General features: G+C 71.1%; 171 protein-coding genes and 4 pseudogenes (2 of these 175 running past the window's edge). 98 read left to right on the top strand and 77 right to left on the bottom strand.

The features are described 5' to 3' along the window. Positions 1-181: the 5' portion of an FKBP-type peptidyl-prolyl cis-trans isomerase gene (locus WMF44_RS40465; protein WP_437295383.1), read on the bottom strand. Its footprint begins 758 nt before the window's first position; 181 of the gene's 939 nt are visible here — the first part of the coding sequence; it begins with the start codon at positions 179-181; its stop codon lies beyond the left edge, outside the window. Between the two features lie 190 nt (positions 182-371). Between WMF44_RS40465 and ppdK the strand changes: the two genes are divergently transcribed. The 7 genes from ppdK to WMF44_RS40430 all read left to right on the top strand — a co-directional run bounded on the left by ppdK (position 372) and on the right by WMF44_RS40430 (position 12976). After that, complete coding sequence (ppdK, locus tag WMF44_RS40460) at positions 372-3140, top strand: pyruvate, phosphate dikinase (RefSeq protein ID WP_437295382.1); 2769 nt, start codon at positions 372-374, stop codon at positions 3138-3140. 202 nt (positions 3141-3342) lie between these two features. Then, positions 3343-4887 carry a hypothetical protein gene (locus tag WMF44_RS40455; protein ID WP_437295381.1) on the top strand — a complete coding sequence of 515 codons (1545 nt, stop codon included), beginning with the start codon at positions 3343-3345 and terminating at the stop codon, positions 4885-4887. An 89-nt stretch (positions 4888-4976) separates the two neighbouring features. Next, positions 4977-5708: a PspA/IM30 family protein gene (locus tag WMF44_RS40450; RefSeq protein ID WP_437295380.1), complete on the top strand. Its 732-nt coding sequence runs from the start codon at positions 4977-4979 to the stop codon at positions 5706-5708. A gap of 292 nt (positions 5709-6000) precedes the next feature. Further along, positions 6001-6735 carry a hypothetical protein gene (locus WMF44_RS40445; RefSeq protein WP_437295379.1) on the top strand — a complete coding sequence of 245 codons (735 nt, stop codon included), beginning with the start codon at positions 6001-6003 and terminating at the stop codon, positions 6733-6735. A 468-nt stretch (positions 6736-7203) separates the two neighbouring features. Next, positions 7204-7494 carry an immunity 53 family protein gene (locus WMF44_RS40440; RefSeq protein WP_437295378.1) on the top strand — a complete coding sequence of 97 codons (291 nt, stop codon included), beginning with the start codon at positions 7204-7206 and terminating at the stop codon, positions 7492-7494. 411 nt (positions 7495-7905) lie between these two features. Further along, positions 7906-10620: a DEAD/DEAH box helicase gene (locus WMF44_RS40435; RefSeq protein ID WP_437295377.1), complete on the top strand. Its 2715-nt coding sequence runs from the start codon at positions 7906-7908 to the stop codon at positions 10618-10620. Positions 10621-11446: 826 nt separating this feature from the next. Continuing rightward, positions 11447-12976, top strand: coding sequence for a hypothetical protein (locus WMF44_RS40430; protein ID WP_437295376.1), 1530 nt, complete (start codon positions 11447-11449; stop codon positions 12974-12976). A 25-nt stretch (positions 12977-13001) separates the two neighbouring features. On the opposite strand, the gene WMF44_RS40425 is transcribed toward WMF44_RS40430, so the two are convergent. Further along, positions 13002-15494, bottom strand: coding sequence for a hypothetical protein (locus WMF44_RS40425; RefSeq protein WP_437295375.1), 2493 nt, complete (start codon positions 15492-15494; stop codon positions 13002-13004). Between the two features lie 506 nt (positions 15495-16000). Here WMF44_RS40425 and WMF44_RS40420 point away from each other — a divergent pair. From WMF44_RS40420 to WMF44_RS40410, 3 genes are all read left to right on the top strand, one after another. Continuing rightward, positions 16001-17758 carry a S53 family peptidase gene (locus WMF44_RS40420; RefSeq protein ID WP_437295374.1) on the top strand — a complete coding sequence of 586 codons (1758 nt, stop codon included), beginning with the start codon at positions 16001-16003 and terminating at the stop codon, positions 17756-17758. Positions 17759-17828: 70 nt separating this feature from the next. Beyond that, positions 17829-21278 carry a poly-gamma-glutamate biosynthesis protein PgsC/CapC gene (locus tag WMF44_RS40415; RefSeq protein ID WP_437295373.1) on the top strand — a complete coding sequence of 1150 codons (3450 nt, stop codon included), beginning with the start codon at positions 17829-17831 and terminating at the stop codon, positions 21276-21278. Continuing rightward, positions 21275-24016: a hypothetical protein gene (locus WMF44_RS40410; RefSeq protein ID WP_437295372.1), complete on the top strand. Its 2742-nt coding sequence runs from the start codon at positions 21275-21277 to the stop codon at positions 24014-24016. Before WMF44_RS40415 ends, WMF44_RS40410 begins: the two co-directional genes overlap by 4 nt. 151 nt (positions 24017-24167) lie before the next feature. On the opposite strand, the gene WMF44_RS40405 is transcribed toward WMF44_RS40410, so the two are convergent. From WMF44_RS40405 to WMF44_RS40395, 3 genes are read right to left on the bottom strand one after another with little or no spacing between them, the layout of a single operon-like run. Next, entirely contained in the window at positions 24168-24695 is a 528-nt protein-coding gene (locus tag WMF44_RS40405; RefSeq protein WP_437295371.1) for a hypothetical protein, read from the bottom strand. A gap of 2 nt (positions 24696-24697) precedes the next feature. Next, positions 24698-25417, bottom strand: a complete 720-nt coding sequence (locus tag WMF44_RS40400; protein WP_437295370.1) for a hypothetical protein — start codon at positions 25415-25417, stop codon at positions 24698-24700. Then, the gene (locus WMF44_RS40395) at positions 25414-26658 is read right to left on the bottom strand and encodes a hypothetical protein (protein WP_437295369.1); all 1245 of its coding nucleotides are present in this window, start codon (positions 26656-26658) and stop codon (positions 25414-25416) included. Before WMF44_RS40395 ends, WMF44_RS40400 begins: the two co-directional genes overlap by 4 nt. A 677-nt stretch (positions 26659-27335) precedes the next feature. Between WMF44_RS40395 and WMF44_RS40390 the strand changes: the two genes are divergently transcribed. Next, positions 27336-28421 (top strand): PEGA domain-containing protein, encoded by a 1086-nt coding sequence (locus WMF44_RS40390; RefSeq protein WP_437295368.1) that lies wholly within the window; start codon positions 27336-27338, stop codon positions 28419-28421. Positions 28422-28444: 23 nt separating this feature from the next. Beyond that, positions 28445-29293 (top strand): formylglycine-generating enzyme family protein, encoded by an 849-nt coding sequence (locus WMF44_RS40385; protein WP_437295367.1) that lies wholly within the window; start codon positions 28445-28447, stop codon positions 29291-29293. Between the two features lie 91 nt (positions 29294-29384). On the opposite strand, the gene WMF44_RS40380 is transcribed toward WMF44_RS40385, so the two are convergent. Further along, complete coding sequence (locus WMF44_RS40380; RefSeq protein ID WP_437295366.1) at positions 29385-29885, bottom strand: AAA family ATPase; 501 nt, start codon at positions 29883-29885, stop codon at positions 29385-29387. A gap of 1153 nt (positions 29886-31038) precedes the next feature. Between WMF44_RS40380 and WMF44_RS40375 the strand changes: the two genes are divergently transcribed. Together WMF44_RS40375 and WMF44_RS40370 are read left to right on the top strand one after the other, a co-directional pair. After that, entirely contained in the window at positions 31039-36462 is a 5424-nt protein-coding gene (locus WMF44_RS40375) for a hypothetical protein (RefSeq protein ID WP_437295365.1), read from the top strand. Positions 36463-36668: 206 nt separating this feature from the next. Continuing rightward, positions 36669-37844: a serine hydrolase domain-containing protein gene (locus WMF44_RS40370; protein WP_437295364.1), complete on the top strand. Its 1176-nt coding sequence runs from the start codon at positions 36669-36671 to the stop codon at positions 37842-37844. A gap of 8 nt (positions 37845-37852) precedes the next feature. Here WMF44_RS40370 and WMF44_RS40365 read toward each other — a convergent pair whose 3' ends face one another. From WMF44_RS40365 to WMF44_RS40340, 6 genes are all read right to left on the bottom strand, one after another. Further along, complete coding sequence (locus WMF44_RS40365) at positions 37853-38311, bottom strand: nuclear transport factor 2 family protein (protein WP_437295363.1); 459 nt, start codon at positions 38309-38311, stop codon at positions 37853-37855. Between the two features lie 264 nt (positions 38312-38575). After that, positions 38576-40486 (bottom strand): aldo/keto reductase, encoded by a 1911-nt coding sequence (locus WMF44_RS40360; RefSeq protein WP_437295362.1) that lies wholly within the window; start codon positions 40484-40486, stop codon positions 38576-38578. 63 nt (positions 40487-40549) lie between these two features. Next, a complete protein-coding gene (locus WMF44_RS40355) occupies positions 40550-41725 on the bottom strand; it encodes a WD40/YVTN/BNR-like repeat-containing protein (RefSeq protein ID WP_437295361.1) in 1176 nt (391 codons plus the stop codon). Between the two features lies 1 nt (position 41726). Continuing rightward, positions 41727-42005: a MoaD/ThiS family protein gene (locus WMF44_RS40350; RefSeq protein WP_044966815.1), complete on the bottom strand. Its 279-nt coding sequence runs from the start codon at positions 42003-42005 to the stop codon at positions 41727-41729. A gap of 182 nt (positions 42006-42187) precedes the next feature. Then, positions 42188-43417 (bottom strand): flavin-dependent oxidoreductase, encoded by a 1230-nt coding sequence (locus WMF44_RS40345; protein ID WP_437295360.1) that lies wholly within the window; start codon positions 43415-43417, stop codon positions 42188-42190. Positions 43418-43689: 272 nt separating this feature from the next. Beyond that, positions 43690-44931: a prolyl oligopeptidase family serine peptidase gene (locus WMF44_RS40340; protein WP_437295359.1), complete on the bottom strand. Its 1242-nt coding sequence runs from the start codon at positions 44929-44931 to the stop codon at positions 43690-43692. A 700-nt stretch (positions 44932-45631) separates the two neighbouring features. Between WMF44_RS40340 and WMF44_RS40335 the strand changes: the two genes are divergently transcribed. Then, entirely contained in the window at positions 45632-45895 is a 264-nt protein-coding gene (locus tag WMF44_RS40335; RefSeq protein WP_437295358.1) for a hypothetical protein, read from the top strand. A gap of 15 nt (positions 45896-45910) precedes the next feature. Here WMF44_RS40335 and WMF44_RS40330 read toward each other — a convergent pair. The 6 genes and pseudogenes from WMF44_RS40330 to WMF44_RS40305 form a co-directional block, all read right to left on the bottom strand. Then, positions 45911-46099: pseudogene (locus WMF44_RS40330) on the bottom strand (VOC family protein); the annotation flags it as partial. Positions 46100-46143: 44 nt separating this feature from the next. Beyond that, complete coding sequence (locus WMF44_RS40325) at positions 46144-46755, bottom strand: GyrI-like domain-containing protein (protein WP_437295357.1); 612 nt, start codon at positions 46753-46755, stop codon at positions 46144-46146. A 47-nt stretch (positions 46756-46802) separates the two neighbouring features. Next, positions 46803-47222, bottom strand: coding sequence for a hypothetical protein (locus WMF44_RS40320; protein WP_437301706.1), 420 nt, complete (start codon positions 47220-47222; stop codon positions 46803-46805). 122 nt (positions 47223-47344) lie between these two features. Further along, a pseudogene (locus WMF44_RS40315) lies at positions 47345-47443 on the bottom strand (LysR family transcriptional regulator); the annotation flags it as partial. A 155-nt stretch (positions 47444-47598) separates the two neighbouring features. Beyond that, positions 47599-48444 (bottom strand): alpha/beta fold hydrolase, encoded by an 846-nt coding sequence (locus tag WMF44_RS40310; protein ID WP_437295356.1) that lies wholly within the window; start codon positions 48442-48444, stop codon positions 47599-47601. Positions 48445-48732: 288 nt separating this feature from the next. Beyond that, complete coding sequence (locus WMF44_RS40305) at positions 48733-49617, bottom strand: ADP-ribosylglycohydrolase family protein (RefSeq protein ID WP_437295355.1); 885 nt, start codon at positions 49615-49617, stop codon at positions 48733-48735. 58 nt (positions 49618-49675) lie between these two features. On the opposite strand from WMF44_RS40305, the pseudogene WMF44_RS40300 reads away from it, so the two are divergent. Next, positions 49676-49896: pseudogene (locus WMF44_RS40300) on the top strand (hypothetical protein); the annotation flags it as partial. Between the two features lie 100 nt (positions 49897-49996). Here the strand turns inward: WMF44_RS40300 and WMF44_RS40295 are convergent. Next, the gene (locus WMF44_RS40295) at positions 49997-50236 is read right to left on the bottom strand and encodes a hypothetical protein (protein ID WP_437295354.1); all 240 of its coding nucleotides are present in this window, start codon (positions 50234-50236) and stop codon (positions 49997-49999) included. Positions 50237-50457: 221 nt separating this feature from the next. Between WMF44_RS40295 and WMF44_RS40290 the strand changes: the two genes are divergently transcribed. The 3 genes from WMF44_RS40290 to WMF44_RS40280 all read left to right on the top strand — a co-directional run bounded on the left by WMF44_RS40290 (position 50458) and on the right by WMF44_RS40280 (position 53549). Then, positions 50458-51393: a LysR family transcriptional regulator gene (locus WMF44_RS40290; protein ID WP_437295353.1), complete on the top strand. Its 936-nt coding sequence runs from the start codon at positions 50458-50460 to the stop codon at positions 51391-51393. 114 nt (positions 51394-51507) lie between these two features. Beyond that, on the top strand, positions 51508-52590 hold the full coding sequence (locus tag WMF44_RS40285) for a zinc-dependent alcohol dehydrogenase family protein (protein ID WP_437295352.1): 1083 nt from the start codon (positions 51508-51510) through the stop codon (positions 52588-52590). Between the two features lie 125 nt (positions 52591-52715). Then, the gene (locus WMF44_RS40280) at positions 52716-53549 is read left to right on the top strand and encodes an SDR family NAD(P)-dependent oxidoreductase (protein WP_437295351.1); all 834 of its coding nucleotides are present in this window, start codon (positions 52716-52718) and stop codon (positions 53547-53549) included. A gap of 100 nt (positions 53550-53649) precedes the next feature. Here the strand turns inward: WMF44_RS40280 and WMF44_RS40275 are convergent, their stop codons facing one another. Then, a complete protein-coding gene (locus tag WMF44_RS40275; RefSeq protein ID WP_437295350.1) occupies positions 53650-55131 on the bottom strand; it encodes a hypothetical protein in 1482 nt (493 codons plus the stop codon). A 105-nt stretch (positions 55132-55236) separates the two neighbouring features. On the opposite strand from WMF44_RS40275, the gene WMF44_RS40270 reads away from it, so the two are divergent. Then, entirely contained in the window at positions 55237-55497 is a 261-nt protein-coding gene (locus tag WMF44_RS40270) for a hypothetical protein (protein WP_437295349.1), read from the top strand. Positions 55498-55757: 260 nt separating this feature from the next. Here WMF44_RS40270 and WMF44_RS40265 read toward each other — a convergent pair whose 3' ends face one another. The 3 genes from WMF44_RS40265 to WMF44_RS40255 form a co-directional block, all read right to left on the bottom strand. Continuing rightward, a complete protein-coding gene (locus WMF44_RS40265; RefSeq protein ID WP_437295348.1) occupies positions 55758-55937 on the bottom strand; it encodes a hypothetical protein in 180 nt (59 codons plus the stop codon). A gap of 118 nt (positions 55938-56055) precedes the next feature. After that, the gene (locus WMF44_RS40260) at positions 56056-56412 is read right to left on the bottom strand and encodes a type II toxin-antitoxin system VapC family toxin (protein WP_437295347.1); all 357 of its coding nucleotides are present in this window, start codon (positions 56410-56412) and stop codon (positions 56056-56058) included. Positions 56413-56693: 281 nt separating this feature from the next. After that, the gene (locus WMF44_RS40255) at positions 56694-57587 is read right to left on the bottom strand and encodes a TauD/TfdA dioxygenase family protein (protein ID WP_437295346.1); all 894 of its coding nucleotides are present in this window, start codon (positions 57585-57587) and stop codon (positions 56694-56696) included. A 334-nt stretch (positions 57588-57921) separates the two neighbouring features. Between WMF44_RS40255 and WMF44_RS40250 the strand changes: the two genes are divergently transcribed. Then, the gene (locus tag WMF44_RS40250; RefSeq protein ID WP_437295345.1) at positions 57922-58065 is read left to right on the top strand and encodes a hypothetical protein; all 144 of its coding nucleotides are present in this window, start codon (positions 57922-57924) and stop codon (positions 58063-58065) included. Between the two features lie 256 nt (positions 58066-58321). Beyond that, the gene (locus tag WMF44_RS40245) at positions 58322-59242 is read left to right on the top strand and encodes a LysR family transcriptional regulator (protein ID WP_437295344.1); all 921 of its coding nucleotides are present in this window, start codon (positions 58322-58324) and stop codon (positions 59240-59242) included. A 218-nt stretch (positions 59243-59460) separates the two neighbouring features. Here WMF44_RS40245 and WMF44_RS40240 read toward each other — a convergent pair whose 3' ends face one another. Further along, entirely contained in the window at positions 59461-59958 is a 498-nt protein-coding gene (locus WMF44_RS40240) for a hypothetical protein (protein ID WP_437295343.1), read from the bottom strand. Positions 59959-60267: 309 nt separating this feature from the next. Continuing rightward, positions 60268-60468 (bottom strand): hypothetical protein, encoded by a 201-nt coding sequence (locus WMF44_RS40235; protein WP_437295342.1) that lies wholly within the window; start codon positions 60466-60468, stop codon positions 60268-60270. A gap of 872 nt (positions 60469-61340) precedes the next feature. On the opposite strand from WMF44_RS40235, the gene WMF44_RS40230 reads away from it, so the two are divergent. Next, complete coding sequence (locus WMF44_RS40230) at positions 61341-63215, top strand: metallophosphoesterase family protein (RefSeq protein WP_437295341.1); 1875 nt, start codon at positions 61341-61343, stop codon at positions 63213-63215. A gap of 451 nt (positions 63216-63666) precedes the next feature. Here the strand turns inward: WMF44_RS40230 and WMF44_RS40225 are convergent, their stop codons facing one another. The 3 genes from WMF44_RS40225 to WMF44_RS40215 all read right to left on the bottom strand — a co-directional run bounded on the left by WMF44_RS40225 (position 63667) and on the right by WMF44_RS40215 (position 65060). Further along, positions 63667-63870 carry a DUF3368 domain-containing protein gene (locus WMF44_RS40225; RefSeq protein WP_437295340.1) on the bottom strand — a complete coding sequence of 68 codons (204 nt, stop codon included), beginning with the start codon at positions 63868-63870 and terminating at the stop codon, positions 63667-63669. A gap of 37 nt (positions 63871-63907) precedes the next feature. Then, positions 63908-64195 carry a UPF0175 family protein gene (locus tag WMF44_RS40220; protein WP_437295339.1) on the bottom strand — a complete coding sequence of 96 codons (288 nt, stop codon included), beginning with the start codon at positions 64193-64195 and terminating at the stop codon, positions 63908-63910. A gap of 613 nt (positions 64196-64808) precedes the next feature. Further along, positions 64809-65060, bottom strand: a complete 252-nt coding sequence (locus tag WMF44_RS40215; RefSeq protein WP_437295338.1) for an addiction module protein — start codon at positions 65058-65060, stop codon at positions 64809-64811. Positions 65061-65394: 334 nt separating this feature from the next. Between WMF44_RS40215 and WMF44_RS40210 the strand changes: the two genes are divergently transcribed. Then, entirely contained in the window at positions 65395-65754 is a 360-nt protein-coding gene (locus WMF44_RS40210; protein WP_437295337.1) for a hypothetical protein, read from the top strand. Between the two features lie 33 nt (positions 65755-65787). On the opposite strand, the gene WMF44_RS40205 is transcribed toward WMF44_RS40210, so the two are convergent. Together WMF44_RS40205 and WMF44_RS40200 are read right to left on the bottom strand one after the other, a co-directional pair. Beyond that, complete coding sequence (locus tag WMF44_RS40205) at positions 65788-66324, bottom strand: hypothetical protein (RefSeq protein WP_437295336.1); 537 nt, start codon at positions 66322-66324, stop codon at positions 65788-65790. 7 nt (positions 66325-66331) lie between these two features. Next, positions 66332-67084: a transposase gene (locus tag WMF44_RS40200; protein WP_437295335.1), complete on the bottom strand. Its 753-nt coding sequence runs from the start codon at positions 67082-67084 to the stop codon at positions 66332-66334. Between the two features lie 1102 nt (positions 67085-68186). On the opposite strand from WMF44_RS40200, the gene WMF44_RS40195 reads away from it, so the two are divergent. The 3 genes from WMF44_RS40195 to WMF44_RS40185 are packed head-to-tail and all read left to right on the top strand — an operon-like array spanning position 68187 to position 69024. Then, on the top strand, positions 68187-68378 hold the full coding sequence (locus WMF44_RS40195; RefSeq protein ID WP_061613758.1) for a hypothetical protein: 192 nt from the start codon (positions 68187-68189) through the stop codon (positions 68376-68378). Further along, on the top strand, positions 68353-68841 hold the full coding sequence (locus WMF44_RS40190) for a hypothetical protein (RefSeq protein ID WP_437295334.1): 489 nt from the start codon (positions 68353-68355) through the stop codon (positions 68839-68841). The genes WMF44_RS40195 and WMF44_RS40190 overlap by 26 nt, the downstream gene beginning before the upstream one ends. 48 nt (positions 68842-68889) lie before the next feature. Further along, entirely contained in the window at positions 68890-69024 is a 135-nt protein-coding gene (locus tag WMF44_RS40185) for a hypothetical protein (RefSeq protein ID WP_437295333.1), read from the top strand. Positions 69025-69079: 55 nt separating this feature from the next. On the opposite strand, the gene WMF44_RS40180 is transcribed toward WMF44_RS40185, so the two are convergent. Then, complete coding sequence (locus tag WMF44_RS40180) at positions 69080-69784, bottom strand: NADPH-dependent F420 reductase (RefSeq protein WP_437295332.1); 705 nt, start codon at positions 69782-69784, stop codon at positions 69080-69082. A 423-nt stretch (positions 69785-70207) separates the two neighbouring features. Further along, positions 70208-71014 (bottom strand): SDR family oxidoreductase, encoded by an 807-nt coding sequence (locus WMF44_RS40175; RefSeq protein WP_437301668.1) that lies wholly within the window; start codon positions 71012-71014, stop codon positions 70208-70210. Positions 71015-71162: 148 nt separating this feature from the next. Here WMF44_RS40175 and WMF44_RS40170 point away from each other — a divergent pair, with 148 nt between their 5' ends. From WMF44_RS40170 to WMF44_RS40145, 6 genes and pseudogenes are all read left to right on the top strand, one after another. Continuing rightward, positions 71163-71558: a winged helix-turn-helix transcriptional regulator gene (locus WMF44_RS40170; RefSeq protein WP_437295331.1), complete on the top strand. Its 396-nt coding sequence runs from the start codon at positions 71163-71165 to the stop codon at positions 71556-71558. Positions 71559-71754: 196 nt separating this feature from the next. Further along, positions 71755-72296 (top strand): annotated as a pseudogene (locus WMF44_RS40165) (JAB domain-containing protein); the annotation flags it as partial. Positions 72297-73193: 897 nt separating this feature from the next. After that, on the top strand, positions 73194-73757 hold the full coding sequence (locus WMF44_RS40160) for a cysteine hydrolase family protein (RefSeq protein WP_437295330.1): 564 nt from the start codon (positions 73194-73196) through the stop codon (positions 73755-73757). A gap of 698 nt (positions 73758-74455) precedes the next feature. Beyond that, a complete protein-coding gene (locus tag WMF44_RS40155; protein WP_437295329.1) occupies positions 74456-75076 on the top strand; it encodes a glutathione S-transferase family protein in 621 nt (206 codons plus the stop codon). A gap of 40 nt (positions 75077-75116) precedes the next feature. Next, positions 75117-75449: a hypothetical protein gene (locus WMF44_RS40150; RefSeq protein ID WP_437295328.1), complete on the top strand. Its 333-nt coding sequence runs from the start codon at positions 75117-75119 to the stop codon at positions 75447-75449. Beyond that, the gene (locus WMF44_RS40145) at positions 75449-76672 is read left to right on the top strand and encodes an MFS transporter (protein WP_437295327.1); all 1224 of its coding nucleotides are present in this window, start codon (positions 75449-75451) and stop codon (positions 76670-76672) included. Before WMF44_RS40150 ends, WMF44_RS40145 begins: the two co-directional genes overlap by 1 nt. A gap of 9 nt (positions 76673-76681) precedes the next feature. Here the strand turns inward: WMF44_RS40145 and WMF44_RS40140 are convergent, their stop codons facing one another. From WMF44_RS40140 to WMF44_RS40115, 6 genes are all read right to left on the bottom strand, one after another. Then, positions 76682-77479 (bottom strand): alpha/beta fold hydrolase, encoded by a 798-nt coding sequence (locus WMF44_RS40140; RefSeq protein ID WP_437295326.1) that lies wholly within the window; start codon positions 77477-77479, stop codon positions 76682-76684. Positions 77480-77780: 301 nt separating this feature from the next. Beyond that, positions 77781-78188 (bottom strand): HNH endonuclease, encoded by a 408-nt coding sequence (locus WMF44_RS40135; RefSeq protein WP_437295325.1) that lies wholly within the window; start codon positions 78186-78188, stop codon positions 77781-77783. After that, positions 78185-78400 (bottom strand): hypothetical protein, encoded by a 216-nt coding sequence (locus WMF44_RS40130; protein ID WP_437295324.1) that lies wholly within the window; start codon positions 78398-78400, stop codon positions 78185-78187. The genes WMF44_RS40135 and WMF44_RS40130 overlap by 4 nt, the downstream gene beginning before the upstream one ends. Before the next feature lie 108 nt (positions 78401-78508). Further along, the gene (locus WMF44_RS40125; RefSeq protein ID WP_437295323.1) at positions 78509-79384 is read right to left on the bottom strand and encodes a nucleotidyltransferase domain-containing protein; all 876 of its coding nucleotides are present in this window, start codon (positions 79382-79384) and stop codon (positions 78509-78511) included. An 11-nt stretch (positions 79385-79395) separates the two neighbouring features. Next, positions 79396-80142 (bottom strand): hypothetical protein, encoded by a 747-nt coding sequence (locus WMF44_RS40120; RefSeq protein ID WP_437295322.1) that lies wholly within the window; start codon positions 80140-80142, stop codon positions 79396-79398. A 223-nt stretch (positions 80143-80365) separates the two neighbouring features. Then, positions 80366-80905, bottom strand: a complete 540-nt coding sequence (locus WMF44_RS40115; RefSeq protein WP_437295321.1) for a hypothetical protein — start codon at positions 80903-80905, stop codon at positions 80366-80368. Between the two features lie 372 nt (positions 80906-81277). Between WMF44_RS40115 and WMF44_RS40110 the strand changes: the two genes are divergently transcribed. The 3 genes from WMF44_RS40110 to WMF44_RS40100 all read left to right on the top strand — a co-directional run bounded on the left by WMF44_RS40110 (position 81278) and on the right by WMF44_RS40100 (position 83472). Beyond that, positions 81278-81769, top strand: coding sequence for a DoxX family protein (locus tag WMF44_RS40110; protein ID WP_437295320.1), 492 nt, complete (start codon positions 81278-81280; stop codon positions 81767-81769). Positions 81770-81866: 97 nt separating this feature from the next. Further along, on the top strand, positions 81867-82490 hold the full coding sequence (locus WMF44_RS40105) for a glutathione S-transferase family protein (RefSeq protein ID WP_437295319.1): 624 nt from the start codon (positions 81867-81869) through the stop codon (positions 82488-82490). A gap of 4 nt (positions 82491-82494) precedes the next feature. Continuing rightward, positions 82495-83472, top strand: coding sequence for an endo alpha-1,4 polygalactosaminidase (locus tag WMF44_RS40100; protein ID WP_437295318.1), 978 nt, complete (start codon positions 82495-82497; stop codon positions 83470-83472). Between the two features lie 111 nt (positions 83473-83583). On the opposite strand, the gene WMF44_RS40095 is transcribed toward WMF44_RS40100, so the two are convergent. From WMF44_RS40095 to WMF44_RS40085, 3 genes are all read right to left on the bottom strand, one after another. Continuing rightward, positions 83584-85764 (bottom strand): penicillin-binding transpeptidase domain-containing protein, encoded by a 2181-nt coding sequence (locus tag WMF44_RS40095; RefSeq protein ID WP_437295317.1) that lies wholly within the window; start codon positions 85762-85764, stop codon positions 83584-83586. Position 85765: 1 nt separating this feature from the next. Further along, positions 85766-86146 (bottom strand): BlaI/MecI/CopY family transcriptional regulator, encoded by a 381-nt coding sequence (locus tag WMF44_RS40090; RefSeq protein WP_044969989.1) that lies wholly within the window; start codon positions 86144-86146, stop codon positions 85766-85768. Between the two features lie 76 nt (positions 86147-86222). Beyond that, complete coding sequence (locus WMF44_RS40085; protein ID WP_437295316.1) at positions 86223-87440, bottom strand: FAD-dependent monooxygenase; 1218 nt, start codon at positions 87438-87440, stop codon at positions 86223-86225. A 209-nt stretch (positions 87441-87649) separates the two neighbouring features. Between WMF44_RS40085 and WMF44_RS40080 the strand changes: the two genes are divergently transcribed. Next, entirely contained in the window at positions 87650-88315 is a 666-nt protein-coding gene (locus WMF44_RS40080; protein WP_437295315.1) for a TetR/AcrR family transcriptional regulator, read from the top strand. Between the two features lie 80 nt (positions 88316-88395). Here WMF44_RS40080 and WMF44_RS40075 read toward each other — a convergent pair whose 3' ends face one another. The 3 genes from WMF44_RS40075 to WMF44_RS40065 all read right to left on the bottom strand — a co-directional run bounded on the left by WMF44_RS40075 (position 88396) and on the right by WMF44_RS40065 (position 90442). Continuing rightward, positions 88396-89205 (bottom strand): formylglycine-generating enzyme family protein, encoded by an 810-nt coding sequence (locus WMF44_RS40075; protein WP_437301667.1) that lies wholly within the window; start codon positions 89203-89205, stop codon positions 88396-88398. Between the two features lie 360 nt (positions 89206-89565). After that, the gene (locus WMF44_RS40070; RefSeq protein WP_437295314.1) at positions 89566-90192 is read right to left on the bottom strand and encodes a hypothetical protein; all 627 of its coding nucleotides are present in this window, start codon (positions 90190-90192) and stop codon (positions 89566-89568) included. Between the two features lie 19 nt (positions 90193-90211). Beyond that, entirely contained in the window at positions 90212-90442 is a 231-nt protein-coding gene (locus tag WMF44_RS40065) for a hypothetical protein (RefSeq protein ID WP_437295313.1), read from the bottom strand. A gap of 362 nt (positions 90443-90804) precedes the next feature. On the opposite strand from WMF44_RS40065, the gene WMF44_RS40060 reads away from it, so the two are divergent. The 3 genes from WMF44_RS40060 (at position 90805) to WMF44_RS40050 (ending at position 93764) form a co-directional block, all read left to right on the top strand. After that, positions 90805-91479 carry an HAD hydrolase-like protein gene (locus WMF44_RS40060; RefSeq protein WP_437295312.1) on the top strand — a complete coding sequence of 225 codons (675 nt, stop codon included), beginning with the start codon at positions 90805-90807 and terminating at the stop codon, positions 91477-91479. Positions 91480-91591: 112 nt separating this feature from the next. After that, complete coding sequence (locus WMF44_RS40055; RefSeq protein ID WP_437295311.1) at positions 91592-92590, top strand: hypothetical protein; 999 nt, start codon at positions 91592-91594, stop codon at positions 92588-92590. Continuing rightward, the gene (locus WMF44_RS40050) at positions 92580-93764 is read left to right on the top strand and encodes an alpha/beta hydrolase family esterase (protein WP_437295310.1); all 1185 of its coding nucleotides are present in this window, start codon (positions 92580-92582) and stop codon (positions 93762-93764) included. The genes WMF44_RS40055 and WMF44_RS40050 overlap by 11 nt, the downstream gene beginning before the upstream one ends. Before the next feature lie 51 nt (positions 93765-93815). Here the strand turns inward: WMF44_RS40050 and WMF44_RS40045 are convergent, their stop codons facing one another. Continuing rightward, complete coding sequence (locus WMF44_RS40045) at positions 93816-94181, bottom strand: hypothetical protein (protein WP_437295309.1); 366 nt, start codon at positions 94179-94181, stop codon at positions 93816-93818. A 497-nt stretch (positions 94182-94678) separates the two neighbouring features. On the opposite strand from WMF44_RS40045, the gene WMF44_RS40040 reads away from it, so the two are divergent. From WMF44_RS40040 to WMF44_RS39935, 22 genes are all read left to right on the top strand, one after another. Continuing rightward, entirely contained in the window at positions 94679-96070 is a 1392-nt protein-coding gene (locus WMF44_RS40040; RefSeq protein WP_437295308.1) for an MATE family efflux transporter, read from the top strand. A 236-nt stretch (positions 96071-96306) separates the two neighbouring features. Next, positions 96307-99114, top strand: coding sequence for a TonB-dependent siderophore myxochelin receptor MxcH (gene mxcH / locus WMF44_RS40035; protein ID WP_437295307.1), 2808 nt, complete (start codon positions 96307-96309; stop codon positions 99112-99114). Between the two features lie 88 nt (positions 99115-99202). Then, positions 99203-99961, top strand: coding sequence for a MotA/TolQ/ExbB proton channel family protein (locus tag WMF44_RS40030; RefSeq protein ID WP_437295306.1), 759 nt, complete (start codon positions 99203-99205; stop codon positions 99959-99961). Positions 99962-99963: 2 nt separating this feature from the next. After that, positions 99964-100416: an ExbD/TolR family protein gene (locus WMF44_RS40025; RefSeq protein WP_437295305.1), complete on the top strand. Its 453-nt coding sequence runs from the start codon at positions 99964-99966 to the stop codon at positions 100414-100416. After that, a complete protein-coding gene (locus WMF44_RS40020; protein WP_437295304.1) occupies positions 100413-101351 on the top strand; it encodes an energy transducer TonB in 939 nt (312 codons plus the stop codon). The genes WMF44_RS40025 and WMF44_RS40020 overlap by 4 nt, the downstream gene beginning before the upstream one ends. Positions 101352-101381: 30 nt before the next feature. Beyond that, a complete protein-coding gene (locus WMF44_RS40015) occupies positions 101382-102701 on the top strand; it encodes a hypothetical protein (protein WP_437295303.1) in 1320 nt (439 codons plus the stop codon). Positions 102702-102721: 20 nt separating this feature from the next. Next, a complete protein-coding gene (locus tag WMF44_RS40010; protein WP_437295302.1) occupies positions 102722-103609 on the top strand; it encodes an ABC transporter ATP-binding protein in 888 nt (295 codons plus the stop codon). After that, positions 103606-107001 (top strand): ABC transporter permease, encoded by a 3396-nt coding sequence (locus tag WMF44_RS40005; protein ID WP_437295301.1) that lies wholly within the window; start codon positions 103606-103608, stop codon positions 106999-107001. Before WMF44_RS40010 ends, WMF44_RS40005 begins: the two co-directional genes overlap by 4 nt. Positions 107002-107924: 923 nt before the next feature. Beyond that, positions 107925-109319, top strand: a complete 1395-nt coding sequence (locus WMF44_RS40000; RefSeq protein WP_437295300.1) for a salicylate synthase — start codon at positions 107925-107927, stop codon at positions 109317-109319. Positions 109320-109392: 73 nt separating this feature from the next. Beyond that, on the top strand, positions 109393-115938 hold the full coding sequence (locus tag WMF44_RS39995; protein ID WP_437295299.1) for an amino acid adenylation domain-containing protein: 6546 nt from the start codon (positions 109393-109395) through the stop codon (positions 115936-115938). Positions 115939-116049: 111 nt separating this feature from the next. Next, positions 116050-121590 carry an amino acid adenylation domain-containing protein gene (locus WMF44_RS39990; protein WP_437295298.1) on the top strand — a complete coding sequence of 1847 codons (5541 nt, stop codon included), beginning with the start codon at positions 116050-116052 and terminating at the stop codon, positions 121588-121590. Next, positions 121587-123368, top strand: a complete 1782-nt coding sequence (locus WMF44_RS39985) for an ABC transporter ATP-binding protein (RefSeq protein ID WP_437295297.1) — start codon at positions 121587-121589, stop codon at positions 123366-123368. The genes WMF44_RS39990 and WMF44_RS39985 overlap by 4 nt, the downstream gene beginning before the upstream one ends. Further along, positions 123365-125104, top strand: coding sequence for an ABC transporter ATP-binding protein (locus WMF44_RS39980; protein WP_437295296.1), 1740 nt, complete (start codon positions 123365-123367; stop codon positions 125102-125104). Before WMF44_RS39985 ends, WMF44_RS39980 begins: the two co-directional genes overlap by 4 nt. Further along, complete coding sequence (locus tag WMF44_RS39975; protein ID WP_437295295.1) at positions 125101-126210, top strand: saccharopine dehydrogenase NADP-binding domain-containing protein; 1110 nt, start codon at positions 125101-125103, stop codon at positions 126208-126210. Before WMF44_RS39980 ends, WMF44_RS39975 begins: the two co-directional genes overlap by 4 nt. An 8-nt stretch (positions 126211-126218) precedes the next feature. Then, on the top strand, positions 126219-128369 hold the full coding sequence (locus WMF44_RS39970; RefSeq protein ID WP_437295294.1) for a methyltransferase: 2151 nt from the start codon (positions 126219-126221) through the stop codon (positions 128367-128369). A gap of 20 nt (positions 128370-128389) precedes the next feature. Next, positions 128390-130699 (top strand): methyltransferase, encoded by a 2310-nt coding sequence (locus tag WMF44_RS39965; RefSeq protein ID WP_437295293.1) that lies wholly within the window; start codon positions 128390-128392, stop codon positions 130697-130699. After that, positions 130696-131886, top strand: a complete 1191-nt coding sequence (locus WMF44_RS39960; protein WP_437295292.1) for a cytochrome P450 — start codon at positions 130696-130698, stop codon at positions 131884-131886. The genes WMF44_RS39965 and WMF44_RS39960 overlap by 4 nt, the downstream gene beginning before the upstream one ends. Next, the gene (locus WMF44_RS39955; protein ID WP_437295291.1) at positions 131883-133028 is read left to right on the top strand and encodes a Gfo/Idh/MocA family oxidoreductase; all 1146 of its coding nucleotides are present in this window, start codon (positions 131883-131885) and stop codon (positions 133026-133028) included. The genes WMF44_RS39960 and WMF44_RS39955 overlap by 4 nt, the downstream gene beginning before the upstream one ends. A 30-nt stretch (positions 133029-133058) precedes the next feature. Further along, positions 133059-133790: a VOC family protein gene (locus WMF44_RS39950; RefSeq protein ID WP_437295290.1), complete on the top strand. Its 732-nt coding sequence runs from the start codon at positions 133059-133061 to the stop codon at positions 133788-133790. 36 nt (positions 133791-133826) lie between these two features. Beyond that, on the top strand, positions 133827-135443 hold the full coding sequence (locus WMF44_RS39945; RefSeq protein ID WP_437295289.1) for a (2,3-dihydroxybenzoyl)adenylate synthase: 1617 nt from the start codon (positions 133827-133829) through the stop codon (positions 135441-135443). A gap of 244 nt (positions 135444-135687) precedes the next feature. Beyond that, positions 135688-136497, top strand: coding sequence for a thioesterase II family protein (locus WMF44_RS39940; RefSeq protein WP_437295288.1), 810 nt, complete (start codon positions 135688-135690; stop codon positions 136495-136497). 72 nt (positions 136498-136569) lie between these two features. After that, positions 136570-137259 (top strand): tRNA-uridine aminocarboxypropyltransferase, encoded by a 690-nt coding sequence (locus WMF44_RS39935; RefSeq protein ID WP_437295287.1) that lies wholly within the window; start codon positions 136570-136572, stop codon positions 137257-137259. Between the two features lie 25 nt (positions 137260-137284). Here WMF44_RS39935 and WMF44_RS39930 read toward each other — a convergent pair whose 3' ends face one another. The 4 genes from WMF44_RS39930 to WMF44_RS39915 all read right to left on the bottom strand — a co-directional run bounded on the left by WMF44_RS39930 (position 137285) and on the right by WMF44_RS39915 (position 139696). After that, positions 137285-138163, bottom strand: a complete 879-nt coding sequence (locus WMF44_RS39930) for a CAP domain-containing protein (protein ID WP_437295286.1) — start codon at positions 138161-138163, stop codon at positions 137285-137287. A 75-nt stretch (positions 138164-138238) separates the two neighbouring features. Next, positions 138239-138712: a hypothetical protein gene (locus WMF44_RS39925; RefSeq protein WP_437295285.1), complete on the bottom strand. Its 474-nt coding sequence runs from the start codon at positions 138710-138712 to the stop codon at positions 138239-138241. Between the two features lie 48 nt (positions 138713-138760). After that, on the bottom strand, positions 138761-139285 hold the full coding sequence (locus tag WMF44_RS39920; protein WP_437295284.1) for a hemerythrin domain-containing protein: 525 nt from the start codon (positions 139283-139285) through the stop codon (positions 138761-138763). A 183-nt stretch (positions 139286-139468) separates the two neighbouring features. After that, positions 139469-139696: a hypothetical protein gene (locus tag WMF44_RS39915; RefSeq protein ID WP_437295283.1), complete on the bottom strand. Its 228-nt coding sequence runs from the start codon at positions 139694-139696 to the stop codon at positions 139469-139471. A gap of 282 nt (positions 139697-139978) precedes the next feature. Between WMF44_RS39915 and WMF44_RS39910 the strand changes: the two genes are divergently transcribed. Further along, on the top strand, positions 139979-141262 hold the full coding sequence (locus WMF44_RS39910) for a hypothetical protein (protein WP_437295282.1): 1284 nt from the start codon (positions 139979-139981) through the stop codon (positions 141260-141262). An 18-nt stretch (positions 141263-141280) separates the two neighbouring features. Here WMF44_RS39910 and WMF44_RS39905 read toward each other — a convergent pair whose 3' ends face one another. The 4 genes from WMF44_RS39905 to WMF44_RS39890 all read right to left on the bottom strand — a co-directional run bounded on the left by WMF44_RS39905 (position 141281) and on the right by WMF44_RS39890 (position 145504). Beyond that, positions 141281-142174: a class I SAM-dependent methyltransferase gene (locus WMF44_RS39905; RefSeq protein WP_437295281.1), complete on the bottom strand. Its 894-nt coding sequence runs from the start codon at positions 142172-142174 to the stop codon at positions 141281-141283. A 192-nt stretch (positions 142175-142366) separates the two neighbouring features. Next, positions 142367-143920, bottom strand: coding sequence for an AAA family ATPase (locus tag WMF44_RS39900; RefSeq protein WP_437295280.1), 1554 nt, complete (start codon positions 143918-143920; stop codon positions 142367-142369). A 137-nt stretch (positions 143921-144057) separates the two neighbouring features. Beyond that, entirely contained in the window at positions 144058-144567 is a 510-nt protein-coding gene (locus WMF44_RS39895; RefSeq protein WP_437295279.1) for an AAA family ATPase, read from the bottom strand. Positions 144568-144796: 229 nt separating this feature from the next. Next, entirely contained in the window at positions 144797-145504 is a 708-nt protein-coding gene (locus WMF44_RS39890) for a TVP38/TMEM64 family protein (RefSeq protein WP_437295278.1), read from the bottom strand. Between the two features lie 80 nt (positions 145505-145584). On the opposite strand from WMF44_RS39890, the gene WMF44_RS39885 reads away from it, so the two are divergent. Next, the gene (locus tag WMF44_RS39885) at positions 145585-146319 is read left to right on the top strand and encodes a TetR/AcrR family transcriptional regulator (protein ID WP_437301666.1); all 735 of its coding nucleotides are present in this window, start codon (positions 145585-145587) and stop codon (positions 146317-146319) included. Between the two features lie 39 nt (positions 146320-146358). Here WMF44_RS39885 and WMF44_RS39880 read toward each other — a convergent pair whose 3' ends face one another. Further along, on the bottom strand, positions 146359-146631 hold the full coding sequence (locus WMF44_RS39880) for a DUF2277 domain-containing protein (protein ID WP_437295277.1): 273 nt from the start codon (positions 146629-146631) through the stop codon (positions 146359-146361). A gap of 369 nt (positions 146632-147000) precedes the next feature. On the opposite strand from WMF44_RS39880, the gene WMF44_RS39875 reads away from it, so the two are divergent. Next, positions 147001-149778, top strand: coding sequence for a hypothetical protein (locus WMF44_RS39875; RefSeq protein ID WP_437295276.1), 2778 nt, complete (start codon positions 147001-147003; stop codon positions 149776-149778). A 112-nt stretch (positions 149779-149890) separates the two neighbouring features. Here WMF44_RS39875 and WMF44_RS39870 read toward each other — a convergent pair whose 3' ends face one another. Further along, a complete protein-coding gene (locus WMF44_RS39870; protein ID WP_437295275.1) occupies positions 149891-151330 on the bottom strand; it encodes a PAS domain-containing protein in 1440 nt (479 codons plus the stop codon). Positions 151331-151491: 161 nt separating this feature from the next. Here WMF44_RS39870 and WMF44_RS39865 point away from each other — a divergent pair, with 161 nt between their 5' ends. From WMF44_RS39865 to WMF44_RS39820, 10 genes are all read left to right on the top strand, one after another. Further along, the gene (locus WMF44_RS39865) at positions 151492-153069 is read left to right on the top strand and encodes an ATP-binding protein (RefSeq protein WP_437295274.1); all 1578 of its coding nucleotides are present in this window, start codon (positions 151492-151494) and stop codon (positions 153067-153069) included. A 370-nt stretch (positions 153070-153439) separates the two neighbouring features. Further along, on the top strand, positions 153440-154999 hold the full coding sequence (locus WMF44_RS39860) for a cation:proton antiporter (protein ID WP_437295273.1): 1560 nt from the start codon (positions 153440-153442) through the stop codon (positions 154997-154999). Position 155000: 1 nt separating this feature from the next. Then, positions 155001-155705, top strand: coding sequence for a potassium channel family protein (locus WMF44_RS39855; RefSeq protein WP_012240074.1), 705 nt, complete (start codon positions 155001-155003; stop codon positions 155703-155705). A gap of 17 nt (positions 155706-155722) precedes the next feature. Continuing rightward, complete coding sequence (locus tag WMF44_RS39850) at positions 155723-157048, top strand: monooxygenase (protein WP_437295272.1); 1326 nt, start codon at positions 155723-155725, stop codon at positions 157046-157048. Between the two features lie 82 nt (positions 157049-157130). Next, a complete protein-coding gene (locus tag WMF44_RS39845) occupies positions 157131-158120 on the top strand; it encodes a DUF2169 family type VI secretion system accessory protein (RefSeq protein ID WP_437295271.1) in 990 nt (329 codons plus the stop codon). Continuing rightward, complete coding sequence (locus WMF44_RS39840) at positions 158113-159363, top strand: hypothetical protein (protein WP_437295270.1); 1251 nt, start codon at positions 158113-158115, stop codon at positions 159361-159363. The genes WMF44_RS39845 and WMF44_RS39840 overlap by 8 nt, the downstream gene beginning before the upstream one ends. 29 nt (positions 159364-159392) lie before the next feature. After that, entirely contained in the window at positions 159393-160493 is a 1101-nt protein-coding gene (locus WMF44_RS39835; RefSeq protein ID WP_437295269.1) for a hypothetical protein, read from the top strand. A 91-nt stretch (positions 160494-160584) separates the two neighbouring features. After that, positions 160585-160779: a hypothetical protein gene (locus WMF44_RS39830; RefSeq protein WP_437295268.1), complete on the top strand. Its 195-nt coding sequence runs from the start codon at positions 160585-160587 to the stop codon at positions 160777-160779. Positions 160780-160801: 22 nt separating this feature from the next. Next, positions 160802-161794: a hypothetical protein gene (locus WMF44_RS39825; protein WP_437295267.1), complete on the top strand. Its 993-nt coding sequence runs from the start codon at positions 160802-160804 to the stop codon at positions 161792-161794. 208 nt (positions 161795-162002) lie between these two features. After that, positions 162003-163046, top strand: coding sequence for a hypothetical protein (locus WMF44_RS39820; protein WP_437295266.1), 1044 nt, complete (start codon positions 162003-162005; stop codon positions 163044-163046). A 63-nt stretch (positions 163047-163109) separates the two neighbouring features. On the opposite strand, the gene WMF44_RS39815 is transcribed toward WMF44_RS39820, so the two are convergent. From WMF44_RS39815 to WMF44_RS39790, 6 genes are all read right to left on the bottom strand, one after another. Beyond that, a complete protein-coding gene (locus tag WMF44_RS39815) occupies positions 163110-166958 on the bottom strand; it encodes a DUF6531 domain-containing protein (RefSeq protein ID WP_437295265.1) in 3849 nt (1282 codons plus the stop codon). Positions 166959-167202: 244 nt separating this feature from the next. Then, complete coding sequence (locus WMF44_RS39810; protein WP_437295264.1) at positions 167203-169710, bottom strand: hypothetical protein; 2508 nt, start codon at positions 169708-169710, stop codon at positions 167203-167205. After that, positions 169707-172247, bottom strand: coding sequence for a type VI secretion system Vgr family protein (locus tag WMF44_RS39805; RefSeq protein ID WP_437295263.1), 2541 nt, complete (start codon positions 172245-172247; stop codon positions 169707-169709). Before WMF44_RS39805 ends, WMF44_RS39810 begins: the two co-directional genes overlap by 4 nt. Further along, complete coding sequence (locus WMF44_RS39800; protein WP_437295262.1) at positions 172244-172747, bottom strand: hypothetical protein; 504 nt, start codon at positions 172745-172747, stop codon at positions 172244-172246. Before WMF44_RS39800 ends, WMF44_RS39805 begins: the two co-directional genes overlap by 4 nt. Next, positions 172740-174923 (bottom strand): type VI secretion system Vgr family protein, encoded by a 2184-nt coding sequence (locus tag WMF44_RS39795; protein ID WP_437295261.1) that lies wholly within the window; start codon positions 174921-174923, stop codon positions 172740-172742. The genes WMF44_RS39800 and WMF44_RS39795 overlap by 8 nt, the downstream gene beginning before the upstream one ends. Further along, positions 174920-177124 (bottom strand): type VI secretion system Vgr family protein, encoded by a 2205-nt coding sequence (locus WMF44_RS39790; protein ID WP_437295260.1) that lies wholly within the window; start codon positions 177122-177124, stop codon positions 174920-174922. Before WMF44_RS39790 ends, WMF44_RS39795 begins: the two co-directional genes overlap by 4 nt. Before the next feature lie 494 nt (positions 177125-177618). Between WMF44_RS39790 and WMF44_RS39785 the strand changes: the two genes are divergently transcribed. The 3 genes from WMF44_RS39785 to WMF44_RS39775 all read left to right on the top strand — a co-directional run bounded on the left by WMF44_RS39785 (position 177619) and on the right by WMF44_RS39775 (position 178864). Further along, a complete protein-coding gene (locus tag WMF44_RS39785) occupies positions 177619-177831 on the top strand; it encodes a hypothetical protein (RefSeq protein WP_437295259.1) in 213 nt (70 codons plus the stop codon). A 596-nt stretch (positions 177832-178427) separates the two neighbouring features. After that, positions 178428-178661 (top strand): DUF4440 domain-containing protein, encoded by a 234-nt coding sequence (locus WMF44_RS39780; RefSeq protein ID WP_437295258.1) that lies wholly within the window; start codon positions 178428-178430, stop codon positions 178659-178661. A 44-nt stretch (positions 178662-178705) separates the two neighbouring features. Next, positions 178706-178864 carry a hypothetical protein gene (locus WMF44_RS39775; RefSeq protein ID WP_437295257.1) on the top strand — a complete coding sequence of 53 codons (159 nt, stop codon included), beginning with the start codon at positions 178706-178708 and terminating at the stop codon, positions 178862-178864. Between the two features lie 41 nt (positions 178865-178905). Here WMF44_RS39775 and WMF44_RS39770 read toward each other — a convergent pair whose 3' ends face one another. Both WMF44_RS39770 and WMF44_RS39765 read right to left on the bottom strand, forming a co-directional pair. Next, positions 178906-180855, bottom strand: a complete 1950-nt coding sequence (locus WMF44_RS39770; protein WP_437295256.1) for an SIR2 family protein — start codon at positions 180853-180855, stop codon at positions 178906-178908. Next, entirely contained in the window at positions 180852-183632 is a 2781-nt protein-coding gene (locus WMF44_RS39765) for a protein kinase domain-containing protein (RefSeq protein WP_437295255.1), read from the bottom strand. Before WMF44_RS39765 ends, WMF44_RS39770 begins: the two co-directional genes overlap by 4 nt. Positions 183633-183820: 188 nt before the next feature. On the opposite strand from WMF44_RS39765, the gene WMF44_RS39760 reads away from it, so the two are divergent. From WMF44_RS39760 to WMF44_RS39710, 11 genes are all read left to right on the top strand, one after another. Then, positions 183821-184951: a WD40/YVTN/BNR-like repeat-containing protein gene (locus WMF44_RS39760; RefSeq protein WP_437295254.1), complete on the top strand. Its 1131-nt coding sequence runs from the start codon at positions 183821-183823 to the stop codon at positions 184949-184951. Between the two features lie 379 nt (positions 184952-185330). Next, positions 185331-185720 carry a nuclear transport factor 2 family protein gene (locus WMF44_RS39755; RefSeq protein ID WP_437295253.1) on the top strand — a complete coding sequence of 130 codons (390 nt, stop codon included), beginning with the start codon at positions 185331-185333 and terminating at the stop codon, positions 185718-185720. 157 nt (positions 185721-185877) lie between these two features. Beyond that, positions 185878-190137 (top strand): nSTAND1 domain-containing NTPase, encoded by a 4260-nt coding sequence (locus tag WMF44_RS39750; RefSeq protein ID WP_437295252.1) that lies wholly within the window; start codon positions 185878-185880, stop codon positions 190135-190137. Between the two features lie 130 nt (positions 190138-190267). Next, positions 190268-191266 carry an ADYC domain-containing protein gene (locus WMF44_RS39745; RefSeq protein WP_437295251.1) on the top strand — a complete coding sequence of 333 codons (999 nt, stop codon included), beginning with the start codon at positions 190268-190270 and terminating at the stop codon, positions 191264-191266. Positions 191267-191519: 253 nt separating this feature from the next. Further along, positions 191520-192710 carry a ferritin-like domain-containing protein gene (locus WMF44_RS39740; RefSeq protein WP_437295250.1) on the top strand — a complete coding sequence of 397 codons (1191 nt, stop codon included), beginning with the start codon at positions 191520-191522 and terminating at the stop codon, positions 192708-192710. A gap of 389 nt (positions 192711-193099) precedes the next feature. Next, positions 193100-193570, top strand: a complete 471-nt coding sequence (locus WMF44_RS39735) for a hypothetical protein (protein WP_437295249.1) — start codon at positions 193100-193102, stop codon at positions 193568-193570. Between the two features lie 127 nt (positions 193571-193697). Continuing rightward, positions 193698-194393: a hypothetical protein gene (locus tag WMF44_RS39730; protein WP_437295248.1), complete on the top strand. Its 696-nt coding sequence runs from the start codon at positions 193698-193700 to the stop codon at positions 194391-194393. A gap of 372 nt (positions 194394-194765) precedes the next feature. Next, a complete protein-coding gene (gene ypfJ, locus WMF44_RS39725) occupies positions 194766-195599 on the top strand; it encodes a KPN_02809 family neutral zinc metallopeptidase (protein WP_437295247.1) in 834 nt (277 codons plus the stop codon). A 202-nt stretch (positions 195600-195801) separates the two neighbouring features. Further along, the gene (locus WMF44_RS39720) at positions 195802-200430 is read left to right on the top strand and encodes a capsule biosynthesis protein CapB (RefSeq protein WP_437295246.1); all 4629 of its coding nucleotides are present in this window, start codon (positions 195802-195804) and stop codon (positions 200428-200430) included. Positions 200431-200578: 148 nt separating this feature from the next. After that, a complete protein-coding gene (locus WMF44_RS39715; RefSeq protein WP_437295245.1) occupies positions 200579-201166 on the top strand; it encodes a Uma2 family endonuclease in 588 nt (195 codons plus the stop codon). 177 nt (positions 201167-201343) lie between these two features. Next, positions 201344-201949, top strand: coding sequence for a Uma2 family endonuclease (locus tag WMF44_RS39710; protein WP_437301665.1), 606 nt, complete (start codon positions 201344-201346; stop codon positions 201947-201949). Positions 201950-201960: 11 nt separating this feature from the next. Here WMF44_RS39710 and WMF44_RS39705 read toward each other — a convergent pair whose 3' ends face one another. The 5 genes from WMF44_RS39705 to WMF44_RS39685 all read right to left on the bottom strand — a co-directional run bounded on the left by WMF44_RS39705 (position 201961) and on the right by WMF44_RS39685 (position 207151). Continuing rightward, complete coding sequence (locus WMF44_RS39705) at positions 201961-203322, bottom strand: tetratricopeptide repeat protein (protein ID WP_437295244.1); 1362 nt, start codon at positions 203320-203322, stop codon at positions 201961-201963. Positions 203323-203330: 8 nt separating this feature from the next. Further along, the gene (locus tag WMF44_RS39700; RefSeq protein WP_437295243.1) at positions 203331-204695 is read right to left on the bottom strand and encodes a hypothetical protein; all 1365 of its coding nucleotides are present in this window, start codon (positions 204693-204695) and stop codon (positions 203331-203333) included. 206 nt (positions 204696-204901) lie between these two features. Next, a complete protein-coding gene (locus WMF44_RS39695; RefSeq protein ID WP_437295242.1) occupies positions 204902-205660 on the bottom strand; it encodes an NAD-dependent deacylase in 759 nt (252 codons plus the stop codon). Positions 205661-205790: 130 nt separating this feature from the next. Next, positions 205791-206153, bottom strand: coding sequence for a GFA family protein (locus tag WMF44_RS39690; protein WP_437295241.1), 363 nt, complete (start codon positions 206151-206153; stop codon positions 205791-205793). A 230-nt stretch (positions 206154-206383) separates the two neighbouring features. Beyond that, the gene (locus WMF44_RS39685) at positions 206384-207151 is read right to left on the bottom strand and encodes an SDR family NAD(P)-dependent oxidoreductase (RefSeq protein WP_437295240.1); all 768 of its coding nucleotides are present in this window, start codon (positions 207149-207151) and stop codon (positions 206384-206386) included. 73 nt (positions 207152-207224) lie between these two features. Between WMF44_RS39685 and WMF44_RS39680 the strand changes: the two genes are divergently transcribed. After that, the gene (locus WMF44_RS39680; RefSeq protein WP_437295239.1) at positions 207225-208178 is read left to right on the top strand and encodes an ABC transporter substrate-binding protein; all 954 of its coding nucleotides are present in this window, start codon (positions 207225-207227) and stop codon (positions 208176-208178) included. A 110-nt stretch (positions 208179-208288) separates the two neighbouring features. Then, positions 208289-208702 (top strand): hypothetical protein, encoded by a 414-nt coding sequence (locus WMF44_RS39675; protein ID WP_437295238.1) that lies wholly within the window; start codon positions 208289-208291, stop codon positions 208700-208702. 91 nt (positions 208703-208793) lie between these two features. Here the strand turns inward: WMF44_RS39675 and WMF44_RS39670 are convergent, their stop codons facing one another. Both WMF44_RS39670 and WMF44_RS39665 read right to left on the bottom strand, forming a co-directional pair. Continuing rightward, the gene (locus WMF44_RS39670) at positions 208794-210083 is read right to left on the bottom strand and encodes a putative metal-binding motif-containing protein (protein ID WP_437295237.1); all 1290 of its coding nucleotides are present in this window, start codon (positions 210081-210083) and stop codon (positions 208794-208796) included. Positions 210084-210328: 245 nt separating this feature from the next. Then, positions 210329-210790 (bottom strand): PIN domain-containing protein, encoded by a 462-nt coding sequence (locus tag WMF44_RS39665; protein ID WP_437295236.1) that lies wholly within the window; start codon positions 210788-210790, stop codon positions 210329-210331. A 158-nt stretch (positions 210791-210948) separates the two neighbouring features. On the opposite strand from WMF44_RS39665, the gene WMF44_RS39660 reads away from it, so the two are divergent. From WMF44_RS39660 to WMF44_RS39650, 3 genes are all read left to right on the top strand, one after another. Beyond that, positions 210949-212421: a hypothetical protein gene (locus tag WMF44_RS39660; RefSeq protein WP_437295235.1), complete on the top strand. Its 1473-nt coding sequence runs from the start codon at positions 210949-210951 to the stop codon at positions 212419-212421. A gap of 161 nt (positions 212422-212582) precedes the next feature. Beyond that, on the top strand, positions 212583-213140 hold the full coding sequence (locus WMF44_RS39655; RefSeq protein WP_437295234.1) for a hypothetical protein: 558 nt from the start codon (positions 212583-212585) through the stop codon (positions 213138-213140). Between the two features lie 132 nt (positions 213141-213272). After that, positions 213273-213566, top strand: coding sequence for a hypothetical protein (locus WMF44_RS39650; RefSeq protein ID WP_437295233.1), 294 nt, complete (start codon positions 213273-213275; stop codon positions 213564-213566). Positions 213567-213616: 50 nt separating this feature from the next. Here WMF44_RS39650 and WMF44_RS39645 read toward each other — a convergent pair whose 3' ends face one another. After that, positions 213617-215014, bottom strand: a complete 1398-nt coding sequence (locus WMF44_RS39645; RefSeq protein WP_437295232.1) for a cytochrome-c peroxidase — start codon at positions 215012-215014, stop codon at positions 213617-213619. Between the two features lie 470 nt (positions 215015-215484). On the opposite strand from WMF44_RS39645, the gene WMF44_RS39640 reads away from it, so the two are divergent. Both WMF44_RS39640 and WMF44_RS39635 read left to right on the top strand, forming a co-directional pair. After that, the gene (locus WMF44_RS39640) at positions 215485-218289 is read left to right on the top strand and encodes a protein kinase domain-containing protein (protein WP_437295231.1); all 2805 of its coding nucleotides are present in this window, start codon (positions 215485-215487) and stop codon (positions 218287-218289) included. Between the two features lie 5 nt (positions 218290-218294). Next, complete coding sequence (locus WMF44_RS39635; RefSeq protein WP_437295230.1) at positions 218295-220157, top strand: PEGA domain-containing protein; 1863 nt, start codon at positions 218295-218297, stop codon at positions 220155-220157. A 19-nt stretch (positions 220158-220176) separates the two neighbouring features. On the opposite strand, the gene WMF44_RS39630 is transcribed toward WMF44_RS39635, so the two are convergent. Continuing rightward, positions 220177-220707 (bottom strand): FHA domain-containing protein, encoded by a 531-nt coding sequence (locus tag WMF44_RS39630; protein WP_437295229.1) that lies wholly within the window; start codon positions 220705-220707, stop codon positions 220177-220179. Positions 220708-221008: 301 nt separating this feature from the next. On the opposite strand from WMF44_RS39630, the gene WMF44_RS39625 reads away from it, so the two are divergent. Further along, on the top strand, positions 221009-222955 hold the full coding sequence (locus WMF44_RS39625; protein WP_437295228.1) for a ribonuclease R family protein: 1947 nt from the start codon (positions 221009-221011) through the stop codon (positions 222953-222955). 19 nt (positions 222956-222974) lie between these two features. Here WMF44_RS39625 and WMF44_RS39620 read toward each other — a convergent pair whose 3' ends face one another. From WMF44_RS39620 to WMF44_RS39605, 4 genes are all read right to left on the bottom strand, one after another. Further along, positions 222975-224858, bottom strand: a complete 1884-nt coding sequence (locus WMF44_RS39620) for a hypothetical protein (RefSeq protein WP_437295227.1) — start codon at positions 224856-224858, stop codon at positions 222975-222977. 16 nt (positions 224859-224874) lie between these two features. Then, a complete protein-coding gene (locus tag WMF44_RS39615) occupies positions 224875-227178 on the bottom strand; it encodes a protein kinase domain-containing protein (protein ID WP_437295226.1) in 2304 nt (767 codons plus the stop codon). A 108-nt stretch (positions 227179-227286) separates the two neighbouring features. Then, positions 227287-228678, bottom strand: coding sequence for an ABC1 kinase family protein (locus WMF44_RS39610; protein ID WP_437295225.1), 1392 nt, complete (start codon positions 228676-228678; stop codon positions 227287-227289). A 40-nt stretch (positions 228679-228718) separates the two neighbouring features. Further along, the gene (locus WMF44_RS39605; RefSeq protein ID WP_437295224.1) at positions 228719-229057 is read right to left on the bottom strand and encodes a DUF3634 family protein; all 339 of its coding nucleotides are present in this window, start codon (positions 229055-229057) and stop codon (positions 228719-228721) included. A gap of 241 nt (positions 229058-229298) precedes the next feature. Here WMF44_RS39605 and nadA point away from each other — a divergent pair, with 241 nt between their 5' ends. Continuing rightward, on the top strand, positions 229299-230258 hold the full coding sequence (nadA, locus tag WMF44_RS39600) for a quinolinate synthase NadA (protein ID WP_012240033.1): 960 nt from the start codon (positions 229299-229301) through the stop codon (positions 230256-230258). 21 nt (positions 230259-230279) lie between these two features. Here nadA and WMF44_RS39595 read toward each other — a convergent pair whose 3' ends face one another. Continuing rightward, positions 230280-230686 carry the end of a hypothetical protein gene (locus WMF44_RS39595; RefSeq protein ID WP_437295223.1) on the bottom strand. Its footprint extends 436 nt past the window's final position, so 407 of the gene's 843 nt are visible here — the last part of the coding sequence; its start codon lies beyond the right edge, outside the window — the gene reads right to left on this strand; it ends in the stop codon at positions 230280-230282.

Genomic DNA, 230686 nt, shown 5'->3' with positions numbered 1-230686 from the left:
CGGCGGGCTCTTCAGGCTGCTGCGGCGAGGCGGCGGGCTCGGGGGTGGGCGCCGGCGGCGGGGCCGGCTTGACCGAGGCGCTCACCGGCGCGTCGGCGATCGCCTGTGAGGCGGGTTTCTGGTCGCACGCGGTGAGGGGGACGGCGAACATCGCAACGAGGACGAGAGAGAAGCGCTTCATGCGCGGCTTCATAGCTCGTCCGCCGTCGAGAGCCGGTATTTTTGTGAGCTGCACGCGTGAGGCGCACGCCGCGGTTCCGACGGCTCTGGATCGGAGTGGGGCCGTCGGCGGCCGTCCGTCCGTCGCACCTCCATTCCGCCGTTCGAGGGCTCTCGACCTGACTGCGAGGACGGTCTAGCGTGCGCCCGCCATGGGGAGATCGATATATTTCTTCGGCGCGGGGCAGGCGGACGGGGACGCACAGCAGAAGGATCTGCTCGGCGGAAAGGGCGCGGGGCTCGCCGAGATGACCCGCCTCGGCATCCCGGTGCCGCCGGGCTTCACGGTCACCACCGAGGTCTGCAACGCCTATTACGCCTCGGGCAACGCGCTCCCCGCCGGCGTCGAGGACGAGATCAAGGCGGCGATCGGCCGGCTGGAGTCGCTGCGCGGCGCGGGGTTCGGCAGCCCCGAGGCGCCGCTGCTCGTGTCGGTCCGCTCGGGCGCGCGCGCGTCCATGCCGGGAATGATGGATACCATCCTGAACCTCGGCCTGAACGACGAGATCGCGCGGGGGCTCGCGCGGCGCACGGGCAGCGAGCGATTCGCGCTCGACGCGTATCGGCGGTTCATCCTGGCGTATGCCGATATCGTGCTCGGCGTGCCCCGCGACCGCTTCGAGGAGGCGCTCAACCGCGCGCGCAGGCAGGCCGCCGCGAAGCTCGGCGTCGACGCGACGCGCCTGAACGCCGCCGAGCTCGAGCGCAAGGTGCCCGACTCCCAGCTCGATCCGGAGTCGCTCGCGGCCTTGATCCAGCGCCAGAAGGACATCGTCCTCGGGGCGACGGGCCGCCCGTTCCCCGACGATCCCCACGCGCAGCTCTGGGGGGCGATCGGCGCCGTATTCGATAGCTGGAAGAACCACCGGGCCCAGGTATACCGGAAGATGCACGACATCCCGGAGGCCTGGGGGACAGCTTGCACCGTCCAGGCGATGGTGTTCGGCAACCTGGGCGACGACTCCGGCACGGGGGTCGCGTTCACGCGCGATCCGTCGATGGGAGAGCGGCGCTTCTATGGCGAGTGGCTCCCCAACGCGCAGGGCGAGGACGTCGTCGCGGGGGTGCGCACGCCGCACCCGCTGTCGAGGCCCGGCGCCGGCGAGGGCGGCGGCGTGGACGACGAGAGCTCGCTCGAGGCGCGGATGCCCGCGGCGTACGCGGCGCTCGTCGAGGTGCAGGGCAAGCTCGAGCAGCACTTCCGCGACGTGCAGGACCTGGAGTTCACGATCCAGCAGGGCGAGCTCTTCCTGCTCCAGTGCCGCACCGCCAAGCGCACGGGCCGCGCGGCCGTGCGCATCGCGGTCGAGATGGCCAAGGAGGGCCTGATCAGCCAGCGGGAGGCCATCCTGCGGGTGGATCCGGGCTCGATCGATCAGCTGCTGCACCCGAGCATCGACCCGAGCGCGCCGAAGTCGCTGCTCGCGCGCGGCCTGCCGGCGAGCCCCGGGGCGGCGACGGGGCAGGTGGTGTTCAGCGCGGACGAGGCGGAGCGGCGCGCGGGCCAGGGCAGGGCGGTGATCCTCGTGCGGTCCGAGACGTCGCCGGAGGACATCCACGGCATGAAGGCGGCGCGCGGCATCCTGACGGCCCGCGGCGGCATGACGAGCCACGCGGCCGTGGTGGCGCGGGGGATGGGCAAGAGCTGCGTCGCCGGCTGCTCGGCCATCAGCGTGAGCCAGGGCCGGATGGCGGTGACGATCTACGACGATCACGGGCGCGCGACCGGCTCGATCACGGTGAAGGACGGCGATCTCATCACGCTCGACGGCGGCACCGGCACGGTCTACCTCGGCGCGGTGCCGACCATCCCGGCGGCGCTGAGCGGCGAGTTCGAGGAGCTGATGGCCTGGGCCGACGCGGTCCGGCGCCTCCGGGTGCGGTCGAACGCCGACACGCCGCACGACGCGAGGACGGCGCGCAACTTCGGCGCCGAGGGCATCGGGCTCTGCCGCACCGAGCACATGTTCTTCGACGAGGAGCGCATCCAGGCGGTGCGCGAGATGATCCTCGCGGACGGCGAGCCCGGGCGGCGGCGCGCGCTCGCGAAGCTGCTCCCGTTCCAGCGCAGCGATTTCGTGGGCGTCTTCCGGGAGATGGCCGGCCTGCCGGTGACGATCCGGCTGCTCGATCCGCCGCTGCACGAGTTCTTGCCGCAGGACGAGGCGCAGCTCCAGCAGCTCTCGCGGGCGACGGGCGTCTCCGCGGAGGATCTCCAGCGCAAGAGCGAGGAGCTCGCCGAGTACAACCCCATGCTCGGCCACCGCGGCTGCCGGCTGGCGATCACGTCGCCGGAGATCTACGAGATGCAGGCGCGCGCCATCCTCGAGGCGGCGTGCGAGGTCGCGGCGGCGGGCATCGAGGTGGAGCCGGAGATCATGATCCCGCTCAGCATGACCCGGCGCGAGCTCGCCCTCACGCGCGCGCTCGTCGAGGGGGTCGCCGAGAAGGTCTTCGCCGAGAAGGGGCGGCGGGTCGACGTCCGGTTCGGGACGATGATCGAGCTCCCGCGGGCCGCGCTCAGGGCCGGCGAGCTGGCCGAGGAGGCCGAGTTCTTCAGCTTCGGCACGAACGATCTCACGCAGACGAGCCTGGGCATCTCGCGCGACGACGCGGGCCGGTTCCTCGGCGCGTACGTCGAGGCCGGCATCTTCACGAAGGATCCGTTCCAGTCGCTGGACGTGCCCGGCGTCGGAGAGCTCGTGGAGATCGGGCGGGATCGAGGGCGCGCGGCGCGGCCCGGGCTGAAGCTCGGTGTCTGCGGCGAGCACGGCGGCGATCCGAGCTCGATTGCGTTCTTCGAGCGGGCGGGGCTCGATTACGTGTCTTGCTCCCCGTTCCGCGTCCCCATCGCCCGCCTCGCCGCGGCGCAGGCGGCGCTCGCGGCCGAGGCCGCGAGGGGTCCGCGCGCGACGGACTGACACCCACCCTCCGGCGACAACCGCCCGGACAGGGCGCCGGGACATCCGTTCTCACGAGCGTGCTTTGATTATGCTCGTGCGAGCTTTGGTATCGCGCCAAGTCTGCTAAACCAGGAACCTCGCTGTTCATCGCCGGTGTCTCGCCGGGCGCCCCTGCCTGCCCGAGCCGCTCCACCGCGCGCTGGCGAGACATGGAGGTTTCATGCGTCATCTCGGCGTCTCCTCTGCGCTCCTCGCATTTCTCGGGGCCGCGACATCGGGTGCGTTCGTCGCGGTCGGCTGCCACGCCTCGGGCCCGCGCGTCGAGGTCGGCGCGAGCGGCGGTGCGCCCGGCGACGGCGGAGGCGGCGCGGGCGGCGGCGGCGCGCCCGAGGGCGGCAGCGGCAGCGGCGATTTCGTTCCGGATAACGGCCTTGGCGGGGCTGCCCCCGGCGACGACGACGCCGGCGCCGGCGACGCCGCCGTGAACCCGTGCGGGACCCAGTGCGGTCCCGAGGAGCTCTGCGATCTCAACCATCTCGGCCTCGACGACGACTGCGACGGTCAGGTCGACGAGACGTGCTCCTGCGTCGCGGGGCAGGCGCACGCGTGCTTCATGGGTGATCCGTCGTACCGCGGGGCGGAGGGGTGTTTTCCGGGCACCGAGCTTTGCAACGAGGTGGGCGTCTGGGGGCCGTGCGTCGGCGGCAGCCACGCGACCGAGGCGTGCTTCAGCGAGAACCCCGCGGGGTGCCACGCGCTGAGGGTGCCTCCGTTCGCGAACGTGGATCTGAAGGAGGGGACAGGCACGTTCAGCGTGGACGCCGAGCCTGGCTCGGAGACCTGGAGCGTCGTTTGCCCCGCGGGCATCGACCCGTGTCCGGCGGTCTCCGGGGCGAGCCCGGCGGATGATTACAAGCCGCTCCAGTCGGGGGAGTACAAGGTCATCTACACGAAGCGCCTCGCCGACGGCGCGACCGACTCGTGCGAGTACGCCCTTTACGTCGGCGCGCCCGGCCTCCGGGTCGAGCTCGAGTGGGAGCACGACCTCGGCGGCGAAGGGGTGGATCTCGATCTGCACCTGCACAAGCCGGGCGACACGCGGCCGTGGGCGGTCGCCGGCTCGCCGGACGACTGCGGTTACAACAACTGCACCGTGGACACGTTGGGGTCGGATCCGGAGCTGCGGTGGTTCAGCGACGGCGCGTCGCCGCCGGAGCCGGTGAGCTGGTACGCGGATCCGGAGGAGGCCAAGAACACGTGTTATTACGCCCCTCGCGGCGCCGGGCAGGCGTGGCGCGATCTCGGCCAGGGTTGCTACAACCCGCGGCTCGATATCGACAACATCACGTGCGACCCCGACGTCACGAACCCGGACAGCGATGACTTTTGCGCGCCCGAGAACATCAACGTGGATTTCCCGCCGTTCGGGCAGTGGACGCGGATCGGCGTCCATTACTACTCGGCGCATGGCCGGAACTACGCGGTTCACCCGCGGATCAAGATCTTCTGCAATGGCTCCCTCGGGGCGGATCTCGGCCCGACGGGGTTCTACGACCCGGAGGCGCCCGTCACGTTCGCGCCGGCCGACGGGAGCACCCGGTACTGGCTGGTCGCCGACGTCGCGTTCGTCGAGGGGGGGGAGTGCGGGGAGGACACCTGCGTGGTGAGGCCGCTGTACGAGGACGAGACGCTGAAGACGCCGCTGCTGACGACGCGGTCGTCGGTGGAGTCGAGCTTCGGTCCGGCGTACCCGCCGCCGCCCTGATCGCCGGTCTCCCCCGGGGCCGCGGGGGGCGCCCGCGGCCCCGCGCGCGGGCGCTTTACAGGGGCGGCGGGGCGGTGCACGCTAGCGGCATGGGCATCTTCGACCGGATGGGAAAGGTCATCTCGAGCAACGTCAACGCGCTCCTCGACAAGGCGGAAGATCCGAAAAAGTCGCTGGATCTCATCGTCGAGGAGATGAAGGACCAGGTCCGCGCGGCGCGGAAGGAGCTGGTCGACGCGGTGGCGGCCGAGAAGGTGCTGCGCAAGAAGGTCGACGAGCTCGACGCCGAGGCGGAGAAGTGGGAGAAGCGCGCCGAGCTCGCGCTGAAGGCGAACGACGAGAAGCTCGCGCGCGAGGCGCTCGTGCAGAAGAAGCGGGTGGTGGGCGAGCGCGACCGCGCCGAGGCGATGCGCGCCGAGCAGCGCTCCGCGGTGCTCTCGATGAAGACCGAGCTCGAGCGCATGGAGGCCAAGCAGGAGGAGTTCCAGGCGCGGAAGGGCACGCTCGCGGCGCAGATCCAGCAGCAGCGCGCCGGCGGCGGCGCCGAGGGGCTCGGGGCGAGGGGCGGCCAGAGCGCCTTCTCCGAGTTCCGGCGCATGGAGGAGCAGGTCGAGGGGCAGGTGGCGCAGGTCGCGGCGTCGCGCGAGATCGAGGAGGCGATCTCCGGCGGCGGGCTGTCGGCGGCCGAGCTGGAGGCGAAGTTCGCCCAGCTCGAGCACGGCCGCGGCAGCTCCGACGCCGGCAGCGCGGACAGGCCGGGCGGGTCGGCGGTCGACGACGAGCTCGCCGCGCTGAAGAAGCGGATCCGGATCGGGTCCTGAGGGGCTGAAAGAAGAGCGGCGGCGGGCGGGGCGCGGCGGCCGTCCTCGCCGGACGCGCTCCGCGGCGCCGGCGATGCATCGAGCGTCATTCCGCGCCGGCGAGCATCCTTCCTTCGACAGCTGACGAAGGCTCCATCACGGAGCGGTGGGGGCGGCGTCGCTTACGCCGGCACGCGTGGGCCGCGGGGGAGCGCGCGCTGCGAGAGCGCGGGCGCAGCCGTCCGGACCGGTATTTTTTGCGCATCTATGGCTCATGTTACGCTGCCGCGCCTCACAGAGAGCCGAGGTGCGCATGAAGTGGAGTTCGATCGTCTTTCTTGGGTGCTTGCTGGTCGCCTGCGGGGATGATGAGGTTACCTTTGGCAGCGGCGGCGCGGGCGGCAGCGCCGACGGCGGTGGCGGCAGTGCCGAAGGCGGAGGTGGCGCGGGCACGGGCGGCAGCGCCGAAGGCGGCGGCGGCAGTGCCGAAGGCGGAGGTGGCGCGGGCACGGGCGGCAGCGCCGAAGGCGGCGGCGGCGCAGGCACGGGCGGCAATGCGGAAGGCGGCGGCGGCGCGGGCGGCAGCGCTGAAGGCGGAGGCGGCGCAGGCACGGGCGGCAGCGCCGAAGGCGGAGGTGGCGCGGGCACGGGCGGCAATGCGGAGGGCGGCGGCACGGGCGGCACCAGCCTCGACAGGACGGAGCTCGCGATCGCCCCCGGCGATGCCGCCACGGCGGGCTGCGCGACGTTCGTGGACGGGGCCTGGGGCGTCGGGGAGACCGACTTCATCGGCGGCGAACCCACGAACGACGATTGCGCCCTGGTGCCCGTGCTGGTCGACGGGAGTCCCTACTGGATCACGTCGCGCGAGTTCGAGGGGGACATCGATCTCGACAGCCTGGAGCACTCGTTCCCGGACGCGGCGGCGGCGATCGGCGAGGGGAGCTATTCGATCGTCCTCCGCAACTTCACGTTCGAGGAGATCTTCACCGGAAGTATCGAGGTGGCGGACGTGACGGACGAGGCCGTCACCCTCTCGATCGAATAGAGAACTTCGCCCCTCGCGCCTCGCCCGTGGCGGCGCGCAGCGATGGTGCGGCCCAGCCGGCATGCTCCGACATGTCACGGTTCGATCGCGACATTCTGCAACCTCACCAAAGCCCCGGCGGAGCGAGGATTCCAAGACCGGCGATGAGCGAGCGCTCGTCCCTGCGATTGCGGTCCTAGAGCACCGAACAGGTTGAACGTTGCCTGGCTTCAATGAGTTGCGAGGCCCAGCCGAGCTGCCAGGAAGCAAGCTCCAAGGGCGAGGACTGCGGGAAAGAGAGAAACCGCAAGGGGCGCAAGGGGCGCAAGGGACCAGAGACGAAATATTATCTCTCCTTCCCCTCGCGCCCCTCGCGGTTTCTCTTCCCTTCTGTTGATTTCTCGAGACTCCAACGTGATCGGTGCGCTAAAACGCGCTGTTCTGCCAGAAGCACCGCGACAGGACGGATTGCTGCGTTAGGAGACATGGATGGAGAGGGACACGTTGGACTGGCTTCAACAATGGTACCGCTCACAGTGTGACGGGGATTGGGAGCACCAGAATGGAATCCGGATTGAGACGCTGGACAACCCGGGATGGTCCGTCGTGGCTGACGTGGGTAGGGCTGAGGCGCCGGCGCCGGTCTCGGAAGAGAGGCGTGTTGACGACTGGGTGCGCTGTGACGTGAGGGATGGGCGCTTTCATGGTCATGGAGGGCCCGGCAATCTTCGGGAGATCCTGGAGATCCTTCGGGCGTGGATCCGCGCGTCGCACGGCTGAACTTTCGGCGCCGCGACCGCTCGCAGCCACGATCTCCGCTACATGCTCGGTGCATCTCAGCCGTCCGAGCGGCTCGATGCCGGCCGGCGCGGCGCCTCGAACCTCATCGGCGCTGGGAGGTCTTCGCCATCTTCTACCCCCGCATCGGCGTGGAGCCGACGTTGATGGCGCTCACCCCCCTCTTCGGCGACACCGTCGCTTGCGGAACCTCCGGGTCGGGTTGCGGCCAGAGCTTGGGAGTCGGATCAAGTAGCCTCGTTCATGCTCGAGCTCGCGCGTCCTCCGCTCCGTGCGAGGGGGCTGGGCCGCGGGCGCGGTCGATTTGGTGAGAAATCGCTGGCTCCAAATGCAACGCCCGGCTCGACCCCCTGGGCTGTTGCAATCACCTGGTGGCTGCGGCAGAGCTGCGCCGTGCGCCCTGCCTTGATCGAGCCGACCCGCTGGGATTCCCCGCGATGCGATGACTACGGCGATATGGACGCGGTCCGCCGGTACGAGCGCGAGGTGCGCGTCTATCGAGCGCACAGCGAGCCCTTCTCCATCACGCCGCTCAGCGGTCGAGTCGACGGCGACTACGCGGTGGCGAGCGGGAGCGGGGGGCGGTACGTCGTCGATCTCGTGGACGAAAGCGGGCGCCACGACTCGTGCTCTTGCCCTGATTTCCTCGGCAATCAGCTCGGCACGTGCAAGCACCTCGAGGCGGTACGCCGCGCCGTCGCGGAGCGTGCGGCGTGGCGCCGCGCGCTCGCCCGGATCGACGCGCCGGCGCGGCCCACGCTCACGGTCGACGCGCGGGACGGCCTGCGCCTGCTCGCGGTCGGCGCGTGGCCCGCGTCGCTCCGCGAGGAGCGCGCGCGCCTCGTGCAGGCGGGCGGCCTGCTGAGGACGGCGTCGGAGGGAGGTCTCGGGAGTCACGCGCATGCGTGCCGGATCGTCCACGCGGCGCTGGCGGCGGCGGAGCGGCTCGCGGGGGCGATCTGGCACAAGCGCCGGCGGCGTGAGCTCGAGGCGCGGGGTGGTCGCGCGCAGGGCGCGCTGGAGGCCCTCGGGCTGCCGCTCTTCCCGTACCAGCGCGAGGGCGTGCTCCACCTCTTCCGCAACGGGCGGGCGCTGCTCGCCGACGACATGGGCCTCGGCAAGACCCTCCAGGCGATCGCCGCGTGCGAGCTCTTGCGGCGACGCGGCGAGGCGCGGCGGGTCCTCATCGTCACGGCGGCGTCGCTCAAGCACCAGTGGGCGCAGGAGATCGCGCGGTGGACGGGCGAGCGCGCCGCGGTGCTCGGCGGCTCTCCAGCGCAGCGCACGGGGGCGCTCGCGCTGGAGGCGGCGTACACGGTGCTGAGCTACGAGCTCACCTGGCGCGAGCTCTCGCGGCTGAAGGCGCTCGCGGCGGACGTGCTGGTGCTCGACGAGGCGCAGCGCGCGAAGAACTTCCGCACGAAGACGGCCGCGACGCTGCGCGCGATCCCGTCGCGCTTCCTGTTCGTCCTCGCGGGGACGCCGGTCGAGAACCGCCTCGACGACCTGTACGCGCTGCTGCAGCTCGTCGACCCGGCGCTGCTCGGGCCGCTCTGGCGGTACAACGTCGACTTCCACCGCCAGGACGAGCGGGGCAGGATCGTCGGCTACCGGAACCTCGGGGAGCTGCGCCGCCGCGTCGCGCCGGTCGCGCTCCGGCGCGAGCGGGCCGAGGTGCTGCTCGATCTGCCGCCGCTCGTCGAGCAGACGCGGTACACGCCGCTCACGCGGGAGCAGCGCGAGCTCGAGGCGGACTACCGCGCGCAGGCGGCCCGGCTGCTCGCGATCGCGGAGCGCCGGGCGCTGCGCAAGGAGGAGCTGGACCGGCTCATGATGATGCTCATGAAGGCGCGGCAGGCGTGCAACGCGCTCGAGCTGTGCGATCCGAGGCGCCGCAAGAAGGCGTCGCCGAAGCTCGACGAGCTGGAGGCGCTGATCGCCGAGGTGACGGCGCAGCCCCGGAACAAGGTCATCGTGTTCTCCGAGTGGGTGGGGATGCTGGAGCTGGCCAGCGAGCGGCTCGACCGGCTGCGCGTCGGCTACGCCATGCTCCACGGGGACGTGCCGACGGAGCGCCGCCCGGCGCTGCTCGACCGGTTCCGGGACGACCCTGCGGTGCGGGTGCTCCTGAGCACGGACGCCGGCGGGGTGGGGCTCAACCTGCAGGCCGCGAGCTACGTGGTCCACCTGGATCTGCCGTGGAACCCGGCGCGCCTCGATCAGCGCACGGCGCGCGCGCACCGCCTGGGCCAGGCGCGCAGCGTGAGCGTGACCTACCTCTGCGCCGAGGAGGGCATCGAGCGAGGCATCGAGGGCATCCTGGGCGACAAGCGCAAGGTGCTGGTGGCGTCGCTGCGCGCCGACGCCGAGGTGGAGGAGCTCGCCGCGCCGAGCTTTGTGGTGGTGCTGCGCGAGATGCGGCAGGTGCTGGCTGCGGCAGAGGGAGCCGAGGCGGCGGAGGGAGCCGAGGCGGCGGAGGGAGCCGGGCCGGAAGGAGCTGGGGCGGAGGGCGAGAGCTCGACGGCGGCGGGGGGCGCCGCCGCGCTGCTCGTGGAGCGCGAAGCGGGCGGCCAGGGCGCGCCGGCGCTGGCGTTGCTGGTGGAATCGCCGGGGCGAGGGGCCGCGCCGGCGATGGATGCCGCGGCTGGGACGATGGGAGAGGCGACGCATGAGGAGGTCGGCGGCGGCGAGGTGCCCAGGCCGCCGGCGGTCGCTCGCCCTCCGGCGGAGGCCGCGCGGAAGGCGGCAGCGGACAGGCTGCGGCTCGCGCGGGTGGTGCTGGACGCCGGCTTCGCGGCGGACGCGGCTCGCGCGGCTTACGAGGCGCTCGCCCGGACCATCGCGGGCATGCTGGAGGGGCCAGCGCCCGAGTCGCACGCGGCCCTCATCGCGGGCGTGTACCGCGACCTCGTACCGGCCGGCGGGCTGCCGGTCGAAGCCCACGCCGTGCTCGCGCGGCTCCACGATCTCGGCGCCCTCGCGCGCGCAGGCGTGCCGCTCGACGCGGCGCTCGCCAGGTCGGCCGTGGATGAGGCGACGAGCTGGGTCGAACGGCTGGGAGGCGAGGGCGTCGCGCGACCCGGCGGGCAGGCGGAGTCTCCGGGGTAGAGCGCGGGCGTCGTCATCCCGGAGAAGTCGACGGTCGACGAGCAGGAATACACGCGAGAGCAGCGCGAGCGCGAGGGGCATGCGAAGGGGGGCGCGCCACGGCTCCGCGTCGGCCGCGGCCGCGCGGCGATCCTCGTCTGGAGGGCGCGTCGTCCCTTCTCGACGTGAATGTCTCGGCCGCGCGCGGCATCGGAGAATCGCATGCCGTATTGACGGTGCCCAGCGGGGACCATCGGCATCGCCTGCGCGCGATGAGATCGCCGAGGAGATCGCGATGAAAGCGCGATGAGAGCGCGATGAGAGCGCGATGAGAGCGCGATGGGTCGCAGCCGATCCCGCCGGGGTGACGGCTTACTAAATTGTGTTGCCATAGTCGCCTGACCCATCTATAGGGTTAATCGTGGGAGACCACGCGTGCCTGATCCTCCCGCGTCGCGGGGTTATCAGGGCGACGGCGGACTCTCATGACCATTGGACCGGTCGCTCGGAATCCAGCCGCGCTTGATTCTGCGGTTCCCGACGGTGGGAGCCGCGAAGCCTCGCGGCCTGCTCCCTGCGGCCTGGACCATCTCGTCCGGACCAAAATGCGCCAATGCACACCAATGCACGCCAATGCACGCCAATGCACGCCAATGCACGCCAATGCACGCCAATGTACAAACGACCAGATGCAACTAAATTACTAAATTGTGTTGCCATGGTCGACTGACCCACCTATAGAGTTAATCGTGGGGGACCGCGCGCGCATGACGCTCCCGTGTCGCGGGGGCATCAGGGCGATGGTGGGCTCTCATGGCCATTGGACCATTGGCGGAGGGTACGATCTATGGACAAGCACATTCGATATGCTCTATCGACCCTGCTCGCGGCTGCGTCGCTGGGCACGGCGGGAACAGCTCACGCCTACGTGACCATCGCGGGGGATGTGTCGCCCGGAAACCCGAGCGACCCGTGGGATCTGGGCTCGGGCACCCTCCGCGTGGGCGGCGCGAGCAACCCCTGGGAGCCCACCTTCAACAGCGGGGAGGTGATCGTCGCGAGCGGCGGGCAGCTGTTCAGCGCGGGCGCATTGTTAGGAAATGATCGCAGCGGCACGGTTCAGGTCATCGGGTACGGCTCGAAGTGGACCAACAGCGGACCCATCCAGATCTGCGTCAGCGGCGATGATTGTCAGGGGCTGCTCCTCGTCCAGAGCGGCGCCGAGGTGCTCACCGAGGATCTGGTGGTGGGCGACCGATCCTCGCAGAACCATGGGGTCCTGCGCGTCGAAGGGTATGACGCCACCGTGACGAGCCTGGGGGATACGTACGTCGGCCTCAGGGCGCAGGGCAGCGTCGAGCTCAAGCAAGGGGCGAGCTTCTTCTCGAACAATGTCTACATCGGCGGTGCGTCGGGCTGCTCGAGCTGCAACGGCCAGGTGACCGCGGCAGGCTCCGGGACGAAGTGGGTGAGCACAGGAGAGTTCGTCGTGGGGATGTACAGCCTGGGCACGCTGGACATCGACCGGGCCGAGGTCTCCACGATCAATGCCAGGATCGGCTACCGAGACGCGCTGAGGCGCCCCGCGGCCAGCGTGCGCGGTTGGGGTGGTACGTGGACCAACCAGGGGCTCTTTCGCGTGGGGACGGTGCAAGGGAATGGCGAGCTCACCATCGGGGCGTACGGGACCCTCGTGACGGAAGATACCGAGATCCACTCCGAGCTCGGCGGGGCCTTCATCAAGGTGAATGACGTCTACGCGTCATGGCTCAACAGCGGCGACGTCACCGTCTTTGCCAGCGGCAATCGGTCGCCGTCGATCGTGGTCGGCAAGGACGCCTTCGTGAGCATCGACGGCCTCCTCCGGACCGCGCCGAGGGCCGTCGGCCTCTATCCCTACCTGGGGCCCTCCGTGCGCCTCGAGGACGGCGACCTCGTCGCGGGCGCCATGGAGGTCGAGGAGGGCGACCTCGACTTTGCCGGCGGGCGCCTCGAAACCGGCAGCTTCGTGGGCGATCTCGCCAACACGCAGTCGGGCGAGCTCTCGGTCGGAGAGGCTCACCCGGCGACGGCCATCGTCGGCAGCTACAGCCAGGGGCCGGGGGCCACCCTGAGGATCGTCGTCGGGGGAGCGAGCCCCTCGCCGCTTCTCGACGTCGACGGGGACCTCCTCGTCGATGGGGCGCTGGAGGTGGTGCCGGCCGACGGCTCCGTGTCGCTTCAGGTCGGGGACACCATCGCCCTGCTGGGCTGGGGCGGTGACCTCGCGGGGACGTTCGCCGCCGTGAACATCGCCGTGCCGCTCGCCCCAGGCCTCGCCTGGGACACCTCGGCGCTCTACACGACCGGCGAGATCACCGTCGTGCCCGCGACCTGATCACGGAACGCCCCGGCGCCCGCGCCTACTTCGGCCCCGCCCTGCCGATCGCGATGACGTTCTGCTGCGCGGCCGGCTTGCCGCCCTCGTTGGCGGAGACGAACGCGCGCGGGTGCGCCCTGAGGAGCGTCACGGTGAGCGTGATGCCCCAGCCGTCGTTGGTCTTGAGCTCGGCGTGACCGTGGCTGTCCTCGACCGCCACGATCAGCCGGCCGAGCGGCTCTAGACCGGCCGGCGCGGAGCCCGGGGCGGTGAGCACGCGCTGGAGCGCGGACTCCGGCAGCCCCAGGCCGAAGCCGACGTCGAGGATCGACAGCTGCACGCCCTGGGGCGCCTCGCGCACCGACACAACGGGGCCGTGGCCAGGGAGCCCGCGGCCCGCGACGTCGGTGAGGAACGCCTCGAGCACCTGCCCGAGCTCGCCGCGGTGGCCGAGGGCGTGGGTGGCGCCGCGGATGGGCTCGAGCCGCACGGCCCGGCCCGTCGCGCGGGCGGCGCTCGCGACGGCATCGGCCACGACGTCGCCGAGCTGGAAGGCGCAGAGCGGATCGGCGGCGTCGCGCACCGCGAGCGGCCGCACGTTGTCGGACACGGGGGCCGCCTGCTGGACGGGGATCAGCGCGGCGACGTAGCCCGCGATCCACGAGGAGCCGTCGGACTCGCGCCGCAGCGGGCGCACCGAGAGCACGGCCGGCTCGGGCGCGCTGACGCTCAGCTCGATGCCGTCGTCGCTCGCCATCACGCTGGAGAGCGACACGGCGGCGTCGCTCGCGGACGTGGCGCCGAGGACGTCGCCCAGCGTGAGCGAGCCGGGCGGGAGCGCGGCGCTCGCGCTCTCCGCGGGCACCGTGACGTCGCGCGCCCGCAGCCACTTCGCGAACTCCGGCGCGACGAAGCGGACGTCGCCGAAGGCGTCCGCGTACAGCAGCCCGACCGGCGCGCTGCGCAGCATCGAGCCGAAGAGCTGGAGGTCGTCGAGCGCGACGCGCGCGCCCTCGACAAGATCGTCCTCCGGCGAGCCGCCGCCGCGCGCCTCGCCCGCGCCGCCCTGCGCCGTGCGCGCGAGGCGCTTCCTGCGCAGGAGCAGCGCGAGCTCGCGGCCGACGTGCTCGGCCCGCTCCGGCTCGCGCGAGAACGTCTGCTCGGCGACCGGGCCGCAGAAGAACACGTACCCCTCGATCTCGCCGAACGCGATGAGCGGGACCACGACCGCCGGCATGTCCTGCTTCGCCAGGAACCGGCGCGAGAGGCGGATCGCCGGCACGCCCTGCTCGCTGCTGTACGGGGGGCGGCGGACGTCGCGGCGGAGCTCGGCGACGAAGCTCTCGCCGCCGCCCTGCCTGTCGTTCCAGAACCGGAGGTGCCAGCTCCCCGCGGGCAGCTCCGCGACGAGCACGAGATCGGCCGGGTGCGCCTGCTCCGCGAGGCGCGCCACGCGCGGCCAGAACTCCTCGTCCGGCAGCGTGTGGACGCCCTGCATGCGGAACAGCGCGGCGCGCTGGATGAGCTCCGCGGCGCGATCGACGGAGCGCTGGACGACGAGCCCGCGCACGATCATGACCCCCGCGAACGCGACCGCGAGGCCGAACAGGGCGCTCGGCAGCGCGATGAGGCTCGCCTCGGCCCGCGCGGCGAGCACGCCCTGCCCCGCCGCGAGCGCGAACACGCCGAGGAACAGCGCGGCCGTGGCGACCAGGCTCCCGTAGCGGCGGCGCGCGATCCACACGAGCCCGCCCGCGAGCAGCACGAACAGCGCCGGCACCCACGCCGGCGCCGAGGCGCGCCGGCCGCCGTCGAGCAGCCCGCCGAGCACCGCGGCGACGCCCCTCGCCGGCGGCAGCGCCGACGTCGCGACCGCCTGGGGCGCAACGCCGCCGGCGCCCGCCGCGACAACGGCGACGCGGCCCTCGAGCGCGCTCGCGGGGACCTGGCCGTCCGCGAGATCGCGCAGGCTGACCGCCGGGACGCTCTGCGGGGCCTTCTTGAGCACCCAGGGCGCCGCCGAGACGCCGAGCGCGCCGAGCTCCGGCGCGCGCTCCCCCGCCGCGAGCGGGAAGAAGCCGACGACATCGCCGGCGCTCAGGCGGAGCAGCTCGGGCGGCATCCGGACGATCGGCGCGGCGCCCGCGGCGCTCGCGGCGCTCATGGCGCCGGCGCGGCTCGCGGCGCCGCCGCAGAACGCGTCGGCCGGGGGGATCAGCAGCGCGCCGCGCGCGCGCCCGCGCTCGAGCAGCCCGGGGAGCGAGCGCTCGCAGAGCCCTTCGCGCAGCGCCTCGGGCGAGGCCGTGACGAGCAGCACCTGCGCGGACGGCGCGGCGTCGGCGAGCGCGGCCGCGGTGAGGCCGCGCGCCACATAGTCGAGCCGATCGAGCGGCGCCACGGCGGCGATCAGCGCCCCCGCGACGATCGAGAGCACGTCAGGCGTGAGCCACCCGAAGCGCGTCCCCTCCGCCTGCGCGGCCATCGGGCGCGGGATGCGAAAGGGCTTGGGGATCCGCGGACGGTAAGTCTTCGCCATAATCGCTGAAGGCCGCGGCCCTCGAGAGGGGCGCGGGACGCCCCGGGCAGCCTGAGCGTCGCATCGTGGTCGAATCAATACAATTGTCCACCCGGGTCCGCCGCGCCAAAAACATCGGCTGTGCGACGAGAAGATCGCTCCCCAGGGCCCGAGGCGCAGCCGTCGCGCCCGCCTCTCACGTCCTCCGGTGCGCCGCGATCTCCGACCTGGCCGCGGCGCCGCGGTGAATCCCGTGCCGCGGCTCCGCGGCGAAGCGGTTCGCGACAGGGTGCGACGTGGTGCTCCCAACGCTCCGCCGACGCGCGTTGTGTTGCGGGCGGCGCACGTGTGATGCGACGTCAGCGCGCTGTGACGATTCGGCTGGATCGGCCTGTCGGAAGGGGTTTGAATCCTTGGTCAGTATGCGCCGTGCTTCACCTGTGCTTCGTGCCGCGCCCGTCCTTGGTCTGCTCAGCTTGGTCAGCAGCGTGGCCTTCTCGGCCTCCAGCTGTGGCTGCGAGTCGGACGTGCAGATCGCAGATTCTTCGGGCAGCGGGGGCGCGGGCGGCGGCGCGGGCGGCGGCGGCGCAGGCGGCGGCGGCGCGGGCGGCGCGGCCGGGAGCGGCGGCGGCGGCGCCGCCGGGAGCGGCGGCGGCGGCGCGGCCGAGGCCGGCGGCGGTGGGGCGGGCGGCGCCGGTGGGGAGGAGCTGCCGGACGAGCTGCCCGACTTCACCGAGGAAGAGCGTGAGCCCACCGAGGCCACCGACGGCATCCCGAGCCCGCTGCCGGGCGTGTACACCGACAAGGGCGTGGCCGGGGGCGACGAGGTGGTCCGCGCGCTGATGGGCTTCCCCATCCGCAACTCGGGGCTGCTCGAGCAGCGGATCGCCGAGATCTACGACCCGGCGGGCCCGCGGTTCCGCCAGTACCTCACGCGGGACGAGTGGATCGCGGCGTACGCGCCGCGGGAGCGCGACGTGCACCTCGTGAAGCTCTGGCTCGAGGAGCAGGGGATGCAGGTGAACTTCACGGCTGCGAACCGGCTGCTGATCCAGTTCACCGGCACGGTGAGCCAGTTCAACGAGACCTTCGACACGGAGCTCCGGGTCTTCGAGCGAGAGAACCCTCAGGCGGGGAATCCGCCCTTCGACGTCTACGGCTCCCTCGGCCAGCTCACCGTGCCGGCGTGGGTGTCCGAGCGCACGACCGGCATCATCACCGCGGATCTCGCGGCGAGCACCCGGCCGCTCCCGGGCGAGGCCGGGGAGATCGAGCCGGATCCGCCGGCCGGCGTCGAGGGGGGGCTGACCCCCGCGCAGATCGCGGGCGCGTACGACGTCGACGAGCTCTACGAGCTCGGGTTCACCGGCGAGGGCGTGAAGCTCGGGGTCACGATCGGCGCGACCTTCAAGTACAAGGACCTGCAGTCGTTCTGGCGGGCGCTCGGCGTTTCGCGGGCGAACCCGCTGGTCGTCCAGACGATGGAGCCCGTCTCGACGCGCTACGTGGAGTCGACGCTCGACGTGTCGTGGGCGGGCGGCCTCGCGCCGGGCGCGGACCTCGTGGTCTACCAGGGCCCCGACGCGCGCAACACGTCGATGGTCTACACGTTCAACGAGGCCATCGGCCGCGGCGAGGTGTCGGTCATCACGGACTCGTTCGCCCACCGCGAGGACTCCGAGCCGCCGGCCGTGCGGCTCCAGTACCACCGCTCGGCGCAGATGGCCGCGGCGCTCGGGATCACCGTTGTCGCGGCGACCGGCGACTCGGCGCAGACGGACACGCCCTCGGCGAGCCCGTACGTGACCGGGGTCGGCGGGACGTCGCTCTCGCTCGACGAGGACGGCGAGGTCGAGGACGAGCGCGCCTGGCCGGGCTCCGGCTCCGGCCCGACGCTCTCGTTCCCGATCCCCTCCTGGCAGGTCGGGGTCGTCGAGGGATCCGGCGGCAAGCGGGCGGTCGCGGACGTCGCCATGCACGCCGCGACCTCGCCGAGGCCGTACTGGGTCTACTACCTCGGCGAGTGGCGGAAGTACGGCGGGACGTCGTTCTCGGCGCCCGCGTTCGCGGGGCTCATCGCCGTGGTGAACAGCTACCGCGCCGCGCAGGGCCTGCCGCGCGCCGGGTTCCTCAACTCGATCCTCTACACGACCCCCGCGGTGCAGGCGACGTTCCGCGACGTCGTGCGCGGTGAGACGGAGTTCTTTGCCGCGGGGCCCGGCTGGGACTACCCGACGGGCTGGGGCGCGCCGAGCGCGATCGGCCTGGCCACCACGCTGCCGTAGCGCGCCCGCGCCGGCAACCGCGCCGGGCGGCGGCGCGCGCCGCCCCGCCCCGCCGCCGCCGCCCCGCCGCATGCTCGAGAACCTGCCGCTCTTTCCACCGAACGGGCTCGATCGGAGCCTCCACACCGCGGTCCTGATCGGCCTCGTCTTCGGGACGTTCTTCACCGAGACGCTCGGCTGGACGTACGCGGGGCTCGTCGTGCCCGGCTACCTCGCGACGGTGTTCTTCGCGGCCCCGGTCACCGCGGTGTTCATCGTCGCGGAGTCGATCGTGACGTACCTGTTCGTGGCGCTGATCGGCCGCTGGATCACCCGGACGGGCGCGTGGTCCACGGCGTTCGGGCGCGAGCGGTTCTACCTGTTCATCGTCGGCGCGGTGATCGTGCGGCTCTTCGTCGAGGGCTTCGTCGTGCCCGAGGTCTCGGCGCGCTACGACTTCGTGCACTCGCGGGAGCTCTACAGCATCGGGCTCGTGCTGGTGCCGCTCATCGCGAACGCCTTCTGGAACAGCGGCTTCTTGCGCGCGGCGCCGCGGCTCGCGGTCGTCACGGCGCTGACGGCGCTCGTGCTCGGCGTGCTGCTCCGGACGACGAACCTGTCGGTCTCGCGCTTCCAGGTGCTCAACGAGAGCCTGTCGCTCGAGTTCCTCGAGCTGCCGAAGGCCCACATCATCCTGGTCATCGGCGCGCTGCTCGGCGCGCGCAACAACGTCCGCTACGGGTGGGACTACAACGGCATCCTCGTGCCCGGCCTGCTCGCCGTGGCGTGGTACGAGCCGACGAAGCTGCTCACGACGACGATCGAGGCGCTCGTCGTCTTCTACCTCTCGCGCTGGATCACCTCGGTCCGCCCGTTCTCCCGGATGCTGCTCGTGGGGCCGCGGCGGATGATCTTCGTGTACGTGCTCGGCTTCCTCGTGAAGATGGCGATCGGCTTCGCCATGGTGCGGTACGCGCCGGGGCTGCAGATGGTCGACTACTTCGGCTTCGGTTACCTGCTCCCGAGCCTGCTCGCCGTGAAGATGTGGAACAAGGAGCACGTCGGCATCGTGATCATGCCGACGATCCAGGTGTCGTTCACCGCGTTCCTCGCCGGCAACGGCGTCGGTTACGCGCTCGTGGCGCTCGGCTGGGGCGGCGCGCCGCCGCCGCCCGCGGCCGCGGCGAGGCCGCTGCCGCGCATCGAGAGCGCCGCGCTGTCGCTCGTGCTGGCGGACACGGCGCCCCGGCCCGGCCCGCGCCCGAGGGCGGCCGCGATCGCCGCCGACATCGAGTCGCGGCGGATCGCCCACCGGCTCGCGCGCGGCGTGCTGCGCGACGGGCGGCCGGCGGACGAGCTGCTCGGCGCGGCGGAGCGCGCGCGGGTGTCGGTGGCGCGGGAGGGCGACGGCGAGCGGCCGTGGTACGTGCTGAGCCCGCGGTTCGACGATCCGGACGACACGCCGAGCGCGCCGCGGGCGGCGATCCGCAAGCGCGTCGGCCGGAGCCCGACGTCCGCGCCCGAGTGGCTGGTGCTGGCCGCGCCCACCGAGCTCGGCTCGGCGCTGCCGGCGGTGGCGCTCCGGGTCGCGGAGCTGCTCGACGCGGCGGGGGTCGTGCTCCTGTCGCGCCACGGGGCGATCCGGCGCCACGACGAGGCGTTCGTGGCCGCGATGATCGACGCCATGGAGAACCCCCAGGTGCTCCTCGTCGAGCCGGGCGGCGGCGACGGGCCGGAGCTCAGCGTGGTCGGATCGCCGGCGGGGCTGCCCGTCGTGTCGATCGGCCTGGGGCTCGGCGCCGAGACGGCGATGACGTTCCGCCCGGCGGCGGAGCCGCCCGCGCCCCTCGGCGACGCGCCGCGCCTGCACGTGCCGCGCGAGGTCGCCGAGGCGGTCGGCGCGCGCTCGCTCGGCGCGCCGGAGGCCGTGCGCTGGACCGGGACGCTGGAGGAGGAGCTCGCGAAGCGGATGGTGTCCTTGACGGAGGTCCAGCCGGGCCGCTTCCGCCGGCCGTCGCTCGAGGAGCTCAGGCTGTTCGACGCCGTGGTCGCGCCGCGGCTGATCGCGGCCGCGACGCGCCCCGGCGGCGCTTCCGGCGCGGAGCCGCCGACCGCGTGGGAGCGGGCGATCCTCGGGCGCCTCGGCTTCCGCGAGGTGCGCATCGGCGGCACCGACGCGGCGCCGGCGGCGTGGGGCATCGCGGAGCCCGGGCCGGCCGAGGGCGGCCCGGAGCGGCGCGGGAACCCGGCGTGGCTCGTGCTGGCGCATGCGTCGGCGTCGCCGCCTGCGGCGTCGACGAGCGCCATCTTGCCCGCGCCGGCCTCGACGGAGGCGGTCAGGTCGCCGCTGACGGGCGCGATGCTCGTCGAGGTGCCCGCGCCGCGGTGGCAGATCGGGGCGTTCGGCGCGGGGCTCGCGCTCGCCGACGCGCTCTCGGCGCAGTCGCTGCTGCTCGCCGGGGCGGTGCCCACGGCGGAGCCGAGCGGGGCCGCCGACGTGCGGCGCGCCGAGGGGCTGCGCAGCTACTTCCAGCGGGCGCACGAGGTCTGGGTCGGGGACGGCGGCAACGCGCTGTCGGTGCAGGCGATCGAGGCGGATCGGACCTACGAGCGGGACGCGGTGGTCTCGTTCGGGTACGAGGTCGTGCGGCCGGGGCACGTGCCGACGTTCGCGGGGCCGCTGCTGGAGACGCTGCGCGATCTCGAGCTGCGCGTCGGGATCTTCGACGGCACGCGCGAGCAGGTGCCGTTCAGCGGCGCGACGGACATGGCGATGGCCTACGCGAAGCGGTTCGCCGAGGGGCGGTTCGCGATCGTGTACCTGGGCAGCGCGGTCCGGCGCTTCTTCGAGCTCCGGCGCTTCGTGGAGCCGGGGCAGGGGGAGACGCGCCTCGAGGCGCGGCTCGCGCGGCTCGGCGTGACGCCCGAGCCGCTCGACGTGGCCGCGCGCGCTCGGGCGCTCGCGTCGTGCGCGGGGAGCGCCGGCGCAGGCGCGAGCGGGGACGAGCTCTGCCCGACCCGGGGTGTGACCGCGGCGTGCGATCTTGCCGCTGCGATGGAGCCCTTCCGGCGCTACACGACCGAGCGGAACCCGTATTACCTGAGGGCGCACTTCGCGACGCAGGCGACGCCGGCGGCGGGGCCGGCGAAGGCGGACGCGACGCGGGCGGCGGCGGACGCGACGCGGGCCGGGTCGGACGCGTCGCGGGCGGCGGTGGCGGTGGCGCCTCGGGCAGGGCTGGCGGCGGCGGCGCGCGCCGCGGCGGCGGCCGCGCTGCGCGGGAGCGCGCCGGCCGCGCCGCGGCCCGAGGCGCAGTGCCATGTGGAGATCGGGCGCGACGTGATCACGGGGCGCCCGTGGGTCATCGCGGCGCGGCCGGGGGAGGCGCAGCTGCTGCCGATCGACGGCGCGCTCGTCGCGGTGCCGGGCGCGGCCGTGCCCGGCGGTTCGCGGCTGCGGCGCGCGGTCACCGTCGGCACGAGCGCGCTCCGGGTCGAGGCGGCCGGGCCCGGGGCGGCGCCGCAGCGGGGGGCCCCGTGACCGCCCCGGCGAAGCGCCGCGCGCCGGCGGGCCACGAGGCGGCCGCGCCGCCGCGATCCCACGCGGCGCGGCCGCCGTCGCGGGCGCGCCTGGCGACGGCGGGGTTCCGCGCCCGCGACGGCGCGCCGCGCAGGGCGCTGAACCCGCGGTGGCTGATCGCGATGGCGCTGCTCGGGGTGACGGCGTTCGCGCTCTCGCAGCTGTCGAGCGCGCCGCCGCTGGGCAGCGCCCTGCCGGCCGAGGACGAGATCCTCGCCTACCACATCGAGCCGGAGCGGGACCTCGTGATCAAGGTCCCGGCCGAGATCGACGCGGTGGAGGTGACGACCTGGGGGAGCGTGAGGGCCGACGCCTGCGACTCGGCGCGGCGCTACCCGTACGGGTTCGTCGCGGCGTTCGTGAACGAGCGCGGGGAGGAGGTCGCGCGGCACGCGATCGATCTGGAGAGCCGGGTCAGCTGCGATCCGGATCGTCCGCTCGGCGAGGGCGAGTACGCGGCGCGGCTCGCGAGCGGCGGGGGCGCGGTGACGGATCCGCGCTCGACGCTGCTCATCACGCACGACGTGCTCCCGCAGGGCGGGCAGGTGCGGCTCCGGGCGAAGCCCGCGGCGGGGAGCGACGGCGGCGACGGCGCGCGCGCGCCGAGCGAGCTGACGATCCTGTCCCGGCTCGAGGGGCGCTACCAGCGCAGCGAGGCGTCGCGCGCGGTCTACGAGCAGAGCCTCGACGCGGAGGAGCGGCGGCAGCTCGGGCTCCGGGCGTCGGCGCTCGGCTTCGCCGATCTGCCGGAGCCGGCGCGGAAGGAGCTGCTCCGGGGCTGGGCGCGGCGGCTCGAGGCGGGGGGCCGCGAGGGGATCGACTACGCGATGTCGCGCCTGCTCTTGCGGCGGTTCCGGATGCCGTACCCGCGCGCCGAGGGGCGCGGCGCGTCCGAGTTCGTGATCGGCGAGCGCCGCGCGGCCGCGCTGAACTTCCGCGGCCCGCTGTCGCTCGACATCGAGGGCCCGCCGGGCCGCTCGGTGCGGGTCGCCGACGGCGCGAGCGGGTCCGCGAGCGTCGCGCTCGGCCCGCTCGGGAGGGCCACGGTGCGGCTCCCGCGGGAGGACATCCGGACGGTGGTGATCGACGGCGTCGGCCCGGATTTCGGCGTGCGCTTCGGCGCGCCGGAGGCGCAGGCGATGCAGCAGATCGGCGAGATCGTCCACCCGGCGATGCCCTCGCCCGCGGGCGAGGGCGCCCCCGGCGCCGCGCCGGGGGCGCTCCCGCCGGGGGCCGCCGCGGAGCCGTCCGCGGCGGGCGCGGAGGCGGCGCCGGCGCGGCTGCAGACGCCGCCGGACGTGCGGATCGTGCGCTACCTGGCGCTGGACCCGAGCGACCCGGTGATCGCGCGGATGGCGCCCGGGCAAGAGCTCCTCGGGCTGCTGATCCGGACGGAGATCGACGCGAGCGGGGGCGCGAACCAGGGCGACGCGACGGTGGTGGCGCGGTGGGGTCCTGGGCCGTCGGAGCGGGCCGAGCTCAAGGTGACGCTCCCGCGATCGCGGTTCGAGTGGTGGAACGAGGGGTTCGACGCGTCCGAGCCGCGGCTCGCGATCCTCCGGCCGCCGGCGGGGGTGGAGCGGATCGAGATCACGGGCGACGCGAGGACGCGCCTGCGGCTGCGCGCGATCGAGCCGGGCGTGAACGAGACGCTGTACCGGCTGCCGTACCGGGTCACGCTGGCCGAGGACGAGACGTGGCGCTACGCGCCGTTCGACGTGAGCACGTGGACGGACGTCCGCGCGTTCAACCTCGACGATCTGGAGCGGAAGGAGCGCTTCTCGGATCTGCGCGAGCAGGTGCGGATCGAGCGGGCGGGGGAGGGCGGGAGGTCGAACGCGGATCGGCCGGAGCGGGTGCTCGTCCCGGAGCACGCGCCTGTGCGCCGGCGGCTGCTGATGCCGGCGTGGCAGTCGGCGGGGGAGCCGTCGCCGGGCGACGCGTGGACGCCGCTGCTCGTGGCGAAGGACGTGCGGGTGGACGGGGCGGGGGCGCGGGCGGGGCGGCTGTCGGTGATCTACCGGGCCGCGCGCGCGTCGCTCGGCAAGGAGGTGGCGGTGCGCGTCGACGGCGAGGTGGCGCTGAAGGAGCCGATCGTGGCGCTGTCGGGGTCGCTGCGGGTGGCGGCGCCGGCGGGCGCGCGGCGGGTCGAGGTCGAGGGGCTGGGCGAGACGGGGGTGGCGTACACGGACGCGCCGCCGGCGAACGGCGGGGCGATCGTGCGCCGGCGCGACGTGTTCGAGCTGACGCGCGCCCGGCCGATGACGTACGAGTTCGAGCAGGAGGCGGGCGAGACGCTGCACCTGGTGCTGTTCGTTGTGACGCCCGGGGAGAACGCGGACTACCGGATCCGGTACCGGCTCGAGGGGGCGAAGCCGGCGTCGCGGGAGGCGGCGTTCTTCCGGCGGGTGACGATCCCGGACGGCGTGCTGGCGGGCCGGGGCGGCGACCTGACGCGCGCGACGCTGTGGGAGGCGGCGACGGAGAAGCGCGGCACGGACGGGGTGGGGCGCGCGGTGATCCGGCTGGGCGACGACCTTTCGCCGGGGGAGCGGGTGGTGCGGCTGTCGCTGCTGGGGCCGCAGCCGGGCGATACGAGGGAGCCGGCGAAGGCGGTCTGGGTGGGGGCGGTGCTGGTCGGGCAGAAGGCGCCGGGGCGGGACGACGGGCCGAGGCTGTGGGTGGAGGACGATCCGTGAGGAAGGTCCGGGTGAAGCGTGGCGCCGGGGCTCGGCAAGGGGTTCCAGTACCGTCGGGGACCGATGTCGGAGAAGGCGCGCAGCCGGCCTTTCTTGACCGAGGCCAGGTGGAAGGCGATCGAGCCCGCCCGATGAGCACTCCTTCCCCGAGTTATTCGAGCGCCCGACGAACCTGATCGCGCCGTCGCCGATTGTCCTCGTCGTCGGGTAACAGGAGCGAGAAGTTTTCGCTGTCGATCACGAGGAGTACCTCGTAGTGCCGGAGGAAATCCCGGCCCAGCAACAGATCTTCATAGCCTGACATTTCTCGGAGCTCCGGCCGCTCAGCCCCACCGACCTGCCATGCGAGCTGGGGCGAGGGTGAGAGCTGAAGCACGCAGCCGCCGATGCTTATCGAGACCTTCTCGCGGATCCAGCCCCCAGGTCCGATGAGCGGCAAGCGGAGCGTTTCGCGAGGCAACGCGGTCCTCCAGCATGCCTCGAGCCAGCGATGGCTCAGCAGCGTGCAGTCCGCTCCAGAGTCGATGAAGACATCAGCTTCTAGCGGCGTGCCCCCGAGCCACCGCTCGAACTGGATCCTGATCGGGACGACCAGACCCAGGTCATGTTCCTGAGGCTGGCCCTGGTGCTCCGTAAAGAACCGAGAGACGCCGAACGGCTGCCGCTGGACGATCACCATGCTCAGGCGCCGCGCGGCGAGCGACCACGGACTACAGGATCGCGTTCGGGTAGCCGAATCCCAGGCTCGATAAAGACTGGCGTGCCGCCGGGAACCTCCTCGAACACCGACTCGTAGCTGCGGATCGCCTCCTCCCGATCGGTGGAATGAAAGAGCACTCGCGTCCCGATCATGATGACGAACTCGCCGGGGAACTTGCTTGCTTCCTCATACTGGCGCCGGATCAAGCGTTGCCGTGAGTGCGATGGCGAGTCGTTGACATGAGTCGACGACCGCTGAGCCGCCTCTATGTCCTCTTCGGCCGCATCGTCAGGGGCGCTTTCCAGGTTCCATAGAGGTGGACTGATGAAGCTCGACAGGTTGGGCGCGGCTCTGGCCAGCAGAGCCATGGCGCGCGGCGAGAGGACAAGGACGGTGGACCCTTCGCGCGAGAGGCGGCTCCTCAACAGATCGAGGCGCTTCCACTCGTCACCCGAGAGCGCCTCCAGCCCGGAGACGACGAGCAGCGCGCCTCGGCCCGCGCGCAGACGCCTCGCGAGCGCGGATGCATCCGGGGAAGCCTCCAGATGCTGCCCCCTGGAACGGTGAGCGATGCGCCGCGCCAGGGACAGCGTATCTCCCTCGGAGACGACGACCGCTCGGATTCCGCCAGGAGCGAGCTCCGCGTCGTTCCTGCGGCACAGCTCGTCAAGGCGAATCGACGGGAGCCCGACAGCGCTCATGCCGCCCCCTGGCGGTTGGCCATTTGCTCGAGGAGAGGTTCCAGTGTGGGCTGAACGACGAACCGCGAGCTGCCGTTCCGATACTCCAGCACGCGGCGGGTCATGAGGAGTACCATGTCGTCGTCCGACGTCGGGACGAACGTCCCCGTCTGCCGCACTCGCTGCAAGACTTCGATTTCGGAGGGCTTGAGCCCGAAGATCAGCTGGCGCCCGAAGGCGTCAGCGATCACGTCGATGTGCTCTTCCTCGACACGATCCGCGCCGCGCATATACGCCTCCTCTCCCGCCGAACGCGCCAGAGAAATGAGATCGCGGAGTACGCCGCCGGAGCGCTCGGCGAGCTTTCGACACACCGGTTCGGGGAGCAACTCCGACGGCGCTCGCCTTTGAAGGACGTCGACCAGGAAGGCGCGCCCTCGCTCGTCCTGCTGAACGTCGACCGCGTGCTGCGGGTAGAAGTGCTGAAAGTAGTCGGTGACCGTGCGGTGCGGACCGAACATGGATCGGAGCGGCCCCACAAGGACGATACCGATGCCGGCCTTCTGGATGGCGCGGACGTCCTGCTCGACCACGGTCGCGAACGCCGCCGGGTCCGGCAGCCGGTCGAGTGAGTCGAACAGGAGCACGAGGTATGGGAAGCGCCTGCAGAGGCCGCTGCGGATCTGAGCGAGCCGCTGGGCCTTGTCCGCCACAGACGAATCGAGCGGCTTCTCCGGCGAGGACAGGAGCGGCTTCTCTTCAATGATGTCGTGGTAGCCGCGCTCCGGCTCATCATCATAGGGATCATAGGGCTCACCGGGGTCGTCGTCGAAGGGGACCCATACGTGACGATCATGACCGTAGGCCCAGCGTCGGAACTGCTCGCCGGCCTCGAGCGCCACCTTGTCGTCCCCGGGTTCCAGGTGCCGGCGGGCAGCAAGCCCGGCAGCGATGATCAGCGTTCCAGGTACCATGCTCTGGAGATCATGGATGAGGCTCAGGTCGATGTACTCGGCGCGCGTATCCGTGAGTTGATTCAAGCGGTCGCACGCGACCAGGAGCTGCGTGGTCTTGCCCGAGCCGATGCCACCGACAATCAGGTGCGACGAGGTGGGGTCGATCTCCAGCCGCGCGGCGACCTCGTCGGCTGTGGACCGCCCCGGTCGCGGTACGTAGAGACCGTCGCGGACCGCGCCGCGCGGATCTCCGGCGGGGTTGAACCGCGCCATGTACTCACGGAATTTTTCGAGCCGCGTGGTCACCTGGGGAGTATGGCAGCTTGCTCCCGAGCACGTCCACATGCGCGGCGCGTGAGCCCGCGAGGGGCACGGACGCGGACGTGCTCCCCTGTACGCTGCCTTGGCGCATGCCACGGCCGCGCCACCGCCTGCAAACATGCCGAGGGAGACCAGCTCCAACCCCGCCGCCGCGTTCGACCGTGACGATCTCCTGACGCGCTTCCCATCCGCGCCGACCGGCCGAGGTGGTCGCTGCTGGGGCCGCAGGCGGCCGATACGGGTGAGCCGGCGAAGGCGGTCCGGGCGGGGGCGGGGCTGGTCGGGCAGAAGGCGCCGGGGCGGGACGACGGGTCGCGGCGGTGAGTAGAGGACGATCCATGGTGTGGAGCCGGGTGGAGCGCCGGATCGATTTGGAGGGCAGAGCGTCGTCGAAGCGCCTCGTACGTGGCGCGCCCCTGAAATCTGCTCCTCGTGAGCGCTTATGTCGCGGATCGACTCGATGGGTCGCTGTCATCTTCACGAGCGGCTCGCCGCGCCGCGCGCCGCACAGCCACGTGGGAGCTACGTCGAGCGGTGCGGATGGCATTGGAGAGGGCTCTCCTGGTCAAGCCGAACCATGCGCTCGGGTTGGTCGTGCGGCCCTTTTTGTTGTAGGGTCCCCCCGCGCGCCCCCGCGGCTCGCAGCAGCGGAACGAGCACACATGGCGGACATGGCGGAAACGACGACGAGCCCGCTCGGGAAATGCCTTGTTGCGGTGCCCATCCTTCGCCTCGCCGGCGCCAGCCGCGCGCGAGTCGCGCGCGCCTTCGCCGGCCTCGCGTCTGCGGTCGCGGTCGCGCTCGGCGGCGCGGCGGCGCACGCGCAGGAGCCGGCGCGCGACCCGGTGGCCGCGGAGGCGCTCTTCAAGGCCGCGCGCGCGCTCGTCGACAAGGGGGACGACGCGGCGGGGTGCCCGAAGTTCGAGGCGAGCCTCGCGCTCAACCCCTCGGCGAGCACCCAGATCAACATCGCGCGTTGCCGCGAGCGCGAGGGCAAGCTCGCGACGGCCTGGCACGATTACCATCGGGCCCTCGTCCTGAACCGCGAGACGGCCGGGGAGCAGCGGCGGCGGAGCCTGGAGGAGGTCGCGAACAAGGGGATCGCGGCCCTCGAGCCGCGCGTGCCGAAGCTCGTGATCGTGGTCAAGGGCGCGCCCGCCGGCATGGAGGTGCTGCGCGACGGCACGGCGCTCCCGGCGGCTGCGCTCGGGGAGCCCCTGCCGGTGGATCCCGGCCCGCACGAGATCCGCGCGAGCGCGCCCGGGCACGAGGCAGAGACCCGCGCGATCACGCTCGCGGAGGGCGAGACGACGACGGTCGAGCTCACGCTGCGACCCGCGGCCGCGGCCGCGGCCAGCGCCGCGACGCCGCCCACCAGGGCGAACGAAGCGCGAGGCGGGGGCACCCCGACCTGGGCCTGGATCTCCGGAGCCGCCGGGATCGCCCTCGCCGGCGCGTCGGTCGGGTTCCTGATCGACGACCTCTCCGCGATCAGCGCGTTGCGTGAGAACTGCCGTGATGTCGCCGGCGGGACGTACTGCGACCCCGGCTATGACTTCGCGGCCGACAATGCGCGCAAGAACCGCGATTTCGGCCTCTTCGTCGGCCTCGGCGCCACGGGCCTCGTCGCGGTGGGGGCGGCGGTCTATGGGATCGTCCGGTCGGGCGGCGAAGAGGCGCCGGCGGCCGTCGCGCTCCCGTGGATCGCGCCGTCCGGCGCTGGCGCCAGCATCTCCGGGAGCTTCTGATGCGAACGGGCGAGACGAGACGCGTGGTGTTCAGGGCTCTCTCGGCGATGGTGATCCCGCTGGTCGCGGCGAGCGCGTGCATCCCTGACGTGGAGCCCACGGAGGGCGTGGTGGTGGGCGGCCAGTTCAACCGCCTGAACGACACGCGTTATCCGGCCACCGTGGCCGACTTCCGCCTCGATCGCTTCGAGGCGACGGTGGGCCGGTTCCGGCAGTTCGTCGCGGGGTACCCGGCGACCAGGCCGAACGCGGGAGCGGGCGCTCATCGGCTCATCGAGGGCAGCGGCTGGGACCCGGCGTGGGATGCGAGCTTGCCCGCGGGGCAGGACGAGCTGCGGGCCTCGCTGCAATGCGACCCCAACTTCCGGACGTGGACCGATGAGCCCGCCGGCAACGAGGCGGCGCCGATCAACTGCGTGAGCTGGTATCTCGCGTTCGCGTTCTGCGCATGGGACGAGGGCCGGCTGCCCACGGAGGCGGAGTGGAACTACGCCGCGGTCGGCGGGAACGAGCACCGCGCGTATCCGTGGGGAGACGAGGCCCCGAGCCAGGATCTGGCGGTGTTCGGCTGCGACTCCACGATGACGGTGTGCCCGATCCCGTCCGTCGGGTCGAAATCCCCGGCGGGCGACGGGAGATGGGGACAAGCCGACCTGGCGGGGAGCTTGTTCGAGTGGGTCCTCGATTACCACGCCGATCTGACGGCGACGTGCATCAACTGCGCGACGCTGACCGACGGAGGCTTCGGGAGGGGCTCCCGCGGAGGGGCGTTCTCCCACACCGAGGAGACGCTCAGTCCGACGTACCGTATCGGCGAGCTGCCGGAGAGGACGCTGTCTTTCTACGGTTTCCGCTGCGCGCGGGGCGAGTAGGGGCAGACCGCGTCCTGGCGCAGCCGTGCTCCTCGCCAGTGTTCTTCATTCCGTGCGAGTACGTCAGGCGCTGGCAGTCGCTTGATCGGGATCACCCCCCCGCTCCGTGCAGCGTCTGCAGCCGCTCTTCGATATCGAGGTAGGAGAAGTACTCGGGGTTCTTGTCCTTGAGCTGCTTCTCGATCTCCTTCCGCCGGACGGAGTCCCCCGCCTCGAAGGCGGCCTTTCTTTCCTCCATCAGGCGCGAGATCTCCTTGCCAAACGGGTGCGTGCCATCGAACGCGGGGGAGAGCAGGATCTCCTCCACGGGCTTGTTCGCGTAGAGATCTGTGGCGTCATCGACCACGCAGGCCTTCCGCTCCCGGTCGTAGCGACAGACGAACACACGGGCGCCTGGAACCGAGCCGACAATGAAGGGAGAGTGCGTTGTGGCGATGATCTGAAGATTCGGGAAAATGCTGAGCACGTCGCCCAGGAAGCGCTTCTGCCAGCGAGGATGCAGGTGGTTCTCGGCCTCGTCGATGAGCAGCAGTCCAGGCGTTTTGCAGAGCTCGGAGGCTTCCGTCTCGCGCAGGACGTGCACGGCGTACATCTTGCCGAGCAATCCGCGCGACGTCGCCCACGAGCTCGCCAGGCCACCGCTGGACCGCCCTGCCCTCGCTCGGAGGCTCTTCGGGCGGCGCCACGGGCGCCATCACCGCCTGCACCGCGGTCCACTCCCGCCGCGCCTGCACGAAGAGCTCTAGGGCACCGAACACGCTAGAGTCCCTTGCGGTTTGTTTCTCTCCCGTATTCCTGGCCCTTGGCGCTCGCTTCCCGGCAGAACGGTCGAGCCCCGCAACCCATTGAATTTAGATAGCTTTCAACCTGTTTGTCCCTCTAGAGGTCGACCTTGCCAGGCTACGAGGCCGAAGAGCTGAGTGCACCGAGGTTGCTCGACGGCCTGGCAGGCAGGCCTACCGCGCGGCAACAGGCGCGGGCAGCGGCTGATGCTCCGACAAGGCGTACGCGAGCCGTAGGCGGCACTTGGTGACACCTCGGGCCGGTTCAGCGAGACAGCCGCGGGTGCCCAGGCGCGGTCAAACCGGTTCCTCCAGACGGTTTCCAGTGCGCGTGGGGCGGTCGAACCGGTCACCAGCGCTCGGTTCCGGTGCGCGTGGGGCGGTCGAACCGGTCACCAGCGCTCGGTTCCGGTGCGCGTGGGGCGGTCGAACCGGTCACCAGCGCTCGGTTCCGGTGCGCGTGGGGCGGTCGAACCGGTCACCAGCGCTCGGTTCCGGTGCGCGTGGGGCGGTCGAACCGGTCACCAGCGCTCGGTTCCGGTGCGCGTGGGGCGGTCGAACCGGTCACCAGCGCTCGGTTCCGGTGCGCGTGGGGCGGTCGAACCGGTCACCAGCGCTCGGTTCCGGTGCGCGTGGGGCGGTCGAACCGGTCACCAGCGCTCGGTTCCGGTGCGCGTGGGGCGGTCGAACCGTCCCCGCACGCTGAGTCGCGACGAACGAGAAGGCCCGGTCGTTCAGGAGCACGCCGGAAGGGCGGCACCGTGACCAGCCCTCCAGCACGTCCGCAACCCACGGCATGCGACCCAAAAGCGCCGCCCGCCAGCGGCAGCCACGGCGCACACCGCCCCGGCGAGGGCCGCGGCGCCCCTCGCCGATCGCGCGCTTGCACCCGAGCCCGGAAATCGGGTAGCCCGGTAGGTCACGGCGCGGGGCGTAAGTGGGCATGGTGCAAGGGTAATCGCCGTGGATCTCGACGCCTTCCCCGGGGCCGCCGCCCGCCGCGCGCTGCTCGCCGCGGCGCTCGTGCTCGCCTTCGGCGTCGCCCACGGCGTCCCGGGGGCACGCGAAGCCGCCGCCGCAGAGCCGCTCGTCTGGGTGGCGCCCGGCAGCGCCGGCGTCATGCCGTGGAGCAGCGGCCCGCAGCAGGGCGCCCCCGCTCCGGACGCGGCGCGCGCCGCGCCCGCCGCGGCCGACCCTGCCGCGCCCGTCGCGCTCACCGGGGGGCAGCTGCTCCTCGTGCCCGTGGAGCCAGGCGACCGGCTGGAAGTGCGGGGCAACGTCGCAGGGATCGGCCTCGGCTCCGGCGTCGGGAGCACGCCGGACGTGATCACGTGGATGCCGCTGCCCCCCGTCAGCGCCGGCGCGCGCGACGTCGCGGTGCCGACGTGGTCGAGCGCGCGCTTCGTCGTCGTGCGCGCGGCCGCCGCGCGCGGCGCCGGGGGCACGCCGGTCGCCGTGCGGGTCGCCGCGCGGGAGCGCGCGCCGCTGGCCTGGTACCGCCTCGACGAGGACGTCGCCGCCTGGCTCGGCGGCCGCGCGCCCGCGCCGGCCACCGCGCCGGGCGAGGCGGGCGCGCTGCTCCGCTGGGTCGACGCCGCGCGCGCGGCGCTCTCCGCCCCGGCCACGGCGGGCGCGCGCCTCGACCCGGCGGCCGCGCGCCTCGCCCCGGCCGCGGCCGCATGGCTCACCGCGCGCTATCTCGAGGAGTCGCTGCTCGTCCGGCCGCTCGTCGAGCCGTACTTCGCGGAGCGCGGCGTCGAGCTGCGCGGAGGCCGCGAAAGCCCCGATCTCCCGGCCGTCGAGCGCGCCACGCCGTGGCGCTCGCTCGGCGCCGGGGCGCGGCTCGAGCTCCGCGCGCCCGGCGCGGACGTGCTGCGCATCGCCCTCCGGGCGCGCACCTACGGGACCACGCGCGTCGTGGTGCGCGCCGGCGGCGCCGTCGTCCGGGAGCTCGTCGTGCGCACCGGGTCGCGCCTCGCGGACGCCGCGCGCTGGCGTGAGCCGCGGTGGATCCGGGTGCCCCTGCCGGTCGATGCGCGCGCGGCGACCGTCGACGTCGTCGAGGGGGAGCTCGCCGTCGCCGCCAGAGGCTACCAGCAACGCGCCAGCGTCGCCGAGCTCCTCGCGCCGCAGCGCGACCGCGCCGCCCTGCTCGATCGTGCGGCGCGGCGCGATCAGGCCGGCGACGGCGAGCGCGCGCCGGTCCACGCCGAGGCGCCGCGGCTCCTCGCCGCCGCAGACCGGGCCGCCGCGCCGGACGCCGCGAAGGCCGCGCTCGACCTCGCCGCGCGGCCGGCCGTGCCGCCGCCGCTCCGGGCGCTCCTCCTCGCCGAGTCGGTGCGGTGGGCGCCCTCCTCCGGCGCGGCGTTCGCGCGCGCGGCGCAAGCCTACACGGCGGCGCAGGCGCTGGTCGCGGCGCGAGGTGATGCGGCGGCGCAGGGCCGCGCGGCGGCGGGCGCCACGTCGCTCCAGCGCGCCGTCCTCGCGCGGCTCGCCGCGGCGCACGCGGAGCCGGGCGCCGCGGACGCGCCCTGGTCCGGGCCCGCTCGGCCCGGGGCAGCCGGGCCCGGGGCAGCTCGGCCCGGGGCAGCGGCGCCGCGCGAGCCCGCCGGAGGCCGCGCGCACCCGGACGACGTCGCGGCCGTGTCCGCGCTGGGCGCGGCGATGTCGCCGCCGCGCGATGGCCGCCGGCCAGCGGGGGCGCCGCTCGCGGAGCGTTACGCGCTCGGCCATGGCGACGTCGAGAGCGCGGCGCCGCTCGCGCGCACCGCCTGGGCGCGCGAGGCCCCGTGGGACGCGCTCGACATCCCCGACGGCGTGGCCGCGTGGAGCGCGATCGCGCAGCCTCGCGACGCGCTGCCGCCGGCGGGAGGCGGCGCACCGGGGCGCGCCGCCGCGGACGGCTTCTGCGAGGTGGACGCGGAGTCCGGGCTCCGCTGGACGCTCCTCGACGCCGCGCGCGCGCAGATTGACGTCGAGGCGCCGCCGGGGGCCCACGCGCGGGTGCTCCTGCGGAGCGCCTCGAGCCAGGTGGTCCCCGAGTCGCCGGTGCTCATCGACGGCGCGCCGGCCGCGGTGCACGGCGGCGCCGGGCTCACGTCGGTCGTCGCCGTGGCGCCCGGGGCGCGCACGTTCCAGCGGCCGGCGGGCGCTCCGCCGGTGCTCGCGCGCATCCCGCGCAGCGGGCGCGCGCCGTGCGCGTCGCTGCGCGAGATCGTGCAGTGGGCCTGGGTCGACGGCTCCGCGACCTTCGCGCTCCCCGACCCGGAGCGCGCCACGCTGGCCCGCGTCGTCATCGCGCCGCCCGCCGTGGCGGGCGAGGCGGCGCTGGCGTCCGGAGCTCCGGGCGCCGCTGCGCCGTCGCCTGGAGCGCAAGGCGCCGCTGCGCCGGCGTCCGGAGCAGCGGCGCTGGCGTCCGGAGCGCGAGGCGCGCCGCCCCCGGCCGACGGCCCCGCGCGCGTGCTCCGCGTGCGCGCTGGCGCCGCCGTCCACGAGGCCTGGGTGCGCGCCGGCGCCACGGGCTCGATCGAGGTCCCGGTCGCCGCCGGCGCGCACGAGCTGCGCGTCGAGACCGATGCGCCGACGCTGCTCCGCGCCTCGGTGCGCCTGCACCCCGCCGCGCCCGGCGCCCCGCGCGCCGTCACGCCGGTGCGCCCGCCGGACGGCGCGCCCGTCGACGGCACGCTCGAGCAGATCCGGGGCGCCACGCGCGCCCTTCGCGCCGCGCCCTCACCAGCCCGCGCCGCGCCCTCACCCGCCCGCGCCGCGCTCCACGCGCAGCGCGCCGCGGCGCTCGACGCCCTCGGCTTCCCGGCGCTCGCCGCGCTCGACCGCCCCGCCGAGGAGGATCCCTGGGACGCGGCGCATCTGCCCGGCGCGCCGACCGCGGGCGCGCCGCCGAGCACCGTCCTCACCCTGCCGCCGGGCAGCCCGGTGGCGGTCCCGCTCGGCCTGGCGGCGCGCGTGCCGCCGCTCCCGCTGCCCGACGACCGCGCGCCCCTCGCGGCCGCGCGCGGCGCGCGCGCCAGCGTCGATCCGCGGCGCGGCGTCGCGCTGCTCGCGGGCCCCGCGGGCGACAGCTCGGGCGCGGACGCGCTGCTGCTCGGCCTCCTCGCCGAGCGCTCCGGCGAGGTGCAGCTCGCCGCCGACGCCTTCACCCGGATCGGGCTCGCCCACCGCTCCTCCGCGGCGCTCGCCCGGGCCGCGAACCTGGCCACCGACGTCGCTTCCGCCGCCCCGGCGCCCGATCGACGGCTCACGCTGCGCGCCCTCGTGCTCGCCGAGCTCGCCGTCCAGGAGGCCGCCCGTGAGGCCTCCGCCGGCCAGCAAGGCGCCGCGCCCGCGGCCTCGGGGAGCGCCGCGCAGCGCCCGGCCGTGGCGCCTCCCGCCGGCGCCGCGCCGCCGCCTGTCCAGCTCCCGCCGGCCGCCCTCGCGCGGCTGGCCCCGGTGACCGGCTGGGCCGTGCCGCCGCGCGCCGACGCCACGGCCGGCACGGCCACGCTCGAGATCCGGGCCAGGGCCGATCGCGATCTGCCGCTCCGCGTGCGGGTGCGGCGCGCGCTTGTCGATGCGCCCGAGGCGTCGCTCCTCATCACCGACGGCGCGCGCGCCGAGTTCCGGCTCGACCGCGCCGCGCCGGGCGCGATCGAGCTCGACGGCGTCTGCCGGGCGCTCGACCGCGAGGAGACCCCTTGCGCGTTCTCGATCGCGCTCGACGGCGAGCCGGTCGCGTGCTCCGCGGCGTCCGCGCCGATGGCCGACCGCTGCGTCGTGCAGGTGCCGCGGGGCAGCCACCGCATCGAGGCGCGGCCTCCGGCGGACCGCAGCGTCCTCGGCTGGATCCGCGCGACCGCGGCCGGCTCGGCGCAGCCCTTCTCGGGCCGCGTCCTGTCGACCTGGAACGACATCGACCCGGCGCGCCCCCTGGAGCTCGCGTTCGTCGGCCCGACCGTCGTGCGCATCCGCGCCCGCGCCGCCTACGAGTGCGCGTCGCCCCGCGCGCGCGCCGCGCCCGCGGACGGCGGGGATCCGGCTTGCCGTCCCGAGGTCGCCGCGGCCGCGCCCTCCGGCCAGCTGCGCTTCTCGGTGGCGCCGCTCGACGTTGCCGGCGGCGAGGCCGGCGGCGGCGCGGTGGAGGAGGGGACCCTCGCGCTCGACGCCTCCGAGGACCGCGCCGCGCGCCGCCTCGGCGTCACGCGCGAGCCGTTCTTCTGGCTCGGCGGCGAGGTCGAGTCCCGCGTCGCCGTCCTCCCCGAGGGCCCGCATGTGCTGCGCGTCGCCTCGCCCGGCGGCCGGGCGCTGCTCCGCGTCGAGCTCGCCGTCGCGAACGGCGTGCCCCGCCCCCGTGTGCCGCCGCCCGCGCCGCCGCCGCTGCCCGCGCCGCCCGCGCCCGCGGACGAGCTGCTTCGTCCGGCGCCCCCGGTGGGAGAGGACCCGGACCCGGGGCCGCTCTCCGTCGGCGGCTACGCGCGCCTCACCGACAGCGAGCTCGCCGAGGAGGACCACCGTCTTCCGGTCCGCTCCCTCGAGCTCGGCCTCGACGTGCACCGCGAGCTGATCGAGCGGCGCGCCTGGATCGCGGCCGCGGGGTTCGGCCGCCTGCGCGACGGGCCGGAGAGCTTCGGCGCGGAGGCGCGCTTCGACCTGAGCTCGAGCGGCTGGGTTCCCGGCGGCTCGCTGAGCGGCCGCGTCGTGTTCCAGCCGGACGCCAGCGACGCCATGGGCGCCAGGGCGAGCGCGACCGCGTTCTGGTCCATCCCGCTCGGCGAGCTCACGCTCTCGCCGTGGGCGGGCTTCACGTGGCTCATGGTGGACGAGTCGCTGCGGGGCTTCATCGGCGCCGACAAGGACGTCTACACGCCGTACGGCGCCACGCACGACACGCAGGCCTCGCTCGGGGCGCGCCTGCGGTACCGGCCGTTCGTCGATGCGCTCGTCACGGCGGGCACGTCGCTGCGCCTGAGCCCGGTGCCGTCGGAGCTCGACCGCATCGACGCGACGCTCGACCTCGACCTGCTCCCCGGCCGGGGGCTGTGGCCGTGGATCCAGCTCGGCTGGCTCGCGAGCTACAGGCCGGTGAACGAGACGCGCGACGAGCCCTTCCTGCGCGACGCGTTCACCGCGGGGCTCACGTTCTGGAGCTGGCTCGCGCGCGGGCACCGCGCCTCGCTCGGCGTGGAAGGGACGTTCCTGTTCGACGTCCCGAGCCTGGCCGAGACCTCGCCGCGCGCCTCGGGGCTGGTCTTCCTCCGCTACGACTACACAGCCCGCCGCGGCCTCCGCGACTTCCCGCCGGCGTCGACGCCGTTCCGCGACCGCCAGGAGGAGGGGAGCGGGCGCCTCGAGCGCGAGCGGCCTGCGGTCGAGCCCTCGTGGGAAGAGCCGTGAAGTCGGCTGCCCTGCCGGCGCGGGCGCGCGCCCTCTCGCCGCAGGACGCGTGCGCCGCGTCCCCCGCGGATTGACCGGCTCGTCGTGCGGGCCGCCGCAGGCGCCTGCAGCGGCAGGAAGCGGGCCGCAGACCTGCGCGATCGTGCGACATCGACGAGATCGCAAGAACCATTGAATGAAAACAAGTCGAGCGGGAACGCACGAGCATGACACTCAGCAAGCTCTCGATTCCGCTCTTCTGCATGGCGTCGCTCCTCCTGGGTTGCCCGAGCAGCTCTCCCGAGGAGAGCGACACCACCTATGACGAGCTGCTCCAGGAAGGGGTGGACAAGATCCGCGCTGGCGGGATCGTCGCCGTGCACGCGGAGGTGCTCGACGGCGACCGGCGGATCCTCGCCCGCAGCGGCGCGGCGCAGCTCGGTGGCGAGGCGCCGATCGACTTCGACAGCTACTTCCGGATGGGCAGCAACACCAAGACGTTCGTCGCCGTCGTGGCGCTGCAGCTCGCCGCAGAAGGAGCGCTGTCGCTGGACGACACGGTCGAGCAGTGGCTCCCCGGCGTCGTGTCGGGCAACGGCAACGACGGCTCGCTGATCACGATCCGCCAGCTGCTCCAGCACACGAGCGGCCTCTACAACTACACCGGTCAGGGCGAGCCGGGCCTGGAAGCGCTGCGCTCCGCCGACGAGTACATGCAGCATCGGCTCGACCACATGGAGCCGGGAGAGCTCGTGGCGCTCGCCATGGAACACAAGCCGAATTTCGATCCGGAGACGCAGTGGGCCTACTCCAACACGAACTACGTGCTCGCCGGCATGATCATCGAGCGTGTCACCGGAAATCACTGGAGCGAGGAGGTCGAGGCGCGCATCCTCGATCCGCTCGGCCTAACCCGCACGTTCGAGCCCGGCGACGAGACGGATCTGCCTGCCCCGCACGCCGTGGCCTACCAGCAGTACGAGGTCGGCGGGCCGCTCGTCGACGTCACGATCGCGAACCAGAGCTTCGCCGACGCCGCCGGCTCCCTCGTCACGACCACCGCGGACCTCGCGAAATTCTGGCGGGCGCTGAGCGAAGGCTCGCTGCTCGAGCCGGAGCAGATGGCGGAGCTCCACGACACGATCCCGGCGCCGGCCCTCGACGCGATCGCGCCTGGCATCGGTTATGGCCTCGGGATCGCGTGGATCCCGACGAGCTGCGGCGGAGGATACTGGAGCCACCCCGGCGACACGCTCGGGTACTCGACCCGGAACGCCGCGAGCGACGACGGCTCGCGCGTCGTCGTGATGTCGCTGTCGACGTCGACCAACGACGTCGAGGCCAGCTACACCACGATCGTCGATACCTTCGAGATCATCGATCGGCTCATGTGCGCCGATTGAGCTCGGGTCTATTTCTTGACCGTTGAATGCACAAAGTGCAGCTTCCATTCATTCCCGACCTTCTTGAAGATCGCGCTCTCCAGAAAGTCGCGTGTGATGGTGCTCGCGTCGTTCTGCGTGAATTTGCCGTGGTTGATGTAGATCATGCTCCCCGAGCTGCTGTCGACGTCGATCTTGACGTCATCCAATGAAAAATCGGATTTGGCTATCGGGGATCCATTGATGATCGCGATCAGGCCGTCGTTGTCGATGATCTTTCCGTTCTCGTAGATGGTAAAGTCGGGCGTCGTCAAGGTCTTCATTCGTGCGAAGTCCCTCCGGGTGACGCAGTCGAAATACGACACGATGACTGCCTTCAGCTTTTCGGGACTGTCGGGTCCAGGTCGATGGGGCTGACAGGCGGACAACGCTCCGGCGATCGCCAGGGGAATGAACGCTGGTTTCATGGATGCCGTCGACATTGCCATCGCCGGGAGCTGTTATCAATAGATATTCCCGGCGGCCGCTCACGGGTGGGAGCGGCGGCGCCGGTCGCGTCGCCTCGATCGGGCGGGCGGTGCGGGCGCGGGCCGGGGCGCTGCTCGCTTGCGCCCCGTGACCTCGAATCAACCTATCACGCCATGCGCACTGACTAGATCGGCGGCAGGTTATTGGCGACGGTCGCCCAGCCCTCTCCGACGGCTCCGGTGTGGCCCAACGGGGCGCCCGCGGCAGGACGCCATCGCGGGCGCTCACTCGCCTGGGAAGAGCTCCTCGGCCGTCATGTACTTCGCCCCGAGCGCTCGCGCGAACTCCCGGTCGCTCTCCATATCGCCGACCATGACCAGGTGCTCGCGCGCGAGCTTGTGGCGCTGGATCAGCGATATCCCGAGCCCCGGCAGGGGCTTGCGGCAGAAGCAGCCGACCGGAAACGCCGGGTGCGGGCAGTACACGACCTCGGCCACGGGCAGGCCGAGGAGCTCGATCGTCCGCGAGAACGCGGCCAGGACAGCCTCTTCGGTCACCGATCCTTTCGAGATGCCGCTCTGGTTCGACACGAAGAAGAGCGTGTATCCGCCTTCGACCCAGCGCTCCAGGACCGCGCGCCGACCGGGCAAAAGCTCGACGTCGTCGGGGTCGCGCGGGTAGATTTCGCCGCTCTTTGTCCTGCGCAGCGTGCCGTCGACGTCGAGGAGCAGGCCCTTGCCCGTGAAGAGCGGATCGACGCGCCGGGCAAACGGGATCTCCTCGACCACCGAGAAGCCCTCATCCACGTGCGGCGCCTCGAAATTCGCAGCCCACCGCGAGAGCGCCTGCGGCGGCGGCAGGTTGGGATCCTCTTTGCCGAGCGCTTTCATGTCCTCCGGCCCGAGCAGCTTGCCGTAGCGCTCGAGGAGGCGGAGGACGACGTTCGCGTAGGCCTCGTTGATGGGCGTGGCCAGGTACCGGCACCGGACCGGCACGCCGTGCGCGTGCGCCATCCGGAGCACCGCGTAGCGCGACGCGCGTGTGCCGTACGTATTGTCGAGGACCACCCGCGTCTGCCCCGAGGAGAGCAGCTCTCCGAGCTTCTTGACCACGCCGTCGAGCGTGCCGCCGAGCTCATCGCGGTTCAGGCGCGCGTACCCTCTGGCCGTGTAGCGGGCGACCTCCGACGATTTGCCTGCCCCTTGGATTCCCATGACCACGACCACCTCGGGCGCATCGCCGGGGCCCTCTCCGGGCTCGAGCTTGCGCAGGCCGGCGGGGATCACGGGCGGCGCGACCGAGGCCAGCACATCGGCCGTGGGCGCGAAGCTGGTCTTCGAGAGGTCGGCTCGATCGCGCGCGCCAAAGGGGACCCGGAGCGCGCGCAAGCAGGACTCGACGCTCTCCCGCCTTGTCGCCCCGAACAGGGGAAGGACCGGGGGGCCGAGATCGAGCAGGGCCGCGAGGGCCGCCTCCTGGGGCGTGATGCTGTGCCGCGCGGCGATGGGCTTGATCGCGCGGTTCTTGAGGAGGCCATCGACCTTGGCGTGACCGCCGAGCGGCCGGTGGGCGAGGAACGGAATGCCCATTTGCCTGGCGAGCTCGAAGAGGCCTCGGGCTGCGCTGCCGCGATCGAGGACGCTCAGCTCCTCCTGGATGGCCCGCACCGGAAAGTGCCGCTCGGCCTGGCGGACCTCTGCGATGGAGGTGTTGCTGAGGCCGAGGTGCTCGATGAGGCCCTCTTTCTGGAGCTCGGCGAGCGCGGCGAGGCTCTCTTCGAGGGGGGTCTTGGGGTCGGTCACGTGGAGGAGGAGCATGAAAATCCGCGAGACGCCGAGCGCCTTCAGGCTGCCCTCGACCGTGCGGCGCAGGTGGTCGCGGCTGCCGTTCGGGGCCCATCGCCCTTTGGGTCGGGTGAGGCCCGCCTTGGTGATGACGCGCACGTCGTCGCGCGGGCCGGACCACGCGTCGAGCGCCTTGCGGACGAGGCGCTCGCCATGGTGGGCCTCACGGTCGGTGAGGCAGTAAGAATCGGCGGTGTCGAGGAGGCGTATGCCTCGATCGAGGGCGACGTGGATGACGGCTGTCGCGTCCTCTTCCGAGGGGCGCCCCTCCGTGGCCAGCCGGAGCAGGCCGAGGCCGAGGGGGACGTCGAGGGGGCCTAGGACACCGTAGGGCGAGGGGGCGGGAGTCACGGAGACGATGACGTAGCCAGGTCCGCGGATCGATGCAAGCGCTGGCGCCGATGTTGTGATCTATCACGCCATGCGTACTGAATAGATCGGCGGCAGGTTGTTGGCGACGGTCGCCCAGCCCTCTCCGCCGTCATCGCTCACGTAGAGATTGCCCGTGGTGGTGCCGAATGCGACAGTGCCGTCCTTGTTGGCGAGCGCGTGGCGGTAGATGACGTCGTAGGCTTGCTCCTGAGGCAAACCCCTGCGGAGCTGCTCCCAGGTCTCACCGCCGTCCTTCGTGCGAGCCACGAAGAGCGCGCCGTCGACGGTGATTCGCTGCATGTCCGACTTGCCGGGGACGACCCACGCCGTGCGTCCGTCCCTCGCGTCCGCCGTGATGGGGAAGCCGAAATGCACGCCTTGCTCTGGACGGCTCACCTTGCGCCAGCTCTTTGCGCCGTCGCAGCTGTAGTAGATCCCGACGTGGTTCTGCTGCCAGACATGGTCGGGATCGCCCTCGCATTGCTCGATGTAATGCGTATCGTGGCCCCACTCGGCGTCTGGTTCGGGCGTGTGATCGAGCCGCATGCCGTTGTTGCGCGGTTGCCAGGTCTCTCCGCCGTCCGCTGTTTCGATGACGCCCGCCGTGGACACGGCGACGAGCATTCGCTTCGGGTCACGCGGGTCCACAACGATGGAGTGAATGCCCGGGGCGAACTCGCCCCCCTCGGAGGCCGGCGTGCCAAACCATTTCGTCTCGCCTTTGCCCTCGCCTGTGAACAGGTCGCCGCCGCGTGACTCGTGGTTCCAGAGCGGCCGGTTGAGCTCGAAGGAGCCGCCGCCGTCGCGGCTGACGAACAGGCCACCCGGAATGGTGCCCACGTAGACCGCGCCGCCCGGGCCGAAGCCGATGATCCAGAGCTTCTGCACCGTGGCCGGGCGCGTGACGATCTTGATGCCGACGCCGAAGTCGCTGCTGGCGTCTTCGTACATGTCCTGGCCGATGTAGCGAGCGCCCTCGGGATATTTGATCTGGGCGGGGTTGTCGTTCCAGGTCTCGCCTTCGTCCGTCGAGACGGACAGCTTGGCCCCCCAATGGCCGAAGCCGAGGAGCGCCCAGAGCTTGCCCGTGTAGGGATCGCGCGCGACATAGTTGACGCCGCCGCCGGCGTGGCCCGCGAGGCGCGGCTTCCACGAGCCGTTCTTCTTCTCGACGACAAACGTGCCTTTTCGCGTGCCTACCAGGATACGGCTTGCCATTTCACCCTCCGCTCAACGCCTGCAGAATATGGACCTCGTCGTCGGCAGCGACCGCGTCCGTGAGCCCCTTGCGGTCGCGGATCATCTGCTTGCCGACGAAGATGTTGACGTGCGTCCGCAAGCGGCCGCGCTCGTCGCAGATGTAGAAGCCGATGCCGGGCGCGAGCTTCTCCAGGGCCGCTACGACCTCACCTGCTGTCGACGCCTCGACGATGAGGTGTTGACCTTCGAGGTGCGGAAAGAAGGTGTAGAGATGGCGCGTCAGGTGGACAGACGGCATGGCGTGCTTGCCGTACTCCCGATCTCGCCGCGCGTCAATTGGTTTTCAAGGCCGGCAGGCAAGGCGCAGCCACACGCAGAGCCCCGATGTTCTCAGGGCCCAGGCCTTCCCGCGCTCGTGCCCGCTTCCGCTTCCGCTTCCGCTACCACCTCCGCAACCGCGTTGCGTCGAGAGCGCTCTCGTCAGCGCACGGGGGGCTCCGAGGCGCGCTTCAGGCCGGTCAGCACCCTGTAGCGGGCGGCCATGGCCTCCAGCTCGCCGGGGGCGAAGACGTCCTCGATGCGGTCGAAGCCGTGGGGCGCGCGCTCATAGGCGATCTGCAAGCACTGCTCCGGACCGTTGCGGCGATTCGCCGCGACGATGGCGGCGGTGGCGGGCAGGCGCTCGGTCTCGTAGGCGGCCAGCGCCTCCACCGGATCGGCATGAGCGGCGAGCGCGCGGACCAGGGCGCGGGCGTCCAGGATGGCCTGGCTCGCCCCGTTGGAGCCGTTCGGATACATGGGATGGGCGGCGTCGCCCAGCAGCGTCATGCGCCCATGGCTCCAGCGCGGCAGGGGATCGCGGTCGACCAGCGGGAACTCGTAGATCGCCTCGGCGCTCCGGACGAGGCCGGGCACATCCAGCCAGCCGAAGCGCCAGTCCTCGAACCTGGGCAGGAAGTCGGCGGGGTCGCCCCGCCGGTTCCAGTCCTCTCGTCGCAGGCTCCTGGCGAACGCGAGATCGGCGGCCCAGTTGATCGTCTGGCGGCCGTCCGGCCCCGGTGGGGAGATCGGATAGACGACGAACTTCTGGTCCTGATGCCCGGCGATGATCATGCTGGCGCCGGTGAGGAAGGGCGCCGCAAGGGTGGTCCCCCGCCAGAGGATGTGACCGCCGTAGATCGGCGGCCCCTCGTCCGGATAGAGGCTGGCGCGCCCCGCCGAGTGGATGCCGTCGGCGCAGATCAGGAGGTCGGCGGAGACCTTCCACGCCGCGCCCGCGCGATCGAGGAAGAGCGCCTCGACGCGGCCCCCGCCCTGCTCGTGGCCCGCGAGGCGCCGATCGCAGAGCACCCGGTCGGGGCCCAGCCGCTCGACGGCGGCGTCGAACAGCACGCCTTGGAGGGCGCCGCGGTGGAGGGAGAGCTGCGGCGTGGCATGACCCGCGAAGCGGCCGCGGGGCTCGCCCCAGATGCGCTGGCCGAAGCGGTTGAAATAGATGAGCTCGCGGGTCGCCACGCTCTGGGCCGACAGGGCCTCGAAGAGACCCAGCTCGCCCAGCACCTCGGCGGCGTGGGGCAGGAGGTTGATGCCGACCCCGAGCGGCAGGATGGTGGGCGCCGCCTCGAACACCGTCACCTCATGACCCGAGCCGTGCAGCGCCAGAGCCGCGGCCAGGCCGCCGATCCCACCGCCCGCGACGATCACCTGCATACGTCCTCCTGTAGACATGCGGCTCGACGCCGCCCCTCGTTGAAGCCGCCGCCGATCGCCGGCACGGCGGCCGCGGAGGGTCATCATCGCGGCCGCCGCGCATTGAAACGAGCGCGCCGAGCGGTCCACGGTTCCTTACCACGGTGACCTCGCCGCCGCTCGAGGACAGCACGTACCTGGCGTGCAGCACCATGCCCGATCCGAGCAGCTGGTCGTCTCCTCCCGATCAGGTCCTGAAGGTCGAGCAGGAGGCCCGCGGGATCACCCGCAGGCTACATGTCCGAGAACTCGATCTTCTCGAGCTCGAGGAGCAGCGCGAGGTTCGCGGGATCGGTGCGCGACGGCGCGAAGCCGATCCACCGGAGGCCGCTGGCCCTCGCCCTCTCCCATGTCGCGCGGCACGCCGCGAACCATTCACGAATGAACTCGTCCTGGCTATCTCGGAACTCTTCCGGCCGGTACATCATGGATCGATAGGACTGGAGCATCATGATCTTCGTGAACGTGGACAGCTCGATGTCGCGCGGCTTTTCATCCGACCAGGTCAGCATCCCCTTGGTCAGCTCGTAGCCGACCCTCGCGTCCGGATCCTCCGTGAGCGCCTCGAGCTTCGCCCGGTCGGCGGGCGGGAACAGATCGTTCGAGTCCCTGTCGAACAAGTCGTTCATTCGACGAGCGTATCCAGGTGGCCATACCGCGTCCAGGGGCCGCCCGCGTCCGCTTAACGGCTCTGCTCGCATGTCGTGGGGATCGACGTAGTAGCCGGTGTCGGACGTCCCGAAATGGGACTCGAGGTTCGCCGCCGGCGCGCCCGAGACGGCGGCGCGGAAGCGCTTCGTCTTGCCGATCGCCCGCGCCGCCATGAAGCCGCCGTACGACTTGCCCGCGATGGCGACGCGATCGCCGTCAATCGTGCCCTCGGCGACCAGCTCCTCGATGGCGGCGAGGTGCTCCGGCAGGTCGCGCTCGCCCCAGCGCCCCCGCAGGCGATCGGCGAACTCCTTTCCTTGTCCGGCCGAGCCGACCGGGTTCAAGGACAGGACGGCCCACCCGCGGGACACCAGCACATACCAGTACGGCCGGTACGTGAAGCCGAACTCGACGGACGCGTGCGGGCCCCCGTACACATGGACGAGCAGCGGTACGGGTCCCCCTCCGCCTCCCGGCGGCAGCATCAGGAGGCCGACGTTCTTCATCCCCGACGCGCCGGGGAACTCTCGCAGCGCGACGTCGGGCCACGCGCGATCCTCGCCCCACGCCTCGTTGACGTCGATGAGCAGCCGCGCGTCCGAGCCGCCCCAGCGCGCGCTCCCGAGCAGGCCGCAGAGGCGCATGGTGCTCCACAGGAACGCGATGGGGCCCTCCCGGGTCCGGCTGAGCGCGATGAGGCGCCCGTCGGGCGACCACGCAGGGTCGCGCTCGTTCGCGTCGCCGCGCGTGATCTGCCGCGCCTGTTCGTGTCCGAGCCGAACGTGATCTGCCGCGGAGCGCCGCCGCTCGCGGGGATCAGCCACAGGTTGGAGACGTAGGTGTCCGCCTCGGCGTCGATCTCCTCGAGGACATAAACGACCCAGCGGCCGTCGGGCGAGAGGACCATCTCGGTGACGAGCTTGAACGACAGCAGGTCGTCCGCCTCGAAGCGGCGGGCGTGGGGATGTCGCATGGTACAGAGAGGCGAGCCGGGGGGGCGGATGTCAAGACCTCCTCGGAGCGGCAAGGATCTCACGAGACCAGGCGCCGTGTACCGTGGACGGGATGGCGCTCAGGGAACTGCGCATCTCCCCGACAGGAGCGCCGACAGGCTCATGCGCTCGTCGCGGTCCATGGCGAGGGTGACGGGCTCGTCTTCAGACGCTCGGCCTCGCCCAGGGTGCCGCCGCAGCGTTGCTGCTCGGCCTGGCCGGCGCCTCGGCAGCACACGCACAACCCGCGAGGTCGATCTCCTCGTCGTGGCCATCCCACCGTACAGCCACGCTGCACGCGCTGGTGGACATGGAGGACCTTGCGCGATCCGCGTTCCTCCCGGAAAAGTGACGCTGGTTCAGCAACTTATCCATGCGTCGACGGGGCCGCGTCCACGCCACGGCCCGCGGGGTGAGCGCCGCGCTGCAACGGAGAGTCTTCGCCTGCGCCACCGAGCTGTCACGAGCGCGGCGCACGCTGGTTCCGAGGAACATGCAGATCGACCCGCCAGCCACACTGGGACGACACACCGTGACCCTGTACCTCGGGCCGGTGGAGGACGAAGGCCCCGAGGCCTGCGAGTCGTCGGGCGAAGCCATCTGGTTCGACCGCCGGGATCCGCAATCCATTCGCCGCGCTCAGGAGATCCTCCGGGACCGGCTGCGGCTCTCGGTCGCACCGACGCTGTGCGACGAGCCTTCGCCTGGCCTCGGGGCAGCGCTGGGCCGGATCCTCGCGGCCCTCGTCGGAATGGGGCTCGGCGCGGCGAGGGCTGCGGCGCGAGAGGGCCGCTGAGGCCGGTTGCCGTGGTCATTGGCCGGCAGGCGGCTGCCAGAGCTCTACCTTGTTTCCTTCTGGATCGATGACCCAGGCAAACTTCCCGTACTCGGAATCGTCAATCTTCTCGAGAACGTTGCAGCCTTCTTCGCGCAAGACCTTGACGAGGGCGTGGAGATCCTCGACCCGGTAGTTGACCATGAACGTCGCCGTGCTGGGCGCAAGAGCCGTGCCGCGAAGCGGCGCCGGCTCGAACGATCTGTCGGCTATCGCATCATAGGTTGGCGGATGATGGTCTTCCACTTCGCCGGATCGGCGCGACGTATGTCGCTCAGATACACCTCATGGTGCTTTCCTGCGAGCGCCGAGCGCGCAACGATAAAGTCATGGACTCGCTGAATGGTCGGCCCTTCTTCGGTGAAGGGGCCAATGTGAAGTATCTGAGCGCACGACCCTTCGGTGAAGTCCTCCAGCCTGAGCGCGTCCAGCGCGGGGAGCGCCTTCTTTCGCCTCACTTCCGCCATGGCCGTCTGGATCACCGCTTCCTCCACGAAGTGAGGCTGCATGATCATCATCGTCCATTTCCACCTCGACCTGTCGTTGGAGGTGAAGGCGGACATGTCCTCCGACCACCAGAGGCCTTCGAGAGGCATGACCGCGTAGTCGATTCCTCGCGACCCCTTCTTTATCATGAACTTCGTCGTGTAGGCGACGGAGAACAGCGCTTCCACTGCCTCGGCATACGCCTGTGATGTGTTGGGGTCGCCCTCGCCGTCGATCATGAGGAACCGAAATGTCGGCACGTCAACCCGAACCACCTCCTTCGCGGATGCCTGGTAGAGATGTTTGAGCTCCCTCTTGAGATCAACCTTCGACACGAATGCACCTGATGATAGCCAACCTGTTGCGCTCCAGCCGGGGCGCGTCAGCGCCTCTTCTCCGTGAACCAGCCGTTGTAGTCAAAGAACGGGTGCCCCCGAACCCGGTGCCCGCTCCGTAGCTCGTCCAGCGACCACAGGTGCGGCGTGTAGTCGTCCATCGCGGCCCCGCTGAACCGGGACAGCAGCCCGGCCACGAACCCGGCCACCTGCTCATCGCCGGGGTGCCGCCCGGACACGTCGGCGATCACGCAGGCCGCCGGCTCGCCCCCGAACCTCTGGACGATGTCGGCCCAGTCCTCCGGCTCGTGCTCAAGAGGGCCGTGCCGGTACAGGTTGATGTACAGGCAGGCGTCACCGGCCACGAACACGACCCACGGGTCCCGCTGCTCCGGGTAGGCGGCGTCGCGGTACGCCGTGACCGCAGACTCCATCGTGTCCCGCAGGAAAACAACGACCGATCGCATCGCGCCCCTACCGCCTCCGCTCGCCGAAGGTACCGGCGCTCCGGCGGCGAGCGCAAGCTCGTCCGTGCCAAGCGCCATGTGGCCGCGAGGGCAACACAGCCATGCCCTCCCTTGACACCGTACGTCGCCTCGAAGCGGGCGATCGTCTTGGAGACGCTGGACATGGACATGCCGATACGCCGGCCGGTCTCGGCGAACGACCCCGCGTCCACGACCGCCATGAAGCACCGCGGCTGCGGGAGGGACATCTCGGACAGCGACGTGGACATGGCGTCGACGAGTGGTCGATCGCAGCGCGTCGCACGATTCCCGCGACCGCTCTCGGCGAGGACCAACGCGAGGAGGCTCCCCTGTACGAGCTCACGGCGCGCGCGTCCTAACGCAGCCCCTCCACGCGCCTGACGAAGGCGCTCATCAACGCGGCGCATTCGGCCGGATGGGTCTCCAGCAGGAAATGAGGGCCGTCGAGGATGTGCGCCTCCATGCGCGGGAGCGCCTTCATCCAGGAGAGGGTCTCCTCGAGATCGAAGAAGATATCGTGCCGCCCCCACAGCATCAGCGCCGGGGGTTGCCAGCGGCCGAGATAATCGGCGATCTCCCCGAATCGCGCGACATGGCTGCGATAGTCGAGCACCAGCGCACGCTGCGCCTCGAGCCGGCCGGGGAGCGACATGATCCGCCAGTCCTCCTCCCACAGCCTGGGATCGATGCGCTCGGCGATGTCCCGGGGCACGCCGCCCAGATATTGGTCGCGCGTCCCCTCGAAGGTCAGGTGGGCGGTCGCCTCGGCTTCCCGCTCCGGCGTGGGATCGTCCCAGTAGGCCCTGGTCGCCGACCATTGCGGCCCCATCCCGCTCTCATGTGCGTTGGCATTCTGGACGATGAGGCTGCGTATCCTGCGGGGCGCGCGCGTGGCGAGGTGAAGTCCTACCGCCGTTCCATAATCGTGGAGGTAGAGGTGGAAGGACCCGGCTCCGAGCCGCGCGAGCAGTCCGTCGATCATGTCCGCGAAACGCGAGAATGAGGGGCGCTCGACCGGCTCGGAGCCGCCGAACCCCGGAAGGTCCGGGGTGATCACGAAGCCGTCCCGCGCGAGGGTGTCGATCACGTTCCGGAACGATTCCGAGGAGCTTGGAAAGCCGTGGATCAGGAGAATCGCCGGCTTCTCCCGATCGCCCGCCAGGCGGACCGCGATTTCGGCACCTTCGATCTCGAACCTCACCAGCTCCGGTTTACTCATCGCACCTGGTTCCTTCGATGCCTTCAATCGTCTGACGGGCCCCCCGGCAGAAGGTGACACGCCCTTCGCGCGTCGGCCACTGTCTCCCCCCTTCAAGCGGTCTATTTTGCCTGCCCTGCGCTGCCTGAAGGCTCGCGGGTGAGCCGCGGAGCCCGCCGAGGCCGACGTCCCATCGTGCCACGCCCGTCCGACCTGTCGCGAGGCTTCGGTCATCCAGGCCGCAGGCTTCGTCGGCTCCAGCCGCTTGTTCGCCGAGCCCGGCCCCGGTCGTCATTTCAGCAGGGATACGAACCGGTTGAGGATCGGAGTGATCTGCGGAAGCTCGGGGAGCCTCGCGACGAGATCATCCGGGAGCGGCCGTCCCCCGACGGCGGCGATCTGGGCCCCGATGGCCGCAATGGTATCGGCGTCGCCGCCCAGCGAGACTGCGGTCGCGATGACCGCGCCGGTGGGATCGTCCGTGGTCGCCGCTGCGACGAACAGGGCCATCGGTACGGCCTCAACCACATGGCCGGAGCACCCGAACCGGACAGCGGCTTCGCTCGGTGAGCCTCGAAAGTCGGCGAGATCAAGCAGATGATCGCGAACCGCTGTGTCCGGCAGATCGGCCGCGACCACGGAGAGGAGATTCTGCGGAACAGCGTCATTGGAGGCGCAATGTCGTAGTGCGACGACGACGGCGAGCGCACCGGCGTAAGCTTCGTCGCTGTGGTGTGTGATCCGTGAGACATCACGAATCGTTCGACGGTCCGCCTCGACGCTCGGGTCCAGGAAGAACGACAACGGCGCTGCGCGCATGGCAGCACCCGAGCCTGAGGCGAACTCACCGCGAGCTCCAGCAAGAGCCCAGTGGGCACCAGCGGCGAGATCGCGAAGCGCCTTGAGCGTCGCAGAGCCCACGCCGGAGATGCGGCCAGCCTCGAACCAGTGACGAAAGCGCTCGGCGATCCGCTCCGGCTGTACGCGTCCTCGGCTCAGCACGATGGCTTCGCACGTGGCGAGGGTCAGCCAGGTGTCATCGGAGAGCCGCGGAGCCTCTGGAAAGACGGGCTGTACCGGCCCGGCAAGGCCCTCGTACGGACCGCCCCATGCGTCGCCGAGCGCACCAGCGAGGAGGCAGCTGCGTGCGCGCGTTCGCATCTCGACGGTCGTCATTGATCTCGATCCTACGCGAACTCCAGCCGCGCCGCTCGTCCTCCGGCCAACGTCTTGGCAATCAAGCCAGGGCGGTTATGGGGGCTCGGGGCGCGGTGGCGACTCGATCGGCCTCGCGCATCGCGCATCGCCTACCTCGACGAGGACCGGCTCACGGTCGAGGGTGTCACCTTCACGCTGGGGCCGCCGGGCAAGGGCGGCATAGGCGGGATGGGAAGGGGGAGCTTTCCGAGCGCGTGCTTGATGACGATTTCCCACGCTGTCGCTGCCGAGATGTAGACGTCAGTACCGTCTGCGACGAGCATCTCCACGACGTCGCGCCTGATCCTCTCAGGGTCGGCGACGAGCCAGAGCCAGCAGTGTGTGTCGAGCAGCAACCTCATGTCTCGCCATCGAACGCTCGCTGTAGGTCCTCCGGCAGCGGCGCATCGAAGTCATCGGCAATCTGGACCGTACCCCGATCCATGCCAAGCGCTGCCCGCTTGTCGCGTGGCGCAGCCTTCTGCGGGGCGGTGACGAGGACGATCACCTCCGCTGGACCTTCTGGAAGGTCTGCGGGCACCTGCAGCTCTACCCGACGGTCTGCGGGGATGACGATGGGGATCTTGGCGGCTAGCACGCTTCTTCCTCTTGCTCCGTTACCGGCGGACTCCGTCTAGCGTCAGAGCTCCCCGGCGTCACGCGCGATGCCCGAGGCGGGCCGGGCGCGCGCGCCGAGCTCGCCTTCGGCGCCGAACATGCCGTGCGGCAGGAATGCCTGGTCCGCGAGGCGCATGGGCTTGCCGGGCTCGCGCGGGACACGCGAGGCCCGCCGTCGCCCTTCCGTGATAGGAGAGGCCGATGGATCGGCTCGACGCCATGCTCGTTTTCCTGGCCGTTGTCGACACCGGCAGCCTGTCCGCGGCGGGCCGGCGGCTGCAGGCGCCGCTGCCTACCGTCAGCCGCAAGGTCGCGGAGCTCGAACGTCATCTCGGCACGCAGCTTCTGATCCGCACCAGTCGCCGGGTCGAGCTGACCGAGGCGGCGCGGGAGTACGCCATCGCCGCGCGGCACATCCTCGAGCAGCTGCAGGAAGCCGAGCAGGCCGTCGCGGGCGAATATCAGGAGCCTCGGGGGGAGCTGACCGTCACGGCGCCGACGATGTTCGGCGAGCTGCACGTACTGCCCGTCGCCAGCGAGTTCCTTGCCGCGCATCCGAAGATCGATCTGCGCCTCTTCCTGACGGACGTGATGGTGAACGTCGTGGAGGAGCATGTGCACGTGGCGGTCCGGATCGGAGAGCTGGAGGACAGCTCGTTGATGGCGAGGCGCGTCGGGTCGACACGCTCCATCACCTGCGCGAGCCCGGGTTACCTGCGGGCATTCGGCGCCCCTCGGGCGCCAGAGGACCTGACGGGAAGGGACGGCGTGACCTACCGTGGGTTCGTGTCCTCGCCCTGGCGGTACGTTCAGGGCGCCTCCCACGTGATCGCGGAGCCGCGCGCGCGGGTGGCGGTCAATTCGCCCGCTGCGGCGGTGGTGGCGGCCAAGGCAGGCCTGGGGATCACGAGAGCCCTGGACTACCAGATCGCATCGGAGCTGCGAAGCGGGGCCCTCACGCCGCTCCTCGAGGCCTTCGAGGTGCCTGCGCTTCCGATCCACCTCGTCTTCTCCGGTCAGGGCCGCCTACCGCTGAAGGTCCGCGCCTTCCTGGACTGGATGGCGCCCCGGCTGCAGGCCCGGCTCGCGGCCGAAGGCGTCGGGGCGCCGGCGGGGCAACCGAGACCAGGCGCCTAGCGGCTCGCCGAGGCGACGGCAGCCTCTCGTTTTACGAGAGGGTGCCTCACGATCTGAGCCACTGCAGCGCCGCCGGCGCGACGGCTAAGTCTCCGCAAGGACGAATTGCCGTCGATGCACGGGAGGCACGAGATGATCAGTTCAGGGTTCACGACACCGAAGCGCTCCGACGCCGGGCAAGCTCTGCAGAGGCCGCGCATGCGGCGCTGGGAGCTCGATGCCCCAGGCGTCCGGAACCTGACGCTCCGCGATGCTCGAAGGCCCGAGCCTGGGCCTCGGGAGGTCCTGGTGAAGATCCAGGCGGTCTCGCTGAACTACCGCGATCTTCTGATGTGGGAAGGCCGCATGGGCGAGCTGGCGCACCCCCATGTGCCCGGGAGCGACTTCGCCGGGCAGGTCGTGGAGCTCGGACCGCTCGCGACGCGGTTTTCCCTCGGAGATCGGGTGGTCGGCGTCGACATCGAGGACTGGATCGACGGGGCGGCCCCGGGCCTTCACACGAACACCATCGCGGTCTCGGGCCGCCTGGCCGAGTACGCGGTGGTCCGCGAAGACATGCTGGTCGCGGCGCCCCAGACCCTCGGCCCCGAGGAGGCGAGCACGCTCTCGACTGCGGGTCTGACCGCCTGGATGGCTGTCGTGGAGACCGGGCGGGTCAGGGCGGGGCAGACCTGGGTCGTGCAGGGTACGGGCGGCGTCTCGCTCTTCGCGCTGCAGTTCGCGGCGGCGCACGGGGCGAAGGTGATCCTGACCTCCAGCAGCGATGAGAAGCTGGCGTTCGGCCTGGGCCTGGGCGCACGCGCGGGTATCAACTATCGCGCCCGTCCCCACTGGGACCGCGAGGTCATGGCGTTCACGAGCGGCCGCGGCGCGGACGCCGTGATCGAGATGGCCGCGGGCGAGAACCTCGCGACCTCCGTCGAAGCCCTGGCCTACGGCGGAAGGATCCTGCTCGTCGGCCTTCTGGACAGCGACCGCATCTCGACCCCGGTCGGCCCGCTGCTCCTGCGTCGCGCGACGATCAACGCGATCGGCGTCGGACCCCGGCGAGCGCTGGAGGACATGATCCGGGCCATCGATGGTCTCGGGATCCGCCCCGTCGTGGCCGCGACCTATGACCTGGGCGATCTCCCGGCGGCCGTCGCCCATCTCCAGGGGGGCGCCGTCGGCAAGGTCGTCGTGCGCGTCCAGGCCTAGGCGAACGATCGATCACGGGACGACACGGGACGACCGCGGCGCAGGCTCGCGAGCCTGGCCGCGGAGGAAGAGCGCTGCAGACCGCATGGCAGGCCGCAGAATGCGGCCATCAGGAGGAACAGAAGATGAGTGCCCAGACCTGGTTCATCACCGGAGCATCGAGCGGACTCGGGGCCGCGATCGCAAACGCTGCCCTTCGCGCCGGCCATCACGTCGCCGTCACGGCGCGGGACAGCGCCCGCCTCGGAGGGCTCGTGGAGGCGTACCCCGGCGCTGTGCTCCCGCTCTCGATGGATCTCACCAGGCCATCCGAGATCGAGGCCGCGGTGGCCGCCGCCGAGGCGTGGCGCGGCGGCATCGACGTGCTCGTGAACAACGCTGCGCTCGGCTATCTCGCCGCGGTCGAAGAAGGAGAAGATCAGAAGATCCGGACCGTCTTCGAGACGAACTTCTTCGGCGTCGCGACCACCCTGCGGGCAGCGCTGGCCGGCATGCGCGCCCGGGGGCGCGGCACGATCATCAACATCTCTTCGATGAACGGCGTCGTCGCCATGCCCGCTCTCGGGTACTACAGCGCGTCCAAGTTCGCGCTCGAAGGCCTCACGGAGGCCTTGGCGCAGGAGGTAGCGCCGCTTGGCCTCAAGGTGATGTCGGTCGAACCGGGCGGCTTCCGGACGGGCATCGTCGAACGGAACCTCCGGAGCCCGAGGATCGACGCCTATGGCGCCACCGCCCATGCGGTCATGGACCTGCTGGTGAACGACAAGGACGGCGCGCTTGCGCCAGGTGATCCCGTTCGGATGGCGGAGATCCTCGTCCGACTCGTGGATTCTGGAGCGATGCCCCAGCGCCTCAGCCTCGGCGCGGACAGCTGGACAGGCATCATGGCGAAGCTAAATGCGCAGCGCGCCGAGTACGAGGCCTGGAAGGACGTCTCCCACAGCACGTATTTCTCGTGATGGAGCGAACGTCGCGATCCTCGAGGCCGCTGGTCCGGCAACCTCTATGGGACGCTGGCGACGAGCCGGCACAGGAGCGAGAGCGGATCCTCCGCTCCCGTCAGGGCATCGGGTACACGAGCGAGAGCCCGGCGACGCACATCTCGTCGAACGTATTCCCCTCGCCGTAGGCCACGTCGATCGTCGAGATCATGTTCGCTTCCTTGAGCGCCTTGACCACGTACGGGTTCTCCGTCGAGTTATCGTACGTGCAGCGGATCTGGAGCACATCGCCCGGCTCGAGCGTCGGGAGCGTCTCGATGGGCGCGTCGTACGAGTACGAGCGCTGCCAGTCGAATTCCCACTTTGGCGCGTGCGCCAGGCACTCCTCCTTGGGTTGATCGGGTGCGCCGCTCGCCCGCGTGACCGTCACCTTCTGGTCGAAGCCCAGGTAGTGCATGTGCAGGAATTCGCCATAGACGCGCGTGCCCGGCGGGAACGGCATCATTTGCGATGCGGGCGAGTCCGGGGGCGGGACCGTGAGCTGCTGCGTCTCCACGTGGTTCTTGCTGTCCGCGGGGATCAGGAACTCGACGCCGTTCTTGTCGTCCGGACCCGGGAGCAGCCCGAAGCCGAGCTCGCCGACCGGATCATCGAAGTTGCCGATCAGGTGGTACAGGAAGCCGTACTTCGGCTTCTCCTTGGTGAGCCTGAGCTGGATGCGCGTCAGGTCCGGGTCGGCCGTCGTGCCGGCGGGGTGGTAGTGGATCTGCATCATGAGGAGCGACCCCTTCGGGATGAGCTGACCCACGCCCTCGGGCAGATCGACCGGGTCGGCGCCGGGAGCCCAGGCCGTCAGCAGCTGGAGCGCATCGATCTCCACGCCATTCGGGACCTCGCCGGCGCCGCACGAAAAGCTCCCGTCGGGGCCGGCCAGGCTCGCGGACGTCCGCTCCGGATCGATGGCGATGATCCCATGGTGAACGACCTTGGGGTTGCCGGGCACCATCTGGAGACCACTCAGGTACTGGTCCTCGGTAAGCCCGGGATCGATGACGAAGCAACGGAACTCGTCCTGCTCACCGGAGGTGACGTAGGGCTCGTTCGGCGTGACCTCGAGGGTCATGCCCGGCAGATCGGGGCTCTTCGGCACGAACGCGGCGGGCGCGTCCTTCGGATCCCCCTTGGGGGTGCCGGCCTTGCTCCAGGCCTCCAGCGTGCTGATCTCCTCGTCGGAGAGGCGGATGTCGCCCTTCCACGCGTGACGGGTCGAGCACTCGTCCGTGTCACGCACGGCGAAGGGCGGCATCGTGCCCGCCTTGGTCGCCTGGACCATGAGCGCCGCGACAGCCCTGGCGTCGTCGTACGCGGTAAGGCTGAAGGGCGCGATATTGCCCGCGGAGTGGCAGCCCATGCAGCTCCTCTGCAGGATGGGCTCGACGTCTTTGTGGAACGTGGGGTTGCTCCCGGTAGCCTGGGGCTCCGTGGGCTCGTCGCCCCCGGAGCAGCCGGTGAGCGAGGCGGCGGCTGGCAGGGCGAGGGCGAGGGTGAGGGCGGACCGCGAGACTCGGGCGATGGCACGCGAACGTGTTGAAGCAGGCATGAGACCTCCGGGCAGCCGGATCCGTCGCGAGCGGAGGGACCGGGCGCTTGGTAAGGAGCCACGTTTTGTTCGACTGCGGTGTTGATGTGTGTACTATGCATATAATTGTCCCTTTCGGAGCGTCAAGAGAATCGTGTAAAATACACAGATCTTCACAAAGAAGCTCCGCGAGCTCCACGGATCCAGGTCGATCTGGGCGCGCTCACGAATCAGCCGCGGCGCGATCAGGCGCTGCTCGCGGAGGCGGGGATCTCCCTGGATCGAGCCCTCGTTGCGCTGCTGGTGGGGAGCGAGCGTTTCGGGCCGATCGGCGTTGTCGAGCTTTTGGACCGAGCCGGGCGCGATGACACGACCGCCAATGGTTGAGGATGGCGACGATGACCTCGCGCGTGGGCGCATCGGCGAGGCCGGCTGGGAAGCGGACTGGGCCGGCGACGGCGGCTGGGGCACGCGGGGCCAGGGCGGCGGCGGAGGCGAGCCCCAGCGAGGCGGATGAGGCGGCCGGGGCGCACCGGGCGGCGTGGTGGAGGACCGCTTGGCCTATTTCTGCAACAGGGGCGCCGGTGTGGCGACGGCGGCTACGGCGGCCCGAGGCCCTTTGGGCGGAGCTACCGCCGATCGCCTTGTCACGATGCTTTGCGAACGAGCGTCACCTCGCGCGGTGGCAGCCGCACTATCTTTCGCCCGCTCTTGGCCTCACGCGCCTTGAGCGCTTCGGCGAGCTTGTCGATATCGTATTCGTGCTCCTTGGCGATGGCGTCACGAGCAGCACGAACCTCGTCAATGATGGAATCGGAATAGCGCATGATGTTACTCCTGGACGAGCTCCAGAGGCGTGCAGATTATCGGGGGCTCGAAGCCACCAGAACGGCAGATCTCCTCGATCTTGGGGCGCATCGTGGCGTTGGCGATGTGCGCGCAGTTTTAGGTGAGCAGGTAGCGCATGCCGTGCGCCGCGGAGAGCGCGATATGAACTGCATCGCCGGCTGCCTTGGACGGGAGGGCGGAGGCGCGAACGAGCTGACGGGCGAGCCCGACAGCCTCCGGCGTGAGCTCCAGCAGCGGCAGGTCGCCGAGCGCCTGGAGCCGCAGCGCTGCCGCGCCGGGATCGCCCGCGGAAGCTTCGTCGATCACGAGCTGCGAGATGTACAAGTCGTAGACGTCGCGCCCTGCCCACCACTCGACGGTCACCTCTTGGTGCGCTGCTCGCACCAGATCGCGGCTCCGCCTGGCGGTCAGATAGCTGACGATGCTGGTCTCCACGTAGACGCTCGGCTTCATGCACAGGCCTCGGGGATGAAGCTGGTGGATCGTACAGGCCCGCGGCAAGCCAGGCAACGCTCATCGGGCCGAGATCGAGGCACTCGACGGCGGTCAAGGCGGCGACGGTGGCGAGCCCCAGCGAGGCGGACGAGGCGGCCGGGGCGCACCGGGCGGCGTGCTGGAGGACCGCTCGGCCTAGTCGTGCAACGGGGCCCCGGGGGCGACGGCGCGGTCTTCGGAGGGCGAGACCACCCGACCAGCCGGGGCGCCGGCGCGGAGACGGCGTCGGGGGCGCGGCGTCAGCCGAGCACGCCGAACAGCTCGCCTTCGAGCGGCCGCGAGCGGAACCCGTCGGGCCCCTGCGGCAGCTCGCCTGCGACGGTGATGCGGCGGACGACGCGCGGCAGGTCGAAGTGGGCGTAGTCGATGGGGCCGGCGTGGGCGGTGGCCTGGTTGTCCCATACGGCGATCGCGTTGGGCGTCCAGCGGAAGCGCACCGCGTACTCGGGCCGCGTCACCTCGTCGGCCAGCATGTCGAGCAGCGCCTGGCTCTCGCGCTCTCGCAGGCCCACGATGTGGCTCGTCGTCCCCGGGTTGACGAACAGCGATTTGCGGCCGGTCCGCGGGTGCACGCGCACGAGCGGGTGAAGCGCGGCGAACGGGCCTGCGGCCCTGCGGCCCGGCCTGGGCTCTCCGCTGTCGTAGCTGCTCGTGCGGTGGACGGCCTGGAGCCCGTCGACGAGCGCCTTGATCGTGTGCGACAGGCCGTCGTAGGCGCACTCGAGGTTGCTCCAGAGCGTGTCGCCGCCGTACGGCGGGATCTCCACGCCGCGCAGGATGGAGTACCTGTTCGGGTTGGCGACGAAGGTGATGTCGATGTGCCATCCCTTGTAGTCGCGCGGCGGCTTGGCGGTGGGGATGGAGAGGTCCGACCGGTGGTTCTCCTTGTACTCGGCTGCCTTTCGTTCCCAGATCTCCGGGTGCTCGGGGAGCCCCAGCGCGATCGGGTGGGCCGGCGTCAGCGGGCCGAAGGTGCGGCCGAAGGTGAGCAGCTGTTCGTTGGAGATGTCCTGCTCGCGGAAGAAGATCACCTTCCACTGGAGCAGGGTTTGCTCGATTGCCTGCACCGTGGCTGGGTCCAGCGGCTTGCGCAGGTCGACGCCGTGGATCTCCGCCCCGATCACGGGCGTCAAAGGTCGTACATCCAGCCGCAGAGGGGAGGTCTGTTGTTGGGCAATGAGGGCGGACATGGCACTCTTCTCGCAGTCCTGAACGATGAGCGAGCCTGGACGCAGGCTCGCGGCTCGCCCTGAGCACGCGGCGTTCCAGTCCGGTGACCCGAGAAATTCTTGTCGGCCGGCACAGCCCGGGACATGGCGCGACCCCGCCGTGACGACGGGGGCGCGCGGTCCGTCGCGGCGAGCGCGCGTGGAGCAAGGGGTTGCGCTCGACGAGGCTCGGAGAGGTGGCGGAAGCGTGATGTGGCGCCGCGCCTGTTCCGCAGGCAGCAGCGTTGCGGGTGCGGTGTTGCGCACGAAGCAGTCCCCGGGGGGACCGATCAGCGAGGCCGGCTGGGAAGCAGACTGGGCCGGCGACGGCGGCGGCTGGGGCACGCCGGGCCAGGGCGGCGGCGGAGGCGGCGTGCTGGGCGCGCGGCGCGCACGGCAGTGAGGTGATCGCGGGGCGGGGGGACCAGCGGAGCGGCAGCGCGGCGGCCTCCTGCGCAGCGCCGCCGACCGTCCTGCGCAGCCCATTGGCCTTCCTGCGCAAGACCCGGCGCCCTCCTGTGCGGCCCCGTCGACCTTCCTGCGCAGCCTCGGGGGGTCTCCTGCGCGGCCTGGGCGCCTTCCTGTGCACCCTTGTTGGTGTCCTGCGCAACATTCGTCCCTGTCCTGCGCGGCCACCGGGCCCCTCCTGTGCACCCCCGGTGCTGTCCTTCGTTACGATCGCCCGGCTCCTGCGCAGCCCCGGTGGGGTTCCTGCGCAGCCCACCGTGCGCCGCCAGATCGAGCAGCTCGAGTCGCAGCTCGGCGTCGTGCTCTTCACCCGCGCGCCGAACGGCCTGGTGCCGACCGAGCTCGCGCTTGCCACGCTGCCCTACGCCGAGTCCATCGCCGCGAGCGCGCGCGCCCTCGTGCGCGCCGTGTCGAGCCCCACCGACGCCGACCGCGGCACCGTGCGCGTCACGTGCAGCGAGGTCGTCGGCGTCGAGGTGCTTCCCCCGATGCTCGCCCCGCTCCTCGTTGCTCATCCGCGCCTTCATATCGAGCTCGTCGCCACGAATCGCACCGAGGATCTCCTGCGCCGCGACGCCGATGTCGCCGTGCGCATGGCGGAGCCGACGCAGGCCGGCCTGGTGAGGCGCCGCGCCGGGCGCGTCGAGCTCGGCCTCTTCGCCACCAAGGCGTACCTCGCCGCGCGCGCTGCCCCGACGTCGCTCGCGGGGCTCGTGCAGGGCCACGCCCTCATCGGCGCCGACGGCTCCCGCGCCATGATCGACGCGCTCGCCGCCGCCGGGCTCGTCACCACGCCGCGCGATTATGCGTTCCGCAGCGACAGCGACGTCGCGCAGCTCGCCGCGGTGCGCGCCGGCCTCGGCATCGGGGTGTGCCAGCTCCCGCTCAGCCGGCGACCGGTGCCGCTCGTGCGCGTGCTGCCCGCGCTCGCCTTCCACCTGGACGCCTGGGTCGTCATGCACGAGGATCTGCGCGCCGTGCGCCGCGTCCGCCTCGTCTTCGAGCACCTCGTCGCGCAGCTCGGTGCCTACGCGACCCAGGCACGCGAAACACGGCCGGTGGCGAGGAAGGCCCGGCCCCCGGGCACGCGGAGAAGGCCCAGCTCGGGCTGAGCGGCGAGGAACCCTTGCTGACGACCGAGGTGGGGTCTCCCACCTGGCCCACGTTGATGCTGCGCCCGCCCGCCGAACGTCGCGATCCGTCGCGTCGCAGGGCCTGGCGGCGGGTTATCGCATGCAGGCGGCGAGGCGCCGCGGCCAATCTCCTTGGCACCGCGGTGCTCGGAGCGAGCCAGTCAGGCCGCCTCTGGGCCTCTTTCTGCACGGAGGCGTCACGAGCGACGTCGCGCGGTCGGCGACCATTCGAGCCGGAGCTCCGGATACGCACGCCCAAAGGGGTCGCGCTCCAGCTGCGCGGCTTTGCTGAACTCGACATCTCGTGCGCCATCGACGTAGAGCAGCCGAAACGGGCAGCAGCTGCCGTCCACGAAGGCGACGCAGAAGGTCGTGAACGGATTCGTCAGCCCCGCGGGGCCCAGGATGAACGCTTCAAGCTCCGTACGATCGGCGAAGCCCCAGACAGAGGACGCCGGCACATGGGCCTCGTGATCGACGACGATGAAGCGATCGTTCAGCTCGAGCTCCGTGGAGAACGGTGGCTGAAGAATGCCGGCCGTCATTTCGATCCTGGAGAGCGTCTCCAGGAGGTCGCCGCCGTCGAACGCCCAGGGATCAGCGACAGCGCATGCGGTCAGGGCGTCGGCCAGCTGAATCAGGTTCATGGAAGCGCGCAGGAAGCGGTCACGTAGGTCGGCCTGACGGCTGCGCATGACCCGCAGCTCAGAAGATAGCACCTCGTGCCGCTCCCATACATCGTGGAAAGATAGTGTATCCGACGGCTGTCCCACCTTGTCAAGGAGACCGGCGCAGGACCGTGCGGGCCCTACACCGGACGAAGGCGCCTGCGGGCCCTCGAGGGCCTACCCCTCCGAAGCGAAGAAGTGCCCCTGCGCCCAACGCTCGCACGCTGCGCCCTCCCACCAGCGTCAGCGGGAGCATCGGCGCAAGGCTTCCGGCGACATGCTGAGGCGCACGCCAGGAAGGGGAACTGCTGACTCGTGACGGACACGTTGCGGTTCCTATTCGGTGCGCAAGGTCTGGAGGAGCGTCTCGGCCGCCGCAAACGCTTGGTCGGGCGACCACACGGAGTAGGACTGGCCCGCCCGGAGCGCAGGTGGCTCCTCTGCCTCCGCCAGCTCCTGTGCGAGGAACTGGATCCGCTTGAGCTTGTCAGCACGCGGAAAAGACTGGATATCCGGGAGCAAATCCACGAGCGACATGACGCGTCACCTCAACTGGTTATTAATTATACGATGTGTCGCTCATCGTCGCAAGCGCTGCCGCCTCGGCGAGCAGCCCGTCGGGCCGGGCTCGTGTCCACCATTCATCGGTTCGATAGACACCACGACGCCGCCCGCGATGCTCGAGTGGCCCAGTTGCTCCGCTCCGATACGTGGGTACTGGGCCTGTCCGACGCGCCGTTGGAGCAGGGCGAGAAGCTGCTGACCGTCACGCATCCCTCCGAGCGACAAGCCGGATTCTTGCCCTGCGATAGGCCGCGTCAGGGGCCGGCCGGTTGCTCCGGTGGCCCAGCCGGGGCAGTTTGGCGTTTCACGATCGCTCTGCGGATGCTCCGTGGTGCAGGAGAGGTCCCTGGCCAGATCTGAAGAGATGTCGGGGCCTCTCCAATCTTATCGAGCATCGACGAGGCACGAGACCTCAGCGATGCACTCGTCGCCCAGCCCGGGGCGCCTCTCGTCGTAGGAGATGGCCGCCGCACGAAGCTCAGCGCGCGCTTCAGGATGAAGCTCGACCCGCACGCCGCACTGTCCAGCGAGCGAGCCGCGGCGTCGAGCCCGCCGCCGAGGCCGCCGAGGGAGGGGAGGGCGGGACCTTCGGAGCGCAATGGTTCCCTCCCGCCGCCAACGGTGACACCTGCAGCCGATCATGGAGGTGCGTCGGCGCTGGGTTGGGCTTGCAGTGCCCGGGGACATAGCCGCTGTCGCGACGGCGTGCTTCGGCGCAGCGCTCGTGGTGCGCTGACATAGCTTCCACGAGGGCATGATCGCTCAGATGGGCCTCGCCCGGCCAGGGCGACGCCCGTTTGCGCGAGGTGGCCGACGGGAGCCGCGACCGGGTATAGTCGCCGCCTATGCTCGATCGCCAACAGGTGTTGCACCAGACGCGGGCCAGGCTGCACCCGGAGCGCATCGCCCGGCGGGAGGGCGCGCTCGCGCGAGCGCGCATGCTGATCGATGGCTCCCTCGGGCAGCTCGACGAGACCGGCCTCCGGCGGCTGCTCCAGCTCTTCAACGCCGACCACGTCGACGGCCGCGACGTGAACAATCGCTTCGCCACCGGCCTGGTCGGCAACAACGCGAACCTGCTGGTCGCCGCGCTCGACGGCGTGAACGCGGCGGTGCCTTCTTTATGGCAAGCCGACGATGCCTGGCTCGCCGAGCACCTGGCCGCGCTCCGCCGCGGGGGCAGCCTGCCGGGCGGCGGCTGGCTGTTCCCGTCGATGATCCTGCACACCCGGGATCCCATGCGCTTCTCGCCGGCGACCGCGACGATGGCGCGGGGGCTCGCCGCGATCGACGGCGGCCCGCCCATCGCGCTCGGCAAGCCGACCGGGTACCTCGACTACAGCGCTCGCGTCCGCAAGCTCCTCGAGGAACACACGATCTCGCCACACGGCGCCGACGTGCTGCTCTGGCAGGGGGCCCAGCTCGCCGGAGAGGCCGCGGACTCGGACGCGGGCGAGCTCGAAGAGTCCCCGGCCGCGACCCCCGCGCCGGAGCCCGCGCGGCCGACCGCCGGACGCGACGCCATGACCGCCGGCCTGGGCGCTCAGGGTCTCGACTCCTCGGCCAACCTGTCGCGCTCGACCCGCCCTCCCGAGAAAGACCCGAGCGCCCCGCGGCCAGCGCCGTCCACGCCCGCGAGGCCCGCCTCGGTCGGCTGGCTGCACCTCACCGACCTCCACCAGGGCATGGGCGGCACGAGCTGGCTGTGGCCGAACGTCATGGCCACGCTGTTCGACGACCTCGCGCGCCTGCACGACCTGTGCGGCCCGTGGGACCTCGTGCTGTTCACCGGGGACCTGACCCAGCGCGGCACCGCCGACGAGTTCAAGAAGCTCGACGCTACACTCGACAGGCTGTGGCGGCGCTTCGACCAGCTCGGCTCGCAACCGCGGCTGATCACCGTGCCCGGCAACCACGACCTGAGGCGCCCCAGCGATCTCGATCCGTACGTGCTCGCCCTCTCGCAGTGGCACGCCAACGCGCGCCTGCGCGACCAGGTGTTCGACGTGAATGACAGCCTCGGCTACCGCGAGCGCCTCGCGCAGATCTTCAGGCCCTACACCGCGTGGGTCGATTCCTGCCGGTGGCACGTCCGCGACCGCCGGACGCTCGGCATCCTGCCGGGCGACAGCTCGACCTCGCTGTCGCTCCACGGCCTCGAGCTCGGCGTCATCGGTCTCAACTCGGCGTTCCTGCAGCTCACCGGTGGCGACTACCAGGAGCGCCTCGCCGTGGACCCACGCCAGCTCCACGTCGTCTGCGACGAGGACGCCCCCGAGTGGTTGCAGCGCCATCACATCAACCTGCTGCTCACCCACCACCCGCCCGAGTGGCTCCACCTGCAGGCGCGCCAGGACTTCCGCCAGGAGGTCGACCCGGCCGGTCGCTTCGCCGCCCACTTCTTCGGCCACATGCACGAGGGCACCGCCACCTCGACCGCCCACGGCGGCGGCCACGCGCGTCACGCCCTGCAGGGCGCCTCCCTCTTCGGTCTCGAGGAGCACGACGGCCCCGGCGGCCGCGGCGTCACCCGCCTCCATGGCTTCAGCGCCGGCCGCTTCGAGCTGCTCCCCGGCGCCGCGCAGGCCCGCGTGCGCGTCTTTCCCCGGCGCATGTTCACGAGCGCCGGCGGGCGGAAGATCGACCGTGACGTCTCCGCCTACCACCTCGATGAGCGCGGCTCGTTCGCCTACGAGGTCCCGACCGCCCGCCGCGCATGACGCCTCGCCCGCGCCACGCTCACCCGCCGGCAACTGGTCGTGGAAGGTGGCAGTACTCACATGCCCCCTGGGCGCGCCGCTGGACCAGCTCTCGCGTGTCGCTCGGCAGCTTCACGTCGCCGCGCGCATGCTCCATACCTCCTCGGCCGTGCAGCCCACCCGAGCATCGAACGCATCAGCGAGGCCGGCTGGGAGGCGGACCGGGCCAGCGACGGCGGCCGGGGCACGCCGGGCCAGGGCGGCGGAGGCGGCGGCGGCCGCAGGGGCGGGCTCGGCGTGTGCGGCGCGGCGTCCAAGGGTGATGCGGGGGAGGTCCGGCGACCCGGAGGGTGTGCCGTTGCTCGATGGGCAGAGAAAGGTGACATCGCGCGGCTCACAAACGCGGTTCCCATGGAAGTTAGTCAAAGCCTGGTTCATGCAGACTTGTAATTCTTGAGCTTCACGCCCATTCTCAGGCTTCTCCGGCGGCTTCGAGGACGTGCTGCTTCAGCGCGGCGCCGATGTGAAAACCTTGACGACCGAGCGCGTCGATCCACGCTCGGACCTCGCCAAGGTGCCCCTGACGTTTCCCCTCGAGCAAGACGCCGAGGGTCCCCGTCATCCGTAGCCCGTGTCGCCGGCCCACCTTTCTGCCGTCAACCTCGTCGATGAGCAACAGAGACGCGCTCCTCTCGTCACCACCAGCGGCGTCGTCATGGGAGCCCGCCACTGCCCGCGGATCGCCGGAACGCAGCGAGGTCGGCGAGATCCTCATCGAAGTCCTCGACCGTGAGCCGTGACGGGATCCCGCGCTGTCCGAGGAGGTCGTCGAAGGCAACCCGATCCATCCCCGACAGCCGGCGAGCGGCGGCCTTGGGCAAGAGCTCGCGAGCGTACAGCTGCACGGCCAGCTCCCGCTTGAGCACGGCCTCCCGCTCGACTGGCGGAATGCGTGCCTCGTCGAGGATGTCGTCCGAGATTTCGAGGTTGAACGATCCCATGCTGCCTCACGTCCTGCCGGTGCACCTCGAGGATCCCACCCGACGCCGCGGCCTGCAAGGCCGAGATGCTCCCCGCCCTACACTGCTCGCGGTCGGCGGCCGGGCGAACGCTCACGTGACCCCGGGGTCCACTCCACGCGAATCTCGCGTCGACGCAGCTCATAGGACCAGGGCAAGATGATCCCGGGCTGAGGACGGTGTCGCGGTGGAGACGCTCCGGATTCCTGAATCGCTGGATGGGAGCTCGCCCGCGCCCGCACAGCGCCTTGACAATCACCCGCAGCGCGAAGCCGCGTCGGGTGCATTGCCGTATTGCGCGGGCGATTCACAAGGCACGAGTGAGCCAGTACAGCGGACGTCGCTTTCCATGCGCGATGGCGAGCACGAGCGTGTGCTCGGGGTGCAGCTCGAACGCAATGACATGCGGAAAACGGTCGACGATCGCTCTGCGAATGCTCCGTGGTGCAGGAGAAGTCCCTGGCCAGATCTGAAGAGATGTCGGGGCCTCTCCGATCTTATCGAGCATCGACGAGACCTCGGCGATGAACTCGTCGCCCAGCCCGGGGCGCCTCTCGTCGTACAGATGGCCGCCGCACGAAGCTCAGCGCGCGCTTCAGGATGAAGCTCGACCCGCACGCCGGTCCTCGAGCTCCTTCAGGATCTCCGCCCGCGCCGTGTCCCAGTCGACCGTCTGGACCTTACCCTCGGCGACCTCGCGCGCCCGGCGCGTCAGCTCACCCGTCCACGCTGCTGCGACCTCCTCGACGTCGGGCTCCTCAAGGCTGGAGAGCACTTCTTCTGCCAGCCGGGCCCGCTCGTGGCGGGGCAACAGCAGCACGTGCGCGAGAAGTTCCTCGGTGGACATAGGGGAATTGTAGCATGGCTCGGGTCCGCCACGCAGGGCGATGCCGCCTTCAGCTCGATGGTCTGCCGCGCCCGCGCAAGGCTGGTTTGCTCGCGGGCCAGAACGGGCATCAGGGAGGCCGGCTGGGAAGCGGACTGGGCCGGCGATGGCGGCTGGGGCACGCTGGGCCAGGGCGGCGGCGGAGGCGGCCGCAGGGGCGGGCTCGGCGTGTGCGGCGCGGCGTCCAAGGCGGGCGCCGGGGGAGGCTCGGGCGGGCCGGCGACTGCGGTGGCCGAGGCGGCAAGGGGGCGAGAACGGCTACCCGAACATCGGCATCGTCGCGCTGCACGCCCGGATGACCGTGCGTGACAGCGAGATCGAGACGTCCGACGCCGGCCAGGGCGGCGACGGCGGCGAGCCCCAGCAAGGCGGACGAGGCGGCCGGGGCGCACCGGGCGGCGTGCTGGAGGACCGCTCGGCCTATTCCTGCAACGGGGGTCCCGGGGGCGACGGCGGCGAGGGCGGCTACGGCGGCCCGGGGCGCGGTGGCGACGCGATCGGCATCGCCTACCTCGACGAGGGCCGGGTCACGGTGGAAGGCGTCACCTTCACGCTGGGGCTGCCGGGCAAGGGCGGCATCAGCTGGGACGACCAGGGTGAGATGATCTCGGGCGAGGACGGCGTTGCTGTGGAGATGCTCCGGTTTCCTCGATAGGCCCGGCTCGCCCAAGGATTCTTGTCCACCGGGTCAGGAGTGCCCGCGCTCGCGGTCTCCAGGGCCTTGCCTCTTGGATTTCAGCAGCGCAGGTACGCCTTCCGGCCAGTAGAGGAACTCCTCCAGTGGCATCTCCGGCTCAGGCGAGTTGTCCCACCCGCCCGGCGGCGCCAACATTCCCTCGGCGTGAAGGAGGGCGCGCGCGACCTCCGTGATCTCCGCCGGCAGTCCAGGAGGCGACCACGCTTCGATGAGCGCACGGAGCCGCATGGCCAGAGGCTCGCGCTCTTCGTAGGGCACGGGGCTGAATTCCGGGGACACGTGGCGCTTATCGCGACGAACGTACGCGAGGTACCAGTCCACCATCCGAAGCACGTGCTCGCGCGAAGGCATGCGGCTCATCCCGAGGAAAAGCCGCGGAACGGCGAGGGCGTGCACCCACAGGATGGCCGCAGCGGCTTGCTCGAAGTCGGAGAGCGCAGAGCTTCCATCGGGCCTGCGCTTCGCGGCATGCTCGAATGCCATCTGGAGGATCATGTCGGTATCAACGATGTCGTCCTCGTGTGCCATGGAACCCTCATTCGAAGGGGACCGGATGCTCGAGCAGCATACATTCTTCGATTTTCTTGTCTATGAAAACATACCAGATCATCTTGATGCCCACGATTTGCTTGTCGCGAACACAGGTGTAAGTGCACCACCCCTTGTTGATGAATGCTGAGATATCAATAAAGCTCGGGCACAGCGAGCACCTTCCCTTGCCGCATCCCGTGACCGCGCAGCTCCCATAACCCTTGCCGTCCTCGAAGTCACAGTACTGCTTACGCCTGCAGCCGAAGTCCCACTTGTCGACGCATTCTTCCTTGATGTTGATCTTCGCCAGCTCGACCGCCGACGGATCGAGCCCCTCGACCCACTGCTGCGCTTGCTCCCAGACGATGGGCGCGTACTCATCGATCATCTGTTGCAAGAGCGCCGGGTCGATTACCGCAGGATCGCTGCCTTGCGACTCGATCATCGCGGCGAGCGCGTAGCTGGAGTACTGCGTCTTGAGATCCACGAGAGCGAGCTCGTAGGGATCGGCGATCGCCAGCGCCTCCTCCAGTGCGGTGGTCGCCTCTTCATCCTCCACGGCCGGGACTTCGGAGTCTCCGCCGTTGTCGTCCTGGTCGCCAGCGACCTCCTCACCGCTACCAGGATCGGCCTGCGTATCGTCGATCCCATCACCGCTCCCTGGTCCGATGTGGATCGTGCATGCGGGGACCACCAGCCCGCCGAGAGTGCCAACGAATGACAGTGCTGCGATGTGCGAGAAGAGCTTCTTCGACATGGCCACCTCCAGTTCAGGACGGAACGCAAGCTTCTCCCGAGGCGTCACGGCCAGTCGTCGCCTCGCCGAGGTGGCAGATCACCTCGGCGTCTCCGGATCGCTCCTGACTTGCACGCGCGAAGCAGCCGGACGGCACCGCCGTCGGCAGTGCGGGACCAAGCGCCATCGTTCCAGCGCCGCCCCAGGATCTACCAATCCATGCGCCCCTCCCAAACGCGACGTACAGGTGACAGCCTTCGGCGTCTAGACCCGCCCGCAGGCTGCGGCGCGAAGGCGGCATCTGCTGGGCAGGTCGTCGAGGGCAGGCCTGGCGCCGACAGAAGTGTCGACCCCGACGCGGAGCCAGCAACCACGGACGGCGAGGACGCGGGGACGTGGCCGACGTGGGCCGCACGGACGGCGACTACGGGATCGACGGCGCGTGCGGCATCGTCGGCGAGGGCACCGGGCGCATCAGCCAGGCCCGCTGGGAACCGGACTGGGCCGGCGACGGCGGCTGGGGCACGCCGGGCCAGGGCGGCGGCGGAGGCGGCGGCCGCAGGGGCGGGCTCGGCGTGAGCACTGGCGTGCGACCCGAGCCTGCTGGACGAGTCGTAGACGGCGCTGCCGCTGGGACCGCTGACGGTGCCACCGGCGCGCCCGCTGCACGATGCCGCCGTCACGCCCGCGTAGGTGCAGGCCGTCCAGGCCGTCCCGTCGAGGCCGGCGCCGCCGTGCACCGGCCAGGGTAGCCAGCTTCTTCGAGACGGAGCTCGCCGGGCGGATACCTCCTTGACCGCAACCGCGCACGCCCGCGATGGCCATCAAGCGGGCTGCTCGGCGGACCATCAGCCAGCCTGAGCGTCAACACCGGGCTAAGGTCGAGCTGAACGAGGCCAACCTCCGGCAGCGGCGGCTCAGGCTGGCGGATGGCGCCCCCGCCCCATCTGGTCCGTCCTGGTGGATGGCCATCGCGGAAGTCTCTGGTCACAACACCGGGCAGGATCCGCGCAATGAGGGCCGGCGAGACGCCTGGCGTCGCATGCCTGGCTGGAGTGCGGCACAGCCCGCCGCGATGCGAAGGCTCGTCCGTCGCATCCGTGCGTGATACGCTCCGCCCAAGATGGTCGATCCTGAAGCGGCACCTCCGGTCTACAATGAGGACGGCGTCGACCTCACGCTCATCCGCTGGATGCTGAGCCTCACGCCAGCAGATCGGGTCGCCACCCTCCAGGCCCACATCGACTTCGTCACGCTCGCCCGCGAGAGCAGGCGCGCGCGAGAACCGCATGCCCGCTCCGACGAAGATCGCTGAGCTCCTCGGGGTGCTCGCCCGGCATCGAGTCGACTTCATCGTCGTCGGTGGCGTCGCCGCCGTGATCCAGGGAGCCCCCGTCAACACGTTCGATCTGGACGTCGTACACGCTCGCACGCCGGACAATATCGAACGGCTGCTCGGCGCGCTGCGTGAGCTCGATGCCGTCTACCGGATAGATCTCCAGAGGAGGCTTTCACCAACCGCCTCTCATCTGGCCTCCACTGGGCACCAGCTGCTGGCGACCAACATGGGAACGCTGGACCTGCTGGGCACAATCGAGGAAGGAACATCGTACGACGAACTCTTGGCCGACAGCGAGGGGCTGGATCTCGGTGGGATCTCGATACGTGTCATCACGCTCGAACGGCTCATCGCGATCAAGGAGAAGCTCACCCGACCCAAGGATCAGCTCATGCTCCAGGTGCTCCGTGCGACGCTCGACGAACGGCGACGGACCTGAGCACAGATGCAGTTGGCATCTGCCGCCCTGCCGGCGCCGCGTGACGTCATGAGCAGCTCGACGGATGTCGTCTCCGCGTTGCGCGTGGCCGCCGCGCTCGAGAGCCTCGGCCGCGAGTGGTTCATCGGCGGCAGCCTCGGCTCGGGAAGCTTCGCTGCATCAGCGACGCTTGGATCGATCTGAGGGTACTGTGTCCTCGAGGCAGCCGGTGCGACCGACGATCCCGCTTGCGCTCGGATCAGCTCGGGCTATGTGACGCGATGAGCGATCGCAGCCAGTCGTCCGAGGCCTTGCGGTACTCGGTGATGCGGCTCCGTTCGGCCGCGGCGAGCGCCTCCTTCAGCCGAGGCGCGTCGAGGTCGTGGATGTAGCAGGGGGTACCCGGCTGCTGGCGCCACGAGTCCTCGAGGCCGCCCGCGTCGACCGCATCGAAGCCGAGCTCGTCGACGAGGCGCATGACCTTCGCCCGCGCTTCCGGCGGATCCCCCGCGATCGGGAGCGCGACGCGCCCCGGCGTGCCCTTCGGCTTGCCCTTCGCGAGCAGGCTCTCGAAGTAGATGTTGTTGAACGCCTTGACCACCGGCCGCCCGATCTGCTCGGCGACCCACGCGCTCTCGACCTGACCCGCCTCGATGGCCGGGATGCTGCCGTCGCGGACCGGGTAGTAGTTGTTGGTGTCGATCACGACCACGTCGGCGGGCACGCCGGCGAAGAGATCCTTCGGCAGGTCCACGACTGCGCGCTGGGGGATCGTAACGACCACGATCTCGCCGCCGCGCGCGGCTTCCGCGGCCGAGACGGGGGTGGCCCCGGTCTCGGCCGCAAGCTCGCGGAGCGTGTCCGGCCCGCGCGAGTTCGCGATCACGACCTGGTGACCGAGCTTCCCCAACAGCTTCGCCAGCGACCCGCCGATCAAGCCGGCGCCGATGATTCCGATCTGCATTCGTCACTCCTTCGAGCCGAGCCGCCCGCGATCGAGCGCGGACGCCGGCGGTCCAGGTGCATCGTCTGACGCAGACGGGCGATCGCTCGCGCCGTTCACGTCGGGGATGGGCTGTACCACGACCAGCCGCCCTCAGCCCGCGCAGGAGAACGCTGCCCCCAGGACGAGCTTGCCCTCGGGGTATGACGACCTGGCCCCCAAGGTAGGGCGACCTCGTTCACGAGCAGCAAGGCGTCGTCCACGGCCAGCGCGACATCGTCCCGGGGATGGGATGAGGGAGCAGCAAGCTCAAACGTCCGCCCGCGCCTGAGTTGAGCCGTGCCGCGAAGCGGCGTCGGTTTGAACGATCTGTCAGCTATCACTCCATGGGTTGGCGGATGGTGGTTTTCCACTTGTTGTGCCGGGTGGATCCGGTGTTTGCCGTCAAACGGTGGGCACAGTGCCCCCGTCGATCAGGTACTCGCTCCCATGGATGGACGACGCCCTGTCGGAGGCAAGGAATGCGACGAGCTCCGCGACCTCTTCGGGCCATGCGGGACGCCCGAGGGGGATACCACCGAGCGCGTTCATGATGCCCTGCCGGGCCGTGTCTTCATCCGTACCGGCGTCGTCGGCAAGGCGCTTCACCAGGGCGTCGGCTGCCGTCGTGCGGATCCATCCCGGGGCGATCGAGTTCACGCGGACGCCCTTCGGTCCCAGCTCCTTGGAGAGCGCCTTGCTGTACGTGGACAACGCGGCTTTCGCCGACGCGTACGCGATCGTCGCGTCGTGGAGAGGGAGCCGGCGCTGGATGGACGAAACGTGGAGGACGACCCCCGCGCCTCGCGCGATCATGTGCGGGAGGAGCGCGCGATCGAGACGCACGGCGGCCATGAGGTTGAGCGACAGCTCGTCGTGCCAGATGTCCTCGGTGAGCGACGCGAAGCCGCCGCCCGGCGCAGAGGAGCCGCCGACGCTGTGGACCAGGATGTCGATCCCGCCAAGCTCGCCCAGGACCGCGCGGACGACGGCGTCCGCCCCTGCCACCGTGGCGAGGTCGGCCTGTACGAAGACGTTCGGCGACTGGCCTGCCGGGAGCGCAGAGCGCGCCGTGGTCGCCGTCACGGCGCCCGCCGCGCCGAGGCGGCGGACGATGGCCTCGCCCGCCCCCTTGGTGCCGCCTGTGACGAGCACGCGCTTGCCGGCGAACTCCTCGGGATCGATCGAGAATCTTCGGGAGTTGGCGCGCATGGCATCGACGCTCCGCGCGTTCTGCGCGGCGACGTCCCCTGCGAGCGGTTCAGGTACTTGCATGGGCGGTGATTCCTCCTGAGGGACGATGACTCGCGGCCCGGCGCGTGGGCCCCCCTCGCACGCAAAGTTGGGCTAGGCTCATCGGGTGGCAAGAACGCACGAAAAGGTGGGGTACGCACCTGAAGGTGAGTACGACGAGCCGGCGACTCCCGAGATCGCCGCCGAGCGTGTCGAGCAGGCCCTCGAGCTCCTCAAGGGGCGCTGGAAGCTGGTGATCCTCTTCCGCCTCTTCGGAGGGAAGGTGCAGCGCTTCTCGGAGCTCGAGCGCGCCATCCCTGGCATCTCGCAGAAGATGCTGATCCAGCAGCTCCGGCAGATGGAGCGCGACGGGATGATCTGGCGCGTCACGCACCCCGAGGTGCCGCCCCGGGTCGAGTACGGGCTCACCGAGTGGGGACAAGCGCTCTGCCCGGCGCTGGACACGCTGCTGCGATGGGCAGCCAAGCGCGGCGCGTCCTCTCCCGTCGATTCGCGTTCGTGATGGCTGCCCCGGTGGCGCTCGCCGAGGGCGAGTCGGCGTGACCGCATCCGCGGACCTCCCCATCAATCCATGGAGCAGAACGAGGGGAACCTCGGCGCCTCCAGCTCGGAGGTAGTGAATGTCGATGCCGTTCGTTTCGCAGACTCCACTTCGCCGGCGCGCTCACCCGCTCTCGGAGGTGGCCCCGATGAGCCCGATGAGCCGCGCCCCCGTGGACGCCCCCGCCGAGACGCTGGCCGATCTCCCGACCGCGCCCGAGGCCGCCCTCCTCGAGATGGTGCTCGGCCTACCCGGCGTCGGGCCACGCCTCCTCGGCACGGCCGCTCTCCCCTCCCTCGGCCGCCTCTCGCCTGCGGCCTCGCTGAGCGCGCCCAGATCGCGCTGTTCGACGCGACCCGGCTCGCCGCCACCTTCGAGCTCGGCCGCCGCTACTACGCCGCCCGTGCGCGCCGGGGCGCGCTCCTCACCGACGCCGCCCGCGTGGCGCGTTACTTCGGCCCGAGGCTGGCGTCCCTGGTCCACGAGGAGCTCTGGACAGCAGCGCTCGACACCCACGGCCGCGTCCGCGAGACGCGCTTGCTCGCCCGCGGTTCCGACGACGCCCTCTACGTCGGCCGCTCGACCGTCCTGCGCACGGCGCTGGACATGGCAGCCCACAGCTTCGTCCTGGCCCATAACCACCCGAGCGGCGACCCGACGCCGACCCGCGAGGACGAAGCGATGACCCTGGAGCTGCGCCAAGACGAGAGGCCGCGCCGTGAACCTGGGTCGAGCCGCGTCCACTGTTCCGCGCCAGGCAGCTCGTGGTGGCCAGTGGCACCGATGCTTGAACGCCGGCGGCTCTGAGTCTACATCAAACCTGGGTCGGGTCACTCCGATTCTTCGGATCTCGTGAGCAAACCTTGGGAAACGCTGAGTTTAGCTCCAAGGTTGATCTCTGGCTCACCCGGGCCGGTGCGAAAGAGGAAGGCCTGCTTCCTGTGAACCACCAATTCGACCGTCCGGACCGGCGGAGCAGTTGCTGCGCCCAGGCTGGCAGGCCAATCCGGTCGGCAGGGCTCTTGTTCCCGCCGACGCCCTCCGCACCGGGCTCGTCGGTGTGGCGTCGCCGCAAGCCTCGCACCACCGCGATAAGGCTTACCGCCGACATGAACTCCCCGCCGTCACTCCTGACCAACTCGCCGCCTTCGTCGCCGCCTCCCTCTCGCTCCCGCGCCCGACGGTCGTCACTCGCCTCCGCCTCGCGCGCCGCGTCTTCGCCCGCTCGGTTACGGTGGAGCTGCTGCTTCGAACTCCCCCCGGATCTCTCGCGAGGTGACTCCACGCTGCTCATCGGCGTGCGGGCGGTCACATCATGGCGCGGCGTCAGCATGGCACGAACCTGAACGCGGGCGAGTACGTGCACGAGCGCATGGGCATGCCGATGAGAGGCGCACGCGCGGCGCGCCGCTGGGCGCGAACGACGACGCCGGCGAGCACGTGGTGCGTGTGCCGGTCGACGGGCCATCGAGGGTCGTGCCTGAGGCAAGGCCTGATCGCCAAGGGAGGGCAGAAGACCTGCCCCGCGAACCTCAACGACCGTCCCGGCGTCAGTGTGCTATTGACGGTGGGCCGCCGGATGAAGAAGCTCGCACCATGAGTAGCGCGCTGATCGTCGGTGACCTCCAGGTCGGGATTCTCGACAATTATCCGTTCACGAAGGCCGTGGTGCCGCCGGTGACCGAGCTGCTGCCGCGAGCCCGCGCAGCCGGGGTGCTGGTCGTGTTCGTGCGTACCGCGTTTCGGGCCAACGGCGCGGACTTGGCGGGTGAGGTCTTCGCGGCCTTCCACCGGGCCGGTGATCTGTTCCACGAGGGTTCGCCGGGTACGGCGGTCGCGCTGGAGGTCACCGCAGACGACGTCGTCGTGCTCAAGCGGCGCACGAGCGCGTTCGCAGGAACGGATCTCGATCTGGTGCTCCGCGCCCGCGGCGTGGACTCGCTCGCGCTCACTGGTGTCGCGACGAGCGCCATGGTCGCGGCCACGCTGTACGACGCGTCGGACCGGGGCTACGGGCTGACCGTGCTCCGCGACGGCTGCGCCGACCCGGACCCGGCGGTGCACGAGCTCCTCGTCAACACCGTCTTTCCCAGCAGGGGAGCGGAAATCGTTACGTGCGCGGAGTGGCCTGCTCGCGGTGCGCGTACGGCTCCCCGTTGAACGGCTCGACCTCGCGGTAGCCCGCGGCGCGGTACAGCCCGATCGCCTCGCTCAGCACGCGGCTGGTTTCCAGCCGTGCGATCCGGGCTCCACCCGCGGCGGCCGGCCCCCCTCGCGGCGTGTGCCGCCTTGCGCAGCTCCTCCCGGCTAGGAAGGAAGTCGCGCGCCCGACGTGCGACCTCGACCTGGATGGCGCGCGAGAAAGGCGCTCTCGAGGTCGGGCGGTGGCAGCCGCCCGACCGCTGCGACGTCCAAGGCGGGAGGGCTGCGACGGGCGTATGCACTCAGGGCGATGACAACCGGCCGGCTTCGGGAGCCATGCTCGCTCGCTTTCGTCAGGGATCCCCGCCATGGTACAGGGGTCAGGAGCCCGGAGCCGATGCTTGACCGCCCAGCCGAACGAACAGGGACTGAACCATCCGACGCCGAGAAGAGCTGGGATCAGCGGATACTCGAAAGAGTCCCCTCTGGCGTTGATGCATCGCTCATCGCCGAGAACCTGCGCTTGACTCCCACAGAGAGAGTCGAGCGGATGCGCAAGGCACTGGAGTTCATCGAGGAAGCGAAGGCAGCCCATGGTCACCGACTGCCGGCGCGTCGTTGACGCGCTCGTCGGTGAGCATGTCGATCGAGAGCGAGCTCATGCGCGTCGAACGAAGCCCCTTGCGGCTCGCGCGCGGCGGGGCTCTGCTCGCCGCATGTCCGACCTCAAATTCTATTACGCCCCCATGACGAGCGCAGACCGGGTGCACTGGGCGCTCGAGGAGCTCGGCGTCCCCTACGAGAAGGTCAAGCTCGACCTCGCGGCGGGAGATCAGCGCAAGCCCGAGTACCTCGCGCTCAACCCGAACGGCAAGGTCCCGCTGCTTGTCGCGGAGGGGAAGCCGATCTTCGAGGGGCTCGCGATCCTGCTCTACCTCGGCGAGCGCTTCGGCGTGGACAAGGGCCTCTTCCCGCCGCTCAACGCCGATCGCGCCGAGGCGTTCAAGTGGATGGCCTGGGGCAACGTCACGCTGTTCGAGGCGACGACGCGGCTCCTGCGCAACACCCTGGAGCGCTTCCCCGCCGACGAGCGCAACCCCAAGGTGGCCGAGGGCGCGAAGCAGGACCTCGCGAACGGGATCGAGATCCTCGACCGCGCGCTCGAGGGCAAGGAGTACCTCGTGGGCAACCAGTTCTCGCTCGCCGACGTGTCGCTCGTGACGGCGCTGCCGTTCCTGGCCCGCTTCGGCGTGGACCTCTCGCCTTTCGCGAACGTGAACGCGTGGATCGCCCGCTGCACGAGCCGGCCTGCGGCCAAGCGCGTCAGGCCGGGCTGAAGTCTCGCCCTGGCCGCCCAGCCGCGCTGGCGGCCATCTCATGAGCTTCATGAGCGCCAGCCGCGGCGGCGGCCACCCCGACGGCCAGGCCGACTGGATGAACTACCGGCTGCTCGCCAGGCTGCGCGAACGTCCGCTCCGGACGACGTGTATCCGGAATACCGAATACTCCCTTGCTGCGTCAGCACCAGGCGCGTGCTGCGCGTGTGCTGCTGGAGCAGCAGGCCGCGGGCGGCGCGGCGACGAGGCCGTCGCCCTGGGCCTGCTCCGGCTCGGGAGCGTGGCTTGCAGGGCGCCCGCGCGGCAGCACGACCCGACTCGGTACGGCGGACGGACACGCCGCTCGACCGGCCGCTCGCCTCGGTTCGCGTGATGACACCTTCGCCGCCTCTCCCCCAGCGTTATCTCCTCGGCTTCATGGTGCTCGGCCTGCTCGCGGGCTCGAGCAACGGCGTGGCCAAGGTGGTCCTGCCGCTGTATGCCGCCTCGCTCCACGCCTCCCCCTGGCAGATCGGCCTTGTCGGCGGCCTGCAGTTCACCGGCATGCTGCTGCTCTCGATGCCGGTCGGCGGCTTGATCGACCGCCACGGCAGCCGGCCGCTGTTCCGCTTCGGCGGCCTCGCGGGCGCGGCGCTGTACCTGATCGGCTTCACCCACATGGATCGGCCCTGGCAGCTCATCGCGGGCGTGGTCCTCTTCGGGCTGCTCAACCCGTTTCGCATGGTCGCGACCCAGACCGAGTTCCTTCACCTGCTTCCTCGCCTCGGCCCGCGCAAGGCAGGCTGGCAGCGCGCGTCCCACTCGCTCGGCATGTTCTTCGTGGGCCCGATGCTCGGCGCGCAGCTCCTCGGCCTGCTCGGCTACACAGGCGTGTTCGTGGTGACCGGCCTCGGGCTGCTGGCGACGGTCTTCGTCGGCGATCGCGTGCTCTCCGGGGCGCCTCCCGGCCGCGGGCGCTCGGCCACGCCGCTCCTCGAGCGCCTGCGCGGGCAGGTCGGGATCATCCTGTCTCGCCGCGAGCTGCGCCAGAGCATGCTCATCGAGCTGTGTGGTCAGATGGCGATGTCCTACTTCGCCGTGTTCGTTGTGTTGATCGGGATCCGCGAGTTTCACCTCTCGGTGCCCCAGGCCGCGACCCTCGTGACACTCCAGGGCGCCGTGTTCGTGCTGACCTTGCTCCTCGCCGGGGGCGCCCTGGCGCCGCTGCGCGACTCCGCCCGCTACGCGATCGCCTTCTCGCTGCTGCTCGCGACCGAGCTCCTGCTCGCTTTCCCCCTCGGCGTCGCCTCGCTGTGGATCGGGGCGGTCTTGCTCGGGCTCGGGCTGGGCGTGCAGCACCTCACGAGCGTCAATCGCTTCGCGGCGCTCACCGCCGAGCTCGGCCGCGGCCGGGTGGGCGGCCTGTTCTCGCTCTCGGGGCCGGCCGGGGGCCTGATCGGCGCGGTGGCGGGCGGCTCGCTCGGCCAGCGCTTCGGCCTGTTCAGCGGCTTTCGCGTGCTCGCGGCGCTCTATGCGGTGCTGATGGTCTGGCACGGGCGCGGCGTCCTGATCGCGAACGCCCAGCGCGTCGCGCTCGCCGAGGGCGAGCCGGAGTGACCGCGGCAGCTACGCCAGACCACGCAAGAACGAAAGGACCACCTCTCCCAGGCGCTCGGGTTGTTGAAACGGAAGGCCGTGGCCGGCGTCCTGTACCTGTTCGATTCGCACGCGAGGATTGAGACTCCGCAGCTCCGTCGCCATCTCGAGCGTGACGACAGGGCTGTCGTCACCGATGACGAGCAGGCTCGGGACGTCGATCGCGCTCACCACGTCGCGGTACGCGGGGTTGGGCGGCGTGAGGACGTCGAACGCGTCCATGCGGGTCTTCAGCCTCGCCTCGGCTTGCAGCTCGATGATCTCGAGCGAGCGACGCGGGTCTCGGGCTCGGGCCTTCGCAACGAGGTCAGACTTCTGCAAGTCGAGGGCCTGGCGGTGTTGATCTGCGACGTCGCTGGCGTGCACCTCGCGCTGGCGCTCCGGGCTCAAGAACGTCGGGTCGACAAGGATGAGGCCGCGGAGGACCCCCGCCCCTCGGCTCGCCACCACCGCGGCGGTCATGCCGCCCATCGAGTGGCCGAGCAGGACCGGACGAGAGAGCGAAAGGCCGCGGATGAGGCCTACGACGTCGCTCGCGTGATCGTCGTACCGGTATCCGTGGTGCGGCGCGCTCGAGCCGCCGTGCCCTCGGGCGTCGGGCATGACGACGTCGAACTCCCCTTCGAGCGCCCGCGCCAGGGGAGTCCAGCAGGCGCCGCTCCCCATCAATCCATGGAGCAGGACGACGGGAACCTTGGCGCCTCCCGTCCGGAGGTAGTGGATGGTGATGCCGTTCGTCTCGCAGACTCCGCTGATCCAGGTCGTCATGGAACTGTCCCTGCCTGCCGCAGCTTCGCACGTGTGATGAAGTGGTTCATGTCCAAATACTCGAGAAATCTCGACGTGAGTGCTTCCGAGCGGTCCGCGCAGCGCCTTGAGTCATTGTTCAAACCTCTCGCCGCGGAATGGAGCCAAGTGCCGAACTCATACCGAGTACCCAGCCGTCGTCAACACGCACACGAGCGTGGGACGGATGCATACGGGCTGACTTCTTGCCGGTTGCCGGCGTCCCGCGGCGCGGAGCGCCCTCGGCAGCAGCGGCGTGCTCGGCGCGCGCCGCCGCGCCGACTCACGGGTACCGATTTCGGCGCAATAATAACGCACGCAGGCGAACTCGGTCCTCACCGTTCATGTCCAGGAGCTGGACTGTGGCGCGCCCCTCGGCCGTCAGGCCTTGAATGGTACCCTCAATCGCGACCATGAAGTGCTCGCGCCAAGAGTGACACCTGGGGTGATATAGCGCCACGAGGATCCCAGTCTGCGGATCAATGGAGGCGATGTTAGGTCCCTTCTTCAGGTTGCAATGGATGCAGCAAAGGCACAGGTTGGCAACATCGTCGGAGCCACGATGCTGCCTCCCGATGATGTGATCGACTTGATGGGGAAGGATTGAACCTGCTTGAGGAAGCCGGCAGTACTCACACGCGCCTTGGGCGCGCCGCTGCACCGCCTCCCGCACATCGTTCGAGATCTTCACGAAGCCGCGCGCATCGTCCAGAACTCCTCGGCCTCGAGCTTGAGGAGGCTGAGCCTGTCGTTCAAGCGGACGATCTCTGCGTACTCCCTTTGCTCCTCCGGGGTGAGCGCGCCTTCGGTGCTCTTCTGAGCGAGCTCCTGGACGCGTGGGGAGAGGTCTCTGCTGACGGCATCGAGCGCCGCCTCAAGCTGTTCGAGGGTTCGCCTTTCCATGAGGTTCTCCGTCCGACGTCGGCACGGAGAGCATGCCATCCCTCCGCCGTCGCCTCAAGCTCCGCCCGCCTCGGGAGGGCGAAGCCGCTCCACGCCCGGGCCCCCGTGTCAGTCCTCCGGCACGGGGATCTTCTCGGAGTCCCACTCGAAGAAGCCCCGTGCACGGATGGTGCGGTCCGCCAGGGCTCGCGCCGCGAGCTGCCGCTCCTCGATCGTGGAGACCCCGAAGAAGCGACGCGCCACCTCGGCGACTTCACGGTCGCTGCGCTCGACCTCGAGCAGCAGGTGTTTGTTCCCTGGTACCGTCCCGCGCTCCGCGCGGAGGTGGTACCGGAGCATCTCCATGACCGCCTCACCGAGCAACGCGCTGGCCATGGCGGGATCGCGCTCCGCGATGTCCTCGCCGTCTTCCAGGAGTGTCGCCGCTGAATAACGAGCGAACGCGTCCTCATCCGGAGTGAGCGCGGCGCGCTTCTTCAGCCACTCGGCGGCCTCCTCTCGCAGGGCATCGATCGCTTGGCCGCCGAACACAGGGAAGCCCGTGGCGATCATGTGCGCCGCGGAGGGGCGACCGAGCTCGTGCTCGCTGGCGAAGTACGCTCGAATCGCGCGTGCCGGGTTGACGAAGATCTCGACCGGAACGTCGCCGAACCGCCGCTGTAGACGCTGCTTGTACGGACGCTCCTGTATGACGAAGATGTCGAGATCGCTGTTTCGATCCCCTGCGCCGCGGACGACCGACCCCGCGGCGACGATCGCCCGCGGCTCGAACGTCTCGAATACGAACGCGACGACCGCGCGGAGCGCTGTTGCATACCTCGGCGGGAGGTCGGGCCAGCTGCACATGGCAAGTTTATCGGGGCTCATTTTGTTCTCCGAGGTCGTCTCATCTGCCTGCCCAACGATCTGCGGCTCAGCCGCGCCGCGTGGCGGCGTCGGCTGCTGCCGCCGGTCGGGCAGCTGCGGAGCCGGATCTCTGGACACGGGGAGGCACGTCAGCAAAAATGGCACGTCTGGCGGAGATCGCAGCCGAGGTATCGCTCGGCGAGCGCCGTGAAGTCCGGCACAGCAAAGGGAAGACCTCCCTCGCGCGAGAACAGGTCTTCGAAGAGCCGGGCAGGCGGAAAAACGTAGTTGCCAAAGGTGATGCTCACCCATGAACGAGCGGCGGCGACTCCGGCGATCTCCATGTGCCCGGCCTTGTGGGGGTAATTGGCGATGGCATACGCCGGAACGTCCACGAGATCCATGCGCGCTCCGAAATCGAGCGCCGCCTCCTCGGCGTCGCGGCCTTCGGACATCGACACGGGCACCTGGGTACGATGGCATGTGATCGCGACGTAGTAGACGTCGTCGAACTGCGCTTGCGTCATGTCGAACCGCGCCCCGCCTTGGAGCGCTTCGAGCGCAAGCAGAGGTGGTCGCTTCGGTCGGAGTTCGCTCCAGATCGTGGCTTGAACGTTGTCATCATTCTCCAGAGAATGGCAGAGCTCCTCCGCGGAGTCGGGACGCAGCCACGAGCCCGGATTGCGCCCGCGGTACTTGCCTGCCTTGGGCATCCCGCGCGACATGGTGAACACGAAGGACCCAACGGGCTCAGGGTCCGTTCGCACAAATCGCTCGGGGTCCTTCCCGACGAACCCAGCACTCATTGCGGCTTCGAGAAACGCAGTCATCGCCTCCGCCTTGAAGGCCAAGCTCGGATCGAGCGGGACGAGCAGATGAGAATAATACATGCTCATGGATTGCCTCGCGGTCCTGGGAGCCCTCCGTGAACGAGTCGCTGCGTATCGATGGGGGGCGACCCGTACGACGAAGCTGAGGCTCGAAAATGGTCATTGGCGGGCTGCCCAACGGTCGGCCGCTCGGCGGCGGGTTTGGCAGCAGTTCTCTCTTTCCACACGTGCGATCTGGGAAGACGTGCCTGACGTCGCAGGCCTTCGAAGACCTTGACCGCGGGCGACGTCACGGAGGCTCAGGCGCGTAGAGTGCCTCAATCTGGGGCAACGATAGGACGGCCTCTTCGAATGCGGAACGGGAAACGTTAAGAGACCCCTGCATGTCGAGCGTGCGCAGTGATGACATCTGCCGAATAGACTCAAGACAAGCGTCGGTGAGCCGCTCCGAGTACAGCACCAGGCTCTCGATCCGATCGAGCCATAGAAGATGCTTCATGCCTTGGTCTGACACGTTACCGTTGAGGACCCACACTCTTCGGAGTTCCCTGATGTGCTGGAGTCGCACCAAGTCGCGATCCTCGATGGTGCCGACGAGAGTGAGCCCCTCCCACTGCTCTTGAATCGGATGGTTCCTCAGGTATTTGGTGGCCTCGTCGACCGGCATCTCCTCTACTTCCCGGGGGATATTCATCGCCGGAAACAGGTCGCCGACTGTTCGGAAGAACGCGATGGCCTCTCTTCTCGCAGGTGGGTCGTCCGCGTACCACATGATGTAGGTCCGTCGTACGCCGTCGTGAGTGACCTCAATTTTCTTCTGCCGGGGCATTGTGAAATCCGTTCTTCTGCCTGCCCAACGACTTAGCGTTCCGCTGCGAGAACCCGCGTGGAGCGCCTAGAACCCCGACCCCACCCCCTCGTGCCGCTCGCACACATCGTGGGAAATTAGCGTAGCCGACGGCTGCCCTACCTTGTCAAGGAGACCAGCGCCGGACCGCGGGCTCTCCACCGGACGAAGGCGCGGCTCGTGCCGACGGCGGCGAGGGGCGCGCCCGCGTTCGCGCAGCATCGCCCCGCGCCGGAGGGCGTCCACCGGGCCGGGCGCCCGGTCAGGGGCGGCGCGGCGATTTTTTTTCAGGCGACCGATGATTCCTGGTGGGGCCGGGGGTCTACGGGGGTGAATCCCAGCACGGAGGCACCCATGACCGCGATCTCCACCAGCATCCATCATCGTGACCAGGATCTCACCACCGCGCCCCGGGCCGAGGCGCCGGCCAGCGCCGCAGCGCCCGGCGCGGCGCCGTCCAGGCGAGCGCTGTGGGCGGGACGCGTCCTGAGCGGGCTGGGCGTGCTGTTCCTGACGTTCGACGCCGCGGTGAAGGTGCTGCAGCTGTTCCCCGCGGATGCAGCCACGGCCCAGCTCGGGTTTCCCGTCAGCCTCGTCCCCACCCTCGGCTACCTCCAGATCGCTTGCCTGGTGACGTACCTGATCCCGCGCACCGCGCTGCTCGGCGCGGTTCTGTGGACCGGTTACCTGGGCGGCGCGATCGCGATCCACGTCCGGGTCGGGAGCCCGCTCTTCAGCCACACGCTCTTTCCGATCTACATCGCCGCGCTCCTCTGGGCGGGGCTCTGGCTGCGCGACCGCCGCGCGCGCGCGCTGCTCGCGAGCCCGGCGTCGCTCGACCGATGAGCTTCCCATGGGCTTCCCGCCTCCCCGCCTTCATGGTCAGATCGGGCCGCGGCCAGCCCGCCGCTCGAACCACGGATCGCGAGCAAGGAGACCACCGATGATCAAGGTCTACAACTTCGCGCGCGGGGCCCGCGGCCTGCGCGTGATGTGGCAGTGCGAAGAGATGGGGTTGCCCTACCAGGTCGAGATGGTCTCGTTTCCGCCGAGCGAAGCCTACCTCGCGCGGCATCCGCTCGGCACCGTGCCGTTCCTCGAGGATGAGGGCGGCGTGGCGATCCACGAGTCCGTCGCGATGATGCTCTACGTGGCGCAGCACCACGGGCCCACGCCCCTCTTGCCCGGCAAGGGCGATCCGGCGCTCGCGCGCGTGCTGCAAATGACCGTGTTCGGCGAAGCGACCCTCGGGGCAGCCGTCAATGCCCTGCTGACAGCACATTTCGGCGCGCCGGAGGCGGACAAGCGCAACTGGTCGGTCCGCGCGCAGGAGGCGAGCGTCGAGAAGGCCTTGCGCTTCACGGCCACCGTGCTCGGCGACATGCCTTTTCTCGCCGGCGAGGGCCTCACGCTCGCCGACATCTCCGTGAGCACAGCGATCGGAATCTATCGCGGCGCGCTCGGCAAGACGCTGCCCGACGAGCTCGTCGCCTACCAGGAGCGGATCGCCGCGCGGCCGGAGTACCAGCGCGCGCGCGCGAGGTGCCGTGGCGAGGACAGGGGCTGAAATCATGAATCGATCGTGGCCCGCGGTGGTCAAGTCGTTGATCTTCGTCCTCGCGGCGGTGCCCGCCGCGTGCGGCGACGCCGGCGTGGATCCGGGCGGGGCAGGGGGCTCGCGCCCGGGCTCGCCCGGCAGCTCGGGCACGCCGGCGTCGACGTCCACCTCATCGGCGTCCGCCTCATCGACATCCGCCGGCGGGGGCCCCGGCGTCTGGATCCCGGCGCTCCAGACGTCGTGGCACTGGATGATCGACCACCCCCTGGACCTGGACGACCCCAGGGACATGGGCCTGGTCGATCCCACGGGAGCGCCCATCGCGTCGCCGCCTCCCACGGTCTACGACCTCGACTGGGAGTTCACGCCGGCCGAGACGGTGGCCGCGCTGCACGCGAAGGGCGCCAAGGTCATCTGCTACGTCGACGTCGGCGCGTTCGAGGACTATCGGCCAGACGCCGGCGACTTCCCGGAGTCGGTCAAAGGCAACCCGGACTACCACTGGGAGGGCTCGTTCTGGCTCGACATCCGGCAGATCGATGTCCTCGGGCCGATCATGCTGGCCCGGTTCCAGGTCTGCAAGGACAAGGGCTTCGACGCCATCGAGCCCGACGAGGTCGACGGTTACGCCAACGACTCCGGGTTCCCCCTCCGCTATGAAGACCAGCTCGCCTACAACGTGTTCATCGCGGATCTCGCCCACTCGCTGGGCATGTCCGTGGGGCTCAAGGGCGACATCGAGCAGGCGGCGGACCTGTGGCCGTACTTCGACTGGACGCTGAACGAGCAGTGCTTCGAGTACGAAGAGTGCGAGATCCTCGTCGATACCTTCCTGGCGAACGGCAAGGCCGTGTTCGAGGTGGAGTACGACGATCCGTTCTCCGGTCACATGACCGACAGGTCGCTCTTCTGCGAACAGGCGAACGCCTGGGGCTTCAACAGCATGGAGATGCCGCTCGACCTCGACGGCGGCCGGTGGCCCTGCCGGTGACCCGCGGCGCTTCCGAGCGCCCGCATCATCGCCTTGTCGGTGAGCGGGACGTAGCCGGGGAAAGAACGGGGGCGCGTACCCCTCGACGTTGGCGCCCCCGACGCGCTCGGATCAGCGCCCGAGCGCCCGCGCGGCGATGCGCGCGAACACCGGCCCCGCCACCTTGCCGCCCGTCGCGTCCTCCGCGGCGACCACCGCGCCGACGAGGATGACGAAGCGCGGCTGCTCGGCCGGCGCGGCCCCGATGAAGCTCGCGTAATTGCGCGGCTCGCCGGCCGTCGATCGCTCGTCCGTGGTGCCGGTCTTCCCGGCGACCCGCACGCCTTGCACACGCGCCGCTTTGCCCGTCGCCTGCTCGTCGCTCACGGCGCGCTCCAGCATGCCCATCACCGCCCGCGCCGTCTCCGGGCGGAGCACGCGCTCATTCTCCACGTGGTGCTCGAAGCGGACGCCGCCGTCCGCGCCCCGGGCGCGCCGGGCGAGCGTCGGCGCATTGAACACGCCGTCATTGGCGATGGTGGCATAAGCGGCGGCCATCTGAAGCGGGCTGGCCATCGCGCCGCCATGGCCCGATGCCAGGGCCACGCCGCGGAGCGAGCCGTCCGCGATGACCGGAGGGACCTCGCCGACCGGCGCGCCGCGGAGCTGGATGCGCGTCGCCTCGCCGAAATGAAAGCGCCGGAGCCAGCGCCCGAGCGCCTCGCCGCCCAGCTTGTCGAAGATCCGCGAGGCTCCGATGTTCGACGAGCGCATGAGGATCTGCGGCACGTCGAGCCACTCGTTCGGGCTCGCGTCGCGGAGGACTTCCTTGCCATAGCGCCGCGCTCCCTTGTCGCAGAAGAACCGGTCGGTCACCGAAATGGCCCCCTCGTCGAGCGCGGCCGCGACGGTGAGCGACTTGATGGTCGAGCCGCTGATGCGCGGCGCCGCGGCGGTGCTCGGATCATGGATGGCCAGCACCTCGCCGGTCTTCGGATCGAGCACGATCGCCGTGGCGGCGACAGGGCGCCATTCGTCCGCCATCCGCTTCATCTCTTCCTCGACGATCGCCTGGATGTCGCGATCGATCGTGAGCTCCAGGCGATCGGCCGGGGCGCCCATCACGGAGGCGACCTCCGCGGTAAGATGGGCCAGTGAGGCCGGCGTGGAGCTAGCAACGGCGGAGGTGGAGGCCGGAACGGACGCGCCCGCCGGTGCAGGAGCGACCGGCTCCGACTTCCCGGACGGATTGGACGGATTGGCCGCCACAGCCGCGGCAGGTCCTTCCTTGCCGGCGGTGACGCACGCCACCACCCCGAGCAGCGCCGCAGCCGACGCGGTGATTGCAACGCCCCGCGCCGCCGACGTGCGCAGCGACCCCGCCCGCGGTCGCACGATGGCCTCGACCCGCGCCAAGAGCTGCGAGGGCTCCGCCATCCCGAGCGCTCCGCGCGGCACCTCACGGAGCCGCGCCGCGCTCGTCGCAATGGCCAGCAGGTGCTCGGCATATTCGGTCGGCCGGGCCCCGCTCGCCAGGACCCGCTCGTCCGCCGACAGCTCGCGCTCCATGCGAAGCCTGCGCGCCGCGAGCCACACCAGCGGGTTGAACCAGTGCATTGCACAGGCGAGCTGCCCCACGATCTGGGCAAGACAATCGCGCTGCCGGACGTGCGCCAGCTCGTGTAGCAGCACGGCCCGCCAGCGCGCCTGGCTCCACTCGAGCGCCTCCCGCGGCACCAGCACCACCGCCGAAAAGACCCCGGTCACCGCCGGCACATCGATCTCGGAGCTGATGCACACGCGGGCGTTCATGCGCGCTTCGCCGAGGGTCGCCGTGATCCCCGGAAACGAGAGCGGGGTCGCGCGCCGGGCGATCCCACGCGCCTTGGCGAGGCCATGGGCCAGGCGAGCGAGCACCGCAAATGCCCCGAGCGCCCACACGGCAAGGAGCACCGGGCCCCACGGAAAGGACTGCTTCGCCGGAGCGACAGGCGTGGACGGAGCCTGCGCCACGGCGTGGGAGACAGGCTCGACGGAGGGCGGGGCAATGGCGTCCCCGATGGGCTCGGCGAAGGGTCTACCCGCGTCCGCGGCGCCAAGCTCGGCGACCGGCAGCACGCGCCACGCCGGAACGAGCCGCGAGGCGACCGGCACCAGCGCCGCGGCCGCGAGCCCGAGCACCAGCACGAGCCGGCGCGTGGAGGCCGGCGCGCGGCGGAGCAGCGGCATCGCCGCGAGGGCGAGCCCGAGGAGCACGGCGCCCCGCGCGGCATCGACGAGGAACGGCAGCGGGCTCATCTCGATCGGGCTCATCTCAACCCCCTTCTTTCTTGGCGCGCTCGATCACCTGGGCGATGCGATCCAGCTCTTCGCGCGACAGCTTGGACTTTGACGTGTCGACAAGCGCGGTGACCGCTTGCTCGACCGAGCCTCCAAAGAACGTCCGCACGACCTGCGCCAGCGCGCTCCTGCGAGCCTCGCTCGGGGCCGCGACGGGCGTGTAGACGTAGCGTTGCCCTTCCTCCACGTGCTTGACGTGCCCGCGCTCCTCCAGCAGGCGCAGCAGCGCGCGGACCGCGGAGTAGCTCGGCGGATCCTCGAGGTTGTCCTTCACCTCGTGCGCGGTCGCGCGCCGTAGGCGGTACAAAATGTCCATGATCTCGCGCTCTCGGCGCGTGAGCGGCGGCTTCGGCATGACGTCCATCCGTAGCCTGGTGCTAAGAAATTAGCAAGCATCGCGTGCTAATTTCTTAGCACGTGCGATCCGCGAGCTATCCTCGGGCCTGCACGCCATAGAGGGGGAGGGTGAGCGCCGTCGAGGCCTTCCGGCCCTTGCGACCGGGAAGCCCCGTGCGCGTCAGCCATGGTGCCACCCGGAGCGCTTGATTCCGGATCCACAGCGCTCGCGATGTGGCGGGGATCAGACTGGCCGCGCCGCCGCTGGCGAGCGACTGGTTCACCTCGACGAACGGCCTCATGACGCGCTCGTACGAGGCGAAGGCGGCGCCAGGGTCGGAATGGGTAGCCAGCTCCCCCGCCAGGACATAGGCGCCGACCATGGCAGTGCTCGTACCTTGGCCCGACAAGAACGACGGAGCGTAAGCCGCGTCTCCCACGAGGGCGACCCTCCCCTTCGACCATCGAGGCATGCGGATCTGGCTGACGACGTCGAAGAAGACATCGGTGGCCTCCTGCAGAGCGGCGAGCATCCGCGGTACTTCCCAGCGGGCGCCGGCGAAGACACTGGCGGTCAACCTTCGCTGCGCCTCGATGTCGGCGAACTCCGAGAAGGGAGGCTGGGGACGGGCGAAGGTCAGGAAGGCGTGCAGGCGATCGCTGTCGCCGGCCGCGAACAGCACGGCCGCCTTCCCGGGCGTGTTGCTGATGAACGCCTCGTGAGAGAGCCCGATGGTGTTGGAGATGGTGAAACCTGCAAAGCAGTAGCCGAGATAACGGTGGTACTGCGCCTCGGGCCCGAAGGCGAGCCGCCGTGTGTTCGAATGCAATCCGTCAGCGCCGATGACCAGGTCGAAGGGGCGTTGCAGGCCGCTCTGGAAGCGCACATCGACGCCGCCGCCGTGCTCGTTCAAGGTGGTGATGGAGTCGCCGAAGCGGAACTCGACGTCATCTCGGACGGCGTCGTAAAGCACCGTCGTGAGCTCTCCGCGAGGCAGCTCCAGATCCCGGCCTTCCTTGCCGCCGGTGAGCGCCTCGGGCCGGATCGACCCGATGAGCGCGCCGTCGCCATCGACGAACGTGACTCTGCGTGAGTCGATGTGCGCGGCTGCGATGCGCGACAGCACGCCCATGCGCTTCACGACGTCGATCGCGGTGCCCCGGATGTCGATGGCGTAGCCGCCGCTTCGCACAGCGCCAGCCTTCTCCACCACCGTGACCTGGAAGCCGTACCTGTGAAGCCAGTACGCGAGCACGGGGCCGGCGATGCTCGCGCCGGAGATCAGGATCTTCTTGTTCCGCGAAGTCGCCATGTGTCCGCCTTCCTTCGGTGTGAGCTCGCAGCGGCGGAGGGCGCATCCGCGAGAGATCGGCGCGACCCGCCCGCTGCCACGAGGCAGGGCAAGCAGCCGCCGGCCGCGGTCCACTCGGCCCAGGGAGCTCTGACGTGGACTACACTACACGGTGTAGTCTACTGAGGCCAGGGCAAAAAGAGGCCAAAATGGGCTATACTTGGAGGTGCATGTCCTCCACCGGCGCACAAAAGGCTCTTCGTGAAGGGTCCGCGCAGAAGCGATCCGCCATCCTCGTGGCGGCCCGGGAGTTGTTCCTGGCCGACGGGTTCGACCGCTCGAGCGTCGATGCTATCGCCGCTCGCGCCGGCGTCTCCAAGAGGACGGTGTATGACTACTTCGGCGACAAGCAGGCTCTCTTGCTGGCGGTCGTCGAGTCCTCAGGTGACCTGCTCATGGCGGCGATCCGACGGGCCATCGAGGACACCTTGACGCACGTCACGGACCTGGAGGACGCCTTGATCACCTTCTCGGCGCGGATCGTGACCGAGATGCTCGGCTCGGTGGACTACCTTGCCCTCGTGCGGCTGGTGACGATGGAGTCCGTTCAGCTGTCCCAGCTGCGAGGTCGCGACCACTGGATGATGAACGCTCCGGAAGAGGCGATCGCGGAGCGGTTCGCCGAATTTGCGCGTGCAGGGCTGCTCGACGCGCCGAACCCCCGGCGGGCGGCCGATCATTTCATCGCGCTGACCGTCTTGCTCGCCGCCAACGCGCTCGGGCCGGCGATCGCCCCGAACGACGCCCGCATGCGAGAGCTCCTCGTCGAGGGGGTGCGCGCATTTCTTCGAGCCTACGCGCCCAGCCGCCCGGCCCAGCCTCGATCCCGCGCGTAGCGCAGGCGGCTTCGGCGGTGCGCGGCGTCGCGGCCGGAGCGTGACGGCGACCGTGACATGTCAGGCTCTCGAGCGCGACATCAAGGGCGAATCGCCGCGCTCACCTCAGGGTTTCTGGCGCAACGCGACCCGATGTTGCCTCGGAGCTCGGGGTAGTAGACGTGGCGGGTGGCTGACCGCAGGGTCGGGGCGAGGTCGTCGTTGCTGCCGCTCCGGAAAGCCCGGTAGGAGCCCGCTGTCACGGCGGCGCAGTCATGACATGGCATCGGGTACTGGACCGGATCCCAGTCCAGCGTCCATTCCCACGCGTTCCCGCCGAGGTCGGACTGCCCCCACTTCCCGTCGCCTCTTGGCGACGTCGAGCCGACGTTCCGCAGGCTGCAGGTCCCGCCGCAGTAAACCGCGTAGCTGTCATCGATCATCGTGGAGGTCGCGGGCTTCGACCACGGATAGTACCTGTGCTCGCTGCCCCCGGAGGCCGCGTAGTTCCACTCCGCCTCTGTCGCCAGCCGTCCGCCGTCCCACGCACAGAACGCGAACGCCGTGTACCAGTCCAGGCAGTTGATCGGCTTGTTTTCGTCGCTCCCCGCCGTGTCCGTCCAGCTCTGGTGCACGAAGCACTTCAGGGCGTCTTTCAGGGCAGCCGTGCTCGGCGGCAGCTTGGTGTTCCACGCCGAGCTCCAGCCAGACCCTGGGATCTTTGGGTGTGCGCCCGCGCCATCCCCAGGCGGGCTGGCCTGCGTGCCCATGCCTGCGTTCACGAACGCCCGGAACCGGCCCACGGTGATCTCGTACCTGTCGAGGTAGAAGTCGCTCACCGTCGCCGGGGAGCTCCGGTCCAGATAGTCCACGCCGTCGTAGCTTCGAGCGAACGTTCCGCCGGGGACCAGCGAGCTCTCGCAGCAGTCCTCGTTCTCCGATGGCCCGCAGGTCGCCGGCAGCCCGGTGCAACTTGGCGCCGTTCCAGCCCAGGCGCCCGCGTGGCCGCTGCTTCGATCCTTCGCGATCGTCTCGTCCGCCGCGGTCCTCTCCTCGTTTCCGCAGGTGCAACCTGCCGAGAGCAGCAGCCCGAAACATGCGATGCCGACGGTGTGGTAGGGAGTGGCAAGCGAGATCATAGGTCACCCACGATGGTCAGCTCCTGCTCCCCTCCTACGGGCAGGGCTCACCGCTACTTTGCACACACATCTGTGCGGACATGCGCGCGCCCGTCGACATCGCAGCTCGCTCTCGTCGGACCTGTGCTCCGATCAGCCCCCGAAGAACGCCTTCGCCTGCTCTCCCAGCACGTTCTCGCCCTTCGGGCTGCTGGCGTGGCAGCCGTCGCTGACCTCGCCCGCGTCGTTGTTGAGGATGAACTTCCCGAGGTAGCTCATGTTCTCGTTGATGGTCGCGTCCTTGGCCAGCTCTTGCGCCTTCATGTCCGTCCAGTCGGCGCCGCCCGCCCCCGCGATGAAGCAGTCGTGCCCTGCGTTGTAGACCGGCTGGCCCACGATGTAGATATGCGTGCCCGGGTTGACGTGCTGGCGCGCCGCGTTGACCATGTCACGGAGCTCCTTGTCGGTCGCCCGCTGCGACAGGATGCAGATCTGGACCATGATGGCCTTGACGACGTCTTTCCCGCCGATCGACTCCATCTTCCGGTCGAAGAGCTGCCAGGAAGAGCTGTTCGGGTTGGTCCAGTTCTGGACCACCATGGCGCCCGTTTGGTAGTTGTCCGCGTTCCACATGACCTTGCCGCCGACGCGCTTGTAGCCAGTGCCGATGTTGTTGGCCATCGAGCAGCCGGTGTACGCAACCGAGTTGTCGCCCGTCGGAGGCAGGCCGTCACCCCCGCCGCCCGTCCCGGGATCGCCGCCCGTGCTCGTGCTGCTCACCGACGCCGGTCCGCTCGGGTCAGCGCCGCCGGTGCCGCCTCCGCCGGTGCCGGAAGCGCCGCTGGTGCTGCCGCTCGGGGCTCCTCCCGCGCCGGTCGTCCCCGTTGTCGCACCGGCAGAGCTGGAGCTTCCAGCGCCTGTCCCCCCGCTCGTCGAGCTCCCGGTCGTGGAAGCGGTGGTGCCCGTCGTCCCTCCGGTTGCTGCGCTCTCCGACTCCGAACCGTCGTTCGGGTCGACTTCTGAAGCGCAAGCTCCGAGGCTGAGCACGGCCATCCCAAGAGCGCAACGGACCACCAATCGGGAGGAAAGAACAGGATAATTCATCGTCGTCACCTTCTGTTAGGGGGCGCTGGTCAGGACCTGCGGAGACCCTCGGCTCGCGTCCGACCCTCCTTGTTCTATTGCCGCTGCGACCCGCGTGAATAGACGGCGAGATCGCCGTCGCCCCCCTTGGACAGATCTGTCATCCCCCGCTCGTCGACCTGGAGAGCCATCAAGATGCCCACTCTCCGAGGGGAGCGTCACCGAAAAGTTCCGTTCGGTCTGACCTCGCGTCTGTACGCAGTTCGCGGCCCTTGCCGTCGCGCCCTTCGGTGCCCAACGTGCGCCGCCATGCGTACGTTGTTTCTCGATCTCGACGGCACCTTGACGGATCCGGCCCCTGGCATCGCCGCCTGCTTCGTGCACGCGGCCCGTGTGCTCGGGCACGGCTCGATCGGCCTCGCCGAGGTGCGCCGCTTCATCGGTCCGCCGCTGCGCGAGGCGTTCGCCGAGATCCTGGCGACGCGCGACAGCGTTCGTATCGAGGAGGCCGTGCGCGTCTATCGCGAGCGCTTCGGCACGCTCGGCCTGTTCGAGAACAGCGTGTATCCCGGTGTGCCAGAGGCGCTCGCGCAGCTCGGCCAGGCGGGCCACGGCCTCTGCCTCGTCACCAGCAAGGCGGCCGTCTATGCCGAGCGCATCGTCGACCACTTCGGCCTTCGCTCGCACGTGCCTCGGGTCTACGGCGCCGAGCTGTCCGGCGAGCGCTCGACAAAGGCCGAGCTCATCGCGCACGCCCTCGAGCGCGAGTCGCTCACCCCCGCCGACGCCTGCATGATCGGCGACCGCGAGCACGATGTCCTCGGCGCCAAGGCGCACGGCCTCGTGGCGATCGGGGTGACCTGGGGATACGGATCGCGCGCGGAGCTGGAGGCTGCGGGCGCCGACCGCGTCGTCGACACGCTGGAGGAGCTGGTGCTGGCGGTGCGTGCGCTGAGGGAGGCCCGAGGCCGAGCGGCTCGATGAGGCCGCGCCCCTCCCGCGCCCGGGGGGTGTCGGGTTTGTCACTCCCCACGCCGGCCTGTGTGGCGTTACTCTGTGGCGCGCCACGAGGCTTCTCGACGATACTTATCAACTTATGACGGTAGAGCTGATTCATGCCATCGTTCGCCAGACCACCGTCCTCATCGCCCAGCTGGCGACCTCGGGCGGCTGGCGCGCACCCCTGGCCCAGCTCGCAGACCAGGTGTTCCAGGACCTGGTCACCGAGCTCGAGCGGCAAGGGGTCAGCCGCAAGGTGAGCGCCGACATGTTCGGCATGGGGCTCCGGACCTATCAGCGCCGCGTCCGGCGGATCACGGAGAGCTCGGTCGAGCGCGGCCGTTCGCTCTGGGAGGCCGTGCTGGACCACATCCGCCGCCGGGGGATCACGCCGCGGGCCGAGATCTTGAGGGCGTTCGCCGGCGAGGATGACGTCCTGCTCCGCGGGGTGCTCTTCGACCTCTGCGAGAGCCGCCTGATCTTCCAGGCGGGGCAGGGGGCTCAGGTGGTGTATCGCGCGGTGTCCGACGACGAGCTGGGCGCGCTGCGCGCGCTCCGCTCCGGCGAAGGCGTCGACGAGCTGGTCTGGGCGATCATCTACCGGGAAGGCCCGCTCGCGCGCGACGAGCTGCTGCAGCGGACGCACATCGAGCGCGCGGAGCTCGACGCCGCCCTGGGGCGCCTCGTGGAATCGGCGCGCGTCGAGCGGACCGGGGAGGGCGCGGGCGCGACGTACAGCGCCGGGAGCCTCTACGTGCTGCTGGGCTCGCCCGTGGGGTGGGAGGCGGCGATCTTCGATCACTTCCAGGCGATGGTGAAGACCATCCTGTGCCGGCTGCGCGAGGATCGCTCCGCGCCCGGCCTCGGCGACCGCGTCGGGGGGAGCACCTATACCCTCGACCTGTGGCCCGGCCATCCGCACGAACAGCGGGCTTACGAGACGCTGGGGCGCCTGCGTGCCCAGCTGGTCGAGCTGCGCGAGCAGGTCGAGGCCTTCAACGCGGCGCACGAGAGGCCGGACAGGTACACGCAGGTCGTTCTGTACATCGGACAGTGCTTGATCCAGCAGGACAGCGGGGGCGGCGATGAGATCTAGGGTGGTCGTGACGGCGTGCCTCATCGCGAGCGTGACGGGCGGGGCGCTCCTCGGCTCGGCCTGCAGGGACATCGGCCCTCAAACGGGGAGCGAGACCAACTTTCTCAGGAGCTGTGATGCCAGCTGCGCGGACGGTCTCTCCTGCATCTGCGGCGTCTGCACGCGCGCCTGCTCGGTCGCCCGCGAGTGTACGGCGCTCGTCTTCGGCGCCGAGTGCGTGGCCGTGGCGGAGCGGCCTGCCGAGGCGGCCTGCGACGCGGCCGAGAGCGCCGCGTTCTGCGATATCTCCTGCAGCGGCGACGTCGACTGCGAGCCGCTCGGCGCGCCGTTCCGCTGTCAGGGCGGCTTCTGCCGGACGCCCGGCGACGGCGAGACGGCGACCGCCTGCCCGGCGACCACGCTTTCGCCCGGCGACAACGAGCGCACGGTGACGGTCGGGGACACCACCCGAAGCTACGTCGTTCGCCTCCCCGCGAGCTACACGGGCGCGAGCCCCATGCCGCTGGTGCTCGATTACCATACGCTGGGCGGGACCCCGGCGGAGGAGGCCGAGGCCTCGGGGTACCGCGAGCTCGCCGAGGCCGAGGGGTTCATCGTCGCGTGGCCGCAGGGCATCGACGGCGCGTGGAACATCGGTCCGTGCTGCACGACGTCGCGTGACGTCGACGACGTGGGGTTCGCGCGCGCCCTGGTCCAGGAGGTCCAGAAGGAGGCGTGTGTCGACCTCAAGCGGGTCTATGCCGTCGGCGTCGCGAACGGGGGCGGGATGGCGTACCACCTGGCCTGCAACGCCGCGGACGTCTTTGCCGCGGTCGCTCCCAGCGCGTTCGACCTTCTGGCGGCGTCGGAGCAGCCCTGCCAGCCGTCGCGGCCTGTGACCGAGATCTCGTTCCGGGGTACCGCGGACTTGCTGGTGCCTTACGAGGGCGGGCCTCAGCAGGCGCCGAACGGCGCGAACATCACCTTCCTCGGAGCCGCCGGCACCTTCGAGAGGTGGGCCGAGCTGAACCGGTGCACGGGATCACCGAGCGCGGCGGACAGCGACGGTTGCTCGACGTACTCGAGCTGCGCAAGCGGCGCGGAGGTGACGCTGTGCACCACGGAGGGCGGCGGCATGACCTGGGGGAGCCCCGAGATCGGGTGGGCCACGCTGAAGCGGCATTCGCTTCCTTGACACGGAGGCGGCCACCGATTCCGGCGCCGGCCAACCACCCGGCGCCGGCGCTCACCACCAGCCGATGTCCTGGATGACGGTGCCGGCGTCGCCGTACCGCACGATCGCGCGGTTCTGGCGGATCTCGTAGGACTTCGGCGAGCTGTCGACGATGTCCTGATCGAAGGTGTGGCACTCGAGCTTGTAGGTGCCCTCGCCCTGCATCAGCGCGCCCTTCAGCTTGATGTACGTCTCGTTGTAACGGCTCCTGAGCCGCAGGATCGCCTCCTGCGTGGCGTCGATGAGCAGCTCGAGGTGGACCGTCTTCTCCCGCTTCGGGTGCGACGCGTCGAACGCGAGGTTGACGACGACGCCGGCGTCGAGCAGCGCCTCGATGTCCGACTTGGAGAACGTCTCGAAGACCATGAGCTTTGCCATCGCGCGCTCCTTCCAGGGATGTGCTCGTGGGTTTGTACTACGGCGCGCAGCCCGGGGCCGAGGATCCTCGCGCGGCGCGACGCCGGGGCCCCGCGATCGCCCCCGGGCAACGGGGGCCGACCGCCGCGCGCGCCGCGGCCGAGCGGCAGAAAATCCCTCCAGATCGCGGCCGAAATGCTGCTCCCGCCGGTCGCCCCGTGCGATGAAAATAAAAATCAATTGCATCTGTGCCGGCGCGTATGCTAGGAGGGAGCAAGCACGCTGGAGAGGGAGGAGCAGGGGCGCGGTGTGCCCTGGGGCTGCCTGTCGGATCGCGTTCGTCCGAGGAGGTGGCTTCGCGGGCACCCTGGCGCCTGCGGACGCTCACGTCTGCGCTCTCGATGTGGGGACGTCATGAAAACAGATTTCTTCCAGCTGCGTTGTCGTCGCGCGCGTGGAGGGCGGCGCGGCTGCGGCCGTGTGGAGTCGATGAGACCGAATCGACGGAGATCTGTGCCATGAACGATAGAGACACCCAGAAGCAGTTCATCCTCGAGGGGAAGCTGACGAGAGTGATGTGGGAGCTCTCGTGGCCCGCGGTGCTGGCCATGGTGCTCTACGGGCTCAACGCCTTCCTGGACGCCGTGTTCGTGGGCCAGCTGATGAACAAGAGCGCCCTGGCCGGCGTCGGCATCGCCTACCCCTTGTCCCAGATGACGCTCGGCCTCGGCAGCCTGGTCGGGACGGGCGCGGGCACGGCGCTCAGCATCTACCTGGGCGCCGGCGACAAGAGCAAGCTCCACGGCCTGCTGGGCAGCGTGAACGGGCTGTCGCTGCTCCTCAGCCTGCCTTACACCGTGCTCGCCTACGTGTTCGCTGAGCCGCTGGTGCGCATGATGGGCGGCACCGGGGAGATCCTCGCGTACGGCACCGAGTACTTCAAGGTGACGGCGCTCGGCTCGGTGTTCTGGGTTCACGGCCTGGCCGTGAACATGACGGTGCGCGGCGAAGGCAAGATGAAGACGGCCGCGTGGATGATCTCCCTCGGCCTGCTGGTGGATGTCCTCCTGAAGCCGCTGTTCATCCACACGTTCGGCTGGGGCGTGCAAGGCGCGGCGTGGGCCACCAACGCGGCGATGCTCGTGTACTCGGTCGTGGGGCTCCTGTATTTCGCGCGGGGGCGCGCCTCGTTCGACTCGGCCTGGCGCACGATCCGCATCGATCCGGCGATCCGGAAGCAGATCGTCTCCCTGGGCATGCCGGGCATGATCTTGACCATCATGGGCATCGCCCAGAACGTCGTCGTCTACAACGCGGTCTCGGGCCAGGGCACGGAGAACGACGTCGCCTTCTACGCCGCCTGCAACCGCCTCTTCCTGTTCATGCTGACCCCGATGCTCGGGCTCATGCGCGCCTTGCAGCCGGTGGAAGGGATCAACTACGGGGCGCAGCGCCACGTCAGGGTGAAGCGGGCCTTCAGCCTCTTCGGGCTCGCCGGGGTCGCGTTCGTCCTGCCGTTCTGGCTCGCGATGATGCTCGCCCCGAGCGCGGTCCTCGGCTTCCTGCTGCCGGGGTCCGAGTTCACCGCGCAGCAGCTGCTCGATTTCCGGATCTACATCGTCGTGCTGCCCCTCCTGCCGTATGTCTTCAACGCGCTGGTGCTGTTCCCCTGCCTGGAGAGGGCGAAGCTCGCGAGCGTGGTCGCCCTCCTGAGGCAGGTGGTGCTCTTCATCCCCCTGATGTGGCTCCTCCCGAGGCTCGTCGGGGTGAGCGGGGTCTACTGGGGGACCACTGCCATCGATGTGGCGATGTTCCTCCTCGTGCTCGTCATGGTGAATCGAGAGTTTCGCAGGCTCGACGGGCGCGACGTCGAGACGAGCGCCGCGCTCAGGGAAGCGCCCGCCGGCTGAGCCCGGCCCGGCCTCCGGGATCTCCCGCCGGCCCGCGGCGATCACCCCGGTGATCGGCAGGAAGCGGCGCGCACCGGCCGACCCCCGCGTGGCGCTCTCCCGACGCGCGATGTCCCCTTCTCCCTTGCCCGCCCAGAGAGCCCGCGCCGATCGCCGCGCGCGCGGTCATGAACGGCATCCTGGGTACACATGCAAAACTATTGCAACATCCTAATGGTTGCTATAGATGTCGCCGCATGAACGCCAAGGCTCCCGCGCGTCGAGGCTCGGCGCGCCCGTCCCGGGCGCGAAGGAGCGCCGGCGCCGCCGCTTTTGTCACGGCCGGAGCTCTTCTCGCGGGCGGGGCCGCGCGCGCGCAGGACGCCGGCGCGGCTTCGCCGGCGGAGCCGGCCCGGGACGCCGCGCCGGACGGCGAAGCGCCTCCGGGCGCCGCGGATGAACCCCGACAGGCGCCGGAGAATCACCCGCCGGTCCTCACCTCGTTCGCCGAGGCCGATTACCCGGCGGCCGCCCACGCGCAAGGCCGGGAGGGGACCGTCGTGCTGAGGCTCAGCATCGAGGCGGATGGGCGGGTGTCGGCGGCGGACGTGGCGCAGGCCGCGGGGCACGGCTTCGACGAGGCGGCGCAGGCCGCAGCGCAGCGCTTCCTGTTTTCGCCTGCGCGACGGGGGGACACCCCGGTCGCCTCCCGGATCCTCTACGCCTACGAGTTTCGCCTCCCGAAGGCGCCTGCGAGCGGCGCGCTCCGCGGGCGCGTGCTCTCGCCCGGCGCGAGCTCCCACGGCGTCGCCGGCGCCGAGGTGCTCGTGCGGCACCAGGATGGCTCCACCGAGCGAACGCGCACCGACGGCGAGGGCCGGTTCCAGATCGAGGGCCTTGCGCCCGGGCCCTGCGTCGTGATCGCCGAGGCGAGCGGCGTCGGCCGGGCCGAGGTCGAGACCGAGATCGCCGGAGCGCACGTCGCCGAGATCGCCTTGCGGCTCGTGCCATCCGGCGAGGAGGCCCCGATCGAGGTGACCGTGCGCGGGCCGTCGGAAGCCGAGCGGCGCCGGCAGTCGGCCGAGGCCGTGACGGTCGTCGAGACGGACCGCATCAAGCGGGAGTCCTCGGACATGGGCGAGGTGCTCGCGCGCACGCAGGGGGTCGGCGTGCGCCGCGAGGGAGGCCTCGGCTCGGCCACGCGCTTCTCGCTGAACGGGCTGACGGGCGATCAGGTGCGGTTCTTCCTCGACGGCGTGCCGCTCGATCTGGCCGGCTATCCCTTCGGCGTATCGAACGTGCCGGTCGGCCTCGTCGAGCGCGTCGAAATCTACAGCGGCGTGGTCCCGGTGCGCCTCGGCGCCGACGCCCTCGGCGGGGCGGTCGACCTGATCACCGATCAGGATCTCTGCGAATCGCGCGCCGGCGCGTCCTACGAGGTGGGCTCGTTCGAGACCCACAGAGCGGCGCTCGCCGGCAGCCACCTGCACAGGCCGAGCGGCTTGTTCGCCCGCGCGAGCGGCTTCTTCGATTACGCGAAGAACGACTACCCGGTCGAGCTCGACGAGGTAGAGGACGAGCGCGGGCGCTTCTCGCCGGCGCGCGTCTACCGCTTTCACGACGCGTACCGCAGCGCGGGAGGCCACGTGGAGATCGGGGTCGTCGATCGGCCGTGGGCGCGGCGCTTGCGCCTGCGCGCCTTCGTGACCGACTACGACAAGGAGTACCAGCACAGGCTCGTCATGAGGGTCCCGTACGGCGGCGTGACGTACGGAGAGACGTCGGCAGGCGTGAACCTCCGTTATGAACAGCCGCTGGGGCGCGGCGTGTCGCTCGACGCGGTGGGCGGCTATGCGTACGTCCGAGGGCGCTTCCTCGACGTCGCGACCTGCGACTACGACTGGATGGGACGCTGCGACCCGGAGGGCAGCGAGCCTGGCGAGACGGACGCTTTCCCTCACGACCAGGTCTTCTGGGACCATTCCGCCTTCGCGCGCCTCAACGTGGAATGGCGCATCCGGCCGTCACACGCCGTCCGCCTGGCCGTCGCGCCGACCTACGTGACACGGACGGGGGATGAGCGCCGGCAACGCGACCCGGATAGCCCCGATCCGCTCGCCGACCGGCGCAGCGTGCTCGCGCTGGTGAATGGCCTCGAGTACGACCTCGACCTGCTCGAGGACCGGCTCGATAACGTCCTGTTCGTCAAGCAGTACGTGCAGCGCGTCGCGAGCGAGAGCCCGGCCGCCGGTGATCTTGCGCGCGACCGCGACGGGAGCACCCACCGCTTCGGCATCGGCGACGCGCTCCGGTACAGGTTCACGCCCTGGCTCTACGGGAAGGCCTCCTACGAGTGGGCGACGCGGCTGCCCAGCCCCGACGAGGTCTTCGGCGACAACACGTTCATCGCGGCCAACCTCGGGCTCGATCCCGAGATCAGCCACAACGTCAACCTCGGGCTCACCCTCGACGCCCGCGAGACGCCGGCGGGCGCCCTTCGCGCGACGGGCAATGGCTTCCTGCGCGCGGCGGACCGGCTGATCGTGCTCCTCGGCAACGATCGGGACCAGAGCTACGAGAACGTCCACGGCGCGCGGTCGCTCGGCGTCGAAGGCTCCGCCGGATGGACCTCGCCCGGGGAGCACCTCGCGCTCGACGGCAACGTCACCTACCTCGATTTCCGCAACACCTCGAGCGAGGGGGCGTTCGGCGCCTTCGAGGGAGATCGCATCCCGAACCGCCCGTACCTCTTCGCCAACGGCACCGCGCGCCTCCTGTTTCGCCGCGTCCTCGCCGCGGAGGACGAGGTCGCGCTCACGTGGAACAGCCGCTACGTGCACGAGTACTTCCGCACCTGGGAGAGCCTCGGCCGGCGTGAGTCCAAGCAGGTGATCCCCTCGCAGCTCGTGCACTCGGCCGGGCTCGGATACGTCGTCCGGCGCGGCAGCGCGAGCCTGAGCACGACGCTCGAGATGCAGAACCTCACGGATGAGCGTGTGTTCGACTTCTTCGGCACGCCGCGCCCGGGACGGAGCTTCTACGTCAAGACCACGGCGGAGCTCTGAGCTCGAGGGGCAGGTGATGGGATGAACGGCCACGCGACGAACCAACAGACCCTGCGGCTCGCCGAGCACACGAACCCGAGGAGATGAGATGCACACCGTTGTAGCCGTCAAGAACCTGCTCGTTCAGTCCGGCGCGTCCTGGGTCCTTTGGCTCCTGTTCGCGCTCTCGGCGGGCAGCATCGCCATCGCGATCGAGCGCTGGCTCTACTTCCGATCGAAGGACGACGACGTGCGAGCGCTCGCCGCCGAGCTCGACGCCCACCTGTCGAGTGGCTCGGTCGCCGCCGCGCTCGACGCGCTCCGGCCGATGCGGTCGGTCGGGGCGATCGTCGCCCGTGCGGGCCTGAGGCTCGCGCAGCGCGGGTCGGCAGCGGCGGACAAGGGGATGCAGAGCGCGATGGCCGCCGAGCGGAAGGCGCTCGAGGCGCGGCTCGCGTACCTCGGGACCCTCGGCAACAACGCGCCCTTCGTCGGCCTCTTTGGCACCGTCATCGGCGTGATCCTGGCGTTCGAGCAGCTCGGTCAGGCCACGGGGGCGGCGGGCGGCGGGGCCGCGAGCCAGGTCGCCTCCGCCGCGGTCATGGCGGCGATCGCGGAAGCGCTCGTGGCGACGGCCGTGGGCATCGGCGTCGCGCTGCCGGCGGTGGCCGCTTACAACTACCTGCAGCGCCGGATCGCCGCGATGCTCGACGACGCCGAGACGCTCTCGAACCTGGTGCTCGCCTACCTGGCGACCGGAGAGGCCGCGTCTCCGTCCTCTCGTGTCGAGCTCGCGCGCGCGGCCCATGGCGGAGCTTCGATCGACAAGCCGATGAACGGCGAGGCGTCCCGCCCGGAGGCGGCCTAGTCATGGCGAGCGCCGGGCAGAGCGCGAGATCCCGCCGCGGCGGGATCATCGAAGGGATCAACGTGACGCCGCTCGTCGACATCACGCTGGTCCTCTTGATCATCTTCATCGTCACCGCGAAGATCGTCGTCGCGCCCGCCGTCCCGCTGGATCTGCCGCACGCGTCGCAGAGCGAAGAGGTCCAGGCGGTGCTGAGCGTGGTGCTGCCCGCGGAGGGGCCCGTGCAGGTCGACGGGGCCGCGATCGACGATGCGGCGCTCCGCGAGCGCGCGCGGGCGGCCCTGTCGCGCGATCCGCAACTCCGGGCCGTGATCCAGGCCGACCGCGCCGCCTCGCACGGCCGCGTGATGACGGTGCTCGACACGCTGAAAGCCGCGGGGATCGCGCGTGTCGCCTTCGGCGCCGTCCGCCCGGAGGCCGAGGCCCATGCGGCGGAGAGGACAGGCCACCGATGAGTCGATCGGAATTCCACCCCGAGAGCGTCGCCGGCATCGTCCTCGACGCGGCGCGCGCCCACGACCAGCCCCGGCGCGCGAGGGGACGAAGCCGCGCATTCGCGGCCGACAGCACCGCCGGGATCGTCCTGGGAGCCGTCAAGGAACACTCGGCCCGAGCGCTCGTGCTCGCGCTCATGCCGGCGGCCGTCATGCAGGGCACGGTCGGGATCATCGCGCTCCGCCTGGGACCGGACGACACGACGGCGAGCCAGCGCGAGGCGCGCCCGCCGCTGCAGGTGGAGCACGTGGTCGATCTGGCCCCACCACCGTCGCCGCCGAGCCCCTCGCCACGAGCGGAAGCTCCGGCGCCCAGGGCCGCCGAGCGCTCCCCCGCGCGCGCGGCCGCTCCTGCCGCTCCTCGGGCGCCTGACGCGCCCTCCGCGCCTCCACCGCCCGCGCAGGCAGGGCAGGTCGCCCTGGCGGAAAACGCGGCTGCGCCGCTCGATTTCACCGGGTTCGACATCGCCGTTGGACGCGGAGAGCGGTATGCCGGGGGTGTCACCTCCTCCGCGGGGACGAGCGCGCAGGCGGTGAACGCCGCGCGTGTGGACCAGAGCGCTCCTCCGGAGCGCCGGCAGGGAGGCCCCTCGCGCGCGAGGCCCGTCGGGCAGCCCGCGCGGGAGTGGAATTGCCCCTGGCCGCGCGAAGCGGACGCGCTCTCGGTGGACGAGCAAACGGTGGTCATTCGCACGGTCGTTCGTCCGGACGGCACCGTAACCTCGGCGGAGCTCCTCTCGGACCCGGGATACGGCTTCGGCCAGATGTCGCTCGCGTGCGCCCGCAGGCAGCGATTCCTGCCCGCCGCCGACGAGGGAGGCCAGCTCATCACGGCGACGTCGCCGCCCATCCGCGTGAGGTTCACGCGACATCCGCGATCCACGGGCGCGCCCTAGCGAAGCCCGACGCGAGAAAGGAAGCACGAGATGAACTCTTCAGGTACTACCAGGCTCCTCGAGGTCGAGGCCGCCGTACGCCCGAGCGCCCGGCGCGGCGAGCAAGGGCGGCGGCTCATGGAACGATTCCGGACGGGGGGCGCTCGCTGGGCTCTCGCGACGTCGTGCCTCGTTTGCCTGTCGCTCGCGGCGGGTTGCGGCAGCGACCCCGCGGAGAGCGGCGTAGAGGAGCCGGACGACGGCGGTCCCCGCTATGCCGTCGCCAGCCGTGTCGAGGACAGCGACTTCACGAACAGCACCATGTTCGTCTGGGTGGTGGACGACCTGAGCGAAGGGGCCGTCCGCCTGGACGAGGCCACCGAGCTCCCCGGGAGAGGCTCTATCTGGGGACTTCCGCGAACCGAGGTCTTCTATGTCGTGAGCTCGGAAGAGCTCACCGTCTCGAAATACGGCGTGGCTGGCGGCAAACCGGAGCTCGAAGCTCGGCTCGGACTGGGCGCAGCCGGGATCTCCTTCCTCCTCGGGGAGAGGATGATGTTCGACGGCCCGGACCGAGCGTTTCTCTTCGACCTCGTCTCGGGGCAGGCGCTCGAGCTCGATCTCGCTGCCATGGAGATCACCCGGAGCATCGACGTGTCGGACGTGCGGATCGACGCCGCGGACTACACGTTCCTCGGGGAGCCCGGCTTTCGCGAGCACGGCGGGCGGCTCGTCGCTCCGCTGTACGGCGTGAGCGCGGCGTACGATCGCGTGGCCAGCGAGTCGAAGGTCCTCTTCTTCGATCCGACCGACGGCTCGATCGAGGTGAAGGCCGCCCCTTGCGGAGGACTCTACTATACGGCGAAGGCGCCGAGCGGAGATATCCATTTTGCGTCCGATCCTTATGTCGCCTCGATCTTCATGGTCGACCCGGAGAGAGCTCCTGCGCCGTGCATGGCGCGCATGGCAGCGGGCCAGGACGAGCTCGATACCAGCGTTGTGGCGCTCAACGACGTGACCGGCGGCCCGACCGGCGGCCTGGTCCCTGGCTCCGACGGCGTGGCGTACCTGCGCGTGCTGGACGCCGGCCTCTACTCGCCCAGCGCTGACGCCACCCATCTCGAGGCTTTCTCGGCGCAGAGCTGGCAGACGTGGCGCATCGAGCTCGACGAACCAGGCTCGGCCGAGCCCCTCGATCGCCAGCCGCTCGCCGGCGGCATCAAGGTGTTCGAGGTGGACGATCAAGCTTACGTGAACGAGTCGACGGCAGGCTTCGGCTCGACCACGCTGGTGCGGACGACCGGGGACGGCGCGCCCGCGCGCGCCCTGACGATGCCTGGCGCCACGTGGGGTGTCTTGCGCGTGCGCTGAACCGGATACGGAGGGATCCCATGTCCAACTCGAACGGGCTGATCGTGAAGGGGTTGACGAAGACGTACGCCAACGGCGTTCGAGCGCTGGACGGCGTCCACCTGGACGTCGGACCGGGGCTCTACGGGCTCCTGGGCCCCAACGGCGCGGGCAAGAGCACGCTGATGCGCACCCTCGCCACGCTCCAGACGCCGGACGCGGGGACGATCACGTTCAACGGGATCGACGTCATCGCGTCTCCTGACCGCCTCCGCCGCCGCCTCGGGTACCTCCCGCAGCAGATCGGCGCGTACCCGGGGGTGACGGGGCGGTCGCTGCTCGAGCGATTCGCATGGCTGAAGGGGCGCACGGACCGGCGCGAGCGCGACGCGGAGATCTCGACGCTGCTCGCGCGCGTCAACCTGAGCGACGTCGGCCACCGCGAGGTCGCGACGTACTCCGGGGGCATGCTGCGGCGGTTCGGCATCGCGCTCGCGCTCCTGGGATCTCCGCAGCTCCTCATCGTGGACGAGCCGACCGCGGGCCTCGATCCGGCCGAGCGCAACCACTTTCATCGCGTGCTCGCGGAGGTCGCCGCGGAGGCCGTCGTGTTGCTCTCGACGCACATCGTGGACGACGTGGAGAACCTCTGCGGGCGACTGTCGATCGTCCACCGGGGTCGCGTCGTCGCCGAGGGAGCGCCGGCCGAGCTGACCGCGCCGCTCGCGGGCCGCCTGTGGACCCGGACGTACGCGCGGGGCGAGCCGATCCCCGACGACGCGCTGAACGTCTCTCCCACGCCGAGCGGCACCCGCGCCGTCGTTGTGCGCGATGTGTCGCCCGGCGACGGCTTCGTCGCTCACGCGCCCAAGCTCGACGACGCCTATCATTACCTGCTGGCCGGATCGCGACAGGCGGAGGCCGCATGAGCTCCGCGCGCATCTACGCCGTCGAGGCGTGGCACGAGCTGCGGGCGGGGCTGCGCACCTCGCTCGTCCCGCTCATGTTCGTCGGCCTCGTCGGCTATCTGTTCATCATGCTCTCGAGCGCGGAGTACCTGCGCGACATGGGCGGGGCAGACGTCGCGCGCAACAGCCCGCATGTGGTCTTCCTGATGACCTCCGGGCAATCGTTCTGGCTCATCTTCGCGTGGGCGTGGATCTTCGCGCAGGTCGTCACGCGGGATCGCGCCGCGGGGCTCCACGAGCTGGTGCTCTCCGCGCCCGTGTCGCTTCGCGGACTGCTGATCTCGCGCTACGTCGGCGCGGTCGGGCTCGCTTGCATCCTGGGCTCGGCGAGCTCGCTCGGCTTTCTGCTCTTCCCCGGGCTCGCCGCGCTCGGGGTGTTCCCAGAAGAGGCGGTCGGGCCCACGCCGCTCCTGGCGATCGCGTCGTCGTGGGCGCTCTTCGTGGTGCCGTCGGCCATCGGCCTCGGGGCGCTCTACCTGACCGCGGCGCTCCGGACCCGGAGCACGGCAGGGCCGTTCGCCGTGGCGGCGGTGGTCATCTTGATCTGGATGGTGGCCATGATCGTCCTGCGGGGCGGTGACCTGCACACGGACATCGCGACCGTGGTCGACGTGAGCGGCTTCGGCGAGGCGGAGGCGCAGACGAAGCGCTGGACGCCGCACGAAAAGGCGACGGCGCAGCTGGCCATGTCCACGCCGCTCCTCGTCAATCGGCTCCTCTGGAGCCTGGTCCCCCTCGCCATCCTGGCGTTCGCGCTCGTGCGGCTGGGGCGCGAGGCGCTCGTGCTCGGGCGGGCCGGCAAGCCGTCGCCGACCGGCGAGGCGACCTTTCGTACTGCCGCGCCCGCCGTCGCGGCGCTGCCGCCGATCACGGCGCCATCCTGGCTCCGCGCGACGCTGTCCGAGGCTCGCTGGCACCTCTCGCTGACGACCCGAGGGTGGGCGTTCCGTACCGCGGTCGCGCTCTGGACCCTCATGAACGTGGCAGGCGCCTTCTACCATGTGATCGGGCACGCCGAGGGGCCGCTGGTCCCACGGCCTGCGCTGCTCGCGCCGTTCCTCATCCGCCTTTGTTACGTGTTCTCCGTGTTCGCCGTGGCGGGGTTCGTGGGGGCGCTCGCTCGTCGAGATCAGCAATCCGGGTTCGACGAGATGATCGACGCGACGCTGGCGCCGCTCGGAACACGCGTGGTTGGCCGCGCCCTCGCCGCCCTCCTGTTGACGACGGTCATGGCCCTGGCGCCTACGCTCTCGGCGTGGATCGTGACAGGTCTCACCCTCCCTTCGAGCTTCGAGCCGTGGAATGCGCTGCTCGTGAACGCGCTCGTCGCCGCGCCCGCCCTGCTGGAGCTCGGCGCGATCACGTTCCTCGTCCACGCGCTCGTGCGTTCGCCCGGTACGGGGTACGCCGCGTCGATGCTGGCTGCGTTCATCGCGCTCGTGAATCACGAGATCGACATCGTCTCGTATCCACCCGCGCAGCTGGGGATCCCGGTGCATGTCGCCCTCTCCGAGCTCTCGGGGTGGTCTCCGTGGCTCGTGCCGGTGCTCGAGATGGGCGTCCTGAAGCTCGGCTGCGTCGGCCTCGCCGTGGCCCTGGCGTGGCTCGCTTACCCGCGCGGCACGGCCCTGAGGACGATCGATCGATGGCGCGGGGCGGCGCGGCAGCTCGCCCAGGGCGCGGGAGCCCTGGCGGCCCTCGGCCTCTTTGTGATCGCTTGCTCATCGACGATCTTGCGCGAGCAGATCGTGGTGCAGAGCGGCTTCGCATCGAAGAGCGAGGAGAACGCCGCCGACGCGGCCTGGGAAGCCCGTTTCTGGCCGGAAGCGTCGGCGTTCTCCGTGGAGGGCGGCGAGGTCGAGGCGAAGATCGCGCCGTCCGCGCGCGCCGCCCGCGTCCGCTGGACGCTGCGGGGAGTGCGGGCCAGCGCGGCGAAGCTGCACGGGAGCCTGCGCACCGGGATGGACATCGACAGCGCCCAGGTCGGCGGCTCCCCTCGTGAGGTCGTCACGGCGAACGAGCACTTCATGGTCGATCTGGGCAGCTGCGCGCAGCGCGGGTGCGACGTCGAGCTCGAGATCACGATCGCGTCGCCCCGCTGGTTCGCCGAGGGAGAGGCGCCGTGGCTGGACGGCTCCGGCGTGTGGGCGCGCGCGGCCGATCTCCTGCCGCGGCTCGGGTACGACGGAGAGCGAGCGCTGCGATCTCCGTCCACACGCCGCGCGCTGGGGCTCGCGGAGCGCCCCGGCGCACTCGACAGGAATGCGCTGGTACCCGCCCTCGCCGTGGCGCCGGCGGGCCTTTGGCGCTGGTCGGTGTCGTTCTCCGAGCAAGGCGTGAGCACGCCTGTCGAGGGGCGCACGACACAGGGCCTCGACTTCGCCGTGGCGTGGCTGCCCAGGGGGGCGGAGCCGAGACAGCTGCGGCAGGAGGGCCTCACGGTGTGGCATGGCCCGTCGCGCTCCGGTACCGCGCGCGAGGTCCTGGAGGACGTCCAGGTGATGGGCGCGTGTGTTCAGGCGCGGCTCGGGGCCACCCCGGAGGTGACGACGGTCGTGCAGGCGCCGCGCGACCTCGGCGAGATCCGGGCGCATGGCGCGGTCCTGTGGCTGCCGGAAGGGGACGGCTGGGACGTGGCCGCGTCCGGCGCCGGACGCCTGAAGCGGCGGGCCGCGGTGGCCGAGGCGCTCGCCGCGCGCTCGCTCGCGGACCGCGCCGATCTGCGCGCGGAGCCGGGGGCGCGGTGGCTCATCAACGGCGTCGCGGGGTGGATCGGGCTCGAATGCGTGCGGTCGTCCGACGGCGGTGACGCGTGGCTCGCGCTGCTGGATCGCCGCAGCGACGACGTCGCGGATGCGCTCGGCGCCCTCGACGCGCCCGTGTCGGGTCTGGCCGATGACGGCGCGGCCAGCTGGGTCATGGCGTACGCTCCGCTGGAGACCCTCGCATGGGCGCAGGCCACCGGAGGCGCCGAGGCGTTGCGCGCAGCGACGCGGGTCGCCGACATGGTGCGCTCCGGAGAGCCGGTCCGGGGCGCGCTCGCGCGAGCGGCAGGCCCGATCATGGCCGACCGCCTCCTGGGTCCCCCTTCGGCCTCGGATGTGACGGTCGCGATAGCCGACGGCGGCGCGCTGGAGGTTCGCGGCGAGCGCTCGCGGTGGGAGAGGGGCGGCTGGCGGCCCGTCTCCAGCTCGTTCGAGATCGTTCAACGCTTCCACGACGAGGAGACGCCGGCGCGCGTGACCCGCGTGCCGGCAAGATTGGAGAGCGATGCGCAGTTCGTCGTCTTCGACGCGTGGCCCTCATTCGAACGCTCGCCGCGGGACAACGCGTGGAAGGCAGGCCCTCATTGACGGCGCGAGCCCTCGCCGCGCCTGCACATCCCCGGGCGTCACGAGCATGAGGGCTGTGCAACGAACATGTTTCGCCGCGGCATGGAGGACCCGCTGGCTGCGCTGGTGAGCGCTGAGTAGGGCGGCGCCTGACGAGCGCATCGTCGACTCATTTCGTTAGGCTTTCGAATGTGATCTGAGAGGTCGAATTCCTCCAGATCCGCTCAAATTCAGCGCGGAGGCGCCTCCGGGGAGCGATCGTGTCCGCCGCGCGAAATCGCCCTCCGCCGGCTTGACGCTGATGCAATTAATATGTATATGCATTTAGTAAGCATCTTCAAGATGCAGGCGACTCGGCGTCGTGCCTATCGGCGCTCGCGAGGCCACGCTCCACGGGCATGGCGTCGCGAGCCGGGAGGGGTACATTTGCGATAGCTGTCCATGACAGGTCGGCGTGAGCTCCGACCCGCAGATCGCGGGGGCGGGCGCTGCCGTATCGTCATGTCGTGACGAGAATCTCGTCTGGATGGGGTGCGACCGCATGGGCCTGCGAACCTCGCAGGGCCCGCGGGTCAATGCTGGAAGGCGCGCGAAGCGGAACGCTTCGACCATCTGCCGCTCGGTCGACGTGTTTACCGTGACGCCTGTTCCCGATTCGAAGGCTCGCCACCCGAGCACGAAGCGGGGGCGCGGCCGTGGCTCGCGCCCGGAACACCGCGCGTAGCGAGCGGGACGTGGGCTGAAGAGCTCACGTGCTTCTGCTGCGACTGACGTCTCGGCTGCGGCCTCTCGTACCAGAGGTGACCTATGTTGCAAAAGCAACTTTTGTGTAAATACAACAGAAGCGATGCGGAGCGACAGGGGGGATGCGCCCTCTTTCGCGCTCCTCGAAGAGATCGAGGCGCAGGCGGCCCGGGACGGCATCACTCACGTGCGGGGCGAGCATGAACATCTCTCATCAACGGCACTATTTCGAGCGCCGCGTCTCGATCGGCGCAGACCCCATCGACCTCGCGGCGGCGCTCGCCAGGTCGGGCTCGCGCGCGACGTACTTCGTGTACGAGCGCGACGGCGAGTGGAGCGTCGCCCTCGGCGCGGCCTTCGAGCTCACTGCAGACGTGCACGGCGTGCACCGCATCGACGCGACGGGAAAGCAGAGCTGTCCCGGCGGGGACTGCCTCGCCGCGGTCGAGGCGGCGCTCGCGTCGATCCCGCTCCGTGGCTGGCGCGCGTACGGCACGGCCTCGTTCGAGTTCGCGTACCTGCTGCACGGCATCGAGGCGAACCTCGGCACAGAGCCCCTGCTTCACCTGACCATCCCGGAGGTCGAGATCCGCCTCCAGCGCGGCACGGCGCTGGTTCGAGCGCTGACCTCGGACGAGCTCGAGAGGATGGTGGACGTCCTCGCCTCCTCGAACCGGCGCCATGCGCGCGGGATGAGCGACGTCGCCGGCCTCCCCCCCCTCCCCGTCCCGCCGCCGGAGGTGCTCCCCGCGAGGCTGCTCGAGACGACCGGCGCGGCGAAGTACAAGGAGCTGGTGGCCGCGGCGACGACCGAGATCGCGGCGCGCAAGCTCCACAAGGTCATCGCGTCGCGCGTCGTCCCGGTCGCCGCGCCGGTCGATCTCATCGCGACGTACGTCGCCGGGCGGCGACAGAACACCCCGGCCCGATCGTTCGTGGTCAACTGCCGCGACCTGAAGTTCGCCGGATTCAGCCCGGAGACCGTGCTCGAGGTGACCGCCGGAGGGCAGGTGATGACGCAGCCGCTCGCCGGGACCCGGGCGCTCGTCTCGGACGACGATGAAAACGCGCGCTTGCGGGCCGAGCTGCTCAGCAATTCGAAGGAGCTGGCCGAGCACGCGATGTCGGTGAAGCTGGCGTTCGAGGAGCTCAGCCGCGTCTGCAAGCAGGGGAGCGTGACAGTGAACGAGTTCATGGCGATATCCCGCCGCGGGACCGTTCAGCACCTCGCCTCACGGCTCTCGGGCATGCTCGAGACGGGCAACACGGCCTGGACGGCGTTCCAGGTGCTGTTTCCCGCCATCACCGCGTCGGGGATCCCGAAGAGGGAGGCTGTCGACTGGATCCGGAGGCACGAAGCGGAGAGCCGGGGCCTCTACTCGGGCGCGGTCCTGACGCTGGATCACGACGGCGCGATGGATGCGGCGCTCGTGCTGCGGACGATCTTCCAGCGAGGGAGCAGCGTCTGGCTGCGCGCGGGCGCCGGGATCGTCGCGGAGTCGACGCCCGAGCGAGAGCTGGAGGAGACCTGCGAGAAGCTCCAGAGCGTGGCGCGCCACCTGGTGCCGCCGGAGTTCGCCAGCGAGCCGCTGTGACGCAGGGGACATGGTGTTCCGGACTTGAGCTTGCCTTCTCACGAGTCAGCCAATGCACGAACAGACACAGCGAATGCACGACGAAGTCGCCTCTTCGGATCTGAGGGAGACGGTCGCGAGCGTGCTCGGCGTGGTGGCCGAGACCGTCCGTGAAGACAGCAACCTGATCGAGCTCGGGATGGACTCGATCACGATGATGCGCCTCGCCGGCAGGTGGCGGCGGCAAGGCATCGAGGTCGACTTCGCCGAGCTCGCGGCGAACCCGCGGGTGTCGGCCTGGAAGGCGCTGATAGGAGAGCGGAGCTGTACCAGGGGCGAGCGCGACGAGCGTTCGCCCGCGGCGGCCACCATCGACGAGGCGGCGCCCTTCGAGCTCGCGCTGATGCAGCACGCGTACTGGGTCGGCCGCGAGCAAGGCCAGCAGCTGGGCGGCGTCGCCGCGCATTTCTACAACGAGTTCGATGGCGAGGGCGTCGACCCCGCGCGGCTGGAAGCTGCCGTAGGGGAGCTGCGCAAGCGGCACGGGATGCTGCGGGTGCAGATCCTGAGCGACGGTCGCCAGCAGATCCTGCCCGACAGCCGCGGGCGCGGGCTGAAGGTCCACGATCTGCGCGCCCTGTCGGCCGAGGCGGCCGAGGAGGCGCTCGCCGAGCTGCGCCGGACGCTGTCGCATCGGACGCTGGATCTGGCTGCAGGCGAGGTGTTCGAGCTCCAGATCTCGCTCCTGCCGGACGCCATCCGCGCGGGCGGCACGCGCCTGCATGTGAACCTGGACATGGTGGCCGCCGACGCGCTCAGCCTGCGGGTGCTGCTGGCCGACCTGGCGCACCTCTACGCCGGTTCGCGGCCGCTGCCTCCGATCAACACGAGCTATCCGCGCTACCTGGCGGAGCGCGAGGCCAGCCGCGCGAGCGTCAAGGGCCAGCGGTCGCGGAACGCCGACCGAGCGTACTGGCAAGCTCGCTTGAGCGACCTTCCCGCTGCGCCGGAGCTGCCCGCCGCGCCCTACCACGTGAACGTGGGCGCCACGACGGTGGTGCGGCGCCATCGCTGGCTCGCTCCGGAGCAGGTGCGCGCCTTCGCGTCTCTGGCGGCGCGCCACGGCCTCACGCCGGCCATGGCGATGGCGGCGGTCTTCGCCGAGACGCTGACCGCCTGGAGCGCGGAGCCGCGGTTCTTGATGAACCTGCCGATGTTCGACCGAGAGCCCTTGCACCCGGACGTCGGGATGCTGGTGGGCGACTTCACCTCCTCGGTGCTCCTGGCCTGGGACGGCGCGGCCCCTGGCACCTTCGCTGAACGCGCGCAGCGCCTGCAGGCCCAGTTCCATGCGGACGCGGAGCACGTGGGGTATTCGGGCGTCGAGGTGCTGCGCGACCTCTCCCGGCAGCGAGGCGAGCAGGTGCTGGCGCCAGTCGTCTACACGAGCGCGCTCGGCCTGGGCGAGCTGTTTCCGGAGGTGGTGAAGCAGCGCTTCGGGAGGGCGTCCTGGATCATCTCCCAGGGGCCGCAGGTGTGGCTCGACGCGCAGGTCACGGAGCTCGACGGCGGCCTGCTGGTCAACCTGGATGCGCGTGAAGATGCGTTTGCGCCGGGCGTGCTGGACGCGATGTTCGACGCGCACGGCCGCCTGCTGGAGCGCCTGATGGCGTACGAGGAAGCCTGGCGGCAGCCCGTACCAGCGCTGCTCCCGGGAGAGCAGCTGAAGGTGCGCGCCGCCGCGAACGCGACAAGGACGGCTGTCTCGGGCAAGCGCCTGCACGACGGCTTCTTCGAGCTCGCGAAGCGACAGCCGGAGGCGCCTGCTCTCCTCTGGGGCGAAGGCGGCAGGATCTCGTACGGAGAGCTCCGGCAGCGCGCGCTGCGCGTGGCGGGCCACCTGCGGGAGCACGGCGTGAGCGCAGGCGACGTGGTGGCGATCCAGCTGCCCAAGGGGCCGAGTCAGATCGTCGCCGTGCTGGGCGTGCTGGCCGCCGGCGCCACGTACCTTCCGATCAGCGTGGATCAACCCGCGCTGCGCCGCCAGCGCATCCTCGACGCCGCCGGCGCCGCCCTCGTGCTCGATGACGTCCCGGAGGGGCAAGCGTCGCTGGCGGAGCCGCTGGCCGGCGCGGACTCGGATCTCGCCTACATCCTGTTCACCTCGGGTTCGACGGGCGAGCCGAAAGGCGTGGAGATCACGCACGCCGCGGCGATGAACACCATCGAGGATCTGAACCAGCGCCTCTCGCTGGGCGCGGCCGACCGGACGCTCGCGCTGTCCGCGCTCGAGTTCGATCTGTCGGTGTACGACATCTTCGCGCCGCTGTCGGCCGGCGGCGCCGTTGTCTGCGTCGAGGAGTGGGCGCGTCGCGACGCGGGGGTCTGGGTCGAGCTGCTGCGCAGCCATCGCGTGACCGTGCTCAACTGCGTGCCGGCCCTGCTCGATATAACGCTCGCCGCGGCCGGCGACGGTCCCGCTCCGCTGCCGCTCCGCGCGGTGCTCCTGGGCGGCGACTGGGTCACCCTCGATCTGCCGGGCCGCCTCGCGCAGCGCGCTCCGCGCTGCCGCTTCATCGCGCTGGGCGGCACCACGGAGACCGCGATCCACTCCACGATCTGCGAGGTCACCGAGGTGCCTCCGCACTGGAAGTCCGTGCCGTATGGCAAGCCCCTCGGCAACGTGCAGCTGCGCGTCGTCGATCCTCTGGGGCGCGACTGTCCGGACTTCGTCCCGGGCGAGCTGTGGATCGGCGGCGCCGGCGTGGCCCGCGGCTACCGTGGCGACCGAGAGAAAACGGCGAACAAGTTTCTCCACGCGGACGGGACGCGCTGGTACCGCACCGGTGACCGCGCGCGGTACTGGGCCGACGGCAGCGTGGAGTTCCTCGGGCGCGCCGACTTCCAGGTGAAGCTGCGCGGGCACCGCATCGAGCTCGGCGAGATCGAGGCCGCGGTCGGGGGTTATCCCGGCGTCAGCCAGGCCGTCGCGGTGCTGGGTGAACGTGGGCTCTATGTGGCCATCACCCCGGATGATCCGAGGATCGATGTGCCCGAGGCAGGCGAGATCATCGATCTGCGGCGACCGCCGCCGGAGCTCGCGGATCTGCGCGAGTTCCTGGTGAACCGCCTGCCCGCCGTGATGGTGCCGGATCACGTGTTGCGCTGCAGGAGCTTGCCGCTCACGCCCAACGGCAAGATCGATCGCAACGCCTTGCAGCGAGCGGTGAGCACCATGGCCCTTCAGGCCAAGGCGACCGTGAGCGCGCCGGTCGGCGAGGTGGAACGCCGGGTCGCCGGCGTCTGGGCCGAGCTGCTCGAGGTGCCGGAGGTGGGCCGCGAGGACAACTTCTTCTCCGCGGGCGGCGACTCCCTCCTGGCGACACGCCTCGTGCGCCGGCTGCGCGAGGTCGGCCTCGACGGCGTCAAGCTGGCCGATCTGTTCGCCCACCCGACGCTGGCCGGGTTCGCTGCCAGGCTGTCGCTCGGCGCGGGCGCTCCGGCGCTGCCGACGCTGGTCGCCGATCCGGAGAGCCGCCACCAGCCCTTCCCGCCGACCGAGGTGCAGCGGGCCTACTGGCTGGGTCGCGACGAGAGCTTCACGCTCGGGGGCGTCGCCTGCCAGTTCTACCGCGAGTACGACGTCGTCGATCTCGACGTGTCGCGGCTGGAGGCGGCCGTCGACGTCCTGGTGCGACGGCACGAGATGTTGCGCGCCGTCTTCGATGAGCAGGGCCAGCAACGCATCCTCGCGGACGTGCCGCGGTTCACGATAGAGGTCGTCGACGGCGGCGACGACCCGGCTCAGGCGTACGAGGCGCTGCGGCGCGACTGCTCACACCGGGTCTTCGATCCGACCCGCTGGCCGCTGTTCGGCATGCGGGCGGTGCGATCGGGCGACAGGACGCGCCTCGGCATCAGCCTCGACAACCTCATCCTCGACGCGCTCAGCATCCTCACCTTCTACTCGGAGCTCACCGCGCTCTACGAGGCTCCCGACGCTGCTTTGCCGCCGGTCGGGCTGTCCTTCCGCGACTACGTGCTGACGTGCACGCCGGGATCGGAGGCGCTCGCCGCCGCGCGGGCGTACTGGGCGAAGAAGCTGCCAGAGCTGCCGCCGGCGCCGCAGCTGCCGCTCGCCCGAGATCCGGCCGAGGTGGGGCGCCCGCGCTTCACGCGCCACGAGGGCAGCGTCGACGCGAGCCGATGGCGCCGGATCGTCGAACGCGCGGGCGAGCACGGCATCACGCCGTCCACGGTCCTTCTCACGGCGTTCGCCGAGGTGCTCAGCCGCTGGTGCAGCCGCCCCGACCTCACGCTCAACCTGACGCTCTTCGATCGCCGTGAGGTGCATCCCGACATCCACACGGTCATGGGCGATTTCACGTCGCTCACGCTGGTCGGATACCGGCCCGCCGCCGGCGAGAGCTGGGTGACGCGAGCCCGGCGCGTCCAGCAGGAGCTGGGCGACGCGCTCGACCACCGCGACGTGTCGAGCATCTCGCTCGTTCGCGAGCTGGCAAGGCTGAGCGGCGCGCCCAGCCTGACCATGCCGGTGGTGTTCACGAGCGCCCTCGGCGTCCCCGGCGGCACCGCTGCGCCGTCGAGCGGCCCCTTCAGGAAGCAGGTGTGGGGCCTGACGCAGACCCCGCAGGTGTGGCTCGACCATCAGGTGATAGAGGCCGAGGGCGGCATCGCCCTGAACTGGGACGTTGTCGAGGACCTGTTCCCGGCGGGCCTGATCGCCACGATGTTCGATGCGTACCTGCGCGAGCTGAGCTGGCTGAGCAGCTCCGAATGGCACCTGCCCGCGCCCGATCTCCTGCCCGAGCCGCAGCGGCGCGCGCGCGCGCTCGTCAACGCGACCGCCGGAGAGAGCCCGCGGCAAAGCCTGCACCGCGCGTTCTTCGACCTGGCGCGCGAGCAGCCGCGGCGGATCGCATTGCGCTGGGGCGAGGCCGAGGTGATGCGCTACGGCGAGCTCGCGTCGCGCGCGCTGCGCCTCTCGGCCGCGCTGGCCGAGCAAGGCGTGGCGACAGGCGATGTCGTCGCCGTGAACCTGCCCAAGGGGCCCGATCAGATCGCCGCGGTGCTGGGCGTGCTGGCGGCCGGAGCCGCCTACCTGCCGGTCGGGGTGGATCAACCCGATGCGCGCCGCGACAGGATGCTGGGCCAGGCAGGGGTCCGGGTCGTCGTCACCGGCCCGGAGCCGAGGTGCTGGCCGGACGGCGTTCGTCCGTGCGTGTTCGGACAGGCGATGGCGTCCGCGCCCGCGCCGAGCCCGGCGGCGATCGACGCAGAGCAGCTGGCGTACATCATCTTCACCTCCGGATCGACCGGCGAGCCGAAGGGCGTCGAAATCACCCATCGCGCCGCGCTGAACACGGTGCTGGACATCAATCAACGCTTCGACGTCGCCCCGGAAGACCGCGTCCTGGCCGTGTCTGCGCTGGATTTCGATCTGTCCGTCTACGATATCTTCGGTCTGCTGTCCGCCGGCGGCTCGCTGGTCTTGATCGAGGAGGAATCGCGGCGCGATGCGAGGCGCTGGCATGAGCTCGTGTGCCGGCACGAGGTGACGATTTGGAACAGCGTTCCGACCTTGCTCGACATGCTGCTCATCGTCGGCAGCGCGGCGGAGCCGCCGGGCGCCCTCCGCCTGGCGCTCGTCTCGGGCGACTGGATCAGGACGGATCTGCCCGGGCGGCTCGCCGCGCAGCGGCCGGGATGTCGGTTCATCGCGCTCGGCGGCGCCACCGAGGCCTCGATCTGGTCCAACTTCTTCGAGGTGGATGGGGTCCAGCCGTCGTGGCGCTCGATCCCCTATGGCTATCCCTTGCGCAACCAGCTCTTCCGCGTGGTGGACGCGCATGGCCGCGACTGCCCGGACTGGGTGCCGGGCGAGCTGTGGATCGGCGGTCTCGGGGTGGCGCGCGGTTACTGCGCCGCGCCGGATCTGACGGCTCGCAAGTTCGTGGGAGACGGCGCGCGGTGGTATCGCACCGGCGACGTCGGGCGTTACTGGCCCGACGGCGCGCTGGAGTTCCTCGGCCGCACCGACACTCAGGTCAAGATCCGCGGTCATCGCATCGAGCTCGGCGAGGTGGAAGCCGCTCTGCGGTCGCACCCCGGTGTGCGGAGTGTGGTGGCCGTGGCGGCCTCCGGGCGCCTCGCCGCCGCCGTGGTCCCTGCCGCCGCGGAGCTCAGCGCGGAGCAGCTGCGCGACCATGTCACCATGAGCCTGCCGATTCACATGGTGCCAGAGAGGATCGTGGTGCTGGCCCAGCTGCCGCTCAGCGCGAACGGCAAGGTCGACCATGCCGAGATCGTCAGGTTGATCTCGGCGGAGGCCGAGCCCGACGCCCGACAGGTCGAGCCCCCGCAGGGGGAATGGGAGCATGCCGTCGCGGCGCTCTGGAGCGAGCTCCTTGCCGTCGCCGACGTCGGCCGCCATCAGAGCTTCTTCCAGCTGGGTGGCGACAGCCTCCTCGCGACGCGCTTCATCGAAGCGGTGAATCAGCGCCACGCCATCCTGTTGCCGCTGAGGCGCCTGTTCAACGGGCCGACGCTGCGCGAGGTCGCAGCGGCGCTCGCCGCCGAGCACGAGGCCTGCCAGGAGATCGAGGAGGGCGTGCTCTAGCGGCGTCCACCGCGGTGGCGCGCCGGAGCCGGCGCGCGGGAGAGCGCTTCGCCGGTGAGTTCATCGTCTGATGTGACGCTCGTCGTCAACAAGCTACAGGAGCTTACGTCCATGCCCGTTGCCGGGATCATCGAAGAGCTGAAGACGCTGGGGGTCGATCTGTGGGCGGAATCGGGGCAGCTCCGGTTCCGTGCGCCCAAGGGGTTGCTCACGGAAGACAGGATGACGGTGCTGCGCGCGCACAAGGCGCAGATCATCGATTTTCTGGCGGCAAACCAGGGGGTGGTCGTCGCCGCCGACGAGCAGGGGCGTCATGAGCCGTTCCCGCTCACCGACGTGCAGGCGGCCTACCTGCTGGGGCGCCAGAGCTCCTTCGGTTACGGCGGTGTCGCCTGCCACGGGTACCTGGAGGTGACGTATCCAGAGCTCGACCCCGCGCGCCTCGCCGACGCCTGGAACCTGCTGATCGAGCGGCATGAGATGCTGCGCGCCGTCATCGAGCAGGACGGCTACCAGCGCGTCCTGCCCGCGGTACCCCGGTACCCCATCCGGTCGACGGACCTCCGCGGCGCGCCCGCCGCCGAGGTGGAGCGCGCGTTATGCGGCATCCGCGCCGAGATGGACCACCGGATGTACGAGACCACCGCATGGCCGCTGTTCGAGCTGCGGCATACCCGCACCAGCGGCGGCGATGTCGTGCACTTCTCGCTCGACTCGCTGATTGCCGACTGGGCGAGCGCCGGGATCTTCTTCGAGGAGCTCGACCTCCTCCTCGCCGGCCGCAGCGACGAGCTGCGACCGCTGGACCTCCGCTTTCGCGATTACATCTTCGCGGAGCGGCGGCTGCGCGAGACAGGGCGTTACCAGCGTGACCGCCAGTACTGGCTCTCGCGCGTCAACGATCTGCCCCCCGCGCCCGAGCTCCCGGCGCTTCCATCGGCCGCGGAAGCCGGGCCCGTGCGCTTCCGCCGACACCACGGCCGCCTGTCCGCCGAGCGCTGGGAGCGCCTCCGCCAGCGCGCCGGCGAGCGAGGTCTCACGGCCTCGATCGCCGTGCTGGGCGCCTATGCGGCGGTGCTGCAGCGCTGGAGCCGCCGCCAGCGGTTCAGCCTCAACCTCACGCTGCTCAACCGCCTGCCGCTGCACCCGCACGTCGACCGGATCGTCGGAGACTTCACGTCGGTCAGCCTCCTGGACGTGCAGGCGGCGTCCGGGCGCAGCTTCAAGGAATGGGCTGCGCGGCTCGGCGATCAGATGTTCGCCGATCTCGATCACCGGCTGTTCACGGGGGTCGAGGTGCTGCGCGAGATGACCCGCCGGCGCGGGCGGGAAGCCGCGCTGATGCCGGTCGTCTTCACCAGCGCCATCGGCCTCGGCTCGCGGGGCCGACCCACGAGCGGCCGGCGCTTCGGCCATGGCGTCACGCAGACCCCGCAGGTCTACCTCGATTGTCAGGTCATGGATGACGCCGACGGGCTCGAGGTCAACTGGGACGTGCGTCAGGGCATCTTCCCGGACGGCCTCATCGACGACATGTTCGGCGCGCTGCAGCGGCTGCTGGAGGATCTCGCGGAGCGCTCCGAGGCATGGGACGCCGTCGAGCCGGTCGCGTTGCCCGGATGGCAGGCGCAGGAGCGCGAGCGGGTCAATCAGACAGGCTGTCCGCTGCCGGACTCCCTCTTGCACCGAGGGTTTTGGGAGCAGGCCGCCCGCGACCCCGGCGCGGTGGCGGTGATCGGCCACGCGGGCAGCTTGACGTACCGCGACCTCGCGCTGAGGGCGGCCTCGGTCGCAGAGGCGCTGCGAGACGGCGGCTGTACCGCGGGCGACCGCGTCGCCGTCGTCATGACCAAGGGGATCGAGCAGGTCGTCGCGGTGCTGGGCGTGCTGCTCGCGGGCGCGGCCTATCTGCCGCTGGACGCCACGCAGCCACGGCTGCGCATCGAGAAGGTGCTGTCGAACGCGGCGGTGCGACAGGTCCTGACCCAGTCGTGGATCTCCGCGGCGGCCAAGCTGCCGGACGGCCTGCGGGTGATCGACGTGGACACGCAGGCGCCTGCGCAGGCCTTCCCCGAAGCGCCGGTGGGCGACCCCGACGCGCTGGCGTACGTGATCTACACCTCCGGCTCCACGGGTGATCCGAAGGGGGTCATGATCACCCACCGGGCGGCGCTGAACACCATCGACGACATCCACCGTCGCTTCGGGGTGACCGGATCGGACCGGGTGCTGGGCCTCGCCCAGCTCGGCTTCGACCTGTCCGTGTACGACATCTTCGGCACGCTCGCCCTCGGCGGGACGCTCGTGCTCCCGGATCCCGACCGCGGCGCCGATCCCTCCCACTGGGCGGATCTCCTCGTGAAGCATGAGGTGACCCTGTGGAACTCCGTGCCTGCGCAGCTCCAGATGCTGGCGAGCTACCTGCAGACAGAGCCTGTCGCGGTTCGCTCGTTGCGCATGGCGCTGCTGTCCGGCGACTGGATCCCGGTCACGCTGCCCGACCAGATCCGCCGGTTCATTCCTGACCTGACGCTCATCGGGCTCGGGGGCGCGACCGAGGCGGCCATCTGGTCGAATTACCATCGCATCGAGCGCGTCGACCCGGCGTGGACGAGCATCCCCTACGGGGTGCCGCTCGCCAACCAGGGCTTCCGCGTCCTCGACGCGTCGCTCCGCGACGCGCCGGTGTGGGTCCCTGGAGAGCTGTACATCACCGGGCACGGCCTTGCGGCGGGGTACCTGGGCGATCCGGAGCTCACGGCAGCGCGCTTCTTCGACCATCCCGTCGATGGACAGCGCCTTTACAGGACCGGAGATCTCGGGCGCTATCTCCCCGGCGGATCCATCGAGTTCCTCGGGCGCGAGGACAGCCAGGTCAAGATCCGCGGGCACCGGATCGAGCTCGGCGAGATCGAGGCCGCGCTGCTCGCGCATCCGGCGGTCGGCGCCGCCGCGGCCGTGGTGGCCGGCAAGGACCCCACGGATCGCACGCTGCTCGGCTTCGTCGAGCTCGCGCGGCGCGGCGCGCCTGCGGACGAGGATCTGGCCACGTCGCAGGCTCGCCTCGTGTCTGCGGCGCGGCAGTTCGCCGACAAGGAGGTCAGCGGCGTGACCGCGGCCCAGGTGAGCGAGGCGACCCGAGCGCTGCGCGACGCCTCGTTCGCGTCCATGATGAACGCGCTTTCCGAGCGCGGGCTCTTCGCCGGTCCGCGCGACACGCACTCGGCCGAGGAGATCCTGCGCGAGGCGCGCGTCCACGACCGCCATCACTGGCTCGTTCGTCGCTGGCTGGGGCTCCTTTCAGAGGCGGGATGGCTCACGTACCACGAGGACAGCCGCCGTTACGCGCAGCGCAGGGGCGCCGGCGCGACGGCGGTCCACGACGCCTGGCGGCGGTTCGAGGAGCTTTCGTCGTCGTCCGGGCTGTGTACGCCCGAGTTCGTCCAGTACCACAGAGCGCACGTGGAGCGGCTGCACGCCTTGCTCGAGAACCAGCAGAACCCGTTCGAGCTGCTGTTCCCGCAAGGGAAGCACGACGTGGCGCTCTCGGTGTACCGCGACGACGCGATCGCGCGTTACAACAACCACGCTGTCGCGGCGCTCCTGTACCGGATCGCCGCCGCGCATACGGACGGCGCTCCTCTGCGGGTGATCGAGATCGGCGCCGGCACGGGGGCCACCACCGGCGTTGTCCTCCCGATGCTCGACGGCCATGACGTCGACTACCTGTTCACGGACCTGACAGCCTTCTTCCTGGCCGACGCGCGCGAGCGGTTCCGGGAGCGCCCGTGGGTCCGATTCGGGCAGCTCGACCTGAACGAGGATTACCGCGCCCAGGGCCTGCTGCCGAGCTCCGCGGACGTCGTGCTGTGCGCCGGAATGCTGAACAGCACCCGCAACGTCGAAGCCGCGGTGGCGGCGGCGGTGGAGCTGCTCGGGCCGTCGGGGTGGCTCGTGTTCACCGAGCCTACCGCCGATCACCCGCACGTCCTGCTCACCCAGGGCTTCATGATGGACCCCTCGGGCGCGGACCGGGAGCGCGGCACCACCAAGTTCCTGTCCACCGAGCAGTGGCAAGGCCTGATCGCGAAGAGCGGCGGTGAGCTGGTGCTCCGCCTGCCGGACGACGACCATTCGATGGCGGCCTGTGGCATGCACATGTTCGCTGCGCGCTTCAAGACCGACCGGGCCCGGGTCGGGACCGACGAGCTCACGAGCTTCCTCGGCCAGCGGCTGCCAGCGCACATGGTGCCTGCGCATCTGCAGGTCGTCGACCGGCTGCCGCTCACGGCGAACGGCAAGGTCGACCGCAAGGCGCTCGCCGCCCTGCGGCCCGCGGCGTTCATCGACAGCGCCGGGAAGGAGGCCGATGCCACGCTGGACGAGCTGGAGAGCCGGCTTTGCGCGCTCTGGGCGAGCGCGCTCGGCATCGCGCGGATCGGCAAGGGCGAGAACTTCTACGACCGCGGCGCCGACTCGCTGATCCTCGCCAGGGTGGCAGGTCGACTGCGCGAGGAGGTGCCGGAAGCCGCGCCGTTCGCCTACGACACGCTCCTGCGGCAGATGCTCAACGAGCCGACCGTCGACGCGCTTGCGCGCGCGCTGCGCAGGCAAGACGGCGCCGCGCACACGCCGAGCGGCGCTGGGCCGGGCGCGGAGGCTTCCTCCAGCGGCGGCAAGACCGCGCAGGTCGCGCAGCGCCGGGAGGGAAGCAATTCGTTGATCCTCTCGTTCGGCGGCGGGGACGGGCCGGCGCGGGTGATGTTCCACGCGGCGCTGGGCACCATGGATTACTTCCAGCACCTGGGGCGGGCGCTCGCCGCCCAGAACCTGGGGCCCGTCCTGGGCTTCGCTGTCGCCGACCCCGAGCTGTACCTCGCCATTCCCCCGAAGGAGCTCGTCGCGCGCGTGTCCGACGATTACGCGCAGCGGCTCATCGATGAAGGCTTCACGCGGTTTCAGCTCATCGGCTACTGCCTCGGCGGGCTGCTCGCCACCGAGGTGGCCCGGCGGCTGCTCGAGCGCGGGATGTCGGTGGACCTGGCGCTCGTCGACAGCATCCCCATGTTCATCGAGACCGACGAAGAGCTCGCGTTCGAGGCGATCTTCGCGCCGAATCTGAACCTGGATCCGGTGAAGGCCGTCTTCGGCGACGACGTCGACAGCGCCGACGTGTACCGCGCCATCGAGAAGCTGATGGTCGAGTACAATCGCAAGATTCCGGCCGGCGCAATGGCCAGGCTCGGCGGAGACCCCGGGCTGGAATCGGTCGCCGCCGCGGTGCGCAGGCAGTCCGCGCGCAGTCAGGACGAGCGCCTGGCCAGCTATGCGAAGGCGGCGGCCGCCCAGGCCGGGGTGCCCGTCGGACCCGAGCTCATCCCGGCGCTGTTCCGGACCTGCAGGCACAGCATGCGCGCCGCTCGGTTCGATCCCGAGCCGTACGTCGGCGATATGACGTTCTTGCGGTGCGACGAGGAGCAATCCTTCGGCATCACCGCGGGCGTCGGGCACCTGACGGCGCCGTTCTGGGAAGGCGTCTGCCTCGGCGAGTTCAAGCTGATCGACGTGCCCGGCAACCATTTCAGCGTCATCGAGCCGCCGCATGTGAATGTCGTGGCCGAGCACCTCGCGGTATCGTTGCGCCACACATGAGAGAGCATCGAGAGAATCGGCAGAAGGACGGGGCGCTCCGCGAGCTGCGCCGCCCGATAGCAGGGCTGACGCGGCTCGGGATCTTCCTGGGCGGCGTCGGGGCGCTGACGACCCTCGTCCCGTTCATCGGTATCGCCGAGCTCGCGCGGATCCTGGTCGCGTCAGGCCCGATCGACAGCGCGAAGGTGGCCTCTGTCGCGCTGATCATCGTTGTCGGCCTCGGCGTCGGATGGACATGCACCGGAACGGCGCTGTGGGTGACCCACCTGGCCGACCATCGGCTTCAGGCCATCCTGCGGCGCGCGCTGGTGCGCAAGCTGGGCGAGGTGCCGCTGGGGTGGTATTCCGACAAGACGTCAGGGGTGGTCCGCAAAGCGGTCCAGGACGACCTGGAGGACCTGCACCATCTCGTCGCGCACCACGATGTCGAGCTCGTCTCGGCCATCGTCCTTCCGCTCGGCGGCCTCCTGTACCTGTTCTGGCTGGACGTTCGGCTGGCGCTGCTCGCGATCGCCACGCTGCCCATCTACATCGTCGCTTACGCATGGATGATGCGGGGCTTCGCCGAGAAGATGATGCAGCTTGACGCGAGCTTCGCCAGGGTGAGCGCCGCGATCGTCGAGTTCGTGCACGGCATCGCGGTCGTGAAGGCGTTCGGCCAGACGGGCCGCGCTCACCAGAGCTACCAGCGCGCCGTCAGCGATTTCAGCGACCGGTACGCCGGCTGGGTGCGGCCGCTGCTCCGGCTCGAGGCGCTGACCTCGATGGCCCTGTCGGTGCCCGTGATCATGCTGGTGAGCCTGACGGTCGGCGCCTGGTTCATCCGGGAGGGCTGGGTGAGCCCCATCGACCTGCTCGCCGAGACCCTTGTCGCCGTGGTCATCCCGCAGACGGTGCTCACGCTGAACCAGGGGCTCACGGCCCAGCGCAAGGCCGTGGCGGCGGCGGAGCGCGTGGCCTCGCTGCTCGACGAGCCGTCATTGCCCATCACGACGACGCCAGAGGCGCCGCGCGGGGCGGGGGTGCAGTTCGATCACGTCTCGTTCAGCTACGACGGCTCGAGGAGCGTGCTCTCCGACGTGAGCTTCGCTTGCAGTCCTGGCACGGTCACCGCGCTGGTCGGGACCTCGGGCGCGGGGAAGTCCACGCTGGCAAAGCTGGTGCCTCGGTTTTATGACGTGACCGGCGGCGCTGTCCTGCTCGGTGGCGTCGATATACGGAACATCGCGCCGGACGTGCTGTACCGGAACGTCGGCTTCGTTCTGCAGGACGTCCAGCTGGTCCATGGAACGGTGGCCGACAACCTGCGCCTCGGCCGGCCCGAGGCCAGCGACGCAGACGTGGTCGCGGCCGCGCGCGCCGCGCAGATCCACGACCGGCTCGTCGCGCTTCCCAGGGGATATCGGTCCGTGATCGGCGAGGACGCCATCCTGTCCGGCGGCGAGGCGCAGCGGCTGTCCATCGCGCGCACGCTGCTCGCGGACACCGCGGTGCTGATCCTGGACGAGGCGACGGCGCACGCGGATCCGGAGTCAGAAGCGCAGATCCAGGACGCGCTGTCCGCGGTCGCGCGCGGGCGCACCGTGATCGTCATCGCCCACCGGCTGGCGACGATCACCGGCGTCGACCAGATCGTCGTTCTCGACGAGGGCCGCGTGCGCGAGCGCGGCACGCACTCCGCGCTGCTCGCCGCGGACGGGCTCTACGCCAGGATGTGGCGCGCTCACGCCGAGGGCGACATGGCGGCTGCCGCTGCAGCGGTGGGTGAAGCCTCATGATCCGGCAGCTGACCAAGATCCTGGGACCGCAGCACGCAAGGGCGCTGCACGTCTATTTCGGCTGGCTCATCGTCTACTCCGTCGTTCAGGGGGTGGCGATGGCGTTCCTCGTCCCGGTCCTCAAGGCGCTGCTCGGCGGGGACCTGGGCGAGGCGCTGCGCTGGCTGCTCCTCCTTGCCGCGGTCGTCGCGGTGACGTGCGTGGCCCGTTACCAGCAGACGATGAAGGGCTTCGCGCTCGCGCTGGTCGTCCTGACCACGCTGCACGACCGGCTCGGCAACCACGTCGCCCGCCTGCCGATCGGCTGGTTTTCCTCGGAGAAGGTCGGCCGTCTCTCACGGAGCGCGACGGGCGGCACCATGATGGTCACCAACGTGTTCGCCCACCTCCTGACCCCGGTGGTGAGCGGCATCCTGACGCCCGCGACGATCGCGGTCGCCATGCTGTTCTTCGACTGGCAGCTCGGGTTGACGGCCATCGCTTGCACGCCGCTGATCTACCTGACGCACCGCTGGTCGTCGGCGTGGATCGGCCGAACCGAGGAGCAGGTCGACGCCGCGGGGGCGCTCGCCAGCAACCGGGTCGTCGAGTTCGCGCGCAACCAGCAGGTGCTTCGCGCCTTCGGCCGGGCCACGGGGGGTTATGCGCCGCTCGAGGAGGCGATCGATGGGCAGCGCGCCGCGGGCGGGTCGATGCTGCGCCAGACCTTCCCCAGGTTGCTCGCGGGCGGTCTGTCGGTGCAGCTCGCGTTCGCCGCGCTGATCGCTGTCGGCGTGGTGCGCGCGCTCGATCGGTCGATCGATCCGATCGAGCTCGTCGCGCTGCTGGCGCTGGCCGCCAGGTTCGTGGGGCCGCTGGCCGAGGCCGCGGGGCGGAGCGGGCTCTTGCGGATGGCGGGCAACGATCTGGAGCGGCTGTCCGCCATCTTCGACGAGGCGCCGCTGCCCGAGCCGGAGCGCTCCAGGCCCGTCGCGGCGCCGGGGGAGATCGAGCTCTGCGATGCCGTGTTCGGCTATCAGCCGGGCGCTCCCGTGCTCCGTGACGTGTCCTTCCGGATAGCGCCGAGGACGATGACGGCGATCATCGGGGCATCCGGCTCGGGGAAGACCACGATAACACGGCTGATCGCGCGCTTCTTCGATGTCGACGCGGGCTCGGTGCGGGTGGGCGGCGTGGATGTCCGCGAGCTCTCCACGGAAGACCTGATGGCGCAGCTGTCGCTGGTCATGCAGGACGTCTATCTGTTCGATGACACGCTGGAGGCGAACATCCGGGTGGGCCGGCTGGACGCCACGGACGCGGAGGTGCGCGAGGCCGCCCGCCTGGCCGGCGTGGAAGAGATCATCGGGCGCCTGCCGCAGGGCCTGAAGACCCGGGTCGGCGAGGGCGGAGCGTCGCTGTCCGGCGGGGAGCGCCAGCGGGTGTCGGTCGCCCGGGCCGTGCTCAAGGACGCTCCCATCGTGCTGCTGGACGAGGCGACGGCGGCGCTCGACCCGGAGAACGAGCGTTACATCCAGAGCGCGATGCGGACGCTGATGCACCGGTCGACCCTGCTGGTCATCGCGCACCGGCTGCCGACCATCGTGTCCGCGGATCAGATCCTCGTGCTCGACGGCGGCCGCATCGTCGAGGCGGGGACGCATCAGGAGCTCCTGGCGCGCAACGGGCGGTACACGGCGTTCTGGAACGAGCGCCGCCGCGCCCACGGATGGCGGCTGGTGGAGGCTGCGGGATGACGATCGGCATCTTGGGAGGTTATGGCGACGTCGGCGCGCAAGCGGTCCGGCGGCTCGCGTCGCTCGGCGTCGGGCCGCTGCGGATCGGCGGGCGAAACCTCGATGCGGCCCGTCGCTTCGCGAAGGAGCTGTCCGTGGCAGCGGTCGAGCACCAGGCGGTCGATTTCCGGGACGACGCGTCGTTGCGCCGCTTCGTCGGTGGTTGTCGGATCGTGCTCAACTGCGCAGGTCCATCTCACGCCATCGCGGACCGCGCGGCGAGGGCAGCCGTGGAAGCAGGCGCCGACTACGTGGACGCCGCCGGCGATGATGCGCTGTACGCGCTCCTGGACGACGAGGCGTACCGCACGCGCGGGCGCGTGGCCGTGCTCTCTGCGGGGCTGCAGCCTGGCCTCACGGCGCTCTTGCCGCGATGGGCGGCGCAGCGGGCTTTCAGCCAGGTCCACGGCATGCGCAGCTATTTCGGCGTGCTGGACCGCTTCACCGAGGTCGCCGCGGACGACTACCTCCAGGCGGCCACGGACGGGGTGAGCGAGCCGCTCGCGGCATGGCGAGAGGGACGTCGCTCCGGGGTGCTGACCCGGGCGCGCAACGTGGAAGTCCCGTTCTTCCCCGGTCCGGCGACCTTGCTGCCTTACCTCAACACCGAAGGGGAGCGGCTCGCGGCGTCGCTCCGGCTCGTTCGGGGAGAGTGGTATACGGTCATCACAGGCCAGCACATCCTCACGGCCTTCGACCGCGCGCGCAGCCTCGAACGCCGCGAGGCGGTCGCGGCGTTATGCCGGGCCAGCTTGCTCGACCTCGCTGGACGCGAGCCTCACGTCCTCCTCGTCGCGCAGCTCGACGGCCTGCGAGACGGCGCCCCGGTCACGCGCACGCTGGTCATGCGCGGACGGCGCAACGCCGAGCTCACAGGGACCCTGGCCGCGCTCGCCACGCTGGCGGTGGACCAGGGCCAGGTGCCCGCAGGGCGCCACTTCGCCGCGGCGGCGCTCGAGCCCCTGTCGACGGTCGGTCGCCTTCGCGAGAGCGGCGCGGTGACAGCGCTCGATCTGCTGGATACGTCGATCGACGCGCTCGGCGCTACCGAGGAGGGCTCCCTGTGACCGCCGGGATGCCTCTCGTGCTGTGCGGCGCCGGGTTCGGTCCTCTGCACCTGGCCGCGCTCCAGCGGTTGAACGGGCGCTTTCGCCTCATCGGCCAGCTCGCCGACGACGGCGAGGGCGCCCGGAGGTTCGCCGATCAGGCCAGGATACCGCTGTGGACCCGGCCGGATCAGGCGCCCCTCGGCGCCGGCGTGTGCTGCTGGGTAGCGTCGACCGGGCACGGGGTGCCGGTGACCGAGCGCGCCGTCGACCTCCTGGCGCGGGGCAGCGCCGTGCTGGCGGAGGCGCCGCTCGAGCACGATGAGCTCGCGACGTGCCTGCGGCAAGCGCGCCTCTCCCGAGCTGCCTTCCGGGTGGCAGCGGTCGCCTCTGCCACGACGGCATCCCGGCGGCTCCTCGGCGCAGCGCAGGTGTTGCGCGCGCGCACGCCGGTCAGGTACGTCGCGGCGACCTGCACGAGAGCGTCGATCCAGGCGCTGCTCCGCCTCCTGGGAGACGCGCTCGGCGCCCTGCGCCCCTGGCAGATCCGTGAGCCGGCGCCGCTCGGGAGCGGGCTTGTCGTGCTCGGAGGCAGCCTCGCGGGTGTTCCCATCGTCCTGCGCGTGCGCAACGAGGTGTCGTCAGAGGCGCAGATGCTCGTCGAGCTCGCCCTGGGCAGCGACGCCGGCGAGCTGAGGTTGACCGGGGTTCACGGCGACGTCCTCTGGACCACACACGCCACGGGGTCTGGCGTGCTGCTCGGCGGAACGGACGCGCCGGCCGAGCGCGAGACCCTGAGCTGGCTGCGCGCGACCCGCGGCGAGCTGACGGCGTTTGCCCATGCCATCGAGAGCCCAGGCGCAGCCGCCAGCGAGGCTCAGGTTCAGCTCACGTTGTGCCGCCTCCGGCACGACATCCTCGCCGCGCTCGGCTCGGCGCTGGCGCGCGCCGACGCGGAGGCCGTCCCCGCCGCGGATCTGGCCGCCGCGGCCGTGGAGGCCGCCGCCGACGACGCCGGCGGTGAGGCGCCCGGCGTTCCGTCGGCCGGCGAGACACACGAGGCGGGCCTGAGGCTCACTCGGCTGCTGGAGCCCGCGCCGGGGAGGGACGCCCTGGCGCACCTGCCGGGGGCGATGCAGCGACTCGAGGCGATCAGCCTGCGGGCCATCGGGGAGCTGCTCGTCGCGAGCGGCGCCGTGCATCCGGGAGGCGAAGCGCGCACCGCGGAGGAGATCGTCTCGGCGCTGGGCGCGGCGCCGCGGCACGCATGGCTCGTCCGGCGGTGGCTCGCCGCGCTGCGCGACCACGGTGTGCTCAGCAACGTGGCGGATAAGTACGCGTGGCGACGGGCCCTGCGGGACGCCGGCGCGGCCGCCGACCTGCCCGACGCGTATGCCGCGCTCGGCTTCCCGCCCGCGATGGCGGAAGTCCATAAGGCCGCGCTGCTCCGCCTGCACGCGCTCGTGCGCGACGATCTCTCGATTCAGCAGCTCTTGTTTCGCGAGCGGCAGGACCTCTCCGCCCTCGCCGCCTACCAGGACAACGTCTTCACCGCTTACCTGAGCGCCGCAGGCGCTCACCTCGTGCGCCGCTGCGCGGAGCTGCGGCACCGGCCGCTGCGCGTGCTCGAGCTCGGCGGAGGCGCCGGGCTCACCACGACAGCCGCGCTGCGGGCCCTCGACGGCGCGCCGATCGACTACCTGTTCACCGACATCGCGCGCGCGTTCACGGCCGCGGCGCAGGAGCGGTTCGGCCGCCATCGCGGGGTGCGCGCTGCCGTGCTCGACATCAACATCGATTTCACGGCGCAGGGGGTGGAGCCGCACGCGGCGGACGTCGTGCTCGCGGGCAATGTCCTCCACAACGCCGCGCATACGGGCCGGACGCTGCGCCGCATCCGCCGCGCGCTCGCCCCCGGCGGGTGGCTCGTCTTCACGGACTCCACACGAGAGAACTGCGCGATCCTGACGGCGATGCAGTTCCTGCTGTCTCCTGCGGCCGGCTCGCCGCCGCTCGGCAGCGAGGACCGGCGCGCCGGGACCGATCAGGTGTTCATCGACGCGCCCGGCTGGAATGAGGAGCTCCTGGCCGCGGCCTTCGTGCCGCGGTTCGTCCTTCCTTCGCTCGAATCACCCCTGGCCGTGGCAGGCCAGCACCTGTTCTTCGCCACCGCCTGCTGACGACCACCCGAGGAGGTGCCATGACCGTGACACAGATCATCGATGGGCTGGAGCGCCTCGGGAGCCGAGCGGCGCTGGTGTCGAGCGGGCGAGAGTGGACAGGAGCAGCGGTGCTCGACGCGACGTACCGCGCTGTCACGGCGCTGCGCCAGCGCGGGGCCGCCGCGGGCCGCACGCTGAGCTGGAGCGCCGGAGACAGGCCTCAGGCCCTGTCGGTCCGGCTGGCCGCCATGCTGCTCGGCGCGCGGTTCTCCGCCGAGCCGCCGGCGAGCGACGGCGGCGATGTCCTGAAGATCACGGACGCCGACCTGTCCGCGCTCGACGGGGCGAGCGCCTGCGAGCCCCGCCTGGCGGACGACGCGCCGTTCTCCGTGGTTCGCGGATCGTTCGTGTGGTCGAGAGCGGTGTTCTGCGAATCGGTGGCTGCCCTGCGCGACGCGATCGGCCCTTCGCCTGCGCGCACGGCGGTGCTCTCGCCGCTGGCCGGGTTCGGCGGGGATGCGGTGTTCGCGAGCTGGAGCGCCGGCGCCGCCGTCCACCATCACGCGGTCGACGTGAGCGCCGCGAGCGCCGCGAGCCCGGCCAAGGCCCTCTCGTTCCTCGAGCGAGCGGCCCCGGACTGCGCGATCGTGTCAGCGACGCTGCTGCGCAGCCTCCTGGCCCACCCGGCGGCCGCGCTCGCCGACCTAGGTGCGCTGCGGCGCATCGTGTACGACGCCGGCGCAGGCGCCGGTGGAGCGCTGTCCGCCGAGTCGTCCGCGGCCGTGCGGCGCGTCTTCGGCGCAGAGCTCGTGGACAGGATCGCCGGTGAAGCCGGGCTCGTGCCCGTGGAGCGCGAGCTGCGCAGAGCCGAGCAAGAAGCGGCGCGCATCGCGGAGCTCGTGATGAGCCATCCGGGCGTGGCGGAGGCGGCGGTGATCCCCTCCGACGGCGGCTGGGCGATCTTTGCCGTCCCCGCGAAGCGCGCCAGCGACGATGCCGACGGGGACGCGAGCGGACAGCGCCTGATCGCCAAGGCGACCGCCGCGCTGGACGCCGAGCTCGCCAAGACCGACCTGAACCGGGCGATCGCGGCCGTGGAGCGGCTGGGGCAGACAGCGCTGCTGTCGATGCTCAACGCGCTTGGCCGCAGCGGCCTTTTTACCGACACGGCCGCCGCCCACACCGTGGACGAGGTGCTCGCGCGGGCGCGGGTCGCCGCCGCGCACCGGCCGCTCATCCGCCGCTGGCTCAGGGTGCTCACGGAGCAGAAGCTGCTGCGCCGGGACGGAGATCGGCTGAGCGCCGTGGGCCCGGTCTGCGTCTTCTCGGACGCCGCGCTGGCGCGCGCATGGGACGAGCTGAAGGGAGAATGGCTGGCCACGGTCGGCGCGGCCGGCACGATCGACTACGCGGTCCGCAACGCCGACCGATTGCCCGACCTGATCTCCGGCGCGGTGCGGGCCGTCCACCTGTTGTTCCCGGAAGGGCGCACCGACCTCGCCAGGGCCTTGTATCGCGAGAGTATCGCCGCCCGGTACCAGCACCGCGCCGTCGGTCTCCTCGTGAGCAGGATTGCCAGGGAATGGCCCGGGCAGCGGCCGATACGGCTGCTCGAGGTCGGCGCCGGCACGGGGGCGACCTCCGAGTCGCTCCTGCCGGAGCTCTCGGGCGCCGAGGTCGACTACCTCTACACCGACGTCTCCAGGTACTTCCTCGATCAGGCCGCCCCGCGGCTCGCCGGGCACCGGTGCGTGCGCTTCGGCCTCTACGACATCAACGTCGCGCCGAGAGAACAGGGCTTCGTCCCGAGCTCGTTCGACGTGATCGTCGGCGGGGGCGTGCTCAACGCCGCGCGGAACACGGATGCCTCCCTCCGCTGGCTCAACGAGCTGCTCGGCCCCGGCGGCTGGCTCGTCCTGACCGAGCCCACGGTCGAGGAGTTCTGGGTCATGGCCTCCCAGGCCTTCATGCTGGACGACGCCAGCGACGGCAGGGCCGAGACGGAGTCGACGTTTCTCACGCTGCCTCAGTGGAACGCGGCGCTCGACGGCGCTGGCCTCCAGCGCGTCCTCGGGCTGCCCCGGGACGGCCACCCGCTGGAGCGGCTCGGCCATCGTGTGTTCGCGGCCCGGGCCAAGATGGATCGGGCGCTGCTGACGTCGGAGCGCCTCTCCGAGCACCTGGGCGAGCGCCTGGGCGCCTTCGCCAGCATCGAGATCGTCGATGAGCTGCCGCTCGCCGCGGGCGGCGCCCTCGACCGAGAGCGGCTGCGCGACTGGGCCGCGCGCCGCCGGCGCTTCGATTCCCGCCCGCTTTCCACGGCGGCATCACAAGGACGAACGCAATGACCACCGCGACGAATCCCCCCATCCAGTATCCGTTCAATCTCTTCGACGGCATCGCGCTCGCCTCTGCGTACTCCCGCGCTCAGCAAACGCCGGGGCTGCTCAAGGTCAAGCTGCCTTACGGCGAGCCGGCGTGGCTCGCGACCCGCTACGAGGACGTCCGCTTCGTGCTGTCCGACCGGCGGTTCAGCCGCGAGGAGGCCACGAAGCGCGCGGACGCCCCGAGGGCGCTCCCGCGCATCGCCGGCGGGATCGTCATGATGGACCCGCCCGAGCTGACCCGCATCCGCAACCTGGTCACCCAGGCGTTCACCAACCGGCGCGTGGAGCAGCTGCGCCCGCACGTCCGCGACCTCGCCAACGAGCTGATCGACAGGATGGTGGCCAAAGGCCCCCCTGCCGATCTCGTGCGGGACTACGCGCTGCCGATCCCGATGTCCGTGATCTGCGAGCTCCTGGGTGTTCCTGTGGCGGATCAGTCCAGGTTCAAGGAGTGGAACGACTCTCTGCTCTCGACCAACACGCAGACCGCGGAGCAGACGCAGCGGAACCTCGGCGAACTATCCCAGTACATCATGGGGCTGATCCGCCTGCGCCGGGCCGAGCCGGGCGACGACCTGATGAGCGCGCTCATCGAGGCCCACGACGTGGACGACCGCCTGAACGAGCGCGAGCTGGTCCAGCTCTGCATCGCCATCCTGATCGCGGGATACGAGGCCACGTCCTCGCAGATCCCGAACTTCATCCACACGCTCCTGACCCATCAGGAGCAGCTCGCGCGCCTCAGGTCGGATCCCGGCCTCGTGGCGCAGGCGGTCGAGGAGCTGCTCCGCTTCGTGCCGGTCGCGTCCGCCGCGATGTTTCCGCACTACGCCGCCGAGGACGTCCAGGTGGGCGACACGCTGGTGCGCGCGGGTGAGCCCGTGTTTGCGTCGGTCGGCGCGGCCAACCACGACCCCCGCAAGTTCTCCGATCCACACCGGCTCGACTTCGATCGGGACGCGCGGGCGCATTTCGCGTTCGGTTGTGGGATGCATTATTGCATCGGTGCGTCGCTGGCCCGGGTTGAGCTCCAGGAAGCGCTGAGAGCGCTCGTGACCCGCTTGCCGGATCTGCGCCTCGACGCCGACGTCCAGTGGAAGACCGCGACGTTCTTCCGCGGCCCGCTGACGATGCAGGTGACCTGGTGAGCGCCGGCGGCGGCAAGAAGAAGCGCGTCGTCGTCGCCGGCACCGCCTTCGGGCGCATCTACCTCGATGCGGTCGCGTCGGCGCAGGAGTCATTCACGCTCGCCGGCGTGCTCGGGCGCGGCAGCGAGTTCTCCAGGAAGTGCGCCGAGCGCTACGGAGCGCCGCTCTACACCAGGGTGGAGGACATCCCCGGCGACATCGACATCGCCTGCGTGGTGGTGCGCTCGGGGGCGACCGGCGGCCCAGGCTCGGATCTGGCCACGGCGCTGCTCGAGCGCGGGATCCACGTGCTGCAGGAGCATCCCGTGCACGCCGCGGAGATCACCGCGTGCCTAAAGGCCGCGAAGCGGGGGGGCGCGGCGTATGCGGTCAACACGCTGTACCCGAACGTGCGCCCGATCCGGCAGTTCCTTGCCGCGGCGGAGTACATCAGGAAGCGCCAGCGCATCCAGTTCATCGACGCCGCTTGCAACAGCCAGGTCGCCTATCCGTTGCTCGACGTGATCGGCCGCGCCGCAGGCGACCTGCGCCCGTGGTCGTTCTCCGAATGCGCGCCGCGTGGCGGCCGGCCGTCGCCGGTCGCGGGCCAGCCGTTCCGGAGCCTGAGCGCGACCCTCGGCGGCGTGCCCGTGACCCTCCGCGTGCAGAACCAGGTCCACCCCGAGGATCCCGACAATCACTCCCTGCTCATGCACCGGATCTCGCTGGGATGCGACGCCGGCGTGCTGACCCTGGCCGACACCCACGGACCCGTCCTCTGGAATCCGCGCCTGCACTCGCCGCGCGACCCGACCGGACGCCTGATCATGAGCGGCCCCGGCACCGACCGCCTCGCCGTGGAGAGCACGTCGATCCTGGGCGACGAGCACACGCGCAGCTATCACGACGTGTTCGCGCGGACCTGGCCCGACGCGGTCGTTGTCGCCTTGCAGGACCTGTGCGACGACATCGCCGACCCGGCCCGCCGTATTCGCAGCGGCCAGTGGGCCCTGGGCGTGTCGCTCGCGTGGCGTGATCTGACGGAGCGGATCGGGATGCCCGAGCTCATCCGTCCGGAGACCCCGGAGCCGCTCCCTCTCGACGAGCTGCGTGCGGCGGCGCGCGCTGCGGCCGTCGATGCGGCCGGGAGCGGCGCGCGTTGATCGAGCGCCTGGCGCTCGGGAGAAATGAACATGACGACTTCTTGCAGCCACGTCCTGGTATGGGTGCGCGACATTCATCGAGCCGTGCGTGACTACAGAGCGCTCGGGTTCAAGGTGGACTACGCGACACCCGAGCGAAAGGCCCAGCACGCGCACATCTGGTTCACGGAAGGCCCCATCGTCGAGCTGCTCACGACGCCGCGCAGCGCGCGGTGGTTTAAGTGGCCGATCGAGCTGATGGCCGGGCGCGGCTCGGGCCGGCGGATGATCCGCTGGTCCGAGCACGGTGAGGGCTTCTGCGACGTGGCGGTCGTGGTGGACACGCACGCTCTCGACCGTGAGCTCGCCGCGCTGCGGGAGGCAGGGGTCCCCGTCGGCAGAGCCATCGGGTGGCGGCGGACGAAGCCCGATGGCCAGGAGATCCGCTTCAAGTTTGCCTATCCGGCGAACGATCGTCTCCCGTTCATCGTGACCCCCTACGATCCACCTCAACATCCGGGAGAGAACCGCCATCCGAACGGGGCCAGGAGGCTCAGCCGGGTGCGCATGGGGGTCCGCGCCGAGCATCGAGAGGCGGTGCGCCGGATCGTCGGTGACGACCCGACGTTCGCGCTCGAGCCCGCCGAGGTCACGGGGGTCCGCGCCATCGAGATCGCCGGCCTGACCGCCGATCTCGACCCGACCCTCCTGCACGGCGCGGCCGTGCTGCCCGCCCGCCCGGACGCCGACCCGGGCCGCGCGCATCGAAGCGCAGGACAGTGAGCGCCGACGAACGTCGGTGAAAGCGAGGGAGCTCCCATGTTGAGTGGATGTGTCGATTGGCCCGCCGAGTTCGTGGATCGTTATCGGGAAGCGGGGTACTGGCGAGGCGAGCGCCTGGGCGAGATGCTGCGCACGCGGGCCCGAGCGACGCCGGCGCGCGTGGCCGTCGTCGACGGAGCGCGTCGCTGGACGTACCAGGAGCTCGACGAGCGCGCGGATCGCATGGCCGCCGGGCTGCGCCGGCTCGGCATTGCGCAGGAGCAGCGCGTCCTGGTCCAGCTTCCCAACATCGCCGAGTTTCTGCCCCTGTGCTTCGCGCTGTTCCGGATCGGGGCCATCCCGGTGCTGGCGCTGCCGGCGCATCGAGAGACGGAGATCGTGCATCTGGCAGAGCTCTCCCAGCCGGTCGCTTATGTGATCGCCGACCTGCATGTCGGCTTCGATTACCGGTCGCTCGCCCGCGCGGTGTGCAAGCGGGTGGCGAGCCTCCGGCATGTGCTCGTGGTCGGCGACGCAGAGGAGTTCGTGCCGCTCTCCGAGGTGGACGCGCCGCCGGAGATCATGGCCGGGCCGGACGCGCGCGATGTCGCCCTGCTCTTGCTGTCGGGCGGCACGACCGGCGCTCCCAAGCTGATCCCGCGCACCCACGACGACTATGTTTGCAACGTCCGCCTCAGCGCCGATGTGACGGGCCTGGACGCGAGCACCCGGTACCTGGTGAGCCTCCCCATCGCGCACAACTTCGCCCTGGGATGCCCGGGCGCCCTCGGCGCCCTGTACGCCGGCGGAACCGTTGTGTTCTGCAAGGACCCGAGCCCCGAGGCGGCGTTTCGGCTGATCGAGCAGGAGAAGATCACCGTGACAGCCCTCATCCCGCCGCTCGTCCTGCTGTGGCTCGAGGCGGCGGAGTGGGTGCGGGCCGATCTGAGCAGCCTGCGGTGGATCCAGGCGGGAGGCGCTCGCCTCAAGGCCGAGACGGCGGCGCGGGTGCGACCCGTCCTCGGCTGCGGGCTGCAGCAGGTCTACGGCATGGCGGAAGGGCTGCTCAACTTCACGCGGCTCGACGACCCCGAGCCCGCCGTGATCGACACGCAAGGCCGGCCGGTCGCCGAGGACGACGAGGTGAGGATCGTCGACGCCTCGGATGTCGAGGTGGCGGACGGCGAGGTCGGTGAGCTGCAGGTCCGCGGTCCCTATACAATCCGCGGATATTATCGCGCGGAGGAGTACAATCGCCGGGCGTTCACCGCCGACGGCTTCTACCGGAGCGGGGATCTTGTGCGGCGGCTCGCCAGCGGGCATCTGGTGGTGGAGGGCCGGAGCAAGGACGTGATCAACCGGGGAGGGGAGAAGGTCCCGGTCGAGGAGCTCGAGAACCATCTCCTGGCTCACCCGGCGATCCGTGACGTCGCCATCGTCGGCATCCCGGACGCCACGATGGGGGAGCGCACCTGCGCCTGCATCATCGCGCGCGGCGAGGCACCCACGCTCGCCGAGGTGAACGCCTACCTCAGCCGCCTGGGGGTGGCTGCGTTCAAGCTGCCCGATCGCTTGAAGGTCCTGGAGAGCTTTCCGCAGACGAGCGTGGGAAAGGTCAACAAGCGGGCCCTGGCGAAGCAGGTCTGTGGTGCCTCGCCGGCCATGCGCACCTAGAACAGCGATCAGCTTGGAAACGCGAGAAATGAGACGCCAGGACGCCAGAAGACGCCCAAAGACGCCAGAAGACGCCAAAAAAACAATAAATATTGGCGTCTTCTGGCGTCTCTGGGCGTCTTCTGGCGTCCCAACTTCTCGCTGTTTGCGTGCGGCTTCAACCCGTTTGTCACTCTAGTGGACGGCTTGACCTCGATTCAGACGCCGATCGTTCCTCGAGACATCCACACCGACCCGAGAACCCATGAACAGATCTGCCCGAAGTTTGCGCCGCATCGTGAGCGCGTCTGCCCCGTCCAGCCCGCACCTGATCGTGTGCCCTTTCGGTGGTGGGAGCCATAGCGCCTTCCGCAGCTGGAAGGCGCTGTCGCAGGTGGACGTCTCGGCGTCCCTCGTGACCTACCCGGGGCGCGACCATCGTCTGCACGAGTCCGGCATGCAGAGCGTTCAGCACAGCGCGTCCGAGCTGGCGCACGAGCTGTGCGCGGAGCCACCCGGCGGCCAGTGGCTCTTGATAGGCCACAGCGTGGGGGCGCAGATCGCTTTCGAAGCCTGCCGCTTGCTCGAGCCGTGGGGCCGTGCGCCAGCCGGCCTCGTCCTGTCCGCATGCCACGCTCCCCATCTGATCCCACGCCGCATGCTCAGCCCGCTCGATGATGACGGGTTCGTCGAGGCGCTGATCCGCCTGGGAGGGTGTCCCGCGGAGTTCCGCGCCGACGCGCAGCTCAGAGAGGTGTTCCTGCCGATGCTGCGCGGCGATTTCCTCGCCTCGGAGAGCTACCGCCTCGCGCTGGACCGCTGTACCAGGCGTCTCCGGACGCCGACCCTCCTGCTCCACGGATCCGCCGACGATGAGGCCCGCCAGGACGAGGTGGAGGCGTGGAAGCACTGGCTGGAAGGGCAGGTCGAGCTGCGCGTGATGGCTGGCGATCACTTCTACATCACGCAGGATCCAGGGGCGTTCGTCTCGGAGGTGCTGCGCGTGTTCCGGCTCCCTTCGAGGTCGACGGCTCCCCTCGGACAGGCGCAGATGCCCTGGAGTTATTTCCCCTGAGATCCCACACTCCGGTGCGGGGCCGTTTGACCGGGGCGGCCTGCGCGTGGGAGAACGCCCGGCCCGGACGCGATGACGTTTCTCCCGCTGCAGCCGCCCGATCTGCCCCCCATCCGCGCGCGCGGGACGCCGCGCTGCCGCGGCTGCGGCTTGCCGCAGGCGATGTGCCTCTGCGGCGCGCTGCCCCGGCTCGCCGTGCGCACGCGCGTCGTGCTGCTCACCCACCGGATCGAGCGCACGCGGAGCACCAACACGGGCCGGCTCGTCGCGCGCCTGCTCGAGGGCGCGGAGGTGCGCGTGCGCGGCGAGATCGCGCCGCGGCCGCGCCCGCCGCTGCCGGAGGGCCGCCGGCTCGTGCTCTTCCCGTCGCCCGAGGCGCGCGCCCTCACGCCCGACGACGCGAGCGGCGAGCCGGTGGTGCTGCTCGTCCCTGACGGCAACTGGAACCAGGCGCGCCGTGCGGTCCACCGGGACGCCGACGCGCGCGGCGCCGAGCCGGTCACGCTGCCCGAGGGCGCGCCGAGCCGCTATGGCTTGCGCCGCGCGCCGCACGAGGGCGCCCTGTCGACGCTGGAGGCCGTCGCGCGCGCGCTCGGCCTGCTCGAGGGCGCGGCCATCGAGCGGCGCATGATGGAGGCGTTCGACGTGTGGGTGCACCGCGCGACGCGCGTGCGGCTCACCGGCAAGCTCGAGGAGGGCGCGGCGGTCCTGGGAGAAGATGAGTCCGCCGGCGCCCGCGGGGGCACGGCGCCCGACGGATGAGATCCGTGAGCGCTCGCCGCGCCCGTCACCGGAAGTTCTGCACCGCCCAGACGCTGCCGTCCGGGAAGGTGTGGAACCCGCAAGCCACCTTCGTGTAGCGGGTGCTGCTCATGTTGATGTAGTGGCCGTGCTTCTCGAAATCCTCGCCCGGCCCCTCGTCCCACATGAGCTGCAAACACGGGACGATCATCTCGTCCGGCGGGCCTCCCCACCCGGGGCACTCGTTCTGGGCGCTCTCCTTGCAAAGGCCGAACGCGCCGTGAAACTCGCCGGTGTTCCCGTCGGACTCGGCCTCTTCATCGGAGCACGACTCCGCCTCGACCCAGCGCGCGAGGGGCGGCAAGCCGAGCGTGGCGCGGTGCTGGTTGATCGTATCGACGCACAGCTGCGCCGCGCCCGTGGCGCCGCCCGAGCCGCCTGCGCCGCTCCCGGAGCCCTCGCCGCTCGAGCCTCCGGTGCCGGCCGTGGTCGAGGCCGTGGCCGAGCCCCCAGCGCCCTGCGTGGAGGAGCCGCCGGCGCCCTCGGCAGACGAGCCGCCAGCGCCGCCGGCGCCGCCGGTGCCCTGCGCAGACGAGCTGCTGGCGCCGCCGGCGCCCTCGCCGCTCGAGCCGCCTGCGCCTGCCGTCGCCGAGCCACCCGTGCCCTGGGCAGACGAGCCGCCGGCGCCGCCGGTCGCCGCGCCGGACGAGCCGCCGGTGCCCGCCGCGGCCGAGCCGCTGCTGCTGGTGCTCGGCCCGCTGCCGGAGTCTCCCGGGTGGATCACGACGCCGGCGCCGCTCGACGGCCCGCCGCCTTCGCCATCGAGCGACCCGTCGCCCACCTCACCGACGCAGCCCGACAGCACAGCACCGATGAACGTCGCGGCGAGCGCGACGGCGCATGAAGGAGTCCGAGTGTTAAGCATCCGTCGAGTCTATGAGGCATTCGACGCATGCTCAACATCGACCGATCCTGCTTCACTTTTGCATGCTTGATCGGTTCAGGCCCGATTGGCGGGCTTCCCGCGTGTCTGTGCGGAGAGAAGCGCGCGTGTCGCATGAATGTGTGTTCGTTTGCTTCGAATTCCACTCGTGCGAGATAAGACAGCCAGCGCACCACGACCGGCTCTCAGAGGTCGCCCCCGCGGGCCCGCGGCCCGTGGAAACTTGAACGCTCGCCGGGGCCTGGCCTCGTCTTCCGCTTCCGCCGGCCGAGGCGCGCGGCGCCTCCGCTGGAGATAGACGATCGTCGCGCCGGCGAGCGCGTTCGCGACCATGAGCGAGTTCGTCGCCACGAAGACCCAGCTCTCGAGCATCCAGCTGTAGAGGACGAACCCGATCGACGCGGCCAGCTGGCCGACGAAGAGCCACCTCGAGATGCCCTGGCTCGTCTTGCTCCTCCACTGCTTGTAGACCTGATTGCCGATGGTCAGCACGAGGATGGCAGAGCTGACCCAGCCGATCGCGTCTTTCATGTCTCACCGCCGGACCGCCGCGCGACCTCTCTCCTCGAGCGGGCCTCGTCAGGCCCGGGCCGCGCCGTTCGCGTGGCCCTCGTGGATCGCGTGGCTCGCCTGGTCCGCGGACGTCTTCTTGTAGCCCGCCGGCAGGAGCGTCTCGTAGCCCTCGGCCAGCCGCTGCTCGAACTCCGCCTTCATCGACCTGCCGAGCTCGCTGAGGCGCTTCTCGTCCACGGCCTTCTCGACCGCCGGGAAGAGCTCCTTCTCCTCCTCCTCGACGTGGTGCTGGATGAGCTCCTTCAGCGTCGTCACGCGCGCCTTGAACGAGAGATCGTCCGGGGAGGTCGAGAGCAGCCGCTTCAGCGCGAGCTCGGCGATGGCGTGCTCCTCGAAGCTCTCGAGGATCACGTCCTCCTTGATCTGCTGCACCGCGGGATAGAACGTCTCCTGCTCGATCGCCATGTGCGCGGCGAGCTCGTTGGCGAGCTCGGCGAGCACGAGCGCCGGATCCGATCTGCCGCTCTCGAGCTGCTTGAAGAGGGACTCCACCTTGCGATGCTGCTTCTCGAGCAATGACGTCGCCTTCATCTTTCTGCCTCCTTGGTGCGCCGCGCCTCGGCGCGGCCGGGGTTGTTCGGGGTTCATCGCCGGCCGGGGCGATCTCGCGCGCGAGGCGCTCCGGCCAGCCTTGCTACGGTTCGAGGCGCAGCGAGGGGCGAGCGCACCGGCTCGCCCCTCGCTGCGCGAACGGCCCGAGATCGCTCGTGGCCGCTAGTCGGTCTTCTCCTCGACTTTGTCACCCGCCTTCTCGGCCGCGTCGCCCGTCGACTCCGCGGCGTCCTTGGCCTCGTCCTTGACGTCGCGCGCGGCGTCGTCCACGGCCTCGCCCGCCTTCTCGGCAGGTCCCTCCGGCTGAGGCTTGCTGCCTCCGCAACCGATCACACCGACGCAACCGATGACCATGCTGCCCAGGAGCAGCGATCGAATCCCTGTTTTCACGGTATCCTCTCCTCCGCGCTCGACCATGTCAGCAATGCCCGGGCCAAACCGCGCCGAGCGCGCGCGCGTGCTCCTCGTCATCACACCCTCGGATCCAGGGGATCGCGCCCCTGAGACACATCGCCTCGACCGTGGCGTCCTGCGACGCGCCATGGCCGCCCGCCCAGGATCCGGGAGGCGGGCGCTCTTGGCGCAGGGGCAGGGGAGGCCCCGCACCGCAACGCGGGCGCCTCCGCTTGGCCTCCGCGGCGATCGGAGCAAGACTCCGCCCGGAACCGCGACATGACCCACGACTTCGCCAGCGCGCTCAGCGCCATCTTCACGGGCGAGCGAGCCCGCCTGCTGCACGTGATCGTGCCGGCACACGTCCACGGCCACACGCTGGCGCTGCTGCGGGCGCTCGGTGAAGCAGGCCCGGCGCCCCGTCCCGTCTGGGTCCTGGCCGATCCGGTCTACGGGCCCAGCCGCGGCTGGGCGGCCCGAGAGCGCTCGCTGTCGCGCGAGCTCGGCGCCCCGGCGGCGCTCGCGACGCCCGAGGACGGCCCGCTGCGCGAGCCGCTCGACGCCTTCGCCAGCGCCCTCGCGGCGCACGTCGCCGCCAGCGCCCCGGACGGGACCGCGGTCGTCGTGCTGGCGCCGCAGCACATCGACGACCCGCGCGCCTATGCCCGCGACCTCTTCTGGCTCGCGCACTGCCCCGACCTCGCGCTCGTGCGCTGGGTCCTCGTCGATCCTGCCCACTCGAGCGTCGGCGATCTGCCCACGCGCCTCGGCGAGGGCGCGTCCCGCGTCGTGTGGCCGGAGGCCGACGGCGCGGCCATCGCCGATCTCGAGCGCGTGATCACCGATCTCTCGGCGCGCGGGCGGCGCCTGCCCGCCGATCTGGAGCTGCGCATCGCCGCCGGGTCGCCCCTCCGCGCCCCGGAGCTGCTCCCCGCGCGGCGCCTCCTGCACGAGGCGGACACGTGTTTTCACGCGGGGCGGCACGCCGAGGCCGCGCAGCTCCAGCAGCAAGCCGAGGAGATGCTGGCGAGCCGGGGGCTGGGCGAGGAGGCCGTCCACATCGCCATGCAGCGCGCGCGCTCGCTGATCGCGGCGGGCGTTGTCGAGGAGGGGCATCGGGTGTTCGTCGCCGCGCTGAAGGAGGCGGAGCGGCGCGGCCTGTTCGCGATCGTGCCCGAGGCCTACGCCTCGCTCGGCAGCCTGCACAGCAAGCAGCGCCGCTTCCTGGACGCGTCGGAGGCGTACGCGCGCGCGGGAGAGCTCGCGAACCGCCGCGGGAGCCACGAGTTCGCGGCGGACATGCACCGCTGCTCCGGCCACGCGGCGCTCAACGCCGACATGCCGGACGCCGCGGCGACGGCCTGGCGGCGGGCCTTCGAGCTGCTCGGCTCCGTGGCCCCGACCGTCGGCGCGCTGGAGAAGCCCCAGCAGATCGTCGTGCTCGGGCTCTCCCTTGCCGACGTCTTCGAGGAGCACGGCAACCTCCCTGCCGCGCGCGGGCTGCGGGGGCACGCCGAGGCCATCGAGACCCGCCACCCGCGGCGCTCCGCGACGTGGAGCTGACGCGCGGCGCCGGCCGGGTCAGGCCGCCGGGCGCGCGGGCGGCGGGCCAGCGCCCGGGCCGGGCCGCTCGGCGACGAGGAGCCGGGTGTTCGTGGCCGGGTTGGACGGCGCGAACGGGGCTCCAAGCTGCCGTGCCCAGTCCGCTACGCCCGTGTCGCGCAGCGCCTGGAACCCGGCCCGCTCGACCTCCGTGAGCATCACCTCGCGCCGGCGCAGGCCGATGAGCGGCTCGCTCCAGAGCCACGTGAGCAGGCGGATGATGCGCTGCGCCCGGCGCGGTTCGGGCGGTTCCATGTAGTACACGAGGAGGACGCTGCCCGGCGCCGAGGCGCCGGCGAGCGCCCGCAGCGCCGACCGCAGCGCCTCGTCCGACAGGTACATCACCACCCCCTCCCAGACCCACGCGGTCGGCTCGTCGGATCGATGGCCGGCCGCCGAGAGGCACGCGGCGAGCGCGTCGCGCTCGAAGTCGACGGGCACGTAGGTCAGCTGCTCCACGAGCGGCGGCAGCCCCGCCGCCTTGCGCCGCTTGAAGGCCTGCGTCGCCGGGTGATCGATCTCGAAGAACCGGGTCGCCGAGAGCGCCTTCATCCGGAAAGCGCGCGTGTCGAGCCCCGCCCCCAGGCTCGCGACCTGGCGGCACCCGAGCGCCACCGCGCGCTCGAGCTCGATGTCGATGGCCATCACCCGCAGCGGGACCGCGGAGAGCCGGCCGAGGGCGCGCGCGCGCTTCGCGGGGTCCAGGCGCCGGAGCCGGCGCGCGAACAGCGCCAGCGCGGCGCTCCACCCGCGCGACAAGAGCCGGTGGACGACCGGATCCTCGAAGCCCGGGACATCGGTCAGGCCCTGGTCCGCGAGCGCCCGGATGAGGGCGACGATGGATGCCGTCTGGCTGGGGCGACGCTCACGCATGCCTCGTGCATAGCCTCCGGCGGCGGGCTTTCAAAGCGCGAGGGCCCGGGCAGCGGCCCCGCGGCGCGGTGACGCGAGGAAATTTCGTCGATTCCGGTTCATCGATCCCGACCCGGCTGCTCCGAGCGGCGCGTCGCCGTCCAGGCCGGACACGCAGCGGAGCGGCGCGGTGGTCATCGCCCCGGCGATGCCTCAACACCCCACGAGGCGGACCGTCTTTCCCTCGTGCGCCACCTCGCGCACGAACAGCTTCTCTGCCCACGATCGCTCCTTGCGCAGGTCGAACATCACGAGCCACCCCTCGCCGAGCCCCGCGTGCTCCAGGTACCGCGCCACCTGATCGAGCGCCTCGGCCTCCGTCTCGGTGTCGCGGCGGACCTTCACCTCGATGGCGTGGCGCTCCTCGCGCCAGCAGATCATCAGGTCGAGCGCCCCGCGCCCGAGCCCGTACTCGCGCTCCACCCGTCCACCGCCGTTCACGACCCGCTGCAAGAAGGCCATCAGCATCAGGTGCGGCCCGGCCTCGCGGTAGCCGAACCCCTCGGCGGCGAGGTGGCCGTCCTTGCGCCAGAACGCTTGCCAGTCGGTGAAGAGCTTGTCCATGTCGAGCGAGCCGTCCGGGCGGACGTAAGCGGCGGGCTCGGCCGGGATCTGCGCCTGGCGAATGAACGTGAGCGCCCGAGGGACGACCTCGCGATAGATCGGATTCGCGATCTCGAAGCGCCCGCCGTGGAAGCGGATCAGGCCCAGGCCGAGGACGTAGGAGAAATCGTCATCGAGCACATCGCTGTCCGTTTGCGTGCCAGCCAGCATGGGATCGAGCACGCGCCGCACCCGGGGCTCGCGCAGCCGGGCGATGAGCGAGTCGATGTGCGAGCGGCGCTCCAGGATGAGCGTCTCCTTGGCCGCCTCGACGTGGGTTGTCGTGATCGGGACGGCGCGGTCCTCCACGTCGCGGCGGACGATCTGGTCGGCCATCGCGCTGGTCAGCCACGGGTGGCCCTGTCCCAGCTCCCAGATCCGCCGCACCGCCTCGGGCTCGAAGCGCTGTCCGGTCGCGGCGGTGTGCTGCGCGAGCAGCTCGGCGACCTCGGCCTCGGTGAAGGGGCCGAGCGTCGTCGCCTCGGCGGTGATGTTGAACGGCGAGGTCGTGCCCAGCCACGCGACCGCGCGCCGCTCCTCCAGGGCGAGCGCGCAGTCGCGCACCTGGCGCTGGCCGATGAGGGCCACGCTGGAGGGGAACGGGATCCGGCTCCGGTCGAGGTAACCCTGCCGGAGCTGGGTCAGGAACGAGACCATCGCCGCCCCCACGAGCCCGTCCGCCTCGTCGAAGAGCACGACAAGCGGCCTGTCGCTGCGCGCCTCGAGATCGCGCAGGTAGCGCAGGACGAAGGTGCTCGCCGGATCGACGCGGCGGACGTCGTCCGCGGGGCGGCCGAGGTCGGGCAGGTCGCGGTCGACCGCGGTGTCGAGCGCGTAGAGGACGGCCTCGAAGGCCTTCGCCGGATCGGGCTCTTCGCGGGCGATCTGGACGTCGACCCAGACGGCGCCGAGGTCGCCTTCGTGGTTCAGGTGCTCGACGAGCCAGCGGGCGCTGGTGGTCTTGCCCGTCTGGCGGCCGGCGTGGAGCGTGAAGTACCTGCGTTCCTCGATCGCATCGAGCACCGGCCCCAGCCGGCGCTCGGGCGGCAGCATGTAGTGCTCGCCGGGGATGCAGGGGCCAGCGATGTTGAACGAGAGCTTCACGGGCGAAAGCTACCACGCGAGGGGCGGCCCGGCGGTCGGGCCGCTGGGCCGAGCGCGGGTCGGTTGCGCCGATCGCGCCGGTCGCGCCGCCGCCCTCGCTCGCGCCGTCCGTGGCGGCCGGGACTCCCGTGCTCGGATCAGCCGCCCGTGGTGTCGATGAACCGCATGTCGCGCCCGCTGCGCTCGGGCTCCTCGGGCGGCTCCCACATGTCGCTCGCCAGCTCGAACATGTCCGGTGGAACCACCATGGAGAACGTCTCGCCCTTCTCGCGGTTGCGCTGCTCGACCCGCTCGCGACGCAGCTCGCGGGGCGCGTCGAGCACGTAGACGGTGAGCTCGTACCCCGCGGTGTCCACCCGCTTGTACAGCCGCTCGCGGTCGCGCCGGCGGATCAGGCCGATCTCCAGCACGACGTTCGTGCCCACGTCGATCGCGCTCCTCGTCAGGCTCCAGATCTGCTCGATGCAGCGCGCGGTGCGCTCGTGATACCATTCCATGATCCCCGTCTCGGGCCGATCGGGGCGGAACAGCCGCGCCATCCATTCATCCAGGTTCAACCGGAGGGCGGCGTGATCCCGGTAGAGCCGCTGTGCGAACGTCGATTTCCCTGCGCCCACGGGACCGATGATCAGGTGGATTCGCGCCATGCCCCGACGCTATCCTGCGGTGCTGCCGGCGAGCAAGCGGCGCGCACGTTCCGCCCATCGCAGGCGCCAGCATCTTCATGAGGGGACGCTGAAGCATCCCGTCGAGCTTTTCGGGAAGATTCACAGGGAGGCGGGGAGACGGGGAGAATAAATCCCATGAATCTCCCCGTCTCCCCGCCTCCCTGTTCAATTTTTTTCTTCTCTGAAATGCCGGCAAAGGAGGGATTTGTCAGGAGGGGACGACGCCGCGCCTGGAGCAGCGCCTGGCCAGCCATGAAAGGACCATGACGGCCGCCGCGGCGGCGCCCATTCCGGCCCACGCCGACGGGGGCGCGTCGCGCAGGGCGTCGAAGACCCGTTGACCGAAATAGGCAGTCGCCAGGAGCGGCAGGGTGTACCCGGCCAGCGAGCCCCAGAAATGCGTCCAGAAGCGCACCCCGGAGACGCCGAAGAAGACGTGGAGCATGGGCGGCATCCAGAGCACAAGGCGGAGCACGAACACCGTCAGGAACGCCCGCCGCTTCAGGGCCTCGTCGTAGGCGCGGAAGCGCGCCGGCACCCGCGCGGCGACCCAGTCGCGGGCGACGAAGCGCGCGAACGAGAAGCCCACGACGCTCGCCGCCATGGTGCCCGCCATCGAGAGCGCGAACGCCACCGGCCAGGGCCAGATGAGCGGCGCCGCCAGGATGAACACCGTGCCCGGCACGCCGAACGGCTGGAGCGCGGCGTACGCCAGGACGAACGCGACATACCCCCACGGCCCGAGCGAGAGGAGCGCCAGCTTGATGCGCGCCGGCTCGCCAAAGACCTCGAACAGCCCCGTGCGCTGCGCGACGACGAGGAGCGCGGCGGCCGCGGCGACCACGCCGATCTTCACCCCCCGGCGGGCGCGGGAGGGGGTGAGCGCGGGATCGGCCGGGGAGGCGGGCTGGCGCACCCGACGTTCCTGACAGCCCACCTGCGCACCGTCAAGGCGCCTGTTGACAATTTGGTCTATTCTTGTCAACGTTGACCATCGTGAACGAGGGCGGCCCGAGCTCCACCGACAGACCCGCCGAGGATCTGCGCCGCCGCAAGCTGATGGACGCGGCGTTCACGGTGTTCCTGCGCTTCGGCTTCCGGAAGACGTCGATGGACGAGGTCGCGCGCGCGGCGGGCGTCTCGCGGCAGGGCCTCTACCTCCACTTCGCCACGAAGGAGGAGCTCTTCCGCGCGTCCGTGGGGTACTTCCTTAACACCGCGCTCGCCGCGGCCGCGGCCGCGCTCGGCGACGCGGAGCGCCCCCTGGAGGAGCGGCTCGTGGCCGCGTTCGACGCGTGGATCGGCCGGTTCGTCGGCGCGCTCGGGGCCGACGCGGCGGATCTCTCGACCGCCGCGAGCGAGCTCGTCGGCCCCCTCGTCGCCGAGCACGAGGGGCGGTTCGTCGAGGCCGTGGCCGAGGCCTTGCGCGCCTCCGGGCTCGCGGCCGCCTACGAGCCCGCGGGGGTCACCGGGCGCCAGCTCGCGGACACCCTGGTCTCCTCGGCGCGCGGCCTGAAGCACGGCGCCGCGACGCGCGAGGCCTTCGTCGAGGGCATGGCCATCGCCGCGCGCGTCGTGTGCTTGCCGGAGCGGCGCGCCCGGGAGGCGAGGGCGGCGCAATCCCCGCAGGCGGCGCCATCACGGCAAGGAGAGCCGTCCGCGCCGGGCGCTCGCCGCGAGGGCAAGGGGCGCGGCAGCGCGGCGCGCAAGGCGCGCGGCACGGCGCGATAGCCGGAGGGCCACCCGAGCTCGGCGCGGCGGCCCCGCGCCTCAGCCCCGGCTGAAGCGCAGCCGCGAGCGCTCGCGCGCCTTGGTCGCCTCGACCTCGCGGTCCCGCGGCGCGGCGGTCGTGGACAGCGACGCCATCAGCACGCGCGCCGCGGCCGCGACGTCCTCCACGGCCTGCGCGAACGCCGCTTCGTTGGCCTGCGACGGCCGGTTGAAGCCGCTCAGCTTCCGCACGAACTGCAGCGACGCCGCCCGGATCTCCTCCTCCGTCGCCGGGGGCTCGAAGTTGAACAGCGTCCTGATGTTCCGGCACATGGCGATCTCCCGAGGCTCGATGTGTACGGGGGACGATCCTAGTCTCGAGCCACGCCGGCGGTCCAGGCGCTCTCGCGGCGCGTCAGCGCCTCTGCTGGCGCGCCGCGACAGTCGTTGACGCGGCCACCGTGTAGGCAATTCGCGCATACACGCGGCGAGACACACGACGAGATCGCGGCGAGACACGTAGGCGAGACACGTAACAGACACGTACCAAACGCGACACGGCCGCATCACGACATCACCCTTGTTGGCTGCCCAACAGGGAGCACACCAATGGCATCAGGAAGTTCTTGATTCCTCAAGGATAACCGTGCACTTCTACACTGAGGAGTCCTTTTGCCAAAGCCCCCTGGCAAGGAGGTCGGTATGCCCCCACATCGTGCACTGCGCTCCCAGAATCGCCTGCTCTCCACCGCCGCCACGCTCGTTTGCCTCGCTGTCGGAGCAAGCGCGGAGGCGGCTCCGTCGTACACCCTCTTCGAGAGCGGTCAGGTCCGACCGCTCGCGCTCTCACCAAGCCGAAACCTGCTCTTCGCGGCCAACACACCCGACAACCGTCTGGAGATCTTCTACGTCTCGTCGGGTGGTCTGACACACATTTCATCCGTGACCGTCGGCCTGGAGCCCGTCGCCGTCGCCGCGCGCAACGACGGCGAGGTGTGGGTCGTCAATCACCTCTCCGATAGCGTCAGCGTCGTCGACGTCTCGTTCCCCTTGCGGCCGCGGGTCGTGCGCACGCTGCTCGTCGGGGACGAGCCGCGGGACATCGTCTTCGGCGGTCCCGGGCGGTCGCGCGCGTTCATCACCGCCGCCCACCGCGGCCAGAACGCGCCGTTCGATCCGCAGCTGACGACGCCCGGGGTCGGCCGCGCCGACGTGTGGGTGTTCAACGCGAGCGCCATCGCGACCCAGCCATCGCTCGGAGGCACGCCCCTCACGATCCTCTCCTTCTTCACCGACACGCCGAGGGCGCTCGCCGTCAGCCCGGACGGGACCTCGGTGTACGCCGCCGGCTTCCACACCGGCAACCGCACGACCGCCGTGCACCGCGCGATCGTGGAGGACGAGGGCGGGATGCTGCCGCCGTTCACCAATTACCTCGGGGTGCCGCAGCTGACGACGTCGCTCATCGTCCAGCACGACGGCGCCAACTGGCTCGACGCCGGGGGCAACGCCTGGGACGCCTCGGTCATGTTCTCGCTGCCCGACAAGGACGTCTTCGTCATCGACGCCACGGCCAATCCCCCTGTCCAGCGGCCCGGCAGCGCCGGCTACTTCACCGGCGTCGGGACCGTCCTCTACAACATGGTCGTCAACCCGGCGAACGGGAAGGTCTATGTCTCCAACACCGAGGCGTTCAACCTCGATCGCTTCGAGGGCCCGGGCACCTTCGCCGGCACGAGCGTCCGGGGACACCTGCACGAGAGCCGGATCTCCGTGCTCGGCAGCGGCGGCTCGGTCCTGCCGCGGCACCTGAACAAACACATCGATTACTCGACGTGCTGCGCTCCGGTGCCCAACGCCGAGAACGCGAAGAGCCTGGCCACGCCGGTCGACATGGCGGTGACGAGCGACGGATCGAAGCTCTACGTCGCGGCGTTCGGGTCGAGCAAGGTCGGCGTCTTCCAGACGGCCCAGATCGAGAATGACACCTTCACGCCGAGCCTCGCGAGCCAGATCCAGGTCACCGGCGGCGGGCCGAGCGGCCTCGCGCTCGATCAGCCGCGCGGACGCCTGTACGTGCTCACGCGCTTCGACAACTCCATCTCGATCGTCAACACGTCCACGAACGCCGAGACGGCGCACATCGCCCTCCACAACCCCGAGCCGGAGAGCGTGGTCCGCGGGCGGAGGTTCCTCCATGACGCGAGCTTCTCGTCGGCCCACGGCGACTCGTCGTGCGCGACCTGCCACGTCTTCGGCGACGTCGACAGCCTGGCATGGGATCTCGGCAACCCCGACGGGGACACCGTGACGAACCCTGGGCCGTTCACGAACATCAACCCGCCGTTCCCCGCCGACACCTCGCTGAAGCCCATGAAAGGGCCGATGACGACCCAGAGCCTGCGCGGCATGGCCAACCACGGCCCGATGCACTGGCGCGGCGACCGCACGGGCGGCAACGACGCGTCCACCGCGCAGCCGGACAGCGGGGCCTTCGACGAGCGCGCGGCGTTCGAGAAATTCCAGGGCGGCTTCACCAACCTGCTCGGCCGGCACGCGCCCATCCCCGACGAGGACATGGAGGCGTTCACGGACTTCATCCTCCAGCTCTCGTATCCGCCGAACCCGATCCGGAACCTGGACAACTCGCTGAACGCCGATCAACAGGCCGGGCGCGATCACTTCTTCCGCGAAGGCGGCGCCGGGACCTTCTCGTGCAATTCCTGCCATACCCTGGACCCGGACGGGAACGCCGGTACCAGCGAGCCTTTCCCTGGCTTCTTCGGGACGGACGGCGCGAGCATCGGCCAGGAGAACGGCCAGAGCTTCAAGATCCCCCACCTGCGCAACATGTACCAGAAGGTCGGCATGTTCGGCATGGCTCCCGTCCCGAGCCTCTTCCACCTGGGAGACAACGACTTCAAGGGCGACCAGATCCGCGGCTTCGGGTTCATGCACGACGGGGTGATGGACACGCTCTTCCGCTTCCACCAGGCGATCGGGTTCGAGCAGAGCGAGTTCTCGCCGAACGGCTTCCCGCCCGGCGCGCCCGGCGAGCTCCTCCGCGAGCAGGCCGTGGAGTACATGCTCGCGTTCGACACGAACCTCGCCCCCATCGTCGGGCAGCAGGTCACGCTCGGCTCGCACAACGCCACGGCGGCGTGGCCGCGCATCGACCTGCTCCGCCAGCGCGCCGAGGTCGGGGAGTGCGACCTCGTGGCGAAGCTCCCGTTCCTCCTCGAGGAGACCGGCCTCCTCTATATCGGAGGTGGCCAGTTCACCTCGGCGCGGGCCGCGGCCCCGCCCTTGAGCGATCTCGTCCTGCGCTCGCTCGCCGCGCTCACCGGGCACCCGGTGACGTACACCTGCGTGCCGCCGGGCTCGGGCACGCGCATCGGCATCGACCGCGACGGCGACGGGTTCCTCGACGGTGATGAGTGCGACGCGGGCACGGATCCCGCGGATCCGACGAGCCACTGAGTCGCCACTGCGTCGTTACCGAGTCGAGCCAGCGCCGCGCCGCACCGCGCTCCACGCAGCGCGGCCGGCGCGGCGCCTCAGCCGCGCTCCAGGCGGCGGCCGGCGCGGCGCCTCAGCGGCGGCGCGCGCCCATGCACCAGCGCAGCGCTTCCTTCAGGCTGCGCAGCGTCTTGACCTGCGAGAGATCGAAGCCGAGGCCGACCATCGTCTGCGCGACGGGCGGGCGGATGCCGGTGACCACGCCCTTGCAGCCGAGCAGCGTCAATCCATTGATGATCTTGATGAGGTGCTGCGCCGTCGTCGTGTCGACCGAATCGAGCCCGGTGAGGTCGAGGATGGCGAAGGCGGATTGCTTCTCCACCACGCTCGCGAGCAGCGACTCCATCACCATCGCCGCGCGATCCGCGTCGACCGAGCCGATCAAGGGGACGATGAGCACGTCCTGCCAGACCTCGATGATGGGGCTCGACAGCCGCGCGATCGACTCCTGCTGATCCTGCGTCAACCGCAGCTGCTCCCGCAGCTGCTGCTCGACGCGGAGCTGCTGCGTGATGTCCTCGCAGATGGCGCCGACGCCGGTCGTCTCCCCGAGGACGTCCTTCTGGGGAACGAACCTCGTCCGCCAGATCCTGTCTCGCCGGATCTGCTCGACCTGCGCGATCTCCCCGGAGAGGGCGTGCTCGAAGGCCGCGCGCACGTCCTCGGTGTCGCCGCACAGCTCGCGCATGTGCTTGCCCAGCTCGCCTCGCTCCGTACAACCGATCTGCGCGAGCGCCCCGCCCTGCGCGATCACGCAGAGGCCCGCCCTGTCGAACGCCAGGATGGCGATGGGCATGCTGTCGATGCACGCGCGGAGCAGCTCCCCCTTCACGGCGAGCCTGACGTCGTCGGCCAGGTTGATGCCGAACGTCTGGACGCCCACGATCTCGCCGTCATCGTCCCGGCGGGGCGCGTAGTGCACGATCCAGTGCACGCCCCCGGCCACGGTGTCCGTGCGGACCGGCTCCCCCTCGAGGACGCGCTTGCACAGGCCCATGACGTCCGCGTCCGCGCCGTAGAGATCGAACATGTTCATCCCGACGAGCTGATGGCGTTTGAGCCCCATGCTCTCGAGCCCGTTGCCGTCGGAGACATGGATTGTGCCCGCCCGATCGCACCACCAGACGATCGCATCCATCGTCTGGAACACGTCGACGAGGATGCGCGCCTGGGCCTCCCACTCCCTGCGATCGGGCTTCACGGCGGCCCAGAGCGCCGTGTCGTCGGCTCGCCACAGCGTCCAGTGCAGCGGGACGCTCTCCCCGCGGGCGCCGACGACGCGCGCCGCGGTGGAGACGATGCCCGCGGCGGCGCGCGCGCCAGTGATCCGGGCTGACAGCTCGCCCCGATCGTCCTCGTGAACGCGCTCGAGGAGTCGCCCGGACGGGCCAACGCAGCGCTCCCAGGCCGCGTTGCAGGCCACCACCTCCCCCGCGCTGGAGAGCAACGCCAGCGGTGTGGGTGTGCCGTCGAGCAGTGTCTTACACGAGAGCGAAGCGAGCCTGTCGTCCATTGAATCCTTGCAGGAGGCCAGAAGCGACGACCCTCGGCGTGCCAGCCCCGGGCCTCTCACGGTGGGTGAACAAACGCGCTGTGGGCGCCGTCACGACACCGGGTGCGAAGAGGTGGGATGCTGCTCGGATTCTCGGCGCTTGGGTCATCGAGCCTGGCACCATGGCGAACCGTAACGCGGTGATATCATTTGAGGGCGCCGAGACGCCAGCCTCATCGCTAGACGCGCCGCGGCGGATCGAGGCTCGGGGGGGCGCGCGTGCATCCGCCGAGAGGTCGGCCTGGAGCTCGCCGCGTGGAGAGGGAGAGCGGCCGCCGCTGCACGGCCGCCGAGCGCGAGGCGGGCGCGCGGACACTGGCGGTGACGTGCGCTGGCGGACGTCGTTTAACGCGTCGCGCTCGCCTTGGCGTGCGCGCCAGCGCGCATTAGAGACCTGCCGAATGGAACCCGAGGCCCACGAGAGATTCGCTGACTCGGACCCGAGTTTCCGACAACTCCATCCTTGCGAGCGCCTCATCAGCGTCGTGCAGGACCTCTCGCTGGCCCGTGACCTCCAGGCGATCATGCAGATTGTCGATCGGGCCGCCCGCGACCTCACGGGCGCAGACGGCGCTTCCTTCGTGCTCCGCGACGGCGACCTCTGTTACTACGCGCAGGAAGACTCGATCGCCCCGCTCTGGCAGGGGAAGCGGTTTCCGATGTCGGCGTGCGTCAGCGGCTGGGTGATGCTGAATCGGAGGCCGGCGGTCATCGGCGACATCACGCGCGACGCCCGCGTCCCTATCGACGCCTATCGACCCACCTACGTGCGGAGCATGGCCATGGTGCCGATCCGCGCGCGCGCTCCGCTCGGGGCGATCGGGACCTACTGGAGATCCATACGAGAGATCCCGCAGAGCGAGGTGTCGCTGCTCCAGGCGCTCGCCGGCAGCGCCGCCGTGGCCCTGGAGAACGTCGCGCTCCACGACGGCCTGGAGAAGGGTAAGGCGCGGGCGCGCGAGGTCGAGGCGGCGAACCGCGATCTCGCGGAGAGGCAAAAGGCCCTGGAGGAGCTCCACCGGCAGAACGAGGCGCTGAGCGAGTTCCTCGCGCACGATCTCAGGAGCCCCGCCGCCGGCATCATCCTCGCCGCGCAGGCGCGCCTGAAAAAGCAGGATCTCCCGGAGCCGGAGCGGCGCCGATGGAATGCCGTCCTCACCTCGGCCGAGGTCATCCAGCGCACCGCGCTGAACCTGCTCGACGTCGCGAGCCGCCAGCACGGGATGTTCGTGCTGCGGCCCGCCGAGCTCGATCCGGCGTCGCTGTTCGAAGGTGTGGCCGAGATCCTGGCGCCGCTCGCCGCGTCGCGCGGGCAGCGAATCGAGCTCTGCCCTGCCATGCCGAGCTGCCTTCTCCGCGCCGATGAGGAGCTCGTGCGGCGCGTCCTGCTGAACCTCGTCGACAATGCGCTCCGTCATAGCCCGCCCCACGGCGCGGTGCGCCTCGAGGCGCGGTGGCTCGACCCGGGCTGGGTCGAGCTCAACGTGTGTGATGAGGGCCTGGGGATCCCGGCCCACCTGCGCGACCGCATCTTCGACAAGTACGCGCGGCTCGCCGACGGGGGCGCGATCTCCGCGGCCGGCCGCGGCCTCGGGCTGACGTTCTGCCGGCTGGTCGTCGAGGCGCACGGCGGCACGATCGACGTGAGGGACAACGAGGGGCGGGGGAGCCGATTCTGCGTTCAGCTGCCGGCAGCCTGACAGGAGAGCGTCGCGAGCGCCGAGAGCGGGTGTCGCTCAGATTCCCGCCAAGGATGCCAGCGAGATGAGGTGCTTGTCAGGGATCGCTTCACGACGACGAAGCGATGACGTCGTCGATGTCGTGTCATGTGATCTATCGATTATCGCGCCTCTCCCCGGGCGGCCGAGCGAGAGGCGCGCGGCCTCGCGTGCGGCGCGCCCGCGCGCCTCTCGCTCGGCCGCCCGGCGATACCTCGCGCGTCTTGCGATTCCGGAGGCGATCAGGTAGCGCAGGATCCACGGTGAGCTCTCCCGCGGACCCCGTGCACATCGCGACGCACCCGCCGCGGGCGCCCTCCCTCGGGCTCGCGCCGCGGCCGCGAGGTGCCTCATGAGGGAGCGGCTCGAGAGCCTGCTCCTCGTCCTGGCCGTCGGCTCGGCGGTCGCGATCGGGGCGAAGCGCGTCGCGATCCCCTACAACGTCGCGCTCGTGCTCGTGGGGCTGCTGCTCGTCGTCGTCGACGTGCTCCCGAAGGCGCCGATGGACCCGGAGGTCATCCTCATCGCGTTCCTCCCGGTGCTCGTGTTCGAGGGCGCCCTGTTCGCCGACGCGGACAGCCTGAGGGGCGCGAGCCGGCCGATCCTCGCGCTCGCCGTGCCGGGCGTGCTCATCTCGCTGCTCGGCACCGCCGCGGTGGCGACGCAGCTGCTCGCGCTCCCGTTCGCGGCGGCGCTCCTCCTCGGCGCGCTGCTCTCGATCACCGACACCGTGAGCGTGCTGCTCGCCTTCCGCAGCGTCCGCGTGCCGCACCGGCTCGCGGCCATCATGGAAGGCGAGAGCCTCTTCAACGACGGCACCGCGCTCGTGCTCGTGGTGCTCGCGTCGCAGGTCCTCGCGAGCGGCACCTTCGACGGCGCCGAGACCTTCCGCGCGCTCACCCTGGCCATGATCGGCGGCGCGGCCGTCGGGGGCGCGTTCGGCGCCGTCGGCGCGTCCCTCCTCCGCCGCACGCCGGATCACCTGACCGCGATCCTCGCCTCCATCGTGCTCGTGTTCGCCACGGCCCTGCTCGCCGAGCGGCTCCACGCCTCGCCGGTCATCGCCGTCGTGGTCCTCGGGGTGATCGTCGGCAGGGCCGCGCGCCGCATCCTCGAGCCCTCGCGCGTGCTCGCGCTCCAGGGCTTCTGGGAGACGAGCGGCTTCTGCCTCAACGTGGTGCTCTTCGAGCTCGTCGGCATGCAGATCCAGGCGGACATGCTCGTGCGGGAGGCGGCGTCCATCGGCCTCGCGCTGATCGCCCTGCACGGGGGCAGGGCGGTGGCCGTCTACGGCTGCTTCGGCGTGCTCCGGGCGCTCACGGGCGAGCTCGTGCCCTTCCGCTGGCAGCACGTGATGCTCGTCGGCAACATCAAGGGCGCGCTGTCGATGGCGGCGGTGCTCAGCCTCCCGAGCGGCCTGCCGTACCGCGACCGCCTGATCACGATCGTCTTCGGGGTGACCTTCGTCACGCTGGTCGCGCAGGCGCTGCCGTTCGCGCGGCTGCTCAAGTTCCTGCGGGTCGCGATCCCGACGGCGGACGCCGCGCTCGACGCCGCGAAGGCCACGCTCATCGCGGCGCGGCGCGGCCAGTCCGAGCTCGACGATCTGCTCGCGGCGGGCCTCGTGTCCCGCAAGGAGCACGCCGAGCGCCGCGCCGCGTTCCAGCGGCAGGTCATCCACGCGGAGGTGGCGCTCCAGACGCCGCAGGGCGAGGTGGTCCGCGACCACCTCACCGATCTCGCCCTGCTTGCGGCGCAGAAGGCGGCGGTGCTCGACGCGGCGAGGCGCGGCCTCATCGCCGCCGACACCGCGCACGCCCACGTGAACCGGATCGACAGGGCCATGGTGGAGCTCCCCGGCGGACACGCGGCGCCCGGCGCGAACCCTCACGAGCACGAAGGAGAGAGCTGACATGCGCGTTCTCATCGCGGGCGCCGGGCGCGCAGGGCTGAGCGTCGCGGTCCACCTCGCGAAGATGGGCCACGACGTGACGACCGTCGATCGCGACGAGTCGATCGCCAACAGCGCGTTCGAGCGGCACGGCCTCGTCTCGCTCGTGGGCGACGCGACCGACGCCGGGCTCCTCCAGGAGGCCGAGGTGGCGCGCGCCGACGTGGTGGTGGCGATGCTCCGCCGCGACGCCGACAACCTCGCCGTGGCGCTCCTCGCGCAGGCCGGGGGGGCCAAGCGCGTCATGGTGCGCATGCGGGACCCCGCCTACCGGAGCGTGTACGTCCGCGCGGGCGTGGACCAGATCCTCTCCGAGATCGACGTCTTCATCGGCGCGATGGCCACCGCCATCGAGCACCCGGGCGTCCGCCACGCCATGGTGCTCGGCGCCGGCGAGTCGGTCGCGTTCGAGCTCGACGTCCCGGTCGACTCGGTGATCGCGGGCCGCACGGTGAGCACCATCGCGGGCAGCGCCAGCTTCCCTTCGTCGTGCGTCTTCGCCGGCGTCTACCGCCCGGATGGCCGCGTCGAGGCGCCGCGCGGCTCGTCCGTCGTCGCGGGGGGCGCCACGGTGCTCCTCGTGGCCGCGCGCGACGAGCTCACCGAGGTCATCGCGTTCTTCCTCCGGCGCGAGCCCGCGAGCGGCGGGGGCAACGAGCGCCGCTGACACGAGGCAGGTGTTCTATGACGAGGTGCGTGGGGACCACGGGCTCATGGGCACGGCTTGCGGCGGCGCTGGCCGTCCTCTCTGCCTGCGGCGGCGATGACGCCGGGGCCGCGGCGGGCGGCGGCGTCATCGCCGCCGTCTCGTACTACCGGGACGTCAAACCCATCTTCGACGCGCGGTGCGCGGGGTGCCACAGCGACGGCGGCGTCGCGCCGTTCTCGCTCGAGGGCCACGAGACCGCGGCGTCCTGGGCCGCGCCCATCAAGCGGGCCGTCGTCGAGCGCACGATGCCCCCCTGGCCGGCCGACAACACCTGCGCCGAGTACGTGGGCGACCGCTCCCTGTCCGAGCAGCAGATCCAGACCATCGCCGCGTGGGTCGACGGCGGCGCGGCCGTGGGCGATCCGGCGGACGAGGGCCCGCCGATCGACCCGCCGGCGAGCGCCGCGCTCGCTCGTGTGGACCGGACGCTCGAGATGCCGGTCGAGTACACCCCGCAGACGGGGCCCGACGAGTACCGCTGCTTCGTGATCGACTGGCCGGAGGAGGCCGTGCGGTACGTCACCGGCTTTGGGATCAGGCCCGGCGAGCAGCGCGTCGTCCACCACGTGATCGCCTTCATCGCGGCGCCGGACCAGCTCGCCGAGCTCGACGCCCTCGACGCGGCCGACCCGGGCCCGGGTTATCCCTGCTACGGCGGCCCTGGGCTCAAGCCGCGCTGGCTCGGCGGCTGGGTGCCCGGCGGCGGGAGCATGATCTTCCCGCCGGGCGCGGGCACCCGGATCGAGCCTGGCTCCAGGCTGATCATGCAGGTCCACTACAACACGCTGACGGCGGGCAAGCTGGCGGATCGCACCGCGATCGACGTGACGCTGGAGAGCTCGGTCGAGCGGGAGGGCACGATGCAGCCGTGGGCGAACCCGGCCTGGCTCACCGGCGACTCCATGCTGATCCCTGCCCTGGAGAGCGACGTCGTCCACCGCTGGGGAGCCGATCCCTCGCGGGCGCTCGCGGGCAGCGAGCCGATCGAGATCCACTGGGTGGGCCTCCACATGCACACGCTCGGCACGCGCGCGCGCCTCGAGATCGAGCGCGCGGGCGGCGGCTCGGAGTGTGTGCTCGATATCCCGCGCTGGGACTTCCACTGGCAGGGAAACTACAAGCTCGCCGAGCCCAAGGAGCTCGAGCCGGGCGACAAGCTGTCGATCGAGTGCCACTGGGACAACACGCCCGAGAAGCAGCCGATCATCGACGGACAGCCGCGGGTCCCCGGGGATGTCGTCTGGGGAGAGGGCACGACCGACGAGATGTGCCTCGGCACGTTCTACATGACCGGGCGCTGAGCGCGGGCTTGCCTGAAGCGATCTTCGGGGATCGCGGCGTGCCTGCGTATAGGATGCAAGACCAACCGTTGGATCCTCGTCCGTGAGCATCGCGAACCAGACCCCCTTCGCCGTCCAGCCCGTGCCGCTCCTCGATCGCGAGGGCAACGATGTCCTGGTCGCCATCGTCAAGGGCACGTTCGTCGTCGATAGGAGCGGGGGCGCGCGGCTCGCCGACGACCCCGCGCCGGTCCGTGTCGCCGACGAGCCCTGGGAGCCCGGGAGTCCGCGGAGCAGCCTCCGCTTCCCGTCGGATCTCGGCGTCGCCAAGCTGGGCACGGACGTGGTGGTGACCGGCGACGCGATCGCCCCCGAGAAGGTGAGGGTGCTCGACGTCGCGGTGCGGGTCAGGCAGCGGCTGACGCCCCTGCGCGTCCACGGGCAGCGCTTCTTCTTCAAGGGCGTCCTCGGCGTCGGGATCGGGCCTGCTGCGCCGTTCGAGCGGGTGCCGATCGTCTACGAGCGGGCGTATGGCGGCATGTCGGAGGACCTCTCGGTGGTCGATCTCCGGAACCCGTCCGGCGTCGGCGCGGCGAGGAGCGCGGCGGACCTCGTGGACAAGGAAGCTCCGCAGATCGAGCACCCGGAGCGGCCCCACGCGTCTGCGTCGGATCGCCATGCGCCGGTGGGCTTCGGCGCGATCATGATGCACTGGTCGCCGCGCCTCGAGCACGCTGGCACGTTCGACGAGCGGTGGAAGGCGACGCGGATGCCGCTCCCGCCGGAGGATCAGGACATCCGCTTTGGCAACGTCGCCCACCCTTCGCTCCAGTTCGAGGAGCACCTCGCGCCCGGGGATCCGGTGGGCATCGTCGGCATGTCGCTCGAGCCGGTCGTCTTCGCGCTACCGGGGTTTCCCGTGGTGGCGAGCGCGCGTTACGACACGGGGGAGCGCGTCGTCGTGCGGCCGCCGATCGACACGGTGCTGATCCAGCCCGAGGCGCGGCGCGTGGAGCTCGTGGCGCGCGCCGTCTTCCCGATAGGCAGGGGCCGGCGGGTGCTGCGCGAGGTCGTGGTGCGCGGCGATGGGTGACGCGGCGGGCGGCGCCGGGGAGCCTGTGGATCCCGAGATCGCGGGCGTGCCGCTCTCGGCCTATGCGGCGGTGCTGGTGTACACGGCGGAGGGCGTCTCGCTCGAGGCGAGCCTGGAGCACGCCGCGATCGCCGCCGGAGCCTGGCCGCCGGCGGAGGAGGCCTGGTCGGAGCGCCTCGCCGGGAGCGCGATGGGGGACGGGGCGCTGCTCGCGGCGTGCGACGAGCACCGCCTCGCGGCGCAGGCGCACGTGGCGCGCAAGGTGCCTCCGCTCGACACGGACCTGCGCGCCTGGCTCGATTTCTTCCGCGCGTTCACGGCGTCGGAGGATCCGCTCGGGTTCCTCGAGGCGCGCGGGCTCGGCGAGGGCGACGTGTTCCGGCTGCTGGGCGCCTGGCAGGAGCGGATCGTGGCCGAGGGGGGCGTGCGCGCCGAGGCGACGGCGATCCTCGCCGCCGCGCCCGGGCCGGTGCCGGAGGTGCGGCCGGAGGCGCCCGTGCTGAGGGCGTCGACGCGGAGGCATCGTGGCGGCGGGGCGGCGGCCGTGAAGAAGGCGCGGGCGGTGGTGGGGATGCCGCTCGAGACGGCGGATCTGCCGCGGGATCTATCGAAGCTGATCTTGCCGTTCGTGAAGCAGCCGGGAAGCGCGGAGAGGGCGGAGCCGCCTGCGCCGGCGGCGAGGTCGGGGCCCGGGCTTTTGCCGTCGCTGGCCGCGCAGGAGCTCCCGAAGCCGGTGCTCGCGCAGAAGGAGATCGCCGAGACGGCACCGGTGTTCCCGGCGCCGAGCCGGCCGGCGCTGCCGTTTGGCGCGCGCGTGGGGGAGCGGGACGCGCCGCGCTCCGGGCTGCCGGCTGTGGGGCTGCCGCCGTTGCGTGAAGGGGCATTCGAGGAGTCGATTGCCGGGCCGCCCGGCGTCGGGACGGCGCCTGTGATGTTCGAGGCCGCGAAGCCGGCGCTTCCGTTCGCCGGGTCATCGGACGCTCCATCGTCGGGCGGCGGCGCGCGCTCGCCTGCTGCCCAGGGGCCCCGGCTCTCGCTGGAGGACTACGCTGCGATGCTCGCCGAGATCGCGGCGAGCCCGGCGACGGCGACGGCGGCAATCGCGCGTTACGGGCTCACCCGCGAGGCGAAGAGCGCCGAGGACGCGGCGTGGCAGGCGAGGTTCGCGACGGAGCCCGGGCTGCGGATGAAGTGGATGCGGGCGCTGGTCGAGGCGGGAGAGCGGGTTCGCGGGAAGCGGTGAGGGAGCGAGGAGGAGGAGTCGAGCACGGTATGTTCAAGGCCATCGCATCATCGCCGCAGCCCATCCGGTTGCACAGGCTGCATGGGGCGATCCTCGCCTCTACCGGGTTTCACGTCGCGCGGGCCCAGGGCGGCCAGCTCCACGAGATGCGGAAGCTGGAGTTGCCCGGTGCTCCGGACGCTCAGCCGCTGCTCGCGCGGCAGGTCCCGCCGCAGATTACCAGCATGGTGGGCCGGTGGCCTGACCAGGTCTGGGCTCTTGTCTATGCAGGGCCGGGGATGCGCGCCGTCGAGGGGCCGATGCCTGGTGCCACGCTCTGGATCCAAGTCAGCAGGAATGTGGTGGTTCGTTGGGACGACGCCTCTGGTTGCTGGGTGGAACACCCCGAGAACGAGTGGGTTGGTGAGTGGGGTGATGGGGTGCTCGTCACGGGATCCGACGGCACGTTCAGATGGACGGACGGCGCGGACACGCCGATCGATCCCGTGCTCTCTCAGGGCATTTTTGAATACTGTCCTTATGTGACCAGGGCCGGCGAGGTCATCCTTCGCGTCATACAATCCCCTCGGTATGAGCCTGGCTGGTGGATCTTTCGGCGAGGAGAGCGCCAGCCGGAGCGGTTCGAGTGGCCACCCGGAGTGGATGAGCAGAGCGCGGCGATCTTCATCGACTACCGGTCGAACGGGCTCTTCGCGTCAGGCATGCTGACGTCGGCGGAGAAATTTATCGCACATCGTGTTCAGGGGGGATGGAAGTTGCTGCCGCCCTTCCGCGAGAGCCACGAAGTGCAGGGCATCTTGACCACATCCTCGGGGCAAGTCTTTCTGTGCGCACGGGCGCACTCCGTGCCAGTGCGCATTTACCGTCTGACGGCGGGAGGGGACTGGGAGAGTGTTTCGGTGCCGTTTCATACGAAGTGCAGCGGCGCTTCTTTGTTTGAGCTTGATGCTGCGAGAGTCGGTGGCTGTCCTCCGTATCAGCTCGTGGCCGGCGAGAACGATGAGCTGTGGCTCGCCGCCGACTTCGGCGAATCAGACATGCATCGCGCCGTCCTCTACCATGCGTCTAGCTCACGGGGTGTTGAGTTGACCCTTCGACATGTCCGCGAACGAGCTCCGCGACACCTGTGATCTGGTCCGCGGAGCGTCCCGTCGTACTCGCGCGGCAGCGCGCTCGCCGGCGGCCGATGGTCCCCGGCTCTCGCTGGAGGACTACGCTGCGATGCTCGCGGAGATCGCGGCGAGCCCCGCGACGATCGCACGCTACGGGCTCACCCGCGTGGCGAAGCGCGCTGAGGACGCGGCGTGGCAGGCGAGGTTCGTGGCAGAGCCGGGGCTGCGGATGAAGTGGATGCGGGAGAGCTGGTCGAGGCGGGCGAGCGGAGCCGCGGGAAGCGGTGAGAGCGCGCGCTACTGAGGGAGGAGGAGTCGAGCACGGTATGTTCACGGCCATCGCGCACTCGCCGCAGCCCATCCAGTTGCATCAGCTCCAGGGAACGATCCTCGCATCTACCGGGCCCTACATCGCGCGGGCCCAGGACGGGCAGCTGCTTGATCAGCGGAAGACGGAGGTCGTCAGGCCGCCGAACGCCCAGGGAGAGTACTCGTCGCCGCTCGCTACAGAGTATCTTCGATCCATCGATGGGCGGTGGCCAGACTCCGCCTGGACTTGGACTCAGGTGGGATGGGCATTATCGCGCAAAACGCCCTATCCGAGAGAAGGCATGGTCCGCTGGAACGAGGAGCGTGGTCAATGGGTCGAGCAGCCGGACATCGCGTGGGCCCGTGGTTGGGGGGACGGGGTGCTCGCCGGGAGCGTCGACGGTGAGCTCAGATGGGTGGATGGCTCGGACCGACCCATCCCTCCAGCGCTCGCCGAGGGCCTCATCCCGGACTTCTTGAGCGTGTCCCGGTGTCGGGTAACGAAGGCCGGCGACGTTCTTCTCGAGATCCAGCGGTCCCCCCATTTGGCGCCTGGATGGTGGATATTCCCGCGCGGAGAGTGCAAGCCGGAGAGGGTCGTGTTGCCGCCCGATATGGACGAGACACAGGTCTCGCTGGCGTTCGGTCATTCACCCTGCGAGCTCGTCGTCGAGGGTAGAATGAAATCCGGGGAGCCGTTCTACGCCTATCGCGACCAGGGGGTGTGGCATCCGCTGCCACCACTGCCAACCGATTCTGGATGGACTAGGTTGATGAACACGCCTTCGGGCGATTTCACCATCATCTCATTGGATCATTCGTCCTTGTTCTCCATGTATCGACTGGTGCGACAAGAGGTCTGGGAGCCCATGCCGATCTTCTTCTATGCAAATCGGTGTTTCCCTTCCATGTATGAATTCGAGATCGGTGAGGGGGGTGATCTGTGGCTCGCTCTCGAGTTCAGTATCTCCGGTATGCACGACGGAATGCTCTATCATGCGCGCATCTAGCAATATTGCGGGAGGTTGCCCCGGATCGGCAGATAAACCGCAATGCCGCGAGGCGAAGGGCGCCGAGGACGCGACGTGGCAAAAGAGGTTCGCGGCGGAGCCAGGGCTGCGGATGAAGTGGATGCGGGAGCTGATCGAGGCGGGAGAGTGGGTCCGCGCGAAGCGGTGAGGGAGCGCGCGACCGAGAGGAGAAGGGGTTGAGCACTGTATGTTCACGGCCATCGCGTCATCACAGCAGCCCATCCGCCTGCATCGGCTGCAGGGAGCAATCATCGCTTCTACTGGGCCTTACATTGCGCGGGCCCAGGGCGGGCAGCTCCACGAGCAGCGGAAGACGGAAGTGGTGAGGGCACCCGACGCCCAGGGTGTGGTTCCGGAGCCGATCGCTCCGGACGAGATTGTTGGCATGGCCGGTCGATGGCCTGACTGCGTCTGGGCTTCGGCCATCGGTGTGGGCTGGACGTTCCGCATGGGATCCCGGCGGCTGCATCCGCTGGAGGCGATTGCACTGGCGGAAGAGCTGAAGAAGCCGAGGAGCGCGGTGGTCCGGTGGGACGAGCGCCACGGGCGGTGGGTGGAGCATCCCGACCTCGTATGGGTCCTGGAGTGGGCGGGCGGGGTTCTCGGCTTGGAAGTCGACCGCACCCTCAAGTGGTTGGACGATTCGGATAAGCCGATCCCTCCCATGCTTGCCAAGAAGATCGTCTGGGACGGCTGGTACCCACCTGCGCATTTCCACAGAACGAATGCAGGCGACGTCGCTGTCCACATCGCGCGATCCCCCCATCATGAGCCTGGATGGTGGATGTTTCCGCGAGGAGCGGAAAAGGGAGAGAAGTTCGAATGGCCGCCGGGGGTGAATGAGAGGAGCGTCGAGCTGTATGCCGGGTATCCACCCTATGAGTCCATAGCCAATGGCAAACTGGATTCTGGGGAGCCCTTCCTTGCGTACCGTGCCCAGGGGAGGTGGCTCCCGTTGCCGCCCATTTCACAGGAGTCTCGTGTGATGAGCCTGGCGGCTACGCCTCGGGGCGAGCTTTTTGTCTTTTCAGAGAATGCCTCGGCCGCGCTTTATATCCACAGGTTGATGCGAGGTGTGGACTGGGAGCGCATTCCCATTTCATTCCATACGACCCTGCAAGTGGGGCACGAGCGTAGCTTTGTAGCCAGCGAGGAGGACGAGCTGTGGCTTGTCATTGACTTCGGCAATTCGACCCAGCATGAAGCCGTTCTTTATCACGCCTGTAACTGACCGGATGCGTCCCGCGAGGCCGATGAGCGAACGCCTGTGGAATGCTGGTTTAGCTCGAAGGGCTCACCCGAAGGGCCGCGGATCCCTCGGCGGCCGCACATCGATAGGTTGCGTCTTGGTGAGCGGCGTTTCCTGGTATACGTTCTGTTTGGCCACGTGTGGTTTACCATCCCTGAAGTAGTTCCATTGTCCGGGGCGGGTCAGATCGGGCCTGGCATTGCTCAATTCGACGGGAGTAGGCGCCCAGGTCGCGCTGTTGCCGACGCCTTCGGGAGGGGCGATGTACTGGCCATTCCCCCAGACGAGATCGTTCGGGGCGCGGACGTCGCGGTTGGGAAAGGAGCCGGAGACGGCCCGCGCCACGCCATGTTCGATGCGGCCCGTATTGCACGAGTTGAGGGTGATGAGCGGCGCGTTATTATAGTTCGCAGCGGTGCCGATCATTTGAAGTAGCTGGTCTGGCGTATGCATGGTGCTCATGCCGTTCACGTCCGATGATGTGACGTGCTGGGGCTCGCCGTGGATCATAATACGATAATTGTTCGGATCTGGTCTTACATGCCGTATGCAATATCGGACGAGGCTGTCGTGCAGCGGGTTGCCGATGATGAGGCAGGAAAGGCCTAGCGGATCCGCATGGGTGGTGGGGCTGCCGTCGAATGCGAACAGGTTGCGGCTGCCGAACAGCTCAAGCGGATCTGGGCTCAAGAAGCGAGCCGTCTTCGGATCGAAGTAGCGGTAGCGTACGTAGCAGAGATCGGTCTCCTCGTCGTGGTACTGTCCGAGAAGCCGGAATGGCGACGCCACAAGCGGGCCGCTTTCGGGCCGTGTGGTCTCGATGATGATGCCGAAGGCTGAGTGACGCGCTGACCACGCGACCTCACCCTCCGGGCCGATGAGCTCGGTGGGAGTGCCGAGGTGATCTGTAATCACCGCGTAGATGGTGGCGTCGTCCTGCTGGAGGAGTGGGGTCATCGTTCCCGGCTCGTGCACGAAGACGCGCGTGCCTCGCTCGGAGTCGATCTCGGCGGCAAGGCAGAGGCCGTCCCATAAGTACTCGACGATCCGGGGCTTCCGCGTCTCTGGCAGACCGAGGGCGCCCGGGGCGGAGGGCGGAACGATCTCCTTCCTGATCCGACGGCTAAAAGCATCGTAAGCGAAGAGCACGCGGGTGCCATCGGGACGCGAAACCTCGCGGAGTTGGCCGCGGCAGTCCCACAGGTACTCCGTCTCGCCATCGGACCGTGTCTCGCGCGTGCGTCGGCTCGCGTTATCGTAGGCATACGAGGCGTCATCGGTGCGGAGCAAGAGGCCGCCCGGCGCCGTCTCCCAGGCCGAGCCCGCGGGCTTCAGCGATCCCCCCGCGTCGTACACGAAGAACTCGCGCCCTTTCGAGCTGCTCGCCTCGAGCAACATCCCGAGCCCATCGTAGCGGTAGCGGGTGACACCCCAGCGTAGGTCGTTGCGCTCGACGAGCGCGCCGGAGGCATCGTGGGTGTAGTGACGATCCACGAGCGTGCGCCCAGCGGCGCCGACCCAGTCGTAGGTGGGGCGCGCCATCGGGTCGACCTTGCGGCGCGCCTCCACACCCGCGCTCACAAAGACCTTGCGGACCACAGAGCCGGCGAGATCGCGCTGGATCTCCACGCGGTAGCCGCCGTGATCGAGCGATGAGACGTTGCCCTCCTCGTCGTAGGCATACCGGGTCACGTGTCCTGTCGAGAGATGGCGCGCGATACGGCGGTTCTGAGCGTCGTACTCGTAGCGGATGGTTCGGCCGTTCTGCGTCTCGCTCACCACGCGGCCGAGCGGATCGCGCTCCACGCGTAGGCGAACCTCGCCGGCGGGATCTTCGCAGATGTAGTCGACGACGCGATCGTCGGGCGTCTCGACCCTGACGGCGCCGTGTGGCGTTTCCTCGGAGAGGATCCTTCCCGCCCCGTCATGACGGATTGCGCGGAACGTGCCGTCGGCGTTCTCCACGCGCGTCAGGAGGCCGTTCTTCCCGTGTCGGGCACGGACGACGCGGCCGTCATACGAGCGGTACTCGCGGAGGTTGCCTGCGCGGTCATAGCGGAGATCGAAGGTCTCTCCCTTCGGGTTCTTCACCTGCTGTAGGCGCTCGTTGAGATCGAACGACAACGACCAGATGGAACCGTCGGGTTGGGTCACCTCGATCGGAGATTTCAGTCCGGCGTAGCGGAATGTCTCGACACGCCCCAGCGCGTCGGTGCGGCCAATGAGGCGTCCGAGCGCGTCGTGCTCGAACCGCAGCGAGGTCCCATCGGGCAAGTGGAGCGCGACCGGCCGACCGAGCGCGTCAAGCTCGCGGCGCGTCACTCCGCCGAGGGGGTCGACGTACACTACGGGCCTCCCGAGCGCGTCGTGGCGCCAGCGACGCACCCCGCCGCGAGGCGTGTGCTCCTCGATGGCGTTGTTCTGCTCGTCGTAAACGAAGCCGCTGCAGAGTCCATCCGGCCCATGCACCGCGGCCAGGCGTCCCTGCTCATCGTGTGTCAGCGTGAGGAAGGCACCGGACGGGTATCTAATCGAGGTGAGCCGGCTCCGGTGGTCGTAGCCGTAGTGGGTGGTCAGGCCATCGGCGCGGCGCCGCACCAGGAGATCGTCCGAGTACTCGAGCTCGACCGTTCGGCCGAGCGGATCGGTGATGCGCGTAACGTTTCCTCGCCCGTCGCGGGTGAACGTCAGGGTTTCTCCCGCCGCGTTCTTCGTCTTGAGGAGCAGTCCGTCGGCGTCGAGTTCGAGATCGCGCACGAAGAGGCCGTCGGTCGATGCCTCGCGCACCACGGAGCCGTCGTCGGGCCGCCACTTGAAGACGCGGGGCTCCGGGGTGCCGGTGAGGTGGGTGATGCCCTGCTGTAGATCGTAGGTGAGATCGCCGGCGTGGAGATCGCCGTCTCCCCAGGAGCGGACGCACCGGCCAGACTCGGGATCATATAGATAGTGGAACGAGAGGCCGGTTGGCAGTATCTTGCGATTGAGGCGGCGCTGCTCGTCGTAGCCGTACGTTTCCGCGAGGCCGAGCGGATTGGTCACCCGCACAAGCTCGCTGCCGTCGCTGTACGCGAACGAGACGGTGTGCACTGGAGCGCGCCCCTCGGCATAGGGAGGGAAAACATGGAGGCGCACGATGTGGCCGTCGTCATCATGGGTGAGGGCGATCGTGCGGCGCGCGGTGTCAATGATCCGCGTGAGCCGTTCCCCGTCATACTCTAGGACGACCTTGTGCCCGGACTCATTGGTGATCTCGCGGAGGAACGCGCGGCCGCTACCGGCAGGAACGAAGGTGCGGGTGAGGCGCGTGTCGAGTGAGAACACGGCGGCGCCGCCGTGGCCGTCACGGGTGATCACGAGGCGCTTGCCGCGGTGAAACGTCGGCTCGCGCGGCTTCGCATGGTGCATAGTGATGGTTGCGCCGTCCGCATCGCGGAGGCGCAGCACATCGCCGTTGATCTCAACCCATTGGTGGTACGAGTGCGTCCAACCGCCGCGCCCGAGCGGGGTGTGGTCTCGTGTGCTTGCGGAACTATAGAGGCGCTTCCACTCGATGGGGATGAGGCCGGGGATCGATAGATCCATGGTCTCGTCGACCATGGCTCCGGATGCGACGGAGATCGGATCGAGCACCACCGTCATATTCACGATGGTGTTATCGACCGTGGCGGTTTGGACGATGCCCGCCGCCAACAGCACCCCGCCGATCTGGGCGACCTGCGCGGCACTTTTGGAGGTGTTGAGAATCACGTAGTCGCCGGTGCAGGCGAGCCCGCGGTCGCCGGACAGGATCGTGGCCGACGCGCTCTTTACAAAGCACGCTTTGTTCACGACGAGCGTCACCACGTCGCCCCCGGTCCCCTGGCAAGGCATGTTGCCTGGCTTCTCGACATCCATCGAGCTGCCCTCCAGGAGCACCGGCGCGCCGCCAATCTCGATCCGCTCGCCTGTATCCGTCGCACTCGACGAGAGCGCAATATACGCAAACGGACTTGGCACAGGCCCGGTCGGAGGCGGCGGCGGCGCTGTGCTGACGGCCGGAAGCGGGCCAGGACAGAAATGATTGCTCCGCGTCGTTGCAATGAATCTGTAATTGATCGTCGCCACAGCGATCCCTCTCTCTCCCGCCCGCCCCCAGCGCTCAGCCCCGGCTCCGCGCCACCTTCAGAAACGCCACCAGGTTCGCTTCCGCCCTCACCCAGAACCCGCTCATGTCGACCGCATCCGGCAGCCGCAGTCGAGCACGCAGCTCGTCGACGCGCGCCTCCACCGCGAGGCGCGACAGCCTCCCCGACGCGCACTCCTCCACCGCCCCCGCGATCGAGAACGCGCGCCCCCCGCGGTACCTCGCCCTCGGATCGAGCCGCAGCGCCGCAATGGCCTCCCGCCACGCCCCGGCCTCGAGCTCCCGCGCCTCCTCGACGACCGGCCCGAACAGCGTGCGCAGCGCCTCCGCCGCGTCATCCGCGAGCGCCTCGTCGTCGAGCCGCTGGATCATCCAGCCGGCGCTCGCGGAGCAGCCGAAGCGCGCCACCGCGGAGAGCGCCGCGCGTGTCGGCCGGTGGCGGCCGAGCAGCCCCTCGAGCCGGGGCCAGTCGCCCGGCTCCCCCGCCAGCGCGAACAGCTCCGCTGCGCGCAAGCCGACCCGCGCGCTCAGCGCCTCGTCGCGCACGAGATCCACCTCGCCGCCGATCACCAGCACCCTCGCCGCCGACCAGGCCACGTCGGGGGAGGCCGCGCCGCAGAGCTCCCGCAAGCGCTCGACGAAGCGCGCGCGCTGCGCCGCGGGCAGCCGCTCACAGCCGCAGATCCCGGCGCGCACCACCGCGTCGTGCTCGTCGGCGAGCGCGGCGCCGATCCCTTCGATCGGCAGCTCGCCGCGCATCGAGCGCAGGTTCACGCCGGCAGCCCGCGCGATCGGGTGCGCCGACGCCGACAGCGCCCGCGCCAGCCCCGCGAGCCCAGGTCGCTCGACCAGCGCGAGCGCCTCCGCGACCGCGATCGCATGGTCCTCGACGTCCTGCGGGAGCAGGTGCGCCGCCCGGTGGATCGCGGCGAGCGCGTCGTCCCCCGCGAAGGCAGCGAGCGAGATCGCGCCTGCGAACGACTTCCACGGGTCGTCCATCCAGCGCTCCCAGAAGGCCGCGACCTCGATCAGCGCCCGCGGCCCTGCGGCCACGATCGCGTCGATCTGCCGGAGCATCCGCGCCTCCGTCTCCGGCAGCCACGAGCGCCGCCCCTCGACGCGATCCCGAGCGAGCGCGGCCACGAGCTCCGCGCAATGATCGACGACCGACGCATAGAACCCCGCCAGCGTGACCTCGGTCACGCGCCCCGCGTCGAGCCGCACCAGCGGCGCGGGGGCGCTCTCGCGCGGCAGCTGCGGGAGCGCCGGCGCCACATCGTTCGCCGCCGCGATGCTCGTCGCAGCGATGGCCGCCGCCGCGCCCACCTCCCCGGCACCGGCCTCCCCGGCACCCGCCTCCCCGGCGCTCTCCTCGAGCCACGCCTCGTCTCCCGGCTCCTCCGCCTCGACCGGCGGCGGGACGAACGCCTCGCGCTCCACCCGCCGCGCGACCACCGGCCCCGAGAGCGGCATCATCACCGGAAGCGCCCCCTCCGCTCCCGCCGCGGCCTTGCCCGCTCCCGCTCCGGTGCGCGTCGCGGCGCCGAGCGCGATCCCGCGGGTGCCATCGCGGGAGATCGCCCAGGCCACGAACGACCTCCCGGCCTCGGCCGGCGCCGCGCCGTGCCGGAGCGTCGCGAACGCGCACGCGAGGCCCATCACGCCCGCCGCGGCGCCGAGCTCGCCGATCTCCGCCTCGAGGCAGCGATCGAAATAGCTCGGCGAGAGCCGCTCCGCGCACCGCGCCGTCGTGAACTGCCACTCTCGGCACCGGAGCGCGCCAGCGCGCCCCTGCCCGAAGACGGCCTGGAACGGCCCGGCCGCGGCGGGCAGGCTGCGGAGGAGCGCGGTCATCGCCGCCGCGTCGACGGGCTCGTCGTCCTCGTCGGTCGCGCGCCCCGGCGCGTGCCGGCTCGCGACGATCTCTCCCACGGCCGCCACCCCCCACCGCGACGCCTGCTCCGCGGAGGCCACGAGCAGCGCCCCCGCGCCCTCGGACGGCGGCGGCGGCGCGAGCAGCCACGGGCTCTCCGGCCTCCGCCGCCGCTCGGCGAGCGCGTCCACCCCGGCGTGCGAGTCGACGCCGACGAGGAGCGCTGCGCCGCCCGCGCCGCCCGCGAGCAGCTCCGCGATCCGCGCCAGCGCCGCGAACGCGCCCGCCGCCCCGGTGAAGCGCTGCGCCGCGGGGCCGAGCGCGCGGGCCAGCTCCGAGAGCGCTCCCTCGGGCAGCCCCGGCCGTGGCGCCGGCGTCACGACGAAGCGCGGGATCCCCGCGGCGTCGACCCCCGGCAGCGCCGCGAGGGCCTCGGCGACGGCGCCCCGGGCGAGCGCGAGGAGGCGGCCCGCGTCGGCCTGCGAGGGCCTGATCCACGGGCAGTAGCGCGCGTCGATCCGGCGCCCGTCGGGCCCGATGAACGGCGACGGCGGCGGCGGCGGCGCCCCGGCGCGCGGGAAGAAGACGTGATCGCGCGCCGAGGCGCCGGCGGGCGAGACGAGGCCGAGGCCGAGCACGGTGAGCTTCATCGGTGCGTGAGCGAGCCCGACTGCTTCGAGCTCCCGGTGATGGTGATCGAGGGGGATTTGATCGTGACGCCCGCCGGCGTCGCCGAGATCTCGGACGCGCCGCACCGGAAGGTGATCGGGCTGCCGCCGAGCTTCAGGTTCCCGCTCACCTCGAGCGTCAGCGCGCTCTTCGCGGTGAGCGTGTACGAGCCGCCCGCGCTGATCTTCAGCGCGCCCTTCACGTCCGAGGTCATGGCCCCCGCGACGCTCCGGGTGATCGCCCCCCGGCTGCCGATGTTCAGCGAGCCGAGCCACTCGCCGAGGCCGCCGCCCACCGTGAGGCCGGCGCTCGCCGCGCTGCTCGTGTGGCTCCCGTTGATCACGGTCGTCGCGGGGCCGGCGGTCACCCACGAGACGGGGCCCGGCGTGGTCAGCGCGTAGAGGGCGCCCACCGCCTCGGTGTACGAGCCGCTCGCGACGACGCTGCGGTGGCCCGGGCCGGGGCCCGCCGGCCCGCCGCCCGCGCCGCTCGCCCCCGCGGCCCCGCCGCCCGGCGCCGCCTCGCCCTGCGCGGGCCGGCCGTGATCCCACGGCATCGGGCTCGACGACCCCTTCACCGCCGCCAGGATCGCCTCGCCCCCCGGCAGCAGCGACATCGCGCTGCCCGCCGCGCTGTCCTTGATCGCGGCGAGCGCGCCCTCCGCGCCCTTCGCCTGGTAGCCCTCGTAGGCCGCGCGCGACGCGCCCATCGCCGACGCCGCGATCTGCCCGGCGGCGCCCCGCGCGCTCACCTTCGACAGCAGCGCGGACGCGGCGAGGTTGGCCGCGCCCTTCACGGGGTTGCCGGCCTGCTCCACGAGCATGCCCCCCACCACGGCCGTCTCGGCGCCGACCTCGCTCACGAAGTTGCCCCCCGCGCTCTGGCGCTGCGCGGCGCCCACCGTCACGCTGCGGGAGCCGTAGCCGCCGATGTACCCGAGGTGCACCGAGGTCGACTCGTCGCCCCCGACCTCGGCCTGCAGGGCGGCGCCGACCTGGAGATCCTCGTTCTTCAGCGTCTGCGCCTCGTGATCGCCCCCGACCGTCGTCTCCTTGGCGAAGGGCGCGTGCACGAGGACGTGCTCGCGGCCGGCCGCGTCGTCCATCTGGATCGCCGTCCGCGCCCCCGCGCCGGGCGAGCTGTCGGTCGCGATCGACGTCACCGTCTTGTTCGCGGGCAGCGCGAGGGGCGGCCGCTGCTTCTCGTTGTACGAGCGCCCGAGCACGACGGGGCGATCCGGATCGCCGTCCTCGAACATCACGAAGACCTCCCAGCCCACGCGCGGCAGGAGCATCGGATCCGGCAGGTGCGGCTGCGCCACCCGAACAGGCAAGCTGCTCCGCTGGTCGCCCTCGCCGTGCAGATCCCAGTGGAAGCGGAGGTGGACGCGGCCGAGCGCGTCGGGGTGGATCTCCTGCCCGCGCTCCCCCGTGACCCAGGCCGACTGCACGCCCGCGATGCGCGGCCTCGGCGTGACCTTCGGCAGGCGGAACGGCACGCTGGCCGGGATCGCCCCGACGCTGGCGCGGAGGACCCCGTCGCTCGCGTCCCAGCGCAGCGCGACGTCGGTCACCACGCAGTCGCCCGCCGCCCGCACGACGCCGTTGTGGTCCGGCGCTTCCACGAGGCGGCAGCGCGCGCCGGGCGAGAGCGCCAGCGCGTTGCTGTCGAACGACAGGCGCGCGGCCTCGGCGCGCAGCGACTCGAGCCGGATCCGCGCGCGCGCCGCGCCCTCGGCCGGCGAGGCGAAGCCGCCGGGCGCCTCGTAGACCTCCACGTCCCGCTCCGCCTCGACGCCCCCCGAGGCCTCGGCCTCGAGCGAGAGCCGGGGCTGATCGGGGCTGTGATCGCGCAGGACGACCTTGCCGGCCGCGCGCCGGAGCCGCCGCGCCGCGTCCACCGCGACGGGCCCCGGCTCGTCCAGCGTGCTGCGGGTGACCAGCGCGACGCCGCCCGGGTAGGCGTCCTCGGCGGAGGCGGAGTCGTCCTCGAGGACGAACACCTCACCCTCGCCGTCGTCCTCGAACCGGAAATACAGCCCGTGCTCCTCGCAGATCCGCCGGACGAACGCCGCGTCGCTCTCCTGGTACTGCACGACGTAGCGGCGCTTCGGGTAGGACGCCGCGAGCCGCTTGCGCACGGTCCTGTAGCCGCCCCCTCGCGCCACCTGCTCGACGATCTCCGGCGCCGTCATCTCCTGGAACGTGCGCGCCCTCCGGGTGAGCCCAAGCAGGGCGAAGCGCGACGCGAGCGTGAGCCGGTAAGCCCGCAGGTGCTCGTGATCGCTCGCGATCACGGCGAACCGGGTGACGACGCCGAGGAACGTCCTGCTCCCCGTGGGGGCGTCCAGGGCGAGCCGCCCCGCCTTGCGGAGCACGCTCCCGGGCGCGACGAGCGCGTCCCTCGGGCCGTGGAGATCGATCTCGAACGCCGAGGCCTCCCCGAGCCGCTCCGCGCCGCGGACGCGCGACGGCGAGAGATCCGGATCGCCCTCGATCGTCAGCGCGACGCCGCTCACGGCAGCTCCACCCGCGCCGAGAAGATCCGCACGAGCGCCGCCATGTCGATCACCAGCCGGTCGCCCTCGATCCGCACCGCGCCGCCGGGCTCGATCCGGAGGCTCGATCCCGGCACCTCGAGCTCCAGCGTCTCCCTGGCGCGCAGCCGGAGGTGGCGGGCGTCGAGCGCCAGCGTCCCGTGCGCGTCCGGCGCCGGCGCCGAGGCCGTCTGGAGCGCGCCCAGGATGGCGACGCCCCCGGGCGCGTCCGCCAGCACGACGGTGCGGCCCTCGCGCATGCACTCCTCGATGAACGCGGGCGAGACGCCGGCGGCGAGCGTCGCGAGGAGCCGGCGCCCGTCGCCCGGGCGCACCTGGAACGCGGGGCGCGCGTCGCTCTTCTCCTCGCCGCGCGCGACGATCATCTCCACGACCCCCGGATGGAGCCCGGGGCCGAGGGGCTTCGCCTCGCCCCGCGCGGGGCGGGCGGTCGATTGCTGGACCGTGCGCGACCTAGCCATAGTGATGAACCCCTTCCTCCACGCTCGACGTCGGACCCTCGAGCTTGCCCGAGATGGTGATGGAGCCGGGGGTCATGGTGATCGTCACCCCCTGCGCCTTGATCGTGAGCTTCGCGGCCGCCTCGACGGCGATCTCGGCGCCGGCGATGTCGGCGGCGCCCCGCGAGGTGGTCGTGACCTTGCCGAAGCTCTCCGCGACGTCGCCTCCCGCGGCGACGCTGCGCGAGCCGAAGCTCTCGGCGTAGAGCCCCCGCACGGTGAGGCCGTAGGAGCCGGCGTCGATGGTCTGCGCGCCCGAGACCTTCACGATCGCCGCGCCGGCCACGCCCACCGACTCCGACGGGCCGGCGGTGGTGCTCACCGAGCCGCCGACGAGCAGCGTCGAGGCGCCCTTGGCGAACACGCTCTGGTGCTCGACGCCGACCTCCTGCTTCGCGCCGCCCACCATCCGGACGAAGCTCGGCGTCACGGTGAGGTAGTCGCCGCCGGCGCGGATCACGCGGGCGCCCCCCACGGTGATCGCCTCCGAGGCCGCCTTCAGCCCGTAGTTCGAGTCGACCGCCACCTTGCGCTCGCCGCCCACCTCGAGCGACAGCGCGCCCGCCACCTTCTCGACCCGCCGCTCCTTGACCTCGAGCGTCCGGGCGCCGCCGACGACGCGCTCGGATCGCCCGGCGATCTCGGTCCGCTTGTCGTTCTCGGTCCGCTCCCGGTAGTCGCCCGACGTGTCGAGCCCGAGGCGCTCGTTCCCGGCCTCGTCGCTGATCCCGACGCCGCTGCCGCCCGAGCCGCCGGGGGTCGCCCGCGTGCCGAGGCGGGTCTCGACCTTCTTCGCGGGCAGCGCGGCGGGCGGCGCCTGGACGGCGTTGTACAACCGGCCGAGGATCACCGGGATCTCCCCGCCCCGGTCGCTGAAGCCGACGAGCTCCTCCCAGCCGACCCGCGGGTTCAGCATCGCGCCCGAGAGCTGCGGCTGGGTCACGCGGGCGAAGCCGGAGCTCCGGTGGTCTGACGGGTCGCGCGTGTCGCGCGTTTCTAACGTGCCCTGGCGATCCCAGCGGAGCCGGAGGCGGCTGCGGCCGTGCTCGTCGAGGGCGATCTCCTTGCCCGGCGGCCCGGTGACCACCGCGGTCCCGGCGCCGCCGCGAGGCGCGGGGGCCCGGCGCGCCGGGCGGAAGCCGTCGCGCGCCGGGACCGCCTCGAAGCGAGCGCGGTAAGCGAGCTCCTCCGGACCCGCCTCCGCCCTCGCCTCGTGCACGACGGCGAGCACGAGCCAGCGCGCGTCGCCGAGCTCCTCGGGCGGGTCGGTCACCTCGACGATCTCGCCGGCGCGGAGCTCCGGCGCCGTGGCCTCGCCCTCGAGCGAGGTCGCCCCGGCCCGGCGCTCGGCGAGGCGGATCGCCGCGAGCTCGCGGCCCGCGCCCGGATCGTCGAGGCCGCCCGGGACCTCGTACCACTCGAGCGCGCCCTCGCCCGAGGCGCCGCTCAGATCGAGCATCGGCCGCGTGAAATCGTACGCCTTGAGCGCGACCTTCTCGACCGCCACCCGCCTGCGGACCCGCGCCGCGCACAGGGCTCGCCCGGGGACGAGCCCCGCCTCGTCGCGCCACGGGATCGCCGCGCCCGCGTCGAGGAACGTCTCGGGCGCGTCGGCGACGTGGAGGAGCGCGGGATCGCCGTCGTCCGGGAACCAGCTCATGCCCTCCTCGGCGAGGAGGCGGGCGCAGAAGCCGAGGTCGCTCTCGAAGACCTGCGCGCAGTGGGGCCGCTTCGCCGCCGCGCGGCGGGCGCGGAGGTCGAGGCGGACGCCGTGATCGCCGAGGACGCGCGCCGCGATCTCGGTGGCGCTCTCGTCGACGAAGACCCGGTAGTCGCGCGTCTCGTCGAGCCGGGCGACCGGCGAGGCGAGGGTCACGCGCGCGTGGGCGTCGCGCTCCTCGACGGCCTCCACCGCGAGCGCGAAGCGCCGCTCGACGCCGTGGAAGCGCAGCGTGAGCGTCGCGGCGCGGCCGATCAGATCGAGCGCCGCGAGCTCGGCGGGCTCGCCGCCCACGAAGGCGGCGCAGCGCGCGTGGGCCACCGTCGGGGCGCAGGCGCGCTCCTCGACCTGGCACGCGTGGACGCGGAGCTCGGCGCCCACGCCGGGGATCTCGAGCAGGATGGGTCGCTCGCTCACTTGCCCGCCTTTCCGCTCGCGCGCCGGGTCGTGCCGCCGTCCACGTGGGTGACGCCGCCGGTCGTCTTCAGCTTGCCGCCGCCCAGCGTCATCGTGCCCGCCGCGATGCTGCCGCTGGCCTGGATCGTCACCACCGGCGCGCTGATCGACACCTTCCCGCCCGCGCCGATCGACACCTTCCCGGCCGAGATCGCGCCCGTCGACGCCTTGACGCCGACGTTCCCCGCGGCCCGCTCGTGCACCGCGCCCGCCTGGCTCCGCTTGCCGCCGTTGATCGACTCGGCGTAGCTGCTGCAGCGGATCGTCCGGGAGCCGCGGCAGGCGTAGGTGCGCGCCCCCGCGACCGACTCCGTGACGCCGAGGCCGCTCGCGATCGACGTCGTCCCGAGCACCACCCGGGCGCAGCCGCCGCTCACGTTGACGTTGGACTGGTTGCAGAGCAGCGCGTAGCCGCCGCCCACGACCTCGACGCACGACCCGCTGGCCAGCACGGCGCGGTTGCCGGTGACGTCGACGAGCTCCGCCCCGCCGACGAGCTCGGAGCTCGCCCCCTCGACCGAGAGGAGCATCTCCTGCCCCACGTCGACGCGCTGGGTCGCCCCGACGCGCGCGGCGTGGCTCCCGAGCACGTTGCTTGTGAGCGACAGGCCGACGACCTGCGCGTCGTCGCCGTCGATCCGCGTCGCCTCCGGGCCGCCGACCTTGACCGAGAGATCCCGCGAGGCGTGGATCGAGAGCGCCTCCGCGCCCGCGTCGTCGACCATCGTGATCCCCTGGGTCTCGCCGCTCCTCGGCGTGGTCCACGACTGGAGCGCGGTCGTCGCCGACGCCGCGGGGAGCGGGAACGGCCCGACGGCGGTCGCGTTGTAGGCGCGGCCGAGGACGAAGGGGCGATCCGGCGAGCCGTCGAGGTAGCCGACGTGGACCTCCCAGCCCACGCGGGGCAGGAACATCGAGGCGCCGAGCGGGTGCTGGAGGCAGCGGATCCAGTGAGAGGCGCGGTCGTCGGCGATCCCGGAGCGATCCCAGAGGAAGCGCAGCTTGATCCGGCCGAGATCGTCGACGTGGATCTCCTCGCCGGGCGGCCCCGTGATCACCGCGCCGTCGATGTGCTCCACCGCGGGCGCCGGGCGGAGCGCGGGCCGGAAGGGCGGGTGATCTCCGCCGTCCGCGGCCTTCGTCGGCCTGAGCGCGATCCGGTTTCCGTAGGGCGCGGCCGCGCCGCCGTCGCGGCTCGGCCGCGCGTAGCGGTGGGAGAGCTCGGCGACGAGCATCCGCTGCTCGAAGAGGTCCGCGCCCGCGCCCGTGATCTCCACGAGGCGCCCTGGCCCGAGGCGGATGCAGTCGCTCTCTCCCGTGACGGTGACCTTGTCGCGCTGCAGCTGCTCCAGCCGCCGCCTGGCCCGCGCCTTCGCGGCCTCGGCCGTGGGGACGCCGGCCGGCACCTGGAGCCACGCGAGCTCGCCCTCGCCGGCGTGGCCGTCGATGTAGACGTCCGGGTGCCGCACGTCGAAGTCACGCACCGTGACCCGATCGGCCACGGCCTGCTCCTCCCACTCGAGCGACGAGAGGGCGCGCGCGCCGAGCTTCGCCCCGCGGGCCCCGGCGTAGGGGAGCGCCGCGCCGCCCTCGATCCCGTCGTGCGAGCCGCTGCCGTCGCCGAGGACGACGCGGTGCTCGCCCTCGGCCGTCGTGTCGAACCAGTACGAGATCCCCTCGTCGGCCAGCAGGCGCTCGATGAACGCCCACTCCGCCTCGGCGTACTGGACGCACTGGGGCCGCACCGGGTACGCGCCCGCGAGCCGCGGCTCGATCGCCGCCGCGGGGATGCCCGCGCCCGCCAGCACCTCGGTCACGATCTGCTCGGTCGTCTTCTCGAGGAAGACCCGGTAGCCGCCGCGCAGCGTGAGGAGCCACGGCGGATCCGAGAGGCGGAGCGCGTAGATGCGCTCCCGGCCGCGGCGGAGATCGCTGCTCGCCTCGACGACGAGGAGGCGGACGAGCCGCTCGGAGCCCTCGGCGGGGTCGACGAGCGCGAGCGTCGCCGGGGCGCGGAGGAGGGCCGCGAGATCCACCTCGTCGGCGACGGCGACGCGCACCTCCCAGGACGAGAGGGCGTCCATGGCCTCGCGCCCAGCGAGCTCCAGCACGACGCACTCACCGAGCGGCTCGCAGGCGAGCCGGACGTCGACGTCGCTCATGGCTCCCAGGTCCGTGAGCCACGGGGGAGGCCGGCGTCGTTCCGCGGGGATCTGCGCATGTTCGCTGCCACCTCGAGATCGCTCCTGGCCACGCGAGGTCGCCGTGGCCGGTGTAGACAAGAGCCGCAACACCGTAACAGAGCAGATCTACGCGCCCGTTGGCCAGCCCGTCGCGCGGCGTCGCGCGGCGGACCGCCCGGGGAACGCTCGGATCGGCTCGAGGGTGCACGCGGGGCTCGTCGTCGGAGGGCAGCACGACCATGCCCGCCGGTTGTCGTGAGTCTCTGGGTCCTCGGCGCACCCAGGCTCACGCAATTACGCGTGTTCTGCCTGAATGATCTCTCTATTTCTGCCTGGCCAACGAGCTGCCGTTGCGGGACGAGCTGGTACCGTTCCTGGTGGCGCGCTCGGGACGGGCCCTGGACGATTTCGCCCGGTGGGTCGCACCGCGGCGGGAAGTGGAATGGGTGCTCTCCATGCTACAGTACATGCCAATGTCACCGTGGACCCAGGAGGAATTGAAGCGGCGGCTCGCTCGCTCCGATGATCCGGAGATCGAGGCGCGCCGGCAGGGGATCCTGCGCACCTTGCTCGCGGATAGCCCGGAGGTGAAGGAGGAGCTCATCGAGGAGGGCCAGCCTTGCGACGCAGAGCCGCTCCGTGAAATTTTTCGTGAGGGCGTTCACGAGAGGCGACGATCTGGATAGACGTGCCCCGGCGGCTTCGGTCGACCAATCGACGAATGGTCCGGTGGGCAGAGGCACCCATGAAGCGACGGTTTCGGGAGGAATACGATCACAGCCCGAGACCCATCGCTCCGGGTTCGGTGTCGATCCTCCTCGTCGCTTGTCCGCGCTGCTGCGAACGGGCCGAGCTGGCTCGCCGCCACGAGCCGCCCCAGGAGGTGCTGAGCTGCTCGCGATGCGGGCACGTCGAGCAGAACCCGAGCAGATATCGGTACTGGCTTCGGGTCGCATGCTGCGGCCACACCCTCTATGCGGTCGACAGCCACCACCTCGCGTTCCTGGAGCTCTACATCGCCTGTCCCCTGCGCGAGCGCCTGCGGATGCATTGGGCCGATCGCGATTACCTGGCCACGCTGCCCCGGTGGATGTGCCTCGCCAGGAACCGCAAGAGGGTTCTCCGCGGTCTACGGGCCTTACGGAGCAAAATCGTTGATTCATGATCGGGTCGATGGTCATGCGGTTGACGCGGCCCGCCACGCCACACCTCGTCGCGGCCTGACTTCACCGTCGACGGCGTCAGGGCGCACGGGTAACACTGCGTGGAGCCGCGGACCTCCATGACCGACGAACACCCCGCCTTCGAGCAAGCCATCCAAGACGTCATGGAACGCCGCGCCTGCGCCCTGGTGGTGAAGCGCGACCTCGTCGAGCTTGCGCTTGTCCTCGCAGACGAGTTCTCGTATGTCAATTCCCAGGGTGCCCTCTGGGGGAAGGCCGAGTACCTCACGGCGGTCGACGGGAGCGCGCTGCGCTGGGCAGTGCTCGAATTTACCCGGAGAGAGTTCACATAAAGGCGGGAAGAACATTGACCTTTTCTTCCTGGCTTCCCGCCTTCATGTTCAATTTTGAGCACTACCTGCTCGGTGGTCTTCTCGAGGATGATCCGGCAGCCGCCGCGCCGCGTGAGGATCCCGTGCACCTCGTGGATCACGTGGCGGAGATCGGGGACAGGGCGGAGAACCCTCTTCGGGTGACGCCGCCGGCAAGCCAGTAAACCACGCCCGGCCCGCTCGCAGGTGCTTCGCGTGGCGTGGGCTAGCGAGGACCCGCCCCGCCCGCGGGCGCCGCCGCGGCGAGCGCGCGGAGCCGCGCGTGCAGGGGCTCGCCGAACGCCTCGAACTCGACGACCTCGACCGGGAGCGCTGCGGCGCGCTGCTCGAACGCCTTCCGGTCCTCACGTCGGACGAGCGCAAAGTGCGGGCCGGCCGCGCCCCGGAAGGCGTGGGAGACCCAGCGGAGCTGATCGCCGAACACCCGATCCTCGAGGCTGACGCCGATGAAGAGCAGCGTCCGCCCCGCCATCTGCGTGCGCAGCGACTCGAGCGCGGCCGTGTAGCGGACCTCGACCGCAGGGCTCGACGGGTACAAGGTCGTGTACCCGTCGGGGGTGAGGATGATGTCGTCCACGTGCTGAATGGCGCCGTGCAGGTGCCACACGGTGGGCCGCTGCAGCGCGCCCTGAGAGAGCTCGACCAGGCCGCTCGGGGACTCGATGATCCACTCGCGCAGGTTGCCGGGATCGGGGCATGCCCAGCGCAGGACGGCGTCGTAGTTCGTGGTGATGACGAGCTGGCTGCCCAGCCCCCACACGAGCCGCGCCAGCTCGAGGGACGCCGGCTCCACGTCCGTCGCGTCCGGGCTGAGCTGCTCGACGAGGAAGCGGTTCCAGGTCGGCCCGAGCGCGCGCTTCGCCTCCTCTGCCGCCTCGAGCAGCCGCGGCGCATCGAGCGAGAGGAGCGCGTTGACGAGCGCCGCATCCTTCTTGCGACCCTCCTCGTCGAGGCGCACCGCGGCCGCAGCCAGCAGCGCAGGCCAGCTGGGAAAGAGGCAGCTCCCGTCGGAGGCCCGCCGCACCGCCATCGCGACGCCCGCCCCGACGAAGGGGACGAGCCTCCTGTTGCGGACGGCCTCGGCCAGGCTGCGCGGGAAGGTCATCGATGTCTCAACCGCCGCGCCGACACGTACCATCGGCCCCGGCCGCCCGTGCGTCGGCGCCGGCGCGGAGATCCTGTAGCGACGCCGCGCCGCGGCGGCGTAAAGCGCGTTGCTCGGCCGGCAGAGCCCGGCCTCGTCTCGGACCACACCGATGAGCTCGAGCCGCGCGATGTCGTCGTCGAGCCGCGTGAAGGGGATCGGCTCCTCTGCGACGATCTGCCGGAAGACCGGCTCGAGGCCTTCGCGGTCGATGGCGTGGAAGACGTGCGGCAGGTTGTGGGCCTCAGCGCGCAGCAGCGTCGCCGCCCCCTCCGTGAGCGAGCCGGAGCGCGCCACCTCCTCCGCCAGCGCCTGCGTGAGGTACGGCTGCCCCGCCGTGAAGGCGCAGAGCTCGGCGGCGCGCGAGGCGGGGAGGCTCGGCGCCTCGGCTGCGGCGAGCAGCGCCGCCACCGCCGCCTCGGAGAGGCCGCCGAGGTAGATCTCATCGAGCACGTTGCGGAGCGGCGAGTTGCGGTGCACCGCCATGTCGCAGAGCTCGATCCCGCCCGCGAGGACGAACGTCCAGCGGCCGAGCTCCCGGTTGACCAGCCGGAGGTTGAACGAGGCGCGCAGCGCGGAGCCGAGCCAGCGCCGGGTCTCTTCCGGCAGCACGCCGAGCTCGTCGAGGAAGAGGCCGATCCGCGGCGCCTTCGCCGCGCCGGCCGCCGCCCGGAGGAACGCCTGCAGCCCGCCGGCGCCGCCCGGGAGCGGGGGTGCGGTGGCGAGCGTGCCACCGAGCTGATCGGCGATCTGATCGGCGAGGTGGCGCGCGCACGCCGCTGGATCGGCCCCGGCGACCGCCTGGAAGTCGACGAAGGCGATCGGCTGCCACGGCCGCGCGCGCTCGCGCGCCCGTAGCAGCACGCTCGTCTTTCCGAGCTGCCGTCCGCCGAGGACCGCGCCGACGGCGTCGCCGTGCCGCAGCCAGCCCTCGATCCGGGCGAGATCCTGCTCCCGGCCGACGAAGAGCGGGCTGCCTGGATCGAGCGGGCCGTGCAGGTGGAAGATCATTCGAGGGTCCTCCGCGCGAGGCCCGCGATGAGCGCGTCGACGTCGTGCGATCTCCGCACCATCGCCGGGTAGGCCGCCATCGCGAAGCGGTATTGGTCCCCGTCGTAGGCGACGAGGCTGTAGAGATCGAGCATCTCGAGCGCCTCGGTCACACGCCCCTCGTCGAGGAGCCCGCGGCGCCGCGCCTCGGCCATGAGCTCTGCGAGCGAGAACGTCGGTCCGGGCAGGAGCAGACTGACGATTCGCTCGCATGGCGTCGTGTCGCTCCAGGCCGTCTCGATGACGTCGCGCTGGAGCTCGCGTTGCGCCGCGATCCGCCCGACATCTGCAGCGGCGACCCGCCGATCGAGGGTCCCGACGACGAGCTGCTGGCAGACGAGCTGCACGAGGTTCGGATGGGAGGAGGTGACATCCATGATCGCGGCGACGACGCGCTCCGGGTCCAGCAGCTCGAAGCCGAGCTGCTGCATCGGCTTACGGACGATCGCCTCGACCGCGTTGTCGTCGAGCGGCCGCAGCAAGAGCTCTTCGCAAAAATTGAAGAACGGCGAGGCGGGATCGTGGAGCTGCTGGTAGAGCGTGCGGCTGCCAGAGAAGACGAAGCGGCAATGTCCCTCGTGCGCGACGGCCCGAAGGGCGCGGAAGAGCCGCCCTCCGTGCGCGACGTCGTCCGCGAGCAGCGCGTCGATCTCGTCGAGGAGAAGTACGACCGTCCGCCCGCTGGCGTGCTTGCGGAGCGCGGCGATGTGCGGCCTCACGAGCGCCACATCCACCGCTCCGCCGCCTTTGGTGTCGACCTCGCCGCCGAGCATCGCCAGGAACTCGCCCCGCGTGGGTCGATCCTCGCAGCTCAGGTAGAGCGGCTCGTAGCGTGGATCGGTCGCGAGCACGCGCTGCACGCGGAGGAGGATCGAGCTCTTGCCCATGCGGCGCCCAGCGACGACCGCGAAGCTGCGCGTGCCGATGCTCTGCGTGAGCGTCTTCACCTCGCGCTCGCGCCCGAAGAACATGTTCTCGGGCACCGGCCCGCGGACGACGTAGGGCGATAGGCTGCCGGGATCCGTGCCCTGCTCGAGGATCATCTCGACGAAGCGGTGCGCCTCGTTGGCGATCACGAGCGAGGCGAGCTGCTCGCGATCGAGCACTACAAAGTCGTAGCGGTAGGGGGACCCGTTGATGCGGTCCCGCAGCGTGCGGGCACCGGACGACGCGCCGGGCGGCGGCACGGCGACGAGGACGATGAAGTACCCGAGGAGCTGCCCTGCCTGGAGGAACTCGGCGAGCCGATCGACGAGCGCCGGGTCGTCGTCCTGCTGCAGGACGAGGACCGGGAACCGCGTGTGGCGGATCCAGAGCATTGGCGCCTCGACGAGGAAGCCGATGACGCCCCGGCGCAAGGGGAGCTCGCGCTCGACGCGGAAGCCGATCGCTTCGCGCAGGAGCTCGTCGAGGAGCCTCCGGCTCTCCTCGACGAAGCGCGTGCTGCCGGTGTCCGCCGCGTCGATCAGCCGCTGCCAGCGCTCGTCGAGCGTCGCCAGGCGGTGGCGCACCTCCTCTGCGTCGGCCGCTGGGCGCTGTACGAAGAACAGCGTGACGTCGCCGACGCGCAGCGCGTCGCCGCGCTCGAGCCGGACCGGCTCGCGGACGCGCTGGCCGTTGACGAAGGTGCCCTGGGTGCTGCCGAGATCTTCAACGGTCACCACCTGCCCGGCCACGTGCAGGCGAGTATGGCGCGGGGAGACCGATGGGGAGTCGAGCTGCAGCCCGCATTGTACGGCCCGTCCGATGGTGACGTCGCTGGCGATCGCGTAGTAGGTGCCGCGCCCCTGGCCCGCGGCGATCAAGAGGACGCCGACCACGACCGGCGGTACCATGTCGAGGGTCGTCGCCATCTCGAACTCCGCGTCCTCGGACGGGGTGGGCGCCGCGCAGAAAGACAAGAGAGGCGCACCCCCGACCCGCTCATCCGAGGGTGCCAGGCGTTGAAGCGCCTGGGCGAGCTCGTCGGCTGCAGGCCGCTTCGCGGGATCCTTGTGCAGCGCGCGGAGCACGATCGCGTCGAGCTCGCGCGGGAGGGCCGGGTTCCACGTCGACGGTGGATCCGGCTCGTCGCGCGTGATCCTGACGAGCACGTCGACGATCGTGGCGCCGTCGAATGGCAGCCGCCCGCACAGGAGCTCGTACGCCACCACGCCCAGCGCGAAGATGTCGACCGCCGGTCCGCGCGCGTCCCCGCCGATGGCCTCCGGGGCCATGTACAACGGCGTTCCGGCGATCGTGCCGGTGCCCGTGGGTGAGCTTGACCCGACCGGCGCCGCGAGCGCGAAGTCGAGGAGCACGAGCCGTCCCGCCGGTGTCGCCATCATGTTGCTCGGCTTGAGATCTCCGTGCACCACGCCCTGCGCATGCAGGTACGCGAGCGTCTCGGCGATGCGCCGGACGATCTCGATGGCATCATCGAGGCGCGGCGGCCCTCTCCGCCGCAGCGCGTCGAGCGGCTCGCCCACCACGAGCTCCGTGACCATGTAGGGCCGCCCATCGTCGAGCACGCCGTGATCGACCAGCGTCACGATGGACTCGTGCCGCAGGCGCGCGAGCACCCCGATCTCGTTGATGAGGCGCTCGGCCGCGCCGTGTTCGCCGATGACCTTCACCGCGACCTCGGCGCCACCCGCCACCGGCCGCGCGCGGTACACACGCCCGAAGCCGCCGCTCCCGAGCAAACCCAGGATCACGTAGCCGCCGACGCGGCTATCCGGCAAAAGCGCACCCCTCACCGTGGCGATCCTACCGCCGTCTCAGCCCGCGCGGGACGATGGCGACGAGGTCGAGGAAGGCGAAGTCGACGAGGGAGACGATCGGACCTCGGGCGGCGCCGCTCCGGTGAGCCGCGTGCACGGGTCACAGCCGCCGGATCCGCTTGCTTGTGTTCCGGAGGCGCCACGCGCGGTACGAGACGCGGGCCGTGTCGAACGTCGCGCTCCGCGGGGTTCTGGGCAGGAGATCGCAGATGACCATCCCCGCTCCAAAGTCTGTGAACCGGAGGCTCGGCTGGTTCGTTTTCAGCCCAGTGGTCATCGTTGCCGTCGCCTGTGGCCTGTGGATGGGCTGGGTTCACGACCGGCCACAGCCGGAGGAGCAGCGGGCTGGTCGCATGGCGGAACCAGCGGAACGAAGCGATGCCATGCCGCTCGGAACCGACCCGAACCGGCCACAAGGTACCTCTTCCTTTCACGTCTACAGGTCTGACGATCACGGCCTGTCCTGGAGCCTGGCCGGGAGAGGGCTTCCCACCAGAGGACGGATCCACGCCCTCGCGGTCCGGGAGACGACCGCATACGCCGGCTCCGATGACGGACTTTTTGTCTCTGCGGACGGTGGGCACAGCTGGGCGGGGCGCGACATTCCCCCGGATTCCGCGGTGCAGTGCTTCGCCTTCGTGGGACGCCGTCTCTTCGCCGGGACGAAGGGGGCGGGAGTCTTCGTCACGGAAGACGCGGGCCATTCCTGGCGTGCAAGCTCCAAGGGCCTCATCGACCCGAATGTACGATCCCTTGCGGTCCAGGGGGCCGTCGTGTACGCCGGGACCGATTCCGAGGGCGTCTTCGTCCTCCCCGATGGCGCCGAGGCGTGGATCCCGTTCGGCCGCGAGTTGCCCGACGGATCGCAGGTCTTTGACCTGGCGGTCAAGAACACGTGGATCTACGCCGCTCTGTACAGCAGGGGTCTTTATCGGCTTGCCGTCGGTGGCGGGAGCTGGCGGAGAGTGGGAGACGTGGTGCCGCTTCGATTTCACGTGCATGGCGAGTCCCTCCTCGCCGGGCACAACCCGGGAGGGGTGTACCGGTCCATCGACGAGGGACTGACGTGGCATCTCGCTGACGGTCTGACGGATCGCTCACCGACCTGGGTTCTCGGCGACGCGGGCCCGAACGTCCTCGTGGGAACGTCACCGGAAGGTGTCTCGATCAGCCACGACGCAGGCGCGAGCTGGAAACCGAGCGCCGCCGGGCTCCCGCCGGGTGCGGCGGTCGTCGCGCTCGCGGCCGACACGAGCTATGTTCTCGCGGGAGTAGCGACTCAAGACGGCAGGTAGACCCGGGGGCGAGCGGGGCCCGCTTCGGTTGACCAATCGACGGATGGTTCGGTGGGCAGAGGCACCAGTGAAGCGGACGGTTTCGGGAGGTGCTGAGCTGCTCGCGATGCGGACACATCGAGCAGAACCCGAACGGGTAGTTGCATGGTTCCAATGGATTGCGAGGCTCGACCGATCTGCCGGGGAGCAAGCTCCGAGGGCAAGGAATGCGGAAAGGAGAGCAACCGCAAGGACACAAGGGGCGCAAGGGACCAGAGACGAGAACTTCTCTTGCCCGCCCCTTGCGCTCCTCGCGCCCTTGCGGTTTCTCTTCCCTTCTGCTGATTTTCTCGGGACCTGCGCGTCGCCATGCGAGCCGCGCTGCGCGCCCCGGACCTCCATGACCGACGAACACCCCGCCTTCGAGCAAGCCATCCGCGACGTCATGGAACGCCGCGCCCGCGCCCTGGTGACGCGCGACCTCGCCGAGCTCGCGCTCCTCCTCGCAGACGACTTCTCGTACGTCAACTCCCAGGGGACCCTCTGGGGCAAGGCCGAGTTCCTGACGGCGGTCGAGCGGGGCGCGCTGCGCTGGAGCGCGCAGACCGCGGAGGAGGTCAGCGTGCGCAGCTACGGCGAGCTCGCCGTGGTGACGTGCGTGGTGCGCGACGAAGGGACCTGGCACGGCGAGCCGTTCAGCGCGCGGTTCCGCTCCACGCAGGTCTATGCGCGCCGCGAGGGCGTGTGGCGCTACGTGGCGGGCCAGTCGACGGGCCTGGACCAGGGCTGAGCGCGGGGGGAGGACCCTCGCCCGTGGAGCGCGCCAGCGGAGCGCTGGCGAGGGGCTCCGCTCGCCGCGCTGCGCTGCGCGGCGTCAGGCGGTGGACCCCACAGGGAACGCTCGGCTCGGGTATAGTCCCCGGGCGCTTGGCGCGAGGCGGGCCCTCGTGAAAGAGAAGATTGCTTCAACCCTCTCGCAGGCGATCCTGCGCCCCGGCGGCGCGGAGACGCAGCCGCGGGCGGGCGACGCCCTGCCGCCGTCGAGCTTCGGCCCGGAGAGCCTCGCCCCGTCGAGCTTCGGCCCGGAGAGCCCCGGCCCGTCGAGCTTCCACCCGCCGAGCCGGTTCGAGGAGTACCGGCTCCTCCAGAAGCTCGGCAGCGGCGGCATGGGCGACGTCTACCTCGCGCACGACACGCTGCTCGACCGCATGGTCGCGGTGAAGTTCATTCGCGCGGCGACCGCGGACGCCGAGGTGCGCGCGCGGCTGCTCGCCGAGGCGCGCGCGGCCGCCCGCATCCAGCACCCGAACGTCGTCGCCGTCTACCGCGTCGGCGAGCTCCGGGGGCGGCTGTTCGTCGTCTCGGAGTTCGTCCGCGGCCAGAGCCTCGACCGCGTCGACATCCCGATGCCCTCGCGCCGCGTGCTCGAGCTCGGGGCGGGCCTTGCGCGGGGCCTCGCGGCCGCCCACCGCCGGGGGGTGCTGCACCTCGACATCAAGCCGGCCAACGCGGTGCTCACCGCGGAGGGCGAGGCGAAGCTCCTCGACTTCGGCCTCGCCAAGCTCCTCGAGCCGGCCGCGCGACCCGACGCGCGCGGGGCGCGATCCGAGATCCCTGGAGGGCGATCCGACGTCCCTGGGGGGCGATCCGACGTCCCTGGGGCGCGGTACGATGTCCCTGGGGCGCGGTACGATGTCCCTGGCGCGCGAGCCGACGTCCCTGGCGCGCGGTACGACGTCCCTGGCGCGCGGTACGACGTCCCTGGCGCGCGAGCCGACTGTCCCGGAGGGCGATCCGACATGCCCGGGGCCCGAGCCGACGGTCCCGGAGGGCGATCCGACATGCCCGGGAGCCGATCCGACGCGCTCGGCGAGGGCGCGCTCGCTGGCGGCGAGGCCCTGCGAGGAGCTCCGTGCGACGCCGACGCGGCGATCGCGCCCGGCGATGAGCCGCTCGCGGGCGAGTTCCGCGAGGCGGCCGAGATGGCGGCGCGCCTGCTCGACGTGACGACGAGCGTCGGCGGCGGCACGCCCCACTACCTGCCGCCCGAGCTGTGGCGCGACGAGCTCGCGACGCGCCGCTCCGACGTGTACTCGCTCGGCGCGCTGCTCTTCGAGCTCTGCGCCGGCGTCCCGCCGCACCACGACGTGCCGATGACCGAGCTCCCGCTCGTCGTCCAGAGCGAGGCGCCCAGGCCCCTCGCCGCCCTCGCGCCGGGCGTCGATCCGCGGCTCGCGGCCGTCATCGAGCGGTGCCTCGAGATCGACCCGGCCGACCGCTTCGCCTCGGGCGACGAGCTGCGCGACGCGCTCGAACAGCTGCTCGCCAGGAGCCGCCACGCATCCGTCGCCCCGGAGGGCAACCCCTACCGCGGGCTCCTCGTCTTCGATCTCGAGCACCGCGCCGTGTTCTACGGGCGCAGCTCCGAGACGGGGACGATCCTCGACCGGCTCCGCTCCGAGCCCATGATCGTCGTGGCCGGCGACTCGGGCTCGGGCAAGTCCTCGCTCTGCCGCGCCGGCGTGCTCTCGCTCGTGCTCGAGGGCGCCCTCGGCGGCGGGCGCGCCTTCCAGGCGGCCATGATGGTGCCCGGCCGGCAGCCGCTCGCCGCGCTGGCCGCCGCGCTCGAGCCGGTCCTCGGCGCGCCCGCCGAGCGCATCGCGGAGGCCGTGCGCGCCGCGCCGGGCTCGCTCGCCCGCGACCTCCGCGCGCGGCTCGGCGAGCGCGGCGGGCTCGTGCTGTTCATCGACCAGATGGAGGAGCTCGCGACGCTGAGCAGCCCGGGCGAGGCGGCGCTCGTCGGCGAGGTGCTCAGCGCCTTCGCGGCGCGCTCGCCCTCCCTGCGCCTGCTCGCCACGGTGCGCGGCGACTTCCTCGCGCGCGTCGCCGGCATCTCCGGCCTGGGCGACGACATCGAGCGCGCGCTCTACCTGCTCCGCCCGATGTCGGCGGACAAGCTCCGCGAGGCCATCACCGGGCCGGCGCTGGCCAAGGGCGTCGCGTTCGAGTCCGACGCGGTCGTCGACGCGCTCGTCGAGTCCACCGCGCGCGCCGAGGGCGGGCTGCCGCTCCTCCAGTTCGCGCTCGCCGAGCTCTGGGACGCCCGCGCCGCGCCCGACGCGCCGCTCAGCAGCGCCGATCTCGCGCAGATCGGCGGGGTCGAGGGCGCGCTCGCCCGCCACGCCGATCGCGTGCTCGGCCGCATGCCGCCCGAGGTCCACGCGGCCGCGCGGCGGCTGCTCGGCGCGCTCATCACCCCGCAGGGCACGCGGGCGCGGCGCGCCGAGGGCGAGCTCGCGGAGAAGGGCGGCGACGGCGCGGCGCGCGCGGCGCTCGACGCGCTCGTGCAGGGCCGCCTCCTGTTCGCCCGCGAAGGCGAGCAGGGGACGGTCTACGAGATCGCCCACGAGGCCCTGATCCACGGCTGGGGGACGCTGCGCCACTGGCTCGAGGAGCAGCGCGAGCAGCGCGCGACGCGCCAGCGCCTCGACGCCTCGGCCGCCGAGTGGGAGCGGCTCGGCCGGCGCCGCGACGCGCTCTTCAGCGCGCGCCAGCTCAAGGAGGCGAAGGGCCTCGATCCGGCCGACCTGCCGCCGCGCGAGGCGGCGTTCCTGAGGGCGTCGCGGCGCGCCGTCCTGACGCAGCGCGCGGTCCGGTGGGCCCTCGTCGTGGGCGTCCCGCTCGTCGCCGCGCTGCTCTACGGCACGCTGGAGCTCAGGGCGGCGCGCCAGCTCGCCGCGCGGGCGGACAGGAAGATCCACGAGGCCGCGCTCACCTCGTCCGCCGCGGCGATCGAGCGCGCCGAGGCCGAGGCGATCCGCGCGGAGGCGCTCTCGGCGTTCGATCGCCGGCGCCGCGACGAGGGGGAGGCGCTCTGGGAGCGCGCGCAGGGGCGCGCCGCCGAGGCCGAGCGGCTGCAGCTGCAGGTGAGCCAGAAGCTGGAGGCGGCGCTCACGCTCGACGGCGCCCGCAACGACGCGCGCGCGCGGCTCGGCGACGTGCTCTACGAGCGCGCGCTCGCCGCGGACGCGCGCGGCCACGCCTCGCTGCGCGACGAGCTGCTCCAGCGCATGACAACGTACGATCCCGACGGCGAGCGCCGGCAGCGATGGAACGCGCCCGCCGAGGTCGCCATCGAGACCGATCCCCCCGGCGCGGACATCACGCTGGAGCGGTACGAGAGCGACGCGGAGGGGCGCCGGCAGCTGACCGGCCAGCGCCTCCTCGGGACGACGCCCTTCGCGAGCATCGCGCTCGCGCAGGGCTCCTACCTGCTCACCTGCGAGGCGCGGAATCGCACCATCGTGCGTTATCCGTTCCTGGTCCAACGCGGAGAGTCATTGAAGCTCTCCATCCCGCTCCCGCACGCCGGGGACGTTCCTCCCGGGTACATCTACATCCCGCCGGGCCGGTTCCTCTTCGGCGCCGCCCTCGACGACATGTACCGGTGGGCGTTCCTCTCCACCGTTCCTCTCCACGAGATCCGCACAGGCGCGTACCTGATTGCGCGGCACGAGACGACGTTCCAGGAGTGGCTCGACTACATCCAGGAGCTCCCGAAGGAGTCCCGCGGCAGCTCGTCCATCCAGGCGGGCAACGGCGCCATGACAGGCGCCCTGGGGCTGCGCCGCTCGCCAAGCGGCGTGTGGCAGCTCACGATCCAGCCCACGATCCAGGCGTATACCGCGCGGGCAGGGGAGCCGCTCGTGTATCCATCGCGGGCGGTCCGCGCGCAGCAGGACTGGCTTCGTTTCCCCGTCACGGGCATCTCCTTCGCTCAGGCCACCGAGTATGCCGCGTGGCTCCACAGGACAGGCCGCGTCCGCGGAGCCCGCCTCTGCACCGACTACGAGTGGGAGCGCGCGGCGCGGGGCGCCGACAGCCGCATCTTCCCGCACGGGGACAGGCTGTCTCCCGCCGACGCCAACTTCGATGAGACCTACGGCAAGGAGAGCTCCACGATGGGGCCGGATGAGGTGGGCTCGCACCCCGCCTCACGTAGTCCGTTCGGGGTCGATGACATGGCGGGAAACGTGCTGGAGTGGGCCATTTCTTCGATCGAGCCCGACAAAGTGCTGTTGCGAGGTGGTGCTTATATCTATGATCAAACCTCGGTCCGAAGTGACAACCGGACCGTCGTTGATGGCACCTTCCTCGACCCGGTGATCGGGCTCCGCATCTGCGCCTCGTTCCCTCCACCACCGTGAAGGCGACGAGGCCTGCGGCGCTCGAGCCGACGCGGGCTCCGTCGCTCGCGTGATCGGGCCCCGACCGCCCGAGGGAAGACCGTCGATGCGCAAGGCGTCACGGCTTTAGCGGCAGCGTTCGGAGGCGATCATGTTGAAGCGAGGGTTCCTGGCAGGGGCGATGGTCGGGCTCATATCCCTCGGCGCCGGTTGCGCCGCGGAGATCGACGGCGGCGAGGACGAGGAAGCGCTGGCGGAGAGCTCGTTCGCGATGAGCAGGCTCAACGGCATGGCCCTCAACGGGGTCCGCTTCAACGGGGTTCGCTTCAACGGGGTCCGCTTCAACGGGGTCCGCTTCAACGGCGTCTCGCTGGACGCGACGACGCTGGTCGGCACGCGCGAGGGCGACGGCGCGCCGGTCGCCGGGGCCGACTTCATCGGCGCGGACGTCGAGGCGGTCCTGGACGATGGGTCGTCGGTGGCCGTCCGCGTCACGAACGTCGTCGAGCGCGACGGGCTCCAGTACTACACGGTCAAGTACAGCGCCGGCCCCGGGGTCTGGGTGAACATCTGCGGCGAGGGCCTCGACGCGATCCCGGTGAAGGGGACGTGGAACGCGGTGACGGGGGCCCACTCGGACGACGGGGGCATGTTCACGTTCGCCTGTCAGGGCGCGGCGATCGGGAAGTGCGCCGAGTGGGGCTACAGGGAATGGATGGCCGAGGCGGAGTGCAACGCGAGCGGCTGCGAGGACAGGGATCTCTCGTACTTCCATCAAGCGTGCATCCGCATGGTGCGCGCGGACTACTGCGGCGACGGCGTGCCGCACACCCAAGCCGGGACGGCGATCGACGTCTGGGATGCGCTCGGCATCCAGACCGAGACGGTGGGCTCTGGCATGAGCCTCGAGGCCGAGTGGACGGTGGACGGCGCCGCCTGCGTCAAGCACACCCGGTGGAACGGCCTCGGCAGCAGCAACCCGGATCGCGACTACATCCTGGCGCATTGCCCGGAGCGCTGGGCCGGGGACGATCCGAGCTGCGGCGGGAGCACCTCGACCTTCCACAAGGAGAACGGCTTCACGACGCCGCTCGGCCAGCGGCGCATTCTGCGGAACGCGTCGTTCACGACCAACGTGAGCCCGCTGTAGGCGGCGCCGTCGCGCAGGTCCCGTCACGGTCGCGCCCGGGCGGGGGAGTGCCGGAGTGTGTCAGCGCTGCGGCGCGACGATCGAGGGGGGCCGCTGCGCTCCCCGCGAAAACCGCGGCTCTCGGCGCGATCGAGCCCCGCGCGGCGGTGGACCATGTCTTGCGATGGGGGCGGGAGCGTCAGGTACAAGCCGCCCTGTTCCGAGCTCCTCGCCGCGCGCATGAGGCAGCGAGCATGGGCTGGAGGTGCACGTCATGCTGCTCGACCGATCCTTTCGACGAACGCTGATTGCCCGTCTCCTGCAGAGCGCCGGCCCCTCGGCGGCCGCAGCGCTCCTCGTCGCAGCGCCGGGCTGCGGAGAGGCCGCGGCCGAGGCCGAGAGCGCCCAGCAGCTCCGTTGCTTCGACTGGTTCGACGAGCTCGGGGCTTGCCTGGACCGCGACGCGGCGCTGGAGGAGTTCAGGACCATCTACCGGCCCTGCGACGGCAAGGACAGGGAGCTGGAGAAAGACACGATCGTGTCGGTGGAGAGCGACGCGACCCGCCGTGACGGCGCGTGCTGTTACGAGGTGATCGTCGAGGAGAACACAATCGACTGCGCCGCGGTGGGACGGCCCTTTTCCCTGGACGGGCACCACCTCACGGCGGCGCCGCGGCCGGCCGAGGCGGGGTGGCTCGCGCGTGCGACGGCGAGCGGCGCCGGTGGGCAGCTGCCTTCGCTGGCGGATCTGACGGACGAGGAGCGGGAGACGCTCGCCGGCGGCTGGCTGCGGAGCGCGCTGGAGGAGCACGCGTCGGTGGCGTCGTTCGCGCGCTTTGCGCTGGATCTCATGGCGCACGGCGCGCCGTCGTCGCTCGTCGAGGCGGCCCACCTCGCCGCGCTCGACGAGGTCGGTCACGCCCGCCTCGGGTTCTCGCTCGCGACCGCGTACGGGGGCGGTCCTGTCGGTCCGGCCGCCTTCCCGATGTCGCCGGCGGTGCCGATCGCCGCGGATCTCGCGGCGCTGGCGCGCGCCGCCGCGGAGGAGGGCTGCGTCGGCGAGACGGTGGCCGCGATGATCGCGGCGGAGAAGCGCGCCCGCGCCGAGGACCCCGCGGTGCGGGCGGCGCTCGAGGTGATCGCGGAGGACGAAGCGCGGCACGCCGAGCTCGCGTGGCTGACGGTGGCGTGGGCGATCGGGGCGGGCGGCGAGCCGGTCCGCCGCGCCGTGGCCGAGGTGTTCGAGGCCGCCGCGGCGTCGCTCGGGCGTCCGCCCCCGCCGGGGGCCGAGCCGGGCGGCGGCCGCGCCGCGGCGCTCGCGGCGCATGGGCACCTCGCCGTGGCCGACGTGCGCGCGCTGCAGGGCGCGGCGCTCGCCCAGGTGGTGCTGCCGTGCGCGCGCGCGCTGGGGCTCTGGAGGCCCGCGGCCGCCGCGGGGGCGGCTCGGCCGGCGGCGAGCGCCTAGCGACCTCCGGAGGCGCTCAGCTCTTCGCGGCCGCGAGGATCGCCGAGGCGTGCTCCTTTTGGAGCCACCTCGAGCAGACCTGCTTCAGCGTCAGCGATGAAAGCGGATGTTACGCCGGTGATACACCGCGTTGCGCCGCGGAAACCCCGCCGCACAGGTCCCCCCGTAACGGGTTGGACGCTCCACCGTTACGCCGCGCAGCGCTGCACCTCCCCTCCATGGGATTCCCGTGGAGGAGATCGCGTTCCTTTCAAGGGGCGGGCGCAGGTCCTGCTCGTCAGCGGTGCCCCCAATCCGCGCCGGCGCGCGCAGGCCCGCGCCTTGCTGGATACGAGCGCGCGGCCCGCTGGACGGCCGCGTTGGCGAAACGAAAACCACAAGGGATCACCATGAAGACGATGATCAAGACCCTGGGTGCGATTGCATGTCTCTGCGCGGGTTCGCTCGTGATGCTCGACTCCGGCGACGCCTCGGCGGCGGCGTTCCGGCGGCTCGGCGTCGGCTACTGCGGATACGAGGGCCCGTCCGTGGTCAACACCAGTCTCTCCAGCTCCACCAAGATCACCTGCACGCTGCCGTCGGACAGCACGCTGGAGCACTCCGACATCGTGACCCTGAAGGTGTACGTCCTCAACCCCTTGGGGAGCCTCTCGAGCGCGAGCGCATGCGTCAGGAACCCGACGGGCACGAGCTTTGTGTGCGGTGGCGACGATGATTCGAACGACGCCAGCGCCATTCTGCAGCCCGCCGTCACCTCCAGCGTCCTGCTGAACCCGAGCTACGCGAGCTGGTTCCCTTACGTCAACGTGACCCTCGGCGCCATGAGCTCCCTCAACGGTATCAAGGTCACCGACTACTGAGCTGCGCGCCCGCATCCGCGGGCCGCGCCCGCTGGCCTCGCGGGCCGGCGGGCGCGGCCCCGGCTGCGCCATTCCCCCTGCATCGATTCCAGCTCGCGACCTCCGGCACGAAGGGAGAGGAACGAAGATGAACCACGAACGAACCCGCCTGCGCTCCTCGCGGACAGGCCTCGCCGTGATGGGGATCTCCACGGCGGCGCTGCTCGCCTCGCTCGTGAGCCTGCTCAGGACCGCGCCCGCCGAAGAGCAACCCCCACGGGAGGCACCCTCGCGCGGAGCGCGCGTGATCCAGGACCCGGCGCGCGAGCGCGCCGCGGGCCAGGGCGACGCCGAACGGGTGGGGCGGCTGGAGCGCCGCGTCGCCGATCTCGAGAGCGCCGCCGATCCGCAGGAGGAGGGCTCCGAGGCCGCCCCGAGCGAGGGGCGCGAGGGCGCGGAGCCGCTCGACCCCGAGGCGATGCGCCGCGAGGAAGCCGCCTGGTGGACGGGCGTCATCGACGCGCACGCGCAGCAGCGCCGCGACCCGGGATGGGCCGGGAGGGCGGAGGAGAGCTTCCAGGCGGACCTCGGCGCGATCGCGCCGGGCCGAACGCTCGAGGTCGTGGACGTGGACTGCCGCACGACCTCCTGCGCGGCCACGATAAGGTGGCCCGCCTACACACCCGAGGTGATGAAAGACGCGGGCTCCCTCGCCGGGCATCCCTATCGGGAGAGGTGCACGAAGAGCATCTCGGTGCCCCCCCCCGAGGACCCCTCTGCGCCCTATCTGGCGCAGATCGTGTTCGACTGCGCGACGCAGCGCGCCGGCCTCGCCCGCCGCTGAACCGCCGGAAGGCTCGGCCGGCGGCGAGCGCGTGGCGACCTCCGGAGGCGCTCAGCTCTTCGCGGCGGCGAGGATCGCCGAGGCCCCTGGCGACTGCGCCTCCGGCGTCGACGACGAGCGGGAACGGGAGCTCGTATTATCGGCGAGCCGAGGAGAGGCGCCGCCAGGACGCCTGAAGGCGCAGAGAGGTGTCTTCTCGGGAGACGCCGAGAGAGGCCTCGTGTTCTTCATGGCAAGGCGCAGGCGGCGATTCGCTCGGTCGCGCGCCGCGCCGCCAGGCCGGCGCCGCCACCAGGCGCGCAAACCCCGCACGTCCTGACCGAAAGCTAAGGTACCACCCGATGCGCGGTCCACGCTATACATGCGCTGGCCATGCGCTGGACACCTGGGAAACGCAGTGCAAAACTCCGAGACCTTCGCGGCGCATCCGGCGGAGCGAAGCTCGGTGTGGGCGGGACGGTGATCCTGCTCGTGCTCTCGCTGGTCTTCGGGAAGGATCTCCTGTCGGGGCTCGGTCAGGGCTCCGCGATCCCCGGCGCGCAGAGCGGGCGCGCGAGCTCGCCCGAGGAGGAGCGGCTCGTCGATTTCGTCTCCTTCGTCCTCGATGACACGGAGGCCGTGTGGACGCAGGTGTTCAGCCGGACGGGGCAGCGCTATCCGGCGCCCGTGCTGACGGTGTTCACCGACTCCGTGAGGTCGGGCTGCGGTATCGGCGAGTCGGCGATGGGCCCGTTCTACTGCCCGGCGGACCGGACGGCGTACATCGACCTCGGCTTCTACCGCGAGCTCAAGGCGCGGTTCGGCGCGCCGGGCGACTTCGCCCAGGCGTACGTGCTCGCCCACGAGATCGGCCACCACGTGCAGAACGTGCTCGGGACCGAGCGCCGCCTGCGCCAGCTGCAGGCCGCGCGCCCGGGCGAGAAGAACGCGCTCTCCGTGAAGATGGAGCTCCAGGCGGACTGCTTCGCCGGCGTGTGGGCCCACTCCACGCAGAAGCGCGACCTGCTCGAGGCGGGCGACGTCGACGAGGCCCTCCGGGCCGCCTCCGCGATCGGCGACGACCGGCTGCAGAAGGCCGCGACCGGCAGGGTCAACCCGGAGACGTGGACGCACGGCTCGTCGGCGCAGCGGGTCGCCTGGTTCAAGCGCGGCATGCAGGGCGGCCGCGTCGAGGACTGCGACACATTCGCCGAGAGCTCGCCCTGAACAGGCGCCGTCCGCCTTCCCGCGCGCGGGAAGGCGAGGGGCGCGCAGATCGCACGAGCGGCGGCTCGCGACAGCTCCGCGCGACGGTGTACGCTGCTCGCCCGCCGATGGTCTCGCCGCACGGTGCCCCTCGCTCCCCGACGCAAGGCCGCCTCCGCCCTCGTGCGCGTCCCCTTCGCCCTCGCGCGCTCGCGGAGGCGCCGTGAGCTCGCGCGAGTCGCCTGACTCCTGGACCGCCGCGCCACGATCGATCGCGGAGGTCATCGAGGACAGCCTCCCCCAGATCGAGGTGCGCCTGCGCCCGCGCGCCATCGCCACGGTCGTCGCGCGCGTCACGGCCGACCTGGGCGACGAGGAGCACCCGAGGCCCGCGCTGCTCGCCGCGCTCGCCCGGTGCGCCGACGGCGCGGCCGCCGAGGTCGACCGGCTGCGCAGCGCCGAGTCTGCGCTCGTGCTGGCCTACCAGTCGGCCGCCACCCCCGCCGAGCGGCGCGAGCTCCTCGCCCGGCAGCTCCGCGTCTGGGCGCGAGAGCGCGAGCAACGCGAGAGGAGCGGCGCCGCCTCCCTGCTCGGCTGGGCCGCCGCGCGCGTCGAGCGAGCCGGCGACCTGTCGGCGCTCGGCCGCAACCTCGACCTCGAGGCGGCCCAGGAGCGCTTCGCCACCGCCATCGCCGACCGCCTCGACGAGATCGAGGTCGCCTACCACGCCCTCACCCACCTCGCGAAGCACCTCGACGACCCGTCCGACGCGGTGCACGTCGCCCGCGACGGCGGCGCCCTCCGGCTCGCCATGGCGCACGCCGAGCCGAGCCGCCCCGCGCCCGTCCGCCGGGCCGCGCTGCTCGCCGCCGTCGCCCTCCTGCACCGCCTCCCGGCGCGCGAGCGCCTCGGCCACCTCGGGCTCGACGCGGCCCGCTCCGTGCTGGCGTGGTCGCGCGGGGTCAACGCGTCCCGCTGGGTGCAGATCGCCGCCCTCGAGATCGGCGTCCTCCTGTTCCCCGACGAGGCGTTCTCCCTGCTGGCCGAGCGCCTCCGCGCGCGCGACGCCGCCGACAAGGACGGCCCCATCCTCCGCCGCAACGCCCTGCGCCTCCTCGGCGCGGCGGCGCGCCCGTCCGCCCCGGTGATCCCGCTCGACCGCGCGGCGCGCCTCGCCGGCGCCCCGCGGGACCCGCGCCGCTCGAACGGCGCGCAGCCGAGCCGCGCCAGCCGGTCGACCATCGCGCCGGAGGCCGCCGCCGCCTCCGGAGGCGCCCGCGAGGGCGAAGGGCCGCCCGACACGCCCGCGCCCGACTCGGCGCCCCGGCTCAGCGCCGATCCCGCCGCCGGCGCGCCGCCCGCCCGCGTGGCGCCCGCGAGCGCGGACCCGCTCGCCATCGCGCTGCTCGCCCGCGACGACCCGAGCGAGCACGTCCGCCAGGAGCTCGTTCGCCAGCTCGTCGAGCTCGGCGGCGCGGAGGCCCTCACGGCGCTCGCCGAGATCGCCGAGGGCGACGGGTCGCCTCGCGTCCGCGGCTACGCGCTGCGGGAGCTCTCGCGGCACGCGACCGACCACGCGGACGCCGCCCCGTTCGCCGAGCGCGCCGTCCGCTTCGCCCTCGCGAAGCCAGGCCCGCCGCTCGCGTCCCGCGCGGCCCTCGAGGCGGTGCGCACGCTCTGCGCCGGGCCCTACGCCCCGCTGCCTCCGGGGACCTTCGTCGAGCTGCTGGCCGAGTTCGCGAGCCGCCCGGCGATCTCGCCGGACCTGTCGGACGACGCCGCCGCCGCGCTGCGGCTGCTCGAGGTCGAGAGCCGCCCGGTCGCCGAGCACATCCGCCAGACGCTCCTCGCCGCGGCGTCGGAGCTGCTGGAGGGCGAGAGCGCGCCGGTCGAGCTCCCGGCCGACGCCGAGCCCAGGGACGTCGAGCGCGCGCTCGTCGTCGCGTCGCGCGGCGACATGACGTACACGCTGCGGCGCCGCGGCCGGGGGCGGTACCTGCTCACGCGCGGCGAGCCGCGCGGCTTCCGCCTCTGGCGGCTCATCCACGAGATGCGCACGCCGATGCCGGACAAGCGCAAGGGGTGGATCCACACGAGCGGCCGCCTGTTCGCGGGCGAGCTCGTCGCGCCGCCGGTCGGCATGGCGGAGGTCACGCCGACGCGCGTGCCGGGCGAGCGCCACGTCTACCCGCCCGTCGGCGGCTGGGGGCCGTTCGTCCCCCGCATCGACGACCTGCTCGCCGCCGCCAGCCTGACCCAGCGCGAGATCCGCCTCATCACGGCGCGCGGCACGGTCACGGTGCGCGGCCCGGCCAAGCTCGCGCACCGGCTGCGCGCCCGCGCCCTGCTCACGCTGCGCTACGACCGCTACGCCCAGGCCCGCATGCGCGCGCTCGTGGCGCAGGAGCCGGCCGAGCAGAAGAAGTTCACGCTGATGACGGGCGAGCTCGGCTTCACCGTCGCGCTCGGCGACACCGGGGGCGAGGTCGAGGGTCGCCCGTACGCGATCGAGCCGCACCTGCCGGGCAAGTACCTCGCGGTCGCGCTGCCGCCCTTGCTCCAGAGCGGCCGCGACTGGCTCGCCGGCCCGTCGGTGCCCGTCTGGATCGACGGCTTCTTCTCGTACCTCGTCTCGCCGGCGGGCAACGTCCCGACGCAGCTCGCGTGGATCGTGTTCCTCGTCCTCGCGTACATGGTGCTGCGGGCCGCGTGGATCGCGGCGCAGATCGAGCGCGCCCGCCGGGGCATCCCGCTCACGATCGGCGGCTGGGGCACGCGCGGCAAGAGCGGCTCGGAGCGGCTCAAGGCCGCGCTGTTCCACGCGCTCCGCTACGACGTCGTCGTGAAGACGACCGGCTGCGAGGCGATGTTCATCCACGCCATGCGCGACCTGCCGGCGCAGGAGATCTTCATCTACCGCCCGTACGACAAGGCCACGATCTGGGAGCAGCGGAACATCCTCACGGCCGGGCGGAACCTCCGCGCCCAGGTGTTCCTGTGGGAGTGCATGGCGCTCCAGCCGCTCTTCGTGGACACGCTCTGCTCCGAGTGGATGCGCGACGAGATCACGACGCTGACGAACGCCTACCCGGATCACGAGGACATCCAGGGCCCCGGGGGCGAGGACGTCGCCCGGGTGATCGCGCGCTTCATGCCCACGGACGGGCTGTCGTTCACGACGGAGGAGCAGATGCTCCCGCTGCTCAAGGACCAGGCGCAGCGGAAGGGGACGAACCTCGTCGCGATCCCGCCGATCGACGCCGACCTCCTGCCGGTCGACCTCCTGGATCGGCTCCCCTACCAGGAGCACCCGCGCAACGTGGCGCTCGTGCTGGCGCTCGCGGACCATTTCGGCGTCGATCGCGAGTTCGCGCTGGTCGAGATCGCGGATCACGTGATCCTCGATCTCGGCGTCCTGAAGACGTACCCGACGGTGCAGTACCGGGGGCGGAAGCTCACGTTCTCGAACGGGATGAGCGCGAACGAGCGCGCCGGGTTCATGTCGAACTGGACGCGGCTCGCGTTCGACAAGCACGACATGGACGCGACGCCCGGCAAGGCGACGGTGATGGTGGTGAACAACCGCGCGGACCGGGTCGCGCGGTCGCGCGTGTTCGCGCAGATCATCGTGGAGGACATCGGGGTCGATCACGTGGTGCTGATCAACTCGAACCTCGGCGGGATGATGCAGTTCATCACCGAGGGGCTCGACGCGCGGCTCCGGGACATGGTGATCACGGGCGACGGGGGCAAGGAGCGCGCGCTCGAGCGCTTCGACGAGCAGATGAAGAAGGTCGGCGTCCCGGCGCGGGCGGGCGCCTTCGAGGAGGATCTCACCCGGATGCTGCGCGCGCTGCCGGCGATCGACGAGGCGGCGGCGGCGGCGATCGTGGGCGGCCCCGCGGTGGCGGGGAAGAAGGGGGAGCCCGAGGCGATCGAGGCGGCGGTGAAGCAGGCGCTGGAGGCGCACGCGCCGCCGGCGGGGGAGGACGACATCCGCCCGGACATCGTCCACCACGCGGCGCGGCTGTCGCGCCGGCTCGCCCGCCGCGACAAGGCGCGCGCGGAGGTGGAGGCGGCGCTGTCGCGGGGCGCTGACGCCGAGGCCAACCAGGCGTTCCGCGCGGCGTTCCGCGAGCTGTGCCTCGAGCGCATCGCGGTCCTGTGGAACGCCGACGCGAAGGGGGACAAGGTGATCGACTTCATCACGCGCGAGATCCCGCCGGGGTTCGACGCGCGGCTGATGGGGTCGCAGAACATCAAGGGGACCGGGCTCGACTTCGTCTACCGGTGGCTCTCGATGGATCGCGTGAGGACCGCGATCGAGCGGATGCAGAGCAACGCGTCGGCGCGGCGCGAGGTGCTGACGTTCTTCCTGTCGTACTCGGATTTCGGCCTGATCGATCTGCGCGAGGCGCTCGCCGCGACGCGCGCGGCGAAGGAGCAGGGCGGCGCCGGGTGGGCGGAGCACGCGAACCTGATCGACGGGGCGATCCGCAGGCTCGAGGCGCTCGACAAGGAGAAGACGGCGGCGCTCGTGGTGACGGGCAAGACGGGGGTCGGGACGAAGGTGCTGCTCCGGGTGGAGCAGTTCGTCGATCACATGGACTCGGTGCGCCGGACGCGGTGGGCGAAGATCGTGATGGACGATCTGTTCGCGATGCGCATCGGCCACGGCCAGGCCGCGCTGCTGCTGCGGGAGATCGTGGGCCGGCAGAAGGGCGGCTGGCTGGCGAAGGATCTCGCCAAGTGGGTGGAGAAGCGCAGGGCGTGGCTGGAGAGCCGCCGGAAGAAGCAGCCGAAGAAGGCCGAGCCGGCCGCGCCGCCGGGGGCGGCGGCGGAATCCGGGTAGGGGCGTAGGGGCGTAGGGGCGTAGGGGCGTAGGGGCGTAGGGGCGTAGGGGCGTAGGGGCGTAGGGGAGCGCGCGCCGGGGGCGCGTGGCGGCACGGCAGGCGGGGCGTCTCGCCCCCGAGGGGCGGATGCCCTAAGCTGTCCGGGCGATGGGACATCCTGCCAGGCGCACCGGCCTCTCCCCCGCGGAGTACCTCGCGTTCGAGCGGGCTTCCGAGCAGAAGCACGAGTACGCGAACGGCGAGATCTTCGCGATGTCGGGCTGCACCCGGGCGCACAGCCTGCTGGCGGGGAACATCCAGCGCGAGCTCGGCAATGCGCTGCTCGAGCGCGCCTGCGAGGTCCACACCTCCGACATGCGCGTCAAGATCGCGCCCACGGGGCGCTACGTGTACCCCGACGCGTCCGTCGTCTGCGGCGATCCCGTGTTCGAGGACGCGGAGATCGACACGCTCCTCAACCCGAACGTCATCGTCGAGGTGCTCTCCGACTCATCGGAGGCCTACGATCGCGGCGACAAGTTCGCGCAGTACCGGAGCGTCCCCTCGATCGCGGAGTATGTGCTCGTCTCCCAGAAGGAGGTGCGCATCGAGCACTTCCAGCGGCAGCCGGACGGCCGGTGGCTGCTGTCGATCCTGGGCCCCGGCGCGCAGATCGAGCTCGAGTCGGTCGGCGTCGTGATCGACGTCGATCGCGTCTATCTCAAGGTGCCGCTCGCGCCGTCCGCGAGCGATTGAGCTGTGTGCCTCGAGAGCGCCTCAAGGTGCCGCTCGCGCCGTCCGCGGGCGATTGAGCTGTGTGCCTCGAGAGCGCCGGGGGCATTCTCGATCTCCGCGAGGCGCTCGCCGCGGTGCGCGCGGCCAAGGAGCAGGGCGGCGCCGTGGGGTGGAAGCGTGCTATCCTCACAAGCCGTGATGGCTGGCGCCGCCGTTGCTCGGGACAGCTCGGACCGCCTCAGCGATGAGGCCTGGCTGGAGCTTGCCGAAGACGAGCCGGGCGAGCTCGTCGGCGGCGTGCTCGTGGAGGAAGAGGTGCCGGACTGGATCCACGAGACCGCCGTCATGTGGCTCATCCGGGTGCTCGGCGCGTGGGCAGCGGCCCGCGGCGGTTTCGTGGCCGGCTCGGAGCTCAAGTACCTCCTCCGCAAGGGCAGCGGGCGCAAGCCGGACGTCTCCATGGTGCTGCCCGGGCAGAGGCCCCCGCCGCGGCGCGGGCCCATGCGGCGCCCGCCGGACGTGATGATCGAGGTGGTCTCGCCGCGGCCGCGCGATGTCCACCGCGACCGAATCGAGAAGCTGCGCGAGTATGCGGCGTTCGGCGTGCGCTGGTACTGGCTGCTCGATCCGGCGACGAGGATGCTGGAGATCTACGAGCTCGGCCCGGACGGGCGCTACGTGTGGGCGCAGGCAGCCGCGAGCGGGCGCGTCGAGGCGGTGCCGGGGTGCGACGGGCTGGTGGTCGATCTGGACGAGCTCTGGGGCGAGCTCGACCGGCTGGGGGACGAGGAGCCGGCCGAGTAACGTTCTCTTTGTCAGGCACCGGACGGATCGTTCCCCGAACCGGGGACGAGCTCCTCCAACGGGTCGAGCCGACCGATGCTCGCCCAGGCCGCATGCGCAGCTTCCACGTGTCTGCGGCGGAGATCTGCGTCGGTGGCGATGCGTGCCAGCCGCTCGTGCGTGAGGCCGATTGAGTACGGCTCCGAGAGGCGCTGGAAGAGTCGCAGCGCCTGCTCGTAGCAAGCGCGAGCAGCGTCGTGGTCGGATCGATCGCGTGCGACGTCACCGAGGTTTAGGATGCAATTGGCCTCGGCGAGCACGTTGCCGACGCGGCGGCAGAGCGGAAGCGCCTGCTCGAAGTGCGTGCGCGCCTGTTCATAATCCGAGTGTTGCAGCGCGATGATCCCAAGGCCCTGGACGCAGTTGGCCTCGCTGAGCACACTGCCGATGCGGCGATAGAGCGGCAGCGCCTGCTCGAAATGCAGGCGCGCCTGCTCGTGGTTTGAGCGGTTCAACGCGATGTCCCCGAGGTCGTGGATGCAGTTGGCCTCGCCGAGCGCATCGCCGATGCGACGATAGAGCGGCAACGCCTTCTCGAAATGCAGGCGTGCCTGCTCATAATCCGCACGGTGCAACGCGATGAGGCCGATGGCATGCAAGCTATCGGCCTCGCCCTTGGCCTCGCCCGCGGCCCGATATGCCTCCAAGGCGCCCCGCAGCTCAACGTCTGCCTCGTCGTACCGATAGGCATCCAGCAATGCGCGGCCAAGCCGAAGCCGCACCCTTGCACCCTCGAGATCGCCATGCCCCGTCCGCCGCTCAACCACGCCCTGCAGCAGCTTAGAGAGCCGAGCGACCTCGGCCTGTGCCTCCTCCAGGCTCCCCTTCGACGGCGGCAGGTGCGCGTGCGCCCTCTCTTCCCGCTGCGCTTGCGGCTCTCCAGCAGCCCTCACGCTGATCTCGAACTGCCGCCACGTGAAGAGGTCCGGTGCGCTTCGAAGCAGCGCATCGAACACCTCGTCCGACGCCATCAGCACGAGCGGCCCCGGCACGAGCCGCGGCAGGAGATCCCTTGCGAAGTTCAGCTCGGCCAGCGCGGGGGAGACGCGCGCGCCCACGTCGCATTGCTCAAGCCCGACAAGGACCACCGCCGTCCGCCCCGCGTCGCCAAGGCCGAGCTTCTCCAGCTTGTCGAACGGCCGCTCCGCCGCGCCGAGCGTGACCAAGAGGACGTCGGGCATCCCGTCGCGCCCCGACCAAGCCTGGAAGCGATCGAGCAGCTCGTCCCGCGCCGGGCCTGGGGGGACGTGCACGAAGATCAGCGCGAACGACTCGCTCCAGGCGACGGCCCGCCAGAGTGCGTCCACCCTGCCGTCCGCGTCGATGTCGAGCACGACGCCGCTCAGCCCCCGGTCGGCGCGCTGCGCGCCTGCCGGAACGCGTGCGTCCGCCGCGCGAACGGGTGCACGTCGTACCAGGTCTCCCCGTTGTACTCGAGCACGACGAGCTCGTAGAGCAGCCACTGGCGTGCCTCATCATCGAAGGCGCCCGGGAAAGAACCCGTGTTGACGATGTGGTGGAGCTCAGCGAGGTACGCTCGGCCCTGAAGCAGCCGCTCCATGTTGCCCACGAACTCCTTGATCACCCCGTCGATCTCCGCATGGGTCAGCCGGAGCTCGGGCTTCATGAGCGCGCCCTGCGTCACGATGCGGAGCAGATCGCGCAGGCAGCCGCCAGACTGGACGATCGCGTGACGGAGCGCGTCGTCGTCGGCGAACACGACCGAGCAGTCGATCCGGCGCGCGAGCATTCTGCGGAGCGCCGCCACGCCCGCCTCGTCGGGGATCTCGGCGCCGGTCCCCCGCGCGCGGACGGCGATCATGGGCAAGACGACGTCGTTCGGGGCGCGGTAGACGTGTCGGAGGCGCCCCTGGGTGAAGTGCAGCGAGACGGGGATCGTGACGATGAGGTGAACAGGGACGTTCTGGATCAGCGGAAGCTGCTCCAGGAAGAAGAGATCGTGTGTCGTGCGCTTTGTGCCGTCGTCGAGCTGGAGTCGTTCGATGCGCTCCAGGTTGTCGGCGATGATGACGAGATCCTCGATGTCCTGCTTCACGAGATGAGAGCGCACGTCTTGGATCAGATCGCCGAGGCCCTCGATCAGCGATGTCACATGATCGCGGCTCGCCTCGCGGTAGCGCTTCTGCAGGCCGGGCGACGTCTTGAGCGACAGCTTGAGCTTGGCTACGCCCGCGGGGATCTCAGCGTCGAGCGAGATGCCCAACCCTTTCACCCAGGACAGGACCTCTTTCCACACCTTCCTTGCCGTGATCGATGTTCGCGCATAAGGACCGAGCACCTCGTCATCCAGGATCGCAGAGAAGATCGCCGTGATGAACTCAGGAAGTTGGATATCCCGGACGTCAAGGTATTCCTGTAGATCGACCACGACAGCGTGAAAGCTCTGCCCTTGTCTGTCCTTTTGCAGCTCGCCGGCGAGCCAGCGGAGCTCGGTCGATTTCCCGCTGCCGGGGTGCCCACTGAGGAGCTGGACCTGGTAGTCGCCGCGGAGCGAGCCCCGAATGCACTCCTCCATCCGCTGGATGCGGTTGCCGCCGCGCACGCTCGAGAGATCCTCTCGCAGCGCCAGCAGGTCCTTGCCGACCAGATCGATCCGGGGATTGCAGGCAGCGCGGACCGAGCGCGCATCCCGAGCCGGGAGCTCGAGCTGGTCGGTCAGGACGATCGATTCGAAGCGGGCAGCCATGATGCGGTGCACCTTGCCGCAACCGAGCCCGGGCCGCTAGGCGGACTCGGGTTGGCGCTGAATAATGAGTAATTACATGTGGTTGGCTAGCGCTGTCGCCATGGCCGGCAGCGCCGTGAGCCACAGTCTTGCGCTCCGCCTCCCCGCGCAGGCCATGCCGTCGCCTGGTGGCAGGCCGAGCAGCTGCAACGCAGCGCGCGGAAAGATCAGCCGCCGGTCTCGATGCCGGCGAGGATCCCCTCCAGCGCCTCGACAGCGCGCATCGGAAGCCGCACCGAAACGGCGGTGGAGATCGAGGTGAGCTCCGGGTTGATCTCGATGGTCGGAACCCCGGCGTGCGCGGCGTCCAGCACCGGCCTCGTGATGTAGGGGAACAGGCTCGACGTCCCGATCGAGACGACCACGTCGAAGCCCCGCGCGAGCTCCCGCCGGAGGATCTCGACCTTCTCCAGGGGGAGCATCTCCCCGAAGAGGACGACATCGGGCCTGAGCACGGCGGCGCACGCGGGGCAGCGCGGGCACGGGGCGAGCTCCGCGTAATCGTCGACGTGCGCCTCGTAAGGGCAGCGCGTGCAGAGGATGCGGTGGAGATCTCCGTGGATGTCGATGACGTTCGTGGAGCCTGCGCCACGGTGAAACCCGTCGACGTTCTGGGTGAGCACCCAGCAGCGCTCGAGGCGGCGCTCGATCCGGGCGATCGCCGCGTGCGCGGCGTTGAGCCGCGCGCCGCGGCACGCGCGCTCGATCTGGTGGACGTACTTCCACGTGACCTCCGGGCGCTGCTGGAACATCTCGCCCGAGAGCGCCTCCTCGATGGCGATCCCTTCGTCGGTCGCCTTCTCGCCGTAGAGCCCTCCGATCCCGCGGTAGGTGGGGATGCCAGAGGCCGCGGAGACCCCCGCGCCGGTGATGAAGAGGGCTGAGCGGGCCGAGGCCAGGAGCGCGCTTGCTCGTTCGATCGACATCGCGCGCCCAGTCTACCCGTGTCGCCCGCGCTCGTGCCCGCGGATCGGCCAGGAGCGCGAGCGGGAGCTGCGCGAGCGCCGGCGCAGGGCCGGCGATGGTCGGCCGCGGCCCCGGCCAGCCGGGGCGCGACTACAGGCTCTTCCCGTCGAATTTCATGGTCTTGAGCGTGTCGATATCGACGTCGTCCAGGCAGCGGACGTTGATGGCGCACATCTCCTGTCCGTTGGGACCGACTCCCCGCGCGAACGACTCGACGCCGCAGACGGAGCAGAACACATGGTGAATGACCTTCTTGTTGAACTGGTAGTCGGTGAGAACGTCGCCACCCTCCTTGAGCGTGAGCTGGTCCACCGGCGCGAAGGCCAGCATCGCGCCCAGCTTCGAACAGCGCGAGCAGTTGCACATGACCACGGGACTGCTCAGGTCCACCTTGACCTCGTAGCGAACCTTCCCGCAGTGACAGCCACCTGTATAGGTCTTGATCTCCGTCATGCGCGCATGGTGCCACAGGGAGCTGGCCGCGTGACGCAAAAATGCGATGTTCGTGGCGGGTTACGCGGGCTACGTGCGTTACGCTTGTGCAAAAGATGTTCCGCGCCGAGGCACCGCAGCGGCAGGTCGCCGGCGCTGGTCTCGGCCGCGCTGCATTGCATTCTGTCGGAAACTTTTCTCGGCCCAGGCTGTCGAACGAAGCCGCTCCTCGGCGAGGGGCCGCGCCCCGCCTACTGCTCCTCGTAGTTCCACGTCAGCCCGCCATCGACGAAGTACGTCGAGCCGGTCACGTAATCGGCGTCCGCCGAGGCGAGGAACACGGCGAGCCCGGCCACGTCCTCCGGCTTTCCCAGGCGGCCCAGCGGGATCTGCTCGAGCAGCGCGCTCAGCTTGTCGCGATCCTCGAGCAGAGTGGCATTGATCTCCGTCTCGATCGCGCCCGGCGCGATGGCGTTCACGGTGATCCCGGTGCCGCGCAGCTCCACGGCGAGCGTGCGCGTGAGCATGCGGACGCCGCCCTTGCTGGCGCAGTACGACGCAAAGTGGGGAAACGGAAGATCCTCGTGGACCGAGCTGATGTTGATGATCTTGCCGGGCCGCCCCGCCTCGCGCAGGTGACGGACCATCGCCTGGCTCCCGAAGAACACCGCCTTGAGGTTGGTGTTGATGACCTGATCGTAGTCCTCCTCGGTCACCTCCCAGAACGGCGCCCGCTTCTCCAGCCCGGCATTGTTGACCAGCACGTCCAGCCGGCCGAAGCGCGCGACGGCCTCCTGGAAGAGCCCTCGCACGCTCTGGACGGAGGCGACGTCGACGGCGAACAGATGACCTCGCCTTCCGGCGGCCTCGACCTCTGCGAGGGCTTCCTCGGCGCCCTCCTTGCTCTTGTGGTACGTGAGCGCCACGTCGGCGCCCTCCCGGGCGAACCGGACAGCGATGCTGCGGCCGATTCCCCGGCTGCTCCCTGTGACCAGCGCGATCTTGCCTTGCAGTCTCATGGGGACCTCCTGTCTTCACGAGCATTGTGCGCGCCGCGCCCCGCGGGGATCGCCAGGAGATAGAATACCGCGCATGCGCATCGCCTCCCTGCTGCCGTCCGCGACCGAGATCGTCTGCGCGCTGGGCGCTCAGAGCGAGCTCGTCGGTATCTCTCACGAGTGCGACTTCCCCGAGGGGCTGACCGGCCTCCCGGTGCTCACCCGCCCGCGGCTCAGGCCGGCGCGCTCCAGCCGGGAGATCGACGCCGCGGTCCGCGACGTCCTCCGGGACGCGCTCGCGGTCTACGACATCGACATGGACGCCCTCCGGGAGGCGCGGCCGGACGCGATCGTGACGCAGGACCTCTGCGACGTCTGCGCGGTCTCGTTCGAGGACGTCCGCGCGGCCGTCGCCCGCCTTGCGCGGCAGGACGTGCGCATCATCAACCTGCACCCGACGCGGCTCGACGACATCTGGGCCGACATTCGCCGCGTCGCGGAGGGGATCGGCCGCCCGGCAGGCGGCGAGGCGCTCGTCGAGCGGCTGCGCGCGCGCGCCGCCGCCGTCGCCGCGCGCGCGGCCGCGGCGCCGGGCAGGCCGCGCGTGCTCGCGGTCGAGTGGATCGAGCCTGTCATGATCGGCGGCACGTGGATGCCGGAGCTCATCACCCTCGCGGGCGGGGAACCCCTCGTGACGCGACCCGGCGAGCACGCGCCAACGCTCTCGCCGGCCGCGCTCGCCGCGCTCGATCCCGACGTGGTGATGATCAAGCCGTGCGGCTTCACCCTCGAGCGCACGCTCGATGAGCTCGATCTCCTCCCCCATGTGCTGCCCTGGGCGACGTATCGGGCCGTGGCGCAAGGCCGCGTGTACATCGCTGACGGCAACGCCTTCTTCAATCGCCCTGGACCCCGCATCGTGGAGTCGCTCGAGATCCTCGCGGCCTGCGCTCACCCGGCCCTGTTCGCCGACGCGCGCCGCGCGCATGCCCGGTCGGTGGCGCGGATCGACGCGGAGCTCCGGCGGCACGCCTTCGACGACGGGTGACGCCGCCCGCTCCAATGTCGAACAAGGGCAGGAGGCGGCAAGAACCGTGCGCTGTCGGCCGTCTCCGCTTTTGCAACGCGGGTTCTCGCTCCCCGGGTATCGTGTGCGGCATGTCTCCACGTCCCGCGCTGGCGTCTTTCGCTCTCGTGACGGGCATCGTGCTGCTCCTGGGCGGCACCGCGCACGCGGCCTGCGTGCTGGCTGGCGTCGCGAAGAAGGGCGTTGTTCCGCACGCGGATCGGGCTGCTCATCTCGCCTTCATCAGCTTCGCCCAGTGGACCGCAGGCGCGCTCGATGTGCTCGCCGCCCGCGGGCTCGGGCGAGGCGAGCCGTGGACGCGCGGGCCGCTGACGATCTCGGGGCTCCTCGTGATCGGCTGGGCAGGCGTGGCGCTTCCGCTGCCCCTCGATGCCTCGCTGACATTGCGGGCGATGCTCGCCCTCTACGCGGCCGCGCACCTCGGCCTGCTGGCGGCCCTGTGGGGCTCGCGAGGAGCTCGCCTGGACGTCAGCACGCCTCCGTGATGCCCTCCGCACGAAAAAACAGGCATCTTGATCTCGGTGCGACCGAAGCGGCGGAGAGCATGCGTGTTGAGCTCAGGCTCGGAAGGAAGGCTTACCGTAGGGTGCCACTCTTCCGCAGCCGCCGCAACGCGAGGAGGGCGAACGGCGAGGCGAGCGTCAGCAGCCGCCACGGAGATCCGCCTCGGGGGTCGCCGGCGTCGATGGCGCAACCGCCGCTGTCCGCTCCTCCCTCGTCCGGCGCGCCGCCGCCCGCGGAGCCCGCGGAGGCGACGGCGCCGCCGGCGCTTCCCGTGCTTCCGGCGCTTCCGGCGCTGCCAGCGCTCACGGCCGTGCCGGCGCCGGCCCCGCTGCTGCACGTGCCGCTCGGGCAGCCCTCGCCGGGCGCGCAGAGGCCTGGGTCCTCGTCGACCTCGCCGTCGCAGTCGTCGTCGAGCGCGTTGCACACCTCGGCGCTCGGTTCGCCGGGCGTGCATGACCCGGGGGTGCACGCGACCGCTTCCCGCGCGCACATCCCGACGCCGCACACCTCGCGCACGCCCTCGTCGATGCGGCCATCGCAGTCGTCGTCGGCGAGATTGCATATCTCGGTCGCGTCCGGGTGGACGTCAGGGGCCCTGTCGTTGCAGTCGTTGGAGCTCGGCGCGTACCCCTCGGGGGGGCACTTCGCCGTGACCGTCGCGCCGAAGAACGAGCCGTAGCCGTCGCCGTCGGCGTCTTCATACTGCGTGGTGATCGCGAGCTCCTCGTCGACCTCTCCATCGCAGTCGTCGTCGATCTCGTTGCAGGCCTCTTCCTGATCGGGATGGATGTTGACGCTGTAGTCGTCGCAATCGCCGCCGCGGTCGGCGTGATCGGCCGGCCGGGTGCAATCGACCCTGGGCACGCTGGAGTCGCCGTAGCCGTCGCCGTCGCGATCGAGGTAATACGTCGTCCCTGTGCATCCGTAGGCAAACGCGGTGTCGGCGGACGAAGCGCCGTCTCCGCGCTGGCTGTTGTCGCCGTTGGCCGCGAGGGCCCACACCTGGACGACGACCCCGCCCGGCGCGCCCGGCGCGATCCACTGCGCGTCGAAGCGGACGACCCCGCCGCTCGCCCGCTTCGGCGCGTCGTGGACGAGCTGGCGCTCGTCGATGAGCTTGGTGCCTTGACCGTTGATGGGGGAGAGCCGACCTGTTTCGGTGAGGAGATAGATGCCCCCGGCGTTGATGTTGGCAGAACGGATCTGCACCTGCAGAGTCACCGTCTCGCCGGCCGCCGGGTTCTTGGGGCTATGGTCGATGGTGATGTCCGGCACCGCGCCGCCGGTGTGACAGCCGTTGCACCCCTCCACCGCAAGCCCGGCGCGGCGGGCGTGGGCCTGCGGCGCAGCCAGGGTGGTCAAAAGGGCCAAGCTCACCGGGAGGACCGGTGAAATAAGCGATGTACTTCGCATGCGCCTCGCCGCGCAGCCCAGGCTCGCGAGCTCCGCGCGCTCCGCTGCGACGCTCAGGGATAGCTGCCCTCGCCGGGTGCGACAAGTGCATTTGTGCGGAGTGTAAACTTGCGCCGTGACCACCCAGAGATGCTGTTTTCGACGTTTCTCGGACGGCGGTTGTCGCGACGTGCATTGCCGCTCGCTGCGACGCGTTATCCGGATTCGAGCCGGACGTGCTGCGGCCTTGTCACATCGCAGACGACACCGTGGTACTTGAGGAGCCCTTCGTCGAGCGTCACCACGGTCGCATCCGCGCAGCGGGCGGCCCACAGATACACGAGGTCGGTCGCGTTGGCGAAGGGCCTGCGGCCGCGCATGCGCCTCGTCAGCTGGTCGAGGAACTCCGTGATGGCGCCCGCGTCCACGGGCGCGACCAGCTCGATCGCGAGGCCCCCCAGCGGGCTCGTGGCCGCGGGCGCGGCCCGCCGCGACGCCGCGAGCCGCTGCTCGGCGACGTACACCTCCAGCCATAGCTCGGGCGGCGCGAGCACGCGCGCCGCGCCCGCGGCCACGGCGGCGCGGGCGCGCTCGAGAAACGCGAGTGCGTCCGCGTGCCCGGGCTCTGCAAGCTTCATCGAGGCGATGGCGACGGAGCTATCGAGAACGATCCGCATGAGGCCTCCTCGGGGCGGACGCACCATCGCGCGCGCCGCTCCAGATCTGCCCGGCGGTCCGGGTGGTCTGGTGACATCGAGACCCGGTATCCAGGGCCGCGGCCGGATGGAAGGTCCACCGGCAGCATGGGCCGAGGCCGCGTGGAGGGGACAGGGCGATGGCACATGCTGGCACGGCGGTGCTCTCCCGGCGGCCGGAGACACGTGGGTTCGCCCGGTACATGCCTTGCTTGTCGCCGTCCATGCGAAACTTCCTGCTTCGAATCCTGGTCGCATCCCAGTGGGGCGCGAGCCTTGCGCTGGTGTCGGGCTGCGGCACGCACATCGAATCCGGCGCGAGCTCGAGCTCGCCTGGAGGCGCGACGTCGGGGCCGAGCTCCGGCTCGAGCTCGCCTGAAGGCGCGACATCCAGCTCGAGCTCGACGGCAGGCGCGACGTCGGGGGCCGGCGGAGGTGGCGAGGTCGATCCTCCCGACGCCTCGGCGCCGCTCGATCCCTATCCCGATCCGACCTGCGTCGGGCCGTTTCATGACGGCGGCTATTACGGCCAGTGTTGCTACGAGGTGCACTGCACGGCGCCGGCCGGCGGCGCCTGCCCTGCGGCCTCCGAGGCTGGGCCGCTCCTCGACGACCTGCCGCCCGGCTCGGGGACGTGTACGTGCAGCCCCGAGGGCGAGGGCGCGGCCGGGTGGATCCAGGGCCCCTACGCGAACCGCAAGGCGTCGGATCCGGCGAGCTGCTGCTACCTCGTCGGTTCCATCTCCTGTGAAGGGCGCCCCCTCCTGGTCCGGGGCGAGCCGCGCGTCGCGCCGCTCGCGCGCGCCCCGAGCGCGTGGTCGCAGACCGACGTGCGGCGCTTCGAGCGCGCGCTCGCCGACACCGACCTCGGCGCGCTCGCGCCCGCGGCGCGCCGCGAGCTCGCCCGGCGCTGGGCCGAGCGTGGCCAGAACGAGCACGCCTCGGTCGCCTCCTTCGGCCGCTTCGCGCTCGCGCTGATGGCCCAGGGCGCGCCTCCCCAGCTGCTCGAAGCGGCGCACCGCGCGGCGCTCGACGAGGTGCGGCACGCGCGCCTCGCGCTCGCGATCGCCTCGGCGTACGCGGGGGAGCCGGTGGGCGTCGGCCCGCTGCCCGTGCACGGCGCGCTCGACGATCTCGGCTCGCTCGAGGCCATCACCCTGGCGACCGTCGTGGAGGGCTGCGTCGGAGAGACCCTCTCGGCCATCGAGGCGGAGGTCGCGGCGCAGGCGGCAGAGCCGCCGGCGGTGCGCATGGCGCTCCAGGCGATCGCGCGCGACGAGGCCCGCCACGCGGAGCTCGCCTGGGCGTTCGTCCGCTGGGCCGTCACGACGGGCGGCGCGCGCCTTCGAGAGCGCGTCGCCGCGGCCTTCGCGCGCGCGATCGAGCAGGTGGGCGCCGGAGCGCCGGGCATGGAGGACCGCGATCTCCCGCCCTCCCACGGGTTCCTGGCGGCCGACGAGCTCCACCGGCTGCGGCGGCAGGCCGTGGTCGACGTGCTCCGCCCCGCCGCCGCCGCGCTCGTCGACGAGCGTGGTTCATCCGCCGGACGAGAGTTCAGCGGCGCTCGCGGGAATGCCGTGCTGCGCGGCGGCCCGACGTACCTGTCGACGTGACCTGGCGCCGGGCAAGCACCGTCCTCGCGGGGCCGCGCCGGGCCCGACCTCGCGGGCGCCGGCGCGCTGCCGAGGCGGCGCGCCTGCGACAGCCTGGATCCTGGCGCGCAGTCAAGCCCTGGGCACGATCTTGCTTGTGCGTCGCGATGAGGTGGAACGACATGGCTACACTCTCGACATCCGCATGGGTGCTGCATGAGCTCGGTCTGGCCGCGGGGTTCGGCGGCCCCCTCTTTGGCCGGCTGGCGTTGCGCCAGGCGGTCAAGGACATCCATTCCGAGGCCGAGCGGGGCAAGGTGCTCTCTGACGCATGGCAGCGGTACAACCTCGTCAGCGCGATCTCGCTCGGCACCGCCGCGGCCACCTGGTTCATCGGGCGGACGGTGATCTCGGGGCGATCGATCGACCGTGAGACCCGCGATCTGGTGCGCTTGAAGGACGTCCTCCTGGGCGCGACGCTCGCCACGAGCGTCGCCAGCATGCTGGGCGGACAGCAGATGCTCGAAGAGGCGCCCGACGGCGGGCTGCCCCTCCTCAAGGAGGGTGAAGCGCCGGCGCCTCGCCCGCCCGCGAAGGCCGCGGCGCTGCACCGGCTCCTCGGCGTCATGGGGCCGCTCAACATCGCCCTCACGGCGGGGGTGATCGGCGTGACCACGGTCCTCGCCATGAAGTCCGGTCGTTCGGCGAAGTGGAGCCTCCTCTCCCGGCTGCTGCCTTGAGCCGCACCCTCCCGGGCGCGGCCGCCGGAGAGCCGGCGCGCCGCCCTGGCGGCTGCCCACTGGCGCGCACCTGGGCCGCGCCAGCGCGCGGCGTCGCGCTCGTGATACGGTGGGCCGATGAAGGCAATGACCATGTTGGTGCTCGCCCTCGTCGCCGTGGGCTGCAGCGACGAGCACGGCGAGGAGGGGTGCCCTGAGCTCTGTGAGCAAGCCGTGGAGTGCCCGGGGGACGCCATGACGGAGCAGAGCTGCCTCGCGATGTGCAGCGCCGATACGGAGGCCGCCGAGGAGGCAGGCTGCCACGACGCCTGGGAGTCGTATCTCGAGTGTCGGAGCCACGCCGAGGACCACTGCGATCCTGCGAAGTACGACGAGGAGTGCAGCATCCAGAAAGAGTCGCTGAGCAGCTGCCTGGATCGCAGCTGAGCCGGGGTGCCGGCGGGCGCTCGACCGGGTGAGCGCCGCCCGGCCCGCGGCTACTCGAAGCGGTGGACCTCGCGCCCGCTCGGGAGCTCCTCCGGGATGAGCGCCTCGAGCCGCTTCGGCGTCGCGCGCGGGTCGAGCAGCGCCTCTCCGACGAAGGCGCAGAGCCAGCTGATCTCCTCCTCCGTGAGGTCGATCGGCTCCTGCAGCAGCGGGTCGACGGCGGCGAGGACGGGCGCGAGCGGGCCCATCTCACCCCGCAGATCGCGATCGAGGTGCTTGTTCGTGTACTCCGTGGCCGACGTGTAGACGTCGAGGTGGTGGCGGATGGCGCCTTCCAGCGACGTGAACGAGCCGTTGTGGAAGAACGTGGGCTGGAGGGCGACGTTGCGCAGCGGCGAGGTCCTGAACTTGTACCGATCGGCCGGATCCCCCGTGACCTGCTCCAGGCCGAAGTCCTCATCGGCGTTCGGGCCGTCGAAGACCACGTTCGCGTGCGCCGGGTCGTCCTTCGGCGCGATCTGCGGCACGCCGATCGCGTGCTGCTGGAAGTCGCTGAACATCTCGTTCGACTCCCCCGACACCGCGTGGCACCTGACGCACCCCGCCTCGCCGAAGAAGAGCAGCGCGCCGCGCTTCTGCTCCAGCGTCATCGCGTGCCGGCGGCCGCGGGCGAACCTGTCGATGGGCGCGTCGGCGAACGTGAGCGACATCTCGAACTCGGCGATGGCGGCCGCGATCATCTCGTAGGTGATGTCGTCCCCTCGCTTCACCGCCCGGAAGCTCTTGGCGAACCGCTTCCGGTACGCCTTCACGTCGTTCACGCGCTCCGTGACCTCCTCGCGCACGACATCGTGCGACGGCGGCGCCTCGTACCCGGTCATCTCCGTGATCTCGGTCGGCGGGATGAACGCCTGGGCGTTGAGCAGGTGCGGCAGGGAGGAGAGCGACATCCCCTCCGGCGCGGTGAACGAGAACCCCTGGCTGTTGTCGAAGGGGTCGCCGGACACGGCGAAGAACCGCGAGTTCCACATCAGCGTGGGATAGAACGCCGTGTTGATGATGGTGGGCGTGCGGCGCTGGTTGCGCGGCCCTGTGCGGCGCGGCCCGACGACGCCGTTGTTGTCGATGCCGATGGCGATCGACTGCGTGTCGGCGAAGCCCGCGGTCGGCGCGTGGCAGCCTGAGCACGAGTTGTCGTCGTTCAGGCCGAGGAGGCTGTCGAAGAAGAGGTCACGCCCGAGCTTCGCGAGCTTCTTGTCGAGCTTCCGCCCGAGCCGCGACTCCAGCGTCGACTCGATCTCTCCGGTGAACCCGTGTCGGGCGAGCACCTTGGCGAGCCGCTCATCGACGGAAGAGCCCTTGGCGCGCGCCGGCCGCGCCAGGACGAGCGTGAGGACGAGAAAGGCCGTCAGGGCGGCGAGCGCGCGCCCGAGGGATCGCAGGGTCATGGTGCCTCCAGGTCCCCCGGCGGGGGAGGCGCACATCGGGGTGCGCGCTTGAGATCAACCAGTCCTGCCCAGATCCTGACCGAGCGGCGGTGAATGGGATGATAAGAGTCTAAACTCGTGAGCTTTCGATCGGCAAGACAAATGAGACAAATATTCCATGATTCAAAGGGCTTACTGCGTGTACTCGCGTATCACCGCGTATTCATGCGTATCCATGCGTATCCCCCCGTGCTCTTGCGTGTCCCCGCGTATCCCCTCGTGTCCTCGCGTATACGGCGGTCCGTTCACCGCATTATCTGCGGTTGTCGCGCCTACATTCGGCGGGCGCGCCGCCGTGCGGCGGGCTTGGCGTCGTTGTAGGTGCGTGGCCGGCGCTCCGCGTCGGTGCGGCGCCCCCGCGCAGCGCGCCTCCGAGGTCGCGTGACACTCATGCTTTGTGGGGCGCGATGGGCCGTCGTATGCTTGAGGACATGGGCCGGACAGCACCTCTGGCGGATCCGACGGCGCTCGTGGGGGGCGCGCTCACCGGCGGATATCGGATCGTCCGCGTCCTCTCCGCGCAGGGCTTCGGTGTCGTGTTCGAGGCCCGGGGCCCCTCGGGCCGCCGCGTCGCGCTCAAGGTCTTGCGGCCCGAGGTCGTCACCGAGGACACGCTGTCACGGCTCACCCGCGAGGCGAGCGTCACCGCGAAGCTCGACAACGCGCATGTCGTCCCGATCGTCGATGCCGGCCACGACCTCGAGCGCGATCTCGCCTACCTCGTCATGCCGCTGCTCGACGGGACCGACGTCGCCGCCCTGCTCGCCGAGACGGGGCCGCTCGCGCCCGAGGTCGCCGTGCGGATCGCGCTCCAGGCCGCCGCGGGGCTCTCGGCGGGGCACGCCGCGGGCCTCGTCTACCGCGACGTGCGGCCGCCGCGCATCTTCCTGGAGCACCTCGCGAGCGGAGAGATCCTCGTCCGCGTCTTTGGCTTCGGGCTCTCGAAGGGCTGTGACACGGCCACCTCCGCCCCTGGCAAGGCGGCGAGGAGCACCGGTCCCCTGCGCGACGAGTCGGGGCCGCGGGACCGCACCGCGGACGTGCGGGGTGACGTGTTCGGCCTGGCGGCGACGCTCTACGAGATGCTCTGCGGCGCCTCGCCGTGGGCCGAGCTCGACGTCACGGCGGACACGGCCGAGCTCGGCCCCACGGACACGGCGGCGGACGCGCCGGCGTCGTCTCTCGCGCATCTCGCGCAGCTCCCGTCGATCCAGGATCGCGCCCCGTGGATCGGGGCGCGCCTCGCGACCGCGCTCTCGCTCGCGCTGCACAGCGACGTGGACCGGCGCTATCCGTCGATCGAGGCGTTCGCCGAGGCGCTGCGCGCCGCGTCGGGCAGCGAGGAGCGCCTCACCATCGACATGCTGAGGCCGCTCGATCCCGAGCTGCGCGAGGCCATCGCCGAGCGCGCCGGCGCCGAGACCGATCCGCTGGTCGGCCGCGAGCTCGGCGGCCGGTACGCGGTGCGCCGGCTGATCGGGCGCGGCGGGATGGGCGCCGTCTACGAGGCGGAGTCGCCCGAAGGGCGGCGGGTGGCGGCCAAGGTCATCTTCAAGAGCGCCGTCGGGCAGGACGACCACGCCGTGCGCCGCTTCATCCGCGAGGCGCGCGCGGTGACCGCGATCCAGAGCCCGCACGTGGTCAAGACGTTCGAGCTTGGCATGGATCTCACGCTCGCGACGCCGTTCATCATCATGGAGCTCCTGCACGGCGTCGACCTCGCCAAGCTCCTCAGGATGCGCGGGCCGCTGGAGCCGGAGCCCGTCGTGCGCGTGTTCATCCAGGCGGCGCGCGGGCTCGCGGCGGCGCACGCCGAGGGGATCGTGCACCGCGACATCAAGCCGGCGAACCTCTTCCTGCACGCGCCGTTCGAGGGCGCGGCCCAAAGGCCGTCGACCTCGATGGCGCCGCCGTCCACCCGGCGCGGCGCGCTCGCTTCGGGGCCGCCGTCCACCCGGCGCGGCGCGCTCGCTTCGGCGCCGCCGTCCACCCAGCGCGGCTCGCTCCCGGCGGGGCCGCCGTCGGTGCGGCGCTCGGGCGGCTCGGTCCGCCCGCCGTCCTCGGGGCGGCGCCCGTCCGGCTCCATCCGCCCGCCGTCGTCGAGCGATCGCAGGATCGTGGTCAAGGTGTGCGATTTCGGCATCGCGAAGCGCACGGGGGACGGCGTCTCGCACGAGCTCACGCGCGCCGGCGGCGTGCTCGGGTCGCCCATCTACATGTCTCCCGAGCAGGCGAAGATGGCGAAGGACGTCGATCACCGCTCCGACATCTGGAGCCTCTCGGTCTCGCTCTACCAGGCGCTCTGCGGGAGCTGCCCCTGGGATGCCGACGCCTCGCTCGCCGAGCTCCTGCTCGCGATCTGCACCGAGCGCGTGCCGCCGCTCTCCGGGGCCGCGCCGTGGGTCTCCCCGGCGCTCGCGGCCGTCGTGCACCGCGGCCTCCTGCGGGATCCCGCGGAGCGCTGGCAGAGCATGGAGGAGCTCATCGCCGCGCTCGAGCCGCACGCGGACGGCACCGGCGTCGTCACGCTGGATCAGCTGCGCGGCATCGACCCCGAGCGGCGCGCCGGCGCCACCCCGATCTCCGCGCTGCGCGAGTCCAGGCTCTCGCGATCGGCCGAGGGGGAGGAGCGGTCCATCGGCGGCAGCTCCTTCACCGCGGTGAAGGAGCCTTCCGGCGCGGCACGGCGGCGCTTCGTCGGGGCGGCGGTCACGGTGGTCGCCCTGGCCGCGATCGGCGGCGGCCTCGCGCTGCGCGCCTCGACGGGCAACGAGCCGCTCGCGTCGCCCGCCGCGCCGAGCGAGCCCGCGCTGCCCGTCGCGCCCGCGCCCGCGCCCGCGCCCACGCCTGCGTCCTTCACCGCCGTCGTGACGCTCCCGAAGGAGGCGACGGTGCGGGTCAACGGCGCGGCGCGTCCGGTGAGCGACGGCCGGCTCGACCTCACGGGCAAGGCCGGCGACACGTTCGAGATCGAGGTGACCCGCGGCGGCGCGACGACGAAGGAGACGGTGTTCCTGCTGAGCGACGGCACGATCCGCCCCGATCGCATCGATCTCCAGCCGCCCCCGCCGGCCTCTGCGTCGGTCGCGGCCTCCGAGCCTGCCCCGCGCCGTGACAGGAAGAGCCGCGCCCCACGCGGCGCTCCTCCCGTGGCCGAGCCTGCCGCGCCCTCCGCCACGGGGGCGCCTGCGGCTCCGCCCGCTCCGCCCGCGGTGGTGCCGGTCGACCGGTGGTGAAACCGATGCCGCGCGCCCGTCGCGCCCTGCGGCGCTGCTTTGCGGCGTGCGCGCTCGCCACGGCGAGCGCGGCGCCTGCGCCTCCGGCCCGCGCGCAGCCCCCGCCGGCGGAGGCTGTCCCGGGCGCGCCACCCGAGCCGCCTGCGCCTGCCTCGGCGTCCGCGGCGCCCGCGTCGCCCGCGCCGGCCGACGAGGCGCTCGCCCGGGCCAAGGCGCTCTTTCAGGAAGGGAACGAGCTGCGCAAGATCGGCGACTTCCAGCGCGCGCTCGAGCTCTACCTGAGGTCGCGTCAGGTCGTCGCCTCGGTGCCCAACACCCTCAACGCCGCGTTCTGCCTCGATCAGCTCGGGCGTTACGACGAGGCGCTCGAGCTCTACGAGGCGCTGCTCACGGAGCTCCGCGCGGAGCTCGGCGAGCCGGAGCGCCGGAGCGTCGCGTCCGCGGTCGCCACGCTGCGAGCGCGGATCGGCAGCGTCGTCGTCTCGTCGAACGTCGATGGCCTGGTGCTCATCGACGGGAGGCAGCGCGGCCGGCTCCCCCTCGCCGGCCCGATCCGGCTGCTCCCCGGGGATCACACGCTCCGCGTGGTCAAGGACGGCTGGCACACGTTCGAGCGGATCGTGACCGTCGGGGTCGCCGAGACCAGGTCGGTGGACGCGAAGCTCGATCCGCTCGCCAGCACCGGCCGGCTGAAGGTCGAGGACGAGCGGCTCGTCGGCGCCGATCTCCTCATCGACGGCGCGCTGATCGGCCAGCTGCCGTGGGAGGGCGCGCTCGCGCCTGGCCCGCATTTCTACTCGGTGCGCAAGGGCGATCTCGGCTCTGCGCCCCGCGAGGCGAGCGTCATCGCGGGGCAGCTCGCCGTCGCCACGGTCGAGGCGGGGCCGCTCGGCGAGGAGGTCCGCGTCGTCGCCCAGCCGCTGAGCGCGGATCTGACCATCAACGGCGTCCCGGTCGGCAAGGGGCAGTGGCGTGGGGCGCTGCCGCTCGGGCGCCACACCTTCGAGGCGCACGAGCCGGGCTACTTCGCGCGCACGCTGCGCGCGACCGTCGACAGGACGACGAGGGGCGACATCGTCCTGCCGCTCGCCATCGACGACGCGCACCCGCGCTGGGGTCGGAGGGTCGGCGTCTTCCGGCTGGAGGCGACCGGCGGCTATGCGTTCGCGTCGTCGCTCGAGAGCGACGCCGAGCGGAGCTGCGGCAGCTACAGCTGCTCGGGCGTCTCGCGCCCGTCCGGCGTGCTGGCCGGCGTGCGCGGCAGCTACGAGTTCCCGATCGGCGCCGCCATCGAGCTCACGGCCGGGTACCTGAGCCTCCACACGACGCTCGATCGCTCGCTCGACGCGACCTATGCCGCTCCGCGCGGGGGCGACGAGAGGCTCCCCATCCGCTACAGCTTTCACGACGACATCGGCCTGGCCGGCGTGACGGTGATCGTCGGCGGCAGCTATCATTACGGGCTGTCGTCATGGCTCGACGTCGGCGGCGCGCTCGGGCTCGGCGTGGTGCTGGCCGAGATGAGCGACGAGGTGACCGGCACGGCGTCCGACGCGGAGAGGACCGTCAGCGTGGCCGTGCAGAACGCGGGCAGGGCCGTCCGCGCCGCCGCGCCGTTCGCGATGCCCGAGCTGAGGCTCCGGCTGAAGCTCGGGCGCCTCAGCGCCAGCGCGGGCCTCGGCGTCGGCTTCTTCCTCGTCGACGGCCCGCCGCTCGAGACGGGCAACACCTACGTGGTCGGGGCCGAGTGCGACGCGGCGCACCCCACGGTCGACTGCGCGCCGGGCAAGAAGGTCGTGTTCGAGGAGCTCGCCCACGGCACGTTCACGATGTTCTTTCCGAACGTCTCCGCGGGATACCGGTTCTGAGCCCCGCCGCGCGCGGCGCTCACCGGTTCGCTTGATCCCTCGCGAGGCGCGCCTGCTCGCGCACGAGGTCGAAGAGGGCCGCCGCGTCGAGCAGCGACGTCGTGAGCCGGCCGAACTGGATCACGTCGCCCACCGAGACCTCCTGCGGCTCGCTCTCGGAGAGCAGCTTGCCGTTCACGCGGGTCCCGTTCTGCGAGCCGTTGTCGACGAGCACGAGCTGCCCCTGCTCATTCCGCCGGAAATGCGCGTGCAGCTTGGACACGGAGGGGTGGCGCAGCACCACGTCGCAATTGCGCGTGCGGCCCACCGAGATCTGGTCGAGATAGGGATTGCCCTTCGCCTTGACGATCTGGAACACCTCGCTCGCTGGGCCGGGCGGAGGCGGCGGTTTCCGGTGCGCCGCCGGCGACGCGGCGACCGTCCGGAATGCGATCTGCTGGTTGTCCGGACCAGCCTCGGACACCACGAGGAGCAGGTTCGTCACCTGGCGGACGAAGCGGTCCCGAGGCATCACACGCGCTAGCTCGATGATGTCCCCTGAGTCTTCCACGATGTGTCGAGTATAAGCCGATCCGGCGCCGCGAACCGTCCAGGGAGGCACTTTTGCCCTGGCGTCCCGCCCACGCACAGGGTCCCCGGCGCACGTGGAACCGCGATGCCGCCCGCACGTCATCGCGGCGCAGCGCGAGGCACCCCAAGCGCCCGAGCGCATCTCGGCGTGCAGCGCGCGATGCCGTGACCTCGCGCCCGCCGCTTGGTTTACCGTGTTGTGGTAATTCTATTGTGTTGGTGCGAGCTCAACGGGCAGCTTGTGCTCGAACGCGCCGGGATCTGGCGTACCTTCCGCGCCTATGCACGCACCCGTTCGTGGACGCATCTCGGTCAACCCCCGTGGCTTCGGGTTCCTGAACATCGAGGCCTCTCCGGAGAGGGCGGGGGGGCCGGGCAGGCCGGGCTTGGCTGCCCTCGGCTCGGCGACCGCCTTCATCGCGCCGCCCGATCTGAACCCGTTCCTTGACGGCGACGTCGTCGACGCGGTGGTCGTCGAGGCGGAGCCGGGCCGCTTCAGCGCGTCGCAGCTCGCCCTCGTCCAGCGCGATCGCTCCGAGCTCTTCGGGACGGTCGTATCGCACGCGAAGCGGCCGCACCTCCGGGTCGATCGCCTCGTCTCCAACACGGACTGGCCGTTCAAGCCGGGCAGCGCCGACGACCTGCCCGAGGGCGCCGCGGTGGTCGCCACCATCGAGGGCGCGGCGGTCGTCCCGGCGCGCGTCGTCGCGTCGGAGGCCGACCTCGGCATCGAGCGGTGCCTCGCCCGCAACGGCGTGCGCGCCGTGTTCTCGGGCGAGGTCCTCGAGGCGTCGCGCGCGGCGGTCGCGGCGGTGTCGGTCCAGCGCGAGCTCGCGCGCGGCCGCCGCGACCTGCGCGACGTCATCACCGTCACGATCGACGCGCCCGTCACCACGGACATCGACGACGCCGTCTCGGTGCTGCCGGCCGGCCCCGACGGGGCGCTCCGCGTCCTCGTCTCGATCGCCGACGTGGACGCGTTCGTCCCCGAGGGCTCGCCGCTCGATCTCGAGGCCCGCGCCCGGGGCACGAGCGTCTACCTGGCTGGCCGCGTCATCCCGATGCTCCCCGACGCGATCTCCAGCGAGGCGGCGAGCCTGCTCCCGGGGGTCGATCGGCTCGCCGTCACGGTCGAGCTGCGCATCGACCCCGAGGGGGGCATCACGTCGATCGACCTGCACGAGAGCGTGATCCGCTCGCACGCCCGCCTCTCGTACGACGCCGTCGAGGAGTTCCTGACGACGGGCCGCTCCGCCGGCATCCCCGAGGCGGCCCGGCCGGTCGTGCGCTGGCTCCGCACCGCGGCCGCGAGGCTGTCGACGGTCCGCGCGGCGCGCGGCGGCGTCGAGCTCGATCGCGAGGAGGCGTACGTGACGCTGGACGCCGAGACGCGTGAGCCGACCGCCGTCTCGCCGCGCTCCGACACGGGCGCGCACCGCCTCATCGAACGGCTGATGGTGGCGGCGAACGAGGCGGTGGCCAGCTGGCTCGTGGCGCGCGGGCTCCCCTGCGTCTTTCGTGTCCATGACGAGCCGACCGAGGAGCGCGTCCGCGCGCTCGAGCAGTTCGCGCACAACTTCGGCGTCGAGGCCGGCTTCGGCGCGCGCCTGAGCCCCCTGGGCCTCGCGGCGTTCGAGGCGCAGTACAGGGGCTCCGAGCTCGCGCCGGCCATCCGCACCGTGGTCGGCAAGGCGCTCGGCCCTGCCCGGTACACGGGCGCCGGAGGCCTGCATTTCGGCCTGGGCGCCCCGCTGTACCTGCACTTCACGTCCCCGATCCGCCGCTACGCCGACCTCGCGGTGCACCGCGTGGTCAAGCGCTATCTCCAGGGCCGCCGCGACCAGCGCGCCGACGCCGAGGTGCTCGCGTCGCTCGCTCACCACCTGAACGCGCGCGCGCGCAGCGCCGCCAAGGCCGAGACGGAGCGGCACCGCATGCTCGTGGCGCGCCTCTTCGCCTCCCGCGTCGGCGAGGAGATCGAGGGCTACATCGTATCCATCAAGCCGTTCGGCCTCGTCGTCCAGATGGTCGAGTCCGGCGCGACGGGCACGATCGCGCTGGAGGCGCTGCCGGGCGGCCCGTATCGGATCGACGTCGCCGCCCAGGCGCTGGTCGGCGCGAGCCGTCGCTACGGCGTCGGCGAGCCGATCCGCGCCGCCATCGCGGCGACCAACGAGGAGCTCGGCCGCGTCGACCTCGTCCCTGCGGGCGCTCGCGGCGCCCCGTGACCGGGGCCGCGGCTCCTGTCTACGGCGACAGGAGCACGACGAACGCGTCGGTCCCGTTCGCTGCGTGCTCGCCGAGGCCGAAGTCGATCTTCCCCTCGGCGGTGCCCGAGAGCGCGATGACCCCCGTGCCCGGCGCGACGGCCGCCGCGTTCGACCTCTGGTTGCCGGCGGCGCCGAGCACCTTCCCCCAGACGTGATTGCCGTCGGCGTCGAGCTTCACCACGAAGGCGTCGAAGCCGCCGCCGCCGGGCAGCGGCCCGCCGCCGAGGTCGACAACGCCCTGGACCGAGCCGGTCACCACCACGCCGTTCTCCGCGTCCGCGGCGATCGACGTGCTCTCCTGCGTGCCGTCTCCGGCGAACCACCGCGCCCACACGGGCACGCCGTCGGGGGCGAGCGACGCCACGAACGCCGTCTGCACATCGTTGGCGGGGAGCGTGCCGGCCGCCCCGAAGTTGAGCTCGCCCATGTACGTCCCGGTCACGAGCACCGCGCCCGAGGGGGCGACGGCGATCCCGGTGCCCGCCTGCGACGCCGTGTCTCCATAGTCCGAGAGCCAGACGCCGTTCCCGCCGCTGTCGAGCTTCAGGACGAACAGGTTCGGCCCGAGCCCGGTGTTCTTCACCTGCCGGGAGCCGACGGTCAGGGCGCCGTTGTACCTGCCGGTGACGAGCACGCTGCCGTCGCTGCCGACGGCGGCGCCGGTGGCGAACTGGTTCTTGTCGTCTCCGTAGATCCTGGTCCACAGGGTGGCGCCGAGCGGATCGTACTTCCGCACGAAGATGTCGGTGCCGCCTGCGCTGGTCGCGCAGACCGGGACGGGCGGCGACGAGCAGAGCAGCGAGCCGCTGAAGTAGCCGGCGATCACGATGTTTCCGGCGGGGTCCACCGCGATCGAGCGCAGCGTCTGATCGGCCGCGTCTCCGAGCTGGCGTGCCCAGCCTTGCTCGCCCTTCTCTCCGCTCATCGTGACCACGAAGGTGTCGAGCGCGTTGACGTTGCGAAGCGTCGTGCCGCCGAACGTGAACGACCCGTAGAACGTCCCGCCGAGCACGAGGTTGCCTTCGGGCGTCACCGCGAGCCCGTTGAGCGTCTCGGCGCCGCTGCCGCCGAACCTCACGCTCCAGCGGTGCTGTCCGGAGGGGTCGAAGCTCGCGACGTACACGTCGGAGGTGCCGATGCTGACGAGGGTGCCCGTCTCCTTGCCGGTCAGGTTGATGGTCCCCGAGAAGGTGCCGCCGATATAGACGTTTCCCTGCGCGTCGACGCCGACGCTGGTCGCGCTCTGGGTGTTCTGATCACCGTAGAGGGCGGCCCAGAGCGGCGCGCTGCAGGCGAAGCCGTCGCAGTCCTCGTCGGTGTCGTCCGTGCACGTCTCTCGTTGCGGGGCGACCTCGCCGCCGCACGGCCGCCACGACGTGCCCGAGAGATCGCACATCTGCAGCCCCACCGCGCAGAGCCCCACGCCGCTCGTCCCCTCGGGGCCGCTGTAACAAGTCTTGATCTGGCCCGGGGTGCACACGCACCCCGCGTCGGGCTCGTTCGTCGCGCCGTCGCAGTCGTCGTCCACGGTGGTGCCGCAGTCCTCGGGCCTCGGGACCACGGCGCCTTCGCACTCGCCGAAGCCCTGGCCGTCTGGCTGGCACCTCCGCACGCCCGCCGCGCACACGCCGACACCCTCGGTGTCTGCCGGGCCGGGATAGCAGGGTTGCACGTCGCCGGAGCTGCAGAGCGGCGGCGCGCCTCCGCTGCCGCCTCCACCGTCGCCGCCGGCGTCGGGACGTGGGCCGAGCGGCACCGGGTCCGAGCACGCTCCCGAGAGCGTGAGCGCCAGCGCGGACCCGACGAGCATCGATCGAGCGCGCGGGGTTGTCCTCGTCACCATGAGGGGGCGGAGCTCCATGTTCGGCGATCTGGCTTCAGTCTTGGCGTGATTTTCTCGTCCGCTGCTTCTTCTTGGTCAAGTCGATGATGAACGTGCTCGCGGGCGGCGCGGTCGCCGGAGCGTTCGGCGCGTCCGGGCGCATCGTCTCTGGCTCGTTCACGTTGCTCCGCGATCCTGGCTCGTTCACGTTGCTCCGCGATCCTGGCTCGTTCACGTTGCTCCGCGATTCGTCGGTGCTCTCCGAGGACGGGGAGAGCTGGGTCGGCCTGGCGCTCGCGCTCTGGGCCGGCAGCAGATCGTGCTGGACCGCGTCGCTCTGGGGTTCGTCGCGGAGCGCCATCCAGATCGCGAGCACGCTCACGATCATGAGCGCCACGCCGCCGAGCGCGAGCGGGATCACGAGCTTCGGCGGCAGCCTCGGCTGAGCGTGGCGCGGCGCCCACGCCGCGGCCGGCTGCTCGCCGTAGGGCGCGCTGGCGCCGTGCGGCGGCGCGGGCGCGCCGTAGGCCGGGCCGGCGTTGTGCAGGCCGGAGCCCGTGTTGTGGAGCGAGGCGGGCGCGCCGTGCGGTACGCCGGCGCTGTGCCGCGGGGCCGGCGCGCCGTAGGCCGGGCCGGCGTTGTGCAGGCCGGAGCCCGTGTTGTGGAGCGAGACGGGGGCGCCGTGGGGCGCGCTGGCGCCGTGCGCCGGGGCGAGCGCGCCGTAGGCCGGGCCGGCGTTGTGCAGGCCGGAGCCCGTGTTGTGGAGCGAGACGGGGGCGCCGTGGGGTGCGCTGGCGCCGTGCGCCGGCGCGCTGTGGGGCGCGCTGGCGCCGTGCGCCGGCGCGCTGTGGGGCGCGCTGGCGCCGTGCGCCGGCGCGCCGTGGGGTGCGCTGGCGCCGTGTGCCGGCGCGCCGTGGGGTGCGCTGGCGCCGTGTGCCGGCGCGCTGTGGGGTGCGCTGGCGCCGTGCGCCGGCGCGCTGTGGGGCGCGCTGGCGCCGTGCGCCGGGGCGGGCGCGCCGTAGGCCGGACCGGTGTTGTGCAGGCCCGAGCCTGTGTTGTGGAGCGAGACGGGCGCGCTGTGGGGCGCGCCGGCGCCCTGCCACGATGGGGGCGCGCCGTGCGCTCCGGCGTGGCCGGCGCCGGTGTTGTGCAGGGCCGACGGCGGTCCATTCGGAGCGCCGGGGGCGGCCTGCGCCATGCCGGGGTGTCCTCCGTGCGCCTGGGCCGCATCCATGGCGCTCCCGCGCGGAGCTCCGGGCGCCGCCATCGTGGCGGCCTCCCACGAGGACGCCCCGCTGTTGCCCGGGCCGAGCTCCGACCCGATCGCGGGCGCCGAGCCCATCTCGTTCCATCTCGCGCCCGACGGGGCCGCGGGCCGCGGCGGAGGCTCGGCCTGCGCGTCCGCCGAGGCGGCCGCCGACAGGAGCATCGGCGAGAGCGGCGGCGCGCCCGCCGACGGCACGTCGCCCGCCGCGAGGCGCGCCGACGCGTGCGGCGGCGCCGCTCCATGCAGGAGCGCGCGCACGTCGGCCTGCATCGTGCGGGCGTCCGGGTAGCGCCGGTCGCGATCGAACGCGAGCGCCCTGTCCACGACGAGGCACAGCCCGTGCGGCGTCTCCGGCGCGACGCTCGCGAGCGGCGGCGCCGCCATGGTCGCCATCTTCACGAGCAGCTCGGACTCCGTGCGCGCCTCGTGGATGCGCCGCTTCGCGATCACCCGGAACATGGTCGCGCCGACGGCGAACAGGTCCGCCCTGTGGTCGACCGAGATGCCGCGCACCTGCTCCGGGGCCATGTACGACACCGTCCCGAGCGTCGCGCCCGTGCGGGTCCGCATCGCCGTCTTCACGCCGTCGCGCATGCGCGCGATGCCGAAGTCGAGCACCTTGAGGCGCCCGGTCTTCTCGACGAAGAGGTTGTCGAGCTTGATGTCGCGGTGGATGATCCCCTGCCCGTGCGCGGCGCCGAGCACGTCGAGCAGCTCATCCATCAGCCGCAGCATCTCGCCCGGCTCGATGCTGCCGAGCCGCTGGATCCGGTCGGCGAGCGACTCGCCGTCGAGGAGCTCCATCACGAGGAACGGCGCGCCGTCCTCGGTCACGTCGATGTCGCGGATCTCGACCACGCCGGGGTGCTGGAAGCGATTGACGGCCTGCGCCTCGCGCTCGAACCGGGCGCGCAGGTCCTTCGAGCGGGCCACCTCGGGGTGGAGGATCTTGATCGCCTCGCGCCGCCCGATCTTGTGGGTCGCGGCATAGACGGCGGCCATCCCGCCGATCCCGACGAGGCGATCGATCGTCCATTTGCCCCGCAGGGTCGTTCCTACGCGCCTTTCGCAGGCCGCCCTCTCGTCGTCCATGCCCCGATCGAATGTCACAGCGTGCGGGATCGAGGTCAAGGTGAGAGCCGCGGCGGAAGCGACCTCGGCGCGCCCCTCCGCGCCGACGAGCCTACCAGCGATCCTCGCTCAATCGGGGACGGGGTGCACCCCGTCGCGCACCCAGGGATCGATGGTCCGCCGGAACGCCGCCTCGGTCCGGAGCCCGGCCAGCACGGACGCGAGCCCCCACTGGAGGCGATTCACGAACGTGAAGTCCTGCGGCATCTTCGGCACGTGGGGGATGGTGGGCATCTTCTCTCCCTCCTTGAGGGCGAGCCCCCGGATGCCGCGGGTCAGGTACGCCACCGTCTCGCGCGCCTTCTCCGGGGAGCACTTCCATGTCCCGTGCGTGCACAGCGGGACCATGAGCTCCATCGTGTAGCTCCGGTAGAGATCCCAGCTCTCGTCGGCCGGGTCGTAGCCGAGCACCTCCACGCACGCCCGGTCGAACTCCTTCCAGTCCGCGTCCATGGCGGCGCGCATGTAGCGCTTCATGCCCGCCACGAGGTCGGGCGGGAGCTGCTTCACGCAGCCGAAATCGAGGATCGTGACGCGCCCATCCTCGTGGAAGCGGTAGTTGCCCGGGTGCGGGTCGGCGTAGAGCCAGCCGTACCGGAGCATCGAGCGGAAGGTGAAGCGCCAGATGGAGAGGCCCGCGCGGTTCTTCGCCTCCTGGCTGCCGCGCTCGCAGAACTCGGCGTAGCTCATGCCGTCGACGAGCTCGAGCGTGAGGACGCGCCTCGTGGTGAGGCTGTGGTGGATGCGCGGGATAGAGACGTCCTCGTCCCCGGCGTTCATGCGGCGGAACAGGTCCGCCATCTCGGCCTCGCGCGCATAGTCGAGCTCGGACAGGAAGACCTTGCGGAGCTCGTCGACGGTCTGCCGGGCGTTCAGCTTCTTGGCGAGGGGCGCCATCATCGCCTCGAGCATCGAGACGCTCTTCAGGTCGTTCTCGATGGCCCTGTCCATGCCGGGGTACTGCACCTTCACCGCGACCCGCTCCCCCGACCTCGTCGTGGCCCGGTGCACCTGTCCGATGCTCGCCGCCGCGAACGGCTCGCGCTCCCAGGCCGCGAACACGTGCTCGGGCGGGGCGCCGAGCTCCTCGCGGATCATCTGCTCCGCGGCCTCCGGCGACAGGGGCGGCGCCTTGTCGAGCAGCTTCTTCAGCGTGGCCTGGAACTTCTCCTCGTATCCCGGCGGCGCGAGCCCGTCGATGTAGCTCGCCATCTGGCCGAACTTGAGCGGCAGGCCCTTCATCTCGCCGAGCGTCTTCAGCATCGCCTCGGCGGTCTTCTTGACCTCCTGGGCCATCCTCCGCCGCGCTTCGGCCTCCTCCTCCTCGGTCCGGGTCGCGCCGAGGACGCGCTTCGCGCCCTCGATGGCGAACGGGATCGTGCGGGGGGCGAGGCCGGCAAGGCGCGCGAGGCGCCCCAGCTTGGATGTCGGCGGGTTGTCTCGGGGTTTGTCGTCGGCCATGCGGGACTGACTCGCTAGGGTGGAAATGTCGGCGGCGGGGTCATGCGCCCGTGCGGCGCTTCGGGGCCGCGCGGATCTTCGGAACCGGCCACATGGAGACGGTGTTCCTCAGCTGCTGAGCCTGCTCGGGAGAGATATCCCCTTCCACGTGGACCCGGGCGCGCCGGTCCTCGACCACGACCCGCACCGCGCCTCGCCCGACCGGCGCCGCGCGGAGGACGTCCGTGATGTCGTCGAGCAGCCGCTGCGGCACCCGGCCCCGGAGCAGCCGGACGTTGCGCCCCTCGACGCGCACGCAAAATAGCTCATTTGCGCGCAGGAGCGCCACGACGAGCGGTACGACGAGGGCGAGCAGGGCGACGGGGATCAGGAGGGACATGGGTGGCCGCCCACGACGAGAGCTCCTCCCCAGGCCCACCGCGGGCCTCGATCGTGAACCGGTGCCGGCCGTTGTCAACGAGGGAGACGCGGCGGGCCGCGCGGCTGGAGCGCGCCGCGCGGCTCGGGCGCCGGCGACCGCCGCACCGGCTGCGTGGCCGTGCCTGGGGAGCGCGCCGGAGCTCGCCGCGCGGCTCGGGGGCCCTGGCCAGCGCGCCGCGCGGTGCCTACCTTAGGTAGCCATGACGAGCGCCGCGCCCCAGCCTGCCGCCATCGATCCGCGCCTGGATCTGCACGACGAGATCAGCCGCCTGAAGCGGGAGAGGAACGCCGTCCTCCTGGCCCACTACTACCAGGACGGCGACATCCAGGATCTCGCAGACTTCCTCGGCGACTCGCTGCAGCTCGCCCAGCAGGCGAAGAAGACGACCGCGGACGTCATCCTGTTCGCCGGCGTGCATTTCATGGCCGAGACGGCGAAGATCCTGAACCCCGAGCGCATCGTCGTGGTCCCCGACCTCGCGGCGGGCTGCTCGCTCGCCGACGGCTGCCCCGTCGACCGCTTCCGCGCCTGGCGCGCCCGGTACCCCGGCGCGGCCGCGATCTCGTACATCAACTGCTCCGCCGAGGTGAAGGCCGAGAGCGACTACATCTGCACGTCGTCGAACGCGGAGAAGATCGTCCGCGCGATCCCGGAGGGGCAGGAGATCCTCTTCGCGCCCGACAAGAACCTCGGGCGCTGGCTCGTCGAGCGGACGGGCCGCCCGATGCGCCTGTGGCAGGGCAGCTGCGTCGTTCACGAGACCTTCAGCCTGCGCAAGATCGTCGCGCTGCGCGAGCGCCACCCGGACGCGAAGCTCATCGCGCACCCGGAGTGCGAGGAGCCGATCCTGCGGATGTCCGACTACATCGGCTCGACGACCGCGCTGCTCAAGTACACGACAGCGGACGACGCCCTGAAGTACATCGTCGCGACGGAGAGCGGCATCGTGCACCAGATGCGCAAGGCGTCGCCGCACAAGGAGTTCATCGAGGGGCCGCCGGAGGGCAACTGCGCTTGCAACGAGTGCCCCTTCATGCGGCTCAACACGCTCGAGAAGGTCTATCTCGCGCTGCGCGATCTCGCCCCGCGCCTCGAGATGGCGCCCGAGCTGCGCGAGCGCGCGCGCGTCCCGATCGATCGCATGCTGGCCCTCAGCTGAGCTCGCCGCGCGACGCGGCGATCACAGCACGAGGGAGAGGCCGAGCGTCTGGACGAACGAGCCCCGGGCCTGCGGCAGCGCGCCGACGTTGCGCCGCCGCCCCTGGGCGTCGATGGCCTGGCCTTCCCGGGTGGCGTCGCCGCCCCGGCCGAGCAGGAAGGCGCCCGAGGTCTCCAGCTCGATCGTGAGCCAGCGGCGGATGATGTCGAACGACACCCCGAGCCCCAGCGGGATCGCGACGTACGACGCGCCGCGCTCGCGGACCGTGAACTCACCCCCGGGGTCGAGGACCCGCATGCGGTCGAAGTCGAACCTGTCGTAGCCGACGCCGACCGACAGCCACGAGCGGGCGCGCTCGCCGAGCGGAAGCGTGGGCGCGAGGCGCGCGCCGAGCGCGAGGGTGCGCACCGTGGGCGCGCCGTCCTCGC

Source organism: Sorangium sp. So ce426 (assembly GCF_051475585.1).
In the GTDB taxonomy this organism is placed as follows: domain Bacteria; phylum Myxococcota_A; class Polyangia; order Polyangiales; family Polyangiaceae; genus Sorangium; species Sorangium cellulosum_B.
This window is presented reverse-complemented; position numbering and strand designations above follow the sequence as displayed.

Excerpts from the sequence above, each read along its gene's own strand:
- ppdK (WP_437295382.1), top strand. The coding sequence starts at position 372 with ATGGGGAGATCGATATATTTCTTCGGCGCGGGGCAGGCGGACGGGGAC.
- WMF44_RS40455 (WP_437295381.1), top strand. The coding sequence starts at position 3,343 with ATGCGTCATCTCGGCGTCTCCTCTGCGCTCCTCGCATTTCTCGGGGCC.
- WMF44_RS40450 (WP_437295380.1), top strand. The coding sequence starts at position 4,977 with ATGGGCATCTTCGACCGGATGGGAAAGGTCATCTCGAGCAACGTCAAC.
- WMF44_RS40445 (WP_437295379.1), top strand. The coding sequence starts at position 6,001 with ATGAAGTGGAGTTCGATCGTCTTTCTTGGGTGCTTGCTGGTCGCCTGC.
- WMF44_RS40440 (WP_437295378.1), top strand. The coding sequence starts at position 7,204 with ATGGAGAGGGACACGTTGGACTGGCTTCAACAATGGTACCGCTCACAG.
- WMF44_RS40430 (WP_437295376.1), top strand. The coding sequence starts at position 11,447 with ATGGACAAGCACATTCGATATGCTCTATCGACCCTGCTCGCGGCTGCG.
- WMF44_RS40425 (WP_437295375.1), bottom strand. The coding sequence starts at position 15,494 with ATGGCGAAGACTTACCGTCCGCGGATCCCCAAGCCCTTTCGCATCCCG.
- WMF44_RS40415 (WP_437295373.1), top strand. The coding sequence starts at position 17,829 with ATGCTCGAGAACCTGCCGCTCTTTCCACCGAACGGGCTCGATCGGAGC.
- WMF44_RS40405 (WP_437295371.1), bottom strand. The coding sequence starts at position 24,695 with ATGGTGATCGTCCAGCGGCAGCCGTTCGGCGTCTCTCGGTTCTTTACG.
- WMF44_RS40400 (WP_437295370.1), bottom strand. The coding sequence starts at position 25,417 with ATGAGCGCTGTCGGGCTCCCGTCGATTCGCCTTGACGAGCTGTGCCGC.
- WMF44_RS40390 (WP_437295368.1), top strand. The coding sequence starts at position 27,336 with ATGGCGGACATGGCGGAAACGACGACGAGCCCGCTCGGGAAATGCCTT.
- WMF44_RS40380 (WP_437295366.1), bottom strand. The coding sequence starts at position 29,885 with ATGTACGCCGTGCACGTCCTGCGCGAGACGGAAGCCTCCGAGCTCTGC.
- WMF44_RS40370 (WP_437295364.1), top strand. The coding sequence starts at position 36,669 with ATGACACTCAGCAAGCTCTCGATTCCGCTCTTCTGCATGGCGTCGCTC.
- WMF44_RS40365 (WP_437295363.1), bottom strand. The coding sequence starts at position 38,311 with ATGGCAATGTCGACGGCATCCATGAAACCAGCGTTCATTCCCCTGGCG.
- WMF44_RS40355 (WP_437295361.1), bottom strand. The coding sequence starts at position 41,725 with ATGGCAAGCCGTATCCTGGTAGGCACGCGAAAAGGCACGTTTGTCGTC.
- WMF44_RS40350 (WP_044966815.1), bottom strand. The coding sequence starts at position 42,005 with ATGCCGTCTGTCCACCTGACGCGCCATCTCTACACCTTCTTTCCGCAC.
- WMF44_RS40345 (WP_437295360.1), bottom strand. The coding sequence starts at position 43,417 with ATGCAGGTGATCGTCGCGGGCGGTGGGATCGGCGGCCTGGCCGCGGCT.
- WMF44_RS40320 (WP_437301706.1), bottom strand. The coding sequence starts at position 47,222 with ATGCGATCGGTCGTTGTTTTCCTGCGGGACACGATGGAGTCTGCGGTC.
- WMF44_RS40305 (WP_437295355.1), bottom strand. The coding sequence starts at position 49,617 with ATGACGACCGTCGAGATGCGAACGCGCGCACGCAGCTGCCTCCTCGCT.
- WMF44_RS40290 (WP_437295353.1), top strand. The coding sequence starts at position 50,458 with ATGGATCGGCTCGACGCCATGCTCGTTTTCCTGGCCGTTGTCGACACC.
- WMF44_RS40285 (WP_437295352.1), top strand. The coding sequence starts at position 51,508 with ATGCACGGGAGGCACGAGATGATCAGTTCAGGGTTCACGACACCGAAG.
- WMF44_RS40280 (WP_437295351.1), top strand. The coding sequence starts at position 52,716 with ATGAGTGCCCAGACCTGGTTCATCACCGGAGCATCGAGCGGACTCGGG.
- WMF44_RS40275 (WP_437295350.1), bottom strand. The coding sequence starts at position 55,131 with ATGCCTGCTTCAACACGTTCGCGTGCCATCGCCCGAGTCTCGCGGTCC.
- WMF44_RS40265 (WP_437295348.1), bottom strand. The coding sequence starts at position 55,937 with ATGCGCTATTCCGATTCCATCATTGACGAGGTTCGTGCTGCTCGTGAC.
- WMF44_RS40260 (WP_437295347.1), bottom strand. The coding sequence starts at position 56,412 with ATGAAGCCGAGCGTCTACGTGGAGACCAGCATCGTCAGCTATCTGACC.
- WMF44_RS40240 (WP_437295343.1), bottom strand. The coding sequence starts at position 59,958 with ATGCGCAGCCGTCAGGCCGACCTACGTGACCGCTTCCTGCGCGCTTCC.
- WMF44_RS40235 (WP_437295342.1), bottom strand. The coding sequence starts at position 60,468 with ATGTCGCTCGTGGATTTGCTCCCGGATATCCAGTCTTTTCCGCGTGCT.
- WMF44_RS40230 (WP_437295341.1), top strand. The coding sequence starts at position 61,341 with ATGCTCGATCGCCAACAGGTGTTGCACCAGACGCGGGCCAGGCTGCAC.
- WMF44_RS40220 (WP_437295339.1), bottom strand. The coding sequence starts at position 64,195 with ATGGGATCGTTCAACCTCGAAATCTCGGACGACATCCTCGACGAGGCA.
- WMF44_RS40215 (WP_437295338.1), bottom strand. The coding sequence starts at position 65,060 with ATGTCCACCGAGGAACTTCTCGCGCACGTGCTGCTGTTGCCCCGCCAC.
- WMF44_RS40210 (WP_437295337.1), top strand. The coding sequence starts at position 65,395 with ATGACCGTGCGTGACAGCGAGATCGAGACGTCCGACGCCGGCCAGGGC.
- WMF44_RS40205 (WP_437295336.1), bottom strand. The coding sequence starts at position 66,324 with ATGGCACACGAGGACGACATCGTTGATACCGACATGATCCTCCAGATG.
- WMF44_RS40200 (WP_437295335.1), bottom strand. The coding sequence starts at position 67,084 with ATGTCGAAGAAGCTCTTCTCGCACATCGCAGCACTGTCATTCGTTGGC.
- WMF44_RS40195 (WP_061613758.1), top strand. The coding sequence starts at position 68,187 with ATGGTCGATCCTGAAGCGGCACCTCCGGTCTACAATGAGGACGGCGTC.
- WMF44_RS40190 (WP_437295334.1), top strand. The coding sequence starts at position 68,353 with ATGCCCGCTCCGACGAAGATCGCTGAGCTCCTCGGGGTGCTCGCCCGG.
- WMF44_RS40185 (WP_437295333.1), top strand. The coding sequence starts at position 68,890 with ATGAGCAGCTCGACGGATGTCGTCTCCGCGTTGCGCGTGGCCGCCGCG.
- WMF44_RS40180 (WP_437295332.1), bottom strand. The coding sequence starts at position 69,784 with ATGCAGATCGGAATCATCGGCGCCGGCTTGATCGGCGGGTCGCTGGCG.
- WMF44_RS40175 (WP_437301668.1), bottom strand. The coding sequence starts at position 71,014 with ATGCGCGCCAACTCCCGAAGATTCTCGATCGATCCCGAGGAGTTCGCC.
- WMF44_RS40160 (WP_437295330.1), top strand. The coding sequence starts at position 73,194 with ATGAGTAGCGCGCTGATCGTCGGTGACCTCCAGGTCGGGATTCTCGAC.
- WMF44_RS40155 (WP_437295329.1), top strand. The coding sequence starts at position 74,456 with ATGTCCGACCTCAAATTCTATTACGCCCCCATGACGAGCGCAGACCGG.
- WMF44_RS40150 (WP_437295328.1), top strand. The coding sequence starts at position 75,117 with ATGAGCTTCATGAGCGCCAGCCGCGGCGGCGGCCACCCCGACGGCCAG.
- WMF44_RS40145 (WP_437295327.1), top strand. The coding sequence starts at position 75,449 with ATGACACCTTCGCCGCCTCTCCCCCAGCGTTATCTCCTCGGCTTCATG.
- WMF44_RS40140 (WP_437295326.1), bottom strand. The coding sequence starts at position 77,479 with ATGACGACCTGGATCAGCGGAGTCTGCGAGACGAACGGCATCACCATC.
- WMF44_RS40130 (WP_437295324.1), bottom strand. The coding sequence starts at position 78,400 with ATGGAAAGGCGAACCCTCGAACAGCTTGAGGCGGCGCTCGATGCCGTC.
- WMF44_RS40120 (WP_437295322.1), bottom strand. The coding sequence starts at position 80,142 with ATGAGCATGTATTATTCTCATCTGCTCGTCCCGCTCGATCCGAGCTTG.
- WMF44_RS40115 (WP_437295321.1), bottom strand. The coding sequence starts at position 80,905 with ATGCCCCGGCAGAAGAAAATTGAGGTCACTCACGACGGCGTACGACGG.
- WMF44_RS40110 (WP_437295320.1), top strand. The coding sequence starts at position 81,278 with ATGACCGCGATCTCCACCAGCATCCATCATCGTGACCAGGATCTCACC.
- WMF44_RS40105 (WP_437295319.1), top strand. The coding sequence starts at position 81,867 with ATGATCAAGGTCTACAACTTCGCGCGCGGGGCCCGCGGCCTGCGCGTG.
- WMF44_RS40100 (WP_437295318.1), top strand. The coding sequence starts at position 82,495 with ATGAATCGATCGTGGCCCGCGGTGGTCAAGTCGTTGATCTTCGTCCTC.
- WMF44_RS40095 (WP_437295317.1), bottom strand. The coding sequence starts at position 85,764 with ATGAGCCCGATCGAGATGAGCCCGCTGCCGTTCCTCGTCGATGCCGCG.
- WMF44_RS40090 (WP_044969989.1), bottom strand. The coding sequence starts at position 86,146 with ATGCCGAAGCCGCCGCTCACGCGCCGAGAGCGCGAGATCATGGACATT.
- WMF44_RS40085 (WP_437295316.1), bottom strand. The coding sequence starts at position 87,440 with ATGGCGACTTCGCGGAACAAGAAGATCCTGATCTCCGGCGCGAGCATC.
- WMF44_RS40080 (WP_437295315.1), top strand. The coding sequence starts at position 87,650 with ATGTCCTCCACCGGCGCACAAAAGGCTCTTCGTGAAGGGTCCGCGCAG.
- WMF44_RS40060 (WP_437295312.1), top strand. The coding sequence starts at position 90,805 with ATGCGTACGTTGTTTCTCGATCTCGACGGCACCTTGACGGATCCGGCC.
- WMF44_RS40055 (WP_437295311.1), top strand. The coding sequence starts at position 91,592 with ATGACGGTAGAGCTGATTCATGCCATCGTTCGCCAGACCACCGTCCTC.
- WMF44_RS40050 (WP_437295310.1), top strand. The coding sequence starts at position 92,580 with ATGAGATCTAGGGTGGTCGTGACGGCGTGCCTCATCGCGAGCGTGACG.
- WMF44_RS40045 (WP_437295309.1), bottom strand. The coding sequence starts at position 94,181 with ATGGCAAAGCTCATGGTCTTCGAGACGTTCTCCAAGTCGGACATCGAG.
- WMF44_RS40040 (WP_437295308.1), top strand. The coding sequence starts at position 94,679 with ATGAACGATAGAGACACCCAGAAGCAGTTCATCCTCGAGGGGAAGCTG.
- mxcH (WP_437295307.1), top strand. The coding sequence starts at position 96,307 with ATGAACGCCAAGGCTCCCGCGCGTCGAGGCTCGGCGCGCCCGTCCCGG.
- WMF44_RS40030 (WP_437295306.1), top strand. The coding sequence starts at position 99,203 with ATGCACACCGTTGTAGCCGTCAAGAACCTGCTCGTTCAGTCCGGCGCG.
- WMF44_RS40025 (WP_437295305.1), top strand. The coding sequence starts at position 99,964 with ATGGCGAGCGCCGGGCAGAGCGCGAGATCCCGCCGCGGCGGGATCATC.
- WMF44_RS40020 (WP_437295304.1), top strand. The coding sequence starts at position 100,413 with ATGAGTCGATCGGAATTCCACCCCGAGAGCGTCGCCGGCATCGTCCTC.
- WMF44_RS40015 (WP_437295303.1), top strand. The coding sequence starts at position 101,382 with ATGAACTCTTCAGGTACTACCAGGCTCCTCGAGGTCGAGGCCGCCGTA.
- WMF44_RS40010 (WP_437295302.1), top strand. The coding sequence starts at position 102,722 with ATGTCCAACTCGAACGGGCTGATCGTGAAGGGGTTGACGAAGACGTAC.
- WMF44_RS40005 (WP_437295301.1), top strand. The coding sequence starts at position 103,606 with ATGAGCTCCGCGCGCATCTACGCCGTCGAGGCGTGGCACGAGCTGCGG.
- WMF44_RS40000 (WP_437295300.1), top strand. The coding sequence starts at position 107,925 with ATGAACATCTCTCATCAACGGCACTATTTCGAGCGCCGCGTCTCGATC.
- WMF44_RS39995 (WP_437295299.1), top strand. The coding sequence starts at position 109,393 with ATGCACGACGAAGTCGCCTCTTCGGATCTGAGGGAGACGGTCGCGAGC.
- WMF44_RS39990 (WP_437295298.1), top strand. The coding sequence starts at position 116,050 with ATGCCCGTTGCCGGGATCATCGAAGAGCTGAAGACGCTGGGGGTCGAT.
- WMF44_RS39985 (WP_437295297.1), top strand. The coding sequence starts at position 121,587 with ATGAGAGAGCATCGAGAGAATCGGCAGAAGGACGGGGCGCTCCGCGAG.
- WMF44_RS39980 (WP_437295296.1), top strand. The coding sequence starts at position 123,365 with ATGATCCGGCAGCTGACCAAGATCCTGGGACCGCAGCACGCAAGGGCG.
- WMF44_RS39975 (WP_437295295.1), top strand. The coding sequence starts at position 125,101 with ATGACGATCGGCATCTTGGGAGGTTATGGCGACGTCGGCGCGCAAGCG.
- WMF44_RS39970 (WP_437295294.1), top strand. The coding sequence starts at position 126,219 with ATGCCTCTCGTGCTGTGCGGCGCCGGGTTCGGTCCTCTGCACCTGGCC.
- WMF44_RS39965 (WP_437295293.1), top strand. The coding sequence starts at position 128,390 with ATGACCGTGACACAGATCATCGATGGGCTGGAGCGCCTCGGGAGCCGA.
- WMF44_RS39960 (WP_437295292.1), top strand. The coding sequence starts at position 130,696 with ATGACCACCGCGACGAATCCCCCCATCCAGTATCCGTTCAATCTCTTC.
- WMF44_RS39950 (WP_437295290.1), top strand. The coding sequence starts at position 133,059 with ATGACGACTTCTTGCAGCCACGTCCTGGTATGGGTGCGCGACATTCAT.
- WMF44_RS39945 (WP_437295289.1), top strand. The coding sequence starts at position 133,827 with ATGTTGAGTGGATGTGTCGATTGGCCCGCCGAGTTCGTGGATCGTTAT.
- WMF44_RS39940 (WP_437295288.1), top strand. The coding sequence starts at position 135,688 with ATGAACAGATCTGCCCGAAGTTTGCGCCGCATCGTGAGCGCGTCTGCC.
- WMF44_RS39935 (WP_437295287.1), top strand. The coding sequence starts at position 136,570 with ATGACGTTTCTCCCGCTGCAGCCGCCCGATCTGCCCCCCATCCGCGCG.
- WMF44_RS39930 (WP_437295286.1), bottom strand. The coding sequence starts at position 138,163 with ATGCTTAACACTCGGACTCCTTCATGCGCCGTCGCGCTCGCCGCGACG.
- WMF44_RS39925 (WP_437295285.1), bottom strand. The coding sequence starts at position 138,712 with ATGAAAGACGCGATCGGCTGGGTCAGCTCTGCCATCCTCGTGCTGACC.
- WMF44_RS39920 (WP_437295284.1), bottom strand. The coding sequence starts at position 139,285 with ATGAAGGCGACGTCATTGCTCGAGAAGCAGCATCGCAAGGTGGAGTCC.
- WMF44_RS39910 (WP_437295282.1), top strand. The coding sequence starts at position 139,979 with ATGACCCACGACTTCGCCAGCGCGCTCAGCGCCATCTTCACGGGCGAG.
- WMF44_RS39905 (WP_437295281.1), bottom strand. The coding sequence starts at position 142,174 with ATGCGTGAGCGTCGCCCCAGCCAGACGGCATCCATCGTCGCCCTCATC.
- WMF44_RS39895 (WP_437295279.1), bottom strand. The coding sequence starts at position 144,567 with ATGGCGCGAATCCACCTGATCATCGGTCCCGTGGGCGCAGGGAAATCG.
- WMF44_RS39880 (WP_437295277.1), bottom strand. The coding sequence starts at position 146,631 with ATGTGCCGGAACATCAGGACGCTGTTCAACTTCGAGCCCCCGGCGACG.
- WMF44_RS39875 (WP_437295276.1), top strand. The coding sequence starts at position 147,001 with ATGCCCCCACATCGTGCACTGCGCTCCCAGAATCGCCTGCTCTCCACC.
- WMF44_RS39870 (WP_437295275.1), bottom strand. The coding sequence starts at position 151,330 with ATGGACGACAGGCTCGCTTCGCTCTCGTGTAAGACACTGCTCGACGGC.
- WMF44_RS39865 (WP_437295274.1), top strand. The coding sequence starts at position 151,492 with ATGGCGAACCGTAACGCGGTGATATCATTTGAGGGCGCCGAGACGCCA.
- WMF44_RS39860 (WP_437295273.1), top strand. The coding sequence starts at position 153,440 with ATGAGGGAGCGGCTCGAGAGCCTGCTCCTCGTCCTGGCCGTCGGCTCG.
- WMF44_RS39855 (WP_012240074.1), top strand. The coding sequence starts at position 155,001 with ATGCGCGTTCTCATCGCGGGCGCCGGGCGCGCAGGGCTGAGCGTCGCG.
- WMF44_RS39850 (WP_437295272.1), top strand. The coding sequence starts at position 155,723 with ATGACGAGGTGCGTGGGGACCACGGGCTCATGGGCACGGCTTGCGGCG.
- WMF44_RS39840 (WP_437295270.1), top strand. The coding sequence starts at position 158,113 with ATGGGTGACGCGGCGGGCGGCGCCGGGGAGCCTGTGGATCCCGAGATC.
- WMF44_RS39835 (WP_437295269.1), top strand. The coding sequence starts at position 159,393 with ATGTTCAAGGCCATCGCATCATCGCCGCAGCCCATCCGGTTGCACAGG.
- WMF44_RS39830 (WP_437295268.1), top strand. The coding sequence starts at position 160,585 with ATGCTCGCGGAGATCGCGGCGAGCCCCGCGACGATCGCACGCTACGGG.
- WMF44_RS39825 (WP_437295267.1), top strand. The coding sequence starts at position 160,802 with ATGTTCACGGCCATCGCGCACTCGCCGCAGCCCATCCAGTTGCATCAG.
- WMF44_RS39820 (WP_437295266.1), top strand. The coding sequence starts at position 162,003 with ATGTTCACGGCCATCGCGTCATCACAGCAGCCCATCCGCCTGCATCGG.
- WMF44_RS39815 (WP_437295265.1), bottom strand. The coding sequence starts at position 166,958 with ATGGATGTCGAGAAGCCAGGCAACATGCCTTGCCAGGGGACCGGGGGC.
- WMF44_RS39810 (WP_437295264.1), bottom strand. The coding sequence starts at position 169,710 with ATGAAGCTCACCGTGCTCGGCCTCGGCCTCGTCTCGCCCGCCGGCGCC.
- WMF44_RS39800 (WP_437295262.1), bottom strand. The coding sequence starts at position 172,747 with ATGGCTAGGTCGCGCACGGTCCAGCAATCGACCGCCCGCCCCGCGCGG.
- WMF44_RS39790 (WP_437295260.1), bottom strand. The coding sequence starts at position 177,124 with ATGAGCGACGTCGACGTCCGGCTCGCCTGCGAGCCGCTCGGTGAGTGC.
- WMF44_RS39785 (WP_437295259.1), top strand. The coding sequence starts at position 177,619 with ATGTCACCGTGGACCCAGGAGGAATTGAAGCGGCGGCTCGCTCGCTCC.
- WMF44_RS39780 (WP_437295258.1), top strand. The coding sequence starts at position 178,428 with ATGACCGACGAACACCCCGCCTTCGAGCAAGCCATCCAAGACGTCATG.
- WMF44_RS39775 (WP_437295257.1), top strand. The coding sequence starts at position 178,706 with ATGTTCAATTTTGAGCACTACCTGCTCGGTGGTCTTCTCGAGGATGAT.
- WMF44_RS39770 (WP_437295256.1), bottom strand. The coding sequence starts at position 180,855 with ATGATCTTCCACCTGCACGGCCCGCTCGATCCAGGCAGCCCGCTCTTC.
- WMF44_RS39755 (WP_437295253.1), top strand. The coding sequence starts at position 185,331 with ATGACCGACGAACACCCCGCCTTCGAGCAAGCCATCCGCGACGTCATG.
- WMF44_RS39745 (WP_437295251.1), top strand. The coding sequence starts at position 190,268 with ATGTTGAAGCGAGGGTTCCTGGCAGGGGCGATGGTCGGGCTCATATCC.
- WMF44_RS39740 (WP_437295250.1), top strand. The coding sequence starts at position 191,520 with ATGCTGCTCGACCGATCCTTTCGACGAACGCTGATTGCCCGTCTCCTG.
- WMF44_RS39735 (WP_437295249.1), top strand. The coding sequence starts at position 193,100 with ATGAAGACGATGATCAAGACCCTGGGTGCGATTGCATGTCTCTGCGCG.
- WMF44_RS39730 (WP_437295248.1), top strand. The coding sequence starts at position 193,698 with ATGAACCACGAACGAACCCGCCTGCGCTCCTCGCGGACAGGCCTCGCC.
- ypfJ (WP_437295247.1), top strand. The coding sequence starts at position 194,766 with ATGCGCTGGACACCTGGGAAACGCAGTGCAAAACTCCGAGACCTTCGC.
- WMF44_RS39715 (WP_437295245.1), top strand. The coding sequence starts at position 200,579 with ATGGGACATCCTGCCAGGCGCACCGGCCTCTCCCCCGCGGAGTACCTC.
- WMF44_RS39710 (WP_437301665.1), top strand. The coding sequence starts at position 201,344 with ATGGCTGGCGCCGCCGTTGCTCGGGACAGCTCGGACCGCCTCAGCGAT.
- WMF44_RS39700 (WP_437295243.1), bottom strand. The coding sequence starts at position 204,695 with ATGGCTGCCCGCTTCGAATCGATCGTCCTGACCGACCAGCTCGAGCTC.
- WMF44_RS39695 (WP_437295242.1), bottom strand. The coding sequence starts at position 205,660 with ATGTCGATCGAACGAGCAAGCGCGCTCCTGGCCTCGGCCCGCTCAGCC.
- WMF44_RS39690 (WP_437295241.1), bottom strand. The coding sequence starts at position 206,153 with ATGACGGAGATCAAGACCTATACAGGTGGCTGTCACTGCGGGAAGGTT.
- WMF44_RS39685 (WP_437295240.1), bottom strand. The coding sequence starts at position 207,151 with ATGAGACTGCAAGGCAAGATCGCGCTGGTCACAGGGAGCAGCCGGGGA.
- WMF44_RS39680 (WP_437295239.1), top strand. The coding sequence starts at position 207,225 with ATGCGCATCGCCTCCCTGCTGCCGTCCGCGACCGAGATCGTCTGCGCG.
- WMF44_RS39675 (WP_437295238.1), top strand. The coding sequence starts at position 208,289 with ATGTCTCCACGTCCCGCGCTGGCGTCTTTCGCTCTCGTGACGGGCATC.
- WMF44_RS39665 (WP_437295236.1), bottom strand. The coding sequence starts at position 210,790 with ATGCGGATCGTTCTCGATAGCTCCGTCGCCATCGCCTCGATGAAGCTT.
- WMF44_RS39660 (WP_437295235.1), top strand. The coding sequence starts at position 210,949 with ATGGCACATGCTGGCACGGCGGTGCTCTCCCGGCGGCCGGAGACACGT.
- WMF44_RS39655 (WP_437295234.1), top strand. The coding sequence starts at position 212,583 with ATGGCTACACTCTCGACATCCGCATGGGTGCTGCATGAGCTCGGTCTG.
- WMF44_RS39650 (WP_437295233.1), top strand. The coding sequence starts at position 213,273 with ATGTTGGTGCTCGCCCTCGTCGCCGTGGGCTGCAGCGACGAGCACGGC.
- WMF44_RS39645 (WP_437295232.1), bottom strand. The coding sequence starts at position 215,014 with ATGACCCTGCGATCCCTCGGGCGCGCGCTCGCCGCCCTGACGGCCTTT.
- WMF44_RS39640 (WP_437295231.1), top strand. The coding sequence starts at position 215,485 with ATGGGCCGGACAGCACCTCTGGCGGATCCGACGGCGCTCGTGGGGGGC.
- WMF44_RS39635 (WP_437295230.1), top strand. The coding sequence starts at position 218,295 with ATGCCGCGCGCCCGTCGCGCCCTGCGGCGCTGCTTTGCGGCGTGCGCG.
- WMF44_RS39625 (WP_437295228.1), top strand. The coding sequence starts at position 221,009 with ATGCACGCACCCGTTCGTGGACGCATCTCGGTCAACCCCCGTGGCTTC.
- WMF44_RS39620 (WP_437295227.1), bottom strand. The coding sequence starts at position 224,858 with ATGGAGCTCCGCCCCCTCATGGTGACGAGGACAACCCCGCGCGCTCGA.
- WMF44_RS39615 (WP_437295226.1), bottom strand. The coding sequence starts at position 227,178 with ATGGACGACGAGAGGGCGGCCTGCGAAAGGCGCGTAGGAACGACCCTG.
- WMF44_RS39610 (WP_437295225.1), bottom strand. The coding sequence starts at position 228,678 with ATGGCCGACGACAAACCCCGAGACAACCCGCCGACATCCAAGCTGGGG.
- WMF44_RS39605 (WP_437295224.1), bottom strand. The coding sequence starts at position 229,057 with ATGTCCCTCCTGATCCCCGTCGCCCTGCTCGCCCTCGTCGTACCGCTC.
- nadA (WP_012240033.1), top strand. The coding sequence starts at position 229,299 with ATGACGAGCGCCGCGCCCCAGCCTGCCGCCATCGATCCGCGCCTGGAT.